Here is a 221939-nt window from a genome sequence, read left to right as displayed (position 1 = left end):
GTTCTCGCCCCGGCGCTGGGGCATCATCCCGCACAGCCCGGCCATGCGCACGGCCATGACGTACTGGGCCTCGAACCCCATCCGGCAGAAATCCGACCACAGCCTCATCGACATGACCGGATCGACCATCAGCGTCTTCATTCAAACATTCCTTTCGGCGAATGCTGCACCGCAGAAAGACACGGTGCACCCTTCCGTTCCCGATTCCAAGACCAACTTTCGGACAGGTGAACCGGCCCGACGACCCCCCGGGCGCTGGATAACGCCGCCGGCTTCGTTATAGACCCGTCCCATGAACACATCGTTGACGATCACCCGCCCGGACGACTGGCACCTTCATCTGCGCGACGGGCCAATGCTGGCTGCGGTTGCGCCGCATTCGGCGCGACTGGGCCGGGCGATCATCATGCCGAATCTCGTCCCGCCGGTGGTCACCGGGGCCGAGGCCGCGGCCTATCGGCAGCGGATTCTGGCCGCCCTGCCGCCCGGCGCGACGTTGCGTCCGCTGATGACGCTCTACCTGACCGAGACGACCGATCCGGCCGACGTCCTCGCTGCCCATGCCGCCGGGCTGATCGCCGCGGTCAAGCTTTACCCCGCCGGGGCGACCACCAACTCGGCCAGCGGGGTGCGCGACTTCGACCGGGTGCGCGGCGTGCTCGAGGCGATGGCCGGCGCCGGCATTCCCCTGTGCGTGCATGGCGAGGTCACCGACCCGGCCGTCGACATCTTCGACCGCGAGGCGGTGTTCCTCGACCGGGTGCTCGAGCCGATCCGCCGCCGCACCCCCGGCCTGCGCGTGGTGATGGAACACATCACCACCCGCGACGGCATCGACTACGTCCGCGCGGGCGGCGCGGACATCGGCGGGACGATCACCACCCATCACCTGGTGATCAACCGCAACCACATCCTCGCCGGCGGCATCCGTCCGCATTACTACTGCCTGCCCGTCGCCAAGCGCGAGGCGCACCGGCTGGCGCTGCTCGAGGCCGCGACCTCGGGCGAGGGGCGGTTCTTCGCCGGCACCGACAGCGCCCCGCACCCCGACCGCGCCAAGGAAAGCGCCTGCGGCTGCGCCGGCTGCTTCACCGCGCCGAACTGGCTGCCGATCCTCGCCGAGGTGTTCGAGGCTGCCGGCGCGCTCGACCGGCTCGAGGCGTTCACCTCGCTCAACGGTCCGGCCTTCTACCGGATGGACCCGAACCCCGACCGCGTGACCCTCACCCGGGGCGAGGCGGTGCGGTTCCCGGCCTCCATCACCGCGGGCGACGAGACGGTGACCGTCTTCGACCCCGGCTTCCCGATCCACTGGCACCTGGACGACTGATGACCCTGCCCTTCCCCCCCGCCGACGAGATCGCCCGGCTGACCGCGCGGATGCTGCTTGAGATCAAGGCGGTGCATTTCAACGCCGTCGACCCCTACACCTATGCCTCAGGGCTGAAGGGGCCGACCTACATCGACTGCCGCAAGCTGATCTCGTATCCGCGCATCCGCGGGACGCTGATGGATTTCCTCGCCGCCACGGTCTGCCGCAACGCGGGGTTCGAGGCCTTCGACAACGTCGCCGGTGGTGAGACCGCGGGCATCCCCTTCGCCGCCTTCATGGCCGAGCGGCTGGGCCTGCCGATGACCTATGTGCGCAAGAAGCCCAAGGGCTACGGCCGCAACGCCCGGATCGAGGGCGCCATGTCCGAGGGCCAGCGGGTGCTGCTGGTCGAGGACCTGACCACCGACGGCGGATCGAAGCTGTCGTTCGTCGATGCGATCCGCGAGACGGGGGCCAGCTGCGCCCACACCGCGGTGGTGTTCTACTACGGCATCTTCCCCGAGACGACCGAGCGACTGGGCGCGCACGGGGTCACGCTGCACCACCTCTGCACCTGGTGGGACGTGCTGGCCGAGGCGCGCGCGCAGGGCAGCTTCGACGCCGGCACGCTGGCCGAGGTCGAGGCCTTCCTGAGCGACCCGCGGGGCTGGCAGGCCGCGCATCCGTAGGCGCCGGGCAGCCCTGACCACGCTGCCCGCCGAAACTCCCGCGCGCGCGTCAGGGGCGCGCGGGCACGCCAAACCCGCCTCCGCCACCGCCGCCGAACACTTGTCCACAGCTTATCCCCCCAATCGCCCCCGGCTAATTGATCCCGCCCCGTGGGCCGATCGTGGACCGGGCGATGGTTTCGTGACATAACCGCCCCCACCCCACCGCCTGCATCCCAAGCCGACCGTCCCGAGGATTCCCACGATGTCCGAACTGCGCGCGCTCGATCCGCGCCGCCCTGCCGAGACGGCCGACGAGGCCCCGGCGGTGCCGTTTTCCATCGAGGCCGAGCAGCAGCTGCTGGGCACGCTGCTGACCAACAACGACGTGTTCGACCAGGTCACGCGGCTGGTGCGGGGCGAGCATTTCTACGACCCCGTGCACCGGCGCATCTTCGACCTCTGCGCCGAGCGGATCACCCGCAACGCGCTGGCCAGCCCGGTGACGCTCAAGGCGTTCATGGAACATGACGCCGGGCTGAAGGAACTGGGCGGGCCGGCCTATCTCGCCCGCCTCGCCGGCTCGGCGGTGTCGTCCTATGGCGCGCGCGAATACGCCCGGATGATCCGCGAATTCGCGCTCAGGCGCGAGCTGATCGCGCTCGGCCACGACATCTCGGCCCGCGCGGCAACCGTGGCCATCGACGACGACGCCGAAGAGCAGATCAAGACTGCCGAACAGACGCTCTACAAGCTGGGTGAGCAGGGGGTGGCCGAGCGCGGCTTCCAGTCCTTCCTGCAGGCCGTGACCGGCGCGGTGCAGGCCGCGAACGCCGCCTATCAGCGCGACGGCGGGCTGTCGGGCGTCTCGACCGGGCTCGACGATCTCGACAAGAAGATGGGCGGGCTGAACAAGTCCGACCTCATCATCCTCGCCGGGCGGCCGTCGATGGGAAAGACGTCGCTCGCGACCAACATCGCCTTCAACGTCGCCAAGGCGCACCGGATGGGCGAGTTGCCGGACGGCACCCGCGGGACCGTGGACGGCGGCGTCGTCGGGTTCTTCTCGCTCGAGATGTCGGCCGAGCAGCTGGCCGCGCGCATCCTCTCGGAAGCGGCCGAGGTGCCCAGCGAACAGATCCGCCGCGGCGACATGAGCGAAGAGGAGTTCCGCCGCTTCGTCGATGCCGCCCACGCGTTGCAGAACTGCCCGCTCTACATCGACGACACCCCGGCGCTGCCGATCAACCAGCTCGCCGCGCGGGCCCGCAAGCTCAAGCGGACGCTCGGGCTCGACGTGCTGATCGTGGACTACCTGCAACTGTTGCGCGCCGCCTCGGCCAAGGACAGCCGGGTGAACGAGGTCTCCGAGATCACCCAGGGCCTCAAGGCCGTCGCGAAAGAGCTGAACATCCCGGTCATCGCCCTGTCGCAGCTTTCGCGGCAGGTCGAGAATCGCGAGGACAAGCGCCCGCAGCTCTCGGACCTGCGCGAGTCCGGCTCGATCGAGCAGGACGCCGACATCGTGATGTTCGTGTTCCGCGAGGAATACTACAAGGAACGCGAGAAGCCCGCCGACCACGAGCTCGACAAGATGGCCGCCTGGCAGCAGGTGATGGAGCAGGTGCACGGCAAGGCCGAGGTCATCATCGGCAAGCAGCGCCACGGACCGATCGGCACGGTCGAGCTGAGCTTCGAGGGGCGGTTCACCCGCTTCGGCAACCTTGCCCGGCACCAGATCCAGCAATGGGGCTGAGCCTGCCCGTCCCCGCCCTGACCATCGGCCTGCTGATCGCCTCGAACGTCTTCATGACGGTGGCGTGGTACGGGCATCTGAAGTTCAAGACCGCGCCCCTCGCGCTGGTGATCGTCGCCAGCTGGGGCATCGCCTTCTTCGAGTATGTGCTGCAGGTGCCCGCCAACCGCATCGGCCACGGGACTTTCTCCGCCGCCCAGCTCAAGACGATTCAGGAGGTCATCAGCCTGACGGTCTTCGCCGGCTTCTCGTGGCTCTACCTCGGCGAGCGGCTGGGCTGGCAGCACGCGGTCGGATTCGGGCTGATCTGCGCCGGCGCGTGGTTCGTGTTCCATGACTGGGGCTGAGGCCGCGCGGCCCCGCCGCACCCCGACGCACATCCTGACGCTGGTGCTGCTGTCGGGGCTGGGGGCGCTCAGCATGAACGTGTTCCTGCCCTCGCTGCCGGGCATGGCGCGGGATTTCGGCGTCGATTACGCGGTGATGCAGCTGTCGGTGACGGTCTATCTGGCCGGCTCGGCGCTGGTGCAGATGATCGCCGGGCCGCTGTCGGACCGCTACGGACGGCGGCCGGTGATGCTGGTGGGGCTTACCACCTTCCTCGTGGCGACGGCGGGGACGCTGCTGGCGCCCTCGGCGGGGTGGTTTTTGGCCTTCCGCACCCTGCAGGCCGCGGTCGGGACCGGGATGGTCCTCTCGCGCGCCATCGTCCGCGACATGGTCGAGGGCGACGCGGCCGCCAGCCGGATCGGCTATGTCACCATGGGGATGTCGGTCATCCCGATGATGGCGCCGATCCTCGGCGGGCTTTTGGACGAGGCCTTCGGCTGGCGTGCCAACTTCGCCATGCTGCTGGCGGCCGGGGCGGCGGCACTGGCGCTCGCCTGGGTGGACCTGGGCGAGACGGCGCGCGGCGGGCTGTCGATGCGGGCGCAGATGCGGGGCTATCCGCAGCTGGCCCGTTCGGGCGTGTTCTGGGGCTATGCGCTGGCCGCGACCTTCGCCTCGGGCGCGTTCTTCGCCTATCTGGGCGGCGCGCCCTTCGTGGGCGAGACGGTCTTCCACCTGCGCCCGGCCGAGGTCGGCTATTGGTTCGCGGCGCCCTCGATCGGCTATCTGCTGGGCAATTTCATCTCAGGGCGCTTTGCCGCGCGGGTGGGGATCGACCGGATGATCCTGCTCGGCGCCTGGGTCACGGCGCTGGCGCTGGGCGCGGCGCTGGCGGTGACGATGGCCGGCGCGCTGGTGCCGGCGGTGTTCTTCGGCGCCATCGCGCTGATGGGGCTGGGCAACGGCATGGTCCTGCCCAGCGCGACGGCGGGGATGATGGGGGTGCGGCCCGAACTCGCCGGAACGGCGAGCGGGCTGGGCGGGGCGATGGCTGTCGCGGGCGGCGCGGGCCTCGCGGCGCTGGCGGGGCGGTTCCTCGTCCCCGGCGCGGGCGCCACGCCGCTGCTCTGCATCATGGCGCTGTCGGCGGCGGCCTCGCTCGGCGCGATCATCGTCGTCCGGCGGCTGCGCCGGCCGGTCTGACACCGCCCGCGCCACGCGCCCCGCGCAGGGCAGCCCTGCGCCACGCGGGATTGCTCGCGCAACTTTGCAAATGCTAACGGCGCACTGCAAAGCGTATGTCAGCGAGGGGTCGATTTATGGCCAGCCACAAGATCTATGCCGGCGCCTCGCTGCGCGAGACCCGCAACCGGCACGGTCTGACCCAGCGCGTCTTCGCCGACCGGCTCGGCGTCTCCCTCCCCTATCTCAGCCAGATGGAGAACAACCACCGGCCCGTCTCGGCCGGGGTGCTGCTGCGGCTCGCGTCCGAGTTCCAGGTCGATGTCGGCGCGCTGGCCGCGGGTGATGCCGACCGGATGGTGGTGGACATGGCCGAGGCGCTGGCCGACCCGCTGTTCGATGCGCCGCCGAACCTGACCGACCTGCGGCTGGCGGCGTCGAACACGCCGGGGCTGGTGCGCGCCTTCCTCGACCTCTACCGCGCCCACCGCGAGGGGCAGGACCGGCTCGCCGCGCTGGACGAGGCGATCGGCGCGACCGGGCCCAGCTCGCTCTCCTCACCGTGGGAGGAGGTGCGCGACTTCTTCCACTACTGCGACAACTACATCGACGCGGTGGACCGCGCGGCCGAGCGCTTCGCCTGCCCCGACGGCACCCGCGCCCCGCCGATGGCCCGCGCGGTGGCGGCGCTGACCCAGCGCGGCTTCTCGATCCACGAGGCCGAGCTGCCGCCCGGATCGGTCTTCCGGCGCGAGGGCGACGTCATCACCCTCAACGCCGCCGCCGAGCCATCCACGCAGGTGTTCCAGCTTCTGAACCTGATCGCCCGCGAGACCCGGGGCGACCTTCTGGACGCGACGCTCGACCTCGGCCGGTTCCGCAGCCCGGCGGCCCGCGACATCGCCCGGCTGGGCCTGGCCAACTACTTCGCCGGGGCGGCGCTGATGCCCTATCGTCAGTTCCTCGCCAGCGCCCGGGCCGAGCGCCACGACCTCGAGCGGCTCGCCCATCTCTACGGCGCCTCGCTCGAGCAGGTGGCGCACCGGCTCTCGACCCTGCAACGCTCGGGTGACCGGGGGGTGCCGTTCTTCTTCGTCCGCGTCGATCAGGCCGGGACGATCACCAAGCGCCACTCGGCGACGCTCTTGCAGTTCGCCCGCTTCGGCGGGGCCTGCCCGCTCTGGAACGTGCACCGCGCGTTCGAGACGCCGGGCCAGTTCCTGCGCCAGCTCGCCCAGACCCCGGACGGGGTGCGCTACCTCTGCCTGTCGCGCGACGTGCAGAAGCCGGGCGGCAGCTTCCGGGCCCCGGTCCGGCGCTTCGCCATCTGCCTGGGGTGCGAGATCACCCACGCCCGCGATCTCGTCTATGCCGACGACCTCGACCTGGCCAACCCGGCCGGCTACGAGCGGATCGGGATCAGCTGCCGCATCTGCCCGCGGCCGGACTGCCACCAGCGCTCGGTGCCGCCCATCGACCGCGAGCTGGTGATTCCCGGCGACCGCAGCGGCCCCCTGCCCTACGCGATCCCCTGACGGATTGCCCGACGGATCACCTGCGCTGCGGCCTGTCGCCGCACAATCCGTCCTGAGCCGGCGCGCGTAATGCGCGAGCGGCGGAAAGGTTCCCGCCCTTGGGCGAGACTCCGCCGATCGCCGGCACGCCGCGCCGTGATGCGTTGCGCGAATGTCACGGCCCCGTTAACTCAACCGCATCTGACGAGGCCAGCCTCGACTTTCCACAGATGGGATGACCTGATGTTGCGCTCCACCCCCTCGATGCCTGCCGCGACCACCGCTGCCGATCCCGCTGCCGCCCGTTCGGGCCGGGGCGTGCGGATCGCCCGCCGGGCCGGGTTCGTGGCGGTTGTCGGCTGGGCTGCGGTCAGCACCTCGATCCTCGCCTTCGACCGCATGGGTCCAGGCGCCCAGGCTGCCGCGCAACCCGACATGGCGCTGTTCGAGCGCCAGATGACCGAGCTTTCCGCCGAGCGCGACGCCCGCGCTGCCGAGGCCGCCGCCGCTCAGACCCGCTTCACCGCTGCGCTTTCGCAGGTCTCGCAGATGCAGTCGCAGCTGCTCGCCTCGGAAGAGAAGCGGCGCGAACTGGAAAGCGGCATCGGCGCGATGCAGGCGTCGCTGCACGACGCCCGCGCCGACGCGCAGGAGGCGCTGCGCCAGCTCGCCGACGCGACCTCGGCCGCCGACGCCGCCGCCCCGCGGGCCGAGCGCGCCGACGAGATGAAGGTCGCCCTCGACATCCTGTCGGGCGAGCTCGAGACCGCGGCCAGCGACCGCGCCGCCGCTACCAAGCGCGCCGACGAGGCGACCCGCACCGCCCAGGCCCTGACCGTCGAGCGCGACGAGATCATGCGCCGCAACGAGGAAATCTTCGCCCAGCTCGAGGAAGCGGTCGAGCTGTCGGTCAAGCCGCTGGACGACATGTTCGCCAAGGTCGGCGTGAACACCGACAAGCTGCTGGAAACCGTGCGCCAGGGCTACGAGGGGACCGGCGGCCCGCTGACCCCGATGGGCTATTCGTCGCGCGGTAACGCCGCGATCTCGGAATCCGAGGCGCGGGCGAACGAGGTGGTGATATCGCTCGGCAAGGTGAACAACTACCGCATCGCGGTCAGCAAGCTGCCGCTGGCCATGCCGGTGAAGTCGGCGTTCCGCTTCACCTCGCCCTTCGGCAAGCGCTGGGGCCGCGCGCATGAGGGCATCGACCTCGCCGGCCCGGTCGGCACCCCGATCTATGCGACCGGCGACGGCGTGGTGATCTTTGCCGGCTGGCAGCGCGGTTATGGCAACGTCATCAAGATCAAGCACGCCGTCGGGACCGAGACCCGCTATGGCCATCTGTCGAAAATCCGCGTCAAGGCCGGGCAACAGGTCTCGCGCAACAGCCTGATCGGTGATATGGGCAACACCGGCCGCTCGACCGGTCCGCATCTGCACTACGAGGTGCGTGTGGACGGGAAGGCCGTGAACCCCATGAGCTTCATCAAGGCCGCACAGAATGTTTTCTAAGACCCGAGTCACCGAACCCGGACCGCGCACCCACTCTCCCGATCCTGAACCGACACGGGCCCCGATCATGGACAGCTACGACCACGCGCCCCAGCAGGGGATGCGGACCCGCACCGGACCGTCGGTCCTGTCGTCCGACCTGACGGTCAAGGGCAACATCACCACCCAGGGCGATGTGCAGATCGAGGGCACGGTGGACGGCGACATCCGCGCCCACCAGCTGACGGTCGGCGAAAGCGCCACCATCCACGGCGAGATCGTCGCCGAAGAGGTGATCGTGAACGGCCGCGTCGTCGGCCGCGTCCGCGGCCTCAAGGTGCGCCTGTCGGCCACCGCGCGGGTCGAGGGCGACATCGTCCACAAGACCATCGCCATCGAATCGGGCGCCCATTTCGAGGGCTCGGTCCAGCGTCAGGAAGACCCGCTGGGCAACGGCATCACGCCGAAGCTCGCGCCCCCCGCGGCCGCGATGAGCCGCGACGAGGACGACCTCGACGGCTGAGGCGAGGCCCGGCCGACACGAACAGGCGCGCCCCCTGGGCGCGCCTTTTTTCTTGGGCTGTCGCCGGCGCCGCTCAGTCGTCGGGAAACAGCCGGCGGTACATGTGCCAGCTCGCATGGCCCAGCACCGGCAGCGCCACGAACAGCCCGAGGAACAGCGGCGCGATCCCCAGGAACAGGATCACCGCGATCACCACCGCCCAGGCGAGCATCACGCCCGGATTGCCGAGCACCGCCTGAAAGCTGGCGATGATCGCCGAGATGAAGTCCACCTCGCGGTCGAGGATCAGCGGCAGGCCCGCGGCGGTCATCGCAAAGAGCACCGCGGCGAAGCCCGCACCCACCACGGTCCCGACCCCCAGCATCACGAGCCCGCGGCCCTGGAACAGGATCTCGGGCGAGGTGGTGATGTTGGTCAGCGCCTGCAGCCCCATGAACAGCGCGAAGGTCGTGTGGGCCACGAACACCCAGAACATGAACATGAGCAGGATGACCATCGCCATCGACGGCACCTGCCGGTCCTTCTGCGCGAACACCACCCCCAGCACGCTGCGCCAGTCGAGCGGGAGCCCGGCCTCGATCCGCCGGCTGACCTCGTACAGCCCGACCGCGGCGAAGGGCGCGATCAGCGGAAAGCCCACGACGAAGGGGATCAGCCACCACTCCTGCCCCGCGGCGGCGGCGACGGCGGCGAGCATCAGCCCGCCCGCGACGTAGAAGGCCGAGAAGAAGAGCCCAAACCCCGGCGCGCGCAGGAAATCGGTCCAGCCGGCGCGCAGCGACTCGCCGATCGCGGACATGTCGATGATGGCGGGGGCGGGGATGGTGTCGGGCTGGCCGCGGTCGTCGCCGAGGACCGGCGCCACCGTGCCGTCGGGCGCGATGCGCCCCGAGGGCGAGCGGACCTCGCCCCCCCACGCCGCCGCCGGGGTGGCCGTGCGGCGACTCGCGGCGCCCAGCGGCTCGGCGGGCCCGCGGTCGGGCGCCGGGTTGGGCATCGGCGGCCGGGTCGGGTCCGGGATCGGTCCCCCCGGCCGGGGTGGCGTGTCGGCTGGCGTGGCGCTTTGGGTCATCCGGTCTCTCCTCCCGTGGTCCCCCTCGGCCACAAGGCTAGGGCAGCGGGACAGGCCGGATCAAGCGGGGTGGATCAACCGGGGCAGGCCGGGCGCCCCTCAGGCTGCGGCAAATCGCGCCCTGAGCGCGCTGTTGACCGGGGGGGTGACGAACTTGCTCACGTCGCCGCCCAGCCGGGCGATTTCCTTGACCAGCTTCGAGGCGATGGCCTGCCGCCGGGCGTCGGCCATCAGGAACACCGTCTCGACGCTCGAATCGAGGGCGCGGTTCATGCCGACCATCTGGAACTCGTACTCGAAGTCCGCGACCGCGCGCAGGCCGCGGACGATGACACTGGCGCCGACGTCGCGGGCGCAGTCGATCAGCAGGTTGTCGAAGGGATGGACGACGATCTCGACCCCGCTGCGGCGGGCGATGTCGGTGCACTCGGCCTCGACCATCTCAACCCGCTCCTCTAGCGAGAACAGCGGCCCCTTGTCGCGGTTGATCGCCACCCCGATCACCAGCCGGTCCACCAGCGGCGCGGCGCGCTGGATGATGTCGATGTGGCCCAGCGTGACCGGGTCGAAGGTTCCGGGGTAGAGACCGATCCGCATCTGTTGATCCTTCGGGCGCAGGGGCTGGGGCGGCCCCCCAAGGGGGGCGATCACGGGTTCGTCAGACGCAAGCGGAAATCCGGCGCGGATGCAAGCGCCGCGCCGCGGCATGGCCGCGCGACGTGCCGCCCCGCGTGGCCCTGGCGCCCGGTCAGTTCCCCATGATCATCCCGGTCAGCGCCTCTTTCTCGGCCGCGAGCTCCTTGAGCCGGGCCGAGACGGCGTCCCCGATCGAGACGACGCCGAGCATATGCCCCGCCTCATCCACCACCGGCAGGTGGCGGAACCGGCCGTCGGTCATCCGCTGCAGCACCGTCAGCGCATCCTCGCCGCAGACGCAGGTGCTGACCTTGCTGGTCATCAGGTCCGCGACCTTGCGCTGCAGCACGTCGGCGCCCGACCGGCCCAGCTCGCGCACGATGTCACGCTCGGACAGGATCCCCGCCGGGCGCTGGCCGTCCTCGGAAACGACCACCGCGCCGATCCGCTTTTCCGACAACAGCCGGGCGGCGTCGGCCACGCTCATGTCCGGGCGCACCGTGACGATGCTCTCCGGCCCCGTCTTCATGGCGAGAATCTGCTTGACGATCATCGGCGTCCCCCTGGCATCGGCATCCCCCCGGCAGCGGCATCCCCGGCCCGCGCGGCCGCTCACCACCCCGTGACCTCAGCGTTGCCGCGCCGCGCCCGAGCGTCAAGCCCCCCGTGAGTCTTGGCGCGCGGCCTCGGTGGCCGCGACCAGCGCCTCGAGCCGCGCGACCTCGCGGCGCAGCGCCTGGGTGACCGCCTCGGCCAGCCGATTCAGCCGGTCCGAGCGGCGGTCGTCGGCCGGGCGCAGCAGCCAGAAGGCGCGGGTCAGGGCGATGTCGCGGGCCAGCACGCGGCGCACGCCGGGCGCGAAGGGGATGGCGAAGTCGTGCACGATCCCCAGCCCCGCCCCGGCCCGGATCGCCTGCATCTGTACGCTGACCGAGTTCGAGCTGAGCGTGGCGTGCGCCGACCCCGTTTCGGCCAGATAGTCGAGTTCGCGGTCGAAGATCATGTCCTGGATATAGCCGATCATCCGGTGCCCGCGCAGGTCGGCGCGGCTGGCGATGGGGGGATGGGCGGTCAGGTAATCCGCGTGGCCGGCCAAGTGCAGCTGATAGTCGGTGATCTTCTGGATCGCCGCGCGGCCGCGGTCGGGGGGGCTGACGGCGATCGCCATGTCGGCCTCGCGCCGGCTGAGGTTGAACACCCGCGGCAGGGCGACGATCTGGATTTCCAGCCCCGGATGGTCGGCACAGAGCCGTGCCGCGATCTGCGGCAGCAGGTAGTTGGCGCACCCGTCCGGCGCCCCGATCCTGAGCTGCCCGGCAAGCTGCCCCTGCCCCGGCGATTCGGCGGCCGCGGCGGCGGCGGCCTCGGCCGCCTCGGCGTGGGCGACGAGCGCCGCGCCTTCGGCGGTGACCGCGTAGCCCTGCGGCGTCTTGGCGAAGAGCACCCGGCCCAGCGCGGTTTCCAGCCGCGCCACCCGCCGCCCCACGGTCGAGGCATCCATCCCCAGCCGCCGCCCCGCCGCCGAGAGCGACTCGGCCCGCGCCACGGCCAGGAATACGCGCAGGTCATCCCAATCCATCGTCGCCCCCTCGCGCACCCTTTGCGATTTCGCAAAGCGGTTTGGCCTCATCGTCGCTTTACGCGGGCATTACCGCAAGACTATCCTGCCCCCAACCACGGACAGCATCGGCAACGGAGGAAGGCTCATGCGCGCGATTCACCACTGGCTCGACGGCAAGGAAACCGCAGGGACGTCCGGCCGCACCGCCGATGTCTACAACCCCGCCACCGGCGAGGTGCAGGGCAAGGTGGACCTCGCCTCGAAGGCCGAGATGGACGCGGCCATCGCCGCCGCCGCCAAGGCGCAGGTCGCCTGGGGCGCGACCAACCCGCAGCGCCGCGCGCGGGTGATGATGAAGATGGTCGACCTGATGAACCGCGACATGGACAAGATGGCCGAGGTGCTGTCGTCCGAGCACGGCAAGACCTTCCCCGACGCCAAGGGCGACATCCAGCGCGGGCTCGAGGTGATCGAATACGCCATCGGCGCGCCGCAGCTTCTGAAGGGTGAGTTCATCGACGGCGCCGGCCCCGGCATCGACATGTATTCCATGCGCCAGCCGCTGGGCGTGGTGGCGGCCATCACCCCCTTCAACTTCCCCGCCATGATCCCGCTGTGGAAGCTGGGCCCCGCGCTCGCCTCGGGCAACGCGGTGATCCTCAAGCCGTCCGAGCGTGACCCGTCGGTGCCGAACATGATTGCCGCGCTGTTCAAGGAGGCCGGGCTGCCCGACGGCGTGCTGCAGGTCGTGCATGGCGACAAGGAGGCGGTGGACGCGATCCTCGACAGCGAGGTGATCCAGGCGGTGGGCTTCGTCGGCTCGACCCCGATCGCGCAGTACATCTATGAGCGCGCGGCCGCGACCGGCAAACGCGCCCAGTGCTTCGGCGGCGCCAAGAACCACATGATCATCATGCCCGACGCCGATCTGGACCAGGCCGCCGACGCGCTGGTCGGCGCAGGCTACGGCGCCGCGGGCGAGCGCTGCATGGCGATCTCGGTCGCCGTCCCGGTCGGGAAGGAGACCGCCGACAAGCTGATCGAGAAGCTGGTGCCGCGGGTCGAGAAGCTGAAGGTCGGCCCCTACACCGCCGGCGACGACGTGGACTACGGCCCGGTCGTGACCGCGGCCGCCAAGAAGAACATCGAGCGGCTGGTGCAATCGGGCGTGGACCAGGGCGCCGATCTGGTCGTGGACGGGCGCAACTTCAGCCTGCAGGGCTACGAGAACGGGTTTTTCGTCGGCCCCTCGCTCTTCGACAACGTCACCCCCGACATGGAGATCTACAAGACAGAGATCTTCGGCCCCGTGCTCTCGACCGTCCGCGCCGAGAGCTACGAGGAGGCGCTGAAGCTGGCGATGGACCACGAATACGGCAACGGCACCGCGATCTTCACCCGCGACGGCGACACCGCCCGCGACTTTGCCAGCCGCTGCAACATCGGCATGGTCGGGATCAACGTGCCGATCCCGGTGCCGCTGGCGTATTTCACCTTCGGCGGCTGGAAGAAGTCGGGCTTCGGCGACCTGAACCAGCACGGGCCCGACGCCTTCCGCTTCTACACCCGCACCAAGACGGTCACGAGCCGCTGGCCCTCGGGGATCAAGGAAGGGGCCGCGTTCAACTTCAAGGCGATGGACTGACGGCACCGCCGAAGCGGGGGTTTTCCACCCCCGCACCCCCGGAGGATATTTGTGCAAGGAAGAACGGGGCGGATCGCGCCGCCCCGTCTGCTCTCTCAGATGCGGTCGGCCTGGCGCAGCGCGAAGTAGGTGCCGCCGCCGAACAGCACGCCGAAGAACCAGCCGTAGATTCCCCACCAGTCCGGCAGGATGCTGGTGAAGGTCGGCAGGATGGACGAGAACACCATGCCCACGAACAGCGCCACGAAGGCCTTGCCGTGAAAGCCCCCGTTGAAGCGGAACTCTCCGTCTTCGCGGTAGAGGTCGGGCACGTTCAGCTGCATCCGGCGGATCAGGTAGTAGTCGACCATCATGATCCCGAAGATCGGCCCCATCGTCGAGCCGATGAAGTTGACGAAATGCGCAGCCCCCGTATCCCACGGCGCCCACGGGTAGAGGATCAGCGCGATGACCGCGGCGATCAGCCCGCCGCGGCGGAAATCAACCACCCGCGGCGCCGCATTGGAAAAGTCGAAGGCCGCCGAGACAAAGTTCGCCACCACGTTGATCCCCAGCGTCGCCACGACGAAGGTGAGCGCCGCGAGCAGCGCGAGGAACCAGCTGTCGAACTTGGCGCTGATCTGGTCGGGGTGCATCAGCACCTCGCCATAGACGTGGAAGGCCGCGGTCGTCGTCACACCCGCCACGAGGCAGAAGGCCAGCAGGTTCACCGGCAGGCCCCAGATATTGCCGATCCGCAGCGCGCGCTCGGACGTGGCGTAGCGCGAGAAGTCGCAGAAGTTGAGATAGAGGGCCGCGAAATAGGTGATCCACGTGGCCGCCACCGCCATCAGCGTGGGCAGGCTGCCCGGCGGGGTGCTGATGCCCGCGTCCCGCGTCGCCTCGACCAGCACATCCTGCGGGATCTCCGAGCCGAAGCTGAACCGGCCCGACTTGACGACCAGATAGACCGCCAGGATCAGCATCATCAGCCAGACGGCCGGCCCGGCCCAGTCCTGGAAGCGGCGCACTGTCTCCATCCCGCGCTGGATGATGAGAAGCTGTGCCGCCCAGACCAGCACGTAGCAGATCACCTCGAGCGTGGAGTGACCCAGCATGTGGTGGGTCTGGTGGAACTCGAGCATCCCGGGCGAGCGGATGAGCAGCGCAACGAGCGCGCCCGACGCCGCCGCCGTCTGCGCGCCGTACCAGAAACACGCCACCACGCCCCGGATGAGCGCCGGGATGTTGGCGCCGAAGGTGCCGAAGGACGAGCGCGCCAGCACCGGGAACGGCACGCCGGTCCTCACGCCCGCGACGCCGACCAGCGTCATCAGCCAGTAGATCACCAGCGACCCCGCCCCGATCGCCAGCACGAAGTTCAGGAAGTTGCCGCAGAGCAGGAACAGGCTGGCCGCGAGGTAGTAACCCCACAGCGAATGGACGTCCGAGGTCCAGACGTTGAAGATCGAAAAGGCGCCCCAGCGGCGGTCCTGCGCCGGCGCGAGATCTTCGTTGTAGAGCGCCGGAGAGGCGCCGGTGATCTGCATGATCGGTCCCGTTTGCGTTTGTTTTCGGTGGGGAAATCCTGCCGCGCGGGCGGGCTTGTGTCCAATGCCGGCTGGCGGTGCTGGCCAATCGGCGCCGTGGCGTGAAATAGTTGTGCAACACTGCGGCACTAGCGCCGGAAAACGGTCAGCCGCGAGCAAGGGGGAACGGATGGATTTCGCATTGTCCGAAGAGCAGCAGGCGATCTTCGACATGGCGCGGGACTTCGGCCAGGCCGAGATCGCGCCCCATGCCCGCGAATGGGAACGCCAGGGCACCATCCCCAAGGACCTCTGGCCCAAGGTGGCGGCGCTCGGGTTCGGCGGGCTCTACGTCTCGGAAGAGTATGGCGGCTCGGGGCTGACCCGGCTCGACGCGACGCTGGTGTTCGAGGCGCTGGCGATGGCCTGCCCGGCGGTCGGCTCGTTCCTGTCGATCCACAACATGTGCGGCGGCATGATCGACAAGTTCGGCAAGCCCGAGGACAAGGCGAAGTGGCTGCCGGACCTCTGCAGCATGGAGAAGATCTTCTCCTACTGCCTGACCGAGCCGGGCTCGGGGTCGGACGCCGCGGCGCTGCGGACGCGGGCCGAGCGGACGAACGACGGCTACCGGCTCAACGGCACCAAGGCCTTCATCTCGGGCGGCAGCTATTCGGACGTCTACGTGACCATGGTGCGGACCGGCGAGGACGGGCCCAAGGGCATCTCGACCGTGGTGGTCGAGGATGGGACGCCCGGGCTCTCGTTCGGGGCGCTCGAGCACAAGATGGGCTGGCTCGCGCAGCCGACCAGCCAGGTGCAGTTCGACGACTGCGTGATCCCGGCCGGGAACCTGCTGGGCGAGGAAGCGCGCGGCTTCGCCTACGCGATGGCCGGGCTCGACGGAGGGCGGCTGAACATCGCGGCGGGCGCGCTCGGCGGCGCGCAGGCGGCGCTGGACCAGACGATCCGCTACATGGGCGAGCGCAAGGCCTTCGGAAAAACCATCGACCAGTTCCAGGCGCTGCAGTTCCGGCTGGCCGAGATGGAGGTCGCGCTGCAATCGGCCCGCACCTTCCTGCGCCAGGCGGCGTGGAAGCTGGACAACAAGGCCCCGGACGCCACCAAGTTCTGCGCCATGGCCAAGCTCTACGTCACCGATCGCGCGTTCGAGGTCGCCAACCAGTGCCTGCAACTCCACGGCGGCTATGGCTATCTCGCCGACTACGGGATCGAGAAGATCGTCCGCGACCTGCGGGTGCACCAGATCCTCGAGGGCACCAACGAGATCATGCGCCTGATCGTGGGCCGCGCGATGCTGGCCGAGAGGGGCTGATGGACGATCTCAAGATCCGTAAGGACCGCGCCGCGGGGCGCATCACCCTGACCCGACCGCAGGCGCTGAACGCGCTGAGCCACGAGATGGCGAACGCGGTGCGCGCCGCGCTCGACGCCTGGCGCGACGACGAGGCCGTGAAGCTGGTGATCCTCGACGCCGAGGGGGACAAGGCGTTCTGCGCCGGCGGCGACATTGCCGCGATCTATCACGCCGCGAAGGCCGGCGATCACACGGTGGGCCAGCGCTTCTTCGCCGACGAATACCAGATGAACGCCGCGATCCGCGATTATCCCAAGCCGATCGTCGCCTTCATGCAGGGCTTCGTGATGGGCGGCGGCGTGGGCCTCGGCGGGCACGCCAGCCACCGCGTCGTGGGCGACACCACGCAGGTGGCGATGCCCGAGGCGGGAATCGGGATGATCCCCGACGTCGGCGGGACGTGGCTTCTGGCCCGCGCGCCGGGGCGGGTCGGCGAATACCTCGGGCTGACGGGCGCACGGATGGGCGCGGCCGACGCGATCCACGCGGGCTTTGCCGACCTCTACCTGCCCGAGGCGGAGTGGGACGCCGCCAAGGACCGTCTGGCCGAGACCGGCGACGCCGCAACGCTGGCCGGGCAGCCCCTGCCCGCCCCCTCGGCGCTGGCCGAGCGCGACCTCGCGGCGTTCCGCGGCCGCAGCGTGGCCGAGATCGCCGCGGCGCTCGAGCAAGCGGGGGACGAGGCCTCGCTCAAGACCATCCGGCGCAATTCGCCGCTGTCGATGGCGGCGACGCTGGCGATGGTCAAGGCGGCGCGGGGCGACCAGCGGATGCAGGATTCGCTCAGCCGCGAATACCGCTTCACCCATCGCGCCACCGCCGAGGGCGATTTCATCGAGGGCGTGCGCGCCCAGATCATCGACAAGGACCGCAACCCCGCCTGGGGGGCGGCCGCGGACGCGGCCAAGGTGGACGCGATGCTGGCAAACCTCGGCGAGGCCGAACTGACGTGGGAGGACTGAGGATGCGGATCGGTTTCATCGGACTGGGCAACATGGGCGGGCCGATGGCGAAGAACCTCGCCGCCGCGGGCCACGCGGTGCAGGGCTTCGACCTTGCCGCGCCGATGCCCGAGGGCGTGACCGCCGCTGCCACCGCGGCCGAGGCCGCGGCCGGCGCCGAGGTGGTCATCACCATGCTGCCGAACGGCCAGATCCTGCGCGCCGTCGCGGCCGAGGTGATCCCGGCGATGGCGCCGGGTGCGGTCCTCTGCGACTGCTCGACGGTGGACGTGGACAGCGCCCGCGCGGTCGCCGATCAGGCCGCGGCGGCGGGCAAGGGCGCGCTCGACGCGCCGGTCTCGGGCGGGATCGGCGGGGCCGCGGCGGGGACGCTGACCTTCATGGTCGGCGGCACGCCCGCGGCGTTCGAGACGGTGCGCCCGCTCTTCGACATCATGGGGCAGAAGGCCGTGCATTGCGGCGACTCGGGCGCCGGCCAGGCGGCCAAGATCTGCAACAACATGATCCTCGGCGTGACGATGATCGCCACCTGCGAGGCGTTTGCGCTGGCCGACAAGCTGGGGCTCGACCGGCAGAAGATGTTCGACGTGGTGTCCACCTCGTCGGGCTATTCCTGGTCGATGAACGCCTATTGCCCGGCGCCCGGCGTGGGTCCGGCTTCGCCGGCCGACAACGGCTACAAGCCGGGCTTCGCGGCCGAGCTGATGCTCAAGGACCTGCGGCTGAGCCAGCAGGCCGCCGACAGCGCCGACGCCGACACGCCGATGGGGGCGCTGGCCACCTCGCTCTATGGTCAGTTCGTCGAGGCCGAGGACGGCCGCGGCCGGGATTTCTCGGCCATGCTGCCGCGGCTTGCGGCCCGCGGGCGGGGCGCGGCCTGAGCCGCGCGGCGGCCCGCGGAACGGGCCAAGGGCGGGCTTGCGGGAAACCGCGGCACGCCGGCGGGCGTTTTCTCCCGACACGCAACAGGATCAGGTGAACCCATGCGCCTTGTCTCCACTCTCGCCGCGGGCTGCGTCGCGCTCGCCCTGCCGCTGGCGGCGCTGGCCGACAAGCCCGCCCACGCCGGTCAGGGCAACGGCAAGGGCCACGTCACGCGCGCCGACAAGGCCGAGCGCGCCGCCCCGAACCGCGCCCAGCCCGCCCGCGGCGTGACCGCCCGCGCCTGCCCGCCGGGGCTGGCGAAGAAGGACCCGGCCTGCCTGCCCCCCGGACAGGCCGGCAAGGTCGGCGACATCATCGACCTGCGCCGGGTGCACGTGGTGACGCGCCCGGGCCTCTACGGCGTGCGCGATGCTCCGTCCGGGCAGCGCTATGCGATCGTGAACGGCCGCTTGATGCGCGTCGACAGCGAGACCGGCCGCATCCTGTCAATCCTGCGGGTGGTCGAGGCGATCCTCGACTGACCCGCCGCGACCCCGGCCCCACCTGCGACGATCTGCGCGCCGCAGATGGGCCCGGGGCCGATGACAGACCGTCCGCCTCCTGTTATATTCCGCTCACAGAATATGACAGGAGGCCCCCATGGCCAACATCGGCACCACCGAGCGCATCGTCCGCATCATCGTCGGGCTGATTCTCATCGCGCTCTACTTCGTCTATCCCGCGGCGCCGATGCGCTGGCTGTTCCTGCTCGGGATCATCCCGCTGGCGACCGGCCTGCTCGGCTGGTGCGGGCTCTACACGCTTCTGGGCATCAACACCTGCCGCCGCCGCTGAGGCGGCTCAGGCCAGCAGCGCCTCGGCCGCGGCGCGGGCGGCCGGGGTGACCTCTTCGCCCGCGAGCATCCGCGCCAGCTCCTCGACCCGCGCGCCGGCCGACAGCGGCTCGACGCGCGAGGTCGTGGCGCCATCCTCGACCGACTTCGCCACCCGGAAATGGCGCTCGCCCCGCGCCGCCACCTGCGGCGAGTGGGTGACGACCAGCACCTGCGCCCCTTCGGCCAGCCGCGCGAGCCGCCGGCCCACGGCATCCGCCGTGGCCCCGCCCACGCCGCGGTCGATCTCGTCGAAGATCATCACCAGCGGGTCGGCGCCCTGCGCCAGCACCACCTTGAGCGCCAAGAGGAACCGCGATAGCTCGCCGCCCGAAGCAATGCGGTCGAGCGGTCCCGCCGGCGCGCCGGGGTTGGTGGCGACGGTGAAGGCCACCGTGTCCTGCCCCTCGGGGCCGGGTTCGCCGGGCGACAGCCGGGTCTCGAACACCGCCCGCTCCATCTTCAGCGGCGCCAGCTCGGCCGCCATCGCGGCATCGAGCCGCCCCGCCGCCTCGGCCCGCGCCGCCGACACCTCGGCCGCCGCCGCCTCATAGGCCGCCCCCGCCGCGGCCAGCGCCCGGGTCAGCTCACCCATCCGCGCCTCGCCCGCGTCGAGCGCAGCCAGCCGCGCCGACAGCTCGCCCGCCAGCGTGGCCAGGTTGTCGGGCAGCACGTCGTGCTTGCGCGCGAGCGCCCGCACCGCGAACAGCCGCTCTTCCGTCGCCTCGAGCGTGCCGGGGTCGAACTCCATCGCCTCGAGCGCGGCCTCGATCCCGCCGGTCGCCTCGCCCAGCTCGATCAGCGCCCGGCCGAGCGCCGCCAGCGGCGCCTCGAGCGGGTCGGGCGTGCCCTCCTCGGCGCCGGTCTTGCCGGACGCACCCTCGAGCCAGCGCACCGCCTCGACCATCGCGCCCTCGGCCCCCGGCTCACCGCCGCCGCCCGCGAGCAGCGCGAGCGCGCGGGCCACGTCGCCGCGGATGCGTTCGGCCGCCTGCATCTGCCGGCGGGCCACGTCGAGCGTCGCCTCCTCGCCCGGCTGCGGGTCGAGCTTTTCCAGCTCGGCCACCGCGTGGCGCAGGAAATCCTCTTCGCGCCGGGCGGCCTCGAGCTGTTCCTCGGCCGCGTCGAGCGCCGCGCGGGCCTGCCGCCGCGCGCCCCAGGCCGCGCGCAGGGGCGCAAGGTCGATCCCGGCGAAGGCGTCGAGAAGCTGGCGGTGGCCGCGCGGGTTCAGAAGCCCGCGGTCGTCGTGCTGCCCGTGCAGCTCGACCAGCACGTCCGAAAGATTGCGCAGCACCTCGCCCGACACCCGCCGGTCGTTGACCCAGCCGGACTTGCGCCCGTCGGCGGCGTTGACCCGGCGCAGGATCAGCTCATCCCCCGCCTCGATCCCCGCCTCGACCAGCAGCGCGCGGGCCGGATGCGCGGCCGGCAGGTCAAAGACCGCCGTCACCTCGCCCTGCGACGCCCCCTGCCGCACCAGTTCCGCCCGGCCCCGCCAGCCCAGCACGAAGCCCAGGCAGTCGAGCAGGATCGACTTGCCCGCCCCCGTCTCGCCGGTGAGCACGTTCAGCCCCGGCGCGAAGTCGAGCGCCAGCCGGTCGATCAGCAGCATGTCGCGGATGTCGAGGCTTCGCAGCATCGCCGGCCCTCCCGGGCGTCAGAGCCACTTGCCCTGGATCACCTGGCGGTAAACCTTGGTCAGCCACGAATTGCCCTGCGGCGTCGCGGTCAGGCCACGGCCGCGCAGCTGGGCATAGGCGTCCTGGTAATAGGGCGAGGACTGGAAGTTGTGGCCGAGGATGGCCCCCGCCGTCTGCGCCTCGTTGGTCAGGCCGAGCGCGAGGTAGGATTCGACCAGCCGCATCAGCGCCTCGGGCGTGTGGGTGGTGGTCTGGTAATCCTCGACCACGACGCGGAAGCGGTTGATCGCGGCGGTATAGTGGCCGCGCTTGAGGTAGTAGCGGCCGATCTCCATCTCCTTGCCGGCGAGATGGTCGAAGGACAGGTCGAACTTGAGCACCGCCGAGCGGGCGTATTCGCTGTCGGGATACTGCTCGATCACCTCGCGCAGCGCCTGCAGCGCCTGGAAGGTCAGGCCCTGGTCGCGGCCGACCTCGTCGATCTGGTCGTAATAGCTGAGCGCGAGCAGATACTTGGCGTAGGCCGCATCCTCGTCGCCGGGGTAGTTGTCGATGAACCGCTGCGCCGCGCCGCGGGCTTCGTCATACTGGCGTGCCTTGTGATAGGCGAAGGCCTGCATGATGAGCGCGCGCTTGGCCCAGTCGGAATAGGGGTAGAGCCGCTCGACCTCGGCGAAGTAATGCACCGCGTCCTTGGGGCGCTTGCCGTTCTCCAGCTCGTACTCGCCGCGCTTGTAGATCTGCTCGGCGGTGAAATTGTCCAGCGGCTGCTTGTTGGCGCCCGGATCGCCGCCGCCGCAGGCCGCGAGCGTCGCCACCACCACCGCCGACATGACAACGCGCCGCAAGTTCCTGACTGTCATCTGCGTCCTGTCCGTCCGTCGTCTGCGGTGGTCGTCTGCGGGCTCGTACCGTCTGTCGGGCAGCCGAGGCGACTCCGCCCGGCCGCGCGGCTTCGCCGTCCTAGCACACAACATCGGGGCGCGCAAAAGGGCAAGATGGCGGTGCCAGAGGCGTTATCGGTGGGGTGATCGGCGCGTTGGCGTCGCTGGGCAGCGGGCGCTTGCCGCACCCGCTGGCCGAGGTTCAGGCCACCATCACCGCGCGCGCGGCGTCGCGCTTGGCCGGGGCGACGCGCGGCCGCACCACGCCCGCGCCGGGCAGGCGCTGCACGCAGTCGGTGCTGCAGGTCACCCACTCCCACGCGTCGGGCGTGGCGAACAGCGTCCTGAGCAGCCGGTTGGTCATCGCGTGCCCGGCCCGATTGCCGGTATAACGCGCGAGCAGCGGGGCCCCGGCGAGCGCGAGATCGCCCACCGCGTCCAGCATCTTGTGACGGACCGGCTCGTCGCGGTGGCGCATCCCACCGGGCGAGAGCACCCGGTCGCCGTCCACCACCACGGCGTTGAAGTAGGTGCCGCCGAGCGCGAGGCCACGGGCCTTCATCGACTCGACGTCCGACTGCCGGCAGAAGGTGCGGCTGTCCATCAGCTCGCGCTGGAACGCCCCGTTGGCGAGGTCGAGCGTCTTTTCCTGACGCCCGATGGCCGCATCGGCGAAGTCGATCGCGAACTCCATCTGCAGATGATCGGCGGGCGACAGCCGGGCGAAGCCCGCGCCGTCATGGACCTCGACCGGCTTCAGCACCCGGATGGCGCGCAGCGGCGCGTCCGACTGGACGAGGCCCGCCGCCACGATCCCGGCCACGAAGGGCGCGGCCGAACCGTCGAGGATCGGCGCCTCGGGGCCGTCGATGTCGATCAGCACGTTGTGGATGCCGGTCCCGGCCAGCGCCGCCATGACGTGCTCGACGGTCGAGACGGTGGCGCCGTTCTCGCCCGCCAGCAGGGTGCAGAGCTGCGAAGGCACGACCGCGTCCCAGCGCGCCGGAACCAGCGCGCCGCGAAGGTCGGTGCGGCGGAACACCACGCCATGCCCGGCCGGCGCGGGATGCATGGTCATCCGCACGGGCGCGCCGGTGTGAAGGCCGACGCCCGCAAATCGGGCTGGGGTGGCGAGGGTGGCCTGCATGGTTTCGGGTCCGTCTGTTCTACGTTTCTTGCGGGGATGGTCCCCGATGCAACCGAGGTAGGTCGGCCCTGACCCTGGCTCAATTAACGAATTATGACCGTCTGTAACATCGCCCGGCCGGCGGCGGGCGTGGCGCGGCCCGTGAGACGCAAGTCTTTGGAATACATGAGAAAGGGGCCGCCGCAGCGGCCCCCGAAAGGCTGGTCCGGTCGCCCCGACGTGATCGGGGCGCGAGGCGGTCGTCAGTTCGCCTGACGGCGCAGGAAGGCCGGGATCTCGACGTTCTCCTTGGCCGAGTCGGGCGCGGCGAGGTCGTCGAAGTCGGTTTCGGCCTGACGCGCACGGGCCATCCGGTCGCTGACGCGCTCGGCGATGGTCTCGGGGCGCGGACGCTCCTGCTCGCCGTGGTGGCCGGCCAACCGCTCCATCATCCGGCCGAGGCCGGCCATGCGGGCCGGGCCGCGCGGCGCCTCGGGGGCGGGCGGCGGCGCGGCAGGGCGGCGCGGCGACTCGTCGGCGCGGGCGCGGATGCGCTCGATCCGGGCGGCGGCTTCGGCCGAGGGCTGGCCGCGGCCGCCTTGCGGGCGCACCGGCGCGGTGTAGCCGCTCGGGTCGTCGCTCAGGCGGCGGTCGTAGCTGCGCGGGTCGATGCGCGGCTCGGGCCGGGTCTCGGCGCGGCTCTCGGCGCGCTCTTCCTCGCGCAGCGCGTCGTAACGCGGTTCGGGGCGCGGCTCGGCGGGGCGATAGGCCGGCTCGGGCAGCGCCTCGTCCAGCGGGGCACGGGCAACCGGCGCCTCGATGACCGGGGTGCGGCGCGCGGGCACCGCGTCATCCTCGTCGGCGCTGGCGGCGGGCTTCTGCGCCACCGCCGGGTGCTGGGTCAGCGGCTCGCGCAGGCCGCGGCGCGGGGCCGGCGGCTCGGCGGCGGCCGCCGCGGCGAGGTCGATGCCGGTCGCCACGACCGACACCCGCACCGTGCCCTCGAGCTCGGGGTCGAGCGTCGAGCCGACGATGATGTTGGCCTCGGGGTCGACCTTCTCGCGGATCTTCTCGGCCGCCTCGTCCATCTCGAACAGCGTGAGGTCGTGGCCGCCGGTGATGTTGATGAGCACGCCCTTGGCACCGTTGAGGCTGATCTCGTCCAGCAGCGGGTTCGCGATGGCCTTTTCCGCCGCCTCGACGGCGCGGTTGTCGCCGGTCGCCTCGCCGGTGCCCATCATCGCCTTGCCCATCTCGTCCATCACCGCGCGCACGTCGGCGAAGTCGAGGTTGATCAGGCCCGGCCGCACCATCAGGTCGGTCACGCCCTTGACGCCCTGGTAGAGGACGTCGTCGGCCATGGCGAAGGCCTCGGTGAAGGTGGTCTTTTCGTTGGCGATCCGGAACAGGTTCTGGTTCGGGATGATGATCAGGGTGTCGACGACCTTCTGCAGCGCCTCGACGCCCTCGTCGGCCTGCCGCATCCGCTTCGAGCCCTCGAACTGGAAGGGCTTGGTCACGACGCCGACGGTCAGGATGCCCATCTCGCGCGCGGCCTGGGCGATGATCGGGGCGGCGCCGGTGCCGGTGCCGCCGCCCATGCCGGCGGTGATGAAGCACATGTGCGCGCCCATCAGGTGATCGACGATATCCTCGATGGTCTCTTCGGCGGCCTTGGCGCCGATCAAGGGCTTGGCGCCCGCGCCCAGCCCCTCGGTCACCTTGGGCCCAAGCTGGACGCGGCTTTCGGCGCGGCTTTGCGCCAGCGCCTGCGCGTCGGTGTTGGCCACCACGAACTCGACCCCGTCGAGCCGCTTCTCGATCATGTTGTTGACCGCGTTGCCGCCCGCGCCGCCGACACCGAAGACGGTGATGCGCGGACGCAGCTCCTGGTCGTCGGTCATCATCAGGTTCAGATTCATCGCCGCCTGCCCTTCCGTTTCTGGTTGCCGGGTCGTTGGGCGCCCGGTCGAATCCCCTGTATCCCCGTGCAGCCTAGCCAGATTCGCGCCAAGCGTCATGGGGAAATCCGCAGATATCCACAAAATATGCCGTGCCCGACGGGGCCGATCAGCGGTATGTTGCCGAAACCCCTAACCGTGGTGGTTCGGGGCGGCCCCGCGGTCACCGGTTGCGGTCACCAGTTGTTGCGGAACCAGCGATAGGCCCGCTTGAGGCCCGTCACCCCGCCCCGTTCCACCGGCATCTCGAAGTCCCACCACTCGTCCTGCGGGTTGGCCGCGTGCAGCGCGAGGCCGACCGTCGCCGCGTGGCAGGGCGCGGTGTGCTGCTGCGCCAGCCCGTGGATGCGCAGCGGCCGCCCCACCCGGACGTTCTGCCCGAGGATACGCGCGGCCAGCGTGTCGAGCCCGGGGATCTGGCTCGCGCCCCCGGTCAGCACCACCTGCCGCGAGGGCATCTGGTCGAATCCCGCGGCATCCAGCACGCCCCGGACCTCGTCGAGGATCTCTTCGACCCGCGGGCGCATTATCCCGATCAGGTCGGCGCGGCTGACGGACCGGCGCTCGCCGTTCCAGTCCTCGGCCATGCCCGCCCCCGGCACGTTGGTCACGTCGATCATCTCGCGGTCGTCGCGGCCCGTGGCCTCGAGCCCGCCGTGCCGGGTCTTCAGCCATTCCGCCGTCGCCATCGGCACCCGCAGCCCCTGGCTGATGTCGCGGGTCACCAGATCGCCGCCCATCCGCACCGCGTCGGCAAAGATCATGTGCTTCTTGAGAAACAGCGACACGCCGGTGACGCCGCCGCCCATGTCGATGCAGGCGGCGCCGAGTTCCTGCTCGTCCTCGACCAGCGCCGCGCGGCCGGCGGCATAGGCGGCCGAGCCCACGCCCGCGAGCTCGAGGTCGCAGCGGCGGATGCAGTGGACGAGGTTCGAGGCTGTCGAGCCATCCAGCGTCAGCACGTGCATGTCCACCGCCAGCCGGTTGCCGACGATGTCGCGCGGGTCCGACAGGCCCGAGCGCGCGTCCACCGCGAAGTTCACCGGCTGGGCGTGCAGCACCTCGCGGTTGCGGCCGAAATCGGGGGCGTCGCAGGCGGCGATGGCGGCGCCCACGTCGGGCTCGGTCACCTTGCCGGACTTGAGCGCGATCTCGCCCGCCAGCCCGTAGGACGAGGGGCGCCCGCCCGACAGCGTGGCGATGACGTGATCGACCCGCACGCCCGCCTGTTTCTGCGCGGCAGAGACGGCGTGGCGGACGCAGCGCTCGGTCTCGGCCATCGTCTCGATCTCGCCGTAGCGGACGCCGCGCGACTGGGTGGTGAACTGGCCGATGACGCGGAACGAGGACTGCCCGGCCATCGGGCCGACGCCGTCGGTCTCGCGGAACTGGCCGGGGCCGTCGAACTGCAGGATGATGCAGGTGATCTTCGAGGTGCCGATGTCGAGCACGGCCAGCACGCCGCGCGCCATCGCCTGCCGCCGCATCTGCCGCATCGCCCGCTGGGCTTCGTAAAGATCGCGCATCCCTGTTCCTCCCTGCCCCTCGGTTCTCTCTCTCGGCGAGGCCCCTTGTACCGGGGCCGCCGCCTGTCCTCAGCCGCGCCCCTTCGGCGCCGGCGCGGCGGCCGCCTTGCCGGTCTTGCCGCCCGAGGCCTTGGCCTTGGTGGTGGCCTTGCCCTTCGCCGGCCCCTTGGCCGCCGTCGCCGCCTTGCCCTTGCCGGTCCCGGCCGGGGCCGCGGCGCCGACGCGGGCGCCCTCCTCGGGCTCGATCTCGACCCCGTCGGGGCCGAGCGGGTTCATCCCCAGCGCGCGGCGAACGGTGTTCTGCGCCGTCAGCCCCATCCGCAGCACCGGGCGGGCCGGGTCGCGCAGGTCGACCGCCACCACGTCGCGGGACAGAAGCCCGTCGGCCTTCTCCATCGCCAGCGCCGCCTCGAGCGCGGGCAGCGGGTTCTCGGTCGGCAGCATGATCCGCTGCCCGCGGTCGAGCACGACGTCCCAGCGCCGCTCGCCCATCCGCTCGAGCCCGCGCAGCCGCGGCAGGATCGGCCCGGCGGCGTCGATCAGCGCCAGGGCCTCGGGCGCGCGCGCCCCGGCCCCCTCGCCCGCGATCACCGGCAGGTCACGGCGCAGGTCGCGCGAGGTGACCGAGGCGACGCGGTGCCCGGTCTTGTCCAGAAGCTCGATCCCGCGCGCGTGGCGCCAGAGGACCACGGGCGTCCGCTCGGTCACCACCGCCGACAGGATGCCGCCCGGCTGGATGCGCAGATCGACGTGCTCGACCGCGTCGAGCATCTGGATCTGCATCCTGAGCTTCGGCAGGTCGATGTCGAAGCTGGACGCCGGCAGCGTCACCGGCAGCATGGCGCGCAGCCCCTTGTCGACCGCGGGCGAGGCGCCCTCGATCTCCATCCGGTGGACCATGAAGGCCTCGCGCGACTGGATCTTCTCGACCATCGCGGTGAGCCCGCCCGAGAGATTCGCCCGGCGGGTGTCGTCGGCGAGGTAGAGCCCGCCGATCATGCAGATCAGGAAGGCCGGCAGCCCCACCCGCAGCAGCCGGCGGTAGAGCGGCGTGAGCCACATCCGGTTGAGACGATAGGCCAGCCGCGACGGCCCCGGCTCACGCCGCGGGGCGCGGGCGGGCTGGGGGCGGGCGCCGGCGCGCCGGGCGGGGGCCGGGCGGGCCGCGGCCTCGCCCATCGGTCCGGGGCGGGTCAGTCCCTGCACAGCGCGTCCTCCACCATCCAGCGGCACAGATCGGGGAAGGCGATGCCCGCATGGGCGGCCTGCTCGGGGGCGAGCGAGGTCGGCGTCATCCCCGGCTGGGTGTTCGTCTCGAGCAGCACCAGCCCGTCCACGCCGCGCGATTCGTCCCAGCGGAAGTCGGTGCGCGACAGCCCGCGGCAGCCAAGCGCCCGGTGCGCGCGCAGCGCGTAGTCGAGGCAGGCCGCGGTGATCTCGGCCGGGATCGCCGCCGGGATGACGTGGCGCGAGCCGCCCTCGGCGTATTTCGCGTCGTAGTCGTACCAGCCGTCGGTGACGATCTCGGTCACCGCCAGCGCCCGGTCGCCCATGACCGTGGCGGTCAGCTCGCGCCCCGGGGCATAGGCCTCGACCATCACCCGCGCGGGCATGGCGTCTGAGAGCGCAGGGGCCGGGTCGCCCTCGTGGACGATATAGACGCCGACCGACGAGCCCTCATCGTTCGGCTTGACCACGTAGGGGGGCGGCATGACGTGGCCCGCACGCACGTCCTCGCGGTCGGCGATGACGCTGGCCACGATCGGCAGCCCGGCCTCGCGGAAGGCGTGCTTGGCGCGGGTCTTGTCCATCGCCAGGGCCGAGGCGAGCACGCCGGAATGGGTGTAGGGCAGCCCAAGCCACTCGAGCAGCCCCTGCACGCAGCCATCCTCGCCATAGCGGCCGTGGAGCGCGTTGAAGACGACGTCCGGGCGCTGCTCGGCGAGCCGCCGGGCCAGTTCGGCCCCGCCCCGGTCACCCGTTCCGGCGACCGACGCGCCAGCCGCATCGCCGCGGCCGAGCGTGACCTCGACCACCTCAAATCCCGCCACCCGCAGCGCCTTGGCGCATTCGCGCCCCGTGGACAGCGACACCTCGTGCTCTGCCGAGGGGCCGCCCATCAGGACCGCTACGGTGTGGGCTGTCCTGCTCGACCTGCCCGCCACATCTGCCTTTCGCCCGGTTGTCCGGGACTGGTTTTCCGGGGACGTTGCCCCGACCGCGCCCCCTTCGCGGAGGTGTCGGCCTTGCCCGGCATGATACTCACAAGCCCGTGCGCGGGAAAAGGGTCTTTCCGTCGCAACGCGCGGGTGAGAGGCAGATTGTCGCCCCTCGCCCGGGGACTGCGGGGCGGGGTGGGGCTTGCGTTGGCTTCAGGGCCGGGGGTCGTCGGTGACGCTCTCACGAGCCTGCGCCCCCCGCCCCGCCAGCGCGCGGCGCCTCAGGCGGCAGGCGCGTCCGAGTCGGCCGGCTCGCCCACGCGGATCACCTCCCACGTGAGGTCGAGCCCGGCCATCGCGCGGACCCGCGCCCGCACCAGTTCGCCCAGCGCCTCAAGCTCCGCCGCCGAGGCGTCGCCGGTGTTGATCAGGAAATTGGGGTGCTTCTCGCTCATCTGCGCGCCGCCGAGTCGGTGGCCGCGCAGCCCCGCCTCTTCGATCAGCTTCCACGCCTTGAGGTCGTGGACGTCATCGGCCCGCCCCGTCGAGCTGAACCCGGCCGGGTTGCGGAAGGTCGAGCCGGCGCTGCGGTCGCGCGTGGGCTGGGTCGCGTCGCGACGGGCCAGCTGGTCCTGCATCCGCGCGACCAGCGCCGCGGGGTCGCCTGCTTCCGCGCGGAAGCTGGCGCGGGTCAGCACCCAGCCCTCGGGCAGGTGGCTGTGGCGATAGTCGAACTGCAGCTCGTCGGGGGTGAGGGTCAGCACCGCACCGTCGCGGGCCACGACCTCGGCCTCGATCAGGTGGTCGGCGATGTAGCTGCCATAGCAGCCCGCGTTCATGCGGATCGCCCCGCCGATGCTGCCGGGGATGGTCCTGAGGAAGGTCAGGTCGCGCCCCGCCTCGGCCGCGCGGCGCGCCACATGGGCGTCGAGGGCGGCGGCGCCGGCGATCACGCGGTCGCCCTCGATGGTGACGTCGTTGAAGCCGCGGCCGAGGCGGATCACCACGCCGCGGATGCCGCCGTCGCGGACGATGAGGTTCGAGCCGACGCCCATCGGTAAGACCGGCACCTCGGCGGGCAGCGCGGCGAGGAATGCGGCGAGGTCGTCGCGGTCGGCAGGCTGGAACAGCCAGTCGGCCGGGCCACCGACGCGCAGCCAGGTCAGGTCGGCGAGCGGGCGGTCGGCGGTCAGCGTGCCGCGCGGGGTGGGGAGGAGGGTCATGGTGGGGGACCTCGCGGGGACTGGCTCTCGGTCCGGGGGTAGGCGAGGCGGCGCGCGGTGACAAGCGCCTCGCGGGCGGGCGGGGTCGGCACGGGGGGCTGTCTGCCCCCCGGGGCGCCCGTGCGGGCGCCCTCCCCCCGAGGATATTTGGTCAAGAAAGAAAGGGTTTGGGGAAAGCTGGCGCCTCAGCCGATCCGGCGGCGGTGGGCGGTCCAGAACCCGGCGACGGCGCCGAGGATCAGCGACACGACGCCCGGCACCGCGACGAGGAAGATCAGCGCCGCCTGCCGGGTCTGGGCGTCGCCGCTGCGGACCTCGCGCGTCAGCGGCCAGCCGACCAGCGCCACCACGGCGCAGAGCGCGAGCGCGCCCAGCACCCCGGCGAGGCCCCAGCGCCGGGCGGCGAGCCACGCCGCCAGCCCCGGCAGCGTCCCCGCGAGTGCCGCGGCGAGCGCGTAGTCGGAGAACACCGCCCCGCCCCGCTCAGGCGGCCCGCGCCGTGAGCCGCTCGGGCAGCGCGTTCGCCCAGGCCGAGATGGTCCCGGCGCCGAGGCACACGACCATGTCGCCGGGCCGCGCCTGCTCGCGCACCAGCCGGGCGAGGTCGTCCTCGTCCATCACGGCGCGGGCGTGGCGGTGGCCGTGGGCGATCAGCCCGGCCACCAGATCGTCGCGGCTCGCGCCCGGGATCGGGTCCTCGCCCGCCGAATAGACCTCGGCGATGGCGACCACGTCGGCCTCGTTGAAGCAGGTGCAGAAGTCGTCGAAGAGATTCGAGAGCCGCGAATAGCGGTGCGGCTGGTGGACCGCGATCACCCGGCCCTGCGTCGCCTGCCGGGCGGCCTTGAGCACGGCCGCGATCTCGACCGGGTGGTGGCCGTAGTCGTCGATGATGGTGACGCCGCCAACCTCGCCCACCTTGGTGAAGCGCCGCCCGACGCCGCCGAACTTGGCGAGCGCCTCGCGGATCTCGGCCCGCTTCATCCCGAGGTGCCGCGCCACCGCCACCGCCGAGAGCGCGTTCGAGACGTTGTGATCGCCCGGCATCGGCAGGGTGCAGCCCTCGATCACCGGCACCTCGCCGTCGTTCAGCACCGCCTCGCCCTGCAGCGCCACGTCGAAATGCGCGACGCCGTTCTCGTAGCGCAGGTTCAGGGCCCGCACGTCGGCCTGGGCGTTGAAGCCGAAGGTCACCACGCGCCGGTCGGTGACACGGCCGACGAGGCTCTGCACCTCGGGGTGGTCGGTGCAGCAGACCGCGAGCCCGTAGAAGGGGATGTTCGACACGAAGTCGGTGAAGCCCTTGCGCAGCGCGTCGAAGCTGCCCCAGTGCTCCATGTGCTCGGGGTCGATGTTGGTGACGATGGCGATCGTCGCGGGCAGGCGGTTGAAGCTGCCGTCGCTTTCGTCGGCCTCGACCACCATCCACTCGCCGGCGCCGGCCCGCGCGTTCGAGCCGTAGGCGTGGATCACCCCGCCGTTGATGACCGTGGGGTCGAAGCCGCCCGCGTCGAGCAGCGTCGCCACCATCGTCGTGGTGGTCGTCTTGCCGTGGGTGCCGGCGATGGCGATGTTGGACTTGAGCCGCATCAGCTCGGCCAGCATCTCGGCCCGGCGGACGACCGGCAGGCCGCGGCGGCGCGCCTCTTCCAGCTCGGGGTTGCCCTTCTTGATGGCGGTCGAGATGACGACTACCCCGGCCTCGCCCAGGTTCTCGGCCCGCTGGCCCTCGAACACGGTGGCGCCGAGCTTTTCCAGCCGGTCGGTGATCTTCGACCGCTTCGCGTCCGACCCCTGCACGGCATAGCCCAGCGTCATCAGCACCTCGGCGATGCCGGACATGCCGATGCCGCCGATGCCGACGAAATGGATGGGGCCGAGTTCGCCCGGCAGTTTGGTGGCAGCATTCATGCGGCAAGGTCCTCCACGAGGTCATGCAGTCGGGCGGCGGCGTCGGGCCGGCCCAGCGAAAGGGCGGTGTCGGCCATCTGCGCGGCGCGCGCCGGGTCCGACAGGATCTCGCGCAGATCGCGCGTCAGGCTGTCCGCGTCCAGCACGGATTCGGGCAGAAGGATCGCGGCGCCGGTTTCGGCAAGAGCCCGCGCATTGGCGGTCTGGTGGTCGCCGGTCGCGGCGGCATAGGGGATCAGGATCGCCGGCCGGCCGATCACCGTGATGTCGGCGATGGACGAGGCGCCCGCGCGGCTGACCACCGCCTGCGCGGCGGCAAGCCGTTCGGGGACGTCGGTGAAGAACGGCTGCACCTCGGCCGCGATTCCCGCGGCGGCGTAGGCGGCGACGACCGCCTCGGCATCCTCGGCCCGGGCCTGGTGGCTGACCCGCAGGCGGGCGCGCAGGGCCTCGGGCAGGCCGGCAACGGCCGCGGGCACGGTGGCCGAGAGCACCCGCGCCCCCTGGCTGCCGCCGATGACGACGAGGTTCAGCGCCCCCGCGCCATTCGGGGGGCGATAGGCCGTCCCGGCGCGGTCCAGCACCGCGCGGCGGACCGGGTTGCCGGTGTGGATGCCGGTGACGCCCCCGGGCAGGTCGGTGGGCCAGGTGCCGCAGGCGACGCGCTGGACGCGGGAGGCAAACAGCCGGTTCACGCGCCCCATCACCCCGTTCTGTTCATGGATCATGCGCGGGATGCCCAGCGCCACCGCCGCGCTCAGCGCCGGGATGGTCGGGTAGCCGCCGAACCCCACCACCACCGCCGGCCGGTCGCGCCGCATCTGGAGGAGGGCCGCACCCACCCCCTGCCCCACCACCGCCGGCGCGGTGAGCTTGCCGAGTGCCCCGCCCCGCGCCGTGGTGGCCGAACGGACGATCCGCCGCTCGACCGCCGCCGGAAACCCGCCCGCGTAGCGCGCGCCGCGGTCGTCGGTGGACAGGACCACGCGCCAGCCCGCCTCGAGCAGCCGCTCGGCCAGTGCCTGGGCCGGGAACATGTGCCCGCCGGTGCCGCCGGCCGCGATCAGCGCCAGCCTGCCCCTGCCGTCTGCCGCCTCGCTCATCGCCCGGCGCGCCCCAGCACGTCGGCGATCAGGTTCTGCGGCCGCCTGCGGGTCAGCGCCAGCAGCATCCCCAGCGTGATCCCCGAGGCGATCACCGACGAGCCGCCGTAGCTGACGAAGGGCAGCGTCATGCCCTTGGCCGGCAAGAGCCGCACCGCCACCCCCATGTTGATCAGCGCCTGCACGCCGAAGGCGCAGGCGAGCCCGGTGCCGGCGATGCGCGCGAACGGGTCGCGCTCGGCCAGCAGCCTCCAGAGCGAGCGGACCACGATCGCGCAGTAGAGCGCGATGATGAGCATCACCATGACGAAGCCGTATTCCTCGGCCGCCACCGCGATGATGAAGTCAGTGTGGGCGTCGGGCAGCGACCACTTGACCGAGCCCTCGCCGACGCCGACGCCGAAGAACCCGCCCTCCTGGATGGCGTTGGTGGCGTAGCCGATCTGGGTCCGCGGATCGACCTCGGCCGACAGGAAGCCGTTGATGCGGCGGGCGAAATGCTCGCTGTTGGCATAGGCGAACGAGCCTGCGCCGGCGGCCAGCGCGATGATCCCCGCGATCAGCGTGACCGGCGCGCCCGAGACGAAATACATCACCAGCCAGGCGAAGAGGATCAGCGAGGCCTGGCCGAAGTCGGGCTGCAGCGCGAGCAGCAGCACCACGGTGGCGAGGACGAAGAAGGAATAGAGCCGCCCCGGCGGCCCGCCCACCGTCTGCGCCGAGGCCATGAACCACGCGCAGAGGGCGATGAAGCCGGGCTTGAGGAACTCGGACGGCTGGACCGAGGCGAAGCCGAGGCTGAGCCAGCGCGTCGCCCCCTTGCCGAAGTCGGTGCCGATGAAGGGCAGCGCGACAACGGTCAGGAACGCGCCCGCGAACAGCACTACCCCGAAGCGGCGGACCTGCACCGGCGACATCATCGAGATCACCAGCATCACCGCGATGCCGATGCCGCCGAAGACCGCCTGCCTTGTGACATAGTAGAACTGCGGCAGCCCGTTACGCTCGGCCAGCGGCACCGACGCGGCGAGGCCGAGCAAGAGCCCGACCCCGAACAGCGCCAGCACGAAGCCGAGCGACCATCGGTCCACCGTGCGCCACCAGCGGGGAAGAATCGGATCGCCCACCCGCGCGGGTGTGGCGCCAAAGACCATCTCGGTCATGGGACTACCGCCGTCACTGCCTCTGCCCTCGCCCGGATGTGCCCCCGGGTCTGCGAGGCAGGATAGCGCGGTTGGCCCGTCCGCGCTACAGCCGATTGGCGCGCGGGGACGATCGGCGCCGGACCGGGGGCCAGCCCCCGGACCCCCGGGATATTTTCATCCAGCCCGAGGCCAACCCCGAGGACGGCGGACTCAGGCGGTTCAGATTATCCTCGGGGGGAGTCGCGCACGCGCCCGGGGGCAGACAGCCCCCCTGCGACGCGGCCCCTCAGCGCGGCAGCGCGTTCACCAGCGCAGTGAAATGCTCGCCGCGTTTCTCGAAATTCGGGTACTGGTCGAAGCTCGCCGAGGCGGGGGCGAGCAGCACCGTGTCGCCCGGCTCGGCCTCGGCGTGGGCGCGGGCGACGGCGGCCTCCATCGTCTCGACGACCTCGTGCGGGGTCGCGCCGAGCTGCAGCGCGAAGTCGCGCGCCGAATGGCCGATGAGATAGGCCTTGCGCACCCGTCCGAACAGCGGCGCGAGGCTGGCGATGCCGCCCTCTTTCCCCAGCCCGCCGACGATCCAGCGGATGTTCTCGAACGCCAGCAGCGCCTTTTCGGCGCTGTCGACGTTGGTCGCCTTGGAATCGTTGACCCAGCGCACCCCGCCCAGCGTCGCCACCGTCTGGCTGCGGTGCGGAAGGCCTGCGAAGTCGTGGAACGCCGCCTCGATCTCGCGCGGGGCGAGGCCCACGGCGCGGCAGGCGGCATAGGCCGCGCAGGCGTTCTGGTGGTTGTGGGCGCCCGGCAGCCCGGTCACGGCCCGCAGGTCGATCGAGGCCACCTGCCGGCCCTTGCGCCACTCGGACAGGAACCCCTTGCGGGCTGTCACCGCCCAGCCGAAGCCCTCGAGCTTGCCCTCGACCGAGACGCGGATCACCCGGTCGTCCTGCGGCCCCTGCCCCATCTGGCCTGCCAGATAGCGCCCCTCGGGCTCGTCCACGCCGATCACGCAGCGGTCCGGCCCGCCCTCGGCAAAGAGCCGCCGCTTGGCGGCGAAATACCCGCCCATGCCGCCGTGGCGGTCCATGTGGTCGGGCGAGAGATTGGTGAACACCGCCACGTCCGGGGTCAGCGCCCGCGCGAGGTCGGTCTGATAGGACGACAGCTCGAGCACGACGACCTCGCCATCCACCGGCGGGTCGAGCGACAGCACCCCGGTGCCGATGTTGCCGCCCATCTGGGTCGGCCGGCCGGCGCGGTCGAGGATGTGGTGGATCAGCGCCGTCGTGGTCGACTTGCCGTTTGAGCCGGTGACGCAGATCACCCGCGGGGGGGTGTCGAACGCCTCCCACCCGTCCGCGGCGAAGCTGCGGAAGAACAGGCCGATGTCATTGTCCACCGGCACCCCGCGGGCCAGCGCCTGGGCGATGGCCGGGTGCGGCGCGGGGTAGAGATGCGGGATCCCGGGCGAGGTGATGAGCGCGTCGATCCGCCCCTCGGTCCAGCCCGCGTCGCGGGTCAGGTCGACGAGCGCCAGCCCCTCGGCCTCGGCACTCGCGCGGGTCTCGGCGCTGTCGTCCCAGGCGACGACGCGCGCGCCCCCGGCGGCGAGCGCCGCGGCGGTGGCGCGGCCCGAGCGGCCGAGCCCCAGCACGGCGATGGTCTGGTTCTCGACACCAAGCACAGGGATCATAGCGGCCACACGATCGGCAGGAGGAGGAGGGAGACGGCCGCCACCACCACCTCGATCACCAGCCCCGGTTTCCAGTAGTCGCCGAAGCGGAAGCCGCCGGGACCGAGGATCAGGGTGTTGTTCTGGTGCCCGATGGGCGTGAGGAAGGCGCAGGAGGCGCCGATGGCGACGGCCATGAGGAAGCTGTCGGGGTTCGCGCCCAGCACGTCGGCGATGCCGAGCGCGATGGGCGTCATCACCGCTGCGGTGGCGGCGTTGTTCATCACGTCCGACAGCACCATCGTGACCACCAGCACCAGCCCCAGCGCCAGCAGCGGGCGTCCGTCGGCGAGGCTGCCGACGAGGGTGCGGGCGATCAGCTCGGCCCCGCCCGTGGCCTCGAGCGCCGCGGCGACCGGCATCAGCGCCCCGAGCAGCACGATCACCGGCCAGTCGATCGAATCGTACATCATCCGCAGCGGCAGCGCCCCGGTGATGATGACCCCCAGCACCGCGATCAGGAACGCCACCGCCGTCGGCAGCACCCCGAACCCCGCGAGCCCCACGCCCAGCGCCATGAACCCGGCCGCCGCCAGCGCCCGCCGCCGGTCGGGCAGCGTCAGCCCGCGCTCGGCCAGCGGGACGATGCCGTGCTCGGCCCCGAAATGCGTGAGCGCCTCGGTCGGTCCCTGGACCAGCAGCAGGTCGCCCGAGGCGAGCGGCGTGTCGCGCAGGCGCGAGGTCTGGCGGCGCCCCTCGCGGCCGAGGGCGAGCAGGTTCACCCCCAGCCGCGTGCGCAGCGCCAGCCCCATGGCCGAACGGCCCACGATGTCCGAGCCGGGCAGCACCACGAACTCGCGGATCTGGATGTCCGAGGCCGGCGCCGCCAGCGCCGCGACGGGCCGGGCGGTTTCCTCGACCGCGGCCTCGGTGGCCTCGTCGCCGGCCGCCTCGGCGGCCTCGGCTGCCTCGGCCGCCTCGCGCGCCGCGGCGTCGCGCGGCTCGAGGGCGAGGCCGAGGCGGGCGAGCACGTCGCCCAGCGCGGTGACATCGCCCTCGACGATCAGGATGTCGCCGGCGTGGATGTTGCGCGATCCGCGCGGCGCGGTCAGGTGCACCTCGCCGCGGACGAGGCCGGTGATCTGCGCGCCCTCCTTGGCGAACTCGGTTTCCGCCTCGTGCAGGGTCATGCGGGCGGCGGCAGAGCCTTCCGAGACGCGCAGCTCGGTCAGGTAGCTGCCGACGGCGAAGGCGTCGCCCGCGGCGGGGCGCGCCGGCACCAGCCGCCAGATGAAGAGCGCGAGCGCCACCACCCCGGTCACGGCCACGGCGACGCCCACGGGGGCAAAGTCGAACATCCGGTAGGGGCCGAGCCCCGCCTCGGCCCGCAGGCCCGAGACGATGAGGTTCGGCGGCGTGCCGATCAGCGTCGTCATCCCGCCGAGCATCGTGGCAAACGCCAGCGGCATGAGCACCTGCCCCGGCGCCCGGTCGTGGCGGTGCGCCAGCCGCACCGCGACCGGCATCAGCAGCGCCATCGCGCCCACGTTGTTCATGAAGGCCGAGAGCAGCGCGCCCAGCGACAGCAGCGCCAGCAGCGAGACGGTCACGCCCCCCTGCTGCGGCAGCACCCGCCGTGCCAGCACGTCCACCGCCCCGGTGGTCTGCAGCGCCCGGCTGAGGATCAGCACGCAGGCCACGGTGATCACCGCGGGCTGGCTGAACCCGGCAAAGGCCTCGCGCCCCGGGACGAGCCCGGCCAGCACCACCGCCACCAGCGCGATCAGCGCCACCAGGTCGTGACGCAGCCTTCCCCACAGGAACAGGCCGATCGTCCCGGCGAGAATGGCGAAGATCAGCGTCTGGTCCTGGGTCATCTGAGTTTGAGCGTGGCCAGACCGATCAGAGCAAGGATCACCGCGATGATCCAGAAGCGGATCACGATCTGCGGCTCGGCCCAGCCCTTTTTCTCGAAGTGATGGTGGATCGGCGCCATCAGGAACACCCGGCGCCCGGTGCGCTTGAAGTAGAGCACCTGGATGATGACCGACAGCGCCTCGACCACGAACAGGCCGCCGACGATGGCCAGCACGATCTCGTGCTTGATGCAGACCGCGATGGCCCCCAGCGCGCCGCCGAGCGCGAGGCTGCCGGTGTCGCCCATGAACACCGCCGCGGGCGGGGCGTTGTACCACAGGAAGCCAAGCCCGCCGCCGATCAGCGCCGCGACGAAGACGGCGATCTCGCCGGTGCCGGGGACGAAGTGGACGCCGAGGTAGTTGGCGAAGACGGCGTTGCCGACGAGATACGAGATGATGCCGAAGGTCGCGGCGGCGATCATCACCGGGCCGATGGCCAGCCCGTCCAGCCCGTCGGTGAGGTTGACGGCATTCGCGGCCCCGACGATGACCAGCATGGCGAAGGGGACGAAGAAGATGCCGAGGTTGATCAGCGCGTTCTTGAAGAACGGCAGCGCCAGTTGACCCGAGAGCGCCTCGGGGTGCAGCGCCGCTGCCGCGAGGCCGGCGAGCGCGCCCACCGCCAGCCCGATCCCCATCCGCACCCGGCCCGAGACCCCGGCGTGGTGCTGCTTGGTCACCTTGGCGTAGTCGTCGGCAAAGCCGATGGCGGCGAAGGCTGCGGTCACCAGCAGCACGATCCAGATGTAGCCGTTGTCGAGCCGCGCCCAGAGCAGGGTCGAGACGAACAGCGCCGACAGGATCAGGATGCCGCCCATCGTCGGCGTCCCCGCCTTGGCGAAGTGGTCCGGCCCGATCTCGCGCAGCGGCTGGCCCTTCTTCTGCTTGACGCGCAGAAAGTCGATCAGCGGCCGGCCGAAGATGAACCCGAAGATGAGCGCGGTGAAGAACGCCGCCCCGGCCCGGAAGGTGATGTAGCGGAACAGGTTGAACACCCCTCCGGCGCCGTCCGGGGACAGGGTGGCAAGCCAGTAGAGCATCGGGATTCCTTCGGTCAGGTCGGGCGGGTCAGTTCAGCGTCGGGTCGGGATCGCGGCCGGGTCGGGCGGCGGGGCGTCGGGCGCGCCGTCGCCCGGGCGGTCCGGGGGCGCGCTCTGCCGGGATTTGCGCAGCGCGTCAACCACGCTTGCCACCCGCGACCCCTTGGAGCCCTTGACGAACACCACGTCGCCCGGCCGGGTCAGCTCGTCCACGCGGGCGATCAGCCCGGCGGCATCCTCGGACCAGAGCCCGCGCCGGTCGTCGGGCAGCGCATCCATCAGCGCGCGCATCCGCGGGCCGCAGGCGTGGACCAGCGCAACCTCTTGCAATTGCGGGTAATCCGCGATGGCGGCATGCAGCGCCAGCTCGTCGGCGCCCATTTCAAGCATGTCACCGAGGATCGCCACCCGGCGGCCCGGCGGCATCCCCGCGAGGGTGGCAAGACCGGCGGCGAGGCTCGCCGGGTTGGCGTTATAGCTGTCATCGATCAGCGTGATTTCGCCGATCCGCTCGACCCCGCCGCGGCCCTTGTAGGGGCGCCAGTCGGCCAGCCCCTCGGCCGCGCGGCGCGGATCGGCGCCGAGCGCGGTGACGGCGGCAAGAACGCCGACTGCGTTCATCACGAAATGCGCGCCCGCGGTGGCGAGGGTGAAGTCGAGCGTCTCGCCCAGCACCCGCGCCCGCACCTGCGTCGCGCCGTCCGCGGCGGTGGCGCTGAGCGGCTTGGCCATGCCGTCGCGGCCGAAGCCCACGACGATGGCGCCCGCCCGGTCGGCGGCGTCGCGCAGGATCGGGGTCACGCCCAGGTGCTCGGGCAGGATCGCGTGACCCGCGGGCTCGAGCCCCTCGAAGATGGACGCCTTTTCGACGGCGATCCCGTCGAGGCTGCCGAACGCCTCCATATGCGCCGGGGCGACGGTGGTGATCATGGCGACATGCGGGCGGGCCATGCGGGCGAGGGGCGCGATCTCGCCGGGGTGGTTCATCCCCAGTTCGAGAATGGCGAAATCGGTGTCGGCCGGCATCCGCGCCAGCGTCAGCGGCACGCCCCAGTGGTTGTTGAGGCTCGCCTCGGCGGCGTGGACGCGGCCCTGCGGGGCGAGCGCCGCGGCGGCCATGTCCTTGGTCGAGGTCTTGCCGACCGAGCCGGTGATGGCGAGCACCCGTCCCTGCGTCCGCGCCCGCGCCGCCCGGCCCAGCGCCTCGAGCGCCGGCACGACGTCCGCCACGACCAGCAGCGGCGCGTCCGCGGCCACCCCTTCGGGGATGCGGCTGACGAGCGCGGCGGCCGCGCCCTTCTCGAGCGCCTGGGCCACGAAGTCATGCCCGTCGCGGGCGTCCTTCAGGGCCACGAACAGATCGCCCGGGCGGATCGTGCGGGTGTCGATCGAGAGACCCTCGGCGACCCAGTCGGTCGTCGCGCGGCCGCCGGTGGCGGCGGCGGCCTCGGCTGCGGTCCAGAGGCTCACAGCTTGCCATCCAGCGCCGCGACGGCGACCGAGGCCTGCTCGGCGTCGTCGAAGGGGAACACGTCGCTGCCGACGATCTGCCCGGTCTCGTGGCCCTTGCCGCAGATCAGCGCGGCGTCGCCGGGCTCGAGCCCGTCCACGGCGCGCAGGATCGCCTCGGCCCGGTCGCCGACCTCGGTCGCCTCGGGGCCCGCGCCGGCCATGACCTCGGCGCGGATCGCGGCCGGGTCCTCGGTCCGGGGGTTGTCGTCGGTGACGTAGACCACGTCCGCGAACTGCCGCGCGGCCTCGCCCATCAGCGGGCGCTTGCCGCGGTCGCGGTCGCCGCCGGCGCCGATCACCGCGACGATGCGGCCCATGACGTGCGGGCGCAGCGATTGCAGCGCCGCGATCACCGCGCCGGGCTTGTGGGCGTAGTCCACGAACACCGCCGCCCCGTTGTCGCGCTGCGCGGCGAGCTGCATCCGCCCCCGCACCGTGGTCAGCCCCGGCAGCGCCGCCAGCACCTGCGCCGGGTCCGCCCCGGTGGCGAGGCACAGGCCCGCCGCGCAGAGCACGTTCTCGGCCTGGAACCCGCCGATCAGCTCAAGCCGGACCATGTGGACCTGCCCCGCCAGCGAGAACCGCAGCTCCTGCCCGGTGGCGTCGTAGCGCTGGCCGAGGATGCGCAGGTCGCAGTCCTCGCCGCGGCCATAGGTGGTGACGCGCAGCCCGCGGGCGCGGGCGATGGCCTCGGCCTCGCGCCCGCGCGGCTCGTCGGTGCAGATCACCGCCGCCGCCCCGGGTTCGAGGATGTGGCTGAACAGCAGCGCCTTGGCGGCGAAATAGCTGTCGAAATCCTTGTGATAGTCGAGGTGGTCCTGGCTGAAGTTGGTGAACGCCCCCGCCGCGACCCGCACCCCGTCCAGCCGGCGCTGGTCGAGCCCGTGGGACGAGGCCTCCATCGCCGCATGGGTGACGCCGGCGGCCGCGGCCTCGGCCAGCACCCGGTGCAGCGTCACCGGCTCGGGCGTGGTGTGGGCGAGGCGGGCGGAATAGTCGCCCTCGACCCCCATCGTGCCAAGGCTGATCGCCTTGTGGCCCAGCGCCTGCCAGATCTGCCGGGTGAAGTTGGTGACCGAGGTCTTGCCCGAGGTGCCGGTGACGGCGACCACCGTCTCGGGCTGGGCGGCGAACCACAGCGCCGCCGCACCGGCCAGCGCGGCGCGGGCATCCTCGGCCACGACCAGTGCTGCGTCCGATCCCGCCAGCGCCTCGGCGGCCAGCGCCGCGCCCTCGCGATCGGTCAGGACCGCCGCCGCGCCCTGGCGCAGGGCGAAGGGGATGAACTCGCCCCCGTGGGTGGCCGATCCGGGCAGCGCGGCGAACAGGTGCCCGTCGCGGACCTGGCGCGAATCGACCGAAATCCCCGTGATCGCGGGGTCGCGCCCGTCCGCCGCTCGCAGCCCCAGCCCCGTCAGTTTCTTCTCGCTCTGCACCCGCAGCCCCTTGAGGTTATCTCGACGAGACCCTTACGGCATCGCTGGCGCGAGGTCCAATCTCGGGCAGCGCCGCGCCCTCGGGCTTCAGCCCCAGCATCGGCGTCAGCCGCTGGATCAGCGCCGCCGCGACCGGGGCGGCGGTGGCGCCGGCGGTGCGCAGCTCGCCCCCGCCCGCCGCCGAGACCGAGGGTTCGTCGAGCGAGACGACCAGCACGTACTCGGGCTTGTCGGTCGGATAGATCGCCGCGAAGGTCGAGACGACGCGGCTCTTGAAATACCCGCCGCCGGGCTTGGGCTTGTCGGCGGTGCCGGTCTTGCCGCCCACCGAATAGCCGGTGACCTCGGCGGCCTTGGCCGTCCCGCGGGTCACGACCCCGCGCAGCAGGTCGCGCGACGCCGCCGCCGCCTGCGGCGACAGCACCTGCTCACCTTGCACCGGCTGCTTGCGATGGACCAGCGTGGGCCGCACCCGGCGCCCGTCGTTGGCGAGCGTCGCATAGGCCGAGGCGAGGTGCAGCGGGCTCGCCGCGAGCCCGTGGCCAAAGGCGACCGTCGCCGCCGTCACCGCCGGCCAGCGCCGCGGCACCAGCGGCTTGCCGGTCGGCGCCTCGGTCATCTCGACCGGGGTCGGCTCGAAGAACCCGAGGTTCTTGAGGAACCGCTGCTGGCGCTCGGCCCCCAGCATCTGCGCCACCCGCACCGTCCCCACGTTCGAGGACTTGGCGATGATGTCGCGCACCGACAGCTGGCCGCCGTAGTTGTGGAAGTCGTGGATCAGGTATTTGCCGATCTTCATCGGCGAGTTGGCATTGATCATCGTGTTGGCGTTGACGAGCTTTTCGTCGATCGCCTGCGCCACCGGGAAGATCTTGAAGGTCGAGCCGAGTTCGTACTGCCCCTGCACCGCCCGGTTGAAGAGCGGGCTGTCCGAGGGATCGCCCTTGAGCAGCGGCCGCGGCCGGTCGTTGGGGTCGAAGTCGGGCAGGCTCGCCATGGCGATGATCTCGCCCGACTTCACCTCCATCAGGATGCCGGTCGCGCCCTTGGCGGACATGACCTTCATGCCGTTGGCCAGCACCTCCTCCATCGCCGCCTGCGCGGTCAGGTCGATCGAAAGCTGCAGCGGCGCGCCGCCGTTCGCGGGGTCGCGCAGCCAGCCGTCGAAGGCCTTTTCTACCCCCGCCATGCCCAGCACCTCGGCCGAACTCACGCCCTCGTTGCCGAATTGCGAGCCGCCGAGGATGTGGCTCGCGAGCCGCCCGTTGGGGTAAAGCCGCATCTCGCGCGGGCCGAAGACCAGCCCCGGCTCACCGATGTCGTGGACGGCCTGCATCTGCTCGGGGCTGATCTTCTTCTTGATCCAGACGAACTTGCGCTCACCCGTCAGGTCGGCCCTGAGCCGCTTGGCGTCGAGGTCGGGGAAGATCTTCGCCAGCTTCGCCGCCGCCGTCTCGGGGTCCACGAGGTCGCGCGGGTGGGCATAGAGCGCGTGGGTCGAAAGGTTCGTGGCCAGCACCCGGCCGCGGCGGTCCACGATGTCGGCGCGCTGCGACATGATCTGCGCGCCCGAGGTCTGGGCGCGCGGCTCGACCGGCTGGCTCGAGGCGAGGGTGCCCATCTTGACCCCCACGGTGCCGAAGGCGAGCACGAAGCCCAGCACCATCCAGCGCAGCCGCCCCTCGGCCCGGCGCCGCGCGCGGTCCTGGATCTCGGCGTGGCGACGGGCGCGCAGCTCGGCCTCGATCTCGTCTGGGTCCTGGCCCTTCTGGCGGGCCGAGAGGATGCGGGCGAGCGGGCGAAGGGGGGTGCGGATCATCGGCGTCACTCCTCGGTCTCGGCGGGGTCGGCGGCAGGGTCGGTGGCGGAAGGGTCGTCGGCGGTGGTCACGGCGGCGTCGGCCGGCGGCTCGGCCTCGTCCATCGGCTCGGGTTCGGGGGATTCGGGTTCGGCGGCCTCGGGCGCGGCGTCCGTGGTCGGCGCGGCTGCGGCCCCGTCCACCGCCGGGCGGCGCGGGCGGGGCGGCGGGGCGCCGCGGTTCTGCGAGGGCACCGGATCGAGCAGATCCTCGCCCGCCGCCGCGTCGGCTGCGCCCGCCGCCACGGCGTTCGGGTCGGGATAGTCCACGTTGCGGGCATTGCCGAACTGCGTCGCCTGCACCGGGCCGAGCCGCAGCCGGTCGAAGTTCATGTCCACCAGCGCCCGCAGCCGGTCGGGGCGGTTCAGATAGGCCCACTCGGCCCTGAGCACCCCCAGGTCGTCGCGCAGCCGGGCGATCTCGTTCTGGACCGCCTGCATCTCGTCGATCTGAGCCTGGGTGCGGTAATTCTCGCGGTAGGCCCAGAACGCCAGCCCCATCACCGCCAGCACCGTCATCAGATAGACCAGCGCCCGCATCAGCCCGCCCCCGGCAGGGTCGGCAGCCCCAGCGCGGCCGGATCGGCGCGGCCCGCGGGGGCGTCGGTGCGCACGGCCACGCGCAGGAAGGCCGAGCGGGCGCGGGGGTTCTCGGCCAGCTCGGCCTCGTCGGCGCCGATGGCGCGGCGGAACGGCAGGGTAAAGGCGGCGGCGCCGTGGACCACCTCGGGCGCGTAGCGGCTGCCACCGCCGGCGGCGTTGGCGCGGGACTGCATGAAGCGCTTGACGATCCGGTCCTCGAGCGAGTGGAAGCTGACCACCGCCAGCCGCCCGCCGGGGGCCAGGGCACGCTCGGCGGCCGCGAGGCCGGCGACGAGCTGGCCGAACTCGTCGTTCACCCAGATGCGGATCGCCTGGAAGCTGCGGGTAGCGGGGTGGCTCTGGCCGGGCTTGGGGCGCGGCAGGCAGGACTGTACCACCTCGGCCAGTTGCCCGGTGGTGGACAGCGGCCGCGCGGCAACGATGGCGCGGGCGATGCGGCGGGCGGCGCGCTCTTCCCCGTAATGATAGAGGACGTCGGCGATCAGCGCCTCGTCGGCGGTATTGAGCAGGTCGGCCGCGCTGTCGCCGTCCTGCGCCATCCGCATGTCGAGCGGCCCGTCGCGCAGGAACGAGAACCCGCGCTCGGGCTGGTCGAGCTGCATCGAGCTCACGCCGAGGTCCAGCACCACCCCGTCCACCGGCCCGCCGGCGAGGGCGTCGAGGTCCGAGAACGTCCCCTGCACCAGCCGCAGCCGGTCGCCATAGTCGCCAGCCCAGGCCCGCGCCATGTCGAACACCGCCGGATCGCGGTCGATACCGATCACCTGCGCCGCGCCCGCGTCAAGAAGGCCGCGCGCATAGCCGCCGGCGCCGAAGGTGCCGTCCACCCAGACGCCCGACACGGGCGCGACCGCGGCCAGCAACGGGCGCAGCAGCACCGGGACGTGCGGCCCCTCGGCCGGCCCCGCCATCAGACGGCCGCCTCGGCGCCCGGGGGCGGGGGCAGCAGCGACAGGGGATCGGCGCCGGGTTCGAGCGCGGGCATCGCCGCGGCGATGGCGGCGAGGTCGGCCTCGTGGGTCTCGGGCGTCGAGAGTTTCAGATAGTCGCCCTGGGCGAGGAAGAAGCAGCGGTCGTCGAGCCCGATCTTCTCGCGCAGCCGCTGCGGCAGGACGAGGCGGCCGTCGGCGTCGATCTCGGCCTCTTCCGAGAGGCCGTTCATCAGGGTCTCGAGAAAGCTGCGCTCGGCCGAGCCGCGGGCCATGCGGCTGATCGCGGCGTCGATCTCGTCGATCGCCTCGACGGTGTACAGCCGCAGGCTGGTCCAGTCGGTGAAGCCATAGACGACGATGAGCTGGGCGCGCTTGCGGGCCTCGAAATCGGGGTCGGCGGATTCGAAGACGCGGCGAAACCGGGCGGGGATCGAGATGCGCCCCTTGGCGTCGACCTTGACCTCCTCCGAGCCTCTGAACCTGCGTGCCACGGCCCGCGTCCTTCCACTGTCCCTGCCCCAGATTGAGAAAGGGCGGATCGGGCCGCTGCCACTGCCCGATCCGCCGCCCTCGTCCCATCTCTGGGCCCCGAAGTTTCGGGGATCGCCCGGCTTTTTCGCGCCACCTGGGGGAGGTGCTGCTCGCGCGCGGCCAGGTCGGTTCACGGATGGCGGGGTGCCTGTATGAAGCCTGCCTTGGCTGGGGTCTTGCTGCCCCTTGTCAGCCCGTCGTCCGTAGGCAGAGGGATGGCATGGGAAAGCATGGGAAGCAACGGTTTTGTTCGCCCCCGTCGCGGGCGATCACGCGCGCGTCAGCCGGAACGGGCCGGGAACATCGGGGTGGTCGGGGGTTGGATGCGACAGATATTGAAGCCGCAAGGGCAGCATTCAACTAGATGTTGTGGCGGTTTTGGTGTGGCAGAATAGTGGCAGGTTTTCCCAGACCGACAGAAATCGGCCCGCCCGCGGCGCCCTGCCCGCCAACTCGCGACCAAGGCCACGCGCGGATCACGGCCCCTCACGCGGCCGCGATTCGCTGTCCGGGCGGCGCGGTGGCCGCGCCGTCCCAGGCTTTCCCAGCGGTCTTTCCCGTGTTTTCCCGGCCTCAGGCCATCCCGCCCTGCACCAGCCGATCGGCCAGCCGCGCATAGGCGTCGGCCACCGGCCCGGCCGCCAGCGCCGCGGGCTGGCCCGAATCGCCGCCCAGCCGCACCGACAGGTCGAGTGGGATCTCGCCAAGGAACGGCAGCCCGCGGGCCTGCGCCTCGGCCGCGACGCCGCCGTGGCCGAACAGATGCGCCTCATGCCCGCAGTTGGGGCAGACATAGGCGCTCATGTTCTCGACGAGCCCCAGCACCGGGGTCTTGAGCTTGGCGAACATGTCGATGGCCCGCCGGGCGTCGATCAGCGCCACGTCCTGCGGAGTCGAGACGATGATCGCGCCCGTCACCGGCGCCTTCTGGCACAGGCTCAGCTGCACGTCGCCCGTCCCCGGCGGCAGGTCCACCAGCAGCACGTCGAGATCGCCCCACTCGACCTGGTTCAGCATCTGCTGCAGCGCGCCCATCAGCATCGGGCCGCGCCAGACGACCGCCTCGCCGTCCTTCATCATCAGCCCCAGCGACATCATGGTGACGCCGTGGGCGCGGACGGGAATGATCCGGTCCCCCTCGCTGCGCGGCCGTTCCGAGACACCGAGCATCCGCGGCTGGCTGGGTCCGTAGATGTCGGCGTCGAGCACGCCGACCCGCCGCCCGGCGCGGGCCAGCGCCACGGCGAGGTTGGTGGTCAGCGTGGACTTGCCGACCCCGCCCTTGCCCGAGCCGATGGCGACGATCCGGGCGACGCCGGGGATCGCCTGCGGCCCGGCCTGCGGGGTCGGGTGGCGGCCGATGGTCAGGCTGGGCGGGGCGCCTGCCCCCGCTGCCCCCGCCGGACCCGAGCGCGCCGCGACCTGCGGCCGCGCCCCGGCCGGGGCAGTGGTGACGATGCTCACCCGCGGCACCCCGAGCGCGGTCAGCCGTCGCTCGGCCTCGGCGCGGGCGGGGTCGAGGGCGCGGGCGAACTCGGCGTCGGGCGCCTCGATCACGAAGCGGACCTCGTCGTCCGAGATCGTCAGCGCCCGGATCATGTCGGCCTCGGCCAGGGTCCGGCCGCCGGGAATCGGCACCTGCGCCAGTTCCCGCATCACCTCGTCGCGCGTCGCCATGTCCGGTTTCCTCTGTCGCTTGTCAGACCCGATATAGGCGGGCACCGATTCGACGACCAGTGCCGAGCGCCGAGGCGGCTTGAGAGCGGGCGCCACCCCCGCCCGATGCCGCTGCGCAGCATTTGATGCCCCGCGCGGCCCCGGACGTTGCGTCAAACACATGATATTTGGATGACAAATCCAGTTTGTTAACCTTTAGGCGCGGTTTTTGGGCCAAATATGAGCGTTTATTCGCCGGCTCCGTTCGCAGCCATGCACTAACCGCATACCTGTTAGCACCAAATGGCCATTGTGCGTTCGCAGCATACGGGCCAGATTGTCTGCAAGGAACACGAGCCGACCTCCTCCCCGGCAGATGTTCCGAATGCAGCCGGACCCCTCCTCCTCCCTGGGTTCGCGTTGTCGGCGGCGACCCCTCTCCTCCTCCCCGGGGTCGCCGCTTCCCTTCCCGCCGGGTCAGCGCGGGAACGAGATACGACGGCCCTTCCTCCTCCCCGGGCCGGACGTGGCGATGGCGACCGACCTCCTCCCCGGTTCCATCGCACCGGATACGCGGCCCTCCTCCTCCCCGGGCCAGCGTTGTGCGGCGGCGCCCCTCCTCCTCCCTGGGCGCCGCCGCTTTTCATTTCCGACCCTTTCCTTCGACGGCCGTGCGGATTACCCCCGATCCCATGTTGTCCTATCAGCACGCCTATCACGCCGGAAACCTGGCCGACGTGCACAAGCACGCGCTGCTGGCCGTGGCGCTGGCGCGGATGGTCGAGAAGCCGAAACCGCTGAGCTACCTCGAGACCCACGCCGGCCGCGGCCTCTATGACCTCGGCGCCCCCGAGGCGCGGCGCACGGGCGAGGCTGCGGCCGGGATCACCCGCGCGCTGGCCCAGGGCTGGTTGCCCGAGGGCCACCCGCTGCGCACGGCGCTCGAAGCGGTCCGGGCGGCGCACGGGCCGGACGCCTATCCCGGCTCGCCGCTGGTGGCCGGGGCGCTGCTGCGGCCGGGCGACCGCGCGCATTTGGCCGAGCTGCACCCGGCCGAGTTCGCGGCGCTTCAGGCGGTGGCGGGGTTCGCCGACCTGCGCCACGAGGACGGGTTCGCCATGGCCAACGCGCTGCTGCCGCCGACCCCGCGGCGGGGGCTGCTGCTCATCGACCCGAGCTATGAGGTCAAGGCCGACTATGACCGGCTGCCGGGCTGGATCGGGCGCATGGCGGGCAAGTGGAACGTCGGCGTGATCGCGCTCTGGTATCCGATCCTGAGCGACGCCCGCCACCGGCCGATGGCCCAGGCGCTGGCCGCCGCCCACCCGGAGGCGCTGCGCTCCGAGGTGCGGTTTCCGCCGGCGCGGCCGGGGCACGGGATGGTCGGGTCCGGGATGGTGGTGCTGAACCCGCCGTTCGGGCTCGAGGTCGAGGCGGCGCGGCTCGCGGCGATTTACGCCGGGCTGTAGCGCAGCCGCCCGGCCTCGCGCGACACGCCGCTGTCGGCCGGGTGCGCCTCGCCGTCCATCACCGGCAGGTCGAGGAAATCGAAGGGCGACACCCCGTCGAGGCAGGCCGCGTTCACCGCCAACTGACCGGGGACCGAGCGGCGCGCGTGGTGGGTCGGGATGCCGCAGATCCCGCAGAACCAGTGCTGCGCAGTGCCGGTGTTGAAGCGGTAGTCGCGCAGGCTCTCGCCCGAGATGAGCGTGAAGCCGCCGTCGGCGACGGTGACCGCGACCGTCCCCTTCATCCGGCAGAAGGAGCAGGTACAGCGCCGCGCCGTCCGAAGCCCGTCGGCGAGCCGCACCCGGAACCGCACCGCGCCGCAGTGGCATCCGCCCTCGGCCTCGGCCATCGCCGGGTCGGGGCCGCCGTCGCGCAGCGTGACGCTCATCCTGCGGCGCTCAGCGTTCGATCACGACCACGCGGGCGATCACCTCGCGCAGGCGGGCCCGGGTCTCGGGTGGCTCTTCGGCGAGCGCCCCCAGCACCGCGCGCATGTCGCCGCGCATCCCGTTCAGCTGGTCGATCAGCGACAGCACCAGCCGCAGCGCCTCGTCATGCAGCTCGAACGCCTCGTCGAGGTCGAGCGCCAGCCGCAGCCGCGCCGCGTCGATGTCGGCAAAGCGCGGCTCGGCGTCGGCCTTGAGCGGGCGCACCACGCCGGCCTCGGTCAGCGCCGCGAGGCGGTCGGCGGAGAGTTCGGGAATCAGCGCGAGCAGTTCCTCGCGCGACATCGAGCGGCTCATCGTCCCCTCCCCTTGTCGGCGCGCGGGTCGTAGGGATGGGCCTCGTGCCAGCGCCGGATGAAGCTCTCGAGCTCGTCGTCGATCACCGGCGGCAGCATGATCCGCAGCTCGACATACTGGTCGCCGCGCTTGCCGCCCTCGCCCTTCAACCCGCGGCCGCGCAGCCTGAGCTTGCGCCCGGACGAGGCGCCCGCGGGCACCGTCAGCTTCACCGGCCCGTCGAGCGTCTCTGCCTCGACCTTGGCGCCCAGCACCGCCTCGTCGAGCGAGATCGGCAGGATGGTGATCACGTCGTCGCCGTCGCGCCGCCAGTCCGGGTGGTCGGCCACCGTGACCTGCAGCAGCGCGTCGCCGGCGGCGCCGCCGCCCATCCCTGCGCCGCCCTTGCCGCGCAGCCGGATGGTCTGGCCGTCGCGCGTCCCGGCCGGGATCGCCACGTCCAGCATGTTGCCGTCGGGCAGCGTGATCCGCGTCGTGCCGCCGCGCGCGGCGGTCAGGAAATCGACTTCGAGCGTATAGCGGTGGTCCTGCCCGCGCATGTCGAAGCTGCGCGCGCCCCCGCCGCCCCGGCGCCCGGCCCGCGCGCCACCGACGCCATCGCCGAAGAGGTCGGCGAACACGTCCGAGAAATCGCCGTAATGCGCCTGCTCGCGATACGGGTTGCCCTGCGCCTCGGCGAAGTCGCGGTAGTAGCGGCGCTGCGGCCGCTCCTGACCCTGCGCGTCGATCTCGCCCCGGTCGAAGCGGGCGCGCTGCTCGGGGTCCTTGAGCAGGTCATAGGCGGCCGAGGCGGCCTTGAAGCGCTCCTGCGCCGCCGGGTCGTCGTTCAGGTCCGGGTGGTCGGACTTGGCGATCTTGCGATAGGCCTTCTTCAGCTCGGCCTCGGTCGCCGTCCGCGAAACGCCCAGCGCGGCATAGGGGTCGTCGGCCATCCGTTGTCCTCTTTCCCGTCATGGCCCGAACGCAGCCGGGCCCCTGTCGTTTCCCTGCCCCGTGACGCGCCGCAAGGCAAGCGCGGGGTGCAGCGCGGCGTCGCGCCGGGGCGCTTGACTGATGTCATGGCAGCGACGGGTGCGGGGCGTATCACCCGGGCCATGTTCCGGGCCATCCTGACATTTCTTGCCGTCTGCGCGCTGAGCCTCGCCCCCGTGGCGACGCTCGCCCAGCCGATGCGCGGCGAGGGCGTCGCGGTCGTGCTGTGCGCCGAGGCTGGCGCGGTCACGGTGGTGATCGGGCCGGACGGACAGCCCGAGCCCGCCCGCGCCCCCGCCTGCCGGCATTGCCCCGACTGCCTGCCGCAGCCGCAACCGGTGGCGGGTCACTTCCCCCCGCCCGCGCCCGAACGCGGCGCGGAGTTCGTCCGGCTTGGCCGGTCCCTGACGCGCGCCCAGCCCGTGCCGGGCCGCGAAGCACAACCCTTCCCCGCGCGAGGCCCCCCGAGGGTGATCTGAATGATGCGTCTTGTCCGTACCCTTTCGCTTCTCTGCCTCGCGCTGGTCCTGCTGATGCCGCAGCCGGGCCGCGCCCAGACGACCCCGGGCGCGCCGGCCCCGGTGGCCGCGGCGGTTAACACCGCCGCCTCGCATCTGGTGCAGCTTCTGCCCGACCTCGCCCCCGGCGACATCGTGCCGGGCGCCGACGGCTTCGGGCCGATCCGCCCCGACCTGGCGGTGGCGCCGGTGATGCGCGGCGCGGATCAGCTCGGCTGGGTCTACATCACCTCGGACTTCGTCGGCACAACCGGCTATTCCGGCAAGCCGATCCACACCGCCGTGGCGGTGGACGCGGACGCCAAGGTGCTGGGTGTGCGTCTGGTGAAGCATTCCGAGCCCATCGTCCTGATCGGCATCCCGAACGAGAATATCCAGGAGATGGCGGCGGGCTACGTCGGCCTCGACCTGCGGGCCGAGGCGCAGGCCGGGGGCTCGGCCCACAAGCTCAACATCATCTCGGGCGCGACCGTCACGGTCATGGTGATCGACGATTCGATCGTCCGCTCGGGCCTGCACGTCGCCCGTGCGCTGGGGCTGGGCGGTCTGGGCACCGCGCCCGCGCAGACCGCCGCCGCGGCGGGCCCGGTGATGGAGCTGAACCCCGACGCGAAGGCCGCTACCGACTGGGCGACGCTCGAGGGGGACGGCACCGTGCGCCGGCTGGCCATCGACGTGGCGACGGTCAACCAGACCTTCGCCAACCACGCCGACCCGCGCGCCCGCGAGCGCCCCCTGACCGAGCCGCCCGAGACGACCTTCATCGACCTGCGGCTTGCGCTGGTCAGCGAGCCCTCGATCGCCCGCGCGCTTCTGGGCGAACAGGGGGCCAAGAACCTCGCCGAGTGGCTCAAGCCCGGCGAGCACGCGATCATGGTGCTCGGCAACGGGCTCTATTCCTTCAAGGGCTCGGGCTATGTCCGCGGCGGCATCTTCGACCGCATCCAGCTCATGCAGGGCGACAGCTCGGTGCGCTTCCGCGACCGCCAGCACCGGCGGATGAACGCGCTGGCCGCCGAGGGCGCGCCGAAGTTCACCGAGATGGACCTGTTCAAGATCCCCGCCGACGCGGGCTTCGACCCGGCCAAGCCGTTCCGGTTGCAGCTGCTGGTGTTCCGGCAGGTGGCGGCCATCGACAAGGCCTTCACCACCTTCGAGATGGATTACCAGCTGCCCGCCGCCTATCTGCGCGCGGCCCCGCAGCCCGCCGCCGCGGCCCCTGCCCCTGCCCCGACGGCACCCGACCCCGCCCCCGCGCCCGCAGCGCAGGGCCAGGCCACCACGCCGCTCGCCGCCGCGCCGCCGGCCGAGGTCATGGCCCAGGCGGCGAATGCCGAGGCCGACGCCCAGGCCCAGCTCTGGAAGCGCATCTGGGAGGCGAAGACCCCGCAGATCGCCGCGCTGCTGGTGATGCTGGGGGTGCTGACGCTCGCCTTCTTCTTCCAGGACTACCTGTCGCGCTCGGCACGCGCGGTGGCGGTGTTCCGCTACGCCTTCCTGACCGTCACGCTGGTCTGGCTCGGCTGGATGATGAACGCGCAGCTTTCGGTGGTGAACATCCTCGCGCTGTTCAACTCGCTGACCACCGGCTTCTCTTGGCAGGCGTTCCTGCTCGATCCGCTGACCTTCATCCTGTGGTTCGCCGTCGCCGCCGCGTTGATCTTCTGGGGCCGCGGCGCCTATTGTGGCTGGCTCTGCCCCTTCGGCGCGCTGCAGGAGCTGACGAACCACGCAGCCCGCCGCCTGGGTGTGCCGCAATGGCGCCTGCCGTGGGGGCTGCACGAGCGGCTGTGGCCGGTCAAGTACATGATCTTCCTCGGTCTCTTCGCGGTCTCGCTGATGAGCCTCGACCGCGCCGAACATCTGGCCGAGGTCGAGCCGTTCAAGACCGCGATCATCCTCAAGTTCGTGCGCGAGTGGCCCTTCGTCCTTTACGCCGCTTGGCTGCTGGTCATGGGGCTGTTCGTCGAACGCTTCTACTGCCGCTATCTCTGCCCGCTGGGGGCGGGGCTGGCGATCCCGGCGCGGATCCGCATGTTCGACTGGCTGAAACGCTATCGGGAATGCGGCAACCCCTGCCAGACCTGCGGGGTCGAATGCATGGTCCAGGCCATCCATCCGACCGGGCAGATCAACCCGAACGAGTGCCTGAACTGCATGCATTGCCAGGTGCTCTACCACTCGAAAGAGAAATGCCCGGTCGTCCAGCGCACGCTGAAACGCCGGGAAACCGCTTCGGCCAGCGCGGCATCGCTGGACCGGATCCTGAACCATCCCAACATCAAGGCAAAAGGGGAACTGACATGAGCGAGACCAACGGCATCAGCCGCCGCGGCCTTCTGGGCGCCACGGCCGGCGTGGGGGGGCTGGCGGCCCTCGGCGGGGCCGGCGCGGCGCGGCTGGGACTGATGGGCGGCGCGGGCGCCGCGGCGCTGGCCACCGCCTCGGCGACCCCGGCCGCGGCGCAGGCCCCGGCCGAGGGCGCGACGCCGTGGATCCTGCATCCGGGCGAGCTGGACAGCTATTACGGGTTCTGGTCGTCCGGGCAGACCGGCGAGGTGCGCATCCTCGGCATCCCCTCGATGCGCGAGCTGATGCGGATCCCGGTGTTCAACCGCTGCTCGGCCACCGGCTGGGGGCAGACCAACGAATCGCTCAAGGTGCTGACCGAGACGATGACCGACAAGACCCGCGCCTACCTGGCCGCGCAGGGCAAGAAGGTCCACGACAACGGCGACCTGCACCACGTCCACATGAGCTATACGGACGGCACCTACGACGGCAAATACCTGTTCATGAACGACAAGGCGAACACCCGCGTGGCGCGGGTCCGCTGCGACGTGATGAAGTGCGACAAGATCCTTGAAATCCCGAACGCCAAGGGGATCCACGGGATGCGTCCGCAGAAGGTCCCCTCGTCCAAATACCTCTTCTGCAACGGCGAGGACGAGGCGCCGATGGTCAACGACGGCTCGGTGCTGGACGATCCGTCGAAATACATCAACTTCTTCAGCGCCGTGGACACCGAAACGATGACGGTGGCCTGGCAGGTGATCGTGTCGGGCAACCTCGACAACTGCGACGCCGACTATGAGGGCAAGTACGCCTTCTCGACCTCGTACAACTCGGAAATGGGCGTGAACTCGGCCGAGATGATGGAGAGCGAGCTGGACCACGTCGTGGTCTTCAACCTTGAGGCCATCGAGGCCGCCATCGCCGCCGGCGACTATGAAGAGGTGCAGGGCGTCAAGGTTCTGGACGGACGCAAGGAAAACGCGGCCAAGAAGCTGACCCGCTACATCCCGATCCCGTCGAACCCGCATGGCTGCAACATGGCGCCCGACAAGAAGCACCTGTGCATCGGCGGCAAGCTGTCGCCCACGGTCAGCGTGATCGACGTGACGAAACTGGCCGACGTGTTCGAGGACAAGGCCGAGCCCGCGTCGGTCATCGTCGCCCAGCCCGAGGTCGGGCTTGGTCCGCTGCACACCGCCTTTGACGGCAAGGGCAACGCCTTCACGACGCTGTTCCTCGACAGCCAGGTGGTCAAGTGGAACATCGAGGACGCCATCAAGGCCCACAACGGCGAACAGGTGGACCCGATCCGGCAGAAGCTGGACGTGCACTACCAGCCGGGCCACCTGAAGACCTCGATGGGCGAGACGCTGGACGCGGACGGCCGCTGGATGGTCTGTCTGTCCAAGTTCTCCAAGGACCGCTTCATCAACGTCGGCCCGCTGAAGCCGGAAAACGACCAGCTGATCGACATCTCGGGCGACGAGATGAAGCTGGTCCATGACGGCCCGAACTTTGCCGAGCCCCATGACGCCATCGCCGTCCGCGCCGACATCATGTCGAACATCAAGTCGGTGTGGGACCGCAACGACCCGTTCTGGGCCGACACCCGCAAGCAGGCCGAGGCGGACGGCATCAACCTCGACGAATGGACCGACCAGGTGATCCGCGACAAGGACGACCCCAAGAAGGTGCGGGTCTACATGTCCAGCCAGGCGCCGAACTTCAGCCTCGAGAAGTTCACCGTCAAGGAAGGCGACGAGGTGACGGTCATCGTCACCAACCTCGACGATCTGGACGACCTGACCCACGGCTTCACCTTGGGCAACCACGGCGTGGCGATGGAGATCGCGCCGCAGGCCACCGCGTCGGTCACCTTCACGGCGGCGATGCCGGGGGTCTACTGGTACTATTGCCAGTGGTTCTGCCACGCCCTGCACATGGAGATGCGCGGCCGGATGCTGGTCGAGCCGAAGACCGCCTGATGATCCGCCGCGTCCCCCTTGCACTGGCGCTGGCCGCCTGCATGCTGCCCGGCCTTGCCGCCGCGGCAGAGCGGGCGGTGGCGCCCGGGCCGGGCGCACTGGCCGCGGCCATCGCCGCGGCGGCGCCGGGGGACGTGCTGAAACTGTCGCCGGGCCGCCATGACGGCCCGGTGATCCTCGACAAGCCGTTGACGCTGGACGGCGGCGGCGACGCCTCGGGGAGCGGGGCCGAGCTGGTGGGCAATGGCACCGGCTCGGTCATCACCATCACCGGGCCGGACGCGGTGGTGCGCGGGCTGCTGATCACCGGCTCGGGCTCGGACCACCAGACCATCGACAGCGGCGTGCAGATCAAGAAGGGCGGCGACCGCGCGGTGGTTGCGGACAACCGGCTGGTCGGCAATCTGCATGGCGTGGACGTGCATGGCGGCATCGACGTACAGGTCCGCGGCAACCATATCGAGGGCCGCCGCGACCGGCGCATCAACGACCGCGGCAACGGGATCTATGTCTGGACCTCTCCGGGCCTGGTCGCGGACGGCAACGTGATCGACTGGGGCCGCGACGGCATTCTCGTGACCATCGGCCGCAAGCTGACCTTCACCAACAACCGCTTCACCAACCTGCGCTTTGCGGTCCACTACATGTATGCCCATGACAGCGTGGTGTCGGGCAACGTGTCGCTGGGCAACCACCTCGGCTATGCGCTGATGTATTCCGAGCGGCTCAAGGTGCAGGGCAACGTCAGCCTGAACGACCGCGCGCAGGGGCTGATGTTCAACTACACCAACAACTCGGACGTGACCGGCAACCTGATCCGCGGGGCGGAAAAGGGCGTCTTCGTCTACAACTCGCACCGCAACATCATCGCCGGCAACCGCTTCGAGGGCTGCGACATCGGCATCCATTTCACCGCCGGGTCCGAGAAGAACGCCATCACCGGCAACGGCTTCCTGGGCAACCGGACGCAGGTGAAATACGTCGGCACCCGGGATGTGGAGTGGAGCCTCGAGGGTCGCGGCAACTACTGGTCGGACCATGCGAACTTCGACCTGAACGGCGACGGGATCGCCGACAGCCGGTTCCGGCCCAACGACCTGATGGACCACGTGCTGTGGTCCCAGCCGGCTGCGGCGCTGCTGACCGGCTCGCCGGTGGTGCAGCTCGTGCGCTACAGCCAGTCGAGCTTTCCCGCGACCCTGCCCGGCGGGGTGGTGGACAGCTTCCCCCTGATGGCGCCGCCCGCAATCGCGCTTTCGCCCGAGATCGAGACCGCCGCCGCCGCGGCCAAGGCCGCCCGCGCGGCCCAAGGACAAGATGATGAGCAGCTTGACCCTCTCACGGCTCACTAGGCGCTTCGGCGCGGTGACCGCCCTCAATGACGTGACGCTTCAAGTCGCCCCCGGCGAGCGGGTGGCGCTTCTGGGCCACAACGGCGCGGGCAAGTCCACGCTGATGAAGATCGTGCTGGGGCTGATCCCCGCGACCTCGGGCGAGGTGCGGGTGCTGGGCGCCGCGCCGGGCAGCGCCGCGGCCCGCGAGGGAACGGCCTACCTGCCCGAGAACGTGGCCTTCCACCCGGCGCTGACCGGGCGCGAGCAGATCCGCGCCTATCTGGCGCTGCGGCGCGAGCCGGCGCGGCTGGCGGGCGACCTGCTCGCCCGGGTGGGGCTGGCCGACGCCGCCGACCGCCGGATCGGCACCTATTCCAAGGGGATGCGGCAGCGCGTGGGGCTGGCCCAGGCGCTGATCGGCAAGCCGCGGCTGCTGGTGCTGGACGAGCCGACCTCGGGCCTCGACCCCGTCTCGCGGCGCGAGTTCTACGCCCTGCTCGACGAGCTGGCGGCGGGCGGCACGGCCGTACTGCTCTCGTCCCACGCGCTGACCGAGGTCGAGGCGCGCACCGACCGCATGGCGATCCTCGCGCATGGGCGGCTGGTGGCGCTGGGCGCGATGGAGGCGCTGCGGGCCGAGGCCGACCTGCCGGTGGTCTTCCTGCTCACCCCCGCGCCGGGGCACGAGGACGCGCTGGCCCAGGCCTTCCCCGAGGCCGAGCGCAGCCCCGGCGCGCTGCGGCTGGCGGTGCCGCGGGCCGGCAAGCTCGCCGCGCTGGCCCGGGTGGGCGCGGCGCAGGCGTGGCTTGCCGACGTGGACATCCAGCCGCCGAGCCTCGAGGACATCTACGCCCGCATCAGCCGCCGCGATCTGCCCGCGCAGGAGGTCGCCGCATGACCCGCATCCTCGCCCTCGCCCGCGCCGAGCTGCGCATCGCCGCCCGCAACCGCTGGGTGCTGATCGCCGTGGCGCTCATGGGCCTGTTCTCGCTGGCGCTGGCGGCCGCGGGCTCGGCGCCCTCGGGCGCGCTCGGCGCCGACCGGCTGTCGGTGGTGGTGGCGTCCCTCACCAGCCTCGCCGTCTATCTCGTGCCGCTGGTCGCGCTGCTCATGTCCTTCGACGCCGTGGCGGGCGAGGTCGAGCGCGGCACCCTGCCGCTCTTGCTGACCTATCCGGTCACCCGCGCGCAGGTGCTGGCGGGCAAGTTCCTCGCCCATCTGGCGATCCTGACGCTGGCGATTGCCGTAGGCTACGGGCTCGCCGCGGCGGCCGCGCGGCTGGGCGACGCCGGCGCCGCGCGGGGGGTGCCGGCGCTGATCCGGCTCGGCTGGACCTCGGTGCTGCTCGGGGCCTCGTTCCTCGGCGCGGGCTACCTCGCCTCGGCACTCTCGCGCCGGCCGTCCGGCGCGGCGGGGATGGCGATCGGGATCTGGCTGGTCGCGGTGGTGCTCTACGACCTCGCGCTTCTGGGCCTCATCGTGTCGCAGGGCGGCGAGGCGCTGGGGCGGGCGCTGCCGGCGCTGCTTCTGGCCAACCCCGCCGACGCCTTCCGCCTCTACAACCTCGGCGCCAGCGAGGCGACCGCCGCCGCCGCGGGCCTCGGCGGGGCGGCGGCGACCATCCCGCTGTGGCAGGCGCTGGCCTCGCTGGTGCTCTGGCCGCTGGTGACGCTGGGCCTCGCCACCGCCGCCTTCCGCCGGGTGACGCCGTGAGGGCCGCGCGCACCCTCGCGCTGATCCTCGCGCTGGCCGCCTGCCGCGAGGAGGCCGTGGCCCGCCCCGATCCGGTCCCGATGACCGCCGAGGCGGTGGGGCATTTCTGCCAGATGAACCTGCTCGAGCATCCCGGCCCCAAGGCACAGGTGCATCTCAAGGGCATGACCCATCCGCTGTTCTTCAGCCAGGTCCGCGACGCCGCCGCCTTCCGCCTGCTGCCCGAGCAGGAGGGCGAGATCACCGCGATCTACGTCAGCGACATGGCCGCCGCCCCGTGGGAGGCGCCGGGCGCGATGAACTGGATCGATGCAGAGGCGGCCTTCTACGTCACGGGCTCGGACCAGGCGGGGGGCATGGGCACGCCCGAGCTGATCCCCTTCGGGACCGAGGCCGCCGCGCGCGACTTTGCCGGCCGCCACGGCGGAAGCGTGGCGCGGCTCGACGCGATCCCGGCCGAGGTGGTGCTGGCCCCCGACGGCCCCGCCGGCACCAGCGACACCCAGGACGACAGCGATTTCGCCGCGCGCCTCAAGGCGCTGTCGGCCGAGCAGGAGAAACAGCCATGACCCTCAGCCGCCGCCGCTTCATCACCATCGCCGCGCTGGGCGCGCTCGCCCCCGCCGCGGTGCACGCGCTGGGTGCGGGGGGTGCGGTCGCGCAGGGGGCGGCCGGGCAAGGCGGGGCGCCGGTCACCGACTGGCGCGGCATCGCGCTGGGCGCCGAGGCGCGGCTGATCCTCGCCCATCCCGACGCCGTCCGGCTGGTGGCGGCGGCGCTGGACGAGTTGGCGCGGCTCGAGCGCATCTTCAGCCTTTACCGGACGGATTCCGAACTTGCGCGGCTCAACCGCGAGGGGGTGCTGTCGGCGCCCTCGACCGAGATGGTCGAGCTGCTGACGCTGGCCGGGGTGGTCCACGGGGCGACGGGCGGCGCCTTCGATCCGACCGTGCAGCCGCTCTGGGCGGCCCACGCGACCGCCGCCGCCGCGGGGCGCGCCGTCACCGACGCCGAGCGCCGCGCGGCGCTCGCCCTGACCGGGTGGGAGGGGGTGGAGGTCACCCCCGCCCGCGTGGCGCTGGCCCGCCCCGGCATGGCCCTGACGCTCAACGGCATCGCGCAGGGGTTCATCACCGACCGGGTGGCGGCGCGGCTCGGGGCACTGGGGCTGACCGACGTGCTGTGCGAGATGGGCGAGATCACCGCCCGCGGCGCGGCGCCCGAGGGCGGGCCGTGGCCGGTGCAGCTCAGCAACGGCCGCGCCCTGCCGCTGACGGGGCGCGCGGTGGCCAGCTCGGCCCCGCGCGCGACGGTCTTCGACCCCGAGGGGCGGCTCGGCCATATCATCGATCCGCGGAGCGGCCTGCCCTCTGACCAGCCCCTGTCGCTGGTCTCGGTCTCGGCGCCCTCGGCGGCGCTGGCCGACGCGCTCTCGACCGCGGGCTGCCTGCTCGGGGCTGAGGGGCTGGCACGGGCCGCGGCCGGCTTCGACGGGGTGCGGATCGAGGCCTGCGACCCGCTGCCGGCCTGACTCTCTTGACGCCGCACGGGTGACCGCGCGTCGCGGGGTCTTTGGACCAGAGAGAAGGCTTCTTCTGGCCGAAATACTCCGGCCATACGGCAGCCAGGGGCGCTGCGCCGGGGCCGAGACGCTTCGTTCCGACCGCCTTGCCCGCCGCCCCGTCAAAGCGCTTTTCACCCCCGCGATTTGCGCTTGACGGCCCGCGCACCCTCGCCTAAATCCCCGGCACCCGAACGGGCACGTTGGGGCGGAGTAGCTCAGCTGGTTAGAGCAGAGGAATCATAATCCTTGTGTCGGGGGTTCAAATCCCTCCTCCGCTACCATCAGCCCCCCCGACGTTGAGTCGTCGCGGTTGAGGCGTCGGCGGCCCCGCCGCAGCGGGCACATTTCCCTCCTTTCTGGATGACCTGCAGTCCGACGTGACGGCAGCCGTTTCGCGGCGCGTCGATTCTGCTGTCGGTGCTGCCCCCACTATCGCCCACCACGCCCCATGTGGCGCACCGCTCGGTGCCCCTTGCCACCCCACAGGCGCCACGCCGCGGGGCGTGGAGCAGCATCGCGTCAGGGCATGGCGAGGCCCAAGCTGGGGGTCACGCTGGCCGGCAAACTAATAGTTACATCCTGAACCCCTGCCCCCCCTGACCCTCCGCGCCCGCCCCATGCCCCCGCGTCGCCGATTGCGTTCCCCGGCGCGGATGCTAAACCGGACGGGCTGACGAGCCGATGCGCCGTGCGCGCTCCCTCAGATGGCCCTTCGGGGCGCTCGTGTGCCCTCGGCACGCGGGGGGACGCCACGGTGTCCCGGACCTGTCGTCGGCCTTGCATCTTCGGTCCATCCTCACGCCAAGGGTCATGTCCATGAACCTCCTGCGCCGCCTCACGGCCGCCGTCTTCGTCCTGCTGGCCGGGCTGCTGCCCGCCGCTGCCACCGACACGCTCTATTTCTCGGCCATCCCCGACGAGGACGAGACCGCGCTCGTCACCCGCTTCACCAAGGTCGCGGAATATCTCGAGGCCGAGCTCGGGGTGCCGGTCCGCTTCGTCCCGGTGAAATCCTACCCCGCCGCCGTCACCGCCTTCCGCAACGATCAGGTGCAGCTCGCGTGGTTCGGCGGACTGTCCGGCGTGCAGGCGCGCCTTGCCGTGCCGGGCGCCCGCGCCATCGCGCAGGGCACCGAGGACCGCGCCTTCGTCACCTATTTCATCGCCCACGAATCGACGGGCCTGACCGAGGGCGACGCCTTCCCACAGGCCGCGCGGGGGATGAGCTTCACCTTCGGCGCCAAGACCTCGACCTCGGGCCGGCTGATGCCCGAGTACCACATCCGCGAGGCGACCGGCGAAGCCCCCGAGGCCTTCTTCAGCCGCGTCGGCTTTTCGGGCGACCACAGCCAGACGCTGCGGCAGGTCGCCTCGGGCGCGTGGCAGGTGGGGGCGCTGAACTTCGCCGTCTATGACAAGGCGGTGGCCGAGAACGCGCCCGAGATCGCCACCACCCGGATCATCTGGCGCACGCCCTCCTACCCCGACTACAACTGGACGATCCGCGGCGACGTGGACGCCCGCTGGGGCGCGGGCTTCGCCGACAAGGTCCAGGCCGCGCTGGTGGGCATGACCGATCCCGATCTGCTGGCCAGCTTCCCGCGTGAGGGCTTCATCCCCGCCGCGAACGCCGACTATGCCCCGATCGAGACCATCGCCCGGCAGCTCGACCTGATCGAGTGACCCAGGCGATGGCCGCCACCACCGCCCCGGGCCACGCCGCCCTGCGCGCCGCCCCGCCGCTGATCGCGGCGGCCGATCTCGGCTATGGCGGCGCGCCGGTGCTGCGCGAGGTCACGCTCGACCTTGCGCCGGGTGAGCGGGTGGCGCTGCTCGGGCGCAGCGGGGCGGGGAAATCGACGCTGCTCGATGCGGTCTGGGCGGCGCTGGTCGCGCAGGGGAAGCGGGTGGCGCTGGTGCCGCAGGACCACGGGCTGGTGCCGCAGCTTTCGGTGCTGCGGAACGCGCTCATGGGGCGGCTCGACGACCACGGCGCGCTGCGCAACCTCGCCACCTTCGTCCACCCGCGCCGGGCCGAGCGCGACGCGGTCGCCGCGATCCTGACCGAGGTCGGGCTGGCGCCCGAGATCGACCGGCCCGTCGGACGCCTCTCGGGCGGGCAGCGGCAGCGCACGGCGCTGGCCCGCGCGCTCTACCGCGGCGGCGACGTGCTGGTGGCGGACGAGCCGCTGTCGGCCGTCGATCCGCGGCAGGCCGGGGCGCTGGCCGACCTGCTGCGCGACCGCTTCCCCACCGCCATCGTGGCGCTGCATGACGTGGGCCTCGCCCGCCGCTGGGCCACACGGCTGGTCGGGCTGCGGCAGGGGCGCATCCTCTTCGACCGCCCCGTCGAGGCCGTCGACGACGCCCGAGTGCAGGCGCTCTATGCGCCCTGACCGGACGCTCTCGCGTCTGCACCTCGCGCTCGGCTTCGTGGTGCTGGCGGCGCTGTGCCTGCCGATGGCCGACCTGACGCTGGCGGGCCACGACCCGTGGGACACGCTGGGACGCATGGCGCTGGGGTTCCTGCGGCCCGATTTCACCGGCATCGAGGCGATCGGCCGCGCCCTCGCGCTGACCGTCGCCTTCGCCGTCGCGGGCGTGGCGCTGGGGGGGCTGGCCGGGCTGGTCATGGCGCCCTTCTACCACCGCCGCGCGGTCCGCACCCTCGCCATCGCGCTGCGCTCGGTGCACGAGCTCTTCTGGGCGCTGATCCTGATCCAGATGCTGGGCATCAGCCCGGCCGCCGGGGTGCTGGCGCTGGCCCTGCCCTACGCCGGGATCTTCGCCAAGGTGCTGTCCGAGATGCTGGACGAGGCCGACCCGCGCCCGGCCCGGGTGCTTGGCCCCGGCACCGACGCGCTGAGCCGCTTCGTCTGGGCGCGGGCGCCGCTGGTGGCCCGCGACATGGCGGGCTACGCGCTCTACCGCGTCGAGTGCGGGCTGCGGTCCTCGGCCGTGCTGGGCTTCGTCGGGCTGCCGACGCTGGGCTTCCAGCTCGATACGGTGTTCCGGCAGGGCGACTATGGCGCGGCAAGCGCCATCATGATCCTGTATGTGGCGCTGATCGCCAGCGTCCGGGTGTGGATGCGGCCGCGGCTGGCGCCGCTGTGGCTTGCGGCCGCGCTGGTGGTGCTGGCGCAGGTCGCACACCCCCCGATGGGCGAGGGCGCGCTGCTGCGGTTCCTGACCGACGACATCGTGCCGGCCCCGATCCGGCAGGGCGACTGGGCCGGGCTCGTGCCGTGGCTCGGGATGATCATGCGCACGATGGTCCTGCCCGGGCTCGCCAACACGATCCTGGTGGGGCAGATCGCGCTTGTCGTGGCGGGGCTGGTCGCGCTCGCCGGCATGGCGCTGCCCGCGCCGCGCGTCACCGGACGGGTGGGCGCGCTCGTCGGGCATCTGGTGCTGGTGGTGCTGCGGTCGTTCCCGGAATACATGCTCGCCTATCTGCTGATGCAGGCCTTCGGCCCGTCGATGCTGCCCGCGATCCTCGCGCTCGGGCTGCACAACGGGGCGATCATCGGCCACCTGCTCGCCCGGCAGGCCGTCGGCCGCCCGCTGCGGCCCGACGCGCCGCGCGGGGCGACGCTCTGGGCGTGGGAGTATCTGCCGCGCCTCTTCGGCCCGTTCCTCGCCCTGCTGCTCTACCGGTGGGAGATCATCCTGCGCGAGACGGCGATCATGGGGGTGCTGGGGATCGCCACGCTCGGCTTCTACCTCGATGACGCGATCAGCGAGCTGCGGATGGACCGGGCGATGGTGATCCTCGTGGCGACCGGGCTGATGAGCGGCACGGTCGAGGCCCTCTCGCGCCGCCTGCGGGCGCGGACGGCGACCGCCTCGGTGCGGATGGGGTAGGCTAGACCGGCTGCACGCGGACGCGGTGGTCGGGGGCGATCGGGACCAGCTCGCTCGGCGAGGGAGGGCGGCCGATGTCGGGGCGGCGGTCGATGGGCGGCCAGAAGCGGGTGCCCTGCGGTGGCTCGGGCGGCGGCGGCAGGCGGGTGACGGCGCCGCCGGTCAGCCGCGCCGGGTTGGGGATCGTCTCGATCAGCCGCCGCGTGTAGGGGTGCGCGGGCTCGGTGAACACGGCGCGCCAGTCCCCCTCCTCGACGATCTGGCCGGCAAACATCACCGCCACCCGATCCGAGACGTGCTCGACCACGCCTAGATCGTGCGAGATCATCAGGTAGCTCAGGCCCAGGTCGGCCTGCAGGTCCATCAGCAGGTTGATGATCTGCGCCCGGATCGAGACGTCGAGCGCGCTGACCGGCTCGTCCAGCACCAGAAACCGCGGCCCGAGGATCAGCGCCCGGGCGATGCCGATGCGCTGGCGCTGGCCGCCCGAGAACTCGTGCGGATAGCGGTCCGCATGGCCGGGTTCGAGCCCGACCTGCCGCAGCGCCTCGGCCACCCGCGCCTGCCGTTCGGCCCGGTCGCCGATGCCGTGCAGCGCCAGCGGCTGGGTCAGCGCCCGGCGCACCGTCTCGCGCGGGTTGAGCGTGGCGAAGGGGTCCTGGAACACGATCTGCGCCAGCCGGGCCCGCTCGCGCCGCGAGGGCGCGCCGGGGCCGTGGACCGGGCGGCCCTCGACGGTGATCGCGCCGGCCGACGGCTCTTGCAGCCCCATGATGGCGAGCGCGGTGGTGGACTTGCCGCAGCCGCTTTCGCCCACGAGGCTCAGGCACTGGCCGGGTCCAATCGACAGGTCGACGCCGCTGACCGCGTGGACGACGCGGCGGGGGGCGAAGAGGCCGCCCGACACCGGAAAGCGGACGTGCAGGTCCCGCACCGACAGGATCGGCGCGGCTTGCGCGGGGGCGGGGGCGGGGCGCGCCGCGGTCATGCCGGCACCCCGCGCGGGTCGAGATACGTGGCCGCGAACGCCGGCGCGGTGCGGTCCACCGTCCGGTCGAGGTCGGCGAGCCGATGCCGCCCCTCGGCAGCCCGGCTGCCAAGCTGCGGCAGAGCAGCCAGAAGCCCCCGCGTGTAGGGGTGGCGCGGATCGTTGAAGAGCGCCCGCGTCTCGCGCAGTTCCAGCAGCCGGCCCCCGCACATCACGCCGACCCGCTGGCACATCTCGGCGATCACGCCCAGATCGTGGCTGATCAGCAGCACCGCTGTCCCCTGCCGCTCGCAGAGTTCGCGGATCAGCCGCAGCACCTCGGCCTGCACGGTCACGTCAAGCGCGGTGGTCGGCTCGTCCGCGATCAAGAGGTCGGGGCGGCACGCCATCGCCATGGCGATCATCACCCGCTGCCGCATCCCGCCCGACAGCTGGTGCGGATAGGCGCGCGCCCGCTCCTCGGGGTTCGGCACCTGCACCGAGGCGAGGGCCGCCACCGCCCGCGGCCGGGCCTCGGACCAGCTCATCCCCTCGTGCAGCACGAACATCTCGGCGATCTGGCGGCCGACGCGGGCGAGCGGGTTCAGCGCCGTCATCGGCTCCTGAAAGATCATCGAGATGCGGTTGCCGCGCAGCTTGCGCAGGCTGCGACGGGACAGCGCCAGAAGGTCGCGCCCGTCATAAAGCGCGCGTCCCCCGAGCGTCTCAAGCGGGCGGCGGTTCAGCCCCATCAGCGCCAGGGCCGAGGCCGACTTGCCGCTGCCCGATTCGCCCACGAGGCCGAACACCTCGCCCGGCATTATGTCGAAGCTGAGGTCGCGCACGATCTCGAGTGGGGCCTCGCCGGGGCGGCGGATGCCGACGGTCAGGCCGCGGATGTCGAGGATCGGCGCGCTCATGCCCGCACCTGCATCCGCGGGTCGAGCCAGTCGCGCACCCCGTCACCCAGCAGGTTGAACCCGAGCACCGTCAGGAACACCGCGAGACCCGGGAAGATCGTGACCCAGGGCGCGCTGCGGATCGCCTCGCGCGCGTCGGTCAGCATATTCCCCCAGCTCGGCTGCGGCGGGCGGATGCCGAGGCCGAGGAAGGACAGCGCCGCCTCGGCCAGCACCGCCTCGCCGATCCCCAGCGAGGCCATGACCAGCACCGGCCCGACCATGTTCGGGACAAGCTGGGTCAGCATGATCCGCCCGTCGCCATAGCCGAGCGTGCGCGCGGCCTGCACATAGCCCTGCGACTTCAGCGACAGCGCGCTGCTGCGGGCGATGCGGCACGACCAGCTCCAGTTCGTGAGGCCGAGGGCGATGAGCAGGCTGGTCAGCCCCGGCCCGAGCACCGCCATGATCGCCAGCGCAAAGACCAGCGACGGGATCGCCAGCATCATGTTGGTCAGCCCGTTGACAAAATCGTCCCACCAGCCGCCCCAGTAGCCGGCGGTCACACCCAGCACGATGCCGATCACCGAGTTGATCGCCTGCGCGACGATCCCCACCGTCAGCGACACCCGCGCCCCTGCCGCCACCCGCGCGAACACGTCGCGGCCCTGGCTGTCGGTGCCGAACCAGTGCTCCCACGAGGGCGGCATCTCCGAGTTCATCAGGTCTGCGTCGAGGATCGGGTCGTGCGGGGTGAGCCACGGGCCGACCACGGCAAACAGCAGCATCACCGTGACCACGACAAGGCCGAGCGTCAGGTTGAAGCGCGGGCGGAAACGCATCGCTTCCCCCTTTCAGCGCAGGCTGATGCGCGGGTCGATCGCGGCATAGACCAGATCGACCAGCACGTTGATGACGAGAAACCACAGCACGATGACGAGGATCGTGCCCTGCACCACGGGGATGTCGCGGATCGCCACGCTGTCCACCAGAAGCGAGCCGATCCCCGGCCACGAGAACAGCTTTTCGATCACCAGCGCCTGCCCCAGCAGCGAGCCGATCTGAAGCCCCATCGTCGTCACCACCAGCACCATGGCGTTGCGCACCACGTGCCAGCGGATGAGCTGGACGGGCGAGGCGCCCTTGGCCAGCGCCGTACGGATATGGTCCGACGCCATCACCTCGAGCACGCCCGCCCGCGTCGTGCGCGCGAGCAGCGCCATGGGCGCCACACCCAGCGCCACCGCGGGCAGGATCAGGTAGCGCGGCGCCCCGTCGCCATAGCCGAAGCTCGGCAACCAGCCGAGGTTCAGCGCGAACACATACATGAGCAGCAGCCCCAGCCAGAACTGCGGCAGCGACAGGCCCGAGACGGCGCCGATCATGGTCAGGCTGTCCAGCAGGCTGCCCGGCCGCATCGCGGCGAGAAACCCGAGCGGGATGCCCACCACCGCCGCCAGCCCCATGGCCGCCGCGGCAAGCTCGATCGAGGGGCCGATGCGGGCGGCGATCAGGTCGATCACCGGCTCGCGGGTGCGGAACGAGACGCCCAGGTCGAACTGCGCCAGCCGCACGAGATAGTCCCAGAACCGCACCGGCAACGGCTTGTCGAGCCCGAACTGCGCGTTGATCTGCGCCACGAGCTCGGGCGAGAGCGCGCGGCGCCCGCCGCCGGTCATCGAGGTGGCGAAGTTGCCCGGCACCACGCTGAAGATGATGAACACCAGGAGCGCCACCGCGAGGATGGTCGGGATCATCTGCAGTATCCGGCGCAGCGCATAGCGTGCCAAGTGGCGGCCCTCCTCGGTGTCAGGGGATGCCCCGGCCCCACCGCGGGGGCCGAGGGCGGGGCCTCACTTCGGCCGGCGGTCGGAGGGCGCGCTCTCGTCGATCCAGATGCTGTCGTAGTCCTGGATGGCCAGCTCCTGCGGGTTGCCTTTCAGCCCGTGGACCCACGGCTGATAGGCCATCACCGCCTTGTTGTAGTTGAAGAACCAGTAGGGCGCCTCGTCCTGGATGATGTCGCCGGCCTGGCGGATCAGGTCGTTGCGCTTGGTCTCGTCCCGCTCCTGCTGGGCGGCCTCATAGAGGCGGTCCACCTCGGGGTTCGAGAAGCGGGTGTAGTTGCAGGCGCTGACCGTGGTCTTGGAATAGAAGCAGCGCAGGATGTTGAGCGGGTCCGGCCCCGACGACAGCGACCAGATGAAGCCGGTGAAGTTGCCCCCGGTGATGCGGTCCTCGAGCACGGCGTTCTCGACCGGCTCGACGGTGGCGCGGATGCCCGCGCGGGCGAGCATCGGGATCACCGCCTCGACGATGGGCGAGCCCCAGCTTTCGTTGGCGTTGGCGATCACCGGCAGGTCGATCCCGTCCGCGTGCCCCGCCTCGGCCAGCAGCGCCTTGGCGGCCTCGGGGTCGAACTTGTAGCCCTCTCTCGCGGGGTCGAAGGCGGGCGAGGTGGTGGGGAAGAACCCGACCGCCGGGAACGCCTTGCCCTTGACCAGCCGCTCGATGATGAGGTTGCGGTCTATGGCCATGTTGACGGCCTGGCGCACCCGCTTGTCGTCGAAGGGCGGTTTCGAGGTGTCCATCCCGATCACCCGGGTGAAGAGCTCGGCCACCTCGAGCAGCCCCTTCGACAGCTCGGGGTCGGCCTGGTAGTCCTGATACTGCTGGCTGCCCAGCACCGAGACGTCGATCTCCTTGTTGCGGAAGGCCACGTCGCGGGCCGCGGCCTCGCCCATGATCATGATGTTGAGCCGGTCGAGATAGGGCTTGCCGTCGCCGCCGAAGAACTTGTCGAAGCGCTCGAAGCTGACCCGAGAGCCGGGGACGTGCTCGACGAAGCGGAACGGGCCGAGACCCACGGGCTGCGTCGCCTGGCTCGCGCCGTCCACGTTCGAGGGATAGATCGGGACGTAGTTCTGCATCAGGTCGAAGCCCGGATCGGCGGGCGCGATCATGGTGATCTCGACGGTGTGGTCGTCGATCTTCCTGAGCCCCGCCAGCTCCTTGGCAGCACCCGACTGGACCTCGGCGAAGCCCTTGATGCGTGAGATGAAATCCGCACTGGGCGAGGCATTCGCGGGGGCCGCGATGCGGTTGTAGCTGAACACCACGTCATCGGCCGTCAGCGGCTTGTCGTTGTGGAACACCGCGTCCGAGCGCAGCGTGTAGGTGTGGGTCAGCCCGTCGTCCGACACCTTGTGATCGGTGAAGAGATCCGGCTCGGGCTTGCCGGTCTCGGGGTTCCATTTGTACAGGCTGCGGTGCATCGCGTGGGCCACGATCTCGGTCTGCACCTCGGCCGAGGCGGTGATGTCCAGCGTGCCGACGCTGGTCCCGTAAGGCGCGGTGAAGTTCAGCGTGCCGCCCCGCTGCACGTCCTGCGCCCAGGCCGGGGCGCAGAGCGCGGTCCCGGCCAGAAGCAGCGTGGCCAGTGCGGTGCGGATCGGCGTCGTCCTGATCGTCAACATGGTCATCACTCCCTGTTTCAACGGTTCATGCGCGCCGTTCACCCGGCGCTGCGGTCGTAGGCCACCTGCCCGCCGAGAATGGTCAACTCGCAGACGGTGTCGGTCAGGATCTCCTCGGGCGTGGCCCGGGTCAGGTCACGCGAGAAGATCGCAATGTCGGCCAGCATCCCGGGATCGAGCCGCCCCTTCGCGGCCTCGTCGCGCGACAGGAAGGCGCCGTTCTCGGTGAAGACCTGCAGGGCCGTCTCGGCATCGACGGCCTCGCGCGCGTCCATCAGTGTGCCGGCGCAGGTCCGGCGGGTCAGCATCTGGTGCAGGTTCGGCAGCGGGTCGGTGCGGCACACGGGCGAGTCGCTGCCGGTGCCTGGCCGGAACCCCATCCCGAGCCAGGTGCCGAGCGGATAGCCCGCCTCGACCTCGGCGCGGTCGTCGCGCACCGCGAGGTAGCTGTCGCCGAAGTCGTGGATGAACACCTGCTGCGGCGAGGGCTCGATCCCCGCAGCCCGCATCCGCGCCAGCTGGCCCCGCGAGGGGAAGCCGCAGTGCTCGACCCGGTGCCGCCGGTCCGGGTCGGGGTGGGCCGCCAGCGCCGCCTCGTAGGCGGTGACAAGCTGGCCGATGGCGCCCGTGCCGATGGCGTGGCAGGCCATCTGGTAGCCCATCGCATGATAGTCGCGCACCAGTGCCTCGAGCTGCGCGTCCTCGAGCATCCGCACGCCGAAGTTCTCGGGCTCGTCCTTGTAGGGCGTCTCCATCCACGCCGTCCGCCCCCCGAGGCTGCCGTCGAGGAAGATCTTCACCGCCCCGACCCGCAGCCGGTCGCAGCCCGTGCCGGTCACCAGCCCCGCCGCGTGGCAGTCGGCCACGATGGAGCTGCCGGGATCGCCCAGAAGCGTCAGCGACACCCGGACCGGCAGCCGCCCCTCGCGCAGCGCCCGCTGATAGGCGCGGATCTCGGCCATGCCCGCCACCATGCCGACCGCGGCGTCCATGCAGCTGGTGATGCCCTGCGACAGAAGCTGCCGGCCCGCCGCCTCGATGGCGGCGACGAGCGTCTCCTCGGACGGGACCGGAACGTGATCGCCGACGAGGTTCTGGGCGTTCTCGGCCAGAAGCCCGGTCAGCGTGCCGTTGGCGGTGCCGATCAGCCCGCCGGCGGGAGCCTGGGTCCCGGCGGTGACGCCGCCCAGCGCCAGCGCGCGGCTGTTGGCGACCGAGACATGGCCGCACGCGCGGGTCAGCATCACCGGGTGGTCGGGCGCGACGGCGTCGAGTTCGGTGCGATGCGGGTGACGACCGACGTCGAGCTTCTGCTGCTCGTAGCCGCGCGCGAGGATCCACGCGCCCTTCGGCGTCACCGCCGCCCGGGCCCGGATCGCCTCGAGCAGCGCATCGAGCGTCGGCGCGGCCTGCGGGCTGGCATCCACGTCGGCAAGCGCCAGCCCGGTCGAGATGAGGTGCAGGTGATCGTCGTTCAGCCCCGGCATCGCGAAGCGCCCGTCCAGCTCGACGACGCGGGTCGAGGGGCCGATCAGCGGGGCAATCTCGGCGTCGGTGCCCGTCGCCAGAACCCGCCCGGCGAAGCTGGCGAGCGCCGTGGCGGGCGGCGCGCCCTTGCCGCGCCACACCGTTCCGCCCCTCAGCACCAGTTCTGCAACTGCCGCCATCGCTCCCCCCGGTTGTCCGGTGAAGGCCGGGTCGGTCCCGCGGCCCCCTGCCCTTCGGACGTTACCCGGCCCCCGCCCGATCGCAAGTTGTTTCGGCGTTCATGATGCATCCTGCGCCACCGGGCCGAGCCGGACGGCACTGTCGGACACGGGGGCGCCGGGCGGACCGCGACGCCCCCGCCACGGCTCAGAACGGGCTGTCGGGGAAATAGAACTGCGCCGCGTTCTCGGGCGTGATGAGCTGGCTGCCGATGATGTAGCGCCCCGCCATCGGCGCGTTCGACACGAACCGCAGCGCCGTCATCTCGATCGCCGACGAGATCAGCGCCGGGGGATAGGTGACGTTCACCGGCAGCTGCGGGTCCTTCTCCATGATCCGCTTGACCATGTCCTTCATCCCGGCGCCGCCGACCACCACCATCTCCTTGTCGCGGCCGGCCTGGGCGATCGCCTCGAGCACGCCCACCGCCATGTCGTCGTCGGCCGCCCAGACCGCGTCGATCTGCGGGTATTTCGCCAGATAGTCCTGCATCACCTTGAAGGCGTCGTCGCGGTTCCAGTTGCCGTGCTGCATGTCGAGGATTTCCTTGTCGGACCCCTCGAGCGCCTTCTGGAACGCCTCCACCCGCTCGTTGTCGAGCGTCGTGGGGATGCCGCGCAGCACCACGATCTTGCCGCCGGCCTTGAGGTTGTCGCGGAAATATTCGCCCGCGACCCGGCCAAAGGCGGTGTTGTCGCCCGCGACGTAGAGATCTTCGATCCCTTCCTCGCTCAGGCCGCGGTCCACGACGGTCACGAACTTGCCCGCCGCCTTCACCTGCTTGACCGGGTCGGTCAGCGGCTCGGATTCGAACGGCAGCACGACAAGCCCGTCGATGTTGCGGGTGGCCAGCATGTCCTCGATGTCCGAGACCTGCTTGGCCGCGTCCCCGGCGGTCGCCAGCACGAATTCGAGGTTCGGATAGACCGTGCCCAGCCGCTTGATGGTGTCCTGCGCGTGCCAGTTCAGCCCGCCCATGAAGCCGTGCGTGGCCGAGGGGATCGAGACCCCGATGATCTTCTTGTCGCCGGCCTGGGCCAGCGCGGTCCCGGCCCCCAGCGACAGCGCCGCCGCGGCCAGCGGCAGCTTGAGCAGATTGCGACGTTCCATGATGTCCTCCCCCTTTGTCCGGCCGCTACTCGGCGGCCCGTTTCTCTCGCTGCAGCACGACAGCAAGCACGATGATGACGCCCTGGATGGCCCCGTTGAGATAGGGGCTGACCAGGTCCGCCAGGTTCAGGATGTTGTCGATCATCGACAGGATCAGGACACCCACGACGGTGCCCCAGACCCGCCCGGTGCCGCCCTTGAGCGCGGTGCCGCCGATGATGACCGCGGCGATCGCCTCAAGCTCCCACAGCACACCGGTCGAGCCCGAGGCCGACCCGAGGCGCGGGACGTAGAGGATGGTGGCCAGCCCGACCAGTGCGCCGAGCAGCACATAGGTCATGAGCCGCACCCGCTCGACATCGACGCCCGAATAGCGCGCCACCCGGTCGTTCGAGCCGATCGCCTCGACGTGGCGGCCGAAGCGGGTGTGGCGCATGGTCCATTCGCCCAGCACCGCGACGATGGCGAAGACGATGATCGGCCAGGTGATCCAGCCGATCCCGCCGAAATAGACCGGGCGATAGATCGCCCGCAGCGCGGAATCGAGGCTCAGCGTGCCGCCGTCGGCGAGCCAGGTCACGAGGCTGCGAAAGATGCCCATCGTGCCGAGCGTCACGATGAATGCCTCGATCCGGGCGCGGGTGATGAGCGTGCCGTTGACCGCCCCCGCCACGACGCCGCCGGCCAGCGCGACCGCCATTCCCAGCACCACCGTGCCCCAGTGCGCGCCGATTACCGGCACCAGCGCGTTCATCGCCATGATGGTGACGCCGGCGAGGAACGCGGCCATCGAGCCGACCGACAGGTCGAGGCCGCCCTGGGTGATCACGAAGGTCATGCCGACCGCGATCAGCCCGATGAAGGCCGAGCGCGCCAGCACGTTCGAGAGGTTCGCGGGCGCGAGGAACGCGGGGTTGAGCAGCGCGCCCAGGATGAACAGCGCCACCAGCGCGATCAGCGGCCCGAGAAGGTGCAGGTTCAGCGGTTTCATGCAGGCTCTCTTTCGGCGCCGACGCCCATGGCAAGGCGAACGATGTTTTCCTCGGTGACCGCGGCGCCCGCGACCTCGCCGGCGACGCGGCCCTGGCGCATGACCACCACCCGGTCCGAGAGGCCGATGACCTCGGGCAGTTCCGACGAGATGACGACGACGCCCTTGCCGGACCGCGCCAGCCCCCGCACGAAGCGGTAGATCTGCTGCTTGGTGCCCACGTCGATGCCGCGCGTCGGCTCGTCGATCAGGATGATCTCGGGGTCGGTGAGCATGGTCTTGGCCAAGAGCAGCTTCTGCTGGTTGCCGCCCGACAGCGCCCCGGCCCGCATCGCGGGCGAGGCCGCGCGGATGTCGAAATCCCGCGTCGCCTGCGCCATCAGCGCCGCCTCGCGCAGGCGGTCGATGCGGAACCCGAGCCGGTCGAGCGCCGCCAGCGTCAGGTTCTCGGTCAGCGGCTTGTCGAGCAGCAGCCCGGCCTCTTTCCGGTCCTCGGTCAGATAGGCGATGCCGTGGGCCGCTGCATCGCGGGGCGAGCGGATGGTCACGGGCCGGCCGCGGACGCTGATCCGCCCCCTTGCCGGACGCAGCCCGGCGATCGCCTCGGCCAGTTCGGTCCGGCCCGCGCCAACCAGACCGGCGATACCCAGCACTTCGCCGCGGTGAAGCACCAGGTCGGCGCCGGTGACGGGGGTGGAGCCGCCGACCGTCAGCCCCTCGACCCGCAACAGCTCTTCGGCGGTCGCGGTGTCGCGGGCCGCGAACACGTCGGTCAGCGCGCGCCCGACCATGGCGGTGGCCATGCCGTCCTCGGTCAGTTCTCCGCGCAGGGCCTGCCGGACCACCGTGCCATCGCGCAGCACGGTGATGCGGTCGGCGAGGCGCGTCACCTCCTCCAGCCGGTGCGAGCAGAACATCAGCGCCACGCCCTCGGCCCTGAGGCGGTCCACCTGGGTATAGAGCGCGTCCACCTCGCGGTGGGTCAACGCCGCCGACGGCTCGTCCATGATCAGCACGCGGGCCTTGCGCGACAGGGCCTTGGCGATCTCGACCATCTGCCGGTCGGGCACCGACAGGTCGCGGATGCGCGCGTCGGGGCGGATCGCGGTGTCGAGCCGGCCGAGCAGTTCGGCCGCCGCCGCGCGCATGGCGGCGTGGTCGAGACGCAGCCCGCGGGTGATCTCGCGCCCGAGGAAGATGTTGGCCGCCACCGACAGGTCGGGGGCGAGGTTGAACTCCTGGTGGATCACCACGATGCCCGCCGCCTCGGCCTCGGGGCCGCTGCGGAAGCGAACCGGTCGACCGTCGAGTAGCACCTGCCCCGCACTCGGCGCGAGATAGCCGCCCATGATCTTCATGATGGTGGACTTGCCCGCGCCGTTCTCGCCGATCAGCGCGTGCACCTCGCCCGCATTCAGCGCCAGGTCCACGCCGTGCAGGACCTCGACCGGGCCGAAGCTTTTGCTGACCCCGTGAAGGGACAGCACCGCCGTCACGGCGCCACCTCGACCCACGCCCCGTCCCGCGCCGACGAGTCGCGCGCGGCGGCGATGAAGGCCATGCCCGACAGCCCGTCCGCCAGCCCCGGCAGCCGGGCGAGCGGCGCGGCGTCGCCCCGGATCACCGCGGCGATGTCGGCGTAGAGATTGGCGAACCCCTCGAGGTAGCCCTCGGGGTGGCCGGGCGGGGTGCGGAACGAGCCCGAGCGGTCCTGCGCCCGCGTCAGGATGCGCGGCGGGCCGCCCTTCGGCGTGTGGACCAGCCGCTCGGGCGCCTCTTGCGCCCAGTCGAGCGCGCCCTCGGTTCCGAACAGCCGCAGCGCAAGGCCGTTCTCGCGCCCGACCGCCACCTGGCTCGCCCACAGCATCCCCCGCGCGCCCGAGGCATAGCGCAGCAGCGCCCGCACGTCGTCGTCCACGCGCCGGCCCGGCACCATGCTCGACAGCTCGGCCGAGACCGCGTCGGGCGCTGTGCCGGTGACGAAGGCCGCGAGTTGCCAGGCGTGGGTGCCGATGTCGCCGATCGCCCCGGCCCCGGCCTGCCCCGGATCGGTGCGCCAGTCGGCCTGTTTCGAGTGCACCTCGTCGGCGAGCCAGCCCTGCAGATACTCGACGTGGACCAGCCGCAGCGTCCCGATGCCGCCCTCGGCCACGATGGCGCGCGCCTCGCGCACCATCGGCAGGGCGGCGTAGTTGTGGGTCAGGAAGAACCGCGCCGTGCTCTGCCGGGCGGCGGCGGCAATCTCGGCCGCCTGTGCCGCCGTGGCGGCCAGCGGCTTGTCGCAGATGACGTGGATGCCCGCCTCGAGGAACGCAACCGCGGCCGCCGCGTGCAGGTGGTTCGGGGTCACGATGGACACCGCCCGGATGCCGTCCGGGCGCGCCGCCTCGGCCTGCGCCATCTGCCGGAAGTCGGCGTAGGACCGCTCGAGCCCCAGCGCCCGCGCCGAAGCCTCGGCCCGCGCCGCGTCCGACGACAGCGCCCCGGCGACGAGCCGGAACGCGCCGTCCATCCGCGCCGCGATCCTGTGCACCGCACCGATGAAGGCGCCCTCGCCGCCGCCCACCATGCCCAGCGGGATCGGCACCGTCATCGATCCAGCCCCAGCGCGCGACGGTTCGCGGCCGCGTCGACGTCCTGCGCGGCAAAGTCGTCGAAGGCGTGCGGGGTGGTGCGGATGATGTGGCGGCGCACGAACGCTGCCCCCTCGCGCGCGCCATCCTCGGGGTGCTTGAGCGCACATTCCCACTCGACCACGGCCCAGCCGTCGAAGTCGTACTGCGCCAGCTTCGAGAAGATCGCCCCGAAATCCACCTGCCCGTCGCCCGGGCTGCGGAACCGCCCGGCCCGGTTCAGCCACGGCTGGAACCCGCCATAGACGCCCTGCCGGCCGGTCGGGCGAAACTCGGCGTCCTTGACGTGAAACATCCGGATGCGGTCGTGGTAGATGTCGATGTTGTCGAGATAGTCGAGCTGCTGCAGCAGGTAGTGCGAGGGATCGTACAGCATGTTGGCGCGCGGATGCTGATCCACGCGGTCGAGGAACATCTCGAACGTGATCCCGTCGTGCAGATCCTCGCCGGGGTGGATCTCGTAGCACACGTCGACCCCCTGCGCGTCGGCGAGGTCGAGCAGCGGCCGCCAGCGCGCCGCCAGTTCGCCGAAGGCGGTGTCCACGAGTCCCGGCGCCCGCTGCGGCCAGGGGTAGAGGTAAGGCCAGGCGAGCGCGCCCGAGAACGTCGCCATCGCCCCCAGCCCCATGGCGCTGCTGGCCCGGATCGCCTTGGCGACCTGATCCTCGGCCCATTCCCGGCGCGCGCCGGGGTTGCCGTGAACCGACGCCGGCGCGAACCCGTCGAAGCCTGCGTCATAGGCGGGATGTACGGCCACGAGCTGGCCCTGCAGGTGGGTGGAAAGCTCGGTCACCTCGACGCCATTGGCGCGGGCAACGCCCAGGAACTGGTCGCGGTAATCCTGCGACGTGGCGGCCAGGTCGAGGTCGATCAGCCGGGCATCCCAGCTCGGCACCTGCACGCCGACGTACCCCAGCGAGGCCGCCCAAGCGGTGATGCCGTCCCAGTCGTTGAAGGGCGCCGTGTCCCCCGCGAACTGGGCGAGAAACAGGGCGGGGCCCCTGATGGTGCGCATCTCCAACTCCCTCCCCCCTATCAGGAAGCCACGCCATGCAAACGATTGCAAGCGAGGATTGGCTGAGGTTTTCGCTCAACACCCGGCACGGTTGCATGGTGGCGCGAGAGGGGGCTAGCGTCGCCCTCATGACCGCTGAGACGCCGCCCCCCGATGCCCCCGCCCCCGCGCCGGATGCGCCGGGGCTGCTGCGCCCCGACCTCGGTCCGGGCGGGGCGCCGGCGCGACTGGCGGATGTGGCGCTGCGGGCGGGGGTCTCGGTCGCGACGGTCAGCCGGGTCTTGTCGCGGCCGGGCATGGTCTCGGCCGCCACCCGCGACGCGGTGGAGCAGGCGGTGCGCGCCACCGGCTACCGGGTGAACCACGCCGCGCGGAACCTGCGCAAGCAGCGGACCGGGGCGGTCGTGGCGCTGGTCCCCAACCTCGGCAACCCGTTCTTCGCCAAGATCGTCTCGGGCCTGGGCCAGCAGCTTGCACTCGGCGGCTACGACCTGCTCATCGGGGACACGATGGACGAGGGCGGGCGGCACAGGGCGCTCGACCGCTTTCTCGATCCCTCGCGCGCCGACGGGATCGTGCTGATGGACGGGCAGGTGACGGCCCGCGACCTTGCGGCGCTGCCCGGCGCGCCGCCGGTGGTGATGGCCTGCGAATGGATCGAGCGGTCGGACCTGCCGCGGGTGGTGCTGGACAACGCCGCGGGCACCGGCCTCGCCGTCCGGCACCTGCTGGGACTGGGCCATACGCGGATCGGCTGGATCGGGGGGCCGCCCGACAACGTGCTGCACAAGGCCCGCTGCGACGGCATCGCTGCCGTGCTGGGGCGGCTGCCGCCGGGCTATCCGGGGGATTTCTCGCTCGCCTCGGGCGCCGCGGCCGCAGCCCGCTGGCTGGCCGAGCCGCCGGGCGCGCGCCCGACTGGCGTCATAGCCTTCAGTGACGAGATGGCGGCGGGCTTCATGGGCGCGCTGGCGCGGGCCGGGGTATCGGTGCCGGGCGCGGTCTCGGTGATCGGCTTCGACGACATCGAGTGGGTGGCGCATCTGCCGACCCCGCTGACGACGGTCCGCCAGCCCAAGCGCGACCTGGGCCGGATGGCGGCGCGGGTGCTGATGGCGCGGATCGCCGGACAGCAGGTCGCCGCCGAAACCGTGTTGAACCCCGAGCTGGTGGTGAGGGCCTCGACCTGCCCGCCGGCCTGACCCCGGCCCGCCGCGTCGGCGGTGCATTCGTTGACACCCCCGCAAGATGCATCATACTTCTGCTAACGCGCCGCGCGACCGTCCGCCGACGCGACAGGGAGATGCCGATGCGCGCCTTCTACCACCCCGACCAGGCGCTGCATTCGCCGCAGCAGTTCATGCGCACCGGGCGGATCGCCTCGGCCACCGATGTCCCGGCCCGCACGGCCGAGCTGCTCGCCGCGCTCGACCGACTGGGCGTCACGCCCGAGGCGCCGGCCGACCTCGGCCGCTCGGCTGCCGCGACGATCCACCCCGCCCACTACCTCGACTATCTCGAAAGCGCCTACGCGCGCTGGATCGAGCTGCCCGACCACGGCCCCGAGGTCTGGCCGAACTGCTTTCCCTACTGGAACGGCGACCCGGCGCGCGAGGCGCGCCCCCCCTGCCCGACCGACCTGCTGATTGCCCAGACCGGCTATTACATGGGCGACCTCGCGGTGCCGATGGGGCCGCACACCTGGACGTCGGCGCTGCGTTCGACCCATGCGGCGGCGGCAGGGGCGGATGCGGTAATCGGGGGCGAGCGGCTCGCCTATGCGCTCTGCCGCCCCTCGGGGCACCACTGCCGCGCCGACCGGGCCAGCGGCTTCTGCTACCTCAACAACGCCGCCATCGCCGCGCAGCGCCTGCGCGGCCGGTTCGGCAAGGTCGCGGTCCTCGACATCGACGCCCACCACGGGGACGGCACGCAAGAGATCTTCTACCGCCGCGACGACGTCCTGACCGTCTCGGTCCACGTCGATCCCGACTTCTACAACCCGTTCTTCACCGGTCGCCCGCACGAGACCGGGTACGGCGCGGGCGAGGGCTTCAACCTCAACCTGCCGCTGCCCCCTCACAGCGGCGACGAGGCCTTTCTGGCCGCCGTCACCCGCGGCGTCGCCGCGGTGCGCGACTTCGGCGCCGAGGCGCTGGTCGTGGCGCTCGGCTACGACACCCATGCCAAGGACCCGCTGAGCCTCGTCCAGGTCTCGACCCCGGCCTTCGGCGCCGCGGGCCGGATCATCGTCGCGGCGGAACTGCCGACGCTCGTGGTGCAGGAGGGCGGCTATCAGGTTTCGGTGATCGGCGCCTGTCTCGAGGGCTTCGTCCGCGGGTTCCGGGACGGCGCGCCCGCCGGGACCGCCTGACCCATGCCGCGGGCCGCGCCGCTGAAACCGGGACTGGCGGCCGAGATCCACGACCGGCTCGCCCGGCAACTCATGTCCGGGGCGCTCGCGCCGGGGACGCGGCTCAAGATCCGCGATCTGGCCGCCAGCATGGGGGTCAGCGTCACGCCGGTCCGGGACGCGGTCTGGCGGCTGGTCAATCACGGCGGGCTGCAGTTCCAGAGCCCGCGGGACATCCGCGTGCCGGTGCTCGCCCGCGCCCGCTATCTCGAGATCCGCGCCATTAGACTCGAGCTCGAGGGGCTGGCCGCCGAGCGCGCGGCGCTGGCGGCGACAGATGCGGACGCGGAACGGCTTGAAGCGATCCTGCGTGAGAACGAGGCGGCGCTGGCCGCGGGCGACCACCTGCAGGCGCTCGGGACGAACCAGCGCTTCCACCTGTCGCTGCCGGGGATCGCGGGGATGCCGGTACTGGGCGGCCTGCTGGAAAACCTGTGGCTGCAGATGGGGCCGCTGATCGCCTCGGGCTACCGCGCGGGCGGGCGGGTGATGATCGACCATCACTACGCGGTCCTCGATGCGATCCGTGCGGGCGACGGCGCGGGGGCGCGGGGGGCGATCTGCGCCGACATCCTGGCCGGCGGCGAGGTGCTGTTGCAGAGCGTGACACTGGCCGAACCCGACGGGTCGGAGGGCACCGAGCAGCTCGGCGGGTGCACCGCGTCGGACGACCGATTGGACGGTAGCAAATTGGCGGTCCGTGTCGCGGCGCGCGCGGCGCCCGTTCCCCCGAACCACCCCGCTGCACCCCCCGCCCCTGCCCCGGCGGACGACGCGCTGCTCGACACGCCGCCCCCGGCAATCGACGCCGAGACCGCCACCCGGATCGCCCGCGACCGCTGGGGGATCGACGCCACGGCGCGGCTGCTCTCGAGCGAGCGGGACCGCAACTTCCGCCTGACCGATCCCGGCGGGCGCCAGTTCGTGCTCAAGTTCTCGAACCCGGTCGAGCCGACCGGCGTCACTAACCTGCAGACCGAGGCGCTGCGCCACATCGCCGCCCGCGACCCCGCCCTGCCGGTGCCGCGCGTGATCCCCGACCGGGACGGTGCGGCCGAGGTCGTGACGCGCCTTTCGGACGGCACTCCGCTTGTCACGCGGGTGCTCAGCTGGATCGACGGCCAGCCGATGGACGGCGCGCCGCCGACGCCGGCGCTGCGCCGTGAGGCCGGACGGATGCTGGGCCGGATCGACCGCGCCCTCGCCGATTTCCGCCACCCCTCGGCCGAGCACGCGCTGCTCTGGGACATCCGCCGCGCAGGCCGGCTGCGGGACTGCGCCGACGCCGTCACCAACCCGGCGCTGCGGCGGCGGGTGCTGGACCGGCTCGACCGGTTCGACGCCGAGACGTCGCCCCGCCTTGACCGGCTGCGCCGCCAGGCCGTGCATGGCGACCCGAACCCGCACAACGTCATCGTCGCGCCCGGCGCCCCCGACCGGGTGGCAGGAGTGATCGACTTCGGCGACATGGTGCACACGGCACTGGCCGCCGATGCCGCGATCGGGGCCTCGTACGTCGCGGGCGACGATCCGATCGCCGGGGTGGGCGACTTCATCGCCGGCTTCCATTCCGCCTGTCCGCTGACCGACGACGAGATCGCGCTCATGCCTGACCTCATCCCGCTGCGGATGCTGGCCACGATCGTCATCGCCTCGTGGCGCGCCGCGCGCCACCCCGGCAACGCCGCCTATATCCTGCGCAACGTCCCCACGCAGCGCGCCGGCCTCGACCGGCTCGAGGCGGTGGGCGCGGCGCCGCTTGCCCGCGCGCTGCGCGCGCGCTGCGCCGAGGTCGCGCCGTGAAGCGGCAGGCGGGGATGCTCAACGCCTTCGTCGCCGGCGCCGCGCCGCTCGACCCCGGGACCGCGCGGCTGATCGAGCGCCGCGACCGGCTGCTCGGCCCGGCCTACCGGCTGTTCTACGACCGCCCGCTGCATCTCGTTCGCGGCGAGGGGACGCGGCTCTACGATGCCGCGGGGCGGGCCTATCTCGACGCCTACAACAACGTCGCGGGCGTGGGGCATTGCCACCCCCATGTCGTCGCCGCGCTGGCCGGACAGGCGGCGGTGCTGGCCACCCACACCCGCTATCTGCACGAGGCGCCGCTCGACTATGCCGAGCGGTTGCTGGCCACCCTGCCCGAGCCGCTCGCGCATCTGATGTTCACCTGCACGGGGTCCGAGGCCAACGACCTCGCCGTGCGAATCGCCCGCGCCGCAACCGGGGCCGAGGGCATCATCGTCACCGAGAACGCCTATCACGGCGTGACCGAGGCGGTTGCCGGCTTCTCGCCCGCGCTGGGGGGCCACGCGGCGATCTCGCCGCGGGTGCGTCTGGTGCCGGCGCCCGATCCGCGGCGACCGGATGCCGGGGCCGAGTTCGCGCGCGGGGTGGACGCGGCCATCGCCTCGCTCGAGGCGGCGGGGCTGGGGGTGGCGATGCTGATCGTGGACAGCATCTTCAGCACCGACGGGGTGATCGACGGCGAGGGCGATGCCGAGGAGACCGCCCCGAACCTGCTCGCCGCGGCGGCACAGGCCGTGCGGGCGGCCGGCGGGCTCTTCGTGGCCGACGAGGTGCAGGCGGGCTTTGGCCGCACCGGGACGGCATTCTGGGGGTTCCAGCGCCACGGGGTGGTGCCGGACATGGTCTCGATGGGGAAGGGCATGGGCAACGGCTACCCGGTCGCGGGGCTGGCGCTGGGCCACGATCTCGCCGCCGCGTTCGGCAACGACACCCGCTATTTCAACACCTTCGGCGGCAACGCGGTGGCCGCGAGCGTGGCTGCAGCGGTCCTCGACGTGCTGGAAGAAGAGGGGTTGCAGGCCAACGCCGCCCGTGTCGGTGCGGCGTTCCGGGCAAGGCTCCGGGCCCTTGCCGCGCGCAACGACAGCCTCGGGGCCGTGCGGGGCGCGGGGCTGTTCATCGGGGTCGAGGTCCGCGCGGCGCCCGGCGAGGGCGCAGGCCCCCGCGCCGCGCGGATCGTCAACGCGATGCGTGAGCACCGGGTGCTCATCTCGACGAGCGGGGCCGCGGGCGACGTGCTGAAGATCCGTCCGCCGCTGGTCTTTTCCGACGCCGACACCGATGCCTTCATGGCGGCGCTGGAGGCGGTGCTGGAGGGGCTGCCCGACGCGGCGTGAGCCGGGGCGGGACACGACCGGGTGCCTGCCGGCTCGCGGCAGCCGGGATCAAGGTGGAAGGATGGTCTGCCGCAACGCTTCCCCGGCGTTGCCGCACGGACGGTTTGGCCGAGGCGTTCGCACCGCGAATCCCGCCTTTCGGCCACCCCCCAGGATTGTCATTTGGCACCGACCAAACAAATATTTACAGGAAGGCACCGCACCCCCAACCTCGCCCGCTCTCCATGCCCATTGCCCGCTTCCGCGCCACCGCGCCTGCCTCTGCCCCATGAGACCGCGCGGCAGCCGCAACGCCAGCTATGACAAGCGCCGGGCCGAGCTGCTCGAGCGTCTGACGCTGCGGCTGTGCAACCGTGAGACGGGGTGGCCCACCATGCGCGAACTGGCGGCGGCGGCGAATTGCAGCGTCTCGACGCTGAGCCACTATTTCGGCCGGCGCGAGGACGTGGTGCGGGCGGTGCTGCATCACATCGCCGTCGGGACCGAGGACCAGCTTGCCGCGACCCGGATGCCCGAGGGACCGTTCGAGGCCTCGGTCCACGCCGCCGCCGGGCGCGCGGCCGCCGCGCTGCACGATCCGGCCATCGCCCGGATGCTGGCGATGGGGCTGATCGAGGCGCTCAGCGCCTCGGTGCTGGGGCCGAGCTTCCTCGGCACCATGCTCGACCCCTTCGTCGCCGCGCTGGCCGAACGGCTGGATGTCCACGTCGCGGCCGGCGAGATGCGGCCGGTGGACACGCGGATGGCGGCGATGGACATCATCTCGCCGATCCTGCTGGCCGCGCTGCACCAGCGCGAGCTGGGCGGGGCGGGGTGCAACCCGCTCGACGCCGCGGCGCACGCGACCCACGTGGCCGAAGGGTTCGTGGCCGCCTACGCCCTGCGCTGACACTGCTCGCGCGGGGCGGGCCGGATGCCGCGCCCGCGAGAGAACGCTTGCTTTTCCACCCAGACCCGTCACTGTTCCCCTCACGTCCGGTCGAGTCGCGCGGCGCCGCATCGCCGCCCGATGCCCGGCCCCGAGCTTCGGCGAACCTCCGCCCTGCCCGGGCGCTCGGGGCTTGTGGCGCTTCCGGCATTATCCTATGCCGACAGTTACAAGAAATCTGGTTTGCGGGATCGTGTGCGAGATGGGGGAAGGCCCGAACAGGATCGTCTGCATCTCGGATTTCTGCGACGATCCGCACCCCGGCGCGCCCTCGGCCGAGATCGGCCGTGGCTGGTCCGCCGCCTCTCCCCTCATCGCTGACGACCGCAGGCCGCCGCGCGTGACCGGCGGGTACCTCGAGCGCCTGCCCCTGGCCGCGGTGGCCGCCGGCCTCGTCGACCAGGCCGAGATCTGGAGCTGGACCGCCCACGACGACCGCGCCGACAGCGCCGCGGGGCGGCTGACCGGGACCCCCGATCCCGACCGCCCGCGCCTGACCCGGCGGGTGTTCCGCGCCGACGGCCACCCCGCGCCCTACGGCTCGGCCGACGCGCGGGCGCATCTGGCCGCCGCGGGGGCGCCCGACATTCTTTGCGTCTGGGGCCTGGGCGTGGAGGCCGCGCTGCTCGACGCCTGCGCGGGGGCGGTGCGGATCTACAACTCGATCGACGCGCCGGCGCTGCGCATCCCCGATGACGTCGCCGCCCGCTTCGACCTGTTCCTGACCGGCGCCGAATGGCAGTCCGAGGCGATCCGCGCCCGCGTCCCCGGCGCCCGCACCTTGGTGCTGCCGATCGGGCCCGAGTTCGCCTCGGGCGAGACGTTCCATCCGACCGGCGCGCCCAAGGACCGCGACGTGGTCTATGTGGCCTGCACCCAGCCCTACAAGCGCCACCATGTCCTGTTCGACGCGCTCGCGGCCAACCCCGGCACCACGGCGCTGCTGGTCGTGGGCTACGGCCACCTGACCGACGAGCTGCGCGCCGACGCCGCCCGGCGCGGGCTCGACGTCGAGATCGTCGGGCCGATGCCGCATGACGAGGTCAACCGCCAGATCAACCGCGCCCGCGTCGGCGTGGTCTGCGGCCGCGACGACGGGGCGCCCGCGATCCTGACCGAATACATGCTCGCCGGGCTGCCGGTGCTGGCCAACGCGGACCTCAGCTGCGGGCTGCAGTACATCGCGCCCGAGACCGGCCTCGCCGCCGCGGAAGGTCCCGCCTTTGCCGCCGCGCTGCGCCGGCTGATCGACACCGCCGACCATTATGACCCGCGCCCCGTCGCGCTCGACCGCTGGGGCTGGCCTGCCTCGATCGCCCGGCTCGGCGCCGAGATCGAGGCCATCCGCCGCGCGCGGGAAGGAAAGGATGCCGCATGAACGACGCCCGCCCCCTCGAGGAGCGCGAGACGCTCGACACCGCGCGGCCCGTGGCGCTGGCCTCTGACCCGGCACGGGACGGGGGCGAGCCGCCGATCATCTGCTTTTCCCACCTGCGCTGGGATTTCGTCCACCAGCGCCCGCAGCACCTGATCGGCCGCTTCGCCGCCCATCGCCGGGTGCTGTTCTGGGAAGAGGCGATCCCCACCAGCCACCACCTGCCCTATCTCGAGTTCCACGCCTTCGAGGGCACCATCGTCCAGTCGATCCGCCCCCGCGTCCCCGACCGCTGGACGCCCGCCGAGCAGGAAAAGGCGCTGTCGCGGCTGCTCGACCAGATGCTCGGGCTGACCGGCATCCGCCGGCCGGTGCTGTGGTTCTACACCCCGATGCTGTGGCCCGTCGCCGCCCATGTCGAGGCCGCGGCGGTCGTCTATGACTGCATGGACGAGCTGTCGGCCTTCCGCTTTGCCCCGCCCGAGCTGGTCGCGCGCGAGACCGCGCTCTTGGCCGCGGCCGATGTCGTCTTCACCGGCGGCTGGTCGATCTGGGAGGCGAAGCGCACCCGCCACGACAACATCCACGCCTTCCCCTCGTCGGTGGACACCGCCCATTTCGCCCGCGCCCGCGGGCCGCTGGCCGAGCCTGCCGACCAGGCCCGCCTACCGCGCCCGCGGCTCGGCTATTATGGCGTCATCGACGAGCGGCTCGACCTCGGGCTGATCGCGGGCCTCGCCGCGGCGCGTCCGGCGTGGCAGATCGTGATGGTCGGCCCGGTCGCCAAGATCGCGCCCGAGGACCTGCCGAAGGCGCCGAACCTGCACTGGCTGGGGCAGAAGTCCTATGACGAGCTGCCCGCCTATCTGTCCGGCTGGGACGTGGCGCTGATGCCCTTTGCGCTGAACGAGGCCACGCGCTTCATCTCGCCCACCAAGACGCCCGAGTATCTCGCCGCCGGGCGGCCGGTCGTCTCGACCCCGGTCCGGGATGTTGAGCGTCACTACGGCACGCTCGACGCGGTCCATATCGCCGGGCCGGGGCCAAACTTCCTCGCCGCCTGCGACGCGGCGATGGCGCAGGCGCAGGGGGGTGAGACCGGCTGGCGCGATCAGGCCGACGCGGCGCTCGCCTCGCTCAGCTGGGACACGACCTTCGCCGGCATGGCCGCGCATCTCGACCGCGCGGTGCGCCGCCGGGCCGCGCCGTGCCCGCCCGCAGACCGCTTTCCCGCCCCCGGCCTGCGCCGCGGCGCGCGCAAGTACGACGTGACGATCTGCGGCGCGGGCTTTGCCGGGGCGGTGCTGGCCGAGCGGCTGGCCGAGGCCTCGGGGCAGCGGGTGCTGGTCGTCGACAAGCGCGACCACATCGCCGGCAACGCCTATGACCACCGCGACGCGGCGGGCATCCTCGTCCACCGCTACGGGCCGCATATCTTCCACACCAACAGCGACGAGGTGGTGGCCTATCTCTCGCGCTTCACCGCGTGGCACCCGTATGAGCACCGGGTGCTGGCGCAGGTGGGCGACGCGCGGGTGCCGATGCCGATCAACCGCACCACGCTGAACGCGCTTTACGGCGCGGGGCTCAGGACGGATGCCGACGCCAAGGCCTTCCTCGCCGCGCTGGCCGAGCCGGTGGCCGACATCCGCACTTCGCGCGACGTGGTGGTGAGCGCGGTGGGCACGGCGCTCTACGAGACGTTCTTTCAGGGCTACACCCGCAAGCAATGGGGGCTGGACCCGAGCCAGCTCGACCGCTCGGTGACGGCGCGGGTGCCGACGCGGACCTCGGACGACGACCGCTATTTCACCGACAGCTTCCAGGCCATGCCGCGCGACGGCTACACGCGGATGTTCGAGCGGATGCTCGACCACCCCCGCATCGACCTCGCACTCGGGCAGGATTTCCATGAGCTGCCCGCCGCCGACCGGGGGCCGCTGACGGTCTATACCGGGCCGATCGACGCCTTCTTCGGCCACCGCTTCGGGCACCTGCCCTATCGCAGCCTGAGCTTCCGCCACGAGACCCACGACCGCCGCCGCTTTCAGGAGGTGGGGGTGGTGAACTACCCGGCCGAGGACGTGCCGTGGACGCGGATCACCGAGTACAAGCACCTGACCGGGCAGGTGCATCCGAAGACCTCGATCACTTACGAGATCCCCTCGGACACGGGCGATCCCTACTACCCGATCCCGCGGCCCGAGAACCAGGCGCTGTTCAAGCGGTATGAGGCGCTGGCCGATGCCGAGCCGGGGGTGATCTTCGCCGGGCGGCTGGGCAGCTACCGCTATTACAACATGGACCAGGTGGTCGGTCAGGCGCTGGCGATCCATCGCCGCCTCGCGCCCCGGCTGGCCGCCGCGGTGCCCCATGCCCAGGCGGCGGCCGGGGGCTGAACGATGCCGGCCCAGCCTGAGGTCGAGGTGCTGCTCGCCACCGACAGCCCCGAGCCTTCGGGCGTGGGGCGGCATATGCTGCTGCTCGCCGCCGCCGCAAGGGCGCGGGGGGTCGGCGTGGCGCTGGCCTTTCCCGACCATGCGGCGGGCCAAAGGCTGGCCGACGAGGCGCGGGCGCAGGGTCTCGCCGCGCAGGTCGTGGCCGAGGACGGCTGGCCCGCGGCCATGGCCGGGGCCCGGCTGGTCCACGTCCACGCCGGCATCGGGTGGGAAGGCCATGGCCTGACCCACGCCGCCGCCGAGGCCGGGGCGGCGGTGGTGCGCACCGAGCATCTTCCGTGGCTGCTGACCGACGTGGGCCAGATCGCCGACTATGCCGAGGCGGTGCGCCGCGTCGATGCCGTGATCGCCGTCTCGCGCGCCGCAGCCGCGGGCTGGCGCCGGGCGCTGTCCGGGATGAGCGGCCCCGCCCTGCCCGTCGCGGCGATCCCGAACGGCATCGCGGTCGAGGCTCCGCCGCAGCCTGCGGCTCAGCCCGAGGACCCGCCGGAGGGCTTCGCCCCGCGCCTCCTCTGCGTCGGCCGGCTGACCGCGCAGAAGCGCCCCACCACCCTGCTGCTCGCGCTGGCCCGACTGCGCCGCGCGGGGGTGGACGCGACGCTCGACATGGTGGGCGACGGACCGCTCGGCCCCCGCCTCAAGCGCCTCGCCGACCGGCTGGGGCTCGGCCCCGCGGTGCGGTTTCACGGCCGGTGCGAGGACGTGCCGGCGCGCATGGCGCAGGCCACGCTGCTGGTCCTGCCCTCGGCCTTCGAGGGGCTGCCGCTCGTCGTGCTCGAGGCGATGGCGGCCGGGCTGCCGGTCGTCGCCACCCGCATCGGCGGCACGACCGAGGCGCTGGGACCGGACCACCCCTGGCTCACCCCGCCCGGCGACAGCCGCGCGCTCGCCGCGGCGCTGGCCGCCGCACTGGCCGACGCCCCCGCCCGCGCCGCCGTCGCGCAGGCGCAGCGCGCGCGGCTCAACCGTCATTTCACCGCCGACCGCATGGCGGCCGACACCATCACCATCTGGCGCGCCGCGGCGCGTCGCAGGCACGAGGGACTTATGGACCGGATACGACTGGGCTTCATCGGCGCGGGCGGCATCGCCCACCGCCATTTCGGCGTTCTCGAGACGATGCCGGACGTTTCGGTCGTGGCCGTGACCGACCCCGACCAGGGCCGCGCCGACGAGGCCGCGCGCCGCATGGGCGCCACCACCTATCCCGACCACAAGGCAATGCTGGCCGAGGCCGAACTCGACGCCGTTTACATCTGCATCCCGCCCTTCGCCCACGGCGACGCCGAGCGCGCCTGCATCGCCAGGGGCCTGCCGTTCTTCGTCGAAAAGCCGCTGTCGCTGGACCTCGAACTCGCCGAGGAGATCGCGGCCGAGGTCGAGCGCGCGGGGCTGATCACCGCCGTCGGCTATCACTGGCGCTATCTCGACACGATGGACGAGGCGCGCGCACATCTGGCGCAGAACCCCGCCCATCTGATGCAGGGCTTCTGGATCGACCAGACGCCGCCCCCGGAATGGTGGTGGCGCGCCGACAAGTCCGGCGGGCAGGTGGTCGAGCAGGCCACCCACATCATCGACGCCGCCCGCTTCCTCGCCGGCGACGTGACCGAGGTCTACGGCCTCAACGCGCAGCGCGAGCGCGGCGACTTCCCCGGCTTGACGGTCCCGACCGCGACGGCGGCGACGCTGCGCTTTGCCTCGGGCGCGGTGGCCAACCTCGCCTCGACCTGCCTGCTGCGCTGGAATCACCGCGTCGGGCTGCACGTCTTCTCGGACGCGCTGGCGATGGAGATCACCGACCACGACATCATGATCGACACCGGCCGCGGCCGCCCGGTCCGGCACGCCGACGGCGACCCCGTCTGGCGTGAGGACCGCGATTTCGTCGAGGCCGTGATGGGCCGCGACAACCGCATCCGCTGCCCCTATGCCGAGGCGCTGGAAACCCATCGCGTGGCGCTGGCGATCAGCCGGTCCGCCGAAACCGGGGCTCTTGTGAAGATGGAGGGGCTGCGGGCTGACCCGCAGCCCATCTTTCGTCAAGCCTCTGCGTAAGGCCCCGACATTGCCCCACCAGCACCGGCGCATCCGCTCGCTCGGGTTCGAGCGCGCGCTTGAGCCGTATTTCTTTGCCTATGACGAGGGCCCGGCCGGCGACGGTCAGGTGCGGCTGGACCTGATGTTCACCGGCCTCTCGGCGGGAACCGAGCTGACCTTCATGAAGGGCACGAACCCCTACCTTCATTCCCGCTGGGACGAGGGGCTGGGCCGGTTCTTCCCGGGCGAGGCGTCGGCGCATTTCCCGGTCAACTTCCTCGGCTACATGGAGAGCGCCCGCGTCATCGACGCCCGCGCGCCGGGGTTCCGGGTGGGCGACGTGGTGGGCACGACCTTCGGCCACAAGACCGGCCACACCGCGCACCCCGCCCATGACCTGCTGCTGAAGCTGCCCGAGGGGATGGACCCCCTTCTCGGCATCTTCGTCGCGCAGATGGGGCCGATCGCGGCCAACGGCATCCTGCACGCCGATGCCGACCAGTTCGGCGCCGCGGTCCCGTTCCTCGGCGCGGGCGTCGAGGGGCGGCGCGTGCTCGTCTGGGGCGGCGGCACGGTCGGGCTCTTCTGCGCGCTCTTCGCCCGCATGGGGGCCGCGTCCGAGATCGTCGTCGTCGACCCCTCGCCCTTCCGGCAGGACATCGCCCGCGCCATGGGGTTCGAGGCGATGGACGAGGACCAGGCCGTGCACCACGCCAAGTCCTGGGGCCACAAGGTCGGGGGCCGGGGGGCCGAGTTCGTGTTCCAGACCCGTGCACGCTCGGACAGCCTCAACCGCTGCCTGCAGGCGCTGCGCCCGCAGGGGACGGTGATCGACCTCGCCTTCTATCAGGGCGGCATGGACGGCCTGCGGCTGGGCGAAGAGTTCCACCACAACGGGCTGAACCTGCGCTGCGCGCAGATCAACCGGATGCCCCGCGCGGTGGCCCACGCCTGGGACCAGCGCCGGCTCGCGCAGGAAACCATCCGCCTGCTTCAGGCCGAGGGCGACGCGATCCGCCGGCACATGGTCACCCATGTCGTCCCCTATGACGACGCCCCGGGCTTCCTGCGCCACCTCGTCGCGGACCGGCCCGAGTTCCTGCAGGTCGTGTTCGCCCATGAATGAGCATCGTCCCCTGACCGAGGCCGAGGCGGCCCAACTGACCCCGGCCCCCGCCTCGGCCGACACCCAGCCGGCCCACCACGGGGCCGGCGCACCCAGCCAGCGCGAGCTGGACGACCGCGCGGCGGCGGCGGCGCTGGCCGACGGCCGCATCCCCGAGCCGCACCCCGACGCCGGCAAGATCCGCATCCTGTGGGTCTTCGCCTGGCTGGTCGTGGGCGGCGAAGAGACCGAGGTGCGGCTGCTCGCCCGCACGCTCGACCGCACGCGCTACCGCATCGACGTGATCCCCTGCTTCCGCAAGGAGGGGATGCCCGACCTGAGCCACGAGCAGCTCCGCGCGCTCGGCGTCCACGTGGACACCACCGCCTACGGCCTCAGCTTCGAGGACACGATCGACTATCTGCGCCGCAAGATCGCCGGGGCGGACATCGTCGTATCCTCGCAGAACGTGGCCGACATTTATCCCGCGCTCGACCGGCTGGCGCTGCGCCCGCCGCTGATCGAGCACGGCGGGCTGGTCAGCGAGGCGCTGGCCGGGCCGAAGCACCACACCGCCCGCTATGTCGGCGTCTGCGACAGCATCCGCGCGGCAGCGGCGGGGCGGATGGCGGACCGGCCGCAGCACGCGCTGGAAATCCCCTCGATGGTGGACCTGGCCGAGTTCGACCCCGCCGCCCGCGCCCCGATGCGCGCCGCGCTGGGGGTGGCCGAGGGCGAGCTGCTCATAGGCTGGGTCGGCCGGCTCGACCGCAAGAAGCGGGTCGAGGATTTCATCGCCGCGGCCCTCAGCCTGTCCGACCTGCCGCAGGCGCGGTTCGTGGTCGTGGGCGGCCCGGACGCCTTCATGCCCGAATATGCCGACGAGCTGCGCCGGCTGGCCGCGCCGCTGGGCGACCGGATCATCTTCACCGGCGACCGCAAGGACGTGCCCGAACTGCTGGCCGCGATGGACGTCTTCTGCTGGCTCTCGCGCGGCGAGGGGATGCCCCACGTCATCGCCGAGGCGGGGGCCGCAGGCCTGCCCGTCATCGCCACCCCCGACAACGGCGCGCTGCAGCAGATCACCGACGGGCAGACCGGCCTCTTCGTCCCCCACGAGGACCCCGCCGCCGTCGCCGCCGCGATCCGCCGGCTGGCGGGCGACGCGGCCCTGCGCGCGCGTCTGGGCGCGGGGCTCAGGGCCCATGTCGTCGCCAGCTATTCCGCCGAGGTCGTGGTTCCGCAGTGGGAGCGGCTCTTCACCGAGGTTCTGGCCGAGCAGCCCCCTGCCCCGCCGCCCGCGACGTTCGACAGCTTCGTGCTGGGCGGCTGGGAAAGCTCGACCCACCGCCGCCGCGACGGGCGGCGGCTCGACGTGCTCGCCGCGACCGGCCACGACACCCACGCCGCGCAGGACTATGCGCAGCTCGAGGGGCTGGGCATCCGCGCCTGCCGCGACGCGGCGCGCTGGCACCTGATCGAGACGGCGCCGGGCCGCTACGACTTTGCGAGCCTCACCCCGATGGTCGAGGCGGCCCGCGACAGCGGCAGCCAGATCGTCTGGGACCTGCTGCACTACGGCTGGCCCGACGATCTCGACATCTGGTCGCCCGCCTTCGTCACCCGCTTCGCCGCCTTCGCCCGCGCGGTCGGCCAGCACGTCCGCGGCCTGACCGACGCCGTGCCCTTCTGGTGCCCGGTGAACGAGGTCAGCTTCTTCTCGTGGGCCGGGGGGGACGCGCGCTACCTCAACCCCTTCGCCGCCGGGCGGGGGTTCGAGCTCAAGGTGCAGCTCGCCCGCGCGTGGCTGGCCGCGGCGGCCGAGCTGCGCGCCATCGACCCGCGGGCGCGGTTCCTGATGGCCGAACCGCTGATCGCCATCCACCACGCCGGCTGGACCGGCCGCCCCCTGTGGGAGGCGCACGGCTGGCACGACGCGCAGTTCCAGGCCTTCGACCTGATCTCGGGCCGCATCTGGCCGCAGATCGGCGGCGGCGAGGAGTGGCTCGATCTGGTCGGGGTCAACTACTACTTCAACAACCAGTGGATCCACGGCGGCCTGCCGATCGACGTGGACGACCCGATCTATCGCCCGCTCTCGGACCTGCTGGTCGAGGTCGCGGCGCGCTATGACCGGCCGCTGGTGATCGCCGAGACGGGGACCGAGGGGCATCGCCGCGGCGCATGGCTGGACTACGTCATGGCCGAGACGGCGCGCGCCCGCCGCCGCGGCGCGCGGGTCGAGGGACTGTGCCTCTACCCCGTCGCCAACCATCCGGGCTGGGACGACGACCGGCTGTGCCCCAACGGGCTGATGGGCCACGACCCCGCGGGCGGCGCACGCACGCTCGACCCCGGCCTCGCCGCGGCCCTCGCGCGCTGGCAGGCCGGCCCCGCCTGAGCGGCGTCGTCTGTTGGACCCCGGCGCGGCCGCCTAGTCGGTCGCGGCGGGGACGAGCCGCAGTTCGATCTCGCGGAAGAGGTTGCTGATCAGCACGGCGAGGACGCCGACCACCACGCCCCCCTGCACCACATAGGCGGTGTTCGAGGACAGGAGCCCCGCTATGATGACCTCGCCCAGCGTCCGCGCCGCCACCGTCGAGCCGATGGTCGCGGTCGAGAGCGCGATGATCGCCGAGACCCGCACCCCCGCAAGGATGGTCGGCAGCGCCAGCGGCAGCTCGACCTGCCACAGCATCTGCGCCGGCGTCATCCCCGCACCGCGGGCGCTTTCGCGGACCGGGGCGGGCAGGCCGGTCAGCCCGGCGATGGCATTCTCGAAGATCGGCAGCAGGCCATAGAGGAACAGCGCCAGCAGCGTCGGCCCGCTGCCGAAGCCGAAGGCCGGCACTGCCAGCGCCAGCACCGCGACGGGGGGAAAGGTCTGCCCCACCGCGGCGATGGTGCGGGCCAGCGGCAGAAGCTCCGCGCCCGCCGGACGGGTGACGAGGATCGCCAGCCCCAGCGCCACGGCGACCGAGGCGCTGACCGCCGCCGCGACCAGCCCCAGATGCGAGAGCGTCAGCCCCAGCAGGCTGCTTTGGGTATAGATCGCCGGCGCGTTGTTGGCGGCAAGCGGCGCGAGCAGCGGCGCGAAGACCTGCGGCGCGGCGAGAAACCCCGCCAGCAGCAGCGCGAGCACTGCGAGGACCAACCGACGGGTCATCGCGGCGCGCGCTGGTCAGGGGCGCCGGCCCCGCCCGCGGCGCCGGGCGCCTCCCCCGCCGGCGCCGGACTGCTGGCCGCCTCTCCGTCGCCCCTCACCTCGCCCCCTGCCGCCGCCCGGCGCAGGGCGTCAAGCGTCACGACCCCGCCGCCCACCACCGGCAGGGCGGCACGGCCGGTCCACAGACAGGCCGACAGCGCGTCCCGCAGGCTCGTGCCGGGCGCGAGCGGCGGGCCGTCGGCGGTCCCCGGCTCGACGATCCCGGCGACCTGATCCAGCGAGAGCAGGTGGAACGGCCGCTCGCCCGCGCCCAGAAGCTCGCGGACGAAGCCGGTGGCGGGGGCGGTCACGACCTCGTGCGGGGTGGCGTATTGCAGCAGCCGCCCCTCATCCATCACGGCGATGCGGTCGCCCAGCTCGACCGCCTCGGCCATGTCGTGGGTGACGATCACCAGCGTCGTCCCCAGCTCGCGCTGCACCCGCCGCAGGTCGTCGCGCGCCTTGGCCCGGATCACCGGGTCGAGCGCGCCGAAGGGTTCGTCCATCAGCAGCACCTCGGGCCGCGCGGCCAGCGCCCGCGCCACCCCCACGCGCTGCTGCTGCCCGCCCGACAGCGCGTGCGGCAGGCGGTCGCGGAACTCGGTCGGCGGCATCTGGAACATCTCGAGCAGCTCGTCCACGCGCGCGCGGGTCCGCGCCGCATCCCAGCCGAGCAGGCGCGGCACGGTGGCGATGTTCTGCGCCACGGTGCGGTGCGGGAAGAGCCCGTGGCCCTGGATCGCATAGCCGATCCGCCGCCGCAGCAGCGGCCCGGGGATGGTCGCGGTATCCTCGCCTGCGATGCGGACCCGGCCGGCGGTCGGCTCGACCAGCCGGTTGATCATCCGCAGAAGCGTGGTCTTGCCCGAGCCGGAGGTGCCGACGAGGGCGCAGATGCGGCCCCGTTCCACGGTCATCGACACGTCGTCGACGACCGTGCGCGGGCCGTAGCGGCGGGTCAGGTGCTCGATCTCGATCATCCGCGCTCCGATCCGCTCCCTGCCCCGTCCCCGGTACCGGCCCCGGCCCGCGCGGGGTCAAGCTGCGCCACCGCGATGTCGAGCGCGATCCCGGCCACCAGCGCCAGCGCGATGGTCGGCAGCGCTCCGAGCAGGATCAGGTCCATCGCCGTCTGGTTCAGCCCCTGAAAGACGAAGGTGCCGAACCCGCCGCCGCCGATCAGCCCGGCGATCACCGCAAGGCCGATGTTCTGCACCAGCACGATCCGCACCGCCGCCAGCACCACCGGCAGGGTCAGCGGCAGATGCACCTGCCACAGCGCCTGCGCGCGGGTCATCCCGAGACCGGCGGCGGCCTCGCGTACCCCCGGGGCCACGCCGTCGAGGCCCACGACCATGTTCGCCACCACCGGCAGCAGCGAATAGAGAAACAGCGCGACGAGCGCCGGAAAGACGCCGATCCCGGCGATGCCCGCCGCGGCCGCGCCGGGGACGTTGGCCGCGACCCAGCCGAACAGCGGGATCATCAGCCCGAAGAGCGCCAGCGACGGGATCGTCTGCACCACGTCGAGCGCGCCCAGCACCCCGGCCCTGAGCCGCGGCACCGCGTGGGCCAGGATGCCGAGCGGCAGCCCCACCACCAGCGCCGCCCCCAGCGAGGCGAAGGCGAGCAGAAGGTGGCGCAGCGCCTCGCGCTGGAACTGCGCGGCGCGGACGGCGTATTCGCGCATCACCGACACCTGGTCGAGTGCGCCCGACCCGACCAGCACCCCCACCGCCACCACGGCGAGGATCAGCAGCGCCCAGCGCCCGCGCGGCCCCGGCCCCAGCCGGTGAACCCCGTCCGCCATGATGAGCCCGAGCGCCAGCAGCAGCATCCAGAACCCCGCGCCGGGCCCGACGCGCGACAGCGCCCCCGCCTCGGCGGTCAGCGTGGCGGCGACCCGGCCCAGCGCCAGCGCCGCCAGGATCACGCCGCCCCCGCCCAAGCCCGCGCGCCACCCCCCGGGCAGGCGCCGGCTCACGGCGGCGAGCAGGACGACGGCGAAGCCCGCGAGCGCGAGGGCGCCGGCCGGACCGAGCGCGCCGGCAAGGCCCACCGCCTCTCCGGCGGCGATCCGGTTGGGGCGGAACTGCGCGAAGGGCAGCGCCAGCCCGACGAGGCCGATCACCGCGGCGACCGTGCCCGGCAGGCTCAACGCGCGGGCTGCCCCGCGCGCGCCCTCGGCGGCAATCGTCGTCACCCGGTCAGGCCCCGGCGCGGGGCGGCCGGCGCGCCGCGGTTCACTTGATCAGGCCCTTGCCCTGCAGATAGTCGCGGGCGACGGCATCGGCCGGCTCTCCGTTCACCTGGATTCGGGCGTTGAGCTGTTGCAGCGTGGCAAGGTCGAAGCCCGCGAAGATCGGGTTCAGCACCTCGGCAATCGCCGGATATTCCGCCAGCACCGCGGCGCGCACCACGGGGGCGGGCTGATAGACCGGCTGCACGCCCTTGTCGTCCTCCATCACCACGAGGCCCGCGGGCTCGATCCCGCCGTCGGTGCCATAGACCATCGCGGCGTTGACGCCCGAAGTTTGGCGCGCCGCGGCGGCGATGGTGGCCGCGGTGTCGCCGCCCGACAGTTGCACCAGCTGCTGCGGGGTAAGGCTGAAGCCATAGGTCGTCTGGAACGCCGGCAGCGCGGCGGGCGAGGTCACGAACTCGGTCGAGCCGGCCAGCTTGACCTCGCCCCCGCCCGCGACCCAGGCGCCGAACTCGGACATGGTGCCAAGGTGGTTGGCCTCGGCCACGTCGCGGCGCACGGCGATCGCCCAGGTGTTGTTGGCGGGCGCGGCGTCGAGCCAGATCAGCTCCTTCGGCTTGTCCAGCTCGGCCGCCCGGGCATAGGCCTTGGCCGCGTCCTTCCAGACCGGGCTCTCGCCCTCATTGTGGAAGAAGGCGGCGTTGCCGGTGTATTCCGGGTAGATGTCGATCTGCGCCGACAGCAGCGCGTCGCGCACGATGGGCGTGCCGCCGAGTTGCAGCCGGTTCTGCACTGGCAGCCCGGCATTCTCGAGCGCCAGCAGGATGACGTTGCCCAGCAGCCCGCCCTCGGTGTCGATCTTCGAGGACACGACGATGTCGCGCGCCGCGGCCGGCAGGGCGGCGCTCACGGCCAGCGTGGCGGTCAGCGCGGTGGCGAGCGCGGTGCGGAGGGTCTTGCTCATCGGGGCATCCTCTTGCTGTCGAAGGGGCTGCGGCCCGGCGGGGGCATGAGCCCGGCGGGATGGCGGCCCGTGAGGCGGATCAGGGGCCTGACCAGCGCTTGATCGTGCCGGTGCCCCGCGCCGCGCGCAACCCGCACGTCGCCCGGATAGAGTGGACACGCTTGCCAAAAAACTGCAACCCTCGGGGGCAAGGGACGCACGGTCGTGCGGAACCCCGTCCCGGCGCAGGCGGTTCGCCGCAGACCCCCTGAAGCCTCCCCCCGAAAAGGACTGCCGCCATGAAACCGGCCCTGCGCTACTCGCCCGACCTCGAAACCCTGCGCGATGACGAGGCCGAAGGGCTGACCGCGGTCGAGGAAGGGCTGGCCACGATCCTTGCCACCACGCTGCGCGACGAGGGTCGCGGCCTGCGCGCGGTGCACGCCAAGGCCCACGCCTATCTCACCGGCACGCTGTCAGTCCTGCCCGACCTGCCGCCCGAACTGGCGCAGGGGATGTTCGCCACGCCCGGCGACCACCCGGCGATCCTGCGCGTCTCGACCAACCCCGGCGACGTCCTGGACGACAGCATCTCGCTGCCCCGCGGCATCGCGCTCAAGGTGCTGGGGGTCGAGGGGCCGCGCCTGCCCGGGGCCGAGGGCGACGCGCAGGATTTCCTGATGGTCAACGCGCCGGTGTTCGCCTCGCCCGACCCGGCCGACTTCGCCCGCTCGCTCAAGCTGCTCGCGCTGACCACCGACCGGCTGGAGTGGGCGAAGAAGGCGCTCTCGCTCACGCTGCGGACGGTCGAGCGGGGGATCGAGGCCGTGGGGCTCGAAAGCCGGGCGCTCAAGAGCTTCGGCGGGGCGCTGAACGTCCATCCGCTGGGCGAGCGCTACTTCTCGACCGTGCCCTTCCGGCACGGGGACTACGTGGCGAAATACGCACTGGTGCCGGTGTCGGACACGCTGACCCGCCACAGCGGCGAGGAGATCGCCACCATCGGCCACCCCGACGCGATCCGCGCGGCGATGGACCGCGACACCCGCGCCGGCGCCATGACGTGGGAGTTGTGCGCCCAGCTCATGCGCGACCCCGAGACGATGCCGGTCGAGGATCCGCGCGTCGAATGGCCCGAGGACGAGAGCCCGCTTCTGCCCGTGGCCCGGCTGCGGGTCGAGGCGCAGCCCTCGTTCGACGCGGCCGCGGCGCGGGCGGCCGACGACCGGCTGCGGTTCTCGGTCTGGACCGGGCTGGCCGCGCACCAGCCCTTGGGCGCGATCAATCGCGCCCGGCGGGACGCCTATCTCTTCTCGACCGGGTTCCGCGAGCGCGCCAACCGCTGCCCCATCCACGAACCGACCGACACCGCAATCGGAGACATGAGCCATGGCTGACACCCCCGCCGACCAGCGCGACGACACCGCCCATTTCGACGGAACCGCCGGCGGCTGGGGCTCGCTCGAAGGGATGGGCCATGTCGCGGGCGCCGAAGGGCTGACCCTCGACATGCTGGCCACGCTGCGCCGCCAGAACAAGAACGACGGGCACATGTGCACGTCCTGCGCCTGGGCCAAGCCCGCGAACCCCCATATCGTCGAGTTCTGCGAGAACGGGGCCAAGGCCACGATCTGGGATCTGGTCAAGGCCCGCTGCGGCCCGGACTTCATGGCCGGGCACACGGTGAGCGAGCTGCGCGGCTGGACCGACCTCGAGCTTGAGCGCGCCGGCCGCCTGACCCACCCGATGCGCTATGACGCGGCCACCGACCGCTACGTCGAGATCGACTGGGCCACCGCCTTCGCCGAGATCGGCGCCGCGCTGAAGCCCATGAATCCCAAGGACACGGTGTTCTACGCCTCGGGGCGCGCCAGCCTCGAGACGTCCTATCTGTGGCAGCTCTTCGCCCGGCTTTACGGGCACAACAACCTGCCCGACAGCTCGAACATGTGCCACGAGACGACCAGCGTGGCGCTGGCCGAGTTCATCGGCTCGCCCGTCGGCACGTGCACGCTCGAGGATTTCGAGCATTGCGACCTGATGCTGTTTTTGGGCCAGAACACCGGGTCGAACAGCCCGCGGTTCCTGCACAACCTGCAGAAGGCGAAAGAGCGCGGCTGCCGGATCATCGTGCTGAACCCGCTGCGCGAGACGGGGCTGCTGCGGTTCCGCAACCCGCAGCGGCTGACGCAGATGCTGGGCGGCGTGACCGAGATCGCCGACCATTACCTGCAGATCCGGCCGGGCGGCGACATGGCGCTGCTGACCGGGATGGTGAAGCGGGTGCTCGACCTCGACGAGGCCGAGGGCGGGATCATCGACCGCGACTTCATCGCCGAGCACACCACCGGGTTCGAGGATGTCGCGGTCCACGCCCGCGCCGCCGACTGGGCCGAGATCGAGGCGCACACCGGGCTTCCGCGCGCGGTCATCGAGGACCTGGGCACGCTCTACGCCCGCGCCCCGGCCACCATCGCGGTCTATGGCATGGGGCTGACCCAGCACGTCCACGGCGGCAAGACGCTGGGGGCGCTCGTCAACCTGCTGCTGATGCGCGGCAACATCGGCCGGCCGGGGGCGGGCATTTCGCCCGTGCGCGGCCATTCCAACGTGCAGGGCCAGCGCACCGTCGGGATCGCCGAGCGGCCCGAGCTCGTGCCGCTCGACAAGCTCGCCCAAATGTTCGACTTCGACCCCCCGCGCGAGACCGGCCGCACCACCGTCGAGGTGGCCGAAGGGGTCATCGACGGCTCGGTGCGGGCGGTGCTGTCGCTGGGCGGCAACCTCGTGCGCGCCATGCCCGACATCGCCCGGGTCGAGGCGGCGTGGGGCGGGCTCGACCTCGTGGTGAACATCGCCACCAAGCTGAACCGCACCCATCTCGTGCCCGGCCGCGCCACCTATCTGCTGCCCTGCATCGTGCGGGCGGAAGAGGACGAACAGACCTCGGGCCCGCAGTATGTCTCGGTCGAGGATTCGCTTTCGCACATCCACGCCTCGCTCGGAACGATCACCCCCGCGGCGCCGTCGATCCTGTCCGAGCCGTCGATCGTGGCGGGGATCGCCAAGGCGACGCTGGCGCCCAATCCCAAGGTGCGCTGGGACGACTGGATCGCGGACTATGCCCGCATCCGGGCCCTGATCGAAGAGACGTGGCCCGAGATGTTCCGCGATTACGAGACGCGGATGCACGCGCCCGGCGGCTTCTACAAGGGCAACAAGGCGCGCGAGCGGGTGTGGAAGACCGACAGCGGCAAGGCGCAGTTCACCGTGCCGCCGCAGCTTTCCGGGCTGGGACGCGATCTGGCCGACGACGAGTATACGCTGATCACCCTGCGCTCGAACGACCAGTTCAACACCACCGTCTACGGGCTCGAGGACCGGCTGCGCGGCCTGTCGGGTGACCGGATGATCGTCCTGATGAACCCCGAGGAAATCGCCCGCGCCGGGCTGGCCGAGGGGCAGAAGGCGCGGCTGGTCTGCGCCGCCGACGACGACGGCCACGCCCGCGTGGTCGAGGGGCTGACGGTCACCGCCTATGACATGCCCGACCGCTGCGTCGGGGCCTATTATCCCGAGACGAACCCGCTGGTGCCGCTGGCGCTGCACGACGAGATGTCGAAGACCCCGGCTTACAAGGGCACCCCGGTGCGGGTCGAGGCGATGGCGGGCTGATCCCCCATCCCTGCGCCACGAAAAAAGCCGGCCTCACGGCCGGCTTTTCCATGTCGGCCGGGGGGGCCTCAGTCGAGCTCGGCCAGCACCTTGTCCAGCGTCACCGGGAACTCGCGGAAGCGCTTGCCGGTGGCGTTGGTGATGGCGTTGACGATCGCCCCGGCGGTGCCGCAGCACGCCAGCTCGCCGATCCCCTTGGCGCCCATCGGGTTGGCATAAGGGTCGCGGTCGTCGAGGAACTCGACGTCGATATGCGGTACGTCGAGGTTGGCCGGGATGTGGTACTCGGCCAGGTCGCGGTTCACGAAATGCCCGTCCCGCGGATCGCGGGCGGATTCCTCGTGCAGCGCCGAGCCGATGCCGAAGATCATCCCGCCGATGCACTGCGAGCGCGCGGTCTTCTCGTTCAGGATGCGGCCGGTGGCGAACACCCCCGACAGCCGCCGCAGCCGTACCTCGCCGGTGACGCGGCTGACCGCGACCTCGGCGAACTGCGCCCCCCAGCTTGCCTGCCGCGTGGTCAGCAGCGTGGCGCCGGGGTCGATCTCGCCCTCGGCCCGCAGCGTGTCGCCGGCGAGGATGTCGGCGAGCGCCCGGCTGCGGTTGAGGGCGATGGCCTGCCCGTCCTTGAGCGTCAGCTCGTCGGGCTCGCACCCCATCCGCTCGGCGATCTGCGCCCGGACCGCCTGCGCGGCCAGCAGGACCGAGCTGCCGGCCGAGGCCGCACCGAACGACCCGCCCGAGCCTGCCGAGGGCGGCAGCGCGCTGTCGCCCAGCACCGTCGTCACGCGGTCGAGCGGCAGGCCCAGCGCCTCGGCGGCGATCTGGGTCAGGATGGCGTAGCTGCCGGTGCCGATGTCGGTCATGTCCGTCTCGACCCGCGCGGTGCCGTCGGGCAGCAGCACCACCGCCGCCGTCGAGTTCACCAGCAGGTTCACCCGCACGGCCGAGGCCATGCCCATGCCGATCAGCCACTCGCCCTCGCGCCGGGTACCCGGCTCGGGCCGGTCGGCCCAGCCGAAGGTCTCGGCCCCGCGCCGCAGGCAGTCGGCCAGCCGGTTCGAGCTGAACGGCCGCCCCGACGACGGGTCCTTGTCGGGGATGTTGCGCAGCCGCAGCTCGACCGGGCAGAGGCCGGCCTTTTCGGCCAGCTCGTCCATGGCGATCTCGACCATTGGCACGCCGATCGCCTCGCCCGGGGCGCGCATCGAGCCGGGGGGCGTGATGTTGACCGAGGCGATGTGGTGGCCGATGCGGCGGTTCTCGCCGGCATAGGTGAAGGGGGTGGCCTGCGTCACCGGCTCCGAGAAGCTGGCCCCGGCCATGGTCGTCACCCAGGCGTCGTGGCCGATGCCGGTCAGCCGCCCGTCAGGGCCCGCGGCCAGCCGGATGCGCTGGCGGCTTTCGGACCGGCGGTGCGTCGCCTCGAACACGTTGCGGCGATGCAGCGCGATGGCGACCGGGCGGCCGAGCTTCTGCGCCGCGATGGCGGCGCCCACGGCCTCGTGCCCGATGCCCAGCTTGCCGCCGAACCCGCCGCCCACATAGGGCGACAGGATCCGCACCTTGTCGGCGCTGACCCCCACCGCGTCGGCCAGTTCCGCCGCGTTCGAGCGCAGCATCTGATAGCTGCCGCGCACCGTCAGCTTGTCGCCGTCCCACCAGGCGGTGGCGGCGTGCGGCTCCATCGCCGCATGGCTCATCGAGGGGGTGAGGTAGTGGTCGTCGACGGTGAACGCCGCCTCCTGCATCGCTGCGGCGAGGTCGCCCTGCACCGACTGCTTGAAGAAGGGCGAGCTGTAGTCCCTGGGCCCGACCTTGAGCGTCGCGCGGTCGGACTGGTCGAGCAGCACCGGCCGGGCGGCGAAGGCCGCGTCGCGCGCCTGTTCCAGCGTCTCGGCCACGACCAGCGCGATGGGCTGGCCGACGAAGGCGATCTCGGACGGGCCCTGCGCGGGCGACGAGCCCTGCCCGCCCTGCGCCGGATAGCGGATCATCCGGTCGTCGCGGATCACCGCGAGGACGCCCGGCATGGCCCGCAGCTCGGCGGTGTTGAGGCCCGTCACCCAGCCCTTGGCGATGGGGGCGCGGACGAACCAGCCATGCGCGGTGCCGGGCGGATGATCCTCGTCGGCATAGGTCGCGGTGCCCGTGACCTTGAGCGGCCCCTCGGGGCGGTCGGCGGGCGTGGTCAGCACGCCCTGCGGGGTGTGGTCGAAGAAATTGTCCTCGTCCTTGCTGTTCATCCGCAGGTGATTGCGGGGCAGTTCGATGGGGTCGCTCATGCTGCGCGCGCTCCGCTGGTGGCCTCGGTCAGCACGGCGACAAGGGTGCGTCGCGCCAGGGGAATCTTGAAGTCGTTCTCGCCCTGCCCCTCGGCGCCGGCGAGCAGCCGGTCGGCGAAGCGGCCGAAGAGCGCCTCGGACGGCGCCTCGCCCTCGAGCAGCGCCTCGGCCTCGGGCAGGCGCCACGGGCGAGCCGCGACCCCGCCCAGCGCGACGCGCGCCCGGGTGATGCGCCCGGCGTCGGTGACGACATCCACGGCGACCGAGACCAGCGCGAAGGCGTACGAGCGGCGGTCGCGGACCTTGCGGTAAAGCTGCGCCCCGCCGGTCGGCGCGGGCAGGGTCACCGCGGTGATCAGCTCGCCCGGGGCGAGGTTGGTGTCGCGTTCGGGCGTGTCGCCGGGCAGCCGGTGGAACTCGGCCAGCGGCAGGGTGCGGGGGCCCTGCGGCCCGTCGATCTCGACCACCGCCTCGAGCGCGGCGAGCGCCACGGCCATGTCGCCGGGATAGGTGGCGATGCAGGCGGGCGAGGCGCCGAGGATGGCGAGGTTGCGGTTGAACCCGCCGCGGGCGGCGCAGCCGGTGCCCGGCTCGCGCTTGTTGCAGGGGGTGTCGAGGTCGTAGAAATACGGGCAGCGGGTGCGCTGCAACAGGTTGCCGCCGGTGGTGGCGCGGTTGCGGATCTGCCCGCTCGCCCCCGCGAGAATGGCCCGCGACAAGAGCGGCCAGTCCGCCCGCACCCGATCATCCGCCGCCAGCGCCGCGTTGCGCACCAGCGCGCCGACCCGCAGCCCCTCGCCGTCCGCCGCGATCTCGTCCAGCCCGATGTGGTTGATGTCGACCAGCGCCTTTGGCGTCTCGATCTGCAGCTTCATCAGGTCCAGCAGGTTGGTGCCCCCGGCGATGAAGCGGCCCTGCGCGGCCAGCGCCTCGGCCGGGGCGGTGGCGCGCTGATAGGAGAACGGCCTCATGCGGATGCCTCCGCGGTGTCGCGGATCGCGTCCACGATGTTGGGATAGCACGAGCAGCGGCAGAGGTTGCCCGACATCCGCTCACGGATCTCCTCGTCCGAGAGCGACGGCGCGCCAAGGTCGTCCGAGACGGCGCTCGGCCAGCCCTCGCGCAGCTCCTCGAGCATGGCAGTGGCCGAGACGATCTGGCCGGGGGTGCAGTAGCCGCACTGGAACCCGTCGCGCCGGATGAAGGCCTGCTGCATCGGCGCCAGCGCGCCGGGCTGGCCGATCCCCTCGATCGTGGTGATCTCGTCGCCGTCGTGCATGACCGCGAGCGTGAGGCACGAGTTGATCCGGCGGCCGTTGAGCATGACCGTGCAGGCGCCGCACTGGCCGTGGTCGCAGCCCTTCTTGGTGCCGGTCAGGTCGAGATGCTGGCGCAGCGCGTCGAGGAGGGTCACCCGCGGGTCGTCGAGCGTCAGCCGCCGCGCCTCTCCATTGATGGTCAGGGTCACGTCCATGGCTGGCACCTCGGCTGGTTGGGGCGATACCTCACCGAACCGGCGGGGCCGGGTGCGGTTCCGGTAATAAAGATGAAGCGCGGCGATGTCCCAGCGTCACGGGCGACGTGCCGCAGCGGCGCTCAGGGTGTGGGTAGGTCTCAGGGGGTCGGCACGTCCACGTCGGCCAGCTCGGCCGCCGGGACGGCGACGCGCCGGGCGCCGGCGCGCGCCAGCAGCCCGCCCGCGCCCTGATCGCCCGACAGGCCCGCGACGGCGGGAAAGAGGCCCGCGGGCAGGCAGGCGGGCGGTCCCGGCCGCGCCTCGGGGCCGTGGGCCGCGGCCGCAGCCCCGTCCCCGGCCGCCGACAGGATGCGGTGCAGGGTGGCGGGCGTGACCTCGGGCATGTCCCCGAGGGTCACAAGCAGCCGCGTGACCCCCAGCGCCGCGGCGGCTGCCACGCCCGCGCGCAGGCTGTCGGACATCTCGGCGCCCGTCACGGTCACGATCCGGCAGCCGGGCATCCGCGCGGCGATCACCGCCGCGACCTCGGCCGAGCGCACCACGGCCAGCCGATGCGCCAGCGGCACCGCCGCCAGCGCCGCCGCCGCATGGGCCACCAGCGGCGCCCCCCGCCAGTCGGCCAGGAGCTTGTCACCCTTACCCCAGCGGCGCGAGTGCCCCGCGGCCAGCAGCAGACCCGCGTCGCAGGCCCCGGCCGCGGTCATGCGGGGGCCGCCGACAGCGCCTCGCCCAGCACCTCGGCCAGCACCGACACCGCCAGCACCCGCGGGTCACGGGCCGAGGGGATCAGCCCGATCGGCCCGCGCAGCCGCGCCGTCTCGGTCGGGGTCAGGCCCAGCTCGGCCAGCGCCGCGAGCCGTCGCTGGTGGGTCCGCAGGCTGCCCTGCGCGCCGATGTAGAAGGCCTCGCTGCGCAGCGCCTCGGCCAGCAGCGCGGGCTCGACCTCGTGATCGTGGAAGAACAGCGTGACCGCTGTGCGCGCGTCCGCGACGAGCGGTCCGGGCGGGGCGAGCGGCGTGCCCGCGCGCCGCGCCGCCGTCCGGGTCGCCGCGTCGGGGGAGGACAGCGTGACGGGATAACCCGCGGCGTGGGCGAGCGCCGCGAAGGTCAGCGCCTCGACCCCCACCCCCAGCACCGCGAAGGCGGGCGGCGGGCGGACGGCCAGCGCGAAGCGGCCGGGGGCGGGCGCGGGCCGGGTCTCGCCCACGGAGATCCTGCCGCCGTTGCCGAGGTCGAGGTCCAGCCACGCCGTCCGCCGCGCCGCCCGCAGGTCCAGCGCCGCCCTGAGCGGCGCGGGGTCGCGCACCGCGATCAGCGCCACGTCCAGCCCCCCGCCGCAGGGCAGCCGCAGGTCCACGAAGGGCGAGCCGAGCCCGTAGCGGAGCTGCCGCCCTGCCCCGTCGCGCCAGACCTCGGCGGCGTGCAGCGCAAGATCGGCCTCGATGCAGCCCGAGCTGAGCTGCCCCACCGCGCCAAGGCCTCCGTCCCCGAGCGCCGGGAAGCCCATGACCGCGCCGGGGTTGCGGTAATGCGGACCCTCGACCCCGGTGATGACGGCCAGCACCCCGCCCGCCGCGGCCAGCGCCTCGATCGGGTCGCCCACGGGATCGGCGGGTGACGATGTGTCGGGCGCGGGGATGTGCGGCAGGTCGTGGCTCATCGGACCGAGATGGGGGCGCCCCCGACCCGGCGCGAGGGGACGCGCGGCGCGCCGCAGCGTCTCATCCCAGATGCCCGCGCCAGACCAGCACCCACAGCACCACGGCGGCAAGGATCATCAGCCCGAACATCACCGCCGCGGCGATGTTCGTGGCACTGTTCGTCCAGCGCCTCCCGGCGCCCAGCGGGCGCAGGTATTTCACCAGCTCGGCGTGGTCGCGCACGGCGGGCGTGGTGTCGATCTGCCGCGCCACCCGCGGCACAACCGCCTTCTGCTGCAGCGCCGCCAGCCGCTGCGCCGCCTTGCGCTTGCGCCGCGGCAGCGCGCCGCCACGCCGGCGCAGCATGGTGGCGAGATCGGGCCGGGTGCCCCGCCTCGCCCCGCCGAAGCGCTGCGCCATGAGCTGCGCGACCTCGTCGGCCAGCGCCTGCACATCCGGTTCGGCCATCGTTTCCCCCACGGCGCTGCTGGCACTGGAACGCGCCGAGATTAGGGGTAATGATCGGCGCTGGCCAGACGCGCAAAGGTTGATCGATGACGCTCTCCACCACCATCACCGGGCCTGACACCCCCGGCATCCCGCCCGTCCTGATCGCGCACGGGCTGTTCGGGCAGGGCCGCAACCTGGGCGTCATTGCCCGCCAGCTCGCCGAGACGCGGCGCGTCGTCTCGGTCGACATGCGCAACCACGGCGACTCGTTCTGGGACGACGACCACTCCTACGATGCGCTGGCCGCTGACCTCGCCGCGGTGATCGAGGCCGAGGGGGGCAAGGCGGATGTCGTCGGGCATTCGATGGGCGGCAAGGCCGCGATGTGGCTGGCGCTGACCCGGCCCGAGCTGGTGCGCCGGCTCGTCGTCCTCGACATCGCGCCGGTGGAATACGGCCACACCCAGAGCAAGCTGATCGACGCGATGGAGGAGACCGATTTCTCGTCCGCCCGCACCCGCAGCCAGGCGGACGCGGCGCTCTCGGCGCGGATCGAGGATCACGGCGTGCGGGCGTTCCTGCTGCAGTCGCTCGACCTCAAGTCCGATCCGCCGCGCTGGCGGATGAACCTCGGCGCGCTGCGCGACCAGATGGCGTCGCTGACCGGATTTCCCGACCACGACGGCCCGCATTTCGACGGCGAGACGCTGGTGCTGGCCGGCGGCGACAGCGACTATGTCGATCACGCGGGCGAGGCGGCGTTCCGCGCCCTCTTTCCCCGCGCCACGATCGAGGTCGTGGCCGACACCGGCCACTGGCTGCACGCCGAAAAGCCGGCCGAGGTCACCGCGCGGGTGGCGGCGTTCCTCGGCTGAGGCGGCCGCCTCAGTCGAGGCTGTCGGCCGGGTCGGTCGCCTGGATGCGCTTGGCCACCACCCAGGTCACCGGCACCGCGATCACCGCGCCGATGGCGGCGGCCAGCAGGATCGCCTGCCAGGTGTAATACCCCATGACCAGCGCCGCGATGACCCCGATCCCGGCCAGCGTGCCGACCGAGATCGACAGAAGAAGCATGAAGAGACGCGGCATCGAGGGTCCTTTCGTGTTGGCCCGGCCCGGTTAGCGCGGCCTGGCGGTCAGCGCCTTGATCCAGATCAGAGCTGACCAGACCCGGCCCGCCCCGGCAAGAGGCGCCCCCGCCGCCCCGCGGCTTTTCCTTTGGGCGGCCGCGGCTGTCATGCTACCGTCACATCGCAGGGCATCAGCGAGGGGGAGGGCGCGGCGATGATCAACCCGGAGGACATCCTGGACATGACCAGCCTCAGCCGAGACGAGATCGCGGCCGTGGCCGAGCACGAGCATCTGGGCCAGGTGGACGCGGCCCGGCTGTCCGAATGGCTGATGACGCACCGCGGCGGCGGCCACCGGGTCGAGCAGATGATCTCGGACGACATCCGCGCGGCGCTGCACGCCGACAACCTGCCCCACGCGCGCGATCTCTACGCGACGCTCAAGGCGTTCCTGGCCGAGCATCCCGACGCCGTGCGCGGCGGCTGAGCGCGGCGGCGCCGCTCAGGGCGCGCAGTTGGCGCAGAACGGCGTGTCGGGCAGCAGTTCGAGCCGCTTGTCGGCGATGTCCTTGCCGCACTGGACGCATGCGCCGTATTCGCCGGCCTCGATCCGCGCGAGCGCCGCGTCGATGCGCCGCAGCTCGGCCTCCTCCGCGTGGCCGAGGGCAGTCAGCACCTCGTCCCCCTGCCGCTCGGAGGCCGCATCCTCCCAGTCTTTCGGCACCGGATCGTCGAGCTGATCCTCGATCTCGGTCAGCGAGGCGAGCAGCTCGTCACGGCGGGCGGTGAGGGTTTTCCGGGCGGCGTCGGGGGTCATGGGGGTCTCCGGGGATCGGGTTGGCGGCGAGAGTGGCCCGCGGGGTGGAGGGGGTCAAGTGGGGCGGGCAGGACGCGTCAACGCATCCTTAACCCGTCCCCGGGCATGCTCGGGCCATGTCGAATTACCGCCGCCCGCCCCGGTCCGAAGCGCCGGTGTTCTTTACCGTCGCGCTGGCCGACCGCCGCAGCGATGTGCTGGTGGCCGAGATCGAGCGCCTGCGCGCGGCGGTGCGGGTCACGCGGGCGGAGCGGCCGTTCGGGATCGAGGCGTGGGTGGTCCTGCCCGACCACATGCACTGCATCTGGCGCGTGCCGGACGGGGACTATGCGCTGCGCTGGCGACTGATCAAAGCGCGGTTCTCGCGGGGCTTGCCGATGGGGGCGCGGCGGCAGAGCCACATCGCGCGCGGCGAGCGCGGACTCTGGCAGCGCCGGTATTGGGAGCATCATATCCGCGACGAAACCGACCTCACGGCGCATCTGCGCTATTGCTGGTTCAATCCGGTGAAGCATGGCCTGGTCATGCGCCCCGAGGACTGGCCGTATTCTTCCGTCCACCGCGAGATCGGCGGGCCGAGGTGGGCGTGGTAGGGTGCGTGTTCACACGCACCTTTGCGGCGTTCGGGGAATTGGTGCGTGCGAGCACGCACCCTACGGGTGTTCTTCGGTCCACCGCGAGAACGGCGGGGCGAGGTGGGGGCGGTAGGGTGCGTGTTCACACGCACCTTTGCAGCGGTCGGGGAAATGGTGCGTGCGAGCACGCACCCTACGGGTGTTCTTCGGCCAACCGCGAGAACGGCGGGCCGAGGTGGGTGGGGTGCGTGTTCACACGCACCTTCGGGGTTGGGCGTGAATTGGTGCGTGCGAGCACTCTCCAATTCTACGGTTGCTCAAGCTTCTCCCGCCGGAATTAGCATAGTAGACTGTTTACGTCGGTAATATTTGGAGCACTAACCGCGGGTCAGCTCCCTACCTCCTTCTGAGCGAAATACCTCGCTCTTTAAAGCGCTTCCTAATTAATTTCTCGAAGACGTTCTCCCATCCAGCCCGATGGACGATCCTATCAAATCTATCGCCCGCCATAGTTAAAAGTTTCGATCGCGGCACTTGAGAGTACTGCTCCCAATCTTCGTAGAGCATGTATAGAGCATTACCGTAGCGAGTATTTTCAAAGACGATCAAGTCGTCCGCGTACCGAGCCCCAATATAAGAGTCAGCCCCGCCTAACCCTCTGAGATAGCTCACAGGTGAAAACTTCTCAAATAGCTTCAACCGTTCCTTAGCAGTAATCTCAGCATCAGGACTTAACCGTCGACCGCGCTTCAGGGATGCCAAGACCTGATCAACACTCCCGGGCGGAAACAGCTCCCAATCTACCCGATCAGTGAAATATGCTCTAGGTTCTTCTGGCGCAACCACCGACGCAGTACCTGCATTTTCCCGCATTAGATTAATGGCAAACAATAAATCCTCAGAAAAGCTTTCGCTGTCGCGATCGAAATTGTTCTGAATTACAAACAAAACCCCAAAGCTACCATCAGGTAGCAACTCATCAACCACGACTTTGATTTCGTGCATGGGCGGAGTATACTGGTCTCGGTGGTAAACCATGCGATCGACGCAAACCGTCGACCAACCATAAGTCGATCCATCGCCAAAGTTCTGAATATCGTGACAGAATGTCTTATTGTATTTTGGAAGATCTTTTCGGATTACCTCCCACCCTTCGCGATTTTTTCTAGAGTAACTGCCAGCCTCGCTAGAGGGAAGAAACGTCCAAGAATCCCCAACAGACAAGTTGTTTGAATTTAACCCTGCGCCAGAAAATTCGCCCAACTCGCCTGGAGAAACCGTGACGAGCGCTCGAACTTCAACCGCGCTTCCTTCTAAAACGCTTAATTGCTGAATCACATTTGCTGGCAGCCGCCGAAAAGTTGTGGCCATTTAATTAACCCGTTTATGGCAGATTAAGAAAAGCTTAGCCGGGGAGATAACCATCCCCTCACCCATCCATCTTCAACGCCGAGATAAACGCCGACTGCGGGATCTCCACCTTCCCGAACTGGCGCATCTTCTTCTTCCCCGCCTTCTGCTTCTCGAGCAGCTTCTTCTTCCGCGTCGCATCCCCGCCATAGCACTTCGCCGTCACGTCCTTGCGCAACGCCGCCAGAGTCTCGCGTGCGATCACCCGGCCGCCGATCGCGGCCTGGATCGGGATCTTGAACATGTGGCGCGGGATCAGCTCCTTGAGCTTTTCCACCATCACCCGGCCGCGCGCCTCGGCGCGGTCGCGGTGGACCATGATCGACAGCGCGTCCACCGGCTCGTCGTTCACCAGGATCGACATCTTGACCAGGTGATCCTCGCGGTATTCCGAGATCTGGTAGTCGAAGGACGCATAGCCCTTGGTCACCGATTTCAGCCGGTCGTAGAAGTCGAACACCACCTCGGCCAGCGGCAGGTCATAGACCACCATCGCCCGGCTGCCGGCGTAGGTCAGGTCCAGCTGGATGCCGCGGCGGTCCTGGCAGAGCTTCAGCACGTCGCCCAGATACTCGTCCGGGACCATGATCGTGGCCTTGATCCGCGGCTCCTCGATATGGTCGACCAGCGTCAGGTCGGGCATGTCGGCGGGGTTGTGCAGGTCGCGCACCTCGCCGTCGCGCATGTAGAGCTTGAACACGACCGAGGGCGCCGTGGTGATCAGGTCGAGGTCGTACTCCCGCTCGAGCCGGTCGCGCACCACCTCGAGATGCAGGAGGCCCAGGAACCCGCAGCGGAAGCCGAAGCCGAGCGCGGCCGAGGTCTCCATCTCGTAGCTGAAGGACGCGTCGTTCAGCGCCAGCTTCTCGATCGCGTCGCGCAGGGCGTCGAAGTCGTTGGCGTCGACCGGGAAGAGGCCGCAGAACACCACCGGCTGGGCGGGCTTGAAGCCGGGCAGCGGGGTGTCGGTGCCCTTGCGCTCATGGGTGATGGTGTCGCCCACGCGGGTGTCGCGGACCTGCTTGATCGAGGCGGTGAAGACGCCGATCTCGCCGGGGCCGAGTTCGGGGATGTCCTTCATCGCCGGCGTCAGCACGGCCAGCTTGTCGATGCCGTAGACCGCGCCGGTCTGCATCATCTTCACCCGGTCGCCCTTGCGGATCACCCCGTCCATGACCCGGATCATGACGACGACGCCCAGATAGGCGTCATACCAGCTGTCGACCAGCATCGCCTTGAGGGGCGCGTCGCGCTCGCCCTTGGGCGCGGGCAGCCGGGTCACGATGGCTTCCAACACGTCGGGGATGCCAAGGCCCGTCTTGGCCGAGATCATCACCGCGTCCGAGGCGTCGATGCCGATCACGTCCTCGATGTTCTCCTTGACCCGCTCGGGCTCGGCCGCGGGCAGGTCGATCTTGTTCAACACCGGCACGATCTCGTGCCCCGCGTCGATCGCCTGATAGACATTGGCGAGCGTCTGCGCCTCGACGCCCTGTGAGGCGTCCACGACCAAGAGCGAGCCCTCGACCGCGCGCATCGAGCGGCTGACCTCATAGGCGAAGTCGACGTGGCCGGGGGTGTCGATCAGGTTCAGCGTGTAGGTCTGGCCGTCCTTGGCGGGATACGAGATCCGCACCGTGTTGGCCTTGATGGTGATGCCGCGTTCCCGCTCGATGTCCATGCTGTCGAGCAGCTGCTCCTTCATGTCGCGCTCGGCGACGGTGCCGGTCATCTGGATCAGACGATCGGCCAGCGTGGATTTGCCGTGGTCGATATGGGCCACGATCGAGAAATTGCGGATGAGGGAAAGCTCGGTCATGGCCGGGCTATACAGGGGCCACGGCCACGCGGGAAGGGGTCAGACGCGCGTCCCCGGCGGCGGCCCCGCGGCGCGGGCGCGGCGGCACTCGCGCCACATGGCAAAGCTGCCCGCGCCGACGATCACCGCCGCCCCGGCGAGGGTCGCGGCATCGGGGCGTTCGCCGAAGAACGCCACGGCGAGGACGAGGGTGAAGACCAGCCGGGTATAGCGGAACGGCGCCACGGCCGAGGCCTCGCCCACCCGCGTCGCGCGCACCATCATCGCGTAGCCGAGCGTGCCGACCAGCACCGCGACGACAAGGGCCAGCGCCTCGGCGCGGTCGGGGACCAGCATCGCGCGCCCCTCGGCCGCCGCCAGCGCCAGCCCGCCGGGGATCAGCGCCGCATAGGCCGAGGCCGAGAGCTGGTGCGACGGCACGTGCCGCGGCATCCGCCGGGTCGAGAGGTCGCGCAGCGCCAGCCCCGCCACCGCCACCAGCGCCAGCAGAGAGGCGGGCTGGAACGCCGCCGTGCCCGGCCGCACGATCATCAGCACCCCCGCGAACCCCGCGAGGATCGCCGCCCAGCGCCGCCAGCCCACCCGCTCGCCCAGAAACAGCGCCCCGCCCATCACCAGCGCCAGCGGCAGCGCCTGCAGGATCGCCGAGGCCGAGGCGAGGTCGCTCAGCGCCAGCGCCGAGACGAAGCAGAGCGTGCCGAGCAGCTCGCCCGCGTTGCGCAGCACCACCGCCGGACGCAGCAGGTCGCGGGTCCAGAGCCGGCCGCCGTCGCGCGCCAGCAGCGCCCAGAACACCGCAAGGCCAGCCACCCCCAGCGCCGCCACGATCTGCCCCGCGCCCAGCCGCACGCCCAGCACCTTGATCGCGGCATCCTCGACCGCGAACATCGCCATCGCGCCGGTCATCCAGCCGGCGGCGCGCAGGTTGCCGAGGTCGGGTGCCGTGGGGGTGGGGCGGGTGCTGGCGGTCATGGTCCGGGCGATGCTAGAGTCGTCCCGCAGCGTCAAGCCGGGAAAGGATGCGCGATGAGGTTCCACGTCGAGGACATGACCTGCGGCCATTGCTCCGCCGCCATCGAAAAGGCCGTCGCCGCGGCCGGCGGCCGCGCCACCGCCGATCTCGCCAGCAAGATCGTCACGGTCGAGGAACTGGGCACCGCCCGCGCCGCCGAGGTGATCTCGGCCGAGGGCTACACCCCCGTTCCGCTGGACTGACCGCCCCGCTCGCCGTCAGCCGCCCGCCTCGATCCGCGCGATCAGCGCGGGCAGCGCGGCGATCCGGTCCAGCCGGTGGAAGCGCGGGTGATCGGGGTCCGCGGCATCCTCGTGCGCCCACCCGAGCGCCGCGGGGATCAGCACCCCGTGGCCGCCGATCTCGATCACCGGCAGCACGTCCGAGCGCATCGAGTTTCCCGCCATCAGGAACCCCTCGGCCGCGATCCCGGCCCGGCGCAGCACGGACAGGTAGGCCGCGGGCGTCTTGTGCTGGACGATCTCGACCTTGTCGAAGGCCTCGGCCAGCCCCGAGGTGGCGAGCTTGCGCTCCTGATCCAGCACGTCGCCCTTGGTGATCAGGATGAGCCGGTGTCCGGCGAGCCCCGCCAGCGCCTCCTCGACGCCCGCGAGCAGGCGGACCGGGTGGCGCAGCATCTCCTGCCCCAGCGCCAGGAGCCGGGCCGTGACCGGGCCGGGCAATTCGCCCCCGGTCAGTTCCAGCGCGGTCTGGATCATCGACAGCGTGAAGCCCTTGATCCCGTAGCCGTAGATCTCGAGGTTGCGGATCTCGGTGTCGTAGAGCCGCGCGCGGATGGTGGCGGGGTCGGCATGGTCCGACAGCAGGGCGACGAAATCGTCCTGGGTCAGATGGAAGAACGCCTCGTTCTCCCACAGCGTGTCGTCCGCATCGAGGCCGATGGTCAGCATGGTCCCGCGCCTAGACCGCCCCCGGCCGCGGCGCAAGCCGGCCTCACGCCCGGGTGATTCGCGCGTGAGGCGAGCGGGAACGCGCGGGATGCCACAATATCTGGTGGGCGGGCGGCGGAGACCCTACCGCTTGTGTCCTGCGACATCGGGACGATTGTCGCAACGCCCCGGATTTGGTATCGGAAGCCCATGACCAACGACTGCCGCCAAGGCAGCTTTCCCGGGGACAGGAGCCTGACGCCATGCTGAAATCATCGGTGCTGAAGCCTGCCGTGGCCGTGGCCGCGATCCTGATGACCGCGCCCTTCGCCGTCGCGGGTCCGGTGGACAACGCCTGCGTGCGGTCCGAACGCGGCGCCCGCAACCCGGCGCTCTGCGGCTGCATCCAGCAGGTCGCGGACATGACGCTGTCGCGCGCCGACCAGCGCCGCGCCGCGGGCTTCTTCCGCGACGCCCAGCAGGCGCAGGACGTGCGGATGTCGAAGAGCGCCTCGGACAACCAGTTCTGGGACCGCTACAAGAACTTCGCCGCCGCGGCCGAGGCCTATTGCGCGCGCTGACGCCCCTGCCCTGTGATCGTCCCTGACGCTCGCCGCTGAAAGACCGCGCCGATGGCCCGCCGCCCTGACCGCATCGTGGTGCTGACCGGCGCCGGGCTTTCGGCCGAAAGCGGCATCGCCACCTTCCGCGACGCGGGCGGGCTGTGGGAACAGCACCGGGTCGAGGACGTGGCCACGCCCGAGGCCTTTGCCCGCGACCCCGACCTCGTGCTGCGGTTCTACGACCTGCGCCGGGCCGCAGCCGCCGCGGTGGCGCCGAACCCCGCCCATCATGCGCTGGCCCGGCTGAGCCATGCGGCCGGCGTCACGCTCATCACCCAGAACGTCGATGCGCTGCTCGACCGGGCCGGGGCGCGGGACGTGATCCACATGCACGGCCGGCTCGACAGCGCGCTCTGCGCCGCCTGCGGGCACCGCTGGCCCGCGCCCGAGACGATGCCGCGCGGCACCCGCTGCCCGGCCTGTGGCGCCCCCGCCGCCCGGCCCGACATCGTCTGGTTCGGCGAGATGCCCTATCACATGGACCGGATCGAGGCCGCGCTGGCCGAGGCCGACCTGTTCGCCGCCATCGGCACCTCGGGCCAGGTCTATCCGGCCGCGGGCTTCGTCGATCTGGCCGCCGCCATGGGGGCCGAGACGGTCGAGCTGAACCTCGACCCCACCGCGCCGGGCCGGTTCGAGCGCACCATCGCGGGGCCGGCGGGGACCACCGTCCCCGCGTGGGTCGACAGCCTGATCGGCCCGCAGGCTTAGGCAAACCGCCTGAGCCGCAGCGCGTTCGTCACCACGAAGACCGACGACATCGCCATGGCGCCTGCGGCGAGCACCGGCGAGAGCTGCGGCCCCCCGAAGGGCACCAGCGCCCCCATCGCCACCGGGATCAGCGCGGCGTTGTAGGCAAAGGCCCAGAACAGGTTCTGGCGGATGTTGCGCATCACCGCGCGGCTCAGCCGGATCGCCCGCGCGACGCCCGCCGGATCGCCCGAGGCGAGCACAACCTCGGCCGCCTCGATCGCCACATCGGTGCCCGAGCCGAGCGCGATGCCGGTCTCGGCCGCGGCCAGCGCCGGGGCGTCGTTGATCCCGTCGCCGACGAAGACGCTGCCCCGGCCCATCGCCCGGATCGCCTCGAGCTTGCCCTCGGGCAGCACGCCCCCGGTCACGTCGTCGATCCCGAGCCGCCGCCCGACCGCCTCGGCCGCCGCCGGCACGTCGCCCGAGATCATCGCCACCTTGAGCCCCAGCCGGTGCAGCGCCGCGACGGCCTCGGCCGAGCTGGCGCGGACCGGGTCGGCCATGCCGAGCACCGCGACATGGGCGCCGTCCACCGCCAGGTGCACCGGCGTCGCGGCCTCGGCCGCCAGCGCCTCGGCCCGCGCGGCGAGCCGCGGGGCCAGCGCCACGCCTAAGCCGGCCAGGGCGCCGGCGTTGCCGATCAGCACCGCGCGCCCCTCGACCGAGGCCGAGAGCCCCTGCCCCACCGCCGCCCGGACGCCTGTGGCCTGCGGCAGCGCCAGCCCCCGGTCCCGCGCCGCGGCCAGCACGGCGGCGGCGAGGGGGTGCTCGCTCAACGCCTCGGCCGCGGCCGCCAGACGCAGCGCCTCGGCCTCGTCCATGCCCTCGGTCTCGAGCGCCACCAGCGCCGGGCGCCCCTCGGTCAGCGTGCCGGTCTTGTCGAACCCCACCACGCGGGCCTCGGCCAGCCGCTGCAGCGCGTCGCCGCGGCGGAAGAGGATGCCCAGCTCGGCCCCGCGCCCGGTCCCGACCATGATCGAGACCGGCACCGCGAGCCCCATCGCGCAGGGGCAGGCGATGATCAGCACCGCCACCCCGGCGACCAGCGCCGGGGCGAGGCCGTGGCCGAAGACCAGCCACAGGCCAAAGGCCAGCGCGGCGAGCGCCATCACCACCGGCACGAACACCCGCGTCACCCGGTCCACCATCGCCTGCACCGGCAGCTTGGTGGCCTGCGCGTCCTCGACCAGCCGCACGATCCGGGCGAGCGCCGTGTCGGCGCCGGTCGCCGTCACGCGATAGGTCAGCGCCGCGGGGCCGTTGACCGTGCCGCCGGTCACCGGGTCGCCGGGCCGCTTGACCGCGGGCACGGGCTCGCCGGTCAGCATCGCCTCGTCGATGGCGCCCTCGCCCTCGGTGATCTCGCCGTCCGCCGCCACGCGCGCGCCGGGCTTGAGCCGCACGAGGTCGCCCGGCACCAGCTCGGCCACCGGCAGCTCGACCTCGACCCCGCCGCGCATCACGGTGGCGGTGGCGGGGGCGAGCTCCACCAGCCGCCGGATCGCCTGCCCCGCCTGCCCGCGGGCGCGGGCCTCGAGCCAGCGGCCCATCAGGATCAGCGTGACGATGACCGCCGCGGCCTCGAAATAGACGTGCCGCGCCTCGGGCGGCACCAGCCCGGGCGCCAGCGTCACCACGCTGGAATAGAGGAACGCCGCGCCGGCGCCGAGCGCCACGAGGCTGTTCATCTCGGGCGCGCCGCGCAGCAGCGCGGGGATGCCGTGGGCGAAGAACCCCCGCCCCGGCCCGACCAGCACGGCGAGCGTCAGCAGCATCTGCCCGAGCCACAGCACCTGTTCATCGACGCGGTGCATGAGCCAGTGGTGGAAGCCGGGGATCATGTGCCCGCCCATCTCGGCCACGAACACCGGCAGGGTCAGGACCGCGGCGAGGATCAACCGGCGGCGCAGCGCGGCGGCCTCGTCGGGGGCCGCCGCGGCGGGCGCGCCGTCCGAGGGCGCCGTCGCCGGATAGCCCGCCCGCGTGACCGCCCCGGCGAGCGCCTCGGGCGAGACGCCGGGGGCGTGGGTGACGCTGACCGAGCGGGTGGCGAGGTTCGCCGCCGCCCCGGTCACGCCGGGCAGCGCGGTCAGCGCCCGCTCGACCCGGCCGGTGCAACTGGCGCAGGTCATCCCCTCGACGCTCAGCCGGGTGGTGCTCAGCGCCGCAGGATAGCCCGCGCGCTCGAGCGCGGCGAGCGCCGGGGTGACCGCGGCCGGGTCATCCAGCCGCACCCGGGCGCGGCGGGTGGCAAGGTTCACACTCGCCCCCGCCACGCCCGGCACGGCAATCAGGGCGCGCTCGGCCCGGCCGACGCAGGCCGCGCAGCTCAGGCCCTCGACGGGAAACTCGATCTCTCTGGTGTGGGTCGTGCGGGGTTCGTCCATGTCATCCTCTCTGGTCCGGTCGCGGGGGCGGGTCCAGAGGGGACGGGCGGCGCCTGCGGACAGGGCGGCGGATGGGAGAGGTCCAAGAGCAGCACCGGCGGCACGACGCGCAGCGGCCGGCGCGAGGGACGCGCCGCGCGGCGGCGGCCCGCGGCATGGCACCGGCAGGCCCGGTCGCCGCGCCCGCGGCACAGCGCGGCCGGACGCCGCGCTTCGCGGCGCGGACGTGCGCGGGGCGCAGGCGCGGGCAGATCGGCGGTGCGGGGGGTGCAGCAGGGCATGGCGGGCTCCTCGACCCCGCCGAGATGGGCATCTGCGCCGCGCTTTGCAACCGCCGTGACCCCGTCACGCGGCTGTGGGTTGATCCCGGGCGGCGGTCGCGCTAGCCGGGACGGCAAACGTTTCCGACAGGAACGGCCATGAGAAGGAACGGGGCATGAACCGCCGCCAGATGCTGATGCTGACCCTGCCGCTGATGGCCGCCCCCGGCCTGCTCGCGGCCGCGCCCGCCGCGAAATCCTCTGCCAAGACCCCGCCGGCCAAGGGCAAGGGCTACGATCCGCAGCCGACCGAGGTGCCGATCCGCGACGGGTTCGAGGTCGGATCGATCGTCGTCGTCTCGGGCGACTACTACCTCTACCACGTCGTCGCCCCCGGCCGGGCCATCCGCTACGGCGTCGCCGTCGGCAAGGACGAGCTGGTGTGGAAGGGCCGCGCGCTGATCGGCCGCAAGGTCGAGTGGCCGTCGTGGAAGCCCACCCCCGCGATGATCGAGCGCAAGCCCGAGCAGTACGGCAAGTGGAAGGACGGGATGCCCGGCGGGCCGAAGAACCCGCTCGGGGCGCGCGCGCTCTATCTCTACACGGCCGGCGGCAACGACACCTCGATCCGCATCCACGGCACGACCGAGCCGGGTTCGATCGGGCGCTCGGTCTCGAACGGCTGCATCCGGATGCGCAACGAGGCGGTGATGGCGCTGTTCGACCAGGTCCCCGTCGGCACCCCGGTCTACGTCTACTGATCCGCCCACGGAGTGACACCCCGTGCCGCTGAGCACGTTCCGCCCTGCCGCGCTCGGGGATCTCGCCGCGGCGGCGTTCGACACCATCATCGACGCCCGCTCGCCCGGCGAATACGCCGAGGATCACCTGCCCGGCGCCATCAACCTGCCGGTGCTGGACGACGCCCAGCGGGCCGAGGTCGGCACGATCTACAAGCAGGTGGCGCCGTTCCAGGCCCGCAAGATCGGCGGCGCGCTGGCGGCGGCCAACATCGCCGCCCATGTCGCCGGCCCGCTGGCCGACCGCGACGGGGCGTGGCGCCCGCTCGTCTATTGCTGGCGCGGCGGCCAGCGGTCCGGCGCCTTCGCCACCATCCTCGACCAGATCGGCTGGCGCACGGCGCGGCTCGACGGCGGGTGGAAGGCGTGGCGCGCCCTCGTCAGCGCGCAGGTCGAAGAGGCGGGCTCGCCCGCCCCGGTCGCCGTCCTCGACGGCAACACCGGCTCGGCCAAGACCGAGATCCTCGCCCGGCTCGCGGCCCGCGGGGTGCAGGTGATCGACCTCGAGGGGCTGGCCAACCACCGCGGCAGCCTGTTCGGGGCGATGCCCGGCGGGCAGCCCGCGCAGAAGCTGTTCGAAAGCCGGTTGGCGATGGCGCTGTCGGCGCTGGACCCCGCCCGGCCCGTGGTGGTCGAGGCGGAAAGCTCGCGCATCGGCGACCTGATCCTGCCCCGCGCGGTGTGGAAGGCGCTGTGCGCCGCGCCGCGGCTGCGGATCGAGGCGCCGCTCGCCGCCCGCGCCGCCTATACCGCGCAGGCCTATGCCGACGCGGTGGCCGAGCCGGGGCGGGTCGAGGCGACAATCGCCCGCCTCGCCCGGCTGCAACCGGCCGAGCGGATCGCCGACTGGCAGCGCCTCGCCCAGGCCGGCGCCTACGAGGCGCTCGCGGCCGGGCTCATGGCCGACCACTACGACCCGCGCTACGGCCGCCAGCGCGCCCGCCACGAGGCCCACGAGCGGGCGGTGATCCCGGTCGCCGCGCTGACGCCCTCGGGGATCGAGGCCGCCGCCGCTGCCGTCGAGGCCGCGCTGCCGGGCCTGTTCGCCGCCGACGCCCCCCAGGCGGACTGACCCGCGCAACGCGAAACGCGGGCCTGTCGCCAGACCCGCGCCCGTGGTTCGGCCGAGACGGCCTCAGTTGCTGGGGGCCATGCCGCCGTGCATCATGTGGTCGTGGTGCATCTGGCCCATGCCGCCCATGCCGCCCATGCCCATCGCCGGCCCCTTCGGCCCGGCGTTGTTGTCGATGGTGACGCTCAGCGGCACCCTGCCGCAGGCGCCGAAGTCGAGCGTCATCGCCACGACCTGCCCCTGCGCCACCGGCGCCTTGGGCTTCATCAGCATGATGTGGTCGCCGCCGCGCTCGAGCGCGTGGGTGCCGGCGGCCGGGATGGTCATGGCGTCGACCTTGACCATCTTCATCACGCCGCCCTCCTCGAGGTGGGTGTGCAGCTCGGGGGCGTCGAAGCCCTCGGCGGTCAGCCCGGTCAGCTCGCAGTCGGCGGTGCCGGCGTTGGCGATGGTCATGAACGCCGCGCCCACGTCGGGGTTGGTCGAGCGGGCATAGGCGTCGGTGATCGTCAGCACCGACGGGGCGGCGGGGGCCGCTGCGGGCGTCTGGGCGGTGGCGGCCGAGGTCAGCGCGGCGAAGGGCAGGATCGCGGCCAGCGCCGCGGCGGTCAGGAAGGTCCGGGTCATCGGAGGTACCTTTGAAGTCGAAAATGAGGTGAGGGTTCGGTCAGGCGCGCGCCGCGGCCGGGGGGCCCCGCGCCTGCGGCCCCGGCATCGCCCGCGCGACCACCGCAGGGCCGGGCGCGGCGACGGGGCGCTCGACCCGCGCGACGCGCTGCGGCAGGGCCGGGGGCGGCGCGGCGAAGCCCGCGAGGAACAGCGGCGCCATGTCGGGACAGACCGAGCTGTGCCGCACCGGGGCGCCGTCCGGGCCAGTCTGGACCACCAGCACCGCGCCCCCGGCGCACAGCACGACCTCTCCGCCCAGGCGCAACTGCCCGCGCGCCGCCCCGAGCCCGAGGCTCGTGACGACCAGAACGCAGATCAGCAGAAGGCGGGTCAGCATCGGCATCGCCCTTTGACTACCCCGCCGCCGGGCCTGCGCCAAGAGCGCCGCCGCCCGCCGCGGCAGAGCGCCGCGGACGACCCCGACCGGCCGGCGTACTTCCGGACCAGAAAACGCGCAAAACCCCGCCCCCGGTCAGGGGCAGGGCCACGCGAGCACCTCGCGCCGGGGCCAGCCGGCCCCCGGCGCACCGGCGTCGGGATCAGGCCTTGGCGAGGTCGCGCTTGATCTTCAGCGCGCGGGCCGAGAGCTCGTCGTCCTTGGCCTTCGCCAGGAACGCGTCGAGCCCGCCGCGGTGATCGACCGAGCGCAGCGCCGCGGCCGAGATCCGCAGCGAATAGCTTTGCCCCAGTTTGTCCGACATCAGGGTGACGTCGTTCAGGTTGGGCAGAAAGCGGCGGCGGGTCTTGTTGTTGGCGTGGCTGACGTTGTTGCCAGTCATCGGCCCCTTGCCGGTCAGTTCGCAAACGCGCGACATGATCGTTTTCCTTCGTTGCAGCACCCGGCCCCGATGCGGCATGGACGCCGAAGCGGGGGCCGGAAAATGAAAGGGCGCCGCGACGCAGCGCCCGGAAATCCGTTGCGGGGGAATAGGCAAGCGCCGCCCCCCCGTCAAGCCCGAATCGCGCGGTTCCGGCCGCATCCCGGCGCCCGGCCCGAGGCGGCAAACCCTTGGCAAGCCGCCCCCCGCCCCCTACCACTTGCCCCGCCTCTTCCTGCGCCAAAGGCCCGCGATGCCCGACACCTCAGCCGAGACGATCGCCCAACCCGCCCCCAAGTCCGCACCCGTGTCCGCCCCCGAGACCGCCCCCGACACCGCGGCCGCGGCGCTCGCCCGGCGGGTGGCCGCGGGCGACCGCCGGGCGCTGGCGCGGGCGATCACCCTGGTCGAGAGCACCCGTCCCGACCACCGGGCCGAGGCGGTGGCGCTGCTCGCCGCGCTGCCTGACCGGCAGGCGCTGCGAATCGGGCTCTCGGGCACCCCCGGGGTCGGCAAGTCCACCTTCATCGAGGCATTCGGCCTCATGCTCACCGGCCAGGGGCTGCGGGTGGCGGTACTGGCCGTGGACCCCTCGTCGGCGCGCTCGGGCGGCTCGATCCTCGGCGACAAGACCCGGATGGAGCGGTTGAGCCGCGACCCCGCCGCCTTCATCCGCCCCTCGCCCAGCCGGGCCGAACTCGGCGGCGTCGCGCGCCGCACGCGCGAGACGGTGCGGCTGGCCGAGGCGGCGGGCTATGACGTGGTGCTGATCGAGACGGTGGGCGTCGGCCAGTCCGAGACGCTGGTGGCCGAGATGTCCGACCTCTTCGTGCTGCTGCTCGCCCCCGCAGGCGGCGACGAGCTGCAGGGCGTCAAGCGCGGCATCATGGAGATCGCCGACCTGATCCTCGTCAACAAGGCCGACGGCGAGCTGCGCCCGACGGCGCTCAGGACCGTGGCCGACTATGCCGGCGCGCTGCGGCTGATGCGCAAGCGCGCGGGCGACCCCGAGGGCTTTCCCAAGGCGCTGCCGGTGTCGGCGGTGGCGGGCGACGGGCTGACGGCGGCCTGGGCCGAGATGCAGGCGCTGACCGACTGGCGGCGCGCCCAGGGCGTCTTCGCCGCCCGCCGGGCCGAGCAGGCCGAGGGGTGGTTCCTGGCCGAGGTCCGCGCCGGCCTCCTCGCCCGCCTGGCCGAGGAGCCCGCCGCCACCACCCTGCGCCGCCTGGGGGCCGAGGTCGCCGCCGGCCGCACCGACCCGGTGGCCGCCGCCGCCGAGATGCTGGCGACGCTCGGGTGACCGCGCCCGTCCACGCCGCCCCCTTCTTTCTTGCCCAAATATCCTGGGGTCCGGGGCAACGCCCCGGTCCGGCGGCCGATCCCCTCGCCGCGCCGGATGCCGCGCCCGATCCGCGGCCCCGCCGACGCGCGAATCGGCTAGAGTGAGGCGCATGGACAGCCTCTTCCCCCTCCCCGATCCCGCCACGCTGCACGCGGCCCTGCTGCGCCGCGACCCGGCCTATGAGGGCCGCGCCTGGGTGGGCGTCACGACCACCGGCATCTTCTGCCGCCTGACCTGCCCGGCGCGTAAACCGCGGCCCGAGAACTGCCGCTGGTTCGACAGCCCCGCGGGCGCGATGGCCGCGGGCTTCCGCCCCTGCCGGCGCTGCCACCCCACCGGCCCCGAGACCGCCGCCGATCCCGCCGTGCAGCAACTCACCGCGGCGCTCGCCGCCGATCCGGGGCGGCGCTGGACGGAAGCCGACGTGGCGGCGTTGGGCCTCGACCCCTCGACGGTGCGGCGCGCGTTTCGCCGCCACGCCGGGATGACCTTCCTCGAACTCGCCCGCCAGACCCGGCTGCGCGAAGGGATGCGTGGGCTCTCGGCCGGCGCCCCGGTGATCGCGGCGCAGCTCGACGCAGGCTTCGACAGCGCCAGCGGCTTCCGCGACGCCTTCGCCCGGCTCTTCGGCCACCCGCCCGCGGCGATGCGGGGGGGTGAGCCGGGGCTGCACGCCGAGTGGATCGACACGCCGCTCGGCGGGATGATCGCCGTCACCGACCCGCAGCACCTGCACCTGCTCGAGTTCACCGACCGCAAGGGCCTCGCCGCCGAACTGCGCCGGCTGTCCGCGGGCGCAGGCGGGCGGATCGGCCTGGGCCGGACCCCCGTGACCGACGCGGCCGAGGCGCAGCTCGGCCGCTATTTCGCCGCCGAGAGCGGGGCCTTCGACCTGCCGCTGAAGCTGCACGGCACGCCCTTCCTGCGCGAGGTCTGGCGCGCGCTGCAGACCATCCCGCCGGGCGAGACGGTCAGCTATGGCGCGCTCGCCGCCCGGATCGGCCGCCCGACCGCGGCGCGGGCGGTGGCGCGGGCCAACGGCGCCAACCAGATCGCCATCGTCATCCCTTGCCACCGGGTCATCGGCGCGGACGGGACGCTGACCGGCTATGCCGGCGGGCTGTGGCGGAAGCAGGCGCTGATCGGGATCGAGCGCCAACTGGCGGGACGCTGAGCCGCCCGGCACGGCCGCACCGGCGCGCCCCGTGGCCACCGGGCTGCGGGCATCCTGACGCCGCGCCAGCCCCCTGCCCCGCCGCCTTGCGCGAAAACCGCCCCGGCCCTAGATTTGGCGGATCATCCGGCAAGGACACCGCCTCGTGCAGCGCCGCAACTTCATCGGGACGCTCGGCCTTTCGGTCGCAGCCGCCGCGCTCGGCGGGGCGGCCTCCGCGGCGACCCGCGCGGCGCCCCCCGACCTGCCGCGCCACGGCCGGGCGCTGGTGATGGTCGATCGCGCCGGCTGCCCCTACTGCACTGCGTGGAAGCGCGAGATCCTGCCCGGCTACGCCACCCACCCGACCGGGCGCAGTCTGCCGCTGGCGCTCGTGCCGCTGGACGGGCCGTGGCCCGACGGGCTGGCGCTCGCCCGCGCCCCGGCGATCACGCCCACTTTCCTGATCCTGCAGGACCGCATCGAGGTCGCCCGGATCGAGGGATACCCCGGCGCCCGCCACTTCTGGCCCGAGATCGAGGCGCTGCTGGCCCGCCCCGCCGCGACGGGGGCGCCATGACGCTGACCAACAGCCCCCGCACCGCCGCGCGACCCGCCCCCCGTGACGGGGCCGAGCCGGTCGCGGACCCCGATCTGCGCGACGGGGCCGCCCCCAACGGCCTCGACCCGAGCGCCCCCGCCTCGAACGGCGCCGCGCCCGACGCCGACAAGGGCGACCTGACCGGCCGCGTGGGCGAGGCGACCGCGCTGCTCAAGGCGCTCGCGCACGACGGGCGGCTGATGATCCTCTGCCACCTCGCCGCGGGCGAGCGCAGCGTGGGCGAGCTCGAGGCGCTGCTCGACCAGCGCCAGGCGACGGTCAGCCAGCAGCTCGCCCGGCTGCGCGAGGACGGGCTGGTGCAGTGCCGCGCGCACGGCAAGTCGCGGCTCTACAGCATCGCCGATCCGCGCGCGGCCCGCGTGGTGGAACTGCTCTACGGGATGTTCTGCCGCACCTGACCGCGGGTGCCGCCACCCTTCCGCTGCCCCGGCGGCTGGGCTATGGGGGCGCACCCCTGCCTTGCCGAAAGGACCAGCCCATGCACGACATCCGCGTGATCCGCGACGACCCGACCGGCTTCGACGCCGCGCTGGCGCGCCGGGGGCTGGCGCCCGTGTCGCCGCAGATCCTCGCCCTCGACGCCGAGCGCCGCGCCCGCATCAACGCCGCCGAGACCGCGCAGGCCGCCCAGAACCGCGCCAGCAAGGAGGTGGGGGCCGCCAAGGCCAAGGGCGACGAGGCCGCCTTCGAGCGTCTGCGCGCCGAGGTCGCCGAGACCAAGGCCGAGGTCGCCGCCAGCCGCGCCGCCGCCGAGGCGCTGGACCGCGAGCTGCGCGACCTCTTGATGACCATCCCCAACCTGCCGCTGCCCTCGGTCCCCGAGGGCGCCGACGAGAGCGACAACGTCGAGCTGCGCCGCTGGGGCACGCCGCGCGACTTCGACTTCACCCCCGTTGAGCATTTCGAGATCGCGGGCGTCCGCGGCGGCATGGATTTCGCCACCGCCGCCAAGCTGTCGGGCGCGCGCTTCGTGGTGCTGTCGGGCGCCGTTGCCCGCATCCACCGGGCGCTCGCGCAGTTCATGCTGGACCTGCACGTCGACCGCCACGGGCTGACCGAGACCTGGACCCCGGTGCTGGTCCTGCCCGAGATGATGGAGGGCACCGGCCAACTGCCGAAGTTCGGCGAGGACAGCTATCAGACCCGCGAGGGCTGGTGGCTGATCCCCACCGCCGAGGTGACGCTGACCAACACCGTGAACGGCGAGCTGGTCGAGGCCGCCACCCTGCCCCGCCGCATGGTCGCCCATTCCCAGTGCTTCCGCTCGGAAGCCGGCAGCGCCGGGCGCGACACCGCGGGGATGCTGCGCCAGCACCAGTTCGAGAAGGTCGAGATGGTGTCGATCACCGACGCCGCCGCGGGCCTCGACGAGCACGCGCGGATGACAGGGTGCGCCGAGGCGGTGCTCGAGGCCCTCGGCATCCCCTACCGCACCATCGTCCTCTGCACCGGCGACATGGGGTTTGGGGCGCGGATCACCCATGACATCGAGGCATGGCTGCCCGGTCAGGACCGCTTCCGCGAGATTTCCTCGGTCAGCTACTGCGGCGATTTCCAGGCCCGGCGGATGAACGCCCGCTACCGCCCCGAGGGCGGCGGCAAGCCCGAGTTCGTCCACACGCTGAACGGCTCGGGCCTCGCCGTCGGGCGGACGCTCATCGCGGTGCTCGAGAACGGCCAGCAGGCGGACGGCTCGGTCGAGCTGCCCGCGGCGCTGCACCCGTGGCTCGGCGGCGCCACGCGGCTCTCGCCCGAGGGACGGCTGGTCTGAACCGGCGGGGGCGGGGCGTCGGTCCTGCCCCCCCGCCTCAGGTCGTGACCCGGACCAGCACCACGGCCAGCGCCGAGATGCCCAGCACGCAGGCGGTGGCGATGACGATGCTGGCGCCTGCGGTGGCGGCGGCAAAGCCGATCATCGCCCAGATCAGCGCCAGCGCGAAGCTGACCGGCCGGTTCATGGCGAGCTGCCCCCAAGCGCCCAGCAGCGCCGCGGGTAGCAGGCCCAGCAGCACCGACCGCTCGACCCCCAGTCCGAAGTGGTGGTGGACATACATCCCCACCGCCGAGGTCGCCGCCATCAGCACCCACCCTGCGATGAACCCCATCGGCAGGTCACCCACGCCCGGCGGCCGGGCAGACGGCGCGGCCGCGTCCTCCTCCCACCCGCGCCAGCCGTCGCGGGTCGGCTGGCCGTTGGCGATCAGCCCCGCGATCAGCAGCCCGCAGGACAGCGCCGCAAGAGCGAGCCCCGCAAGCGGGGCGGGGTTCAGCACCCACGGCCAGGCCGCGGCGAGCAGCAGGCCGCCGATCTGCATGGCCGGCAGCCGCGCCGGCTCAGGCCCCCGCCGGGGGCGCGCGGCGTGCAGCACCGCGGCGAGGATCACCGCCGCGAGCAGCGCCCAGAGCACCGGGTTCGAGGGCTGCGTCACCGGCCCGAGCAGGTTGGCGCGCACGGCGGGCTCGACATCGGCCAGCGTCTGGAACGCCACCCCGGCCCGGTCGAGCACCGCCCGCTCGGTATGCAGCTCTCCCCTCAGGGTCGAGGTCCGCAGCGCCGTCAGCAGCGCCGAGATCGCGAAGGATCCGGCGGCAAAACTCTCGGCAGTGGCGAGCGCGGTGCGAGTCATGCTGGGCCAACGACGCGCCCCGCGAGTCGGGTCCGCGGGACGGGTGAAAATTACCCGTGAGGAGTCGGGAACTCTCCCGGACGCGGTGTCGGCCTGGGCTGGTTGCGTGGCACTGGTGAGGGCGCTGGGCGGGCAGATGGATGACGTGTGACGATGCGTCACCGGAGCGCGAGGCGCTTTGGTCGCTGGGATGACACACCGGGTTCGGGCAGCAGGACGAAGGGGCGCGAGACGTGAGATGTGAGGGGAGCGGAACGTCATCGGATAATCGGACGATCCGATGATCAGGTGATCAGGGCGGGTGATCAGGCACAGGTCGCCTAGAGCGGGATATCCGCTCACGTGCGTCTCCCCGACAGCATCGCCGGCTGAGCCGACCGGTCATGTGCTCAGTCCAAGACCGGCAGCGAACCCGGTGGCACGATCATGCCCTCGGACACTCCCCAAGACCTCCGACTCTCCCAATAGATGAGTTCCGCCGCGAGACGTCAGCCGCCCGCTGCGCTCCGCACCCGCCCGTTTCCGCCTCCCCCATCCATTGGTGGCTTTGAGCCGACACCCTCCACGGCGACCCCCGCCTCGAAAGCTGACGACCCACCGCACCGCATCGCCCCGCGCCCGCGCACCACTCGCCCCCTTCCCCGCACTGCCCGCATCCGCCCCGCACTCGTCTCCCTCCCCACTCCCGCCCCAACCCCACCGTCGCTAACTCCCCCACCCCCTCCCCTCCCCCCCCCCTTCCCCCCGCGCAACCTTTGCGCCATGACACCGCGTCCGCCCCGCCCCAACCGACGCGCCCATGCTCACCATCCTCTTCGACGGCCTCGCCTACGGGATGCTGCTCTTCGTCCTCGCCGTGGGCCTCTCGGTGACGATGGGGCTGATGAACGTGGTCAACCTCGCGCACGGGGCCTTTGCCATGCTCGGCGGCTACGTCACCGCGCTGCTCGTCGGGCGGGCGGGGGTGCCGTTCCTCGCCACGCTGCCGCTCGCCTTCGCGGTCGCGGCGCTGGCGGGTGGGGTGGCCGAGCGGCTCGTCTTCCGCCCGCTCTACCGGCGGCCGCATCTCGATCAGGTGCTGGCCTCGATCGGGCTGGTCTACGTCGCCATGGCCGCGGCGAGCTGGCTCGTCGGGCCGCAGCCGCAGCTCATCGCCCTGCCCCAGTGGCTGCAGGGCCGGATCATGCTGGGCGAGGTCGGCCTCGGCCGCTACCGGCTGTTCGTGATCGTCGTCTGCCTCGGCCTCGCGGCGCTGCTGCACCTTGGGCTGGTCCGCTCGCGCTTCGGGCACAGGCTGCGGGCGGCGGTGGACGATCCCCGCGCCGCGCGGGGGCTGGGGATCGACCCGGGGCCGATCCTCGCCGCGACCTTCGCGGTCGGCTCGGGGCTGGCGGGGCTCGGCGGGGCGCTGGGGCTTGAACTGATGGGCGTCGATCCGTCCTATCCGCTGCGGCTCATGGCGCTGTTCCTGATGGTCGTCGCGGTGGGCGGGACCGAGGGGCTGGCCGGGCCGCTGATGGCCGCGCTGCTGATCGGGGTCGCGGACACGGCGGGCAAATACTACCTGCCGGCGCTGGGAGGGGTGACGATCTACCTCGTCATGATCGCCGCGCTGGTGCTGCGCCCGCAGGGGCTTGCGGGGCGGCGGGCATGAGCGGGACGGGCACGCATACGCCGGGCCCACGCCGGCCGGGCATGACCACCGGGCGCCTGATCCGCGCCGCGTTGTGGCTCGTCGCGGGGGCGAGTCTTGCGCTGCCCGGCCACCACCTCATCGCGACCGAGATCGCCATCCTCGCCCTCTTCGCGCTGTCGCTCGACCTCATCCTCGGGTTCGCCGGAATCCTGTCGCTCGGCCACGGCGCCTTCTTCGGGGTCGGCGCCTACACGGCGGGCCTCGTCTCGACCCGCTGGACGGCCGAGCCGCTGACCGGGCTCGCGCTCGCGGCGGGGGCGACGGGGCTGCTGGGGCTGGTCACCGGGCCGCTGCTGGTGCGGCGGGCCACGGACCTCTCGCGGCTGATGGTCACGCTGGCGGTGGCGATGCTGGTCCATGAGGCCGCGAACCGCGCGGGCGGGCTGACCGGCGGCGCGGACGGGTTGCAGGGCATCCTGACCGCCCCGCTGCTGGGCCGGTTCGAGTTCGACCTCGCCGGGCGCACCGGCCACGCCTATGCGCTGGTGGTGCTGGCGGCGGGGGTGCTGGTCGCCACCCGCGTCACCGGCTCGGGCTTCGGGCTGGCGCTCAGGGCGATCCGCGACAACCCGCTGCGGGCGGCGGCGGTGGGGGTGCCGGTCGGGCGCCACCTCGTCGCGGTCTATGCGCTGTCGGCGGCGATGGCCGGGGTGGCGGGGGCGCTGATGGCGCAGACGACGATGTTCGTCTCGCTCGACGCGGTGGCGCTGCACCGCTCGGCCGAGGTGCTGATCGTGCTCGTGCTCGGCGGCACCGGCTGGGTCTATGGCGGGCTGCTGGGCGCGCTGGTCTACCGGCTGGCGCAGGACGGGCTGGCGACGCTTTCGCCGGCCTACTGGCAGTTCTGGATGGGGCTGCTGCTCATCGCCGCGGTGCTGATCGGGCGCGAGCGGATCGCGGCGGCCCTGCGCGGGGCGCGGCCATGACCGCGGCGCTCGAGACGCAGGGGCTGGGGCTCGACTTCGGCGGCGTGCGGGCGGCGGACGGGGTGAGCCTCAGCCTTGCCCCCGGCGCGCGAGCGGCGCTGATCGGGCCGAACGGGGCCGGCAAGACGACGCTCATCAACCTGCTCTCGGGGGCGCTGCGGCCGGCGCGGGGGCGCATCCTGATGGGCGGGCGCGACGTGACCCGGGCGGGCCCGGCGGCGCGGGCGCAGGCGGGGCTGTCGCGCAGCTTCCAGGTGGCGCAGCTCTTCCCCACCCTCACCCCGGCCGAGTCGGTCGCGCTCGCCATCCGCGCCCGGCGCGGGCGGCAGGACGCCGCCGCGCGCGCCGCCGAGACCGCGGCGGTGCTCGGCCAGTTCGCGCTGGCCGAGGTCGCCCATCGCCCCGCGGGCCAGCTCGGCTACGGCCAGCAGCGGCTGGTCGAGCTTGCCATCGCGCTGGCCGGCGGCCCGTCGGTCCTGCTGCTCGACGAACCCGCCGCCGGGCTGGCCGAGGCCGAGCGGCAGGCGCTGCGCGCCACCCTCGCGGCGCTGCCGCGCAGCGTCTCGGTGCTGCTGGTCGAGCATGACATGGACCTGGTCTTCGCCTTTGCCGAGCGGATCGCGGTCATGGCCGCCGGCCGCATCATCGCCGACGGCCCGCCCGCGGCCATCGCCGCCGATCCCGCCGTCCGCGCCGTCTATCTAGGCAAGGCCGCCGATGCCTGACCTGCTCACCGTCGAGGGGCTGGGCGCCGGCTACGGCGCGGTGCAGGTGCTGCGCGAGGTCTCGCTGACCCTCGGGCCGGGCGAGGGGCTCGCGGTTCTGGGCCGCAACGGCGCCGGCAAGACGACGCTGATCGAAACTCTCATGGGCCTGACCACCCGCTTCGCCGGGCGCATCACCCTCGGCGGACGCGACCTGACGGCGCTGCCGCCCGAGGCGCGGGCGGCGGCGGGGCTGGGCTGGGTGCCGCAGGGGCGGCGGGTGTTCCGTTCGCTCAGCGTGGCCGAGAACCTGACCGCCAGCGCCCGCCCCGGCCCCTGGACGCAGGCCCGGGTCGAGGCGCTGTTCCCGCGTCTGGCCGAGCGGCGGGCGCAGCCGGCGGGGGCGCTGTCGGGGGGCGAGCAGCAGATGCTCGCCATCGGACGGGCGCTGATGCTGAACCCGTCGGTGCTGCTGCTCGACGAGCCGACCGAGGGGCTGGCGCCGGTCGTCGTGCAGGGGCTGGCCGGGGTGCTGGCCGGCCTGCGGGCCGAGGGCATGGCGATGGTGATCGTGGAACAGCACGCCCGGCAGGCGCTGGCGCTGACCGACCGGGCGCTGATCCTCGCCCGCGGGCAGGTGGCGCTGACGGGCGAGAGCGCCGCGCTGGCGGCCGATCCGGCGATCCTCGCGGCCCATCTGGGCGCCGTGGGGTCCGGCCGGACCGCGGCGGGTTGAAGCGTAAGGGGCCCGCGCCGTAACGTGGCGCGGGGCGGACGGCGCGAGGGGCAGCGTGGCAGACGAGCGACTGACGATGACTTCCGGCGCAGCCCCCGGCCCGCAGCGGCCCCGCGCGGCGGCGTCGGCATGACCGGCCGCCGCATCGCGGTGATCGGGTCGAACAACCACGACCTCGTCACCTATGTCACACGGATGCCCGTCCCGGGCGAGACAGTCGAGGCGCCTGGCTTCGAGATGGGGTTCGGCGGCAAGGGCGCCAACCAGGCCATGGCCGCCGCCCGGCTGGGCGCGCCGGTCACGATGGTGACCTGCGTCGGCGACGACATGTTCGGCACCGCCACGCTCGCCAATTTCGCGCAGAACGGCATCGACGCCACCCATTGCCGGGTGGTCCCCGGCACCCCCTCGGGCGTGGCCCCGATCTTCGTCGAGCCATCGGGCGAGAACGCGATCCTCATCGTCAAGGGCGCGAACGCGGCGCTCTCGCCCGCCGACATCGACGCGGCGGCGGACGACCTCGCCGGCTGCGGGCTGATGCTGCTGCAGCTCGAGGTGCCGCTCGAGACGGTCCATCACGCCGTGGACTTCGCCGCGCGGCACGGGATCACCTGCATCCTGAACCCCGCCCCGGCGATGCCGCTGGACTTCGCGCGGCTCAAGGGGCTCGACTACCTCGTGCCGAACGAGACGGAGCTGGCGCTGATGACGGCGATGCCGGTCGAGACCGAGGACCAGATCGCCGCCGCCGCCCGCGCGCTGATTGCCCGCGGGGTGCGGCAGGTCATCGTCACGCTCGGCGGCCGCGGGGCGCGGCTGGTCACGGCCGAGGCGGTGCAGGTGATCCCGCCGGTCGCCGTCGCGCCGGTCGATACCACGGGCGCGGGCGACGCCTTCATCGGCAGCTTCGCCGCGTTCCTTGCCCAAGGCGCGGCGCCCGAGGCCGCGCTGACCCGCGCCGCACGCTATGCCGCCGACAGCATCACCCGGCGGGGCGCCCAGAAATCCTATGCCAGCGCCGCGGACTTCGCGCGGTTCGAGGCCGAGCACGAGGCCAGACCATGACCGACAGCCCCTCTCGCAACCCCGGCATGGCGCTGGACGAAAGCTGGTTCGACGCCGTCCGCGTCAACCGCCCCGCGGCCGAGCGGCGCGCCGCCCAGATCGGCACCCGCCGCGGGGTGAAGAAGGCGCATCAGGCGGCCTGGCTCGTCCACGCCATCCGCTGCATCGACCTGACCACGCTGGCGGGCGACGACACGGCGGGCCGGGTCCGCCGGCTCTGCGCCAAGGCCCGCGCGCCGCTACGCCCCGACCTGGTCGAGGCGCTGGGGATCGGCGACCTCGGGCTGACCACCGGGGCGGTCTGCGTCTATCCGACGATGGTCCCGCACGCCGTCGCGGCGCTCGAGGGGTCGGGCATCCCCGTCGCCTCGGTCGCCACCGGTTTCCCGGCCGGCCTCATGCCGCTCAAGCTGCGGCTGGCCGAGATCGAGTGGGCCGTGGCCGAGGGCGCGGCCGAGATCGACATCGTCATCACACGCGAATACGCGCTGACCGGCCAGTGGGACCGCCTGCACGACGAGATCGCCGCCATGCGCGCGGCCTGCGGGGCGGCGCATATGAAGGCGATCCTCGCCACGGGCGAGCTTGGCACGCTCACCAATGTCTATGCCGCCTCGATGGTGGCGATGCAGGCGGGGGCGGACTTCATCAAGACCTCGACCGGGAAAGAGGCCGTCAACGCGACGCTGCCCGTGGCCCTGACCATGATCCGCGCGATCCGCGACTATCAGGACCGCACCGGCACGCTGATCGGCTACAAGCCCGCGGGCGGCCTCAGGACGGCGAAAGAGGCGACCGTGTGGCTGTCGCTCATGCGTGAAGAGCTGGGGCTGCGGCACATGCAGCCCGACCTGTTCCGCATCGGCGCCAGCTCGCTTTTGGCCGACATCGAGCGGCAGATCGAACACGCCGTGACCGGCCGCTACGCCGCGCTCAGCCACCATGCGACGGCCTGAGGGGGACGCCATGAACATCACCGAACTGCTCACCACGATGGAATACGGACCGAACCCCGAGGCCGCGGACGAGGCGCAGGCGTGGCTTGACGCGCGCACCGACTGGCCGGGGCATTTCATCGGCGGCGCCTTCCGCCCCGACCCCGGCGCGCCCCTGATCGCGGTCGAGAACCCCGCCACACGGGCCGTGCTGGCACGGATGCCGCAGGCCTCGGCCGAGACGGTGGACGCCGCCGTGGCCGCCGCCCGCGACGCGCTGCCCGGCTGGCAGGCGCTGGGGCCGCAGGGCCGGGCGCGGGTGCTCTATGCGCTGGCGCGGCATCTGCAGCAGCGGGCGCGGTTCCTCGCCGTGCTCGAGACGATGGACAACGGCAAGCCGATCCGGGAAAGCCGCGACATCGACCTGCCGCTGGCGGCGCGGCACTTCTATCACCACGCCGGCTGGGCCGCGGCGCTCGAGGCCGAGTTTCCCGGCGCCGCGCCCTGGGGGGTCTGCGCGCAGGTGATCCCGTGGAACTTCCCGCTCTTGATGCTGGCGTGGAAGATCGCCCCGGCGCTGGCCGCGGGCAACACCGTGGTGCTGAAACCGGCCGAGCAGACGCCGCTGACCGCGCTCGCCTTTGCCGAGCTCTGCACCGAGGCGGGGGTGCCCGCGGGGGTGGTCAACATCGTCTTCGGCGCGGGCGAGACCGGCGCGGCGCTGGTCGCCCACGCGGGCGTGGACAAGGTCGCCTTCACCGGCTCGACCGAGGTCGGCCGGGCGATCCGCCGCGCCACGGCGGGGTCGGGCAAGGGGCTGACGCTGGAACTGGGCGGCAAGTCGCCCTTCGTGATCTGCGCCGATGCCGATCTCGAGGCTGCGGTCGAGGGGGTCGTGGACGGCATCTGGTTCAACGGCGGGCAGGTCTGCTGCGCCGGCTCGCGGCTTCTGGTGCAGGAGGGCATCGCCGAGCGCTTCCACGCAAGGCTGCGCGACCGGCTGGCAAGGCTGCGGGTTGGCGATCCGCTGGACAAGTCGACCGACATCGGCGCCATCGTCTCGGCCGAGCAGCTTGACCGCATCGCCGGGCTGGTGGCCTCGGGGCAGGCCCAGGGCGGCACGCTGCACCGCGCCGACGCCCCCCTGCCCGAGACCGGCCATTTCTGCGCGCCCGGGTTCTTCACCGGCAGCGAGGCCGCATCGCGCGTGGCGCGCGAGGAGATCTTCGGCCCCATCGCCGTCTCGATGACCTTCCGCACCCCGGACGAGGCGGTGGAGCTGGCCAACAACACCGCCTATGGCCTTGCCGCCTCGATCTGGTCCGAGAGCCTCACGACCGCGCTGGACCTCGCGGCGCGCATCCGGGCCGGGGTGGTGTGGGTGAACGGCACCAACCTGCTCGACGCCGCCGCCCCCTTCGGCGGGATGAAGGAAAGCGGTTTCGGCCGCGAAGGCGGGCGCGCGGGGCTGGCGGGGTATCTGCGCCCGGCCGGCGACGCGGCGCCCACGGCGGGGGCGCCGGTCGAGGCCCCCGCGGTGGATTTCGCCACCCCGACCGCGGGCACGCCGGCGGCGGACGAGGGGATCGACCGGACGCTCAAGCTCTATGTCGGCGGCAAGCAGGTGCGCCCCGACGGCGGCGGCAGCTACGCGGTGACGGACGGCCAGGGGCGGCTGGTGACGCTGGCCGCGCGGGCCAACCGCAAGGATGTGCGCAACGCCGTCGAGGCGGCGGTCAAGGCCGGGGCCTGGGCGCGGATGACCGGGCACGGGCGGGCGCAGGTGCTGTATTTCTGGGCCGAGAACATGGACCAGCGCCGGGCGGGGCTGGCCGACAGCCTGACCCGCGCCGGGCTGTCGGCCGAAGCCGCGGCGGCCGAGGTATCGGCGTCGATCGACGCGCTGATCCTCGCCGCGGGGCTCGCCGACAAGATCGGCGGCGAGGTCGCGCAGGTGGCGCAGGACCGCATGGTGGCGCTGGCGATGCGCGAGCCGTGGGGCACGGTGGGGCTGGTCTGCGGGGAGGCCGCACCGCTCTCGGGGCTGGTCGCGGCAGCCGGGGCGCTCATGGCGGCGGGCAACCGCGTGGTGGCGATCCCGGCGCCGCGGCATGCGCGGGCGGCGGGCGATCTGGCGCAGATCCTCGCCACCTCGGACGTGCCGGGCGGGGCGCTGAACCTGCTCACCGGCGATCCCGCCGAACTCGCCCCGGCGCTGGCTTCGCATGACGAGGTCGACGCGCTCTGGCTTGCCGACTCGCGGCTGCGCAAGGTCGCCGAGACCGCCGCCGCCGGCAACCTCAAGCCGGTGGTCGTGGGCACCCCCACCCCCGACGCACCCGGGGTGCGGCGGATGCTCGACGCGGCGACGCAGCGCAAGACGGTGTGGATTCCCTACGGCGCCTGAGCCCGCGCCCCTGCCATTCTTCCCTGCGCAAATATCCTGCGGGGGGAATGAACGCGTGCGTTCATGGGGGGGCGCACAGCCCCCCTTCGGCGCAAGGCACACGCGCCCCCGGCGACCCCTTGCGCGACTCAGCCGACAGGCGTAGAGCCGCAGGCGGGACACCCCTCCCCACCGAGGGGCTTTTTAGCTGGAAGGCTAACCATGCTCGACACGACGACCCCGGCAACGCGGCCGGCTGATCCGCGTTTCTCCTCTGGCCCCTGCGCCAAGATCCCCCAATTCTCGCTCGACATGCTCGCCGACGCGCCGCTCGGCCGCTCGCACCGGGCTGCGGTCGGCAAGGCCAAGCTCGCGCAGGCGATCGACCTGACGCGCGAGGTGCTGGGCGTGCCCGCCGACTACCGCATCGGCATCGTTCCAGGGTCCGACACCGGCGCGGTCGAGATGGCGATGTGGTCGCTGCTGGGCGCCCGCCCGGTCGAGATGCTGGCCTGGGAAAGCTTCGGCGAAGGCTGGGTGACCGACGCGGTCAAGCAGCTCAAGCTGGATGCGACGGTGAAGAAGGCTGACTACGGCCGGATCGTGGACCTGGCGACCGTCGATTTCGACAAGGACGTGGTCTTCACCTGGAACGGCACGACCTCGGGCGTGCGGGTGCCGAACGGCGACGCGATCCCCGCGGACCGCAAGGGCCTGACCATCTGCGACGCGACCAGCGCGGCCTTTGCGATGGACCTGCCCTGGGACAAGCTCGATGTGGTGACCTTCTCGTGGCAGAAGGTGCTGGGCGGCGAGGGCGCGCATGGCGTGCTGATCCTCGGCCCCCGCGCGGTCGAGCGGCTGGAAACCCACACCCCCGCCTGGCCGATGCCGAAGATCTTCCGCATGACCAAGGGCGGCAAGCTGATCGAGGGCATCTTCAAGGGCGAGACGATCAACACCCCCTCGATGCTGTGTGTCGAGGATTACATCGTCGCGCTGAACTGGGCGAAGTCCGTGGGCGGGCTCAAGGGCCTGATCGCGCGGTCGGATGCCAACGCCCGGACGGTCTGGGACTTCTGCGACGCCCGCGACTGGATCGCCAACCTCGCCGAGGACAAGGCCACGGCCTCGACCACCTCGGTCTGCCTGCGCTTTACCGACGACCGGATCAAGGACGGCGAGGCCTTCGCCAAGGCCGTCGCCAAGCGGCTTGAGAAGGAAGGCGTCGCCTATGACATCGGCGCCTACCGCGACGCGCCGGCGGGCCTGCGGATCTGGTGCGGCGCGACGGTCGAGCAGGCCGACGTGGCGGCGCTGATGCCGTGGATCGAATGGGCCTATCAGGCCGAGATCGCCGCGCAGGGCTGATGCGGCCGATGCGGGGGCGCTGCCCCCGCACCCCCGGGATATTTCAACAAGAAAGACGGGGTTGAGAGCGCCAGGCGCCCGGCCCCTCACAGGAGCACATGACATGGCACCCAAGGTTCTGGTTTCCGACGCGCTGAGCGAAACCGCCGTCCAGATCTTCCGCGATCGCGGGGTCGAGGTCGACTACATGCCCGACCTCGGCAAGGACAAGGAGAAGCTGGCCGAGATCATCGGCAACTACGACGGCCTCGCCATCCGCTCGGCCACCAAGGTCACCGAGAAGCTGCTGGAGAAGGCCACCCGCCTCAAGGTGATCGGCCGGGCCGGGATCGGCGTCGACAACGTCGACATCCCCGCAGCCTCGAAGAAGGGCGTGATCGTGATGAACACGCCGTTCGGCAACAGCGTCACCACCGCCGAGCACGCCATCGCGCTGATGTTCGCCGTCGCGCGCCAGCTGCCTGAGGCGTCGGTCTCGACCCATGCCGGGAAGTGGGAGAAGAACCGCTTCATGGGGGTCGAGCTCTTCAACAAGACGCTCGGCGTGATCGGCGCGGGCAACATCGGCGGGATCGTGATCGACCGCGCCCGCGGGCTGCACATGAAGGTGCTGGCCTATGACCCCTTCCTGTCGGACGAGCGCGCCCGCGAGATCGGCGCCACCAAGGTCGAGCTGGACGAGCTGCTGGCCAAGGCCGACTTCATCACCCTGCACGTGCCCTTGACCGACAAGACCCGCAACATCCTGTCGGCCGAGAACCTCGCGAAGACCAAGAAGGGCGTGCGCATCGTCAACGCCGCCCGCGGCGGGCTGATCGACGAGGCGGCGCTGTCCGAGCTGCTCAAGTCCGGCCATGTCGCCGGCGCCGCGCTCGACGTCTTTGCCACCGAGCCCGCGACCGACAGCCCGCTCTTCAACCTGCCGAACGTCGTGGTGACGCCGCACCTCGGCGCCTCGACCACCGAGGCGCAGGAGAACGTGGCCCTGCAGGTGGCCGAGCAGATGGCCGATTACCTGCTGACCGGGGCGGTCGCCAACGCGCTCAACATGCCCAGCGTCACGGCCGAGGAAGCCGCCGTCATGGGCCCGTGGATCAAGCTCGCCGGGCACTTGGGCACCTTTGTCGGGCAGATGACGGACGAGCCGATCAAGGCGATCAACATCCTCTATGACGGGGTCGCGGCGGGGATGAACCTCAACGCGCTCAACGCCGCGGTGATCGCGGGGGTCATGCGGGCGGTGAACCCCGACGCCAACATGGTGTCGGCCCCGGTCGTCGCGCGCGAGCGCGGCATCCAGATCGCCACCACGACGCAGGACAAGTCGGGCGTCTATGACGGCTACATCAAGGTCACGATGGTGTCGGACCGCGAGCGTGCCATCGCCGGGACGGTCTTCTCGGACGGCAAGCCGCGCTTCATCCAGATCCGCGGGATCAACGTCGATGCCGAGATCGGCGAGCACATGATGTACACCCGCAACCGCGACGTGCCCGGCGTGATCGGGACGCTCGGCACGACGCTGGGCGAGATGGGGGTGAACATGGCGAACTTCACCCTCGGCCGGGTGGCCGGCGGCGGGGACGCCATCGCCATCACCTATCTCGACGCGCCGCTGCGCGAGGACGTGCGCGAGGCCTTGCTGGCCACCGGCAAGTTCGAGATGGTGCGCCCGCTGCGCTTCGAGCTGTAAGGACCGGACGCGCAGCCCCCCGGCCGGCCCCTCGGCCGGGGATGGGCCACGGGGAGGCAAGCCCATGCGCGTCTATGCGATCGGTGATGTGCACGGCCACCTCGGCCTGCTTGAGGCGGCCCATGCCCGGATCCGCGACGACGGCGGGGCGGGGGCGCAGGTGGTCCACGTCGGCGACCTGCTCGACCGCGGCCCCGACTCGCGCGGCGTGGTCGAGTTCCTCATGGCCGGACAGGCCGCGGGCCGGGACTGGGTGGTGGTCAAGGGCAACCACGACCGCCAGCTGCCGCAGTTCCTGCGCGACCCGCGCTGGATCGACCCGTGCGCGAGCCTGCGCGAACCCTGGCTCGCCCGCGACACCGGCGCGGCCGAGACGTTGGCCTCCTATGGCATCCCCGAGGCCGAGCGCCGCGACCTCGACACCGTCCACGCCGAGGCGCTGCGCAAGGTGCCCGTGGCGCACGCGCGCTGGCTCGACGCCCTGCCCGGCTGGCACCTGACGCCGCTTGCGCTCTTCGTCCATGCCGGCATCCGCCCCGGCATCGATCTGCGCGAGCAGACCGAGGACGACCTGACCTGGCTGCGCCGCCCGTTCCACGACGACCCGCGCGATCACGGGGTGCTGGTGGTGCACGGCCACACCCCCGTCCGCCGCGCGACCCATTACGGCAACCGCGTCAACATCGACACGGGCGCCGCCTATGGCGGGGCGCTGACCGCGATCCGCATCGACGCGGATGGCGTGTGGGTGCTGGACGACGCCGGGCCGCGCCGTCTCACCCCCGGCGCCACGGACCGGGAATGACGCCGCGCCGGACGGCGCTGGCGCTGGCGGTGATCCTCGCCGGGACGGCGCTGACGCTGACCCTGATGGGGCGGCCGCTGATCTGCACCTGCGGCTGGGTCGAGCTCTGGCACGGCGCCACCGACGACTCGGGCAACTCGCAGCACCTGATCGACTGGTACACGCCCAGCCATGTGCTGCACGGGTTGATCTTCTACGCCGTCCTCGCGCGGCTCGCGCCGCGCTGGACCCTTGGCGCCCGCCTGACCGCCGCCACGCTCATCGAGGCCGCGTGGGAGCTGGCCGAGAACTCACCCGCGATCATCGACCGCTACCGCGCCGCCACCATCGCGCTGGGGTACGAGGGCGACGCGGTGGTGAACTCTCTCGCCGACATCGGCGCGATGTGGCTGGGCTTTGCCCTCGCCCGGGTGCTGCCGGTGTGGGCGAGCGTGGCGCTGTTCCTGACCGCCGAGGCGGTGACGGTCGCGCTGATCCGCGACGGGCTGATCCTCAACGTGCTGATGCTGCTCTGGCCGCTCGAGGCGGTGCGGGCCTGGCAGGCCGGCGGCTGAGTCGCGGGGCGGTCGTGGCCGGTCACGGCGACCTCACGCGCCGGTCACAGAATGACGGATTTGAGACATCTGGCTGCCCGACAATGCGGCAGGGCGATTTACTCGCGCGGGGCATGGCGTTACAAGAAGGGGCACCACACAAGGGCGGGGAGCAGTAATGCGGACCGCAAAATACAACATCGGCCAGGTCGTCCGGCACCGCGAACACCCGTTCCGGGGGGTCGTGTTCGACGTGGACCCGCAATTCTCGAACACCGAGGAATGGTACCAGTCCATTCCCGAGGACTGCCGGCCGACCAAGGACCAGCCCTATTACCACCTCTACGCCGAGACCGAGGCGACCTATTATGTCGCTTACGTGTCCGAGCAGAACCTCGTCCCCGATCCCTCGGGCGAGCCGCTCGAGCACCCCGAGTTGACCGCCCGCTTCGGCGAATTCTCGGACGGCCGCTATCCGCTGCAGCACGGGCTGAACTGAGCCCCGGATGCTCGACCCCGAACTGCTCATCGCGCTGGTCGCGGCGGCGGTCGGCGCCGGTTTCGTGGATTCCATCGCCGGGGGCGGCGGGCTGATCACCGTGCCGGTGCTGATGCTGGCCGGGCTGTCGCCCGAGCAGGCGCTGGCCACCAACAAGGTGCAGGGCAGCTTCGGGGCGGCGACCGCGGCGGTCAGCTATGCGCGCTCGGGCCTCGTCGACCTGCGGGCGCAACTGCCGGCGGCGGCGCTGGCCTTTGCCGCCGGGGTGGCGGGCGCGCTGCTCGTCTCGGCGCTGCCGACGCAGGCGCTGCGGGTGGTGCTGCCGGTGGTGCTGATCGGCATCGCGCTGTTCTTCGCGCTGAAGCCCGGCCTTGGCGATCTCGACCGTGCCGCGCGGCTGACGCCCGCGGTCTTCGGGCTGACGGTGGTGCCGGCGGTGGGGTTCTACGACGGGCTGATCGGGCCCGGCGCGGGCGCCTTCTACATGATGGGGTTCGTGACGCTCGCGGGCTACGGCATCCTCAAGGCTACGGCGCACACGAAGCTGTTGAACTTCGCCTCGAACATCGGCGGGCTGACGGCCTTTGCGCTCACCGGGCACCCGCTCTGGATCGTCGGGCTGGCGATGGGCGCGGGGCAGATGCTGGGCGCGCTGATCGGCGCCCGGCTGGCGCTGCGCGTGGGCGCGCGGGTGATCAAGCCGCTGCTGGTCGTCACCTCGACGGCGCTGGCCCTGCGGCTTTTGTGGCAGATGCTCTAGGCGTCAGTTCAGCGGCCCCGCGAACCCTTCGGCCAGCCGCCGCTCTGCCACCTCGAGCCCGCGCCAGTTGGTCAGCGGGTCGCCGAGCAGCTTGCCCGCCACCGGATGGCCGGCGTCGAGCAGCCCGTGGCGCACCAGCAGCGCGGTGATCGCGGCCTCGGACGCGCGGGTGGCGCCGTCGGCGATCTTGAGCGCGATGCCCATGCCCCGCTCGGGCGCGATGGCCACAAACACTGCCTCGGCGCCGGTCTTGACCGCGACCCGGCCGCCCATCGCCCGCATGAGCAGCGTGCAGGCCCGCCCCTCGCCCGCCACCAGCTCGGGGTGGGCGGTCATCGCCGCGGTCAGGCGCGCCATCGCCCGGCCCCGCGCATCCGCGCCGGGATCGGCAAACGTCGCCATCGCGCGGGCCAGCCCCGCGACCGAGGTGGCGAAGTTCGGCGCCGAGCAGCCGTCGATGCCGTAGCCGGGCGAGGGCTCGCCCGTCACCTCCTCAAACGCCGCGCGCACCGCCTGCTGCAGCGGGTGGTCGGGCTCGTGATACTCGGGCCCCGCCTTGGCGTGCCGGGTCCAGGTCAGGAAGCCCGCGTGCTTGCCCGAGCAGTTGTTGTGAAGCTGGCACGGCGCCTCGTCGGCGCAGGTCAGGCGGCGGTTCTCGGCCGGGTCGTTGGGCATGTGCGCGCCGCAGCGCAGGTCGCGCTCGGCCAGGCCCAGCCCGCCCAGCCACGCGCCCACCCGGCTGGTGTGGATCGCCGCACCCTGGTGGCTGGCGCAGGCGAGCGCCAGCTGCTCGGGCCCAAGCCCCGCCGCGTCGGTCGCGCCGCTCTCGATCAGCGGCAGCGCCTGGATCATCTTGCACGACGAGCGCGGAAAGATCACCGCCGCCGGGTCGCCCCAGCTTTCGACCAGTCCGCCGCGGTCCCAGACGACGACGTGACCGCGGTGGACGCTCTCGGGCATCCCGCCGCGCCAGATTTCCACCAGATCGACCGGACCCATCGCTCCGCCCCCTTTGACAAATGCGCGATTTCCAACCGGGGGGGTTTTGCCGCCGGCGGCTTTCCGGTTAATTGACGCCATATCCGGTCGCAAGACCATCCGACCCGTGATAACCCGGCCCCGAGACCGGGACAGCAGGAGGCCACGAGCATGACGACATCCCTTACCCGCATCGGACTTGTCGCCGCCTTTGCGACGGCGCTGGTGTCGCCGGCGCTGGCGGCCGAACCCAAGGTGCTGGGCAGCGAGGGCGCCTGGACCGCGTTCGGCGGCGATCAGCCCAAGGAGTGCTGGGCCGTCTCGCCGCCAAAGTCCACCGTCAACACCGACGCCGAGGGCAAGCCGCGCGAGGTGACCCGCAGCGACATCCGCCTGTACGTCGCCTATCGTCCCGGCCAGAACGGCGAGGTGTCGTTCCAGGGCGGCTATCCCTTCGCCCCGGATTCGACCGTCGACGTCGAGATCGGCTCGAACAAGTTCAAGCTGTTCACCGACGGCGAGAACGCCTGGACCGGCTCGCCGGACGAGGATGCCAAGCTGATCTCGGCGCTCCGCGCGGGGTCCGAGGCGGTGGTCAAGGGCCGCTCGTCGCGGGGCACCCGGACGACCGACACCTTCTCGCTTGCCGGCATCACCGCGATGACCAACAAGGCGCGCGACACCTGCAAGTAATCGCCGCTGCCGCCTGACCGGTGGTTGTGCTACGCTCGGGGCCGCCCCATCTCGGGGCGGCCCCGATGTTTTGACCCGCCCTTGCCGATACGGACCCGCCGATGACCCCCGCCCCCACCCTTTCCGCCGCGCCGATCACCCAGGACGTGCTGACGATCCCGCGCAAGCTGCCCGAGGGCGGCCGCGTGAACCTGGTCGGGCTGACGCGCGAGCAGCTGCGCGAGGCGCTGATCGAGGCCGGCACGCCCGAGCGGCAGGCGCGGATGCGCGTGGGCCAGATCTGGCAGTGGGTCTATCACTGGGGGGTGCGCGACTTTGCGCAGATGACCAACCTCGCCAAGGACTACCGCGCCTTCCTCGCCGAGCGGTTCGAGATCGCACTGCCCGAGGTCGTGACCCGGCAGGTGTCGGACGACGGCACGCGCAAGTACCTGCTGCGGATCGCCGGCGGGCACGAGGTCGAGACGGTCTACATCCCCGAGGAAGGGCGCGGGACGCTGTGCGTGAGCTCGCAGGTGGGCTGCACGCTTACCTGTTCCTTCTGCCACACCGGCACGCAGAAGCTGGTGCGCAACCTGACCGCGGGTGAGATCGTGGGCCAGCTCATGGTCGCCCGCGACGATCTGGGCGAGTGGCCCGAGCCCGGCGCGCCGAAGGACGAGACGCGGCTGGTGTCGAACCTCGTGCTGATGGGCATGGGCGAGCCGCTCTACAACTTCGACAACGTGCGCGACGCGATGCGGGTGGTGATGGACGGCGAGGGGCTGAGCCTGTCGCGCCGGCGGATCACGCTCTCGACCTCGGGCGTGGTGCCCGAGATCGCGCGCACGGCCGAAGAGATCGGCTGCCAGCTCGCCGTCAGCTTCCACGCCACCACCGACGCGGTGCGCGACCGGCTGGTGCCGATCAACAAGCGCTGGAACATCGACGAGCTGCTGGGCGCGCTGCGCGACTATCCGCGGCTCTCGAACAGCGAGCGGATCACGTTTGAATATGTGATGCTCGACGGGGTCAACGACAGCGACGACGACGCCCGCCGCCTGATCCGGCTGATCCGCGGCATCCCGGCGAAGATCAACCTGATCCCGTTCAACGAATGGCCCGGCGCGCCCTATCGCCGCTCGTCGTGGGACCGGATCGAGGCCTTCGCCGACATCATCTACAAGGCCGGCTACGCCTCGCCGATCCGCACCCCGCGGGGCGAGGACATCATGGCGGCCTGCGGGCAGCTTAAATCCGCGACCGAGCGGGGGCGCAAGTCGGCGGCGCAGGTGGCGGCCGAGGCGGGTCTCTAGGGCGCGAGAGGGCGTCGGGCGCCGAATGAGCGGGTCCACCGGACCGGGGGCTTCGCGCCCCCCCCAGCACTCGGCCAAGGGCCGAGGGCGTTCGGCGGGATATTCAAGTCCAGCCCGAGGACAGCGCGTCAGCCGGACTTCGGACGCTGGCGGTCCTTGTGCTTGGCGAGCGCGCCGGTCGGGCGCTTGTTCGACTTGTCCTTGTAGGGGTTCTTCTCGCCCTGGTCGCGGAAGGTCAGCCGGATCGGCGTGCCGGGCAGGTCGAAATCCTGCCGCAGCCCGTTCACGAGATAGCGCCGGTAGCTTTCCGGGATCTGGTCGGTGTGCGTCGCCATCACCACGAAGCCCGGCGGCCGGGCCTTCACCTGCGTCATGTAGCGCAGCCGGATGCGGCGCCCGCCGGGCGCGGGCGGCGGGTGCGCCTCGGTCATCGCGGTCAGCCACTGGTTCAGCCGCGCCGTGCCCACGCGCCGGTTCCAGACCTCATGCGCCTTGACCACCGCGTTGTGCAGCCGGTCGAGCCCCTTGCCGGTCCGAGCCGAGACGGTCACCAGCGGCGCGCCCTTGAGCTGCGGCAGAAGCCGCTCGAACGCCTCGCGCAGCTCGTTGAGCTTGTGCGGCTTGTCCTCCTCGAGGTCCCACTTGTTGGCCGCCACGACCACCGCGCGGCCCTCGGTCTCGGCGAAATCCGCGATCCGCAGGTCCTGCTGCTCGAAGGGGATCGCCACGTCCAGCAGCACCACCACGACCTCGGCGAAGCGCACCGCGCGCAGCCCGTCAGCCACGGAAAGCTTTTCCACCTTGTCCGAGATGCGCGCCTTCTTCCGCATCCCGGCGGTGTCGAAGATCCGCACCGGGGTGCCCATGAAGTCGGCCCGGACCGAGATCGAATCGCGGGTGATGCCTGCCTCGGGGCCGGTCAGCAGCCGGTCCTCGCCGATGATCTTGTTGATCAGCGTCGACTTGCCCGCATTGGGGCGGCCGATCACCGCGATCTGCAGCGGGCGCGCCTCGGACGGGTGCCAGTCCTCGGCGCCCTCGCCAGATTCCGCCTGCGCTTCGGTGAGCGTCACATCGGTCACGGGCGCGATCGGGGCCGGACGCTCGGCCTCGACCTGGTCGGCCAGCGGTTGCAGCGCCCGGTAGAGGTCCTCGAGCCCCTCGCCGTGCTCGGCCGAGATGCGGATCGGCTCGCCCAGGCCAAGGCTCCAGCCCTCGGCGGCACCGGATTCGCCCGCGCGGCCCTCGGCCTTGTTGGCGGCGAGCAGCACGTGCTTCGCGCGACGGCGCAGGATATCGGCGAAATATTCGTCGGCGGCGGTGACGCCGGCTCGGGCGTCGATCACGAACAGGCAGATGTCGGCCTCGTCCACCGCCCGCTCGGTCAGGCGGCGCATCCGGCCCTGCAGGCTGTCGTCCTCGACCATCTCGAGACCGGCCGAATCGATCACCACGAAGCGCAGGTCGCCCAGCCGCGCGTCGCCCTCGCGCAGGTCGCGGGTGACGCCGGGCTGGTCATCGACCAGCGCCAGCCGCTTGCCGACGAGGCGGTTGAACAGCGTGGACTTGCCCACGTTCGGGCGCCCAACGATGGCGAGGGTGAAGCTCATCGGTAGGCGTGCAGGTTGCCGTCGCGGCCCGCGACGTAGAGCGTTCCGCCCGAGACGACCGGCGCGGTCGCGGCCCCGCCGGGGATCGCCGCCTGCCCGACCTCGGCCCCCGAGGCGGGGTCGAAGACCCTGAGCACCCCGTCCGACGAGGCGACGAACAGCCGCCCGCCCGCCAGCACCGGGCCGTAGTGGGCCACGATGTCGTCCTGCTTGCGGACCCTGAGCGTGGTGTAGAGCGGCAGCTTGGTCGCGTAGATGCGCCCGCCGGTCGCGGCGTCGAGGCGGACGAGCTGGGCCTGGTCGTTGACCGCGAAGACCGAACCGCCGGCCAGCAGGACAGGGCTGTTGGCGCCGTCCTTCTCGCTCCACAGCTCGGCGCCGGTGGTGCGGTCGAAGGCGTTGATGCGGCCCGAGGACGACCCGGCGAGCACGACGTTCCCGGCGATCACCGGGTCGCCGGTCAGGTCGCGGATGAAGGCGATGGCGCGGCCGCGGCGGGTGCCGGCGACGTGCCCGCTCCACCTCTCGAGGCCGGTGGCGGTGTCCACGGCCAGAAGCTGGCCCGAGGCGAAGGGGAAGACGACCAGATCGCCGTCGACCGCCGGGGCCGAGACGCCGGTCACCCCGGACGGCCCGGCGATCCCCGAGACGGTCCACAGCACCTTGCCGTCGGCGGCACGGACCGCCCAGCCGGTGGCGTTGCGGGCGACGACATAGACGGTGCCGTTCTGCACCGTGGGGGCACCGCCGACCGGCGCCTCGACCCGCTGGCGCCAGATCACCGCGCCCGAGGCCGCGTCGAGCGCGACGAGTTCGCCGAAGCCGGTGGTGAGATAGACCCGCCCGCCCTCATAGGCGATGCCGCCGCCCGAGGCGCTGTCGGGGTTCTCGCCCGGGGGCGTCACGTCCGCGGTCCAGGCGGTGCCGCCCGACAGCGCCGTGGCGGTCACCCGCGCGCGGCTGTCCATCGTGAAGATGCGGCCGCCCGCCACCACCGGGTCGGCGGTGATCCGGTGGCGCTTGCCCGCGGGCTGGCCGATCGGCGCCGAGAACACCCGCGTGGTGCCCGCGCCAAGGGTCGCGTGCGGGATCAGATGCGCGGGGTTCGCGCCGCGCGTGGTCCATTCGACCGAGCGCGGGGCGGGCAGGCGCAGCGCGGTGGTGGTGACCGCGCCCCCCTCGACCACCGCCGGACCTTCGGGCGAGACGACCGCCCGCGGGTCGAGCCGCGTGCCGGTCAGCACCACCTCACGCTCGGCGCAGGCCCCGAGCGCGGTCACGGCCGCGGTCAGGGCGATCAGGGGCAGCTTCGCGATCGGTCGTCTGGACATCGGGCGCTCCGGCGTGGGACGGGCTGAGGGGGTCAGTTGGCGGGGGCGCCCGGGGTCACGACCTCGGCGGCGCGGGTCGGATCGGGGGCGGTCTGGGTGGCAGGCTCGGGTTCGGGATCGACGCCGAGGGTGATGAGCAGCTCGGCCAGCCGCCGGCGCTGGCCCTGCCCCAGCCCGTCGCGCTGCTGGATCTGGCGCACCAGCGTCACCGCGTCCTGGTCGCGCCCGGCGCTGACCAGTGCCAGCGCCTTGAGCTCGAGCGCGATCAGCTCGAACGGGGCGCCGGGGGTCGAGAGCTTGCCCAGCACGGTGTCGCGGGCCGAGGCCTCCATCGCCGGACCTTGGGCGAGGACCGAGCGCAGCGCGGCGAGGTCGGCCATCACCTTGTCGCCGGCGTTGCCTGCGGCGGTGGCGGCGGCGTCGTAGCGCTGGGTCGCCTCGGCGAGCTGCCCGGCCTCGGCCAGCAGGTTCGCGGCCATCAGGTCGCGCAGCGCCGCCTGGCTCGGCTGCGGGGCGGGAACGGCGGCGACGGCCGCGGCGCGGGCGGCGGCGTCGCCCTGGGTCGCCTCGGCCGCGAGCAGCGCGTCACCGAAGGCCTGAGCAGTGCGGGCGGCGCGGGCGTTGGACCACTCGCGCCAGGCGGCGGCCCCGACCAGCACCAGGATGGCGAGGACGGCGATCCAGCCATAGCGCCGCAGTGCCAGGAACAGGCGGTCGCGGCGCAGATCCTCGGTCACCTCGTCGATGAAGCTGTCGTTCTGGTTGGCCATGTCGTCCCGCCGGTCCCTCGTTTCCCGCTCTTCTATACGCGCGCGGGGCGGATTGCCAACGGCTGCGCGGGAACCCGCCCCACGCCCGCCGCGTTGCCCACGCAAGCCCGGCGCCACCTTGTGCGCGCCGACGCCGAGACCACCGAAATCCTTGGAAAGGAACGCAATATGGCCTTCACCCTGCCCGACCTCCCCTATGCCCACGACGCGCTGGCCGCCGGCGGGATGTCCAAGGAGACGCTCGAGTATCACCACGACAAGCACCACAAGGCCTATGTGGACAAGCTCAACGAGCTGATCGCCGGCACCGAGTGGGAGGGCAAGACGCTCGAAGAGATCGTCAAGGGCACCTATCAGGAGGGTGCGGTTGCCCAGAACGGCATCTTCAACAACGCCAGCCAGCATTGGAACCACACCCAGTTCTGGGAAATGATGGCGCCGAAGGTTCCGGCGATGCCGTCCGAGCTGGAAGCCGCGATCAAGGACAGCTTCGGCTCGGTCGACGACTTCAAGAAGAAGTTCACCGAGGCCGGCGTCGGCCAGTTCGGCTCGGGCTGGGCGTGGCTGGTCAAGAAGGCCGATGGCGGGCTCGAGATCACCAAGACCGAGAACGGCGTGAACCCGCTCGCCAAGGGCCAGACCGCGCTGCTCGGCTGTGACGTGTGGGAACATTCCTACTACATCGACTTCCGCAACGCGCGGCCGAAGTACCTCGAGAACTTCCTCGCCAATCTGGTGAACTGGGAAAACGTCGCCTCGCGGATGTGATCTGCGGCGGTTGAATGCGAGAGGGCCCGCAGCGATGCGGGCCCTTTTCGTTGCGCGGTTGGTGGCGCGAGACCCCCGGGGTATTCCGCCAGCCAGACGCGCTCAGCGGGGCGCGAGGCCGGTGCCGGGGGCGGCGGCGCGCGCAAGCACCTCGGCGAGGTAGTCACGGATCGACCGGAAGGCGATGACCCGCCAGCCGTCGCCGTGCCGCCAAAGGGCGCAGGCGACCTGGGCCGCGCGGGTGCGGCGCACCCCGTCCGCGGGCAGCGCGGACAGGTCGGCGGGGGTCAGCTTCGTCAGCACCTCGGCGGCCCGGGGGCCGGACAGGTCAAAGACGCAGCGCATGGCGCTGACATCCTCGACCAGCGCGGCTTCGGTCGAGAGCGCGTCGCGCAGCGCGGCGAGGGTCGCGGCCGTCTCGGTCGCGGGCAGGATAAGCAGCAGCTCATCCGGCGCCATCCAGCCGAGCCAGCGCGCCCCGTCGGTGGTGAAGCGCGTGGTGGCGGGCACCGCGAGCCCCGCCGCCTCGGCCAGCGCATCGCCCGCCCGGGTCAGGTCGGCGCGGATCAGGATCATCCCCAGCCCGCGGATCTCGGTGATCGCCGCCAGCGGCCCCGTGCCCGGCTGCCCCGTGCCCGTGACGTCGCTGCCCGTATCTCTGCCCCTCTCAGCCATTCGCCCGCGTCCCTTCCTTGTCGTAGAACACCGGATCGACGATCCGCGCCCGGTAGGTCGCGCCCGGCACCTCGAAGGCCAGCACCTCGCCCATCCGCTCAGGCCCGCGCTGCACCAGCCCCATCGCGATCGGCCGGCCCAGCGTCGGCGAGGCGTAGCTCGACGTCACCCGCCCTTGCGTGTTGCGCTGGCCGTTGGCGTTCACGCCGTCGGCCACCGCATAGGCGCCGTCCGGCAGCACCCGCCCGTCGAGGCTTTCCAGCCCGACCAGCTTCCAGCGCTCGGGCGAGGCCATGAACGACCGCTCCTGCGCGCGCTTGCCGATGAAGTCGGGCTTCTTCTTCGAGATCGCCCAGCCGAGGTTCAGGTCCTGCGGGATCACCGTGCCGTCGGTCTCGTCCCCGATCATGATGAAGCCCTTTTCGGCCCGCATGACGTGCATCGCCTCGGTGCCGTAGGGCGTGATCCCGTAGGGCGCGCCGGCGGCGTGGATCGCCTCCCACAGGGCCAGGCCGCGGTCGGCGGGGGTGGCGATCTCGAAGGACAATTCGCCCGAGAAGCTGATCCGGTAGATGCGGACCGGATGTCCGGCCAGCGTGCCCTCGGCCCAGCCCATGAAGGGCAGCGCCGCCTCGGACACGTCCATGCCGCCCAGCGCCTCCAGCACCGCGCGGGCCTTGGGGCCGACCACGGCGATCTGGGCCGACTGCTCGGCGAGGTTGGCGGTGTGCACCTGCCAGTCCCACCACTCGCACTGCAGCCAGTCCTCCATATGCGCGTGGATGCGCTCGGCCCCGCCGGTGGTGGTGTGGCAGAGCCAGGCGTCCTCGGAGAGCCGCGCGGCCACGCCGTCGTCGATCAGGAAGCCGTTTTCCGAACAGATCAGCCCGTAGCGGCATTTGCCGACCGGCAGGGACGACATCATGCCGGTGTAGATCATGTCGAGGAAGCGCCCGGCATCCGGCCCCTTGACGAGGATCTTGCCCAGCGTCGAGGCGTCGAGCGTGCCGACCCCGCCCCGCACCGCGCCGATCTCGCGCGCGACGGCGGTTTCGCGGGTCTCGCCCGCGCGGGGGTAGCAATAGGGGCGGCGCCAGAGGCCGACCGGCTCGAAATCCGCGCCGTGCGCCTCGTGCCAGCCGTGCATCGGCGTCTTGCGCAGCGGCTGGAAGGCCGCGCCGCGCGCCTCGGCGGCGATGGTGCCGAGGGTGAGCGGCGTGTAGGGCGGACGGAAGGTCGTCGTGCCGGTCGCCGCGATGGGCTGGCCCAGCGTGTCCGACAGCACGGCGAGGCCGTTGATGTTGCTGACCTTCCCCTGGTCCGTCGCCATCCCCAGCGTGGTGTAGCGTTTGGCGTGCTCGACGCTCGCATAGCCCTCGCGCCCGGCGAGTTCGACGTCCGACACCTTCACGTCGTTCTGGAAATCGAGCCACATTTTGAAGCGCGCCTTGGCTGGGACGCGGGCGGGCATGACCCAGACCGGCAGGATCGGCGCCTCGTCCGGCGCCCCGGTCAGCTCGGCCAGCCGCAGGTCGCCCGCCGCCGCGCCGGCGGCCAGCACGTTGCCGCGCCCGTCGGCGCCCGTGGGCGGCTGCGCGGGGTCGGGGGCGAACATCGCGCGGGCCTCGTCCCAGACCAGCTTGCCGCCGCAGTGGCTCCACAGATGGACCACAGGCGACCAGCCGCCGGACATGGCGATCACGTCGCAATCGACGGTGCCGAGCGGGTCGCCCACGCCGTCCTGCGCGCACCAGCGCAGCCCATCGACGCCCATCCGGCCGAGCACCTTGGCCACCGCCGCCCCCGTCTCGACCCGCACCCCGCGGGCGCGGACGGCCTGCGGCAGCGCGCCCTGGGCCTGCGCCCGCGCGTCGAGCACCACCGGCACCTCGAGCCCGGCGTCGAGCGCCGCGAGCGCGGTGCGATAGGCGTCGTCGTTGTTGGTGACGACCGCGATCCGCCGCCCCGGCGCCACCGCGTAGTCGGTGATGTAGTCGCGCACCGCGCTGGCCAGCATCACCCCCGGCACGTCATTGCCGGCAAAGCTCAGCGGCCGTTCCAGCGCCCCGGTGGCGGTGATGACCCGCCCGGCGCGGATGCGCCACAGCCGCTGGCGCGGCAGGCCGCTGTCGGGTGCGTGGTCGGCCAGCGCCTCGCGGGCGAGCAGATAGCCGTGATCGTAAAGCCCCGTGGCCATGGTGTTGCGGCGCAGGGTGACGTTCGGCATCGCCCGCAGCGCGGCCAGCGCCGCCTCGACGCGGGCCTGCCCGTCGGGGTGATCGACCGGCGTGCGCCCGCCCCAGTGCGGCGACTGTTCCAGCACGATGACCCGCCCGCCGCCCGCCGCGACGCGCTGCGCGGCGGCCAGCCCGGCGATGCCGCCGCCCACCACGACGACCTCGGCATGGGCATAGGCCTGTTCGTAGCGGTCGGGGTCGGGATGCTCGGGCGCCCGCCCGAGGCCGGCGGCGCGGCGGATCACCGGCTCGAACAGCCGCTTCCACGCCGCCCGCGGGTGGATGAAGGTCTTGTAGTAGAACCCGGCCGGGAAGAACCGCCACAGCCGGTCGTTGATCGCGCCGATGTCGCGGTCAAGGCTCGGCCAGGCGTTCTGGCTGACCGCCACCATCCCCGCCTCGAGCGGGGTGGTGGTGGCGCGCTGGTTCGGCTCGAACCGCGGGCCGGTGCCGAGGCCGAAGAGCGCGTTCGGCTCTTCCGCGCCCGAGGCGAGCGGGCCGCGCGGGCGGTGATACTTGAAGCTGCGCCCCATGATCAGCTGGCCGCTGCCGAGCAGCGCCGAGGCGAGCGTGTCGCCGGCAAAGCCCGCGCGCTCGCGGCCCTCGAAACGGAACGGGCGCGGCGCGCTGCGGTCGATCAGGCGGCCGCCCTGCGGCAGGCGGAAGGGGGGATGGCGGCGGGTCATGGCGCTTGGGTCCGGCTGGATCGGGTCTGCTGGGATCGGGTGGGTCGGGCGGCGGCGGCGCCCTTGGGCGGCAGCGTGCCGACATGGGACAGCGCCATCGCCAGCAGCGTGGCGCGGGTGTCGTCGGACGCGGCCGCGGTGTCGAGGAACACATAGCCGCGCATCCGCCGCCCGCCGTGGATCATCGGCGTCACGGCGGGAAGGGTCAGGGCGTCCGCCTCGGCCGCGGGACCGACACGCAGCATCAGCCGCCCTTCGCGCACCCCGGCGAGCATGTGGCCGTGCCGCATGAGGCAGAGCCCGCCGAACATCGGCCGCTCGCTCAGCCCATCCGCGCCGGTCAAGCCTGCGCCGGCCAGCTCGGCCCGCAGCCGGTCCTCGGCCTGGGGATCGCGGGTCATGGCAGGGCGTCCCGGGCGGGCGTGGGGTTCGCGGCGTAGTCGTCGCCGACCCGGCCGGCCGGCGCCGCCTCGACCCGGTCGGGCGGGGTCCAGCCGGGGCGGGCGGCGCGGATCGCGGCCACGAGGTCGTCCGGCGGGGCCTTCGACTGCGCCGGGTAGGTGCCGAACACCTGCAAGGTGACGCTGTCGCGGGCGGCGAGGAACCACTTGCCGCAGCCGTAGGCGTGGCGCCAGCGCTCGAACAGCACGCCGCGGGGGTTCTGGCGGGCGAAGAGGTAGCCCTCGAACTCGGCGTCGGTCGAGCCAGGGCCGTGCCGCGTCAGATGAGCCTCGCCGCCGGGGGCGAGCTCGGTCTCTTCGGCGGCGACGCCGCAATAGGGGCAGGTCAGGGTCAGCATCGGACGCTTCCACGGCAAGCACCCCACGCGCCGGCGGGCGCGCAGGGGGAACGGGACGGACGGAAAGGGGCGGGCGGGATCAGCCCGGCGTGGGCCGGTGCGGTCAGCCCCCGCGCGGCGCGGGCCGACGCGAGCCGCTGCGCGGCGCGGGCGGCGCCGGCATCAGGGCCGGACGGGCACCGTGGCCGAGCCGGCAGGCGCCTGGGCGCCGACCGGGGCGCCGGGCTGCGGGCCAGAGCCGGTGACGCCGGAGGGCTCGCCCGGCGCGCCGGTGGCGGCGGGGCTGGACGGCGTCGGCGGGGGCGGCTCGATGTCGGCACCCGACGTGAAGAACCAGACCGCGGCCAGGATGACGACGGCCGCGCCGATGACCAGCGGCCAGACGGCGGCACCGCGGCGCGGGGCGGGAGGGGTGGAGCGGGGATCGGCCATGACGCTACCTCGAGGCTGGACGCGTGGCGGCCCGAAGCGGGGCGCCCGTCACGAGAGTGCCGCGCGACCAGGGCGGCGGCCTTGACTTCGGTCAGCCGCGGCCAACCGCAGGCGCAGGCCCAAGGGCGCGGCGTCCGGCCCCCGCGCCGCAGCGCGAGGGCCGGGGCAGGCTCAGTTGGTCGCCGGAGCGGTCGTGGTGGTCGTGGTGGTCGAGCTGGTGGTCTCGGCAGTGCCGCCAGCCGGGGCAGCCGGGGCAGCCGGGGCCGCAGGCGCGGTGGCCGCGGGGGCCTCGACGGTGACGTTGGTGCCGCCGGCCGGCGCGCCGCCGGCGTTGAGGTACCACACGATCGCCGCGACCGCGACGATGACGGCGCCGATGAGGAACCACAGGCCCGAGTTCGATTCGTTGTTGGTGGCCATGTCAGGCCCTCCGTGCTGGTGAATATGCCAGCCGGATGCCGCCAGTCCGTGGATTTTGCAAGCGGCATCAATGCGCCACCCCCGCCGCCACGCTCTCGTCGATGAACCGTCCCTCGGCGAAGCGTTCCAGCCCGAAAGGCGCGGTGAGCGGCCCCGGCGTCCCCTTCGCCACCAGCTCGGCCATCGCCCAGCCCGAGCCGGGGATCGCCTTGAACCCGCCGGTGCCCCAGCCGCAGTTGACGTAGATCCCCTCGACCGGGGTGCGCGACAGGATCGGCGAGCGGTCGCCGGTCATGTCAACGATCCCGCCCCACTGCCGCAGCATCTTGAGGCGCGAGAGCATCGGGAAGGTCTCGATCAGCGCCCGCACCGTCTCCTCGACATGGTGCCACGAGCCGCGCTGGGTGTAGTTCACGAACCCGTCCGTGCCGCCGCCGATCACCATCTCGCCCTTGTCGGACTGCGACAGATAGCCGTGCACCGTGTTGGCCATCACCACCACGTCGAGGCAGGGCTTGATCGGTTCGCTGACCAGCGCCTGCAGCGCGATCGATTCGATCGGCAGGCGGAACCCGGCCATGCCGGCCAGCACCGAGGAATGGCCCGCGACCACCATGGCGAGGCTGTCGCACTCGATCCGCCCCTTGGCCGTCTCGACCGCGCGGACCCGGCCGCCGGCGGTGTCCACCCCGGTCACGGCGCAGTTCTGGATGATGTGCATCCCCATGTCGCTGCAGGCCCGGGCATAGCCCCAGGCGACCGCGTCGTGGCGCGCGGTGCCGCCACGCTCCTGGTAGAGCCCGCCCAAGACCGGATAGCGCGGGCCGCCGATCTCGATGATCGGCACCAGCCGCTTGAGCTCGGCCGGGTCGATCCAGCGCGTCGCCACGCCCTGCAGGTGGTTGGCGTTCACCGTCCGGCGGTAGCCGCGCACCTCGTGTTCGGTCTGCGCCAGCATGATCAGCCCGCGCGGGCTGAACATGACGTTGTAGTTCAGGTCCTGGCTCAGCGTCTCGTAGAGCTTCAGCGCCTTGTCATAGATCGCCGCCGACGGGTCCTGCAGGTAGTTCGAGCGGATGATCGTGGTGTTGCGGCCGGTGTTGCCGCCGCCGAGCCAGCCCTTCTCGATCACCGCGACATCGGTGATGCCGTGGTTCTTGCCGAGGTAATAGGCGGTGGCGAGCCCGTGCCCGCCAGCGCCGACGATCACCACCTTGTAGCGCTTGCGCGGCGCGGGCGAGGCCCAGGCCCGGCCCCACCCCTGGTGCAGCCCCATCGCCTGCCGGGCGATGGCAAAGACCGAATAGCGCCCCGAGCGTGCGGGGGCGGCGGGCGAAAGCTGGGGGCGGGCGTCGGCCATCGGCAAAGCCTGTGCTGCAAATCGGGACTTCGCCCTCAGACTGGCGCCGGGGGTGCCGCGCGGCAAGGCGCTTTGCGACGGGGCAATGGAACGGTTGCGACATTGCGCCCGCGCCGCGCAGGGGGCATCAGCTTGCGGGGCGGCCGCCATCTGTGGTCCGCTCAGCCCCGAGGCTCAGAAAGGATTCGCCATGACCGCCCCCGTCCTCGTCGCGCTCGACCCCTCGGACATCGAGGCGCAGGCCCATATCCTCGCCGCAGCCCAGGCCGAGGCCGCCGCCCGCGGCGCGGGTCTGGCCCTGATCCTCGTGGTCGAGGGGATGCGCCACGCCGCCCACGGCCCCGCCCATGCCGAACTGCGCCAGAGCCTGATGCAGGAGGCCGCCAACCGCGCCGACGCCTGGGCCCAGGGCGTCGTCGGCGGCCCGGTCGAGACGCACGTGGCCTATGGCGACGCCGACGAACAGATCCTCGCCGCGGCGGAGCGGCTGGGCGCCTCGGCCATCGTCATGGGCGAGCGCCGCGAACGCGCCATCGACCGGGTGCTCGGCTCGGTCGCGCAGGCGGTGAGCGCCCGGGCCGGCGTGCCGGTGGTGCTGGTCGCGCCGGTGGCGTGAAGCGGGGCGGGCGGCGCCGGGCGTCTGGCTTAGCGGAGTTTGGGAGACTGCGCGCCGAGGCGCTGGTGGCCTCGGCCGTGTGAGCTTGGCGCCCGGCGGCGGCCGTGGGCTGCGGTGCTCGTCGGGCCGGCAGCGTTTGCGCGCGGCGCGCTGCCCCAAGGCATCGCGGGTGGCACTGTGGGATGCCTCCGGCGGGGATATTTGTGTCCAGCCCGAGAGGAGCGGCGTCGCGGGGGGGGGAGGCACGGCGTCCGCCGGCGGAGGCTGCGCCGGCTCGGAACCGTGGGGGCGGGTCCGGGCACGCTGTCGCCCACGGCGTCAGGCCCTCGTGCGTGAGGCGGTGGTACGCCCGGATCGCCATAGGGGGTGCGCGGCGAGGGCCGGCTGAACCTATGCCCGAGCGCGCTGCCTCGCGGGGCGCCCGGGGGCGCGGACAGCGCCTGCGGGCGACCGCTGGTGGGCTCGCCACGCAGCCCGCGCGCGCGGCAGGGCACTGGGGCGCCCGCCCCGGGCCCCTGCGCCCTGCCGCCAGGGCGCGCCCATCGCCCCCGCACGTCGGCGTGAGCCGCGCGCCCCTGCGGCATGGCTGCGCTTTCGGTTGGCGGCGAAACCGCCTATCACCCTTGCGACCAAAGGGATGAGGCGGCGATGTTCTGGGTGATGGCGGCGGCGATGGTGGTGCTGGTGGCGGTGGCGATGCTGCGCCCCTTCCTGGGCCGCGGCGCCACCACGGTCGAGCCGCCGGCCGCCTATGACCTCCGCGTCTACCGCGACCAGCTCCGCGAGGTGGACCGCGACGTGGCCCGCAAGGTGCTGTCCGAGGCCGACGCCGAGCGCCTGCGGGTCGAGATCGGGCGCAAGGTGCTCGAGGCCGACCGGGCGCTGGCGCGCCAGACCGCGCCCCGGGGGGTCGCCCCGCGGCCGCTGGCGGCAGCGCTGGTGCTGGTCGCGCTGATCGCGGCCAGCGGCGCGGTCTACTGGACGTTCGGCAGCCCGACGATGCCCGACCTGCCGCTCAAGGCCCGGATCGCGGCCGCCGACGCGCGCATCGCCGCCCGCCCGACGCAGGCGGAGGCCGAAACCGCCGCCGCCGCGGCCCGCCCCGCCACCCCGACGCCGCCGACCCAGGCCGATGCCGACTACGTCAAGCTGGTCGAGCAGCTGCGCACCGCCGTGGCCAGCCGCCCGGGCGACCCGCAGGGCCTTGCCCTGCTGGCCGAGCACGAGGCGCGGCTGGGCAATTTCACCGCCGCGCGCGAGGCGCAGGCGGGGCTCATCAAGGCCAAGGGCAGCGACGCCGACGCGCTCGACTACGCCCGCCTCGCCGGGCTGATGATCGAGGCCGCCGGCGGCGCCGTCTCGCGCGAGGCGGAAACGGCCCTCGACGAGGCGCTGAAGCGCGACCCGCAGAACGGGCAGGCGCTCTATCTGCGCGGGCTGATGCTGGCGCAGGTGGACCGGCCCGACCTCGCCTTCCCGATCTGGCGCGACCTGCTCGAAAGCGGGCGCGAGGACGGGCCGTGGATGGCGCCGATCCGCCAGCTCATGCCCGACCTGGCGTGGCTTGCCGGGCATCCCGACTACCGGATGCCGGGCGACGCGCCGGCGGGGGCGCCGATGATGCCCGGACCCGACGCCGCCGCCGTGGCCGCGGCGGGCGACATGACGCCCGAAGAACAGCAGCAGATGATCGCCGGCATGGTCCAGCGGCTCGAGACGCGGCTCTCGGAAGAGGGCGGCACGCCCGAGGAGTGGAGCCGCCTGATCACCTCGCTCGTGCGGCTCGGCAACACCGACCACGCGCGCGAGATCCTGGCCGAGGCCAAGACCCGCTTCGCGGCCCAGCCCGAGGCCCTCGCCACCGTCACCGCCGCGGCCGACAGCGTCGGGCTGAAATGATCTGCCCCGACATGACCGCCTTTGCCGCGGCGCTGCCGCGGGCCGGGGCGCTCGCCGGGCTCGACCTCGGGACGAAGACCATCGGCGTGGCGGTGTCGGACGGGCTGCGGCAGGTCGCCTCGCCGCTGACGGTGATCCGGCGGGTGAAGTTCACCGAGGATGCCGCTGCCGTGCTGGCGCTGGCGGCCGAGCGCGGCCTGGCCGGGCTGGTGCTGGGTCTGCCGCTGAACATGGACGGCAGCGAGGGGCCGCGCGCCCAGTCCACCCGCGCCTTCGCCCGCAACCTCGAGCGGCTGACGCCGCTGCCGATCGGCTTCTGGGACGAGCGGCTGTCCACCGTCGCGGCCGAGCGCGCGCTGATCGAGGGCGACACCTCGCGCAGGCGCCGTGCCGAGGTGATCGACCAGGTGGCGGCGGGGTATATCCTGCAAGGCGCGCTCGACCGGCTGCGGTATCTCGGATGACCGTCGCGAGCCCCTGCCGCAACATCTGCACGCTGGACCGCGACCGCCGCCTGTGCCTCGGCTGCGGGCGGACGCTGGACGAGATCGGCCGCTGGTCGCGGATGAGCGAGGCCGAGAAGCAGGCCGTGCTCGACCGCCTCGCCCGCCGGGCGGCGGACTGACGGGGCCGAAGGGCGCGCAAGGGGGTGAGTCGGGGCCATGCCCGGACCCTGCCACGGCGCCGGTTAACATCCGCTGAACGCCGCCGGGGCTCCCGCACGAACTCCCCATTCTTCCTTGCAAAAATATCCCGCGGGGGTGCGGGGGCGCGAAGCCCCCGCCTGCGGCGCCATCCGTCCCGCGCCGCCCCTTGCCCCGCGGGCGCGGATTTGGCACCTCCGACGCATGGCCGATCCCGTGTCCCACCCCGTCACCGCCGCCTACGAGGCCCGCGTCGCCGCCGGCGCGCTCAGCGGCGACCCCGCGCAGCGCGCCGTCCTGCCGGTGCTGGACCGGCTGGTGGCGGCGCTCGCCCGCCAGCCGGCGCCGGGCAAGCCAGGCGGGCTGCTCGGCCGGCTGTTCGGGGCGGCCGCCTCGGCCCCGCCGCAGGGGCCGGCGCCGCGCGGGCTCTATCTCTGGGGCGGCGTCGGGCGCGGCAAGTCCATGCTGATGGACCTGGTGATGGAGACCGCCCCCACCGAGGCCAAGCGCCGGGTGCATTTCCACGCATTCATGCAAGAGGTGCACGCCGGCCTCAACGCCGCCCGCGCCCGGGGCGACGCCGATGCGGTGCGCCCCGTGGCGGACGCCATCGCCGACAAGACGCGGCTCTTCTGCTTCGACGAGATGCAGATCACCGACATCGCCGATGCGATGATCGTCGGGCGGCTGTTCCAGGTGCTGTTCGACCGCGGCGTGGTGGTCGTCACGACCTCGAACCGCGTGCCCGAGGACCTCTACAAGCACGGGCTGAACCGGGCGCTGTTCCTGCCCTTCATCGCGCTCATCCGCGAGCGGATGCAGGTGGTGCGGCTCGACAGCGACACCGACCACCGGCAGGACCGGACGCAGGGCGGGCAGGTCTGGTTCTCGCCCGCCGACAGCGTCGCGCGTGAGGCGCTGGACGCGGCATGGGACGCGCTGACCGACGGCGCCGCGCCCGTGCCCTATGACCTGCCCGTGGGCGGGCGCGCGGTGCCGATCCCGGCCGCCGCGGGCAAGGTCGCGCGGGCGGGGTTCTGGGATCTCTGCGGCAAAGCGCTCGGCCCGGCCGACTACCTTGCCCTGGCCGAGCGGTTCGAGGTGCTGATCCTCGACGCCATCCCCCGGCTCGGCTCGCAGAACTACGACGCCGCCAAGCGCTTCGTCACGCTGGTCGACGCGCTTTACGAGGCGCGAGTGCGGCTGATCGCCAGCGCCGCCGACGAGCCCGAACGGCTGTATATCGAGGGCACCGGCAGCTTCGAGTTCGAGCGCACGGCCTCGCGCCTGCGCGAGATGCGCGACGCCGCCTGGGGCCGGAACCGCGCCACGGACTGAGCCGCGGCAAGGCCCCTGCCCCGCTCAGGCGTCGTCGCCCGAGGGCTCGCGCTCGCGTTCGCGCAGCGGAAAGACGATCGCCACCCGCGTCCCGCGATCCGAGCTCTCGACGCCCAGCCGGCCGTCGATCTGCTGGACGAAGGCCTCGATCAGCCCGGTGCCGATCCCCGGCTCGCGCGCGGGATCATGGGTGGCGGCGGTGCCGATGCCGTCGTCGGTGACCGACAGCTCGACCCGCTCGGGGTCGAGCCGCCGCAGCACCACGCGGATGGTGCCGCGGCGCCCGGCCGGAAAGGCGTATTTCAGCGCGTTGGTCATCACCTCGTTGAGCAGCAGCCCCAGCGGCGCGGCGCGCGCGGTGGGCAGGCACTCGGCGGCGATGTCGCAGCGCACCTCGATCTGCGTCGCGTCCGCGACCGAATGGGCGACCGAGTTGACGACCTCGGGCAGGTAGCGCTCGGCGGCGACCTCGGACACGTCCGCGGCGCGGTTGAGCGCCCGGTAGAGCGCCGTCACCGCCGCCAGCCGCGTCACGATCCCCGCCAGCGCCCGCTGGCCGGCGGGCTCGTCCAGCCGCCGCGCCTCCATCCGCACGATCGAGGTGATCATGGCGAGCGTGTTCATCACCCGGTGGTTCAGCTCGGCGAGCAGGTTCTCGGCCTTCTGCCGCGCCTCCTCGCGCTCGCGCTCGATCCTCAGCCGCTCGGTGACGTCGCGGAAGACCAGGGCGAAGCAGCCGTCGGGCTTCACCGGCGTGGCGAAGACGTCGAAGTCGCGGCCCATCACCTCGGACCGGCTCTGGAAGCGGATCGAGGTGCCGCGGGCGACCTGATCGTAGCGCTCGAACCACTCCTGCTCGAGCCCGGGGACCATCTCGCGCGCGGTGCGGCCCTCGGCGCCGACCAGCCCGGTCATCGTCTCGAACAGCGGATTGGTCTCGAGGAAGCGATAGTCGAGCGGCGCGCCGTCCGGCCCGCGCAGCATCTCGCACAGGCAATAGCCGTCGTCGATCACCTCGAAGAGCTGGTCGAGATAGGGGCGGGCGAGGGTCACGCGAATCGCTTTTCGAAATGGCTGACGGGGGTATGCAGGCGCCCGATATAACACGGAAATCCGCGCCGCAACGGACCGATCAGCCGTTCTCGCGCAGCACCCGTCCGGCGAGGTACAGCGAGCCGCAGATCAGCAGCCGCGCGCCGGGATGGGCGGCGGCGAGCGCGCTCACCGCCGCGCCCGCATCTGTGGCGGTACCGGCCGGCAGCCCGGCGGCGCGGGCGGCGGCGGCGGTCGTCTCGGCCGGCAGCGTGTTGGCCTCGCCCGGAATGGCCACCGCGGTCAGGCTTTCGGCCACGGCGGCCAGCGGCGCCATGTAGCCCGCCACGTCCTTGGTGTTCAGCATCCCGCAGATCAGATGCGTGGGCCGCGGTGGCATCGCCGCCAGCGTCGCGGCCACCGCCGCCCCGCCCGCCGGGTTGTGGCCGCCGTCGAGCCACAGCTCGCAGCCGCCCGCCTGCGCGGCCTCGACCAGCGGGCCGCGGGTCAGGCGCTGCATCCGGGCGGGCCATTCGACCCGCGTCATCGCCGCCGCCGCCTCGGCCTGCCCGTAGCCCAGTTCGCGCAGGGCGGCGATGGCGGTGCCGGCGTTGTCGATCTGGAACGGCCCCGGCAGGGCCGGCAGCGGCAGGTCCAAGAGCCCGCGCTCATCCTGATAGACCAGCGCGTCGCCTTCGCGCGCGGCGGTCCAGTGCTGCCCTGCGACCGCCAGCGGACAGCCGAGCCGCGCAGCGCGCGCCTCGATCACTGCCAGCGCCTCGTCCTGCTGGCGGGCCACGACACAGGGCACGCCGCGCTTGAGGATGCCGGCCTTTTCGCCGGCAATCTCGGCCAGCGTCTCGCCCAGATACTGGGTGTGGTCGATCGAGACGGGGGTGATGACCGTCAGCCGCGGCGCGCCGACCACGTTCGTCGCGTCCAGACGCCCGCCGAGGCCCACCTCGAGCAGCGTCACGTCGGCCGGCGTCCGGGCGAAGGCGAGGAACGCCGCCGCGGTGGTGATCTCGAAGAAGGTGATGGGGCGGCCGGCGTTCACCGCCTCGACCTCGGCCAGCACTGCGGCCAGCGCCGCGTCGCCGATCAGGTCGCCGGCCAGCCGGATGCGCTCGTTGAAATACGCCAGATGCGGCGAGGTATAGGCGTGGACGCGCAGCCCCGCCGCCTCGAGCCCCGCGCGCAGATAGGCCTGCGTCGAGCCCTTGCCGTTGGTCCCGGCGATGTGGATCACCGGCGGGATCGCGTCCTGCGGGTTCCCGAGGTCCGCGAGCAGCGCCGTCAGCCGGTCGAGCGACAGGTCGATGACCTTGGGATGCAGCGCCGTCAGCCGGGCGAGGATGGCGTCCGTCGCGTCGCTCACGCCTTGGCGTTCTTTCGCGCGGCGGCCGGGACCGGGCCGGGCGCCTCGGCCGCCACCGGGGCGGCGTCGGCGGGCTGGAACGCGGCCGAGGGCTCCGCCGGCGCGTCGGGCAGTGCCACCGGGATGGCGCCGGGCGCCGGCAGGTCGGCCACGATCGGCGCCGATTGCCGGGTCAGCATCCGCAGGATCGTCACCAGCTCGGCCCGCAGGTGCTTGCGGTGCGTCACCCGGTCCAGCATCCCGTGCTCGAGCAGATACTCGGCGCGCTGGAACCCCTCGGGCAGCTTCTCGCGGATGGTCTGCTCGATCACCCGCGGCCCGGCAAAGCAGATCAGCGCGTTCGGCTCGGCGATCTGGACGTCACCCAGCATGGCGTAGCTGGCCGTCACCCCGCCGGTGGTGGGATGGGTCAGGACGACGACATAGGGCAGCCGCGCCTCTTTCAGCATCTGCACCGCGACGGTGGTGCGGGGCATCTGCATCAGCGACAGGATGCCCTCCTGCATCCGCGCGCCGCCGGCGGCCGAGAACAGCACCAGCGGCCGCTTGAGCGCCACCGCGCGCTCGGCCGCGGCGAGGATGGCATTGCCGACATACATCCCCATCGACCCGCCCATGAAGCTGAAGTCCTGCGCCGCCGCGACGATGGCGGTGCGCCCGACCTCGCCCTCGGCGACCAGCATCGCCTCGCGCTCGCCGGTCTGCTTCTGCGCGGCCTTGAGGCGCTCGGGGTATTTCTTCTGGTCCTTGAAGCCCAGCGGGTCGGCCAGCGGCTCGGGCACCTTGACCTCGACGAAGGCGCCGCCGTCGAAGAGCGCGGTGAACCGCGCCCGCGGCGTGATCGCCAGGTGATGGTCGCACGAGGTGCAGACGTTCAGGTTGTCGGCGAGTTCCCGGTGAAACAGCATCGTCCCGCATTCCGGGCACTTGGTCCACAGGTTCTCGGGCACCTCGCGGCGCGAGAATAGGCTGTTGATGCGCGGGCGGACATAATTGGTGATCCAGTTCATCGCTGTTCCCTTGCGGTCGGCCTCGGGTCGGCCTTCGGGCGGCCTTGCGCGCCCCGGCCGGAACCGCGGCCGGACAGCGCCCTGCGTCAGGGGCGTGAGATAGGCCGCACCGTCCGCGATTGCAATCGGCGCGCGGGGGCGGCCCTATGGCGGCCATGTGGGGACAGATCATCCTCTGGGCGCATATCCTGGCCGCGGTGGCGGTCAGCCTGCGGGTGCTGACGCGCCCGCAGATGGAGCCGCCGGTCCGCCTCGCCTGGATCCTCGTGGTCGAGGCGCTGCCGCTGATCGGCATCGCGGGCTACCTGCTCTTCGGCGAGATCCGCATGAACGGCCGCGACCGGCAGCGGCGCGAGGACATCCGCGAGCGCCTGACCGGCCTCTGGACCCCGAGCCCGCAGGCGGTCGAGGCGCCCCCCGACTCGGCCCGCGCGGTGCTGGACATGAACCGCGCCGCGGGCGGGTTCGAGCCGGTGTCGGGCAACGATATCCATCTGCTGCCCGAGGACGATTCGGCCATCGACGCGGTGGTCGAGGCGATCGACGCGGCCGCCGACCACGTCCACATGCTCTTCTACATCTGGCTGGACGACGTGTCCGGCCGCAAGGTCGCCGCCGCCGCCTGCCGCGCCGCGCGCCGGGGCGTGGCGGTGCGGGTGATGGTGGACGGGCTCGGCTCGCGCGCGCTCACCCGCTCGACCACGTGGGGGGAGATGCGCGCCGCGGGCGTCGACTGCCGCCGCGCCGACCCGGTGCGGCTGTCGCTGGTCCGCGCGATGCTCAGCCGCGTGGACCTGCGCAACCACCGCAAGATCGTGGTGATCGACCACACGCTCGGCTTCACCGGCAGCCGCAACTGCGCCGACATGGCCTTTGCGGTGAAGCCGCGGTTCGCGCCGTGGGTCGACATCCTCGCCCGCATCCGCGGCCCGGTGGTGCGGCAGATGCAGGCGGTGTTCCTGCAGGACTGGATGACCGCGACCGGCGCCGACCTCGGCGCGATGCTGACCCATGTGCTGCCCCCCGGCGGCCCGGACCAGATCGCCCAGGTGCTGCCCACCGGCCCCGACCGGCACGTCGCGGGGCTGTCGGACGCGATGATGACGCTGATCCTGAGCGCCCGGCGCAGCATCACCATCTCGAACCCCTACTACGTCCCCGACCAGGCGGTGGACGCGGCGCTGCGGGCCGCGGCGCTGCGCGGGGTCGAGGTCACGATGATCCTGCCCCGGCGCAACGATTCGCTCTTCGTCGGCGCGACCAGCGAGGGGTTCTTCGGCGGGCTGGCCGAGGCCGGGGTGCGGCTGTGGCAGTTCGTGCCAGGGCTGCTGCACGCCAAGATCATGACCGTGGACGGGCAGCTGGCGATGATCGGCTCGGCCAACCTCGACCGCCGCAGCTTCGAGCTGAACTACGAGATGAACTTGACCGTGGTGGACCCGGTGCTGACGGCCGAGCTGGACGCGCGGCAGGCCAGCTACCTCGCCCGCGCCGTGCCACTGACGGCCGAGGAGATCGCCGCCTGGCCGATGTGGCGGCGGGTGCGCAACAACGCCCTGGCGCTGGCGACGCCGCTCTTGTGATCACACGGGCAGGGCGGTGGTGTATTTCGTCTGCCGCAGGACGAAGTTCGTCACCGTCGCCCGGATGATCCCGGTCGCCAGCAGCCGCCGCATCAGGAACCGCTCGAGCCCCTCGGCATCCTCGGCCACGATCTTGAGCAGATAGTCCGAGGCCCCGGTGATGGTCGCGCATTCCACCACCTGATCCTCGGCCTGCACGAAGCGGTCGAAGGCGGCGATCGTCTCCTCGCGGTGGTCGAGCAGCGAGACCTGCACATAGGCCAGCGCCGAAAGCCCCAGCGCCCGGGGCGGCACCAGCACCACCTGCGCGGCGATCACGCCGTCCTCGGTCATCCGCCGCACCCGCCGCCACGCGGGCGAGGCCGAGAGCCCGGCGCGCTCGGCCAGCTCCTGCGTCGAAAGCGTGGCGTCGCGCTGGAGAAGCCGCAGCAACCGCCGGTCGGTGTCATCGAGGTCAGGCATGGGATACCCCGCAGCGGCCCGGATCGGGCATGGTGTTTCCCGACCCTGCCCCAGACCCCCGCCTGCGGCAAGATTTTCTGCCGCCCTCGGGTAAACTGGACCACGGGAGGACACATCATGCCGAAATCGACCGAATACGAGGCCAAACAGCCCGACGCGGACGGATTCATCGCCTACACGCCCGAGGAGGACGCGGTCTGGGCCGATCTCATCGCCCGCCAGATGCCCGCGGTGCGCCGCGACATGGCGCGGCCCTACCTCGACGGGCTGGCCAAGCTCGACCTGCCCACGGCGCGGGTGCCGCAATGCCCCGAGGTCAGCGAGAGGCTGCGCGAGCTGACCGGCTGGCGGGTCGAGCCGGTGCCGGCGCTCATCGGCTTCGGGCGCTTCTTCGGGATGCTGGCCGACCGGACCTTTCCGGCCGCCAGCTTCATCCGCAAGCGCAAGCACTTCGACTACATCGAGGAACCCGACATCTTCCACGAGATCTTCGGCCACACCCCGCTGCTGACCGACCCGGCCTTCGCGGCCTTCTCGCAGGCGATCGGGCAGGCCGGGACGCGGGCCGAGAAGCCGGACTTCGCCTGGCTGATCCGGCTTTACTGGTTCTCGATCGAGTTCGGGCTGACGCGCCAGGACGGGCGGCTCAAGGCGCTCGGCTCGGGGCTGGCGTCGTCGGTGACGGAACTGCCGTGGTCGATCTCGGACGCGCCCCAGCACCGGTCCTTCGACGTGATCGACATCCTGCGGACGCCCTACCGCATCGACATCCACCAGCCGCTTTACTTCGTGATCGACCGGCTGGACGATCTCTTCGCCGCCGCCGACCGCGACCTGCTGGCCGACGTGCGGCAGGCCCGCGCGCTGGGGCTGCACCCGCCCGCATACCCCCCGAAGGAGGAGGTGGCATGACCGACCCGACCTGCGATCTCGCCGCCCGCGACTGCGTGCCCTGCCAGGGGGGCGTGGCGCCGATGGATGCGGTGGCCGCCCGGACGGCGCTTGCGGGGCTCGAGGGCTGGACGCTCTCGGACGACGCCCGCGCGATCCACCGCCGCTTCGCCTTCAAGGGCTTCGCCAAGGCCGTCGAGATGGCGAGCCTCGCCGCGTGGCTGGGCAACAGCCAGGGCCACCACCCCGACATCGCCTTCGGCTGGGGCTATTGCGAGGTCACCTTCACCACCCACGAGGCCGGGGGGCTGACCGAGAACGACCTGATCTGCGCGGCCAAGCTGAACGCGGCACTGGCGCTTTAGGCGCGCGGGCGGGCACTCCGCTCCGCGCTGCCCCTCCCGCGCCCTTGCCCCCCGCCCGGCCCGGCACTATTCCGGACCCCAGCCAAGGGGGACGCCATGAAGAACACGCGCTTCGACAAGTCGAAACTGCCCAGCCGTCACGTGACCGAGGGGCCGGCGCGTGCCGCGCATCGCAGCTATCTTTACGCGATGGGCGTGACCGAAGAGGAAATCCACCAGCCGCTGGTCGGCGTGGCGACCTGCTGGAACGAAGCGGCGCCCTGCAACATCGCGCTGAACCGTCAGGCGCAGGTTGTGAAGATGGGCGTCAAGCGCGGCGGCGGCACGCCGCGCGAGTTCACCACCATCACCGTGACCGACGGAATCGCCATGGGGCACGAGGGGATGCGGTCCTCGCTTGCCTCGCGCGACGCCATCGCCGACACGGTGGAACTGACCATGCGCGGGCACTGCTACGACGCGCTCGTGGGGCTTGCCGGCTGCGACAAGTCGCTGCCCGGGATGATGATGGCGATGGTGCGGCTGAACGTGCCGTCGGTCTTCATCTACGGCGGGTCGATCCTGCCCGGCCGCTACCAGGGCCGCGACATCACCGTGCAGGACATGTTCGAGGCCGCGGGCAAGCACGCCGCGGGCCTGATCTCGGACGCCGAACTCGACATCATGGAGCGCGTGGCCTGCCCGTCCTCGGGCGCCTGCGGGGCGCAGTACACCGCCAACACCATGGCCTGCGTCTCCGAAGCGATCGGGCTGGCGCTGATCAACTCGTCCGGCGCGCCCGCGCCCTACGAGAGCCGCGACCAGTTCTGCGACGCCTCGGGCTTCGCGGTGATGAACCTGATCGAGAAGAACATCCGGGCCCGCGACATCGTGACCCGCAAGAGCCTCGAGAACGCGGCCCGCGTCGTGGCCTGCACGGGCGGGTCGACCAACGGCGGTCTGCACCTGCCGGCGCTGGCGCATGAGGCGGGGATCGACTTCGACCTCTTCGACGTGTGCGACATCTTCAAGGACACCCCCTATTTCGTGAACCTGCGGCCGGGCGGCGAATACGTCGCCAAGGACCTGTTCGAGGTCGGCGGCATCCCGGTGGTGATGAAGGAACTGGCCAAGGCCGGGCTTCTGCACCTCGACTGCCTGACCGCCTCGGGCCGGACGCTGGGCGAGGAGCTGGACGAGATCCGCGGCGAGCCGGACGGCAAGGTCATCCACCCCGTCGAGACGCCGATCACCAAAACCGGCGGCGTCGTCGGGCTGAAGGGCAACCTCGCGCCCGAGGGCGCCATCGTGAAGGTCGCGGGGATGAGCGAGGCCGAGCAGGTCTTCACCGGCCCCGCCCGCGTCTTCGAGTGCGAGGAAGAGGCGTTCGCGGCCGTGCAGGCCCGCACCTACAAGGAAGGCGAGGTCATCGTCATCCGCAACGAAGGCCCCGCGGGCGGGCCGGGGATGCGCGAGATGCTGGCGACCACCGCGGCGCTCTCGGGCCAGGGGATGGGCAAGAAGGTGGCGCTGATCACCGATGGCCGGTTCTCGGGCGCCACCCGCGGATTCTGCGTCGGCCACGTCGGCCCCGAGGCCGCGCATGGCGGGCCGATTGCGCTGGTCCGCGACGGCGACATCATCACGCTGAACGCCATCGAGGGCACCATCTCGGTTGACCTGACCGACGAGGAACTCGCTGCCCGCAAGGCCGCCTGGGCGGGTCCGCGCAAGACCGACTATGCCTCGGGCGCGCTGTGGAAATACGCCCAGCTCGTCGGCGTGGCGCGGCTCGGCGCCGTCACCCACCCCGGCGCCAAGGCCGAGACCCACGTCTACATGGACCAGTGACCGGCACCGCCGGTCCGACGGGGGCGCCGCAACGATGGCCATCCAACCGCGCCGCTGGGTCAGGAACAGGCTGCGCCTGCGCGCGATGGGCGAGTGGCATCGGTTGGCCGAGGCCACCGGCGGCATGACCCTGCGCCGGCTGCGCGAGTTGCAGGACGACGCCCGCGGCCTCAGGCGCAGCGCCGACCGCTTCATCGCCAGCGCGCAGAGCCGGCTCGACAGCGTCCAGCGGCCGGTCGATCTGGCCGACCTGCCGCGCGGCACCGACTGGCGCTGGCGGCCGCCGTTCCTGTCGACCCGGATTGCGCCCTCGGGCATCGCCGCCCCCGCCTCGGGGACGTGGCTGGGCGAGCAGGCGGCGGTCTGGCACGACTGCCCGGCCGGCGCGCTGATCCTGCGGCAGATGCCGAACCGCGGCGCCGCCGATCTCGCGCCCTTCGGCCTGCTGCTCGAGACGCTGGGGTTCTCGGGCAGCTACCTGTCGGTCTCGGTGACCCTGCCCGACGCCGCCCGCGACGGGCTGACCCGCGCCCATATCATCCGGCTCGACGTGACGCTGACCGTCGAGCGCCCGATGAGCATCTATGCCCGGCTGAACATCGGCCACGGGCCGAACACCGACACGCTGCTGCGCCATCTGGGCGACATCGCCCCCGGCCCCGAGCCGGTCGCGCGCGAGATCGAGTTCGACCTGCACTACGTCGAGATGAACGAGAAGCGGCTCGAGAAGCTGTGGCTCGACCTGATCTTCGAGGCGCCGCAGATGAACGCCGTGCGCATCCGCGACCTGTTCCTGTCGCGGCATCTGCGCGCCGATGTGTAACGCCCGATGGCTGACCCAAGGGGGCCCGACATGACCCGTCCGTTCGTCTCGCTCGGCCTCAAGTCCGGGGTGTGGGAGGGGCGGCTGCCCGATGGCCCCGCCCCCGCGCGGGTGGCGCTGACGCTGAACGGCCGCACCGTGGGTCAGGCCGAGGTCACGCCCGGCGCCGAGGGCGGCTGGAACATCCGCGCCGCCCTGCCCGTCGAGACGCTGTCCGAGGGGGTGCAGACCTATACGCTGATCGCCGACGATGGTGCGGGCGTGGACGCGCCGCGGCCCGGCGCGATGCGGCTCGGGCACCTGCCGCTGCTCGCGGGCGAGGCGCTCGACGCCGATCTGCGGGCCGAGATCGACCTGCTCAGGGCCGAGGTCGACCTGCTCAAGCGCGAGTTCCGGCGGTTGGCGACCGAGTGACGGCTCAGCCGTCGCGCTGCCAGTAGGCGTAGCGGCCGACCGGCGCGAAGCCGAGCCCGGCATAGAGCGCGCGCGCCGCGGCGTTCGCCTCAGTCACCGCGAGCGCCAGTTCGGCGGCGGCGTGCCGGGCGGCGAAATCGGCCGCGCGGCGGACCATCCACGCGCCCAGACCCTTGCCCCGCCAGCGCGGCAGCACCGCCAGCGCGTGCAGCGTCCCGATGCCGCCGTGCACCGCGGCAAAGGCGGCCCCTGCGGCGCGGTCCTCGACCCGGCCGAGGATCGCCGTGTGCCGCCCCGCGACCCGCGCCATCACCGCCTGCCGCGCCTCCCCGACCCCGAGCTGGCGCCACACGTCGCGCTGGATCGCCAGCGGCGGCCAGGATTCGAGCGCCGTCACCGGCGGGATCGCCCGGTCGGTCAGTGGGCCGAGCGGCGCCGACAGGATCAGCGTGGGGTTGGCGGCGCGATACCCACGCGCCGCGAGCGCGGCGGCGAGCGCGCCGTCGCCGTCCTCGACCGCGAAGAGCGCGGGCTGGCCCCAGCCGGCATGGGTCGCCTCTGCCGCCGTGATGTCGGCCTCATCCCAGTCGCCCACCACCCGGGCGGCGCTGACCCGGCCACCGCCGCCGAGGCCCCGGCCGACCCGCAGCCCGCCGTGGTCCGCATAGTCGGCCGCGGGCCAGGTCGCCTGCCAGGCGGCGTCGAATGCCGGTGAGATCACAGCCCGAGCCGGGTGCCGAGCGCCGCGAGCGCGGCCTCGACGCGGGCCTCGTCGAGCCCGCGGATCACGAGGTTGGTGCCGAAGCGCCCCTCTTCGCGGAAGGGATAGCTGCCGAGCGACAGGTCGGGGAACGCGGCCGCGACCTCGCGCAGCCCCTCGGCCACGTCGGACTCGGGGCGCTCGACCCGGACGGTGCGGCTGACCGGCGGGCGGCCGGGGTTGAGCCGCGGGACCAGCGCCTCGATCATCCTGCGGAACACCGAGGGCACCCCGGCCATGACGTGCGCGCCGCCGATCGAGAAGCCCGGCGCGGCGGACTCGGCGTTCTCGATCAGCGTGGCGCCGACCGGGATGCGGGCCATCCTGAGGCGGGCGGGCGTGATCTCCATCCCCAGCCGGGTCCAGCGCTCCTCCATCATGCGGCGGGCGTCGGCGTTGACCTCGATCCCCACGCCATAGGCGTCGGCCACGGCGTCGGCGGTGATGTCGTCGTGGGTCGGGCCGATGCCGCCCGAGGTGAACACCATGTCCCAGTCCCCGCCGAGGTGGCGGTCAAGCGCCCGAAGCGCCGCCACGATCGCGGCATGATCGTCGGGCACGACGCGGATCTCGCGCAGGTCGATGCCGATGCCGTTCAGGATGCCGGCGAGGTGGTGGGCGTTCAGGTCGCGGGTGCGGCCGGACAGGATCTCGTCCCCGATCAGCAGGATCGCGGCGGTCGGATTGTCGGATTGCATCAGGCGTCCCCCGGGTGTCTGGCCGGGCGCGGCCCGGTGCGGGCGCATAATGCCCGGCCTGAGGGCTGGAACAAGGCCCCGCCGGGGTCTATCTGGCACCTCAAGCGAAAGGATCAGCCCGATGAACGACCCGCGCCTCACCCGCGAAGGCATCCGCATCCATGCCCCCGAGGATTTCGCCGGGATGCGCGCCGCCGGCGCCGCCGCCGCGCTGATCCTGGACGAGGTGGGCCCGCGCGTGGCCCCCGGCGTGACCACGGCCGAGCTGGACGACTTCATTAACGCCCGGGTGGCCGAGCTGGGGCTGACCAGCGCCACCGTCGGCTATCGCGGCTACCAGCACGCAAGCTGCATCAGCGTGAACCACGTCGTCTGCCACGGCATCCCCGGCCAGCCGATCCCCAAGGGCCGCGACGAAACGATCTCGCGCGATCTCGAGAAGCGGCGCGACAGCGATGCGCTGCTCGAGGGCGACATCCTCAACATCGACGTGACGGTGATCAAGGAAGGCTGGTACGGGGACAGCTCGCGCATGTACGTCGCCGGGCAGGTGTCCGAGCGCGCGGCGCGGCTGATCCGGGTGACCCACGACTGCCTGATGAAGGGGATCGAGGCGGTGCGCCCCGGCGCCACCTTCGGCGACATCGGCGCGGCGATCCAGACCTATGCCGAGAGCCAGCGGATGTCGGTGGTGCGCGACTTCTGCGGCCACGGGCTGGGCCGGGTGTTCCACGCGCCGCCGAACGTGCTGCACTTCGGCCGGCCCGGGAAGGGCCCGATGCTGGAGGAAGGGATGTTCTTCACCATCGAGCCGATGATCAACCTCGGCCGGGCCGAGACGCGCATCCTCGCCGACGACTGGACCGCGGTCACGCGCGACAAGTCGCTGTCGGCGCAGTTCGAGCATTCCGTGGGCGTGACCGCGGACGGGTGCGAGATCTTCACCCTCTCGCCGGGCGGGGTGTTCTTCCCCGACCTCTGAGGCCGCGCCGCCGGGTCTTCGGGCCAGACGGACGCAGCTGAGGGCGGCGCTCAGGCAGCCCCGTCGGTGAACTGCAGCCGGGCGAGCCGGGCGTAGAGGCCGCCCTGCGCCACCAGCTCGTCATGCGTGCCCTGCTGGACGATGCGGCCCTTGTCCATGACCACGATCCGGTCGGCCTTCTTCACCGTCGCCAGCCGGTGCGCGACGATGATCGTCGTCCGGTCGCGGGCCAGCGCGTCCACCGCGTCCTGCACCAGCCGCTCGGACTGGGCGTCGAGCGCGCTCGTCGCCTCGTCCAGCAGCAGGATCGGCGCGTCGCGCAGGATCGCGCGGGCGATGGCGATGCGCTGCTTCTGCCCGCCCGACAGCATCACCCCGCGCTCGCCCACCTGCGCCTCGTAGCCGTCCGGCAGCGCAGTCAGGAAGTCGTGGGCGTTGGCGGCGCGGGCGGCGGCCTCGACCTCGGCGTCCGAGGCCTCGGGGCAGCCGAAGCGGATGTTCTCGCGCGCGGTGGTGGCGAAGATCACCGGGTCCTGCGGCACGAGCGCGATGGCGCGGCGGAAATCGGCCCGGGCCATGTCGCGCAGGTCGATCCCGTCCAGCGTGACGCGGCCCGTCTCGGGGTCCCAGAACCGCAGGATGAGCTGCACCACGGTGGTCTTGCCCGCCCCCGAGGGGCCGACCAGCGCCACCGTCTCGCCCGGCCGGATCGAGAGCGACACGTCCTCGAGCGCCGAGACATCGGGCCGGGTCGGATAGTGGAAGCTGACGCCCTCGAGCTCGATCTGCCCGCGCACCGGGCGCGGCAGCGCCACCGGGCGGGCGGGGTCCGTCAGCGCGTCCTGCGTCGCCAGCAGCTCGCCCAGCCGCTCGGTGGCGCCGGCGGCGCGCTGCAGCTCGCCCCAGATTTCGGACAGCGCGCCGACCGAGCCCGCGACCATCACGGCGTAGATGACGAACTGCACCAGCTCGCCCACCGTCATGGCGCCCAGCCGCACGTCGCGGGCGCCGATCCACAGGACGCCGGTGACGCCCGCGAAGATCAGGAAGATCACCAGCGCCGTCATCGCCGCCCGCACCCGGATCCGCCGCGCGGCAGAGGCGAACGAGCGCTCGGTCACGTCGGCAAACCCCGCCCGCGTCGCGTCCTCGGCGGTGAAGGCCTGCACCGTCTGCGCGGCGAGCAGCGTCTCGGACGCGCTGCCCGACGAGGCCGCGATCCAGTCCTGGTTCTCGCGCGAGAGGCCGCGCAGCCGGCGGCCGAGCACAATGATCGGCACCAGCACCACCGGCACGACCAGCATCAAGAGCCCGGTCAGCTTGGCCGAGGTCAGCAGCAGCATCACCAGACCACCGACCGCCACCATCGCCTGCCGCAGCGCGAGGCTCACCGACGAGCCGATCACCGACAGGATCAGCGTCGTGTCGGTGGTGATGCGGCTGATGATCTCACCCGTCATCACCCGCTCGAAGAAGGCGGGCGAGAGGCCGATCACCCGGTCGAAGACCGCGCGGCGGATGTCGGCCACGACCCGCTCGCCGAGCCGGGTCACCAGCGCATAGCGCAGTGCCGTGCCCACGGCGAGCAGCGCGGCGATGCCGATGGCGGCGAGGAAATACTGGTCGAGCAGCCGCGCGCCCTCGTCGAATCCGTCCACGATCCGGCGCACCGCGACCGGCAGGACGAGGCTCACCCCCGCCGTCACCATCAGCGCGAGCAGCGCGCCGGCCAGCAGCAGCCGGTAGGGCCGGACGAACGGCCACAGCGCCGCCAGCGCGCCGATGCGTTTCGTCGCGGGCCGATCGGCGATCGGCTTGGGGCTGCGGGCCATGGGCGGACCTCTCAGGCTGGGACGTCGGGCGGCGAGGGGGCGCGGCGGGGCCGCGCGGCGGACCGGGCGGGTTTAGGCACTCGGCCCGGCCGGGGCAAGCGCAGCCCCCCGGCCCCGCCTGCGGCAAGGCGGCACGGGGGCGGGCCGGTCCGTCTCTCGGGGGGCGCCGGCCGGCGGGGTCAGATGCCGCCCATCACCGCGCCGATCACCGCGCAGGCGGTGATGGCATAGCCCATGTCCACCAGCGTCATGATCATCGGCCGCGGCGAATAGGTGTTCTCGATCACGAACCACGGCGCGACGATGGCCGCGCCGATGCCGAAGCCCCAGCCCATCCCGGCCAGCACCCCGTCGATGCCGGCGCGCACGAACAGCACCCGCAGCATCGCCGCCACCGCCACCAGCGCCACCCCGGCCAGAAGATAGGGCACCACCGAGCGCGCCTTGGGGTGGCCGATGTTCTGGACCTGCAGGGCCGAGGCGTGGGCATAGACCCGGTCGGTCAGGCGGTACCAGATCGCCCCCACGACCCAGGCGAGGATCGCCGCGGCGATCACGATCATCAGCTCCATCGGGTCAGTCCCTCCGTTTGGCCGCGCGTCTGGCGGGCTTGGCTTTGGCCGGGCGGTCGGCGGGCGCGTCGGCGGGCGCATCGGCGGCCGCCTCTTCAGGCGCTTCGGCCAGGGCCAGCACCGCCTCCCACTCCGCGTCGGTCACCGGCTGCACCGACAGGCGCGAATTGCGCACCAGCACCATATCGGCGAACTGCGGGTCCGCCTTGATCTGGGCCAAGGTCACGGGCCGGGCCAGCGCCTCGACCGCGCGCAGGTCCACGCAGTCCCACTTGGGGTCGTCGGCGGTCGAATCGGGGTGGCTTTCGGCGATCACCTCGACGATGCCCACCACCTCTTTCCCGATGTTCGAGTGGTAGAAGAACCCGCGGTCGCCGACCTTCATCTCGCGCATCACGTTGCGGGCCTGCACGCTGCGCACCCCGTTCCACTCTTCGCCGTCGCGGCCGCGGGCCACGAGGTCGTCCCACGAGAAGGCGTCGGGTTCCGACTTGAACAGCCAGTGCGCCATCAGATCACCTTGCGCCACTCGATCACCTCGACCGACTGGAACAGCCCGGCCGCGGCATAGGGGTCGCCCGCGGTCCAGGCGCGCACCCGCTCGGCGTCGTCGGCCTCGACCACGACCAGCGAGCCGCGCATCTCGCCGTCCTCGACCAGGGGCCCGGCCATGCGGACCATGTCGGCGGCGTTGAGCCAGTCCAGATGCGCCGAGCGCGTCTCGAGCCGGGTCGAGAGATGGCGGGGCTTGTCCCGGCAGATCACGGCGAAAAGCGGCATCATTCCTCCTTGAGCGGGCGGGCGAGCAGCAGCTCCATCGCCTGTTTAACGTCGATCCGGCCCCCGGCAAGCCCGGCGACCAGCGCCGAGATCGGCATCTCGATCCCCTGTGCCGCGGCCAGCCGGGTGACGGCGCGGGCGGTGGCGGCGCCCTCGACCGTCACGGCCGCGTCGAAGGCGGCCCCCTGCCCCAGCGCCTGGCCATAGCGGAAGTTGCGCGACTGCGCCGAGGTCGCGGTCAGGATCAGGTCGCCCAAGCCCGAAAGCCCGGCGAGCGTCTCGGGCTCGGCACCTTGCGCGGCGGCAAAGCGCGCCATCTCGGCGAAGCCGCGGGTGACGATCGCGGCCCGCGCGCTGTCCCCCAGCCCCGCGCCGATGGCCGCGCCCGCGGCGATCGCGATGACGTTCTTGAGCGCCCCGCCCAGCTCCGCGCCCACCACGTCGGTGGTGCGGTAAAGCCGCAGCGCCGGGGTCGAGAGTTGGTGCTGCAGCGCGTGCCCCGCCGCGGCATCGGCGCAGGCGAGCGTCAGCGCGGTCGGCAGGCCGCGGGCGATGTCGGCGGCGAAGCTCGGCCCGGTCAGCACCGCGACCGTCGCCGCGGGGCAGGCCGCGGCCAGCATCCCGGCCGGCGAGCGCCCGGTGGCGAGGTCGATGCCCTTGGCGCAAGCGACAAGCGCCCGCCCCTCCAGCGCCGATGCATGGGTTTGAAGAAACCCGCCGAGCGCCTGCGCGGGAATGACGACCAGCAGCACCTCGGCCCGCGCCTGCGCGAGCCGTTCGGTTACGGTGACGGCATCGGGCAGGGTCACGCCGGGCAACAGCGGGTTCTCGCCCGTCCAGCCGATCCGCCGCCCCCACAGCACCACCGGCCCCTTGGCCGCCAGCGCGACGGCGAGCGCGGTGCCGAAGGCGCCGGCGCCGAGGACCGCGACGCTCATGCCTTGGCCCCCCGCTTGCCCGCGCCCAGCATCGGCGCGGCGCGGCCGTCGAGCGGCCAGCGCGGGCGCGCGGAAAGCTCCATCCCGTCGCGGTGGCCGAGGCGGAAGCGTTCGATCCCCGCCCAGGCGATCATCGCGGCGTTGTCGGTGCAGAGCACCAGCGGCGGGGCGAGGAAGCGCACCCCGGCGCTGTCCGCCACCGCCTCGAGCGCGGCGCGGATGGTGCGGTTCGCGGCAACGCCCCCGGCCACGGCGAGGACCGGCACCGGCGAGGTGGCGAGCGCCCGGCGGGTCTTTTCCGCCAGCACCTCGGCCACCGCGGCCTGGAACCCCGCGCAGATGTCGGCCCGCACCCCGGCGCGCAGCCCGCCGTCGCGGGCCACCGCCTCGTCCCGGGCGCGCAGCACGGCGGTCTTGAGGCCGGAAAAGCTCATGTCGCAGCCCGGCCGGTCGAGCAGCGGGCGGGGCAGCGGGATGGCGCGGGGATCGCCCGCGGCGGCCTCGGCCTCGACCGCCGGTCCGCCGGGCTGGGGCAGGCCGAGGAGCTTGGCCACCTTGTCGAAGGCCTCGCCCGGCGCATCGTCGATGGTGCCGCCAAGGCGGGTGAAGTCCTCGGGCCCCTCGACCCGCAGGAACTGGCAATGCCCGCCCGAGACGAGCAGCATGAGGTAGGGAAACCCGATCCCGTCGGTCAGCCGCGGGGTCAGCGCGTGCCCGGCGAGGTGGTTGACCCCCACCAGCGGCAGCCCGGTCCCGGCGGACAGTCCCTTGGCCAGCATCACCCCCGCCATCACCCCGCCGATCAGCCCCGGCCCGGCGGTGACAGCGATGGCGTCGAGATCGCCAAGGCCCACCCCCGCCTTGGCCAGCGCCTGCTCGACGGCAACATCGAGCCGCTCGGCGTGGGCGCGCGCGGCGATCTCAGGCACGACGCCGCCAAAGGCCGCGTGCAGCGTCTCTTGCCCCGCCACGACCGAGGACAGGATGCGCGGCGCGTCACCCCCGCCCCCGGTTGCGGCGCCCTCCAGCCGCACCACGGCGGCGGCGGTGTCGTCGCAACTGCTCTCGATCCCCAGCACGGTCAGCGTCATGGTTGAAATCACGGGTTGGGACGGCCTATCCCCGCCTAGCACCGGTCCCCGGGAAACGCCATGCAGCCGCCCTTGCCCCCCGTCGTCCTCATCACCCGCCCCGCCCCCGCGGCGCGGCGCTTCGCGGACCAGATCGCCGGCCTCGGCCTTGCCACGGTGATCGCCCCGCTGATGCGGATCGTCCCCGTCCCCCACGACAGCGCCGCGGTCGCGGCGGCCGAGGGGCTGGTCCTGACCTCCGAGAACGCCGTCCCCCACGCCGGGCCGGGCCGCGGGCGCCCGGCGATCTGCGTCGGCCCGCGCACGGCCGAGCTGGCCCGTTCGGCGGGCTTTGCCGTGACGCAAGGGCCGGGGGACGCGGCGGGGATGATGCCGCTGCTCACCGGGCTCGGTCCCGGCTGGGTGCACCTGCGCGGGGTGCGGGTCGCGGCCGAGCTGCCGGTGCCGGGGATCGTCGTCTACGACCAGCAGGCGCTGCCCTTGTCGGAGGAGGCCGCCGCCCTGCTCAAGCGTCCGGCGCCGGTGATCCTGCCGCTCTTCTCGCCCCGCGCGGCGGCGCTGGCGGCAGCCGCCGTGGCCGCCGTCGGGCCGGCCGCGCCGCTGTGGCTCGCCCCGATCAGCGCCGCCGCCGACGCGGCCTGGGATCGGGCGTGGACAGGCCCCGCCCCCGCGACGCTGCGTCGCGCCGTGGCGCCCTCGCCCGACGCGCCCGGCATCCGCTGCGTCATCCGCGACCTCGCCCGCGGAACAGAGCCGTCCGGCGCGGGTTGAGCCGCACGGCGCTGCTCTCTACTGTGACGCCACCCGCGCGGTTCGTGCGCGGGCCGAACCGCCAAATCACGACGCCGGGGACGACGCCCCGCCCGTCCGCCGCAAGGGATCGCCGCGCCATGACCGACCGCAAGGATACCGCGAAACCCGGCAAGACGCCCGCCGGCCAGCCCGCCGCCGGCGCCAAGGCCGCCGCGCCGGGCAGCGTGGTGGACCTGCGCGAGGCGCCGCCGGTCGAGCGGGCCGGGCCGGGCATGGCGAAATCGGGCGAGCCGGCCCCGTCGGTCGAGTCGTCGCTGGTCGGCAGCGGCGGCGTCGCGGGCATGGCCCCGCGCGACGCGGCGGCCTCGGGTCGCGCCGACGCTGAGGCGCCCGTGGGCAAGATGGGGGTCGGGGCTGCGGGCGTGGCAGACAAGCCGCTGAAGGGAGGGGCGGAAGCGTCGCCGACCTCAGTGCGCGCCGAAAGCCCGACGATCACCCGCGACGCCACGCCTGGCAAACCCGCCGAGTCCACGCTGAAAACCCCGGCTGACCGCCCGGCGCCCGACGCTCCCAAGCCCGACGCCGCCATTCCCCCGCGCGCCAGCACCGAGGGCACCACCCGCTCCTCGGTCCCGCCCACCGGCGAGTCGCGCGGCGCGGCCCAAACGCCGGCCCACACCCCCGCCCCGACCAAGCCGGCGCCCGCCCCCCGGCGCGGCGGCTTCGCCCCGCTGTTCCTTGGCGGCGTCGTCGCCGCGGGACTCGGCGCCGGGGCCGCGTGGTGGGCGATCCCGCGCCTGCCCGCCGCGTGGCAGCCCGCGCCTGCGCCCGCCGCGGCACCCGAGATCGACACCGCGGCGCTCGCCGAACAGGCCGCCGCCGCCGCCCGCGCCGAGATCGACAGCCGCGCCGCGGCCATCGAGACCCGCGCCGCCGAGGCCGCCCAGCAGGCCGCCACAAGCGCCGCCGAGGCCGCGAGCCGCGCCGCCGGTGCCAGCCTCGTCCCGGACCGCGAGGCGCTGCTGACCGAGGCGCGGCAGGCCGGCGCGGACGCCGCCGCCAAGCTGATCGCCGAGGCCCCCGCCACGCCCCAGCCCGACGGCGCGATCCAGTCCACGCTGGCCGCGCAGGCCCAGCAGCTCGCCGCGCTTGACACGCGGCTGGGCGAGCTGGCATCCGCCCAGCCCGGCGACCTCGACGCCCTACGCCAGCAGGTCGAGACGCTGTCCGCGCGCGAGCCCGTCGATCTCGCACCGCTGCGCCAGCAGGTCGAGGAACTCGCCGCACGGCCTTCGGTGGATCTGGAGCCCCTGCGGCAGGAGGTGCAGGCGCTGGCTGCCCGCCCGACCGTGGACCAGGCGACCGCCGACCGGCTCGAACGGCTCGCCGCTGACGCCGAGGCCGCGACGGCGCGCATCAACCAGGCCGCCGACGAAGCCGAGGCGCGGCTGGCCGAGGCCGAGGCCCGCGCCGCCGACCTGCGCGCCGCCGCCGACGAGGCCGCCCGCCGCGCCCGCACCGCTGCCGCGGCGAGCGCGCTCGGCACCGCGATCCAGACCGGCGCCCCGCGCGAGGCCGCGCTGGCCCAGCTGCAGGAGGCCGGGGTGACCCCGCCCCCCGCGCTGACCGCCGAGGTGCCGACGCTCGAGGCGCTCGCCGCCGAGTTCCCGCCCGCCGCCCGTGCCGCGCTGCGCGCCGAGTTGCGCAGCGATGCGGCCTCTGGCCGAGGCAGCGCAATCGGCAACTTCCTGCGCGCCCAGACCGGGGCGCGCTCGGTGACACCGCACGAGGGGTCGGACGCCGACGCGGTGCTCTCGCGCGCCGGCGCAGCGGTGGATCGCGGCGACATCGTCGCGGCGCTCAAGGAACTCGAGGCGCTGCCCGCCCCGGCCCGCCCGGCGATGGAGCCGTGGATCGCCCGCGCCCGCGCCTATGCCGACGCTACCGCGGCGATCGGCGCGCTGACCGCCCCCCCGGCGGCGGAGGCTGCGGCTCCTTCCGCAACCGCGCCGACCCCGGCCGCGCCGGTGGCCGAGCCGGCACCTGCTCCCCCGGCGGCCGTGTCGAACCATACCATCCCAGTAGCGGAACCGGTCCAGACGGCGCCTTCCGAATCTGCCCCTGCCGCTGCCACCGCACCGGTGGACGCCGCCTCGGTCGGCCGCCCGGCGGCGGTCGAGGCCGCGGCGCCCTCTGCGGTCGCGCCGCCGGCCGACGTGCCGCCGCCGGTCGCTACCCCCTCCCCTGCCGCAACCCCGTCGAATTGAGGTCCGCCCGATGCTGCTCACGCTTCTGAAGGTCACGTTCTTCTTCGGCGTCGTCCTCGCGGCGGCGCTGGGGGCGATGCACCTTGCGCAGACCGGGCACCCGCTGGTGCTGCAATTCAACGGCGTCGAATACACCTTCGGCCCGGTGCAGGCCGCGGTGGCCGCGATCCTGTTCATCCTCGCCAGCTGGGTGATCGTCCAGCTGCTGCGGCTGGCGCTCGCGTTCATCCGCTTCCTCGCCGGCGACCGCACCGCTATCGACCGCTATTTCGACCGCTCGCGCGAGCGGAAGGGGTATCAGGCGCTGGCCGAGGGGATGCTCGCCGTCGCCTCGGGCGAAGGGCGGCTGGCGCAGGACCAGGCGTCGAAGGCCGCGAAATACCTCGACCAGCCGCACCTGACCAACCTGCTCGCCGCACAGGCCGCCGAGACCGCGGGTGATGCCCGCCGGGCCGAAGAGGTCTACCGCGAGATGCTGGCCGACGCCCGGACCCGCTTCGTCGGCATCCGCGGGCTCATGCAGCAGAAGCTGGCCATGGGCGAGACCGACACCGCCCTGCGGCTGGCGGAGAAGGCCTATGCGCTCAAGCCTGCGCACACGGACCTGCAGAACACCCTGCTGACGCTGCAGACCCGCGAGCACGACTGGAAGGGCGCCCGCCAGACGCTGCGCGACAAGCGCAAGCAGGGCACCCTGCCGCAGGACGTCCACCTGCGCCGCGACGCGGTGCTGGCGCTGCAGGAGGCGTCCGAGGTGCTGGCGCTCGGCAACTCGATCAGCGCCCGCGAGGCGGCGATCAGCGCCAACCGCGCCTCGCCCGACCTCGTGCCGGCGGCGGTGCTGGCCGCGCGCAGCTACCTCGCGCAGAAGGACACCCGCAACGCGAGCCGCCTGCTGCAGAAGGCATGGGAGGCGCAGCCGCACCCGGCGCTCGCTGCGGTCTACGCCGAGATCGTGCCGGACGAGACCCCGGCCCAGCGTCTGCGGCGGTTTGACGACCTGCTGCGCCACAAGCCCGACCACCCCGAGACGCGGATGCTGCGCGCCGAACTGGCGCTCGCGGCCGAGGATTTCCCCGCCGCCCGCCGGGCGCTCGGCAATCTGGCCGAGACGCAGCCGACGACCCGCTCGCTGGCGATCCGCGCGGCGGTCGAGCGGGGCGAGGGCTCCGACGACAGCGTCGTGCGCGGCTGGCTGGCGCGGGCGATGAACGCGAGCCGCGGGCCGCAGTGGGTCTGCGATAACTGCCACAACGTGATGGCCGACTGGGCGCCGGTCTGCGACAGCTGCCACGGGTTCGACACGCTGAGCTGGCGCGAGCCGCCGGTGGCGGCGCGTATGGCGGGCGCGAGCAACGGCGTCGAGATGCTGCCGCTGATCGTCGGCCGCCCGGCCGGGTCCGAGGCGCACGTGGACCAGAGCTTCACCGAGGCCGACGCGTATGCCGAGGGCACCGACGCGCCCCGCCACCTGCCCGGACCGCGCCCCGCCGCGCCGGCGGCGCAGCCGGTGACCAGCCCGGCGCCAGCCAAGCGGCGCGCGACGCGGACCGAGGTGCCGAGCGTCGCGCCGGGGATGGTCCCGCGCGAGTCGGACTATGCGCCCTCCTCGACCGTCACCGATCCCGAGCCGCTGCGCCTTGACCCCGCCGCGCGCCGGACGGGCGAGGCCGCGACCGTGGTCACGGTGACCGAGGTTTCGCCGCCGCCGGCCGTGGAGATCACCCCCCCGCCGGCCGCGAGTGGCAACCGGGTTACGGCGGCCGATGCCGGCAAGTCTCCCGTGGCGTCTCGCGCGGCCGCGCCGGCGCCGGTCGCGGATGACAGCGGCAACCCGCCCGTGCGCCCGGACGTCGAGCCGCCGCTCGCCGAGGCGACGGATTCGCGCTGACCCCCTTTTCCCCCGCGCGGGAAGGTGCTAACCCGCGCGGCACGCCGCAGTAGCTCAGCTGGTAGAGCACGTCATTCGTAATGATGGGGTCGGGGGTTCGAGTCCCTTCTGCGGCACCAGTTTTCTTATCCTTCGTTATTAGTATCAACGACTTAGGCGGACCGGCTTCAGTTTGGCCCACCCTTCAGTCCACCTCTCGGCGGTTGTTTGAAGACCTGTCTAGCGACGACGTCCTGACGGCCAGCGGCCCGTACGCCTCATTGGGGAGATGGTTGCGCGGTTGTCCGGAGCGGGGATTCGCATCCATCGGAACCTACCTAGTCCGATATGTTTCACGACTTCCTGATCGCAGATCGACTGAACAAGATTATCGGCGGAACGCTTGCTCGGCTTGACAGGGGCGAATGCTCGTTACGAAGCGGGTCGGACTGAACCGCCCCGGGTTTACCGGAGAGTAAAACACTCGAAGGATGAGCCCTATGACGAAGCAGAAATTCACCCCCGCCTATCCGGCCGAACTTCGCGAACGCGGCGTTCGGCTTTTCCGAGAGAACCGCGGCGATTATGCCAGCGATACGGCGGCCTACTGGGCGATTGCGCCAAAGCTTTGCTGTTCTCCAGACAGTCTGCGCGTGTGGTGTCAGCAGGCCGAACGCGACAGCGGGCAGCGCGCCGGACTGACCAGCGCCGAGAAGGACCGGATCAGGGAACTGGAGCGGGAGGTCCGTGAACTTCGAGCCGCCAACGAGATCCTGAAGAAGGCGAGTGCATATTTCGCTGCGGCGGAGCTCGACCGCCCGTTCAGGCGATGATCGCGTTCATTGACGACCAGCGGGGCATGTTTGGTGTCGGGCCGATCTGCAGGGTTCTGGGGATCGCACCATCGACGTATCATGCCTTCAAGGCCGTCGAGCGCGATCCGGACCGGCCTTCGGATCGGGCCAGGCAGGATCGGCTTGACATGACTGTGATCAAGCCGGCCTTCGATGAAAGCCGGGGGGCGATACGGCGCGCGAAAGGTGTGGCATCAACTGCGTCGCGAGGGGCCCGACATCGCCCGCTGCACGGTGGAACGGCTGATGACGGCGATGGGAGTGCAAGGTATTGTCCGGGGCAAGAAGGTCATCACGACCAACCCTGATGCGGCTCAGCCTTGCCCGGACGACAAGGTGAACCGGGCCTTCTTGGCAGACATGCCGAACCGGTTGTGGGTCAGCGACTTCACCTATCTCTCAAGCTGGCAAGGGATGGTGTATGTTGCCTTCGTCATCGACGTCTGCGCCGGAAGATCGTCGGCGGGCGCGTCTCGACTTCGATGACAACCAGCTTCGTGCTCGACGCCCTGAACCAACCCATCTGCCAGTGGGCGCCGTCCGAGACGGTCAAGTTGATCCATCATAGCGATAGAGGCAGCCAGTATCTGTCGATCCGATACGCCCAGCGGCTGGCTGAGGCCGGCATCAACACCTCAGTCGGCAGCGACGGCGATTCCTATGACAAGGCTGTTGCCAAAAGCATCATTGGCCTGTTCAAGACCGAGGTCATCAAGTTCCTCGGACCTTGGAAGTCTGTTGGTCAGGTCGAATGGGGAACACTGAAATGGGTGGACTGGTATAACAAGACGCGCCCGCACAGCGCCATTGGTTACGTCACTCCGAACGAAGCAGAAGAGGCATTCTACGCAAGCTTGAACGCTGGCGAAAAAGCAGCCTAATCATTGAACCACAAACTCTCCGGTAAACCCGGGGCGGTTCACTGGCTCATCTGCCGCCTTGTCGATCTGCAGACGGTAATCCTGTTCATTGCCGCTTCCAAGGTGGAGGGCGTGGCGGAGCGTCACGACGAGGCCCCTTTGACATTGAGGGGAGGCTTCAGTCATCGCGGGAGTTGTGCAGCTTCGACGGGATGCCGATGGAGCTCAGCCTCTCCATCGACAGCCCGCGTCGGCAGTAGCTGGGCCGGCGTGCCTGACCGGTCATCATGATTGATCTTGCCGTTTATGGCGGCCTGTTTCTGGCGGCCTTCACGGCAGCGACTCTGCTTCCTGCGCAATCCGAGATCCTGGTTGTCGGCCTTCTGCTGACCGAGCACCCGCTAGGGCTGGTGCTGACTGTTGCCAGCCTCGGCAATGTGCTGGGCTCCGTGGTCAACTGGTTTCTCGGGCGAGCATTCGAACGGCTGCGCACCCGACGCTGGTTACCGGTGAGGCCGGCCGCCCTGGCACGAGCGGAGGGCTGGTATCGCCACTACGGCACATGGTCGCTGCTGCTGGCCTGGGCGCCGATCATCGGCGACCCGTTGACTGTCGTTGCAGGAGTGCTGCGCGAGTCTTTCTGTAAGCGTCCGGCCTGACCGCTACCCGTTCCATCGCCATGGGAGCAGATCGTCGACCTTTGTGATCTTGTAGTCGGGGATGCGGGCCAGGGTATCAGCGAGCCAGGCGAGTGGATCGACGGCGTTGAGCTTGGCTGTCCCGATGAGGGTGTAGGCGATGGCGGCGGCTTTTCCGCCTGCTTCCGAGCCGACGAAGAGGTAGTTCTTGCGGCCGAGGGCAACGGCGCGCATGCCGCGTTCGGCGGCGTTGTTGTCGAGTTCGAGAATGCCGTGGTCGAGGTAGGGGCGCAGACGCTGCATGCGGGTCAGGGCGTAGCGGATGGCGGCGGCTAGCGGGGATTTGCCTGAGATCGTGGTGAGTTGCATCGCCAGCCACGCCTCCAGCTCGTCGAAGACGGGGGCGGCATGGGCCTGTCGCAGTTCGGCACGGCGATCAGGCGGAGCGCCACGGGCCTCCTTCTCCACGGCATAGAGCCGGGCGATCCGAGTTATGGCCTCTTGGGCTATCGGAGAGCCCTGGGATCGGTGGATGTCGACGAACTTGCGCCGGACATGGGCCATGCAGGCGACCTCGCGGATGGCGCCTGAGCGGTAGAGGTCTTCAAACCCGGCATAGCCGTCGGCGTGCATCCAGCCGCGATAGCGGGCGAGGTGATCCTTGGGGTGCTGGCCTTTGCGGTCGCCCGAGAAGCGATACCAGGCAGCGGGCGGCGCGGAGCCGCCCCAAGGGCGTTCGTCACGGGCATAAGTCCAGAGCCGGGCGGTGCGGGTCTTGCCGGTGCCCGGGGCGAGCATGCTGACCGGCGTGTCGTCGGCGAAGATCGCCTCGGCCGACAGGACATGGCGACCGATGGCGTCAGCGAGGGGTTCAAGCAAGGCAGTGGATTTGCCGACCCAGTCGGCCAGCGTCGAGCGATCCAGATCGAGCCCCTCACGATCGAAGATCTGGCTCTGGCGATAGAGCGGCAAGTGATCTGCATACTTGCTGACCAGCACATGGGCCAGCAGACCCGGCCCCGGGCGGCCACGCTCGATGGGGCGAGAGGGCAGCGGGGCCTGGACGAACCGTTCGCAGCAGGTGCAGGTCAGGCGCGGCCGGACGATCCGGTTCACGATAAACCGGCTGGGAACATACTCCAACTCCTCGGTGACATCCTCCCCGATCCGGCGCAGACGGCCTCCGCAATCGGCGCAAGCCTCGGCACCGGGGCCGAGTTCGACCTCCATCCGTGGGATATGATCCGGGATCGGGCGGCGCTTGGGTTTGTCCTTCTCCTCGATGTCCGGCAGTCGCATCCGGGCGGTCATCGCGGCAGCAGCGATCTCGCTGCTCTCCAGCGCCAGTTGAAGCTGTTCTGCCGTCTCCGACGATGCCCCGAACCGGTGGGCGCGGTGCCCTGCCAACTGGTGCCGCAGCTTCTCGATCAGGATCGCCTGGGCCTTCACCTCGGCCAAGAGCCGCGCGGTGAAGCTGCGCAGCTCCTCTGGGTCTTCCGGCAGGGCCAGGGTCTGATCGAGCATGCGGGAAGTTTATCCCACGGGATTCCTTGTGGGAATCATTGATTACAGGTCCTGTGGACTATCCCGCCGCCAGAGGCCGCCACGTCCGTTCCGGGGCCCGCCAGTCAATCCCCTCCAGCAGCATCGACAACTGCGCAGGCGTCAGTGCCACCTTCCCCTCCTTGGCCGAGGGCCAGACGAAGCGGCCCTTCTCCAGCCGCTTCATGAACATGCAGGCCCCTTGGCCGTCCCACCAGATGACCTTGACCAGATCACCCCGGCGGCCCCGGAAGACAAAAAGATGCCCGCCGAATGGGTTCTGCTTCAGCACAGCCTCGGCCTGCGCCGCCAAGGCTGCAAAGCCCTTGCGCATGTCCGTCACCCCGGCGGCCAACCAGACCCGCGTGTTCGCCGGAACCGGGATCATACCGTGAGCCCCCGGATCAGCCGCGCGAGCGCCCCAGGATCGTAGTTGCCACTGATGCGCATCCGATGCCCGCCCGCGAGCTCGATCTCGATGCAACTGTCGGCGGCAGGTCCTGCCGGGGCAGACCTGGGCTCCGCGACAATCTCTACCGGCAGAAAGCGCGCCTGTTCTGGCAGGGGCGGAGCCGAGGCGGGGTCCGGCGCATAACGGGGATCGCGCAGCCACTTGAAGATCAGGTTCGCGTTTACCGCGTAGCGCCGGGCAACCTGGGCCACGGAAACACCCGGCGCAGCCGTCTGGAAGCAGATCGACCGCTTCTCCTCGTCCGTCCAGAGCCGCTTCGTCCGACGCGCCACGACATCACCATAGTGTCCACTATCGATGGTGGACACTATCCGCCCCTCTCACCCCGCGGCAGGGCGGCCAGGACGGACGCTTACGTCTTTCTGGGTGTTTCTGCTCCTCGTCAGCGTCGCGAAGATTGGCCGCTACCTTGTTCTGGCAGCAGCAACATTGGGGTTCGCTTGACTAAGTTGCCGCTCTGCCCCGGCGCTGCAAAGCAAGCTCCGCCTCTTGCAGGCGCATAGGACGGGGTTGACGAGATTATGGTCGAGCAACCTCAAGCCATTAGTGCCTCAGTTTGCCTTGACCGTTGCCCGGCGGGGGCGGGACCCCCGCGGGTTGAAATAGCGAATGCGAGCTCTCAGTCGGCTGCCGGCGCATCAGGGAAGCCTGCCGCAGCAAGGGCGGACGCAAAGCGGTCACGCGGCAGACCACTGGTCAGCTCGACCTCGCGACGGCTCTGATCAATGACGATACGGGCATCTGCATCGACCGACTGGATCGCGCGCGTGACGCTGCGGGCGCAGCCGCCGCAACTCATGTTGGGGAGATGAAAACGCATGACACCTTCCTTGGTTCTTCTCATGCCTGAGCAGATGGGAGCTTCCAGCGCGGGAAGGTCAAGGCGCGCCAACAACCTCCTGAAGTTGACCTTCGCGTGAATGTCCATAATCTGGCGGGCATGACTGGAAGCCGTTCGTCTGTCCTTTTCCTTCCAACTGCATCGCTGCTTGCCGTGGGCTTCGTTTGCATCGCTCTCTGGGCAGGATGGAGCTACAGCATCTCAGCCCACATCCCGCGCGGGGCCAAGCTTTATGCCGAACATTGCGCGACGTGCCACGGCGCTCAGCTTGAAGGTCAACCCGACTGGCAGGTCGCTGACGAAAGTGGCGTTCTCCCTGCACCGCCGCATGACGCATCCGGCCACACCTGGCACCACGATGATGCCATGCTGACCGACTACATCCGGCGGGGCGGCCAGGCGGTTCTGGATGACATGGGTGTGCCCATGACGTCGGGCATGCCGGCTTTTGGCGAAATCCTGACGGACGGCGACATTGCCGCCATCCTCGGGTTCATCAAGTCAACTTGGCCCGATCGGATACGCGCGATCCAGGCCGAACGGAATGGCAGCTAGCCCCGGTCCCGCAAAGTGCAATCTCCTGCCAAGGCATCAAGTATCGAGCAATCCGGATGCCCATCGCCCGCACAGCTCTGAACAAGCTGCTGCAGGGCCGTACGCAGTTGCATCAGATCAGCCAACCTTTCGTCGACTTGGGCGAGATGACGCGCGGCGATCTCGCGCACGTCGGCACTGCTGCGGCTCGTGTCTTCGTTCAGCATCAGGAGGTCGCGGCAGTCCTGCAGCGAAAAGTCGAGCCGTCGCGCACGGCTCAGGAAGCGCAGCCGGTGGACATCAGCAGGGCTGAAATGGCGATAGCCGTTCGGCCCGCGCTGCGGGGCCACAAGACCGATGTCCTCATAGTATCGGATCGTCTTGGAGGTAAGACCCGACGCTCGCGCGGCTGCGGCGATGTTCATTCCAGTCCTCCCTTGCCCTGAAGGGTGCTACGTGCACGCTGACCAGAGACACGGTAAAGCCGCAGCCGGGACCCGCCCCCGATCACGGTCAGGATGCCCAAGAGAAGCGATCTAGCGAATGCCGTTCGCAACCTGAACCTCGCGCACGAAGCGGATGATCCCGGCCAGCTCCGGGTCCGTGAGTCCCGGAACCGGGGCCATGTTTCCGAATGGCCAGTGATGGGCACGCACCCCGTTGCGTGCTGCCAGGACGAAAGCCATGTCGCCGTGGTGGCTCGGTTCGTAGATCTTGTGGATGAGCGGTGGTGCAATCCCCGCCCGCCCCTCGGCATCGGTGCCGTGGCAGGATGCGCAGTTGGCGGCGAAGGCCTGCTGACCGGCTTTGGCTTCGGGTGACAACGTGGCCGGCATGGTCACAGCAACAAGAGCCTGACCCTCTTCAGCCGGCCTTGCGGCATCGGATTGGCCCCAGAGCCACCAGGCACCGCCTGTGGCGACCGCGGCAATCGCCGCAAGAAGAACAGTTCGCATGAAGTCTTTCCTCTGATTGGCTCGCGCGGAGGAAGTGCCGCGCGAGCGGCGCTGGAGAGGCTAAGTTTGGTGAGGTGGCCTTGATCGGACTGGCGCCGGGAAATTCGGCGCCACCTTCTGCGATCCGGTCAGTTCGACGGCCCATAGACGATGCCGTTCGGGCGGTCGCCCACCGGCACCGATCCGACGACCTCCTGGCGCGCAACGTCGATGACCGAGACGCTGTCGTCCGCGATGTTGGTCACGAACACGAAGGCGCCGTCCGCCGAAACCGACACACCATGCGCGCCAGGAGCGGTTTTCAGCGTCTTAGCAACCTTGCCGGTCGCCGTGTCGATCACCGACACGGTGTCGTTCGGCGCGGCCTCGGTCCCCTGGTTGGCAACATAGACCTGCCTGCCGTCGGGGGTTGCGATCATCTGGATCGGATTGGGACCGACCTCGATCCTGCCTGTGACCTCGCGCGTGGCGGTGTCGATCACCGCCACGCGGTTCTCGTCGCGCAGCGAGACATAGATCCGGCTGCCATCAGGGGTGAAGCCGACCTGAACCGGCGCCGTGCCCACCGGGATGCGTGCCGCCTCGGTGAGGTTGGCCGTGTCGATGACCGAGATCGACCCGTCCTCGACATTGGCGACGTAGAGCTCGGTCCCGTCTGGGCTGAGCCGCAGCCCGTGCGGGTAAGCTCCGGTCTCGATGCGCTCGACCACCGATGCGTTCGCGAGATCGACCACCGCGACCTCGTCCGCGCCCGAGAGGGACGCATAGGCGCGACCCCGCGTATCGGCAACGACGTGGGCCGGGTGGGCACCGACCTCGACCGTGACAGCAGGCTTCGAGAGGTCCTGTGGTTCGAGCATTACCAGAAGTCCCGCGGCGTCCCCGTCGTGGCCATGCCCTTCCGAGCCATGATCACCGGAAGCCGGAGTGCCGACCGCCAGCAGGAAGCGCCCGTCCGGCGTCAGATCGACGTTATGGGGCGCCACCGGGATCGGCGTCGTGGTCACGGTCCCGGTGCCGAGGCCGATGGCGCTGATCGAGCTGCCGCCTTCGTCGGCGGACCAGACGGTGCCGCCGGTCTGGCCGAAGTCGATAGCCTCAGGGCTACCTTTCTCCTTTAGCCAGGCTTCCATCTCGGCGATCTCGCGCTCCTGCGCGGCGATGATCTGCTCGGCCCATGCCTTGGTCTGCGGATCATCCCCGTGTTGCTGCACGATCCGGGCCATGTCGATCGCGCCCTGATGATGCCGGATCATGCCCCGCACGAAGGCCGTGTCGGGGTCATCGGCCATGACGCCGTCCATCATCGGCCCGTGCATTGCGTCCATGGCGTCCACATAGGCGCGGGTGAAGTCGGGAACGTTTCCGTCGGCTGGCGCCATTCCGGCAGCTTTCGATGCATCGACCGCACCGTGCATCATCCCGCCCTGCATCATCTGCTGCATGGCGCTCATGCACTCGGCAGGCACGGCCTGCATCATGGTCCGCATCTGGTCTGGCATACCCGGCATCGGCATCGTCGGGGCGGCAGGCGCAGCGGCCTGTTCTTGCGTCTGTGCAGGGTGGTGGGTGTCATGCCCGGCCTGCGCCAGGGCAACAGCCGGTAGCCCTGCCGCGAGGCCGAGGGAAAGGGCGATTGCAGTTCGTTTCATTGCTGTTCATCCATGTCCGGGAAAACGCGGCATCACACAGCGCACGCGCAGCCCCCTAGTGATCGTTGATGTCCGAGTGGCGTTATCGGCCTGTCGGCCGAAGTGGCCGGAAGGCGCGGACCTCTCGGATCCGCAACGCCTTCACGCAGCGACTGATGAACGTGGTGGCCGCAGGATTCCCTCGGGAGTCCGCCCCAAGCGACCCACCAGAATGCCGAGGCGGGTCTCCCCGCCGGAAGGCGGATCGGCCCGCGGGCTCTCTGGCAGAAGGGCGGTGATCGTGCAGAACTGGGCGCAGCAGTCGTCCTGGGAACCCGGCCCGCTCCCGCCGGAACCGTCCTGATCCCCGGAAGTCGCCCGGGCACAGCCGGACGCCGCATGAGAATGATCGCAACCCTGGTCCAGGCTAGCGGCGACAGCTCGCTCGGCATGGACCGTGTGTGCTGCCGGGAGGGTGTGGGCTCCGGCCTGCAAAGCCAGGGCGGCGAAAGACACGATCAGCCATACGGTTGCCAGCCATTGCCTCCAGCAGCCGCGAAGCCCCATGCCCTTTGCCACACCCCTGCTCATCAGACCGTTCGTTCTCTTCCTCTGGACCGTCTCAGGCTTCCTGCCTGCTCGGGAAGCAGGGAAGCGGCCATTTTCTGACAGTGCCATTATCACACCACGTCCTGCGGGACGACGACACCTGAAACCGGCCAAGGCAGGTTGCGACATGATGCCGCCCGTCGAAGGCGCTGACGATCGACTCTGGCCGCCTTCCGGTCATCACAGCTTCACCCCCCGCAGCCGCGACGCGTTCGCGATCACGCTGACCGAGGACAGCGCCATGGCGGCGGCCGCGATGATCGGCGACAGCAGGATGCCGAAGAACGGATACAGCACGCCGGCCGCGACCGGGATGCCGAGCGCGTTGTAGATGAAAGCGAAGAACAGGTTCTGGCGGATGTTGCGCATCACCGCCTGCGACAGCCGCCGCGCCCGCACGATGCCGGTGAGATCGCCCTTCAGCAGCGTGACCCCCGCGCTCTCCATCGCCACGTCGGTGCCGGTGCCCATGGCGATGCCGACATCGGCGGCAGCTAACGCCGGCGCATCGTTCACGCCGTCTCCCGCCATCGCCACGACTTCCCCTGCCGCCTTGTGCCGCTGCACGACCTCGCTTTTCTGATCCGGCAGGACCTCCGCCTCGACCTCGTCGATGCCGAGTTGGCGGGCCACGGCCCTTGCCGTCGTCCAGTTGTCCCCGGTCAACATGACCACGCGGATGCCCTGCGCCTTCAGCGCGGCCAGCGCCTCGGGCGTCGTGGCCTTGACCGGGTCCGCGATGGCGAAGATCGCGGCGACCTGCCCATCGACGCCCATGAAGATTGCCGTCGCCCCGTCCTCGCGCAGCTTGTCGGCCTGCTCAGCCAGCGGCGCGACATCGACCCCCTGTTCGGTCAGGAACTTCGCGTTTCCCAGCGGAATGCGCTTGCCTTCCACCACCCCGAGCGCCCCCTTGCCGGTCGGCGAGTCGAAGTCGGCAACAGGCGCGAGCGGGATCTCTCGCTCCTCTGCTGCCCGTACGATGGCGAGCGCGAGCGGATGCTCGCTCGCCCGTTCCACGCTGGCGGCAAGACGCAGGACGTCGGCCTCGGCCCAACCAGGTGCCGGAACGATGGCGGTGACGGCGGGCCGCCCCTCGGTCAGCGTTCCGGTCTTGTCCACGATGATCGTGTCCACCTTTTCCATGTGCTCCAAGGCTTCTGCGTTCTTGATCAGCACGCCCGCCTGCGCGCCGCGTCCGACGCCGACCATGATCGACATCGGCGTGGCCAGCCCCAGCGCACAGGGACAGGCGATGATAAGGACGGATACGGCGGCAACGAGGCCAAAGGAGAACTGCGGCTCGGGGCCCCAGATCGACCAGGCAATGAAGGCGAGAAGGGCAACCCCGATCACCGCCGGCACGAACCAGCCCGACACTTGGTCGGCAAGCCGCTGGATCGGGGCACGGCTGCGCTGTGCTTCTGCGACAAGCTGGACGATCTGCGACAGCATGGTGTCGCGGCCGACCCGGCGGGCCTCGATCACCAGGGCGCCGGATTGGTTCATGGTCCCGCCGATTGCCTTGGAGCCGACCTCCTTCGTCACCGGCATGGACTCGCCCGTCACCATCGACTCGTCCACGGCACTGCGGCCTTCGAGCACCTCGCCATCGACCGGCACCTTCTCGCCCGGCCGCACGCGAAGCCGGTCGCCGACACGGACCGCATCCAGCTGGACCTCTTCCTCGCTCCCATCCTCGTGGATGCGCCGGGCGGTCTTGGGGGCCAGGTCGAGTAGCGCGCGGATGGCGCCGCTTGTGCTCTCGCGGGCGCGCAGTTCCAGCACCTGCCCCAGCAGCACGAGCACGGTGATGACCGCGGCAGCCTCAAAATAGACTGCGACCGAGCCGTCATGCTGGCGAAAGGCGTCCGGGAAGATGCCGGGCACGAGTGTCGCAACGACGCTGTAGATCCACGCCGCCCCCGTGCCCATGGCAATCAGGGTGAACATGTTCAGGTTGCGCGTGACCAGCGACTGCCAGCCGCGCTGGAAGAAGGGCCACCCGGCCCACAGGACCACCGGAGTCGCGAGGATCAACTGGATCCAGTTCGAGCTGCGTTGGCTGACGAGGTGATCGAGGCCGAGCAGGTGCCCTCCCATTTCCAGCAGGAACACGGGGATCGTCAGCACCAGCCCGATCCAGAAGCGACGGCGCATGTCGATCAGTTCGAGATTGGGCTCAGCTTCCAGGCTGACCAGCACCGGCTCAAGCGCCATGCCGCAGATCGGGCACAACCCCGGCCCGACCTGTCGGATCTCGGGGTGCATGGGACAGGTGTAGATCGTTCCCTCGGGCACGGGGGAGGCCTTTGCCGCCGATGCGGCTGGATCGAGATAGCGGTCCGGCTCTGCCAGGAATTTCGTGCGGCAACCGTCTGAGCAGAAGTAATAGGGCCGGCCGGCGTGCTCCGCCTTGTGCTGCGTCGCATGGGGATCGACCATCATGCCGCAGACCGGGTCCTTGACCTGATGCGCGCCGTCACTCGGAGCCGTCGCTGGGGCGTGCGAGTGCTCTGACCCGTGGTGGCTGGAATGAACATGCTCGTGATGGTGATGCTGATGGTCGCCGTCGCGAGAGCTGCTCTCCATGTGGAGGGAGGCTGGGTGTTGGTCTTTGCTCTTGCTGGCCATCATTTACCTCGTCTGGAATCTACCCGAGAATCGCCCGCGATTGTCCTGCACCTTCCTGTCGCTGGAAGGTCAAGAAGAAATCATGAAGCGGAAGCCGTTGCATCAATCGTCATGATGAACGCTCCCCGCTTCGGGTTTTGCCTGCGCGACCTGTCGGAACAGGCATGGCCGCCGCGAGACAACCGACATGGGTTCACCTCCTGTAGACGCGCCAGGCACTCCTTGCTGTCGTTGTGGCCGCCGCAGCTTCAAGCTCCGGCGGCCCGAGTCCTTACTGCTGGCCCGCGTTCTTCTCGACCCAGGCGGTCATCTCCTCGATTTCCGGGCCTTGGGCGTCGATGATCTTCTGAGCCATCGCTTTCGACTCCTCGTCGTCGCCATACTTCAACTCGACCTCGGCCATGGCGATGGCGCCGGCATGATGCGCGATCATCCCGCAGTGGAAGGCAAGGTCGGGGTCCTTGATGGTGTGGGTGGCCATCATCGGGCCGTTCATCTCCATCATGGCCTGCATGGAGGCCTGCTGGGCCTCATCCATTCCTTCCATGCCGCCCATCATGCCGGACATGTCCATGCCCTGCATCATTCCTGGCATTCCGGACTGCTGGATCGCGTCCTGGCAGCCTTGGGGCAGGATCGACAGGTCCGTCATGGAGCCTCCCTGTCCCGCCATGTGGCCCGCCTGCCCCCCGGTCCCGCTTTCCTGGGCGAGAGCCGCGGGCGCGGCGAGAAGGACGGCGAAGATGGCGGCTAGCTCGAACTTACGCATGAAGGTTCTCCTTTGATGTAACTGGTTTCTAGTGCAGTCAGGCGGCCATTTTCCGGCAGCTTTCGGCGCACCGGCGGCAGGCATCGACGCATTCCTGCATGTCGCCGACCTGCTCGCAGCTCTGGGCGCACTCCTCGCAGACTTCAGCGCAGACCCCGCAGGTGCGCTTGTGAAGATCGCTGCCCATCAGCATGAAGTTTGCCGAGGTCTGGCAGATCTCGGCGCAGGCTATCATGAGCCGGAAATGCTTCGGCTCGACATGCTGGCCGCCTGCCTCCAGGCAATGGTTCATGGCCATGCTGAGGCAGACGCTGTGGCAGCGCTGGCATTCGTCGATGCAGCTCTGCATTTCAGTGGACATCTGGTGCATGTGGCTTCTCCGTTGCGAAAGCGCCGGAAACAGGAAGCGGCGAGCGCGGCGCCAGTCTCACCGCCATCGAGGACGCAAGGTGAAAGCCTCGCGCTCATTGACCGCAATCCGCCCGTCTGAGGCTTGGAAGTGAAGCGCCCATTTCTTCAATCAGGCTTGGCGCTTCACTTCCGATGGAACGCGATCAGATCCGATAGGTGAGCCGTGGAGGACGACGCAGCCCTTCAGGGTCGTGCCCCGCCAATGAGGAGACAACGAACCGGGAATTCGACCATACGCCCCAAGGCTCGTTCAGATGAGTATCCACGTCCGGCATCAGCGCCAGCAGACACGCCTCTCCGCAGCAGGGAGCAGTACCATCCTTGGCAGTGCCATGCTTGTGGCCGACCGCCGATGAATGCTCATGGTTCCCACCCGGCTCGCCAGGAGTATGACCTGCGACGAGCGATGTCTCAGCGTGAGCAACGGAATGATCGTGGGCGTGGGGAAGTGCGCCTTTGGCAGCTGCACCATGCGCCACGAACATCGCGACCGCCAGAATTGCGATTGCACTCGCAAGCTTCTGCCAGACCGACACAACTCTCGTCCTGGTGACTGATCGTCCCATGGCACAGGAACGCCAACGACGAGGAGTCGTTCCTGCTGGCAAAAGGGAGGTAAAGAAAACGGAGGTTTTCTTGCTGACCTGCCCCCCGCGAGATCCCTCAGTCTGATGTAGAGTCTGCTCAACCGCGAAGGAGCAGACGAATGAGGAGAAGCCGTTTCACCGAGGCGCAGATCATCGGGATGCTGAAGGAGCAGGAGGCTGGCATGCCGACAGCTGAGGTGTGCCGCAGGCATGGTCTCAGCCCGGCGACGTTCTACAAGCTAAAAGCCAAGTATGGCGGCATGGAAGTCTCCGAAGCCGCCAGGCTGAAGGCGCTGGAAGATGAGAACGCCAAGCTGAAGCGCCTGCTGGCCGACACGATGCTCGACAATGTCGTCCTGAAGGATCTTCTGGGAAAGAACTGACGACGCTGACCAAGCGGCGAGAGGCAGCGCTCAAGGCAATGCGGGATCACGAGATCTCGCAGCGTCGGGCCTGCCAGCTTGTCGGTGTCGATCCCAAAACGGTCCGGCGCACACGCCCGCCGGACTGCCCAGAGATCCGCGAGGAGATGAAGGAGATCGCCGGGAAGCGGCGCCGGTTCGGTTATCGCCGGATCGGCATTCTGCTCGAGCGCAAGGGAATGATCATGAACCACAAGAAGCTCTATGAACTGGCCCCCTTTTCGACCGGACACCTGGGCATAATCATGGAGGCTTAGGCATATGCCTGAGCATGTGATCATGTCTGAGATCGAGATCATCACCGACGGCGGCCGCCGTCGTCGCTGGAGCGCGGCCGAGAAGCTGCGCATTGTCGAGGAGACGCTGGACAAGAGGGCCAGCATTTCGGTAGTCGCCCGCCGCAATGGCGTTGCCCCGAACTTGCTCTATCGTTGGCGCCGCCTGATGCTGGATGGGGGAGCCGTGGCCGTGTCGGAAGATGACGATGTGACCAGCAACCGGACCGTCCGGCAGATGGAAGACCGGATCCGCGAACTCGAGCGCCAGCTCGGCCGCAAGACGCTGGAGGCCGAGATCCTGCGCGAGGCCCTGGACAAGGCACGCTCAAAAAAACCGACCTTGCTCGCGCGGTCGCCTCTCAGGGACGGTTTCCGGTGAAGGTCGTCGCCGAGACCCTGGGGGTGGCCCGTTCCAACCTGATCGACCGCCTGCAAGGCAGGGCGAAGCCGCGTCGGCGCTATCACAAGGCGCAAGACGCGGCGGTGGTGCCGTTGATCATGGCGCTCGTGTCAGCGCGTCCCACATACGGCTATCGCAGGATCACGGCGCTTCTGAACCGCCAACTGCGGGCGGAAAGCCTGGCGCCCGTGAACCACAAACGGGTTTACCGGATCATGAAGGCCCACAACCTGCTGCTGGCGCGGGAATATTCCGAACGCCCCGAGCATGTGCACGACGGCAAGATCATCGTGATGCGCTCGAACCTGCGCTGGTGCAGCGACGGGTTTGAGTTCACCTGCTGGAACGGCGACATCGTCCGCGGCGCCTTCATCATCGATGCCCATGATCGGGAAATCATCGCCTGGCGGGCTGTGGTCAACGCCGGGGTCAGCGGCTCGGACATCCGGGACCTGATGCTCGAGGCCGTCGAGCGCCGGTTCGGCACATACCGTGCGCCTGCGGTCATCGAGATGCTGTCCGACAACGGCTCGCCCTACATCGCCAAGGACACGCAGGTCTTCGCCCGCCAGCTGGGCCTGAAGCCCTGCTTCACCCCGGTGCGAAGCCCGCAGAGCAACGGCATCTCGGAGGCTTTCGTGAAGACGCTGAAACGCGACTACGTCCAGGTCACGCCGCTGCCGGATGCCAGGACCGCCCTCGGATTGATCGGCGCCTGGATCGAGGATTACAACGAAAACCACCCGCACTCAGGGCTGAAGATGCGCTCGCCTCGCGAGTTCATCAAAGTTCAAACCGCAACGGCCTGAGTGTCCCGCGAAACGGGGGCAAGACCACTCTATCGGCTCTACCGAGAGGAGGGACTGTCGGTGAAGCGACGGCGCGGGCGCAAGCGGGCCCGCGGGTCACGCACGCCGATGCCGGAGGCGGCGCATCCCAACGCCCGCTGGTCGCTCGACTTTTTGGCCGACAGCTTTGGCGCCGCGCGCAAGTTCCGCATTCTGGCGGTGATCGACGATTGCTGCGTAAGCGTCCGGCCTGACCGCTACCCGTTCCATCGCCATGGGAGCAGATCGTCGACCTTTGTGATCTTGTAGTCGGGGATGCGGGCCAGGGTATCAGCGAGCCAGGCGAGTGGATCGACGGCGTTGAGCTTGGCTGTCCCGATGAGGGTGTAGGCGATGGCGGCGGCCTTTCCGCCTGCTTCCGAGCCGACGAAGAGGTAGTTCTTGCGGCAGAGGGCAACGGCGCGCATGCCGCGTTCGGCGGCGTTGTTGTCGAGTTCGAGAATGCCGTGGTCGAGGTAGGGGCGCAGACGCTGCATGCGGGTCAGGGCGTAGCGGATGGCGGCGGCTAGCGGGGATTTGCCTGAGATCGTGGTGAGTTGCATCGCCAGCCACGCCTCCAGCTCGTCGAAGACGGGGGCGGCATGGGCCTGTCGCAGTTCGGCACGGCGATCAGGCGGAGCGCCACGGGCCTCCTTCTCCACGGCATAGAGCCGGGCGATCCGAGTTATGGCCTCTTGGGCTATCGGAGAGCCCTGGGATCGGTGGATGTCGACGAACTTGCGCCGGACATGGGCCATGCAGGCGACCTCGCGGATGGCGCCTGAGCGGTAGAGGTCTTCAAACCCGGCATAGCCGTCGGCGTGCATCCAGCCGCGATAGCGGGCGAGGTGATCCTTGGGGTGCTGGCCTTTGCGGTCGCCCGAGAAGCGATACCAGGCAGCGGGCGGCGCGGAGCCGCCCCAAGGGCGTTCGTCACGGGCATAAGTCCAGAGCCGGGCGGTGCGGGTCTTGCCGGTGCCCGGGGCGAGCATGCTGACCGGCGTGTCGTCGGCGAAGATCGCCTCGGCCGACAGGACATGGCGACCGATGGCGTCAGCGAGGGGTTCAAGCAAGGCAGTGGATTTGCCGACCCAGTCGGCCAGCGTCGAGCGATCCAGATCGAGCCCCTCACGATCGAAGATCTGGCTCTGGCGATAGAGCGGCAAGTGATCTGCATACTTGCTGACCAGCACATGGGCCAGCAGACCCGGCCCCGGGCGGCCACGCTCGATGGGGCGAGAGGGCAGCGGGGCCTGGACGAACCGTTCGCAGCAGGTGCAGGTCAGGCGCGGCCGGACGATCCGGTTCACGATAAACCGGCTGGGAACATACTCCAACTCCTCGGTGACATCCTCCCCGATCCGGCGCAGACGGCCTCCGCAATCGGCGCAAGCCTCGGCACCGGGGCCGAGTTCGACCTCCATCCGTGGGATATGATCCGGGATCGGGCGGCGCTTGGGTTTGTCCTTCTCCTCGATGTCCGGCAGTCGCATCCGGGCGGTCATCGCGGCAGCAGCGATCTCGCTGCTCTCCAGCGCCAGTTGAAGCTGTTCTGCCGTCTCCGACGATGCCCCGAACCGGTGGGCGCGGTGCCCTGCCAACTGGTGCCGCAGCTTCTCGATCAGGATCGCCTGGGCCTTCACCTCGGCCAAGAGCCGCGCGGTGAAGCTGCGCAGCTCCTCTGGGTCTTCCGGCAGGGCCAGGGTCTGATCGAGCATGCGGGAAGTTTATCCCACGGGATTCCTTGTGGGAATCATTGATTACAGGTCCTGTGGACTATCCCGCCGCCAGAGGCCGCCACGTCCGTTCCGGGGCCCGCCAGTCGATGCCCTCCAGCAGCATCGACAGTTGCGCAGGCGACAAAGCCACCTTGCCCTCCTTGGCCGAGGGCCAGACGAAGCGGCCCTTCTCCAGCCGCTTCATGAACATGCAGGCCCCTTGGCCGTCCCACCAGATGACCTTGACCAGATCACCCCGGCGGCCCCGGAAGACAAAAAGATGCCCGCCGAATGGGTTCTGCTTCAGCACAGCCTCGGCCTGCGCCGCCAAGGCTGCAAAGCCCTTGCGCATGTCCGTCACCCCGGCGGCCAACCAGACCCGCGTGTTCGCCGGAACCGGGATCATACCGTGAGCCCCCGGATCAGCCGCGCGAGCGCCCCAGGATCGTAGTTGCCACTGATGCGCATCCGATGCCCGCCCGCGAGCTCGATCTCGATGCAACTGTCGGCGGCAGGTCCTGCCGGGGCAGACCTGGGCTCCGCGACAATCTCTACCGGCAGAAAGCGCGCCTGTTCTGGCAGGGGCGGAGCCGAGGCGGGGTCCGGCGCATAACGGGGATCGCGCAGCCACTTGAAGATCAGGTTCGCGTTTACCGCGTAGCGCCGGGCAACCTGGGCCACGGAAACACCCGGCGCAGCCGTCTGGAAGCAGATCGACCGCTTCTCCTCGTCCGTCCAGAGCCGCTTCGTCCGACGCGCCACGACATCACCATAGTGTCCACTATCGATGGTGGACACTATCCGCCCCTCTCACCCCGCGGCAGGGCGGCCAGGACGGACGCTTACAGTCTTTCAGAAGAGGGTCGGTGATGGTCATTGCTCTGCCTATGCATTGCTTGCGATGAGACGAGAGCTAGCGGTTCACGGTTGGGACAGTGGCGGGGTATGTCCCAACTATTTTCGGGGATTATGCCTGTTCCAAAGCTTCCGGTTTGCTTCTGACGATATCCCAACACCTCCTTTAGCGGTTATCTTTGAGCTACTCCCCATCGGTTGGACAGTTTAGGGAATGATTTAAGCTACTCTCTGCCCCTGCTGGTCGGTTTCGATCTGGTTGAAGTAGACCACGGCGGGCGGCTGTCCGCCATGGGCTGCATGGGGCCGCTGGTGATTGTAGAAGGTGATCCATCGGCCAACGCCGGCCTTGGCCTGCGAGCCGGTTTCCCATGCATGCAGGTAGACGCATTCATACTTCAGCGACCGCCAGAAGCGTTCGATGAAGATGTTGTCGAGGCAGCGCCCTTTCCCGTCCATCGATATCCGCGTGCCGATCCGCTTCAGCCGGTCCGTCCAGGCGAAGGACGTGAACTGCGAGCCCTGGTCGGTGTTCATGATCTCGGGCGGGCCGAAGCAGTGGACCGCCTCGTTCAGTGCCTCGACGCAGAAGTCCGCCTCAAGTGTGTTCGAGATGCGCCAGGCCAGCACCTTGCGGGTGAACCAGTCCATGATGGCCACCAGGTAGAGGAAGCCTCGTCGCATCGGCAGGTAGGTGATGTCGGCGCACCAGACCTGGTTGGGCCGATCGACCCGCAGCCCGCCCAGCAGGTAGGGATAGGTCTTGTGCCCCTTCGCGGGCTTGCTGGTGTTGGGCTTCTGGTAGATCGGCATCAGGCACATGAGCCGCATCAGCCGCCGGATGCGCTTCTGGTTCACAGGATGGCCCTCGTTCTGCAGGTGCCAGGTCATCTGCCGAACACCATAGAACGGGGTTTCCAGGAACCGCCGGTCGATCAGCCGCATCAGCGCGAGGTTCACCACGCTCTCGCCCCGCGGCGCGTAGTAGAACGACGACCGCGAGATCGACAGCAGGCGGCATTGCGCCCCGACCGACAGCTGGGGGTGATGGCGTTCGATCATCCCGCGCCTCACTTGCCGGTCCAGGGCTTGAGCTTTCGTGACAAAAAATCGTTGGCAACGGCCAGCTCTCCGATCTTGGCATGCAGCGACCGCACCGTATCTTCGTCGACCTCGGCCTTCTTCTTGCTGCCACGCTCGAAGTGACCTGCCACGGGCTTTTTCCTCCATCTGTGACTAGAGTCCGGCCCAACGAGAGGACGGACGAAGATGAAGAAGGCACGACGGACCGAGGAACAGATTATCGGTATCCTTCAGGAGCATGATGCCGGCGCGAAGTGCGCAGATCTGTGCCGCAAGCACGGCATGTCGGAAGGCACATTTTACGCTTGGAAGGCGAAGTATGGCGGGATGACGGTGTCGGAGGCGAAGCGGCTGAAGGCACTCGAGGACGAGAACGCCAGGCTGAAGCGCTTGCTGGCTGACCAGATGCTCGACATGGCTGCGATGAAAGAACTGCTGTCAAAAAAGTGGTAACGCCCGCCGTGAAGCGCGAGGCTGTCGCGCACCTGAAGGCCCATCTCGGGCTGTCGGAGCGGCGGGCGTGCCAGATTGCCGGGGCGGACCGGACGATGGTGCGCTACCAGTCCCAGCGAGCGCCGGACACGGCGCTGCGCGGGCGGTTGCGGGATCTGGCCAACGAGCGGCGCAGGTTCGGCTACCGGCGGCTGTTCGTGCTGCTCAGGCGCGAGGGAGAGCCATCCGGGATCAACCGCATCTATCGGCTTTACCGAGAAGAGGGCTTAACCGTGCGTAAACGCAAAGCGCGCCGCAAGGCCCTCGGAACGAGGGCACCGATCCTGATCGAGACACGAGCCAATGCACGGTGGTCGCTGGACTTCGTCCATGACCAGTTCGCCTGCGGGCGGCGCTTCCGGGTGCTGAACGTGGTTGACGACGTCACCCGCGAATGTCTGGCGGCGATCCCGGACACCTCGATTTCGGGCCGCCGCGTGGCTCGGGAACTGACGGCGCTGATCGAACGCCGCGGCAGGCCTGGAATGATTGTCAGCGATAACGGGACAGAGCTGACATCGAACGCGATCCTGAAGTGGTGCGCCGAGCACAAGGTCGAATGGCATTACATTGCGCCGGGCAAGCCGATGCAGAACGGGTTCGTCGAAAGCTTCAACGGCAGGATGCGGGACGAGCTTCTGAACGAGGCCCTGTTCCGCAACATCGCCCATGCCCGTGACCTGATCGCTGCCTGGGTCACGGATTACAACACCGAAAGGCCCCACTCGGCCTTGGGCTACCAGACCCCTGTAGGGTTTGCCGCGAACCTGAACCCCGCAATCGCCCGCCCCGCTGCGCGAGATGAAAGCTCCGCGCGCCGGGCGATTGCTCAACCCGCGCCAACAGGCGTAAACAAAAACCGGGCTCAGGTCGCCGTTGGATGAAAGTTCAGTGGCAGGTCACCAGTCACTCAGCATCTCTGCACCACCTTTACCACCTGCCCGGGTTGCCCGGTGACATGATCCGCCCAGCGCGCCAGCAACGCCCAATGCTGGTCCAGAAAGCCCGTGCGGCGACAGACTTACACCGACATAATGCCTGCGACATCGGCCAGTATGGTTTCAGCGACCTCATGCGGCGTGTCTGTCGTGTCGGCTAGCCAGTCGCGCAAACTACACGAACGCCATGCGGACGGGCCTCCATGCAGCGCCGCTGGTTCACGATCATCGGTTTTCAAGTTCACATAAGCTCGTCACGTGCTTCGCCCATGCATCCATCAGGGCACGCCGCTGCTCGAGAAAGTCGGTTCGTCGGTAGGCGCGCGAGACCGCGCTGCCCGTGACATGGGCAAGGCAGGCTTCGGCCACCTCGTGGGGAGCCTCGGCCACCTCGGCCAGCCAGTCGCGCAAGCTGGAGCGAAAACCATGTGGACGCGCATCCATCCCGCGCCGCTCCATCAGCCGCGACATGGTCGCATCCGAAATTACACCCTTGCGGACGTTGGGAAACAGGAGCCTGTCGCGGGCGTGGCGCCGTGCGGCATCGATGACCTTCACGGCCTCAGGAGAAAGCGGTACGCGGAAGTCGGACGTTGCATCCCGGCGCCCCTTCATTCGCTCGCCAGGGATGGTCCAGACGTCACCCTCAATCTGATCCAGATGCAGAAACCGCAGCGGGTGAGAGCGTACCCCCGTCAGTATCAGGAGCCGCAACGCCAAGTGGGTCACTGTCCCCTCCGACAGGCTTGCATAGAAGTCCGGCACCTCCCGCCACGATAGGGCAGGTGTGTTCTCGGGCTTGTGGCGGGACTTGCCCAGCAATGCTCGGGCTTTTTCGGTCGCCTGCAAGTCAACATCCAAGCCGAGCGCGGCTGCATGCTGCAAGCAGATGAACAGCCGGTTAAGTGCCTTCTGCGCGGTAGCTGCCTTTTCGTGCCAGATCGGCCGGAGCGTATCGCGAATATCGGTCTGCGTCAGATCGGACACCGGAATGCGCCCGAGCTTGGGCAGGATATGGAGCTCAAGCGGACTGAACCAGCGTCCTGCCTTCCCATCACCCTTCAGCTCGGCTTTCCGCGCTTCGAAGGCGTCAGCGGCGATATCCTTCAGGAGATGCAGGTTCCGGGCAGCTTCGCGACGCTTCCGCTCACGTTCACGGATCGGGTCCTGGCCGGTTATGGCAAGAGAGCGGGCGTCTGCTGCCATCCGCCGCGCCTCAGCCAGTGTGACCGCAGGATAAGGTCCCAACCCCATCTCACGACGGCGCCCCTGAACCGTCAGCCGCAGCACCCACTGGGCCCCGCCATCTTCCCGCTTGTGCAACCACAACCCCGCACCGTCGCAGTACTTGCCCGCACCCAATGAGGCTGCTCCTCTCGCGCTCAGCCGGTTCGTTGCACGCATCGTAACCACCCTCTCGGCTGCGCTAGCCGATCCACCTCTCTGTCCACCTCTAGATATGGTACTAGATGATCTCTGTCGATAGAGTGTGAGAGCTTATGAAATCGAAAGCGCTAGAGTTTACTGCTGGTTGTCACGCGGGTGATAGGGTGTGATAGCTATATATAGCGGCATTCAATGCCATTCTGCGGCACCACTCCTCTGAGATTCCATCGCATCACGCGTCCCTTCTGGACGGGCCTGCACACGACTGCCGGTGCGGCGAATGCGATGCGAAAAGGGGGGCTGTCTGCCCCCCATCGCCCTCCGGGCGATTCCCCCCGAGGATATTTCGACCAGGAGAGAACGGACTACCGCGGGGCGGCGTAGACTGCGGCCCAGAAGACCGTCTTGCCGTCCGCGGCGACGGCGTGGCCGATGCCCATCTCGCGCACCTGCGGCAGCAGGATGTTGGCCCGGTGGCCCGGGGACTGCGCCCAGATCGAGAGCACCTGGTTTCCGGCGAAGGGGCCCGCGGCGATGTTCTCGGCGGTGATCTGCGGGCGGTAGCCCAGCGCCTTGACCCGCTGCGACGGGCCGCGGGTGGTGCTGCCCTGATGCGCCATCAGCCCGCGCCGCGCCATGTCGCAGGCGTGCGCCGCCGCCGCCGCCGCCAGCCGCGCGTCGGCCTTGACCGGCGCGAGCCCGTAACCCTTCCGCTGGGCGGAGGTCGCCTTTGCGGCGATGGCATTGTCGCTCGGGGTCGTGGTGGCGCAGCGCGCGGCACCCGGGCGGGTGGCCTGCACCGTCGTGAGGTCCAGCCTGACCTTCACCCCCTGCGCCGCCGCCGGCGCAGCCGAGACGCCGAGCAGCGCCAACGCCGCGAGCGCGCCCATCAGCCCCGACCGTGCGCCCGCAAAACCCGTTCCCGACCCCGTCCCGTCTGTCATCATCTGCGCCTTGCTCTGCCCTGCCCGACCCGCGGGCTTCGGCGCGAATTCACGGCACGCACCTGCACCGATGCAACCGCTGATTGCGCGGGATTTGAACGGTTGCCGCCTGACGCCGCGTTCCGGGCGTACGAAAGAGACAAGAACTTGCCCCGCTGCCGCAATTTGTCTCATGCTGCGCGGATGTTGGGGGATAGTGAGGAGGGAGGAGCCGGATGTCGCGCTTTGCAACCATGGCCGATCGGGACCGCATCGAAGCCGAATCGGCCTATGCCGACCGCGACCTGCCGAAGACGATGTACCGGTTCCTGACCGCGACGCGGGACCGCTTTCCCACCCGTCCGGCGCTGTCCTTCCAGCTTCTCTCCGACCCCCGGGCCGCCGCGCGCACGCTCAACTGGACCGAGGTGCACGAGCGCGTCACCGAGACCGCCAACCTCTTCCGCAAGCTCGGCGTCGGGCCGACCGACACGGTCGCCTATCTGCTGCCGAACAGCCTCGAGACCCCCATCGTCCTGATCGCCGGGGCCACCGCGGGGGTGGTCAACCCGATCAACCCCCTGCTCGAGCCCGAGCACATCGCCGGCATCCTGCGCGAGACGAACGCCAAGGTGCTCGTCACCCTTAAGGCCATGCCCAAGACCGACGTGGCGCAGAAGGCCGCGGCGGCGCTGGCGCTCGCCCCGAACGTCGAGACGGTGCTTGAGATCGACCTCGCCCGCTATCTCACCGGGGTCAAGAAACTGCTCGTCCCGCTGATCCGTCCGCGGGTCAAGGCGACCCACAAGGCCCGCGTGATGGACTTCGAGGCCGCGGTCTCGGCCCAGCCGCACGACCGCCTGACCTTCGAGGATCCGGCCAAGGACCGCGTCGCCGCCTATTTCCACACCGGCGGCACCACGGGGATGCCGAAGGTCGCGCAGCACCGCTATTCGGGGATGATCTACAACGGCTTCCTCGGCGGCGAGCTGCTGTTCGACGAAACCGACGTGCTGATGTGCCCGCTGCCGATGTTCCACGTCTTCGCGGCCTATCCGATCCTCATGTCCTGCATCCATTCGGGCGCGCACATGGTGATGCCGACCCCCGCGGGCTATCGCGGCGACGGCGTCTTCGACAATTTCTGGAAGCTGATCGAGCGCTGGCACGCGACCTTCCTCATCACCGTGCCGACCGCCATCGCGGCGCTGATGCAGCGCAAGGTGGACGCGGACGTCTCGTCGCTCAGGACCGCCATCTCCGGCTCGGCGGCGCTGCCGGTCGAGCTTTACAACCGCTTCAAGGCCGCGACCGGGGTCGAGATCGCCGAGGGCTACGGGCTGACCGAGGCGACCTGCCTCGTGTCCTGCAACCCGGTCGACGGGCTGAAGAAGGTCGGCTCGGTCGGGATCCCCCTGCCCTACACCCATGTCCGCATCCTGCGCAGCACGCAGGCGGGCTATGAGGACTGCGGCACCGACGAGATCGGCGAGATCTGCGTGGCCAACCCCGGCGTCATCGAGGGCTCGACCTACACCGAGACCGACAAGAACCGCGACCTCTTCGCCGAGGGGCGGTTCCTGCGGACGGGCGACCTCGGGCGGCTCGATTCGGACGGCTATCTGTGGATCACCGGCCGCGCCAAGGACCTGATCATCCGCGGCGGGCACAACATCGACCCGGCCGAGATCGAGGACGGGCTGATGTCGCACCCCGACGTGGTGGGCGCCGCCGCCATCGGCCAGCCCGACAGCTTCGCGGGCGAGCTGCCCTGCGTCTATGTCCTGCTGCGCGAGGGCGCGACCGCCACCGAAGAGGATCTGGCCGCCCACGCCCGCGCCCATATCCACGAGCGCGCGGCGGTGCCCAAGCACATCGACATCGTGCCCGAGCTGCCGCTGACCGCGGTCGGCAAGGTCTTCAAGCCCGAGCTGCGCCGCCGCGCCATCGCCCGGGTGCTGGACGCGACGCTCGCCGATCTGGGCGGCTCGGTCGCCGAGGTCGTGGACGACCGCAAGCGCGGCCTGACCGCCCGCATCGCCCGCGCCCCCGGCGCCGACGAGGCAGCGATCCGCAAGAAGCTGGGCGAGTTCACCGTCGCCTGGGAATGGGCTTGAGCCTTGGGGGGCGGCGCCTGAGCCGCCCGCCTGCCCTGCCGGCCGCTCGCCGCGCGCTCAGGTGACCTCGGCGGCCTCGCACCGCCTCCGGCTCACCACCCCCCGTGTCCCCCTCGCACCGCCCGCCGCGTCATTCGCCGCCGGGGCGGTGCTCTGCATTGACGCCACCGGCCCCGGCGCGATAGCAGGCCGCGACCGAGTTCCGGCCTCGCCGGATTGAAAGGGAACACGGGGGACGGGCACCTGCCCGCAGCCGTGGCTGCCCCCGCAACTGTGCGCGGATGGCGGCGCCGACACGCCACTGGGGACCGCACCCCCGGGAAGGCCGGCCGCCGCGATGTTCCGCAAGCCAGGAGACCTGCTCGGTCACCACCCTTTTGCCGGCGCGGGGCGTGCGGGCAAAGCGGCCTGCCGCAGCGGTGATCTTTGCTGTCTGCGGGGTCGCACCGATTCCCGGACCACCACCAACCGCGGGCCGACCGCCCGCCCCGTCCACGGGAACAGCCAGATGCCTCACGTCCCTTCTGCCCCCTGCCTGCTCGCCGCCACTGCGCTGCCGCTGATCGTAGCGCTCGCGCTGCCCGCCGCAGGGCACGCCCAGGTCGCTAGCGAGCCCACCCCCGCCGGGGTCACCGCCGTCACCCTCGACCCGGTGGTGATCTCGGGCGGCTTCTCGCCGGTCGAGGCCGACGCCTACGGCCGCGCCGCCACCGTCATCACCGCCGAAGAGCTTGAGCAGCGCGGTACCGCCACGGTGCAGGACGCGCTGCGCGGCCTGCCCGGCGTCTCGATCACCGCGACCGGCGTCTCGGCCGGCAGCATCCGCATCCGCGGCGGCAATCCGAACCACACGCTGGTGCTGATCGACGGCGTGAACGCCGCGGGCGGCGACCAGCCCTATACGTTCAGCGGCCTCGACCTTACCGATGTCGAGCGCATCGAGGTGCTGCGCGGCCCGCAGTCGGTCTATTACGGCTCGGCCGCCGCCTCGGGCGTGGTCAACATCATCACCCGCAAGGCCGACCGCACCGGCGGGCGGGCGATGATCGAGGGCGGCAACGGCGCCGCCGGCGCGCTGAGCTACGCCACCGTCACCGACCGGCTGCGGATGCAGGTGGACGCCGGCTACCGCGAGGACCGCAGCTCCGACGTCTCGAAGGGCGATCCCGGCGACCGCGACGGGCTGCGCCGGGCGACGCTGGCATTCTCGGGCGACTGGCAGGCGACCGACGACCTGAAGCTGGGGTTCGCCACCCGCCACGCCGAGGAGCGCTATTGGTACGACGCCACCAACTTTGCCGCGACCTCGGCCAGGGACTACCTGCGCGACGCCGACTACTGGGCCGACCGGCGCGAGCGGATCAACACCGTCTGGGGTGAGCTTGCGACGCTCGACGGGCGGCTGACCCACCGGCTCTCGTGGCAGGAGACGCGCACCGAGGTCGACAGCCACGACGATTTCCCGGTGGACAGCGAAGGGCGGCGCGAGGCGCTGAAATACCGCGCGACCTACGGTCTCGACGCCGCGGTGGCGGACGCGCGCCAGACGGTGGCGCTGGCCTATGACCACATCAAGGACCGCGCCTCGGGCGGGTCCGACTGGAACCTCGACACCGATTCGGTGGCGCTCGAGTATCGCGGCGCCTTCGACAACGGGCTGGATGTGCAGCTCGGCCTGCGCCGCGACGACAACTCGACCGTGGCCGACCAGACGACCTGGGCGGCCGGCCTGTCGTGGCAGATCGCGGGCACGCCCTACCGGCTGCACGCCTCGGCCGGGACCGGGGTGGTCAACCCGCAGTATTACCAGCTGCTCGGCGGCTACGGCACGGTCGGCAACCCCGATCTCGTGCCCGAGACGAACCGGAGCGTGGACCTCGGGCTGGAATACCGCCTGCCCGACGGGCGCGGCCTGATCGACGTGACCTGGTTCCGCGACCGGCTTGAGAACGCCATCGACTATTCTCGCGTGCCGCTGCCCGACGGCTCGAACTACTTCAACATCGACGGCACCAGCCGCCGCGAGGGGGTCGAGGTCGCCGCCCAGTACGAGGTCACGGACGCGCTGTCGCTGCGCGGCGCCTATACCTATCTCGACGCCCGCAACCCCGACGACAGCCCCGCCACCCGTCGCCCCCGGCATGAGCTGGGGCTGACCGCGACGCTCAAGACCTTCGGCGGGCGCGGCTGGGTGTCGGCGGACCTGCGCCACGTCGCCGACATGACGAGCGAACAGTACTGGGGCACCTACGCCAACGCGCGGATGCCCGATTTCACCGTGGTGAACATGGCGGCGAGCTTTGACCTGACCGACAGCGCGCGGCTGACCGGGCGGATCAACAACCTCTTCGACGCCGAGTATCAGGAGGCGTGGGGCTACACCGCCCCCGGCCGCGCCGCCTGGATCGGCATCGAGCAGCGGTTTTGACCGACCCCCGGCCCGCGCCCGCACCCGACCTTGCCGCGCCGCGCGCGGCGAGGCGCCGGGTGCCCGCGGGCCGTCCGCGGCTGGCCCGGCGTCCCCTGCGGGCACCGCGGCCTCTCGCGTTGCTCGCCGCGCTGCTCGTCCCGGCGCTGGCCGGGGCGGCCCCGGCGGCCCTCCCGCCCCCCGCCACCCCGCCCGCGCGGGTGGTGTCGATGAACCTCTGCACCGACCAGCTCGCCATGCTGCTGGCCGCGCCGGGGCAGCTCGTCTCGGTCAGCCACCTCGCCCGCGATCCGCAGATGTCGGCGATGGTCGCCGAGGCCGCGGCCTATCCGCCGAACCGCGGCCGCGCCGAAGAGGTCTATCTGATGCGCCCCGACCTCGTGCTCGCGGGGACCTATGACGGCCCGCCGGTGGCGATGCTGGCGCGGCTGGGCGTGCCCGTCGTGACCCTCGCCCCGCCGACCTCGCTGGCCGAGACGCGGGCGGCGATCCGCACCATCGGGCAGGCGCTCGGGCGGGCGCCGGCGGCCGAAGCGATGCTGGCGCAGTTCGACGCCCGCCTCGCCCGGCTGGCCCACCCCGCGGGCGAGGGCGCGCCGCTGGCCGCGACCTGGGGGCCGAACGGCTATTCGGCCGGGGCCGAGAGCCTCGCCGGCGACGTGCTCAAGACCGCGGGCTTCGCGCTTCTCTCCGAGCGGTTGGGGATGGCCGGGTCGGGCACCGTCCCGCTCGAGACGCTGGTGCTGGCCGACCCGGCGCTGATCGTGACCGGCCGCCGCTTCCCCGGCGCCTCGCGCGCCGAGGAGACGCTGACCCACCCGGCGCTCACCCACCTGCGCGCCCGCCGGATCGAGATCCCCGACGCCGACTGGGCCTGCGGCATCCCGCAGGTGCTCGACGCGCTGGCCACCCTCGCCGAGGCGCGCGCGGCCCTGCCCGCAGGGCAGCCGTGACCCCGCGCCCCGCCCTGCTGCTCGGCGCGCTGGCGCTTCTGGTCGCGGTGCTGGCGCTCGCCTCGCTGCTGGTCGGGCCGGCGGGGACGCCGCCGGGCGAGAGCCTCGCCGCGCTCGTCTCGGGCGAGGGGCCGCTGGGCCTCGTCATGCGCGAGATCCGGGCGCCGCGGGCGGTGCTGGGGATCATGGTCGGCATCAGCCTCGGCCTGTCGGGGGCGGCGTTGCAGGGGTATCTGCGGAACCCGCTGGCCGAGCCGGGGCTGATCGGCGTCTCGGCCTCGGCGGCGCTGGGGGCGGTGATCGCCATCCAGCTCGGTGCCTCGGCGCTGGGAATGACGGTGCCGCTCGCCGCGCTCGGCGGGGCGCTGGGGGGCGTCGCGCTGATCCTGATGCTGGCCGGACGCGGCGGCGGCAGCTTTGCGCTGATCCTCGGCGGGATCGCCGTCTCGGCGCTGGCCGGGGCGCTGACGGCGCTGGTGCTGAACCTCTCGCCGAACCCGTTTGCGGCCTATGACATCATGTTCTGGACGATGGGCTCGCTCGCCGACCGCAGCTGGGCCCATGTCGCCGCGGCAGCGCCGGTTATGGCGCTCGGCTGGGGGGCGCTGGCGCTGACCGGGCGCGGGCTCGACGCGCTGACCCTGGGCGAGGAGGCCGCGGCCTCGCTGGGCGTGGACCTGGCCCGGCTGCGGCTGGCGGTGGTGCTGGGCACCGCCGCCGCGGTCGGGGCGGCGACGGCAGTGGCAGGCGCGATCGGCTTTGTCGGGCTGGTGGTGCCGCATCTCTTGCGCGGGCTCAGCGGCGGGCTGCCCTCGCGGCTGCTGCCGGCGGCGGCGCTGGGGGGCGCGGCGCTGGTGCTCGCCGCCGACGTGGCGGTGCGGGTGATCCTGCCCGACCAGGACCTGAAGCTCGGGGTGATGATGGCGCTGGTCGGCGCGCCGGTGTTCCTGCACCTCATCCGCCGCACCGAGGCCGGAAAATGAGCCTGACGCTCAGCGCCCTCACCGTCCGCCGGGACGGCTGCCCGGTGGTGGACCGGGTGTCGCTGGCGGTCCCGCCGGGGCAGTTCGTGGGCCTCATCGGCCCGAACGGCGCGGGCAAGTCCACGCTGATGCGCGCCGCGCTGGGGCTGATCGCGGCCGAGGGGACGAGCGACCTCGCCGCCCTGCCCCGCGCCCGGCGCGCCCGACGCGCCGCGTGGCTGCCGCAGACGCGCGAGGTCGCCTGGCCGATCCCGGTCGCGGCGCTGGTGCGGCTGGGCCGTCGCGCCGACCCCGACCGGCGCGCCGATTCCCCGGCGGTGGCCGAGGCGCTCGCCGCGCTCGACGCCACCCACCTGCGCGACCGCCGGGCCACGGAACTCTCGGGCGGTGAGCTGGCGCGGGTGCTCATCGCCCGGCTTCTGGCCCAGCGCACGCCGCTGATCCTGGCCGACGAGCCGGTGGCAGGCCTCGACCCGGCGCATCAGCTCGCGGTGATGGCGCTCTTCCGCGACCTCGCGCGGCAGGGCCGCACGGTGATCGCCTCGGTCCACGAGCTCGGCCTCGCGGCGCGGTTCTGCGACCGGCTGGTGCTGATGGACCGCGGCCGGCTGGTGGCCGACGGCGCCCCGCCCGAGGTGCTGACCGCCCCCCACCTGCGCGACAGCTTCGGCGTCGGGGGCGCGTTCGTCGCCACCCCCGCCGGCCCGGCCTTCGTGACCCTGCCGCTCTAGACCCCCAGCGTCTTGCGGCCGCGCGCCACCAGCGCCTTGAGATCATCGAGGCTCTGGTGCCCGAACACCGCCTCGTCCCCCGCGATCAGCGTCGGCGTCCCGACGAGGCCCATGTGGTCGGCGAGCTCGAACGAGGCGTTGATGTGCCGGCTGACCCGGTCCGACTGCATCTCGGCCCTGAGCTTGCCCTCATCCAGCCCGACCCGGCGCACCACTCGCATCACCGAGGCTTCGGTCGCGCGCCCCTTGATGCCCATCAGCCCCGCGTGCATCTGCCAGTATTTCCCCTGCGGCAGCGCCGCGAGCGCCGCGCGGGCTGCGAACTCGGAGTCCTCGCCGAACACCGGCCATTCGCGGAACACCACCCGCAGGCCGGGGTCCGCCGCGATCAGCCGCTGCATCATCGGCATGACGGTTTTGCAGTACGGGCAGTTGTAGTCGAAGAACTCGGACAGGGTGATGTCGCCCTTGGGGTTGCCTAGCACCGGCGCCGTCGGGTCGCGCTCGAGCGCGGTGCGCAGCGCCGCGGGCATCGGGTTGGGCCGGGCCGCGGTGGCGGTCTGGGCAACCGCCCCGCGGGTCGTCAGCGCCACACCGGCGGCGAGCGGCAGGGTCAGGGCGAGGGTCTGGCGGCGGGTCGGCATGGCGGTTCCTTTCATCGCGGGGCCTGCCGGGTGCAGGTCCGCTTCTGCGCGGCGCCCCCTGGCGGGGCCGGCGCGGTCACGGGCGGTCAGGGCGGCTCGGCCACGGACCCGAGGTCCGACCGGGGCCCTGACGCGGGCGGTTCCCCCTGGGCTTACGGGCATCGGCGCCGGGGGGAAAGTCACGATGGCTCCATCACCCGCCCGCCCGGCGCGGCGGGCCGCGCGGGGGCCGAAAAGGGAACCCCACCGCGCGGTCGCGCGCTGACCCCCCGTACGAAAGAGGGAGGAGACCCGCATGACCACGACCCTGATCCGCTCGGCCGCCGTCCTGCTGCTGACCGCCGCCACCGCACCGATGGCGCTGGCGCAGGCCACGCCGGCCCCCGCCGCCCCGGCCGAAGCGCCCGCCGCGACCCCGACCGCGACCCCCGAGGCCGCCCCGGCGTCCCCGCAGGGCGCCCCCCGCGTCGGCATCACCCGCGACATGGCCGAGGCGGTGTTCAAGACCCCCGATGGAGAGTTCACCATCCGCCGCGACCAGACCCCCGGCGCCCGCCTCGAGGGGGACTGGGCGCTGACCAGCATGGACTGCCCGCCCTTCTGCATCCAGCCGATGAGCCCCGCCCCCGGCGTGACCACCGTGGGCGAGCTTGAGCTGATCGAGGCGATGAAGGCGGGCGACACGATCCTCGTCGATGGCCGCACGCCCGACTGGTTCACCGGCGGCACCATCCCCGGCGCCATCAACATCCCCTACACCCAGGCCGTCGAGCGGCTGAGCGAGCTCGGCTGCGAGCCCGATTTCGACGGCAAGTTCGACTGCGCCGAGGCGAAGAAGGCGATCCTGTTCTGCAACGGCATCTGGTGCGGCCAGTCGCCGACCGCGATCCGGGCGATGATCGACGCGGGCTATCCCGCCGACCGGATCAGCTACTATCGCGGCGGGATGCTTGCCTGGCGGCTGCTGGGGCTGACGGTGCGGGGCGGTGAGAACCCGGCGCCGGTCGATCCGATCGCCGCGCAGGAGGTCTCGCCCGAGGACAAGGCCGAGCCGGGCGCCGCGGCGGCGGTGGACGCGGCCGATCCGGGCACGCCCGCACCCTCCGAGAGCGGCGCGGTCACGGTGACGCCGGCGGAGGCGCCGGACACCAAGAGTGAGAACCCGGTGGTGGACGGCACGGCCGAGGAAGCGGCCGACACCAAGGAAGCTCCGGCCGAGGACGGCGCAAAGCCCGCCAACTGACGCCACGAAGGGCGGCGCGGTGGCCCCGTCCGGGCCCCGCGCCGTCCCCGGTCAGCCGACCATCTTCCGCTCCCACCCCTGCGTCAGCTCTGCATCCGACCGCATCCGCGCGTCGTTCAGAAGCCGCCGGGCGGGGGCCGCCTCGCCGCAGCGGGCCAGCATCTCGAGCCCGTCGATCAGCGTCTGGATAACCTCGGCCGTCCCGGCCCCGTCGCGCAGGATCGGGCCGTAGAACTCGCGGTAAAGCTCGGCTACGTCCATCCCCGGCGCGCGCAGCCGCGTGTGCTCGACCACCTGCCGCGCACCGGGGCGCTGGCCGGGCTCAGGGCCGCCGTCCCGCGGGGCGTGCAGCGTCTCGAGCACCCGGCTGCCGGCGCGCAGCACGTCCACCGCGGTGCCGGGGTCGTTCACCGCCGCCGACAGCGCCTTGCTGGCCACCTCGCTCAGCACGATCATCCCGTAGCGCAGGTCCTGATCGAAGCTGCGGGTGTCGCCGATCTCGAACTCGTCGCAGAGGCTGGCCCCGACCTCGAGCGGCACGGGCTGCGAGACGCGCAGCAGCGGCTCGTCCCGGTGCACGTATTTGCCCGGCATCCGCAGGATCTCGACCTCGATCCCGTGCTTTTCGGCCAGGCCGTTCAGCCCGGCCATGTCGATGAAGCGCACATAGCCCGCCCGCTTGCCGACCAGCGCCGGCCCGGTGATCCCGCCGCGCAGCTCGACCGGCATCGCCCCCAGCGTCGGGCTGTCGCGATAGAGCGCCGCCGCCTCGTCGGCCACCGCCTCGATCCGGGCGATGATGTCGCTGACCCGCCCGAAGCTGTTGAGGTGGTCCACCCAGCGCAGCAGCGCCCAGGCGATCAGCAGGATGTCGATCAGCGCCGCGACGAACAGCAGCACCCGCGCCTGATCGGCGTAAAGCCCCGCCGACAGCCCGATGATCCCGACGATCGAGAACAGGAACGAGCCGATGAAGATCGACACCGCGTTCTGCGCCGCGGGGTCCGCCGCCAGCAGCGTGTTCGAGCGCGGCGTGGCGCTGGTGGTGGCCGACCCGTAGGCGCCGACGATGATCGACATCGAGAAGGTCGTCACCGTCAGCATCGACGAGGCGACGATGTTGAGCAGCGCATCGACCGAGCCCGAGGCGAGCTCGATCTCGGGCACATAGGGCAGGTACGGCCCGACCCACCACGCCAGCGCCGCGAGCGCCACGCCCGACAGGCTGAACAGCGTGACCCTGACCCACATCCGCCGCAACAGCTCGCGCAGGCGCTGGCCCCAGTTGCCGTTCAGCCAGCGGTCCATCGCCTTACCGGGTGAACTTCTTGTACTTCACCCGCTTTGGCTCGATCGAATCGGGGCCGAGGCGGCGGACCTTGTCTTCCTCATAGGCCTCGAAGTTGCCCTCGAACCACTCGACATGGGCATCGCCCTCGAAGGCGAGGATGTGGGTGCAGAGCCGGTCGAGGAAGAAGCGGTCGTGCGAGATGATGACCGCGCAGCCGGCGAAATCTTCCAACGCCGCCTCCAGCGCCTGCAGGGTTTCCACGTCCAGGTCGTTGGTCGGCTCGTCGAGCAGCAGCACGTTGCCGCCCGATTTCAGCAGCTTGGCCATGTGCACGCGGTTGCGCTCACCGCCCGAGAGCAGCCCGACCTTCTTCTGCTGGTCGCCGCCCTTGAAGTTGAACGCCGAGGCATAGGCGCGCGAGTTCATCTGCGCGTCGCCGAGGTCGATCTGCTCGGCGCCGCCCGAAATCTCCTCCCACACCGTCTTGTTGGCGTCGAGCGCGTCGCGGGACTGGTCCACGAACGAAAGCTGCACCGTGTCGCCGAAGGTGATCTCGCCCGCGTCGGGCTTTTCGGCCCCGGTCAGCATCTTGAACAGCGTGGACTTGCCCGCCCCGTTCGGGCCGATCACGCCGACGATCCCGCCCGGCGGCAGGCTGAAGTCCAACCCCTCGATCAGCAGCTTGTCGCCGAAGGCCTTGGTCAGGCCGGAGACCTCGATCACCTTGCCGCCCAGCCGCGGGCCGTTCGGGACGATGATCTGGGCGTTGGCGATCTTCTCGCGCTCGGACTTGGCCGCCATCTCGTTATAGGCGTTGATCCGCGCCTTCTGCTTGGCCTGCCGCGCCTTGGCGCCGGCGCGGATCCAGTCCAGCTCGCGTTCCAGCGACTTCTGCCTCGCCTTGTCCTCGCGGGCTTCCTGTTCCAGCCGCTTGGCCTTCTGCTCCAGCCACGCCGAATAGTTCCCCTCGTAGGGGATGCCCCGGCCGCGATCCAGTTCGAGAATCCAGCCGGTAATGTCGTCGAGGAAATAGCGGTCGTGGGTCACGATCAGGATCGTGCCCGGATATTCGATCAGGTGCTTCTGCAGCCAGGCGATCGTCTCGGCGTCGAGGTGGTTGGTCGGCTCGTCCAGCAGCAGCATGTCCGGTTGTTCCAGCAGCAGCTTGCACAGCGCCACCCGGCGCCGCTCACCCCCGGAAAGTGTTTCCACGTCGGCGTCGTCGGGCGGGCAGCGCAGCGCCTCCATCGCCACATCGACCTGGCTGTCGAGATCCCACAGGTTCTCGGCGTCGATCTCGTCCTGCAGCTTCGCCATCTCGTCGGCGGTCTCGTCCGAGTAGTTCATGGCGAGTTCGTTGTAGCGGTCGAGCTTGGCCTGCTTGGCCTTCACCCCCTCCATCACGTTGCCGCGGACGTTGAGCTGCGGGTCGAGCTGCGGTTCCTGCGGCAGATAGCCGACGGTCGCGCCCTTGGCGGCCCAGGCCTCGCCCGAGAAGTCCTTGTCGAGCCCGGCCATGATCCGCAGCAGGGTGGATTTCCCCGCGCCGTTGACGCCGACGACGCCGATCTTGACCCCGGGCAGGAAGTTCAGGCGGATGTTCTCGAACGTCTTCTTGCCGCCGGGATAGGTCTTGGACACGCCGTCCATGTGATAGACATACTGATACGAGGCCATGATCCGCTCCTGTAAGGTTGGCGGTTATCTAGGCCATCGGCGGCGTGAGTTGAAGGCGGCGTGCGTTGAAGCGGCCGGCGGCGAGCGCGGTGGGCGGGGGCGATCGCGCGCCCCCGCATTTTCAACGGTCGAGGAAGCCGCGGATCGCCTCGCCGGCCTGGCCGATGTTGACCACCCCGTCCAGATGCCCGCGGGTGCCGTTGATCTCGACCACCTCGACGGGCGTTCCGTCGGACTTGATGATCGCCGCCGTCTCGCGCACCGCGTCGCCGGGGAACACCAGATCCTCGTCGGTGTGGACCAGCATCACCGGCACGTCGATGGCCTTGAGCCCCTCGTAGAGGCTCGTGCCCCCCGCAGCCCCTGCCGCCGCGGCCCCGGTGGCGCCGGCGACGAAGAGCTGGTTGGCCTTGATGAGATAGAGCAGGTGGTTCGCGTCCGAGGTCGCGGCCCGCGCGGCGCCCCCGTCGCGCAGCGTCTGGACGACCTTGAACTCGTTGTCGAACGACGCCGCCGGGTCCGCCCCCTCGGCCGCCCATTGCCGCCCGAAGGTCGGGTTGGTCCAGTCGGGCGAGCTCGCCTGCAGGGTGATGATCTTCATCGCCGCGGCCAGCCCCGCGTCGGGCGGCGTGCCCTCGTAGTAATCCCCGCCGTTCCAGTTGGGGTCGAGCCGCACTGGCGCGCCCCAGACGTCGAGCCAGGCGATCAGGTCGGCGTCGGCCCACCCCGACGAGATCACCGGGATCACCCGGGTCAGCTTGTCGGGATGCCGCGCCGCCCAGTCATAGGCCTGCAATCCCCCCATCGAGGCGCCCATGACCGCGTGCCACTTGCCGATCCCGAGCTGGTCCATCAGCCCCTTCTGCGTCTCGACGAAATCGCCGATGGTCAGGATCGGGAAGTCCATCCCCCACGGCTTGCCGGTCGCCGGGTTCACCGTCGCGGGGCCGGTGGTGATGACCTTCGGGTTCTTCGCCCCGAGGTTCACCGGCGTGTCGGCCGAGACGACGAAATACTTGTCGGTGTCGATGGGCTTGCCCGGCCCGATGATCGCGTCCCAATAGCCCGGCGCCGCATCGTCGGCCGCATATTTCCCCGCCGCGTGCGAGTTGCCCGAGAAGAAATGGGTGATGAGGATGGCGTTGTCCTTCGCCGCGTTCAGCGTGCCGTAGGTCTCGTACCCCAGCGTCATCTCGGGGATGACCGCGCCGCCTTGGGTGGCGAAGTTGGTCAGGGTGAAGGACTGTTTCTCCACCAGCGCGTCGAGCGCGGCGGCGGGGCCGGCGAGCGCCACCCAGCCGATGAGTGCCGCGGCGCGCAGGGCCTGTCGTTGCGTGGGTCGTGTCATGCGGGGCTCCTCTCCCTCTCTCCTCGCCGGAAAGTAGAGCCGCCGCGGCCGCCCCTGTCCACCGCTCAGGTGGCGGCGAGGCGGTCGAGCACCTTGTCGGTCCAGCCCGGCGCCGTGTCGTCCACGAACACGTCGCGGAAAAGCCACGTCGCATGGCGGCGCATCAGGTCCGGGTCGGGCGGCGCGGCGGTGTCGAGCGCCGTGGCGAGGTCCTCCGCGTTCCGCGCCCGCCGCGTCAGCGCGCCGTAGTCCGAGGCCCCGCAGGTGATGACCGCGCCGCCGCGCAGCTGCGCCTCGATCCCCACGCCCGAGTTGATGCAGACCGTCACCCGCGCCGCCGCGATCAGCGCGTCGATCGGCTCATCGAGCACATGGACGTGGCCCGCGGGGTCATGCAGCGCCCGCACCTGCGCCTCGAACTGCGGGTCGCGCGAGCGCGGGTGCAGCTTGATCACCACCGGCTCGCGCGGGGCACGGGCGAGGCACCCCGCGAGCATGGCGTGGGTGTCGAGGTCGGCCAGCGTCAGCACCTTGTCGCGCGGCACCTGCAGGGCGACGAAGATGCAGCCCGCGGGGATCTCGGCCTGCGGCGCGGGCTGGGGGTATTTGCTGACCCGCGGGATCAGGAACCGCTGCGCGAGGCCGTCGAAATACCGCCCCGCCTCATCCGCCGAGATCGCCGCCGGGTCGAAGCGCAGCCCGGCATTGGCCGACCAGCCGGAGTAGCCGGCCGGGTCGAAGGTGTAGAAGCCGGGCAGATAGGCTTCCTTGTAGTGCAGGTTCCGCGGCCCGCGCCCGGTGCCGTGAAAGTTCAGCGTCCACACCCGCTCGGGCGCGAAGGCCCCCGGCCGGACTGCCGCCGCCGAGCCGGTCGGGCGGATGTCCTTCCGGTCCACCAGCGCCGCCTCGAGCGCGCCGAGCATCCCGCGCCGCGGGTCGTCGCGCTCAGGGCGGGTGCGCGCCCACCACGGATAATGCAGGTTGACCCGCCAGCCCCCCACGCCGTCTAGCGGATGTGGCGGGCGAACTCGGGCCCGAAGGTCGCCTCGATGAAGGCGAACTGCGGCTCGACCCGGCGGCGGATCTCGGCCCGGACCTCGCCGGGGCACGAGAGCGCCGCGTTGGCCGCAAAGACCTTGGCCGAGAGGTTGCGATAGCTGTGGGGGGAGAGCCCGCAATGCGCCTCGACCCGCGCCATCACCCCCGCGGGGTCCGCGGCTATGGCGCCGAAGGGCAGGATCAGCAGCCGCTCGGGGCCGAAGCGCGCGGTCCAGCGCGGCACGTAGGTCGCGTAATCGCCGCGGTCGTAGAGCACCGGGTCGTCGATCTCGGCCATCCAGCCCGCGACCCCCTTGGGCGCGCGCCCCTTGCGGGTGAGGTTCATCTTGAGCTGGCTGATCGCCCGGTCCACCGGGTGGCGGATGATATAGATGAACTTCGCCTGCGGCAGGAACGTCTCGACGAAGGCCACGCCCTCGTCGGGCAGAGTCGAATACTCGGGCGTGATGTCGCAGGGCTGGGTGCCGGCGGGCGCGGGGGCGAAGACCTGCTTGTACCAGTGGTTGGTGAACATCTCGCCGCGGGTGATCCGGTCGAGCCACTCGGCCATCTCGGGCGGCAGCGCCTCGCCCTTCGCGGCGTAGCGCTTTTCGAGGTTCTGGCGGGCGCGGCGGAAATGCCAGGGCAGCCACTGGCGGTGCTCGGGCACGAAGCGGTGGTTGAAGAACTGCGCCTCCTTGAAGGGCGGCAGCCACACCTGTGGGTGCTGGGACAGCATCTGGCTGAGCCAGGTGGTCCCCGCCTTCTGCGCCCCGATCCCGACGATCGAGGGCTTCTTCGGCCCCCCCTCGCGGTCCCACTTCGGCAGCGTCATGGCGCGCCCCCGACGCCCGGCGCATTGATGCCGCCCTTGGGGTCCGCCCGGACCCGCAGCATCGCATCCCCATAGGGGATGTCGGGCTCGATCACAGCGTGCCCCACAAATCGTAGTCCGACGCCTCGTCCACCGTCACCTCGACCATGTCGCCGGGCGAGAGCGCCGCGAAGCCCTCGTCGATGAACAGGTTGCCGTCGATCTCGGGCGCGTCGGCCATGGTCCGGCAGTTGGCCCCGCCCTCGTCCACCGCGTCCACGATCACCCGCTGCCGCGTGCCGACCTTGGCCGCCAGCTTCGCCGCGCTGATCGCCTGGGCCTTGGCCATGAAGCGGTCCCAGCGGTCCTGCTTGACCGCGTCCGGCACGTGGTCGGGCAGCGCATTGGCCCGCGCGCCGCGCACGTTCTCGTACTGGAAGCACCCCACCCGGTCGAGTTGCGCCTCGTCCAGCCAGTCGAGCAGATACTGGAACTCGGCCTCGGTCTCGCCCGGATACCCCACGATGAAGGTCGAGCGCAGGGTGATCCCCGGCACCGCGGCGCGCCAGGCGGCGATCTCGTCCAGCGTCCGGGCGCTGGCCGCGGGGCGGGCCATGCGGCGCAGCACGTCCGGGTGGGCGTGCTGGAAGGGAATGTCGAGATAGGGCAGCACCCCGGTCCCCGTGGCGGCCGTCGCCTCCATCAGCGGGACGAGCTGGCGGACGTGGGGATAGGGATAGACGTAGTGCAGCCGCACCCACGCCCCGAGCCCGCCGAGGTCGCGGGCGAGGTCGGTGATGTGCGCGCGGTGCCCGCGCTCCTCGGCGTGGCGCAGGTCCACCCCGTAGGCGCTGGTGTCCTGCGAGATGACCAGCAACTCGCGCACGCCCGAGGCGACCAGCCGCTCGGCCTCGCGCACGACCGCATGGGCCGGGCGGCTGACCAGCCTGCCGCGCAGGTCCGGGATGATGCAGAACTTGCAGGCGTGATTGCAGCCCTCGGAAATCTTCAGATAGGCGTAATGGCGGGGCGTCAGCCGCACCTCGGACGCGGGCAGCAGGTCGATGAACGGATCGGGCGCCGGCGGCACCGCGGCGTGGACCGCGTCCAGCACCTGCTCATACTGGTGCGGCCCGGTCACGGCGAGCACTTTGGGATGCGCGCCGGTGATGTAGTCCGGCTCGGCGCCCAGGCAGCCGGTGACGATCACCCTTCCGTTCTCGGCCAGCGCCTCGCCGATCGCCTCGAGGCTTTCGGCCTTGGCGCTGTCGAGGAACCCGCAGGTGTTCACGATCACCGCATCGGCGCCCTGATAGGCGGGGCTGATCGCGTAGCCCTCGGCCCGCAGGCGGGTCAGGATGCGCTCGCTGTCGACCAGCGCCTTGGGGCAGCCGAGGCTGACCATGCCGATGGTCGGCTGCCCGCCGCGGCCCAGGCTCTCGCGGTCCGGCCCGTGCGGGCGTGAGTCGTCGCCCAGCCGCGGGGCGGGGGCGAGGTCGGGACGCAGGTTCGGCGGATTGAGGCTCATGGCCCGCCTATAGCGCGCCGCGGGCGGAACGCAAAGTTGCGCGCGACGTTCCGCGCCTGTCGGGCCTCTCGCCTTGTGACCGGCGTGCTTGGCCCGCTTCCTCGCACCCCAGCCGAGAGGACATCGACCATGGCCGCCCCCAAGAACACCATCTGCCTCTGGTACGACGGCGACGCCGAGGCCGCCGCCCGCTTCTACGCCGCGACCTTCCCCGACAGCGCCGTGACCGCCGTCCACCGCGCCCCCGCGGACTTCCCCGGCGGGCACGAGGGCGACGTGCTGACGGTCACCTTCACCGTCTGCGGCATCCCCTGCCTCGGGCTGAACGGCGGCCCGACGTTTCCCCAGACCGAGGCGTTCTCGTTCCAGATCGCCACCGACGACCAGGCCGAGACGGACCGGCTGTGGCAGGCCATCGTCGGCAACGGCGGGACCGGGAGCGCCTGCGGCTGGTGCAAGGACCGCTGGGGCGTCTCGTGGCAGATCACCCCGCGGGTGCTGACCGACGCCCTCGCGCAGGGCGGCGCGCCGGCCCGGCGGGCGTTCGAGGCGATGATGACGATGCGCAAGATCGACGTGGCCGCGATCGAGGCGGCCGTGGCGGCGGAAGGTGCGTGACGGAGGGGGGCGCGCTTTCTTGCCGCCTCCCTTGGGTTGCCACGCCTCACCATGTGCTTCGCCTCGGCGCCCGCCGCAAGTCACCGCGGCTCGTCACCAAGCGACGCCGGTCCCTCTCCCTAAACGTCAGCCTACCCACCTCCCCATGTCGGACCGTTCCAACATTGTCACGTGGCGCCACCGAACTCGCTCCTTCACCTCCCGAAGTCGGTGGCTGTTCCGACCCGCACGTGCTCTGGCTCCCTATTTGCTTCGCCGCACCGCCGACTCCGGTTCATCGCCGACTCCGCTTCGCACCCTCGCTCCGACCCGCCACCTGCCCAGCCTAACCACCTGCGGCGGCTCCCCACCTGCGGGGGCTCACCGCCTGCCCCGGTTCACCAGCT

At 71.5% G+C, this 221939-nt stretch carries 203 protein-coding genes, 2 tRNA genes, 4 pseudogenes, 1 riboswitch and 1 other annotated feature (1 of these 211 only partly in view); of the genes and pseudogenes, 98 read left to right on the top strand and 111 right to left on the bottom strand.

Going from position 1 to position 221939, the window contains the following annotated elements:
* A protein-coding gene (locus tag HGN31_RS11750) for an antibiotic ABC transporter (RefSeq protein ID WP_168783306.1) crosses the window boundary here: on the bottom strand, positions 1–141 show its 5' portion. 162 nt of this gene lie to the left of the window's left edge; 141 of the gene's 303 nt are visible here — the first part of the coding sequence; its start codon is at positions 139–141; the stop codon falls past the left edge of the window.
* A 151-nt stretch (positions 142–292) separates the two neighbouring features.
* Here HGN31_RS11750 and pyrC point away from each other — a divergent pair, with 151 nt between their 5' ends.
* The 8 genes from pyrC (at position 293) to HGN31_RS11710 (ending at position 8779) form a co-directional block, all read left to right on the top strand.
* Complete coding sequence (gene pyrC / locus HGN31_RS11745) at positions 293–1330, top strand: dihydroorotase (protein ID WP_168783305.1); 1038 nt, start codon at positions 293–295, stop codon at positions 1328–1330.
* On the top strand, positions 1330–2001 hold the full coding sequence (locus tag HGN31_RS11740) for an orotate phosphoribosyltransferase (protein WP_168783304.1): 672 nt from the start codon (positions 1330–1332) through the stop codon (positions 1999–2001). Before pyrC ends, HGN31_RS11740 begins: the two co-directional genes overlap by 1 nt.
* 244 nt (positions 2002–2245) lie before the next feature.
* The gene (locus tag HGN31_RS11735; protein WP_036700476.1) at positions 2246–3736 is read left to right on the top strand and encodes a replicative DNA helicase; all 1491 of its coding nucleotides are present in this window, start codon (positions 2246–2248) and stop codon (positions 3734–3736) included.
* Complete coding sequence (locus HGN31_RS11730; RefSeq protein WP_168783303.1) at positions 3727–4083, top strand: DMT family protein; 357 nt, start codon at positions 3727–3729, stop codon at positions 4081–4083. The genes HGN31_RS11735 and HGN31_RS11730 overlap by 10 nt, the downstream gene beginning before the upstream one ends.
* Complete coding sequence (locus HGN31_RS11725) at positions 4070–5269, top strand: multidrug effflux MFS transporter (protein ID WP_168783302.1); 1200 nt, start codon at positions 4070–4072, stop codon at positions 5267–5269. The genes HGN31_RS11730 and HGN31_RS11725 overlap by 14 nt, the downstream gene beginning before the upstream one ends.
* Before the next feature lie 116 nt (positions 5270–5385).
* Entirely contained in the window at positions 5386–6783 is a 1398-nt protein-coding gene (locus HGN31_RS11720) for a helix-turn-helix domain-containing protein (RefSeq protein ID WP_036700483.1), read from the top strand.
* A gap of 222 nt (positions 6784–7005) precedes the next feature.
* A complete protein-coding gene (locus tag HGN31_RS11715) occupies positions 7006–8277 on the top strand; it encodes a DUF5930 domain-containing protein (protein WP_168783301.1) in 1272 nt (423 codons plus the stop codon).
* Entirely contained in the window at positions 8267–8779 is a 513-nt protein-coding gene (locus tag HGN31_RS11710) for a bactofilin family protein (RefSeq protein WP_036700485.1), read from the top strand. Before HGN31_RS11715 ends, HGN31_RS11710 begins: the two co-directional genes overlap by 11 nt.
* A gap of 73 nt (positions 8780–8852) precedes the next feature.
* On the opposite strand, the gene HGN31_RS11705 is transcribed toward HGN31_RS11710, so the two are convergent.
* The 4 genes from HGN31_RS11705 to HGN31_RS11690 form a co-directional block, all read right to left on the bottom strand.
* Positions 8853–9851 carry a DUF2189 domain-containing protein gene (locus tag HGN31_RS11705; RefSeq protein ID WP_244961001.1) on the bottom strand — a complete coding sequence of 333 codons (999 nt, stop codon included), beginning with the start codon at positions 9849–9851 and terminating at the stop codon, positions 8853–8855.
* Positions 9852–9950: 99 nt separating this feature from the next.
* On the bottom strand, positions 9951–10448 hold the full coding sequence (gene coaD / locus HGN31_RS11700) for a pantetheine-phosphate adenylyltransferase (RefSeq protein WP_036700486.1): 498 nt from the start codon (positions 10446–10448) through the stop codon (positions 9951–9953).
* A 151-nt stretch (positions 10449–10599) separates the two neighbouring features.
* Positions 10600–11040: a CBS domain-containing protein gene (locus HGN31_RS11695; protein WP_036700489.1), complete on the bottom strand. Its 441-nt coding sequence runs from the start codon at positions 11038–11040 to the stop codon at positions 10600–10602.
* Positions 11041–11142: 102 nt separating this feature from the next.
* On the bottom strand, positions 11143–12066 hold the full coding sequence (locus tag HGN31_RS11690) for a LysR family transcriptional regulator (RefSeq protein ID WP_168783300.1): 924 nt from the start codon (positions 12064–12066) through the stop codon (positions 11143–11145).
* Between the two features lie 127 nt (positions 12067–12193).
* Here HGN31_RS11690 and HGN31_RS11685 point away from each other — a divergent pair, with 127 nt between their 5' ends.
* Positions 12194–13693, top strand: coding sequence for a CoA-acylating methylmalonate-semialdehyde dehydrogenase (locus tag HGN31_RS11685; protein ID WP_168783299.1), 1500 nt, complete (start codon positions 12194–12196; stop codon positions 13691–13693).
* Positions 13694–13788: 95 nt separating this feature from the next.
* Here the strand turns inward: HGN31_RS11685 and HGN31_RS11680 are convergent, their stop codons facing one another.
* Positions 13789–15222 carry an NCS1 family nucleobase:cation symporter-1 gene (locus tag HGN31_RS11680; RefSeq protein ID WP_168783298.1) on the bottom strand — a complete coding sequence of 478 codons (1434 nt, stop codon included), beginning with the start codon at positions 15220–15222 and terminating at the stop codon, positions 13789–13791.
* Between the two features lie 169 nt (positions 15223–15391).
* Between HGN31_RS11680 and HGN31_RS11675 the strand changes: the two genes are divergently transcribed.
* The 5 genes from HGN31_RS11675 (at position 15392) to HGN31_RS11655 (ending at position 19260) form a co-directional block, all read left to right on the top strand.
* Positions 15392–16537 carry an acyl-CoA dehydrogenase family protein gene (locus tag HGN31_RS11675; protein WP_168783297.1) on the top strand — a complete coding sequence of 382 codons (1146 nt, stop codon included), beginning with the start codon at positions 15392–15394 and terminating at the stop codon, positions 16535–16537.
* Positions 16537–17541, top strand: coding sequence for an enoyl-CoA hydratase/isomerase family protein (locus HGN31_RS11670; protein ID WP_168783296.1), 1005 nt, complete (start codon positions 16537–16539; stop codon positions 17539–17541). The genes HGN31_RS11675 and HGN31_RS11670 overlap by 1 nt, the downstream gene beginning before the upstream one ends.
* A 2-nt stretch (positions 17542–17543) precedes the next feature.
* Positions 17544–18422, top strand: a complete 879-nt coding sequence (mmsB, locus tag HGN31_RS11665; RefSeq protein ID WP_168783295.1) for a 3-hydroxyisobutyrate dehydrogenase — start codon at positions 17544–17546, stop codon at positions 18420–18422.
* A 102-nt stretch (positions 18423–18524) separates the two neighbouring features.
* Positions 18525–18947, top strand: a complete 423-nt coding sequence (locus tag HGN31_RS11660; RefSeq protein WP_168783294.1) for a hypothetical protein — start codon at positions 18525–18527, stop codon at positions 18945–18947.
* Positions 18948–19065: 118 nt separating this feature from the next.
* A complete protein-coding gene (locus HGN31_RS11655; RefSeq protein WP_168783293.1) occupies positions 19066–19260 on the top strand; it encodes a YgaP family membrane protein in 195 nt (64 codons plus the stop codon).
* A 6-nt stretch (positions 19261–19266) separates the two neighbouring features.
* On the opposite strand, the gene recN is transcribed toward HGN31_RS11655, so the two are convergent.
* The 22 genes from recN to HGN31_RS11545 form a co-directional block, all read right to left on the bottom strand.
* Positions 19267–20937 (bottom strand): DNA repair protein RecN, encoded by a 1671-nt coding sequence (gene recN / locus HGN31_RS11650; RefSeq protein ID WP_168783292.1) that lies wholly within the window; start codon positions 20935–20937, stop codon positions 19267–19269.
* Positions 20938–20955: 18 nt separating this feature from the next.
* The gene (locus HGN31_RS11645; protein ID WP_036700503.1) at positions 20956–21801 is read right to left on the bottom strand and encodes an outer membrane protein assembly factor BamD; all 846 of its coding nucleotides are present in this window, start codon (positions 21799–21801) and stop codon (positions 20956–20958) included.
* A gap of 223 nt (positions 21802–22024) precedes the next feature.
* A complete protein-coding gene (gene lpxC, locus HGN31_RS11640; protein ID WP_168783291.1) occupies positions 22025–22969 on the bottom strand; it encodes a UDP-3-O-acyl-N-acetylglucosamine deacetylase in 945 nt (314 codons plus the stop codon).
* Positions 22970–23211: 242 nt separating this feature from the next.
* On the bottom strand, positions 23212–24870 hold the full coding sequence (ftsZ, locus tag HGN31_RS11635; RefSeq protein WP_168783290.1) for a cell division protein FtsZ: 1659 nt from the start codon (positions 24868–24870) through the stop codon (positions 23212–23214).
* Between the two features lie 215 nt (positions 24871–25085).
* Positions 25086–26435 carry a cell division protein FtsA gene (ftsA, locus tag HGN31_RS11630; protein WP_036708011.1) on the bottom strand — a complete coding sequence of 450 codons (1350 nt, stop codon included), beginning with the start codon at positions 26433–26435 and terminating at the stop codon, positions 25086–25088.
* Between the two features lie 69 nt (positions 26436–26504).
* Positions 26505–27641: a cell division protein FtsQ/DivIB gene (locus tag HGN31_RS11625; protein ID WP_244960999.1), complete on the bottom strand. Its 1137-nt coding sequence runs from the start codon at positions 27639–27641 to the stop codon at positions 26505–26507.
* On the bottom strand, positions 27629–28555 hold the full coding sequence (locus tag HGN31_RS11620) for a D-alanine--D-alanine ligase (protein ID WP_244960997.1): 927 nt from the start codon (positions 28553–28555) through the stop codon (positions 27629–27631). Before HGN31_RS11620 ends, HGN31_RS11625 begins: the two co-directional genes overlap by 13 nt.
* A 320-nt stretch (positions 28556–28875) precedes the next feature.
* Positions 28876–29817, bottom strand: coding sequence for a UDP-N-acetylmuramate dehydrogenase (gene murB / locus HGN31_RS11615; protein WP_168783288.1), 942 nt, complete (start codon positions 29815–29817; stop codon positions 28876–28878).
* A 185-nt stretch (positions 29818–30002) separates the two neighbouring features.
* Positions 30003–30287, bottom strand: a complete 285-nt coding sequence (locus HGN31_RS11610; protein ID WP_168783287.1) for a hypothetical protein — start codon at positions 30285–30287, stop codon at positions 30003–30005.
* A gap of 13 nt (positions 30288–30300) precedes the next feature.
* Entirely contained in the window at positions 30301–31728 is a 1428-nt protein-coding gene (gene murC, locus HGN31_RS11605; protein ID WP_043132225.1) for a UDP-N-acetylmuramate--L-alanine ligase, read from the bottom strand.
* Positions 31725–32831 carry a UDP-N-acetylglucosamine--N-acetylmuramyl-(pentapeptide) pyrophosphoryl-undecaprenol N-acetylglucosamine transferase gene (locus HGN31_RS11600; RefSeq protein ID WP_168783286.1) on the bottom strand — a complete coding sequence of 369 codons (1107 nt, stop codon included), beginning with the start codon at positions 32829–32831 and terminating at the stop codon, positions 31725–31727. Before HGN31_RS11600 ends, murC begins: the two co-directional genes overlap by 4 nt.
* A complete protein-coding gene (locus tag HGN31_RS11595) occupies positions 32828–33994 on the bottom strand; it encodes a peptidoglycan glycosyltransferase FtsW (RefSeq protein ID WP_168783285.1) in 1167 nt (388 codons plus the stop codon). Before HGN31_RS11595 ends, HGN31_RS11600 begins: the two co-directional genes overlap by 4 nt.
* Positions 33995–34262: 268 nt before the next feature.
* On the bottom strand, positions 34263–35669 hold the full coding sequence (gene murD / locus HGN31_RS11590; RefSeq protein ID WP_168783284.1) for a UDP-N-acetylmuramoyl-L-alanine--D-glutamate ligase: 1407 nt from the start codon (positions 35667–35669) through the stop codon (positions 34263–34265).
* Positions 35666–37525, bottom strand: coding sequence for an SLC13 family permease (locus HGN31_RS11585; RefSeq protein ID WP_168783283.1), 1860 nt, complete (start codon positions 37523–37525; stop codon positions 35666–35668). Before HGN31_RS11585 ends, murD begins: the two co-directional genes overlap by 4 nt.
* Positions 37522–38607 (bottom strand): phospho-N-acetylmuramoyl-pentapeptide-transferase, encoded by a 1086-nt coding sequence (gene mraY, locus HGN31_RS11580; protein ID WP_168783282.1) that lies wholly within the window; start codon positions 38605–38607, stop codon positions 37522–37524. Before mraY ends, HGN31_RS11585 begins: the two co-directional genes overlap by 4 nt.
* Before the next feature lie 33 nt (positions 38608–38640).
* Positions 38641–40077 (bottom strand): UDP-N-acetylmuramoyl-tripeptide--D-alanyl-D-alanine ligase, encoded by a 1437-nt coding sequence (locus HGN31_RS11575; protein WP_168783281.1) that lies wholly within the window; start codon positions 40075–40077, stop codon positions 38641–38643.
* A complete protein-coding gene (locus tag HGN31_RS11570) occupies positions 40074–41561 on the bottom strand; it encodes a UDP-N-acetylmuramoyl-L-alanyl-D-glutamate--2,6-diaminopimelate ligase (protein ID WP_425325340.1) in 1488 nt (495 codons plus the stop codon). Before HGN31_RS11570 ends, HGN31_RS11575 begins: the two co-directional genes overlap by 4 nt.
* A 10-nt stretch (positions 41562–41571) precedes the next feature.
* Positions 41572–43374 (bottom strand): peptidoglycan D,D-transpeptidase FtsI family protein, encoded by a 1803-nt coding sequence (locus HGN31_RS11565; RefSeq protein WP_036730722.1) that lies wholly within the window; start codon positions 43372–43374, stop codon positions 41572–41574.
* A gap of 5 nt (positions 43375–43379) precedes the next feature.
* Complete coding sequence (gene ftsL, locus HGN31_RS16800) at positions 43380–43952, bottom strand: cell division protein FtsL (RefSeq protein WP_425325319.1); 573 nt, start codon at positions 43950–43952, stop codon at positions 43380–43382.
* Positions 43952–44926, bottom strand: a complete 975-nt coding sequence (gene rsmH / locus HGN31_RS11555; RefSeq protein WP_168783279.1) for a 16S rRNA (cytosine(1402)-N(4))-methyltransferase RsmH — start codon at positions 44924–44926, stop codon at positions 43952–43954. Before rsmH ends, ftsL begins: the two co-directional genes overlap by 1 nt.
* Entirely contained in the window at positions 44926–45438 is a 513-nt protein-coding gene (mraZ, locus tag HGN31_RS11550) for a division/cell wall cluster transcriptional repressor MraZ (RefSeq protein ID WP_036701858.1), read from the bottom strand. Before mraZ ends, rsmH begins: the two co-directional genes overlap by 1 nt.
* A gap of 613 nt (positions 45439–46051) precedes the next feature.
* A complete protein-coding gene (locus tag HGN31_RS11545; protein ID WP_168783278.1) occupies positions 46052–47155 on the bottom strand; it encodes an Mrp/NBP35 family ATP-binding protein in 1104 nt (367 codons plus the stop codon).
* Positions 47156–47826: 671 nt separating this feature from the next.
* On the opposite strand from HGN31_RS11545, the gene HGN31_RS11540 reads away from it, so the two are divergent.
* Positions 47827–48603, top strand: coding sequence for a 23S rRNA (adenine(2030)-N(6))-methyltransferase RlmJ (locus tag HGN31_RS11540; protein WP_168783277.1), 777 nt, complete (start codon positions 47827–47829; stop codon positions 48601–48603).
* Here the strand turns inward: HGN31_RS11540 and HGN31_RS11535 are convergent.
* From HGN31_RS11535 to HGN31_RS11525, 3 genes are read right to left on the bottom strand one after another with little or no spacing between them, the layout of a single operon-like run.
* Entirely contained in the window at positions 48588–49031 is a 444-nt protein-coding gene (locus tag HGN31_RS11535; protein ID WP_244960996.1) for a GFA family protein, read from the bottom strand. The genes HGN31_RS11540 and HGN31_RS11535 overlap by 16 nt on opposite strands.
* Positions 49032–49041: 10 nt before the next feature.
* Positions 49042–49386, bottom strand: coding sequence for a hypothetical protein (locus tag HGN31_RS11530; RefSeq protein WP_052171758.1), 345 nt, complete (start codon positions 49384–49386; stop codon positions 49042–49044).
* The gene (locus tag HGN31_RS11525) at positions 49383–50318 is read right to left on the bottom strand and encodes a DnaJ C-terminal domain-containing protein (RefSeq protein ID WP_036701851.1); all 936 of its coding nucleotides are present in this window, start codon (positions 50316–50318) and stop codon (positions 49383–49385) included. The genes HGN31_RS11530 and HGN31_RS11525 overlap by 4 nt, the downstream gene beginning before the upstream one ends.
* 162 nt (positions 50319–50480) lie before the next feature.
* Between HGN31_RS11525 and HGN31_RS11520 the strand changes: the two genes are divergently transcribed.
* From HGN31_RS11520 to HGN31_RS11465, 12 genes are all read left to right on the top strand, one after another.
* The gene (locus HGN31_RS11520) at positions 50481–50837 is read left to right on the top strand and encodes a hypothetical protein (protein ID WP_168783276.1); all 357 of its coding nucleotides are present in this window, start codon (positions 50481–50483) and stop codon (positions 50835–50837) included.
* 3 nt (positions 50838–50840) lie between these two features.
* Positions 50841–53183, top strand: coding sequence for a 4Fe-4S binding protein (locus HGN31_RS11515; protein WP_425325339.1), 2343 nt, complete (start codon positions 50841–50843; stop codon positions 53181–53183).
* The gene (nosZ, locus tag HGN31_RS11510; protein WP_036730695.1) at positions 53180–55156 is read left to right on the top strand and encodes a TAT-dependent nitrous-oxide reductase; all 1977 of its coding nucleotides are present in this window, start codon (positions 53180–53182) and stop codon (positions 55154–55156) included. Before HGN31_RS11515 ends, nosZ begins: the two co-directional genes overlap by 4 nt.
* A complete protein-coding gene (locus tag HGN31_RS11505) occupies positions 55156–56508 on the top strand; it encodes a nitrous oxide reductase family maturation protein NosD (RefSeq protein ID WP_168783275.1) in 1353 nt (450 codons plus the stop codon). The genes nosZ and HGN31_RS11505 overlap by 1 nt, the downstream gene beginning before the upstream one ends.
* Positions 56474–57388 (top strand): ABC transporter ATP-binding protein, encoded by a 915-nt coding sequence (locus tag HGN31_RS11500; protein ID WP_168783274.1) that lies wholly within the window; start codon positions 56474–56476, stop codon positions 57386–57388. Before HGN31_RS11505 ends, HGN31_RS11500 begins: the two co-directional genes overlap by 35 nt.
* A complete protein-coding gene (locus tag HGN31_RS11495) occupies positions 57385–58203 on the top strand; it encodes an ABC transporter permease (RefSeq protein ID WP_036708378.1) in 819 nt (272 codons plus the stop codon). Before HGN31_RS11500 ends, HGN31_RS11495 begins: the two co-directional genes overlap by 4 nt.
* A complete protein-coding gene (locus HGN31_RS11490; protein WP_244960992.1) occupies positions 58200–58772 on the top strand; it encodes a nitrous oxide reductase accessory protein NosL in 573 nt (190 codons plus the stop codon). Before HGN31_RS11495 ends, HGN31_RS11490 begins: the two co-directional genes overlap by 4 nt.
* Entirely contained in the window at positions 58769–59734 is a 966-nt protein-coding gene (locus tag HGN31_RS11485; protein WP_168783273.1) for an FAD:protein FMN transferase, read from the top strand. The genes HGN31_RS11490 and HGN31_RS11485 overlap by 4 nt, the downstream gene beginning before the upstream one ends.
* A 237-nt stretch (positions 59735–59971) precedes the next feature.
* A tRNA-Met gene (locus HGN31_RS11480) sits at positions 59972–60048 on the top strand.
* 529 nt (positions 60049–60577) lie between these two features.
* Positions 60578–61450 (top strand): putative selenate ABC transporter substrate-binding protein, encoded by an 873-nt coding sequence (locus tag HGN31_RS11475; RefSeq protein WP_168783272.1) that lies wholly within the window; start codon positions 60578–60580, stop codon positions 61448–61450.
* Between the two features lie 8 nt (positions 61451–61458).
* A complete protein-coding gene (locus HGN31_RS11470; protein ID WP_168783271.1) occupies positions 61459–62163 on the top strand; it encodes an ATP-binding cassette domain-containing protein in 705 nt (234 codons plus the stop codon).
* Positions 62153–63631 (top strand): PhnE/PtxC family ABC transporter permease, encoded by a 1479-nt coding sequence (locus HGN31_RS11465; RefSeq protein ID WP_168783270.1) that lies wholly within the window; start codon positions 62153–62155, stop codon positions 63629–63631. Before HGN31_RS11470 ends, HGN31_RS11465 begins: the two co-directional genes overlap by 11 nt.
* 1 nt (position 63632) lies before the next feature.
* Here the strand turns inward: HGN31_RS11465 and HGN31_RS11460 are convergent, their stop codons facing one another.
* The 11 genes from HGN31_RS11460 to HGN31_RS11410 all read right to left on the bottom strand — a co-directional run bounded on the left by HGN31_RS11460 (position 63633) and on the right by HGN31_RS11410 (position 76429).
* Positions 63633–64619 (bottom strand): ATP-binding cassette domain-containing protein, encoded by a 987-nt coding sequence (locus HGN31_RS11460; protein ID WP_168783269.1) that lies wholly within the window; start codon positions 64617–64619, stop codon positions 63633–63635.
* Complete coding sequence (locus HGN31_RS11455; protein WP_168783268.1) at positions 64616–65518, bottom strand: ATP-binding cassette domain-containing protein; 903 nt, start codon at positions 65516–65518, stop codon at positions 64616–64618. Before HGN31_RS11455 ends, HGN31_RS11460 begins: the two co-directional genes overlap by 4 nt.
* Entirely contained in the window at positions 65515–66339 is an 825-nt protein-coding gene (locus HGN31_RS11450) for an ABC transporter permease (protein ID WP_168783267.1), read from the bottom strand. The genes HGN31_RS11455 and HGN31_RS11450 overlap by 4 nt, the downstream gene beginning before the upstream one ends.
* 12 nt (positions 66340–66351) lie before the next feature.
* Entirely contained in the window at positions 66352–67287 is a 936-nt protein-coding gene (locus HGN31_RS11445; RefSeq protein WP_168783266.1) for an ABC transporter permease, read from the bottom strand.
* 63 nt (positions 67288–67350) lie between these two features.
* Positions 67351–68979: an ABC transporter substrate-binding protein gene (locus HGN31_RS11440; RefSeq protein WP_168783265.1), complete on the bottom strand. Its 1629-nt coding sequence runs from the start codon at positions 68977–68979 to the stop codon at positions 67351–67353.
* A gap of 32 nt (positions 68980–69011) precedes the next feature.
* Entirely contained in the window at positions 69012–70640 is a 1629-nt protein-coding gene (locus tag HGN31_RS11435; protein WP_168783264.1) for an amidohydrolase, read from the bottom strand.
* Between the two features lie 187 nt (positions 70641–70827).
* Complete coding sequence (locus HGN31_RS11430) at positions 70828–71790, bottom strand: ABC transporter substrate-binding protein (protein WP_168783263.1); 963 nt, start codon at positions 71788–71790, stop codon at positions 70828–70830.
* A gap of 25 nt (positions 71791–71815) precedes the next feature.
* Positions 71816–72781: an ABC transporter permease gene (locus tag HGN31_RS11425; protein WP_168783262.1), complete on the bottom strand. Its 966-nt coding sequence runs from the start codon at positions 72779–72781 to the stop codon at positions 71816–71818.
* On the bottom strand, positions 72778–74277 hold the full coding sequence (locus tag HGN31_RS11420) for a sugar ABC transporter ATP-binding protein (protein WP_168783261.1): 1500 nt from the start codon (positions 74275–74277) through the stop codon (positions 72778–72780). Before HGN31_RS11420 ends, HGN31_RS11425 begins: the two co-directional genes overlap by 4 nt.
* Complete coding sequence (locus HGN31_RS11415; RefSeq protein WP_244960990.1) at positions 74274–75374, bottom strand: Gfo/Idh/MocA family protein; 1101 nt, start codon at positions 75372–75374, stop codon at positions 74274–74276. Before HGN31_RS11415 ends, HGN31_RS11420 begins: the two co-directional genes overlap by 4 nt.
* The gene (locus HGN31_RS11410) at positions 75371–76429 is read right to left on the bottom strand and encodes a sugar phosphate isomerase/epimerase family protein (RefSeq protein ID WP_168783260.1); all 1059 of its coding nucleotides are present in this window, start codon (positions 76427–76429) and stop codon (positions 75371–75373) included. The genes HGN31_RS11415 and HGN31_RS11410 overlap by 4 nt, the downstream gene beginning before the upstream one ends.
* Before the next feature lie 128 nt (positions 76430–76557).
* On the opposite strand from HGN31_RS11410, the gene HGN31_RS11405 reads away from it, so the two are divergent.
* From HGN31_RS11405 to HGN31_RS11365, 10 genes are all read left to right on the top strand, one after another.
* Positions 76558–77631: a LacI family DNA-binding transcriptional regulator gene (locus tag HGN31_RS11405; RefSeq protein ID WP_168783259.1), complete on the top strand. Its 1074-nt coding sequence runs from the start codon at positions 76558–76560 to the stop codon at positions 77629–77631.
* A gap of 107 nt (positions 77632–77738) precedes the next feature.
* On the top strand, positions 77739–78803 hold the full coding sequence (locus HGN31_RS11400; protein WP_168783258.1) for a histone deacetylase family protein: 1065 nt from the start codon (positions 77739–77741) through the stop codon (positions 78801–78803).
* Positions 78804–78806: 3 nt separating this feature from the next.
* The gene (locus HGN31_RS11395; RefSeq protein WP_168783257.1) at positions 78807–80645 is read left to right on the top strand and encodes a phosphotransferase; all 1839 of its coding nucleotides are present in this window, start codon (positions 78807–78809) and stop codon (positions 80643–80645) included.
* A gap of 14 nt (positions 80646–80659) precedes the next feature.
* Complete coding sequence (locus HGN31_RS11390) at positions 80660–81985, top strand: aspartate aminotransferase family protein (RefSeq protein WP_168783920.1); 1326 nt, start codon at positions 80660–80662, stop codon at positions 81983–81985.
* Positions 81986–82253: 268 nt separating this feature from the next.
* Positions 82254–82874 carry a TetR/AcrR family transcriptional regulator gene (locus HGN31_RS11385; RefSeq protein ID WP_168783256.1) on the top strand — a complete coding sequence of 207 codons (621 nt, stop codon included), beginning with the start codon at positions 82254–82256 and terminating at the stop codon, positions 82872–82874.
* A gap of 241 nt (positions 82875–83115) precedes the next feature.
* Positions 83116–84291 (top strand): glycosyltransferase, encoded by a 1176-nt coding sequence (locus HGN31_RS11380; protein ID WP_168783255.1) that lies wholly within the window; start codon positions 83116–83118, stop codon positions 84289–84291.
* Positions 84288–86687 (top strand): UDP-galactopyranose mutase, encoded by a 2400-nt coding sequence (gene glf / locus HGN31_RS11375; RefSeq protein ID WP_168783254.1) that lies wholly within the window; start codon positions 84288–84290, stop codon positions 86685–86687. Before HGN31_RS11380 ends, glf begins: the two co-directional genes overlap by 4 nt.
* Positions 86688–86690: 3 nt before the next feature.
* Positions 86691–88805, top strand: a complete 2115-nt coding sequence (locus HGN31_RS11370) for a glycosyltransferase (RefSeq protein ID WP_211096291.1) — start codon at positions 86691–86693, stop codon at positions 88803–88805.
* A gap of 10 nt (positions 88806–88815) precedes the next feature.
* Entirely contained in the window at positions 88816–89913 is a 1098-nt protein-coding gene (locus HGN31_RS16330; protein ID WP_211096290.1) for a zinc-dependent alcohol dehydrogenase, read from the top strand.
* Positions 89906–92293: a glycosyltransferase family 4 protein gene (locus tag HGN31_RS11365; protein WP_168783253.1), complete on the top strand. Its 2388-nt coding sequence runs from the start codon at positions 89906–89908 to the stop codon at positions 92291–92293. The genes HGN31_RS16330 and HGN31_RS11365 overlap by 8 nt, the downstream gene beginning before the upstream one ends.
* Positions 92294–92326: 33 nt before the next feature.
* Here HGN31_RS11365 and HGN31_RS11360 read toward each other — a convergent pair whose 3' ends face one another.
* From HGN31_RS11360 to osmF, 4 genes are read right to left on the bottom strand one after another with little or no spacing between them, the layout of a single operon-like run.
* Positions 92327–93058, bottom strand: coding sequence for an ABC transporter permease (locus HGN31_RS11360; RefSeq protein ID WP_168783252.1), 732 nt, complete (start codon positions 93056–93058; stop codon positions 92327–92329).
* Positions 93055–94077: an ABC transporter ATP-binding protein gene (locus HGN31_RS11355; protein ID WP_168783251.1), complete on the bottom strand. Its 1023-nt coding sequence runs from the start codon at positions 94075–94077 to the stop codon at positions 93055–93057. Before HGN31_RS11355 ends, HGN31_RS11360 begins: the two co-directional genes overlap by 4 nt.
* Positions 94074–95300, bottom strand: coding sequence for an ABC transporter permease (locus HGN31_RS11350; protein ID WP_244960988.1), 1227 nt, complete (start codon positions 95298–95300; stop codon positions 94074–94076). The genes HGN31_RS11355 and HGN31_RS11350 overlap by 4 nt, the downstream gene beginning before the upstream one ends.
* 40 nt (positions 95301–95340) lie before the next feature.
* Positions 95341–96264 (bottom strand): glycine betaine ABC transporter substrate-binding protein OsmF, encoded by a 924-nt coding sequence (gene osmF / locus HGN31_RS11345; protein WP_168783250.1) that lies wholly within the window; start codon positions 96262–96264, stop codon positions 95341–95343.
* A gap of 278 nt (positions 96265–96542) precedes the next feature.
* Here osmF and HGN31_RS11340 point away from each other — a divergent pair, with 278 nt between their 5' ends.
* On the top strand, positions 96543–97640 hold the full coding sequence (locus tag HGN31_RS11340; protein ID WP_168783249.1) for a catalase family protein: 1098 nt from the start codon (positions 96543–96545) through the stop codon (positions 97638–97640).
* Positions 97633–99918 (top strand): FdhF/YdeP family oxidoreductase, encoded by a 2286-nt coding sequence (locus HGN31_RS11335; protein ID WP_168783248.1) that lies wholly within the window; start codon positions 97633–97635, stop codon positions 99916–99918. The genes HGN31_RS11340 and HGN31_RS11335 overlap by 8 nt, the downstream gene beginning before the upstream one ends.
* Before the next feature lie 68 nt (positions 99919–99986).
* On the opposite strand, the gene HGN31_RS11330 is transcribed toward HGN31_RS11335, so the two are convergent.
* The 6 genes from HGN31_RS11330 to HGN31_RS11305 all read right to left on the bottom strand — a co-directional run bounded on the left by HGN31_RS11330 (position 99987) and on the right by HGN31_RS11305 (position 105788).
* Positions 99987–102203, bottom strand: coding sequence for a xanthine dehydrogenase family protein molybdopterin-binding subunit (locus HGN31_RS11330; protein WP_168783247.1), 2217 nt, complete (start codon positions 102201–102203; stop codon positions 99987–99989).
* Entirely contained in the window at positions 102200–103174 is a 975-nt protein-coding gene (locus HGN31_RS11325) for an FAD binding domain-containing protein (protein ID WP_168783246.1), read from the bottom strand. Before HGN31_RS11325 ends, HGN31_RS11330 begins: the two co-directional genes overlap by 4 nt.
* A complete protein-coding gene (locus HGN31_RS11320; protein WP_074826078.1) occupies positions 103171–103677 on the bottom strand; it encodes a 2Fe-2S iron-sulfur cluster-binding protein in 507 nt (168 codons plus the stop codon). The genes HGN31_RS11325 and HGN31_RS11320 overlap by 4 nt, the downstream gene beginning before the upstream one ends.
* Positions 103678–103817: 140 nt before the next feature.
* Positions 103818–104384: a nucleotidyltransferase family protein gene (locus HGN31_RS11315; RefSeq protein ID WP_168783245.1), complete on the bottom strand. Its 567-nt coding sequence runs from the start codon at positions 104382–104384 to the stop codon at positions 103818–103820.
* The gene (locus tag HGN31_RS11310; RefSeq protein WP_168783244.1) at positions 104381–105340 is read right to left on the bottom strand and encodes an XdhC family protein; all 960 of its coding nucleotides are present in this window, start codon (positions 105338–105340) and stop codon (positions 104381–104383) included. The genes HGN31_RS11315 and HGN31_RS11310 overlap by 4 nt, the downstream gene beginning before the upstream one ends.
* Before the next feature lie 61 nt (positions 105341–105401).
* The gene (locus tag HGN31_RS11305; protein WP_036701550.1) at positions 105402–105788 is read right to left on the bottom strand and encodes a hypothetical protein; all 387 of its coding nucleotides are present in this window, start codon (positions 105786–105788) and stop codon (positions 105402–105404) included.
* A gap of 86 nt (positions 105789–105874) precedes the next feature.
* Between HGN31_RS11305 and HGN31_RS11300 the strand changes: the two genes are divergently transcribed.
* The gene (locus HGN31_RS11300) at positions 105875–106645 is read left to right on the top strand and encodes an alpha/beta fold hydrolase (RefSeq protein WP_168783243.1); all 771 of its coding nucleotides are present in this window, start codon (positions 105875–105877) and stop codon (positions 106643–106645) included.
* Positions 106646–106655: 10 nt separating this feature from the next.
* On the opposite strand, the gene HGN31_RS11295 is transcribed toward HGN31_RS11300, so the two are convergent.
* The gene (locus HGN31_RS11295) at positions 106656–106859 is read right to left on the bottom strand and encodes a hypothetical protein (protein ID WP_036701545.1); all 204 of its coding nucleotides are present in this window, start codon (positions 106857–106859) and stop codon (positions 106656–106658) included.
* 195 nt (positions 106860–107054) lie between these two features.
* On the opposite strand from HGN31_RS11295, the gene HGN31_RS11290 reads away from it, so the two are divergent.
* On the top strand, positions 107055–107327 hold the full coding sequence (locus HGN31_RS11290) for a hypothetical protein (protein ID WP_036701542.1): 273 nt from the start codon (positions 107055–107057) through the stop codon (positions 107325–107327).
* Between the two features lie 15 nt (positions 107328–107342).
* Here HGN31_RS11290 and HGN31_RS11285 read toward each other — a convergent pair whose 3' ends face one another.
* Positions 107343–107657 carry a TraR/DksA family transcriptional regulator gene (locus tag HGN31_RS11285; RefSeq protein ID WP_168783242.1) on the bottom strand — a complete coding sequence of 105 codons (315 nt, stop codon included), beginning with the start codon at positions 107655–107657 and terminating at the stop codon, positions 107343–107345.
* A gap of 116 nt (positions 107658–107773) precedes the next feature.
* On the opposite strand from HGN31_RS11285, the gene HGN31_RS11280 reads away from it, so the two are divergent.
* Positions 107774–108250, top strand: coding sequence for an REP-associated tyrosine transposase (locus HGN31_RS11280; protein ID WP_168783241.1), 477 nt, complete (start codon positions 107774–107776; stop codon positions 108248–108250).
* A gap of 378 nt (positions 108251–108628) precedes the next feature.
* Here HGN31_RS11280 and HGN31_RS11275 read toward each other — a convergent pair whose 3' ends face one another.
* The 3 genes from HGN31_RS11275 to HGN31_RS11265 are packed head-to-tail and all read right to left on the bottom strand — an operon-like array spanning position 108629 to position 112433.
* On the bottom strand, positions 108629–109603 hold the full coding sequence (locus HGN31_RS11275) for a hypothetical protein (protein ID WP_168783240.1): 975 nt from the start codon (positions 109601–109603) through the stop codon (positions 108629–108631).
* 58 nt (positions 109604–109661) lie between these two features.
* Positions 109662–111461, bottom strand: coding sequence for a translation elongation factor 4 (lepA, locus tag HGN31_RS11270; protein ID WP_043133647.1), 1800 nt, complete (start codon positions 111459–111461; stop codon positions 109662–109664).
* Between the two features lie 39 nt (positions 111462–111500).
* Positions 111501–112433 carry a DMT family transporter gene (locus HGN31_RS11265; protein WP_168783239.1) on the bottom strand — a complete coding sequence of 311 codons (933 nt, stop codon included), beginning with the start codon at positions 112431–112433 and terminating at the stop codon, positions 111501–111503.
* Positions 112434–112487: 54 nt separating this feature from the next.
* On the opposite strand from HGN31_RS11265, the gene HGN31_RS11260 reads away from it, so the two are divergent.
* On the top strand, positions 112488–112676 hold the full coding sequence (locus tag HGN31_RS11260; protein WP_168783238.1) for a cation transporter: 189 nt from the start codon (positions 112488–112490) through the stop codon (positions 112674–112676).
* A 15-nt stretch (positions 112677–112691) separates the two neighbouring features.
* Here HGN31_RS11260 and HGN31_RS11255 read toward each other — a convergent pair whose 3' ends face one another.
* The gene (locus HGN31_RS11255) at positions 112692–113384 is read right to left on the bottom strand and encodes an HAD family hydrolase (RefSeq protein WP_036733088.1); all 693 of its coding nucleotides are present in this window, start codon (positions 113382–113384) and stop codon (positions 112692–112694) included.
* Between the two features lie 242 nt (positions 113385–113626).
* Between HGN31_RS11255 and HGN31_RS11250 the strand changes: the two genes are divergently transcribed.
* Positions 113627–113944 carry a hypothetical protein gene (locus HGN31_RS11250; protein ID WP_139305898.1) on the top strand — a complete coding sequence of 106 codons (318 nt, stop codon included), beginning with the start codon at positions 113627–113629 and terminating at the stop codon, positions 113942–113944.
* A gap of 51 nt (positions 113945–113995) precedes the next feature.
* Entirely contained in the window at positions 113996–114697 is a 702-nt protein-coding gene (locus tag HGN31_RS11245; RefSeq protein ID WP_036701528.1) for an NAD-dependent deacylase, read from the top strand.
* Here the strand turns inward: HGN31_RS11245 and HGN31_RS11240 are convergent.
* The gene (locus HGN31_RS11240; protein WP_168783237.1) at positions 114694–117126 is read right to left on the bottom strand and encodes a heavy metal translocating P-type ATPase; all 2433 of its coding nucleotides are present in this window, start codon (positions 117124–117126) and stop codon (positions 114694–114696) included. The genes HGN31_RS11245 and HGN31_RS11240 overlap by 4 nt on opposite strands.
* 436 nt (positions 117127–117562) lie before the next feature.
* Between HGN31_RS11240 and HGN31_RS11235 the strand changes: the two genes are divergently transcribed.
* Positions 117563–118147 carry a L,D-transpeptidase gene (locus tag HGN31_RS11235; RefSeq protein ID WP_036701524.1) on the top strand — a complete coding sequence of 195 codons (585 nt, stop codon included), beginning with the start codon at positions 117563–117565 and terminating at the stop codon, positions 118145–118147.
* Positions 118148–118169: 22 nt separating this feature from the next.
* Complete coding sequence (gene mnmH / locus HGN31_RS11230) at positions 118170–119258, top strand: tRNA 2-selenouridine(34) synthase MnmH (protein ID WP_244960986.1); 1089 nt, start codon at positions 118170–118172, stop codon at positions 119256–119258.
* 63 nt (positions 119259–119321) lie between these two features.
* Here mnmH and HGN31_RS11225 read toward each other — a convergent pair whose 3' ends face one another.
* The 3 genes from HGN31_RS11225 to rpmB form a co-directional block, all read right to left on the bottom strand.
* On the bottom strand, positions 119322–119885 hold the full coding sequence (locus HGN31_RS11225) for a copper chaperone PCu(A)C (protein ID WP_168783236.1): 564 nt from the start codon (positions 119883–119885) through the stop codon (positions 119322–119324).
* A gap of 40 nt (positions 119886–119925) precedes the next feature.
* The gene (locus HGN31_RS11220; protein ID WP_168783235.1) at positions 119926–120264 is read right to left on the bottom strand and encodes a hypothetical protein; all 339 of its coding nucleotides are present in this window, start codon (positions 120262–120264) and stop codon (positions 119926–119928) included.
* Positions 120265–120466: 202 nt separating this feature from the next.
* Positions 120467–120742: a 50S ribosomal protein L28 gene (gene rpmB / locus HGN31_RS11215; protein ID WP_036701520.1), complete on the bottom strand. Its 276-nt coding sequence runs from the start codon at positions 120740–120742 to the stop codon at positions 120467–120469.
* Between the two features lie 256 nt (positions 120743–120998).
* Here rpmB and meaB point away from each other — a divergent pair, with 256 nt between their 5' ends.
* The 5 genes from meaB to serS all read left to right on the top strand — a co-directional run bounded on the left by meaB (position 120999) and on the right by serS (position 125633).
* Positions 120999–122045 carry a methylmalonyl Co-A mutase-associated GTPase MeaB gene (meaB, locus tag HGN31_RS11210; RefSeq protein ID WP_168783234.1) on the top strand — a complete coding sequence of 349 codons (1047 nt, stop codon included), beginning with the start codon at positions 120999–121001 and terminating at the stop codon, positions 122043–122045.
* Between the two features lie 151 nt (positions 122046–122196).
* Complete coding sequence (locus tag HGN31_RS11205) at positions 122197–123261, top strand: bifunctional transcriptional activator/DNA repair enzyme AdaA (RefSeq protein ID WP_168783233.1); 1065 nt, start codon at positions 122197–122199, stop codon at positions 123259–123261.
* A gap of 145 nt (positions 123262–123406) precedes the next feature.
* Positions 123407–123820 carry a thioredoxin domain-containing protein gene (locus tag HGN31_RS11200; RefSeq protein WP_244960984.1) on the top strand — a complete coding sequence of 138 codons (414 nt, stop codon included), beginning with the start codon at positions 123407–123409 and terminating at the stop codon, positions 123818–123820.
* Positions 123817–124260 (top strand): ArsR/SmtB family transcription factor, encoded by a 444-nt coding sequence (locus tag HGN31_RS16795; protein WP_168783232.1) that lies wholly within the window; start codon positions 123817–123819, stop codon positions 124258–124260. Before HGN31_RS11200 ends, HGN31_RS16795 begins: the two co-directional genes overlap by 4 nt.
* Positions 124261–124340: 80 nt before the next feature.
* On the top strand, positions 124341–125633 hold the full coding sequence (gene serS / locus HGN31_RS11190) for a serine--tRNA ligase (RefSeq protein WP_036712784.1): 1293 nt from the start codon (positions 124341–124343) through the stop codon (positions 125631–125633).
* 37 nt (positions 125634–125670) lie between these two features.
* Here serS and HGN31_RS11185 read toward each other — a convergent pair whose 3' ends face one another.
* Positions 125671–126489 carry a hypothetical protein gene (locus HGN31_RS11185; protein ID WP_168783231.1) on the bottom strand — a complete coding sequence of 273 codons (819 nt, stop codon included), beginning with the start codon at positions 126487–126489 and terminating at the stop codon, positions 125671–125673.
* Between the two features lie 799 nt (positions 126490–127288).
* On the opposite strand from HGN31_RS11185, the gene HGN31_RS11180 reads away from it, so the two are divergent.
* The 13 genes from HGN31_RS11180 to HGN31_RS11120 all read left to right on the top strand — a co-directional run bounded on the left by HGN31_RS11180 (position 127289) and on the right by HGN31_RS11120 (position 140598).
* Positions 127289–128143 (top strand): branched-chain amino acid ABC transporter permease, encoded by an 855-nt coding sequence (locus tag HGN31_RS11180; protein WP_168783230.1) that lies wholly within the window; start codon positions 127289–127291, stop codon positions 128141–128143.
* Positions 128144–128184: 41 nt separating this feature from the next.
* Positions 128185–129111 (top strand): branched-chain amino acid ABC transporter permease, encoded by a 927-nt coding sequence (locus tag HGN31_RS11175; protein ID WP_168783229.1) that lies wholly within the window; start codon positions 128185–128187, stop codon positions 129109–129111.
* Positions 129108–129836 (top strand): ABC transporter ATP-binding protein, encoded by a 729-nt coding sequence (locus HGN31_RS11170; RefSeq protein WP_168783228.1) that lies wholly within the window; start codon positions 129108–129110, stop codon positions 129834–129836. Before HGN31_RS11175 ends, HGN31_RS11170 begins: the two co-directional genes overlap by 4 nt.
* Complete coding sequence (locus HGN31_RS11165) at positions 129829–130551, top strand: ABC transporter ATP-binding protein (RefSeq protein WP_168783227.1); 723 nt, start codon at positions 129829–129831, stop codon at positions 130549–130551. The genes HGN31_RS11170 and HGN31_RS11165 overlap by 8 nt, the downstream gene beginning before the upstream one ends.
* Positions 130552–130680: 129 nt before the next feature.
* The gene (rbsK, locus tag HGN31_RS11160; protein ID WP_168783226.1) at positions 130681–131616 is read left to right on the top strand and encodes a ribokinase; all 936 of its coding nucleotides are present in this window, start codon (positions 130681–130683) and stop codon (positions 131614–131616) included.
* Positions 131613–132572, top strand: a complete 960-nt coding sequence (deoC, locus tag HGN31_RS11155) for a deoxyribose-phosphate aldolase (RefSeq protein ID WP_168783225.1) — start codon at positions 131613–131615, stop codon at positions 132570–132572. Before rbsK ends, deoC begins: the two co-directional genes overlap by 4 nt.
* A 10-nt stretch (positions 132573–132582) precedes the next feature.
* Positions 132583–134958 carry an aldehyde dehydrogenase family protein gene (locus HGN31_RS11150; protein ID WP_168783224.1) on the top strand — a complete coding sequence of 792 codons (2376 nt, stop codon included), beginning with the start codon at positions 132583–132585 and terminating at the stop codon, positions 134956–134958.
* A gap of 201 nt (positions 134959–135159) precedes the next feature.
* Complete coding sequence (locus tag HGN31_RS11145; RefSeq protein WP_036703685.1) at positions 135160–136308, top strand: phosphoserine transaminase; 1149 nt, start codon at positions 135160–135162, stop codon at positions 136306–136308.
* Between the two features lie 103 nt (positions 136309–136411).
* Entirely contained in the window at positions 136412–138001 is a 1590-nt protein-coding gene (gene serA / locus HGN31_RS11140; protein WP_168783223.1) for a phosphoglycerate dehydrogenase, read from the top strand.
* Positions 138002–138065: 64 nt separating this feature from the next.
* Positions 138066–138806 (top strand): metallophosphoesterase, encoded by a 741-nt coding sequence (locus tag HGN31_RS11135; RefSeq protein WP_168783222.1) that lies wholly within the window; start codon positions 138066–138068, stop codon positions 138804–138806.
* Positions 138803–139360 (top strand): DUF2585 family protein, encoded by a 558-nt coding sequence (locus tag HGN31_RS11130; protein WP_168783221.1) that lies wholly within the window; start codon positions 138803–138805, stop codon positions 139358–139360. Before HGN31_RS11135 ends, HGN31_RS11130 begins: the two co-directional genes overlap by 4 nt.
* Before the next feature lie 157 nt (positions 139361–139517).
* Positions 139518–139838, top strand: coding sequence for a heat shock protein HspQ (hspQ, locus tag HGN31_RS11125; protein WP_036703681.1), 321 nt, complete (start codon positions 139518–139520; stop codon positions 139836–139838).
* A gap of 7 nt (positions 139839–139845) precedes the next feature.
* On the top strand, positions 139846–140598 hold the full coding sequence (locus tag HGN31_RS11120) for a TSUP family transporter (RefSeq protein ID WP_036732671.1): 753 nt from the start codon (positions 139846–139848) through the stop codon (positions 140596–140598).
* A 3-nt stretch (positions 140599–140601) separates the two neighbouring features.
* Here the strand turns inward: HGN31_RS11120 and HGN31_RS11115 are convergent, their stop codons facing one another.
* On the bottom strand, positions 140602–141597 hold the full coding sequence (locus tag HGN31_RS11115) for an asparaginase (RefSeq protein ID WP_168783220.1): 996 nt from the start codon (positions 141595–141597) through the stop codon (positions 140602–140604).
* 150 nt (positions 141598–141747) lie between these two features.
* On the opposite strand from HGN31_RS11115, the gene HGN31_RS11110 reads away from it, so the two are divergent.
* Both HGN31_RS11110 and rlmN read left to right on the top strand, forming a co-directional pair.
* Complete coding sequence (locus tag HGN31_RS11110) at positions 141748–142269, top strand: invasion associated locus B family protein (RefSeq protein ID WP_036703676.1); 522 nt, start codon at positions 141748–141750, stop codon at positions 142267–142269.
* Between the two features lie 101 nt (positions 142270–142370).
* A complete protein-coding gene (rlmN, locus tag HGN31_RS11105; protein ID WP_043132659.1) occupies positions 142371–143564 on the top strand; it encodes a dual-specificity RNA methyltransferase RlmN in 1194 nt (397 codons plus the stop codon).
* Positions 143565–143692: 128 nt separating this feature from the next.
* Here rlmN and der read toward each other — a convergent pair whose 3' ends face one another.
* Genes der through HGN31_RS11090 form a run of 3 tightly spaced genes read right to left on the bottom strand, consistent with a single transcriptional unit; the run spans position 143693 to position 147275 of the window.
* Complete coding sequence (der, locus tag HGN31_RS11100) at positions 143693–145174, bottom strand: ribosome biogenesis GTPase Der (protein ID WP_168783219.1); 1482 nt, start codon at positions 145172–145174, stop codon at positions 143693–143695.
* The gene (locus HGN31_RS11095; RefSeq protein ID WP_244960982.1) at positions 145171–146505 is read right to left on the bottom strand and encodes a PQQ-like beta-propeller repeat protein; all 1335 of its coding nucleotides are present in this window, start codon (positions 146503–146505) and stop codon (positions 145171–145173) included. The genes der and HGN31_RS11095 overlap by 4 nt, the downstream gene beginning before the upstream one ends.
* Before the next feature lie 32 nt (positions 146506–146537).
* The gene (locus HGN31_RS11090) at positions 146538–147275 is read right to left on the bottom strand and encodes a tetratricopeptide repeat protein (protein WP_052171959.1); all 738 of its coding nucleotides are present in this window, start codon (positions 147273–147275) and stop codon (positions 146538–146540) included.
* Between the two features lie 168 nt (positions 147276–147443).
* Here HGN31_RS11090 and HGN31_RS11085 point away from each other — a divergent pair, with 168 nt between their 5' ends.
* The gene (locus HGN31_RS11085; protein ID WP_036703962.1) at positions 147444–148043 is read left to right on the top strand and encodes a superoxide dismutase; all 600 of its coding nucleotides are present in this window, start codon (positions 147444–147446) and stop codon (positions 148041–148043) included.
* Between the two features lie 102 nt (positions 148044–148145).
* Here the strand turns inward: HGN31_RS11085 and HGN31_RS11080 are convergent, their stop codons facing one another.
* From HGN31_RS11080 to HGN31_RS11050, 7 genes are all read right to left on the bottom strand, one after another.
* The gene (locus HGN31_RS11080) at positions 148146–148718 is read right to left on the bottom strand and encodes a sarcosine oxidase subunit gamma (RefSeq protein WP_168783218.1); all 573 of its coding nucleotides are present in this window, start codon (positions 148716–148718) and stop codon (positions 148146–148148) included.
* Positions 148711–151641 (bottom strand): sarcosine oxidase subunit alpha family protein, encoded by a 2931-nt coding sequence (locus tag HGN31_RS11075; protein WP_168783217.1) that lies wholly within the window; start codon positions 151639–151641, stop codon positions 148711–148713. Before HGN31_RS11075 ends, HGN31_RS11080 begins: the two co-directional genes overlap by 8 nt.
* A complete protein-coding gene (locus HGN31_RS11070; RefSeq protein WP_168783216.1) occupies positions 151638–152042 on the bottom strand; it encodes a TfoX/Sxy family protein in 405 nt (134 codons plus the stop codon). The genes HGN31_RS11075 and HGN31_RS11070 overlap by 4 nt, the downstream gene beginning before the upstream one ends.
* Positions 152039–152440, bottom strand: a complete 402-nt coding sequence (locus HGN31_RS11065) for a sarcosine oxidase subunit delta (RefSeq protein ID WP_081962760.1) — start codon at positions 152438–152440, stop codon at positions 152039–152041. The genes HGN31_RS11070 and HGN31_RS11065 overlap by 4 nt, the downstream gene beginning before the upstream one ends.
* 162 nt (positions 152441–152602) lie before the next feature.
* The gene (locus HGN31_RS11060) at positions 152603–152872 is read right to left on the bottom strand and encodes a hypothetical protein (protein ID WP_036703965.1); all 270 of its coding nucleotides are present in this window, start codon (positions 152870–152872) and stop codon (positions 152603–152605) included.
* A gap of 171 nt (positions 152873–153043) precedes the next feature.
* Positions 153044–153292, bottom strand: coding sequence for a hypothetical protein (locus HGN31_RS11055; protein ID WP_036711341.1), 249 nt, complete (start codon positions 153290–153292; stop codon positions 153044–153046).
* Positions 153293–153359: 67 nt separating this feature from the next.
* Entirely contained in the window at positions 153360–154652 is a 1293-nt protein-coding gene (locus tag HGN31_RS11050) for a sarcosine oxidase subunit beta family protein (protein ID WP_168783215.1), read from the bottom strand.
* A 190-nt stretch (positions 154653–154842) separates the two neighbouring features.
* Here HGN31_RS11050 and HGN31_RS11045 point away from each other — a divergent pair, with 190 nt between their 5' ends.
* The 5 genes from HGN31_RS11045 (at position 154843) to zapE (ending at position 159149) form a co-directional block, all read left to right on the top strand.
* A complete protein-coding gene (locus HGN31_RS11045; protein ID WP_168783214.1) occupies positions 154843–155268 on the top strand; it encodes a universal stress protein in 426 nt (141 codons plus the stop codon).
* A gap of 648 nt (positions 155269–155916) precedes the next feature.
* Positions 155917–157167, top strand: coding sequence for a c-type cytochrome biogenesis protein CcmI (ccmI, locus tag HGN31_RS11040; RefSeq protein ID WP_168783213.1), 1251 nt, complete (start codon positions 155917–155919; stop codon positions 157165–157167).
* A complete protein-coding gene (gene ruvX, locus HGN31_RS11035) occupies positions 157164–157631 on the top strand; it encodes a Holliday junction resolvase RuvX (RefSeq protein ID WP_168783212.1) in 468 nt (155 codons plus the stop codon). Before ccmI ends, ruvX begins: the two co-directional genes overlap by 4 nt.
* A complete protein-coding gene (locus tag HGN31_RS11030; protein WP_168783211.1) occupies positions 157628–157792 on the top strand; it encodes a DUF1289 domain-containing protein in 165 nt (54 codons plus the stop codon). Before ruvX ends, HGN31_RS11030 begins: the two co-directional genes overlap by 4 nt.
* 235 nt (positions 157793–158027) lie before the next feature.
* Positions 158028–159149, top strand: coding sequence for a cell division protein ZapE (gene zapE, locus HGN31_RS11025; protein WP_211096289.1), 1122 nt, complete (start codon positions 158028–158030; stop codon positions 159147–159149).
* A gap of 24 nt (positions 159150–159173) precedes the next feature.
* Here zapE and HGN31_RS11020 read toward each other — a convergent pair whose 3' ends face one another.
* The 3 genes from HGN31_RS11020 to accD all read right to left on the bottom strand — a co-directional run bounded on the left by HGN31_RS11020 (position 159174) and on the right by accD (position 162569).
* Entirely contained in the window at positions 159174–160202 is a 1029-nt protein-coding gene (locus HGN31_RS11020; protein ID WP_168783209.1) for a sensor histidine kinase, read from the bottom strand.
* Positions 160203–160281: 79 nt separating this feature from the next.
* Complete coding sequence (locus tag HGN31_RS11015) at positions 160282–161559, bottom strand: bifunctional folylpolyglutamate synthase/dihydrofolate synthase (protein ID WP_168783208.1); 1278 nt, start codon at positions 161557–161559, stop codon at positions 160282–160284.
* A complete protein-coding gene (accD, locus tag HGN31_RS11010) occupies positions 161556–162569 on the bottom strand; it encodes an acetyl-CoA carboxylase, carboxyltransferase subunit beta (RefSeq protein ID WP_036735532.1) in 1014 nt (337 codons plus the stop codon). The genes HGN31_RS11015 and accD overlap by 4 nt, the downstream gene beginning before the upstream one ends.
* Before the next feature lie 155 nt (positions 162570–162724).
* Between accD and cls the strand changes: the two genes are divergently transcribed.
* The gene (cls, locus tag HGN31_RS11005; RefSeq protein ID WP_168783207.1) at positions 162725–164152 is read left to right on the top strand and encodes a cardiolipin synthase; all 1428 of its coding nucleotides are present in this window, start codon (positions 162725–162727) and stop codon (positions 164150–164152) included.
* Here cls and HGN31_RS11000 read toward each other — a convergent pair whose 3' ends face one another.
* A complete protein-coding gene (locus tag HGN31_RS11000) occupies positions 164153–164614 on the bottom strand; it encodes an Lrp/AsnC family transcriptional regulator (protein ID WP_168783206.1) in 462 nt (153 codons plus the stop codon).
* Positions 164615–164731: 117 nt separating this feature from the next.
* On the opposite strand from HGN31_RS11000, the gene phhA reads away from it, so the two are divergent.
* The 5 genes from phhA (at position 164732) to HGN31_RS10975 (ending at position 168937) form a co-directional block, all read left to right on the top strand.
* A complete protein-coding gene (gene phhA / locus HGN31_RS10995; RefSeq protein ID WP_168783205.1) occupies positions 164732–165526 on the top strand; it encodes a phenylalanine 4-monooxygenase in 795 nt (264 codons plus the stop codon).
* Positions 165523–165870, top strand: a complete 348-nt coding sequence (locus tag HGN31_RS10990) for a 4a-hydroxytetrahydrobiopterin dehydratase (RefSeq protein ID WP_168783204.1) — start codon at positions 165523–165525, stop codon at positions 165868–165870. The genes phhA and HGN31_RS10990 overlap by 4 nt, the downstream gene beginning before the upstream one ends.
* 96 nt (positions 165871–165966) lie before the next feature.
* Positions 165967–167700, top strand: coding sequence for a dihydroxy-acid dehydratase (ilvD, locus tag HGN31_RS10985; RefSeq protein ID WP_168783203.1), 1734 nt, complete (start codon positions 165967–165969; stop codon positions 167698–167700).
* A gap of 34 nt (positions 167701–167734) precedes the next feature.
* Positions 167735–168523 (top strand): DUF6478 family protein, encoded by a 789-nt coding sequence (locus HGN31_RS10980; protein ID WP_168783202.1) that lies wholly within the window; start codon positions 167735–167737, stop codon positions 168521–168523.
* A 30-nt stretch (positions 168524–168553) separates the two neighbouring features.
* Positions 168554–168937 (top strand): hypothetical protein, encoded by a 384-nt coding sequence (locus HGN31_RS10975; RefSeq protein ID WP_043133997.1) that lies wholly within the window; start codon positions 168554–168556, stop codon positions 168935–168937.
* Positions 168938–168941: 4 nt separating this feature from the next.
* On the opposite strand, the gene HGN31_RS10970 is transcribed toward HGN31_RS10975, so the two are convergent.
* Both HGN31_RS10970 and HGN31_RS10965 read right to left on the bottom strand, forming a co-directional pair.
* Positions 168942–169658, bottom strand: a complete 717-nt coding sequence (locus HGN31_RS10970) for a GNAT family N-acetyltransferase (protein ID WP_168783201.1) — start codon at positions 169656–169658, stop codon at positions 168942–168944.
* Complete coding sequence (locus HGN31_RS10965) at positions 169655–170395, bottom strand: competence/damage-inducible protein A (protein ID WP_168783200.1); 741 nt, start codon at positions 170393–170395, stop codon at positions 169655–169657. The genes HGN31_RS10970 and HGN31_RS10965 overlap by 4 nt, the downstream gene beginning before the upstream one ends.
* A gap of 121 nt (positions 170396–170516) precedes the next feature.
* Between HGN31_RS10965 and map the strand changes: the two genes are divergently transcribed.
* Positions 170517–171377 (top strand): type I methionyl aminopeptidase, encoded by an 861-nt coding sequence (map, locus tag HGN31_RS10960; protein WP_168783199.1) that lies wholly within the window; start codon positions 170517–170519, stop codon positions 171375–171377.
* Positions 171378–171427: 50 nt separating this feature from the next.
* Here the strand turns inward: map and HGN31_RS10955 are convergent, their stop codons facing one another.
* The 6 genes and pseudogenes from HGN31_RS10955 to tsaD form a co-directional block, all read right to left on the bottom strand.
* Complete coding sequence (locus tag HGN31_RS10955) at positions 171428–173209, bottom strand: ABC transporter transmembrane domain-containing protein (protein WP_168783198.1); 1782 nt, start codon at positions 173207–173209, stop codon at positions 171428–171430.
* Positions 173210–173388: 179 nt separating this feature from the next.
* Positions 173389–173781 carry a DUF1761 domain-containing protein gene (locus HGN31_RS10950; protein WP_036704301.1) on the bottom strand — a complete coding sequence of 131 codons (393 nt, stop codon included), beginning with the start codon at positions 173779–173781 and terminating at the stop codon, positions 173389–173391.
* Between the two features lie 106 nt (positions 173782–173887).
* Positions 173888–174292 (bottom strand): annotated as a pseudogene (locus HGN31_RS10945) (EVE domain-containing protein); the annotation flags it as partial.
* On the bottom strand, positions 174292–174561 hold the full coding sequence (locus tag HGN31_RS10940) for a YciI family protein (protein WP_168783196.1): 270 nt from the start codon (positions 174559–174561) through the stop codon (positions 174292–174294). The gene HGN31_RS10940 and the pseudogene HGN31_RS10945, both read right to left, overlap by 1 nt.
* Complete coding sequence (locus HGN31_RS10935) at positions 174561–175499, bottom strand: NAD(P)H-dependent glycerol-3-phosphate dehydrogenase (RefSeq protein ID WP_168783195.1); 939 nt, start codon at positions 175497–175499, stop codon at positions 174561–174563. The genes HGN31_RS10940 and HGN31_RS10935 overlap by 1 nt, the downstream gene beginning before the upstream one ends.
* Positions 175496–176590, bottom strand: coding sequence for a tRNA (adenosine(37)-N6)-threonylcarbamoyltransferase complex transferase subunit TsaD (gene tsaD, locus HGN31_RS10930; RefSeq protein ID WP_168783194.1), 1095 nt, complete (start codon positions 176588–176590; stop codon positions 175496–175498). The genes HGN31_RS10935 and tsaD overlap by 4 nt, the downstream gene beginning before the upstream one ends.
* A 60-nt stretch (positions 176591–176650) precedes the next feature.
* Here tsaD and HGN31_RS10925 point away from each other — a divergent pair, with 60 nt between their 5' ends.
* The 6 genes and pseudogenes from HGN31_RS10925 (at position 176651) to HGN31_RS10900 (ending at position 183853) form a co-directional block, all read left to right on the top strand.
* Complete coding sequence (locus tag HGN31_RS10925; RefSeq protein ID WP_211096287.1) at positions 176651–177361, top strand: uroporphyrinogen-III synthase; 711 nt, start codon at positions 176651–176653, stop codon at positions 177359–177361.
* A gap of 119 nt (positions 177362–177480) precedes the next feature.
* Positions 177481–179610: a COG4223 family protein gene (locus HGN31_RS10920; protein ID WP_168783193.1), complete on the top strand. Its 2130-nt coding sequence runs from the start codon at positions 177481–177483 to the stop codon at positions 179608–179610.
* 10 nt (positions 179611–179620) lie between these two features.
* Positions 179621–181501, top strand: coding sequence for a heme biosynthesis protein HemY (locus tag HGN31_RS10915; protein ID WP_168783192.1), 1881 nt, complete (start codon positions 179621–179623; stop codon positions 181499–181501).
* 43 nt (positions 181502–181544) lie between these two features.
* Positions 181545–181620: transfer RNA gene (locus HGN31_RS10910), tRNA-Thr, on the top strand.
* Positions 181621–181980: 360 nt separating this feature from the next.
* Positions 181981–183215 (top strand): annotated as a pseudogene (locus tag HGN31_RS10905) (IS3 family transposase).
* Positions 182268–182384, top strand: a sequence feature (AL1L pseudoknot). It overlaps the preceding pseudogene by 117 nt.
* A 266-nt stretch (positions 183216–183481) precedes the next feature.
* Complete coding sequence (locus tag HGN31_RS10900) at positions 183482–183853, top strand: YqaA family protein (protein ID WP_168783191.1); 372 nt, start codon at positions 183482–183484, stop codon at positions 183851–183853.
* 3 nt (positions 183854–183856) lie between these two features.
* On the opposite strand, the gene tnpC (HGN31_RS10895) is transcribed toward HGN31_RS10900, so the two are convergent.
* The 4 genes from tnpC (HGN31_RS10895) to HGN31_RS10875 form a co-directional block, all read right to left on the bottom strand.
* Positions 183857–185356, bottom strand: a complete 1500-nt coding sequence (tnpC, locus tag HGN31_RS10895) for an IS66 family transposase (protein ID WP_168781947.1) — start codon at positions 185354–185356, stop codon at positions 183857–183859.
* Positions 185357–185414: 58 nt separating this feature from the next.
* Positions 185415–185762 carry an IS66 family insertion sequence element accessory protein TnpB gene (gene tnpB / locus HGN31_RS10890; RefSeq protein WP_168782219.1) on the bottom strand — a complete coding sequence of 116 codons (348 nt, stop codon included), beginning with the start codon at positions 185760–185762 and terminating at the stop codon, positions 185415–185417.
* Positions 185759–186154, bottom strand: a complete 396-nt coding sequence (tnpA, locus tag HGN31_RS10885) for an IS66-like element accessory protein TnpA (protein WP_036712921.1) — start codon at positions 186152–186154, stop codon at positions 185759–185761. Before tnpA (HGN31_RS10885) ends, tnpB (HGN31_RS10890) begins: the two co-directional genes overlap by 4 nt.
* Before the next feature lie 311 nt (positions 186155–186465).
* Complete coding sequence (locus HGN31_RS10875) at positions 186466–186666, bottom strand: heavy-metal-associated domain-containing protein (RefSeq protein WP_168783190.1); 201 nt, start codon at positions 186664–186666, stop codon at positions 186466–186468.
* Between the two features lie 96 nt (positions 186667–186762).
* Here HGN31_RS10875 and HGN31_RS10870 point away from each other — a divergent pair, with 96 nt between their 5' ends.
* On the top strand, positions 186763–187242 hold the full coding sequence (locus HGN31_RS10870) for a c-type cytochrome (RefSeq protein ID WP_244960979.1): 480 nt from the start codon (positions 186763–186765) through the stop codon (positions 187240–187242).
* Here the strand turns inward: HGN31_RS10870 and cueR are convergent.
* From cueR to HGN31_RS16845, 7 genes are all read right to left on the bottom strand, one after another.
* Positions 187239–187646, bottom strand: coding sequence for a Cu(I)-responsive transcriptional regulator (cueR, locus tag HGN31_RS10865; protein ID WP_168783189.1), 408 nt, complete (start codon positions 187644–187646; stop codon positions 187239–187241). The genes HGN31_RS10870 and cueR overlap by 4 nt on opposite strands.
* A 111-nt stretch (positions 187647–187757) precedes the next feature.
* A complete protein-coding gene (locus HGN31_RS10860; RefSeq protein WP_036722580.1) occupies positions 187758–188177 on the bottom strand; it encodes a c-type cytochrome in 420 nt (139 codons plus the stop codon).
* A gap of 128 nt (positions 188178–188305) precedes the next feature.
* Entirely contained in the window at positions 188306–189829 is a 1524-nt protein-coding gene (copM, locus tag HGN31_RS10855) for a CopM family metallochaperone (RefSeq protein ID WP_168783188.1), read from the bottom strand.
* Between the two features lie 768 nt (positions 189830–190597).
* Positions 190598–192865, bottom strand: a complete 2268-nt coding sequence (locus HGN31_RS10850) for a heavy metal translocating P-type ATPase (protein WP_211096286.1) — start codon at positions 192863–192865, stop codon at positions 190598–190600.
* Positions 192866–193322: 457 nt separating this feature from the next.
* Positions 193323–193820: a CopM family metallochaperone gene (gene copM / locus HGN31_RS16675; protein WP_168783187.1), complete on the bottom strand. Its 498-nt coding sequence runs from the start codon at positions 193818–193820 to the stop codon at positions 193323–193325.
* A gap of 37 nt (positions 193821–193857) precedes the next feature.
* Positions 193858–194190 carry a four-helix bundle copper-binding protein gene (locus tag HGN31_RS10840; protein WP_168783186.1) on the bottom strand — a complete coding sequence of 111 codons (333 nt, stop codon included), beginning with the start codon at positions 194188–194190 and terminating at the stop codon, positions 193858–193860.
* Positions 194191–194374: 184 nt separating this feature from the next.
* Positions 194375–194716: a hypothetical protein gene (locus tag HGN31_RS16845; protein WP_483406936.1), complete on the bottom strand. Its 342-nt coding sequence runs from the start codon at positions 194714–194716 to the stop codon at positions 194375–194377.
* A gap of 221 nt (positions 194717–194937) precedes the next feature.
* Here HGN31_RS16845 and HGN31_RS10835 point away from each other — a divergent pair.
* From HGN31_RS10835 to HGN31_RS10825, 3 genes and pseudogenes are all read left to right on the top strand, one after another.
* Positions 194938–195452, top strand: a pseudogene (locus HGN31_RS10835) (transposase); the annotation flags it as partial.
* 49 nt (positions 195453–195501) lie between these two features.
* A protein-coding gene (locus HGN31_RS10830) for an IS3 family transposase (protein WP_139306057.1) occupies positions 195502–196727 on the top strand; the annotation gives its coding sequence in 2 pieces (ribosomal slippage) (positions 195502–195844 and positions 195844–196727; 1227 coding nt in all).
* Positions 196728–196748: 21 nt separating this feature from the next.
* Positions 196749–196940, top strand: a pseudogene (locus HGN31_RS10825) (IS3 family transposase); the annotation flags it as partial.
* A 23-nt stretch (positions 196941–196963) separates the two neighbouring features.
* Here the strand turns inward: HGN31_RS10825 and tnpC (HGN31_RS10820) are convergent.
* The 5 genes from tnpC (HGN31_RS10820) to HGN31_RS16790 form a co-directional block, all read right to left on the bottom strand.
* Positions 196964–198463, bottom strand: coding sequence for an IS66 family transposase (tnpC, locus tag HGN31_RS10820; RefSeq protein ID WP_168783185.1), 1500 nt, complete (start codon positions 198461–198463; stop codon positions 196964–196966).
* A gap of 58 nt (positions 198464–198521) precedes the next feature.
* Positions 198522–198869 carry an IS66 family insertion sequence element accessory protein TnpB gene (gene tnpB / locus HGN31_RS10815; RefSeq protein ID WP_036705738.1) on the bottom strand — a complete coding sequence of 116 codons (348 nt, stop codon included), beginning with the start codon at positions 198867–198869 and terminating at the stop codon, positions 198522–198524.
* Positions 198866–199261 carry an IS66-like element accessory protein TnpA gene (gene tnpA, locus HGN31_RS10810; protein ID WP_036712921.1) on the bottom strand — a complete coding sequence of 132 codons (396 nt, stop codon included), beginning with the start codon at positions 199259–199261 and terminating at the stop codon, positions 198866–198868. Before tnpA (HGN31_RS10810) ends, tnpB (HGN31_RS10815) begins: the two co-directional genes overlap by 4 nt.
* A gap of 276 nt (positions 199262–199537) precedes the next feature.
* Positions 199538–200380, bottom strand: coding sequence for an IS3 family transposase (locus HGN31_RS10805; RefSeq protein ID WP_168783184.1), 843 nt, complete (start codon positions 200378–200380; stop codon positions 199538–199540).
* Positions 200381–200388: 8 nt separating this feature from the next.
* Entirely contained in the window at positions 200389–200532 is a 144-nt protein-coding gene (locus HGN31_RS16790; protein ID WP_168783183.1) for a hypothetical protein, read from the bottom strand.
* Positions 200533–200587: 55 nt separating this feature from the next.
* Between HGN31_RS16790 and HGN31_RS10795 the strand changes: the two genes are divergently transcribed.
* Positions 200588–201777, top strand: a protein-coding gene (locus HGN31_RS10795; RefSeq protein WP_168781936.1) for an IS3 family transposase whose coding sequence is annotated in 2 segments (ribosomal slippage) — positions 200588–200840 and positions 200840–201777 — 1191 coding nt in all. Because the reading frame shifts where the segments join, the coding sequence is not laid out codon by codon here.
* Between the two features lie 279 nt (positions 201778–202056).
* Here HGN31_RS10795 and HGN31_RS10790 read toward each other — a convergent pair.
* Together HGN31_RS10790 and HGN31_RS10785 are read right to left on the bottom strand one after the other, a co-directional pair.
* A complete protein-coding gene (locus tag HGN31_RS10790; protein WP_168783182.1) occupies positions 202057–203235 on the bottom strand; it encodes a tyrosine-type recombinase/integrase in 1179 nt (392 codons plus the stop codon).
* A gap of 347 nt (positions 203236–203582) precedes the next feature.
* Entirely contained in the window at positions 203583–204164 is a 582-nt protein-coding gene (locus tag HGN31_RS10785) for a CAP domain-containing protein (RefSeq protein ID WP_244960977.1), read from the bottom strand.
* A 212-nt stretch (positions 204165–204376) separates the two neighbouring features.
* Between HGN31_RS10785 and HGN31_RS10780 the strand changes: the two genes are divergently transcribed.
* The 5 genes from HGN31_RS10780 to HGN31_RS10760 all read left to right on the top strand — a co-directional run bounded on the left by HGN31_RS10780 (position 204377) and on the right by HGN31_RS10760 (position 211352).
* The gene (locus tag HGN31_RS10780; protein ID WP_168783181.1) at positions 204377–206257 is read left to right on the top strand and encodes an acyl-CoA synthetase; all 1881 of its coding nucleotides are present in this window, start codon (positions 204377–204379) and stop codon (positions 206255–206257) included.
* 180 nt (positions 206258–206437) lie between these two features.
* Positions 206438–206637: riboswitch (cobalamin riboswitch) on the top strand.
* A gap of 128 nt (positions 206638–206765) precedes the next feature.
* Complete coding sequence (locus tag HGN31_RS10775; protein WP_168783180.1) at positions 206766–208685, top strand: TonB-dependent receptor plug domain-containing protein; 1920 nt, start codon at positions 206766–206768, stop codon at positions 208683–208685.
* A gap of 95 nt (positions 208686–208780) precedes the next feature.
* Positions 208781–209638: an ABC transporter substrate-binding protein gene (locus HGN31_RS10770; RefSeq protein WP_168783911.1), complete on the top strand. Its 858-nt coding sequence runs from the start codon at positions 208781–208783 to the stop codon at positions 209636–209638.
* A complete protein-coding gene (locus HGN31_RS10765; RefSeq protein ID WP_168783179.1) occupies positions 209635–210621 on the top strand; it encodes a FecCD family ABC transporter permease in 987 nt (328 codons plus the stop codon). Before HGN31_RS10770 ends, HGN31_RS10765 begins: the two co-directional genes overlap by 4 nt.
* The gene (locus HGN31_RS10760; protein ID WP_168783178.1) at positions 210618–211352 is read left to right on the top strand and encodes an ABC transporter ATP-binding protein; all 735 of its coding nucleotides are present in this window, start codon (positions 210618–210620) and stop codon (positions 211350–211352) included. Before HGN31_RS10765 ends, HGN31_RS10760 begins: the two co-directional genes overlap by 4 nt.
* Here HGN31_RS10760 and HGN31_RS10755 read toward each other — a convergent pair.
* Positions 211349–211996: a DsbA family protein gene (locus HGN31_RS10755; protein ID WP_168783177.1), complete on the bottom strand. Its 648-nt coding sequence runs from the start codon at positions 211994–211996 to the stop codon at positions 211349–211351. The two genes, HGN31_RS10760 and HGN31_RS10755, sit on opposite strands and share 4 nt — an antisense overlap.
* A 295-nt stretch (positions 211997–212291) precedes the next feature.
* Between HGN31_RS10755 and HGN31_RS16725 the strand changes: the two genes are divergently transcribed.
* The gene (locus HGN31_RS16725) at positions 212292–213239 is read left to right on the top strand and encodes a rhodanese-like domain-containing protein (protein WP_342355768.1); all 948 of its coding nucleotides are present in this window, start codon (positions 212292–212294) and stop codon (positions 213237–213239) included.
* Positions 213240–213290: 51 nt separating this feature from the next.
* Here HGN31_RS16725 and HGN31_RS10745 read toward each other — a convergent pair whose 3' ends face one another.
* The 6 genes from HGN31_RS10745 to rimO form a co-directional block, all read right to left on the bottom strand.
* Positions 213291–214547 (bottom strand): DUF2254 domain-containing protein, encoded by a 1257-nt coding sequence (locus tag HGN31_RS10745; protein ID WP_168783176.1) that lies wholly within the window; start codon positions 214545–214547, stop codon positions 213291–213293.
* Between the two features lie 4 nt (positions 214548–214551).
* Positions 214552–216207: an energy-dependent translational throttle protein EttA gene (ettA, locus tag HGN31_RS10740; protein WP_168783175.1), complete on the bottom strand. Its 1656-nt coding sequence runs from the start codon at positions 216205–216207 to the stop codon at positions 214552–214554.
* Positions 216208–216328: 121 nt separating this feature from the next.
* A complete protein-coding gene (locus tag HGN31_RS10735; protein ID WP_168783174.1) occupies positions 216329–217555 on the bottom strand; it encodes an E22 family MetX-like putative esterase in 1227 nt (408 codons plus the stop codon).
* 65 nt (positions 217556–217620) lie between these two features.
* Complete coding sequence (locus tag HGN31_RS10730; protein WP_168783173.1) at positions 217621–218556, bottom strand: capsular polysaccharide export protein, LipB/KpsS family; 936 nt, start codon at positions 218554–218556, stop codon at positions 217621–217623.
* 5 nt (positions 218557–218561) lie between these two features.
* Positions 218562–219428 carry a sulfotransferase family protein gene (locus tag HGN31_RS10725; protein ID WP_168783172.1) on the bottom strand — a complete coding sequence of 289 codons (867 nt, stop codon included), beginning with the start codon at positions 219426–219428 and terminating at the stop codon, positions 218562–218564.
* A gap of 91 nt (positions 219429–219519) precedes the next feature.
* The gene (gene rimO / locus HGN31_RS10720; protein WP_168783171.1) at positions 219520–220935 is read right to left on the bottom strand and encodes a 30S ribosomal protein S12 methylthiotransferase RimO; all 1416 of its coding nucleotides are present in this window, start codon (positions 220933–220935) and stop codon (positions 219520–219522) included.
* A gap of 129 nt (positions 220936–221064) precedes the next feature.
* On the opposite strand from rimO, the gene HGN31_RS10715 reads away from it, so the two are divergent.
* Positions 221065–221553, top strand: a complete 489-nt coding sequence (locus tag HGN31_RS10715; protein WP_168783170.1) for a VOC family protein — start codon at positions 221065–221067, stop codon at positions 221551–221553.
* The last annotated feature ends 386 nt before the right edge of the window (positions 221554–221939 follow it).

The organism is Paracoccus sanguinis, from assembly GCF_012689545.1.
In the GTDB taxonomy this organism is placed as follows: domain Bacteria; phylum Pseudomonadota; class Alphaproteobacteria; order Rhodobacterales; family Rhodobacteraceae; genus Paracoccus; species Paracoccus panacisoli.
Note: the sequence above shows the minus strand (reverse complement) of the source record. Positions and strands in the feature narration are given on the sequence as shown.

What these genes read in the sequence shown, in the direction of transcription:
- pyrC (WP_168783305.1), top strand. Translation starts at nt 293, where the DNA reads ATGAACACATCGTTGACGATCACCCGCCCGGACGACTGGCACCTTCAT.
- HGN31_RS11740 (WP_168783304.1), top strand. Translation starts at nt 1,330, where the DNA reads ATGACCCTGCCCTTCCCCCCCGCCGACGAGATCGCCCGGCTGACCGCG.
- HGN31_RS11735 (WP_036700476.1), top strand. Translation starts at nt 2,246, where the DNA reads ATGTCCGAACTGCGCGCGCTCGATCCGCGCCGCCCTGCCGAGACGGCC.
- HGN31_RS11730 (WP_168783303.1), top strand. Translation starts at nt 3,727, where the DNA reads ATGGGGCTGAGCCTGCCCGTCCCCGCCCTGACCATCGGCCTGCTGATC.
- HGN31_RS11725 (WP_168783302.1), top strand. Translation starts at nt 4,070, where the DNA reads ATGACTGGGGCTGAGGCCGCGCGGCCCCGCCGCACCCCGACGCACATC.
- HGN31_RS11720 (WP_036700483.1), top strand. Translation starts at nt 5,386, where the DNA reads ATGGCCAGCCACAAGATCTATGCCGGCGCCTCGCTGCGCGAGACCCGC.
- HGN31_RS11715 (WP_168783301.1), top strand. Translation starts at nt 7,006, where the DNA reads ATGTTGCGCTCCACCCCCTCGATGCCTGCCGCGACCACCGCTGCCGAT.
- HGN31_RS11710 (WP_036700485.1), top strand. Translation starts at nt 8,267, where the DNA reads ATGTTTTCTAAGACCCGAGTCACCGAACCCGGACCGCGCACCCACTCT.
- HGN31_RS11705 (WP_244961001.1), bottom strand. Translation starts at nt 9,851, where the DNA reads ATGACCCAAAGCGCCACGCCAGCCGACACGCCACCCCGGCCGGGGGGA.
- coaD (WP_036700486.1), bottom strand. Translation starts at nt 10,448, where the DNA reads ATGCGGATCGGTCTCTACCCCGGAACCTTCGACCCGGTCACGCTGGGC.
- HGN31_RS11695 (WP_036700489.1), bottom strand. Translation starts at nt 11,040, where the DNA reads ATGATCGTCAAGCAGATTCTCGCCATGAAGACGGGGCCGGAGAGCATC.
- HGN31_RS11690 (WP_168783300.1), bottom strand. Translation starts at nt 12,066, where the DNA reads ATGGATTGGGATGACCTGCGCGTATTCCTGGCCGTGGCGCGGGCCGAG.
- HGN31_RS11685 (WP_168783299.1), top strand. Translation starts at nt 12,194, where the DNA reads ATGCGCGCGATTCACCACTGGCTCGACGGCAAGGAAACCGCAGGGACG.
- HGN31_RS11680 (WP_168783298.1), bottom strand. Translation starts at nt 15,222, where the DNA reads ATGCAGATCACCGGCGCCTCTCCGGCGCTCTACAACGAAGATCTCGCG.
- HGN31_RS11675 (WP_168783297.1), top strand. Translation starts at nt 15,392, where the DNA reads ATGGATTTCGCATTGTCCGAAGAGCAGCAGGCGATCTTCGACATGGCG.
- HGN31_RS11670 (WP_168783296.1), top strand. Translation starts at nt 16,537, where the DNA reads ATGGACGATCTCAAGATCCGTAAGGACCGCGCCGCGGGGCGCATCACC.
- mmsB (WP_168783295.1), top strand. Translation starts at nt 17,544, where the DNA reads ATGCGGATCGGTTTCATCGGACTGGGCAACATGGGCGGGCCGATGGCG.
- HGN31_RS11660 (WP_168783294.1), top strand. Translation starts at nt 18,525, where the DNA reads ATGCGCCTTGTCTCCACTCTCGCCGCGGGCTGCGTCGCGCTCGCCCTG.
- HGN31_RS11655 (WP_168783293.1), top strand. Translation starts at nt 19,066, where the DNA reads ATGGCCAACATCGGCACCACCGAGCGCATCGTCCGCATCATCGTCGGG.
- recN (WP_168783292.1), bottom strand. Translation starts at nt 20,937, where the DNA reads ATGCTGCGAAGCCTCGACATCCGCGACATGCTGCTGATCGACCGGCTG.
- HGN31_RS11645 (WP_036700503.1), bottom strand. Translation starts at nt 21,801, where the DNA reads ATGACAGTCAGGAACTTGCGGCGCGTTGTCATGTCGGCGGTGGTGGTG.
- lpxC (WP_168783291.1), bottom strand. Translation starts at nt 22,969, where the DNA reads ATGCAGGCCACCCTCGCCACCCCAGCCCGATTTGCGGGCGTCGGCCTT.
- ftsZ (WP_168783290.1), bottom strand. Translation starts at nt 24,870, where the DNA reads ATGAATCTGAACCTGATGATGACCGACGACCAGGAGCTGCGTCCGCGC.
- ftsA (WP_036708011.1), bottom strand. Translation starts at nt 26,435, where the DNA reads ATGCGCGATCTTTACGAAGCCCAGCGGGCGATGCGGCAGATGCGGCGG.
- HGN31_RS11620 (WP_244960997.1), bottom strand. Translation starts at nt 28,555, where the DNA reads ATGGGCGGCCCCTCGGCAGAGCACGAGGTGTCGCTGTCCACGGGGCGC.
- murB (WP_168783288.1), bottom strand. Translation starts at nt 29,817, where the DNA reads ATGACCCTCCTCCCCACCCCGCGCGGCACGCTGACCGCCGACCGCCCG.
- murC (WP_043132225.1), bottom strand. Translation starts at nt 31,728, where the DNA reads ATGAATGCTGCCACCAAACTGCCGGGCGAACTCGGCCCCATCCATTTC.
- HGN31_RS11600 (WP_168783286.1), bottom strand. Translation starts at nt 32,831, where the DNA reads ATGAGCGAGGCGGCAGACGGCAGGGGCAGGCTGGCGCTGATCGCGGCC.
- HGN31_RS11595 (WP_168783285.1), bottom strand. Translation starts at nt 33,994, where the DNA reads ATGACCGAGATGGTCTTTGGCGCCACACCCGCGCGGGTGGGCGATCCG.
- murD (WP_168783284.1), bottom strand. Translation starts at nt 35,669, where the DNA reads ATGATCCCTGTGCTTGGTGTCGAGAACCAGACCATCGCCGTGCTGGGG.
- HGN31_RS11585 (WP_168783283.1), bottom strand. Translation starts at nt 37,525, where the DNA reads ATGACCCAGGACCAGACGCTGATCTTCGCCATTCTCGCCGGGACGATC.
- mraY (WP_168783282.1), bottom strand. Translation starts at nt 38,607, where the DNA reads ATGCTCTACTGGCTTGCCACCCTGTCCCCGGACGGCGCCGGAGGGGTG.
- HGN31_RS11565 (WP_036730722.1), bottom strand. Translation starts at nt 43,374, where the DNA reads ATGATCCGCACCCCCCTTCGCCCGCTCGCCCGCATCCTCTCGGCCCGC.
- ftsL (WP_425325319.1), bottom strand. Translation starts at nt 43,952, where the DNA reads ATGCGGGCGCTGGTCTATCTGATGACGGTGCTGGCGGTGATGGGGCTG.
- rsmH (WP_168783279.1), bottom strand. Translation starts at nt 44,926, where the DNA reads ATGGCGGGGCCGGCCGAGGGGCCGCACGTCCCGGTGCTGCTGCGCCCG.
- HGN31_RS11545 (WP_168783278.1), bottom strand. Translation starts at nt 47,155, where the DNA reads ATGGCGACGCGCGACGAGGTGATGCGGGAACTGGCGCAGGTGCCGATT.
- HGN31_RS11540 (WP_168783277.1), top strand. Translation starts at nt 47,827, where the DNA reads ATGTTGTCCTATCAGCACGCCTATCACGCCGGAAACCTGGCCGACGTG.
- HGN31_RS11535 (WP_244960996.1), bottom strand. Translation starts at nt 49,031, where the DNA reads ATGAGCGTCACGCTGCGCGACGGCGGCCCCGACCCGGCGATGGCCGAG.
- HGN31_RS11530 (WP_052171758.1), bottom strand. Translation starts at nt 49,386, where the DNA reads ATGAGCCGCTCGATGTCGCGCGAGGAACTGCTCGCGCTGATTCCCGAA.
- HGN31_RS11525 (WP_036701851.1), bottom strand. Translation starts at nt 50,318, where the DNA reads ATGGCCGACGACCCCTATGCCGCGCTGGGCGTTTCGCGGACGGCGACC.
- HGN31_RS11520 (WP_168783276.1), top strand. Translation starts at nt 50,481, where the DNA reads ATGTTCCGGGCCATCCTGACATTTCTTGCCGTCTGCGCGCTGAGCCTC.
- HGN31_RS11515 (WP_425325339.1), top strand. Translation starts at nt 50,841, where the DNA reads ATGCGTCTTGTCCGTACCCTTTCGCTTCTCTGCCTCGCGCTGGTCCTG.
- nosZ (WP_036730695.1), top strand. Translation starts at nt 53,180, where the DNA reads ATGAGCGAGACCAACGGCATCAGCCGCCGCGGCCTTCTGGGCGCCACG.
- HGN31_RS11505 (WP_168783275.1), top strand. Translation starts at nt 55,156, where the DNA reads ATGATCCGCCGCGTCCCCCTTGCACTGGCGCTGGCCGCCTGCATGCTG.
- HGN31_RS11500 (WP_168783274.1), top strand. Translation starts at nt 56,474, where the DNA reads ATGATGAGCAGCTTGACCCTCTCACGGCTCACTAGGCGCTTCGGCGCG.
- HGN31_RS11495 (WP_036708378.1), top strand. Translation starts at nt 57,385, where the DNA reads ATGACCCGCATCCTCGCCCTCGCCCGCGCCGAGCTGCGCATCGCCGCC.
- HGN31_RS11485 (WP_168783273.1), top strand. Translation starts at nt 58,769, where the DNA reads ATGACCCTCAGCCGCCGCCGCTTCATCACCATCGCCGCGCTGGGCGCG.
- HGN31_RS11475 (WP_168783272.1), top strand. Translation starts at nt 60,578, where the DNA reads ATGTCCATGAACCTCCTGCGCCGCCTCACGGCCGCCGTCTTCGTCCTG.
- HGN31_RS11470 (WP_168783271.1), top strand. Translation starts at nt 61,459, where the DNA reads ATGGCCGCCACCACCGCCCCGGGCCACGCCGCCCTGCGCGCCGCCCCG.
- HGN31_RS11465 (WP_168783270.1), top strand. Translation starts at nt 62,153, where the DNA reads ATGCGCCCTGACCGGACGCTCTCGCGTCTGCACCTCGCGCTCGGCTTC.
- HGN31_RS11460 (WP_168783269.1), bottom strand. Translation starts at nt 64,619, where the DNA reads ATGACCGCGGCGCGCCCCGCCCCCGCCCCCGCGCAAGCCGCGCCGATC.
- HGN31_RS11455 (WP_168783268.1), bottom strand. Translation starts at nt 65,518, where the DNA reads ATGAGCGCGCCGATCCTCGACATCCGCGGCCTGACCGTCGGCATCCGC.
- HGN31_RS11450 (WP_168783267.1), bottom strand. Translation starts at nt 66,339, where the DNA reads ATGCGTTTCCGCCCGCGCTTCAACCTGACGCTCGGCCTTGTCGTGGTC.
- HGN31_RS11440 (WP_168783265.1), bottom strand. Translation starts at nt 68,979, where the DNA reads ATGACCATGTTGACGATCAGGACGACGCCGATCCGCACCGCACTGGCC.
- HGN31_RS11435 (WP_168783264.1), bottom strand. Translation starts at nt 70,640, where the DNA reads ATGGCGGCAGTTGCAGAACTGGTGCTGAGGGGCGGAACGGTGTGGCGC.
- HGN31_RS11430 (WP_168783263.1), bottom strand. Translation starts at nt 71,790, where the DNA reads ATGGAACGTCGCAATCTGCTCAAGCTGCCGCTGGCCGCGGCGGCGCTG.
- HGN31_RS11425 (WP_168783262.1), bottom strand. Translation starts at nt 72,781, where the DNA reads ATGAAACCGCTGAACCTGCACCTTCTCGGGCCGCTGATCGCGCTGGTG.
- HGN31_RS11415 (WP_244960990.1), bottom strand. Translation starts at nt 75,374, where the DNA reads ATGACGGTGCCGATCCCGCTGGGCATGGTGGGCGGCGGCGAGGGCGCC.
- HGN31_RS11410 (WP_168783260.1), bottom strand. Translation starts at nt 76,429, where the DNA reads ATGCGCACCATCAGGGGCCCCGCCCTGTTTCTCGCCCAGTTCGCGGGG.
- HGN31_RS11405 (WP_168783259.1), top strand. Translation starts at nt 76,558, where the DNA reads ATGACCGCTGAGACGCCGCCCCCCGATGCCCCCGCCCCCGCGCCGGAT.
- HGN31_RS11400 (WP_168783258.1), top strand. Translation starts at nt 77,739, where the DNA reads ATGCGCGCCTTCTACCACCCCGACCAGGCGCTGCATTCGCCGCAGCAG.
- HGN31_RS11395 (WP_168783257.1), top strand. Translation starts at nt 78,807, where the DNA reads ATGCCGCGGGCCGCGCCGCTGAAACCGGGACTGGCGGCCGAGATCCAC.
- HGN31_RS11390 (WP_168783920.1), top strand. Translation starts at nt 80,660, where the DNA reads ATGCTCAACGCCTTCGTCGCCGGCGCCGCGCCGCTCGACCCCGGGACC.
- HGN31_RS11385 (WP_168783256.1), top strand. Translation starts at nt 82,254, where the DNA reads ATGAGACCGCGCGGCAGCCGCAACGCCAGCTATGACAAGCGCCGGGCC.
- HGN31_RS11380 (WP_168783255.1), top strand. Translation starts at nt 83,116, where the DNA reads ATGGGGGAAGGCCCGAACAGGATCGTCTGCATCTCGGATTTCTGCGAC.
- glf (WP_168783254.1), top strand. Translation starts at nt 84,288, where the DNA reads ATGAACGACGCCCGCCCCCTCGAGGAGCGCGAGACGCTCGACACCGCG.
- HGN31_RS11370 (WP_211096291.1), top strand. Translation starts at nt 86,691, where the DNA reads ATGCCGGCCCAGCCTGAGGTCGAGGTGCTGCTCGCCACCGACAGCCCC.
- HGN31_RS11365 (WP_168783253.1), top strand. Translation starts at nt 89,906, where the DNA reads ATGAATGAGCATCGTCCCCTGACCGAGGCCGAGGCGGCCCAACTGACC.
- HGN31_RS11360 (WP_168783252.1), bottom strand. Translation starts at nt 93,058, where the DNA reads ATGACCCGTCGGTTGGTCCTCGCAGTGCTCGCGCTGCTGCTGGCGGGG.
- HGN31_RS11355 (WP_168783251.1), bottom strand. Translation starts at nt 94,077, where the DNA reads ATGATCGAGATCGAGCACCTGACCCGCCGCTACGGCCCGCGCACGGTC.
- osmF (WP_168783250.1), bottom strand. Translation starts at nt 96,264, where the DNA reads ATGAGCAAGACCCTCCGCACCGCGCTCGCCACCGCGCTGACCGCCACG.
- HGN31_RS11340 (WP_168783249.1), top strand. Translation starts at nt 96,543, where the DNA reads ATGAAACCGGCCCTGCGCTACTCGCCCGACCTCGAAACCCTGCGCGAT.
- HGN31_RS11335 (WP_168783248.1), top strand. Translation starts at nt 97,633, where the DNA reads ATGGCTGACACCCCCGCCGACCAGCGCGACGACACCGCCCATTTCGAC.
- HGN31_RS11330 (WP_168783247.1), bottom strand. Translation starts at nt 102,203, where the DNA reads ATGAGCGACCCCATCGAACTGCCCCGCAATCACCTGCGGATGAACAGC.
- HGN31_RS11325 (WP_168783246.1), bottom strand. Translation starts at nt 103,174, where the DNA reads ATGAGGCCGTTCTCCTATCAGCGCGCCACCGCCCCGGCCGAGGCGCTG.
- HGN31_RS11320 (WP_074826078.1), bottom strand. Translation starts at nt 103,677, where the DNA reads ATGGACGTGACCCTGACCATCAATGGAGAGGCGCGGCGGCTGACGCTC.
- HGN31_RS11315 (WP_168783245.1), bottom strand. Translation starts at nt 104,384, where the DNA reads ATGACCGCGGCCGGGGCCTGCGACGCGGGTCTGCTGCTGGCCGCGGGG.
- HGN31_RS11310 (WP_168783244.1), bottom strand. Translation starts at nt 105,340, where the DNA reads ATGAGCCACGACCTGCCGCACATCCCCGCGCCCGACACATCGTCACCC.
- HGN31_RS11305 (WP_036701550.1), bottom strand. Translation starts at nt 105,788, where the DNA reads ATGGCCGAACCGGATGTGCAGGCGCTGGCCGACGAGGTCGCGCAGCTC.
- HGN31_RS11300 (WP_168783243.1), top strand. Translation starts at nt 105,875, where the DNA reads ATGACGCTCTCCACCACCATCACCGGGCCTGACACCCCCGGCATCCCG.
- HGN31_RS11295 (WP_036701545.1), bottom strand. Translation starts at nt 106,859, where the DNA reads ATGCCGCGTCTCTTCATGCTTCTTCTGTCGATCTCGGTCGGCACGCTG.
- HGN31_RS11290 (WP_036701542.1), top strand. Translation starts at nt 107,055, where the DNA reads ATGATCAACCCGGAGGACATCCTGGACATGACCAGCCTCAGCCGAGAC.
- HGN31_RS11285 (WP_168783242.1), bottom strand. Translation starts at nt 107,657, where the DNA reads ATGACCCCCGACGCCGCCCGGAAAACCCTCACCGCCCGCCGTGACGAG.
- HGN31_RS11280 (WP_168783241.1), top strand. Translation starts at nt 107,774, where the DNA reads ATGTCGAATTACCGCCGCCCGCCCCGGTCCGAAGCGCCGGTGTTCTTT.
- HGN31_RS11275 (WP_168783240.1), bottom strand. Translation starts at nt 109,603, where the DNA reads ATGGCCACAACTTTTCGGCGGCTGCCAGCAAATGTGATTCAGCAATTA.
- lepA (WP_043133647.1), bottom strand. Translation starts at nt 111,461, where the DNA reads ATGACCGAGCTTTCCCTCATCCGCAATTTCTCGATCGTGGCCCATATC.
- HGN31_RS11265 (WP_168783239.1), bottom strand. Translation starts at nt 112,433, where the DNA reads ATGACCGCCAGCACCCGCCCCACCCCCACGGCACCCGACCTCGGCAAC.
- HGN31_RS11260 (WP_168783238.1), top strand. Translation starts at nt 112,488, where the DNA reads ATGAGGTTCCACGTCGAGGACATGACCTGCGGCCATTGCTCCGCCGCC.
- HGN31_RS11255 (WP_036733088.1), bottom strand. Translation starts at nt 113,384, where the DNA reads ATGCTGACCATCGGCCTCGATGCGGACGACACGCTGTGGGAGAACGAG.
- HGN31_RS11250 (WP_139305898.1), top strand. Translation starts at nt 113,627, where the DNA reads ATGCTGAAATCATCGGTGCTGAAGCCTGCCGTGGCCGTGGCCGCGATC.
- HGN31_RS11245 (WP_036701528.1), top strand. Translation starts at nt 113,996, where the DNA reads ATGGCCCGCCGCCCTGACCGCATCGTGGTGCTGACCGGCGCCGGGCTT.
- HGN31_RS11240 (WP_168783237.1), bottom strand. Translation starts at nt 117,126, where the DNA reads ATGGACGAACCCCGCACGACCCACACCAGAGAGATCGAGTTTCCCGTC.
- HGN31_RS11235 (WP_036701524.1), top strand. Translation starts at nt 117,563, where the DNA reads ATGAACCGCCGCCAGATGCTGATGCTGACCCTGCCGCTGATGGCCGCC.
- HGN31_RS11225 (WP_168783236.1), bottom strand. Translation starts at nt 119,885, where the DNA reads ATGACCCGGACCTTCCTGACCGCCGCGGCGCTGGCCGCGATCCTGCCC.
- HGN31_RS11220 (WP_168783235.1), bottom strand. Translation starts at nt 120,264, where the DNA reads ATGCTGACCCGCCTTCTGCTGATCTGCGTTCTGGTCGTCACGAGCCTC.
- rpmB (WP_036701520.1), bottom strand. Translation starts at nt 120,742, where the DNA reads ATGTCGCGCGTTTGCGAACTGACCGGCAAGGGGCCGATGACTGGCAAC.
- meaB (WP_168783234.1), top strand. Translation starts at nt 120,999, where the DNA reads ATGCCCGACACCTCAGCCGAGACGATCGCCCAACCCGCCCCCAAGTCC.
- HGN31_RS11205 (WP_168783233.1), top strand. Translation starts at nt 122,197, where the DNA reads ATGGACAGCCTCTTCCCCCTCCCCGATCCCGCCACGCTGCACGCGGCC.
- HGN31_RS16795 (WP_168783232.1), top strand. Translation starts at nt 123,817, where the DNA reads ATGACGCTGACCAACAGCCCCCGCACCGCCGCGCGACCCGCCCCCCGT.
- serS (WP_036712784.1), top strand. Translation starts at nt 124,341, where the DNA reads ATGCACGACATCCGCGTGATCCGCGACGACCCGACCGGCTTCGACGCC.
- HGN31_RS11185 (WP_168783231.1), bottom strand. Translation starts at nt 126,489, where the DNA reads ATGACTCGCACCGCGCTCGCCACTGCCGAGAGTTTTGCCGCCGGATCC.
- HGN31_RS11180 (WP_168783230.1), top strand. Translation starts at nt 127,289, where the DNA reads ATGCTCACCATCCTCTTCGACGGCCTCGCCTACGGGATGCTGCTCTTC.
- HGN31_RS11175 (WP_168783229.1), top strand. Translation starts at nt 128,185, where the DNA reads ATGACCACCGGGCGCCTGATCCGCGCCGCGTTGTGGCTCGTCGCGGGG.
- HGN31_RS11170 (WP_168783228.1), top strand. Translation starts at nt 129,108, where the DNA reads ATGACCGCGGCGCTCGAGACGCAGGGGCTGGGGCTCGACTTCGGCGGC.
- HGN31_RS11165 (WP_168783227.1), top strand. Translation starts at nt 129,829, where the DNA reads ATGCCTGACCTGCTCACCGTCGAGGGGCTGGGCGCCGGCTACGGCGCG.
- rbsK (WP_168783226.1), top strand. Translation starts at nt 130,681, where the DNA reads ATGACCGGCCGCCGCATCGCGGTGATCGGGTCGAACAACCACGACCTC.
- deoC (WP_168783225.1), top strand. Translation starts at nt 131,613, where the DNA reads ATGACCGACAGCCCCTCTCGCAACCCCGGCATGGCGCTGGACGAAAGC.
- HGN31_RS11150 (WP_168783224.1), top strand. Translation starts at nt 132,583, where the DNA reads ATGAACATCACCGAACTGCTCACCACGATGGAATACGGACCGAACCCC.
- HGN31_RS11145 (WP_036703685.1), top strand. Translation starts at nt 135,160, where the DNA reads ATGCTCGACACGACGACCCCGGCAACGCGGCCGGCTGATCCGCGTTTC.
- serA (WP_168783223.1), top strand. Translation starts at nt 136,412, where the DNA reads ATGGCACCCAAGGTTCTGGTTTCCGACGCGCTGAGCGAAACCGCCGTC.
- HGN31_RS11135 (WP_168783222.1), top strand. Translation starts at nt 138,066, where the DNA reads ATGCGCGTCTATGCGATCGGTGATGTGCACGGCCACCTCGGCCTGCTT.
- HGN31_RS11130 (WP_168783221.1), top strand. Translation starts at nt 138,803, where the DNA reads ATGACGCCGCGCCGGACGGCGCTGGCGCTGGCGGTGATCCTCGCCGGG.
- hspQ (WP_036703681.1), top strand. Translation starts at nt 139,518, where the DNA reads ATGCGGACCGCAAAATACAACATCGGCCAGGTCGTCCGGCACCGCGAA.
- HGN31_RS11120 (WP_036732671.1), top strand. Translation starts at nt 139,846, where the DNA reads ATGCTCGACCCCGAACTGCTCATCGCGCTGGTCGCGGCGGCGGTCGGC.
- HGN31_RS11115 (WP_168783220.1), bottom strand. Translation starts at nt 141,597, where the DNA reads ATGGGTCCGGTCGATCTGGTGGAAATCTGGCGCGGCGGGATGCCCGAG.
- HGN31_RS11110 (WP_036703676.1), top strand. Translation starts at nt 141,748, where the DNA reads ATGACGACATCCCTTACCCGCATCGGACTTGTCGCCGCCTTTGCGACG.
- rlmN (WP_043132659.1), top strand. Translation starts at nt 142,371, where the DNA reads ATGACCCCCGCCCCCACCCTTTCCGCCGCGCCGATCACCCAGGACGTG.
- der (WP_168783219.1), bottom strand. Translation starts at nt 145,174, where the DNA reads ATGAGCTTCACCCTCGCCATCGTTGGGCGCCCGAACGTGGGCAAGTCC.
- HGN31_RS11095 (WP_244960982.1), bottom strand. Translation starts at nt 146,505, where the DNA reads ATGTCCAGACGACCGATCGCGAAGCTGCCCCTGATCGCCCTGACCGCG.
- HGN31_RS11090 (WP_052171959.1), bottom strand. Translation starts at nt 147,275, where the DNA reads ATGGCCAACCAGAACGACAGCTTCATCGACGAGGTGACCGAGGATCTG.
- HGN31_RS11085 (WP_036703962.1), top strand. Translation starts at nt 147,444, where the DNA reads ATGGCCTTCACCCTGCCCGACCTCCCCTATGCCCACGACGCGCTGGCC.
- HGN31_RS11080 (WP_168783218.1), bottom strand. Translation starts at nt 148,718, where the DNA reads ATGGCTGAGAGGGGCAGAGATACGGGCAGCGACGTCACGGGCACGGGG.
- HGN31_RS11075 (WP_168783217.1), bottom strand. Translation starts at nt 151,641, where the DNA reads ATGACCCGCCGCCATCCCCCCTTCCGCCTGCCGCAGGGCGGCCGCCTG.
- HGN31_RS11070 (WP_168783216.1), bottom strand. Translation starts at nt 152,042, where the DNA reads ATGACCCGCGATCCCCAGGCCGAGGACCGGCTGCGGGCCGAGCTGGCC.
- HGN31_RS11065 (WP_081962760.1), bottom strand. Translation starts at nt 152,440, where the DNA reads ATGCTGACCCTGACCTGCCCCTATTGCGGCGTCGCCGCCGAAGAGACC.
- HGN31_RS11060 (WP_036703965.1), bottom strand. Translation starts at nt 152,872, where the DNA reads ATGGCCGATCCCCGCTCCACCCCTCCCGCCCCGCGCCGCGGTGCCGCC.
- HGN31_RS11055 (WP_036711341.1), bottom strand. Translation starts at nt 153,292, where the DNA reads ATGGCCACCAACAACGAATCGAACTCGGGCCTGTGGTTCCTCATCGGC.
- HGN31_RS11050 (WP_168783215.1), bottom strand. Translation starts at nt 154,652, where the DNA reads ATGGCCGACGCCCGCCCCCAGCTTTCGCCCGCCGCCCCCGCACGCTCG.
- HGN31_RS11045 (WP_168783214.1), top strand. Translation starts at nt 154,843, where the DNA reads ATGACCGCCCCCGTCCTCGTCGCGCTCGACCCCTCGGACATCGAGGCG.
- ccmI (WP_168783213.1), top strand. Translation starts at nt 155,917, where the DNA reads ATGTTCTGGGTGATGGCGGCGGCGATGGTGGTGCTGGTGGCGGTGGCG.
- ruvX (WP_168783212.1), top strand. Translation starts at nt 157,164, where the DNA reads ATGATCTGCCCCGACATGACCGCCTTTGCCGCGGCGCTGCCGCGGGCC.
- HGN31_RS11030 (WP_168783211.1), top strand. Translation starts at nt 157,628, where the DNA reads ATGACCGTCGCGAGCCCCTGCCGCAACATCTGCACGCTGGACCGCGAC.
- accD (WP_036735532.1), bottom strand. Translation starts at nt 162,569, where the DNA reads ATGAACTGGATCACCAATTATGTCCGCCCGCGCATCAACAGCCTATTC.
- cls (WP_168783207.1), top strand. Translation starts at nt 162,725, where the DNA reads ATGTGGGGACAGATCATCCTCTGGGCGCATATCCTGGCCGCGGTGGCG.
- HGN31_RS11000 (WP_168783206.1), bottom strand. Translation starts at nt 164,614, where the DNA reads ATGCCTGACCTCGATGACACCGACCGGCGGTTGCTGCGGCTTCTCCAG.
- phhA (WP_168783205.1), top strand. Translation starts at nt 164,732, where the DNA reads ATGCCGAAATCGACCGAATACGAGGCCAAACAGCCCGACGCGGACGGA.
- HGN31_RS10990 (WP_168783204.1), top strand. Translation starts at nt 165,523, where the DNA reads ATGACCGACCCGACCTGCGATCTCGCCGCCCGCGACTGCGTGCCCTGC.
- ilvD (WP_168783203.1), top strand. Translation starts at nt 165,967, where the DNA reads ATGAAGAACACGCGCTTCGACAAGTCGAAACTGCCCAGCCGTCACGTG.
- HGN31_RS10980 (WP_168783202.1), top strand. Translation starts at nt 167,735, where the DNA reads ATGGCCATCCAACCGCGCCGCTGGGTCAGGAACAGGCTGCGCCTGCGC.
- HGN31_RS10975 (WP_043133997.1), top strand. Translation starts at nt 168,554, where the DNA reads ATGACCCGTCCGTTCGTCTCGCTCGGCCTCAAGTCCGGGGTGTGGGAG.
- HGN31_RS10965 (WP_168783200.1), bottom strand. Translation starts at nt 170,395, where the DNA reads ATGCAATCCGACAATCCGACCGCCGCGATCCTGCTGATCGGGGACGAG.
- map (WP_168783199.1), top strand. Translation starts at nt 170,517, where the DNA reads ATGAACGACCCGCGCCTCACCCGCGAAGGCATCCGCATCCATGCCCCC.
- HGN31_RS10955 (WP_168783198.1), bottom strand. Translation starts at nt 173,209, where the DNA reads ATGGCCCGCAGCCCCAAGCCGATCGCCGATCGGCCCGCGACGAAACGC.
- HGN31_RS10950 (WP_036704301.1), bottom strand. Translation starts at nt 173,781, where the DNA reads ATGGAGCTGATGATCGTGATCGCCGCGGCGATCCTCGCCTGGGTCGTG.
- HGN31_RS10940 (WP_168783196.1), bottom strand. Translation starts at nt 174,561, where the DNA reads ATGCCGCTTTTCGCCGTGATCTGCCGGGACAAGCCCCGCCATCTCTCG.
- HGN31_RS10935 (WP_168783195.1), bottom strand. Translation starts at nt 175,499, where the DNA reads ATGAGCGTCGCGGTCCTCGGCGCCGGCGCCTTCGGCACCGCGCTCGCC.
- tsaD (WP_168783194.1), bottom strand. Translation starts at nt 176,590, where the DNA reads ATGACGCTGACCGTGCTGGGGATCGAGAGCAGTTGCGACGACACCGCC.
- HGN31_RS10925 (WP_211096287.1), top strand. Translation starts at nt 176,651, where the DNA reads ATGCAGCCGCCCTTGCCCCCCGTCGTCCTCATCACCCGCCCCGCCCCC.
- HGN31_RS10920 (WP_168783193.1), top strand. Translation starts at nt 177,481, where the DNA reads ATGACCGACCGCAAGGATACCGCGAAACCCGGCAAGACGCCCGCCGGC.
- HGN31_RS10915 (WP_168783192.1), top strand. Translation starts at nt 179,621, where the DNA reads ATGCTGCTCACGCTTCTGAAGGTCACGTTCTTCTTCGGCGTCGTCCTC.
- HGN31_RS10900 (WP_168783191.1), top strand. Translation starts at nt 183,482, where the DNA reads ATGATTGATCTTGCCGTTTATGGCGGCCTGTTTCTGGCGGCCTTCACG.
- tnpC (WP_168781947.1), bottom strand. Translation starts at nt 185,356, where the DNA reads ATGCTCGATCAGACCCTGGCCCTGCCGGAAGACCCAGAGGAGCTGCGC.
- tnpB (WP_168782219.1), bottom strand. Translation starts at nt 185,762, where the DNA reads ATGATCCCGGTTCCGGCGAACACGCGGGTCTGGTTGGCCGCCGGGGTG.
- HGN31_RS10875 (WP_168783190.1), bottom strand. Translation starts at nt 186,666, where the DNA reads ATGCGTTTTCATCTCCCCAACATGAGTTGCGGCGGCTGCGCCCGCAGC.
- cueR (WP_168783189.1), bottom strand. Translation starts at nt 187,646, where the DNA reads ATGAACATCGCCGCAGCCGCGCGAGCGTCGGGTCTTACCTCCAAGACG.
- HGN31_RS10860 (WP_036722580.1), bottom strand. Translation starts at nt 188,177, where the DNA reads ATGCGAACTGTTCTTCTTGCGGCGATTGCCGCGGTCGCCACAGGCGGT.
- copM (WP_168783188.1), bottom strand. Translation starts at nt 189,829, where the DNA reads ATGAAACGAACTGCAATCGCCCTTTCCCTCGGCCTCGCGGCAGGGCTA.
- HGN31_RS10850 (WP_211096286.1), bottom strand. Translation starts at nt 192,865, where the DNA reads ATGATGGTCGATCCCCATGCGACGCAGCACAAGGCGGAGCACGCCGGC.
- copM (WP_168783187.1), bottom strand. Translation starts at nt 193,820, where the DNA reads ATGCGTAAGTTCGAGCTAGCCGCCATCTTCGCCGTCCTTCTCGCCGCG.
- HGN31_RS10840 (WP_168783186.1), bottom strand. Translation starts at nt 194,190, where the DNA reads ATGCACCAGATGTCCACTGAAATGCAGAGCTGCATCGACGAATGCCAG.
- HGN31_RS16845 (WP_483406936.1), bottom strand. Translation starts at nt 194,716, where the DNA reads ATGTTCGTGGCGCATGGTGCAGCTGCCAAAGGCGCACTTCCCCACGCC.
- tnpC (WP_168783185.1), bottom strand. Translation starts at nt 198,463, where the DNA reads ATGCTCGATCAGACCCTGGCCCTGCCGGAAGACCCAGAGGAGCTGCGC.
- tnpB (WP_036705738.1), bottom strand. Translation starts at nt 198,869, where the DNA reads ATGATCCCGGTTCCGGCGAACACGCGGGTCTGGTTGGCCGCCGGGGTG.
- HGN31_RS10805 (WP_168783184.1), bottom strand. Translation starts at nt 200,380, where the DNA reads ATGATCGAACGCCATCACCCCCAGCTGTCGGTCGGGGCGCAATGCCGC.
- HGN31_RS10790 (WP_168783182.1), bottom strand. Translation starts at nt 203,235, where the DNA reads ATGCGTGCAACGAACCGGCTGAGCGCGAGAGGAGCAGCCTCATTGGGT.
- HGN31_RS10785 (WP_244960977.1), bottom strand. Translation starts at nt 204,164, where the DNA reads ATGATGACAGACGGGACGGGGTCGGGAACGGGTTTTGCGGGCGCACGG.
- HGN31_RS10780 (WP_168783181.1), top strand. Translation starts at nt 204,377, where the DNA reads ATGTCGCGCTTTGCAACCATGGCCGATCGGGACCGCATCGAAGCCGAA.
- HGN31_RS10775 (WP_168783180.1), top strand. Translation starts at nt 206,766, where the DNA reads ATGCCTCACGTCCCTTCTGCCCCCTGCCTGCTCGCCGCCACTGCGCTG.
- HGN31_RS10760 (WP_168783178.1), top strand. Translation starts at nt 210,618, where the DNA reads ATGAGCCTGACGCTCAGCGCCCTCACCGTCCGCCGGGACGGCTGCCCG.
- HGN31_RS10755 (WP_168783177.1), bottom strand. Translation starts at nt 211,996, where the DNA reads ATGCCGACCCGCCGCCAGACCCTCGCCCTGACCCTGCCGCTCGCCGCC.
- HGN31_RS16725 (WP_342355768.1), top strand. Translation starts at nt 212,292, where the DNA reads ATGACCACGACCCTGATCCGCTCGGCCGCCGTCCTGCTGCTGACCGCC.
- HGN31_RS10745 (WP_168783176.1), bottom strand. Translation starts at nt 214,547, where the DNA reads ATGGACCGCTGGCTGAACGGCAACTGGGGCCAGCGCCTGCGCGAGCTG.
- ettA (WP_168783175.1), bottom strand. Translation starts at nt 216,207, where the DNA reads ATGGCCTCGTATCAGTATGTCTATCACATGGACGGCGTGTCCAAGACC.
- HGN31_RS10735 (WP_168783174.1), bottom strand. Translation starts at nt 217,555, where the DNA reads ATGACACGACCCACGCAACGACAGGCCCTGCGCGCCGCGGCACTCATC.
- HGN31_RS10725 (WP_168783172.1), bottom strand. Translation starts at nt 219,428, where the DNA reads ATGACGCTGCCGAAGTGGGACCGCGAGGGGGGGCCGAAGAAGCCCTCG.
- rimO (WP_168783171.1), bottom strand. Translation starts at nt 220,935, where the DNA reads ATGAGCCTCAATCCGCCGAACCTGCGTCCCGACCTCGCCCCCGCCCCG.
- HGN31_RS10715 (WP_168783170.1), top strand. Translation starts at nt 221,065, where the DNA reads ATGGCCGCCCCCAAGAACACCATCTGCCTCTGGTACGACGGCGACGCC.